This is a genomic window from Citricoccus sp. NR2 (genome assembly GCF_027594385.1).
GTDB lineage: Bacteria > Actinomycetota > Actinomycetes > Actinomycetales > Micrococcaceae > CmP2.
Genome location: NZ_CP115154.1, coordinates 1,878,157 through 2,108,842, shown reverse-complemented (window position 1 = coordinate 2,108,842; position 230,686 = coordinate 1,878,157). Strand labels below are relative to the sequence as shown.

Sequence of the window (230,686 nt, the reverse complement as noted above, 5' to 3'; positions counted from 1 at the left end):
AGTTCGACGTCGCCCCAAATCGGGATACCGAGATCGGCGGCTTCGCGCAGCACCGGCTGATCGGGACGCCAGCCGGGCGAGGTCACCACCAGGTCCAGTGGTGCTTCGACGGCACTGGCCAGACCGGCGACGGCTTCGGGGCCGAGACGCACGGTGCAGCCCAGGATCCGCAGGGTGTCTGCTTTCGCTTGGTTTTCCGGACCTTCGTTGCCGTCGACGACGGTGACGGCGGCGCCGAGTTCGGCCAGGGTGTCGGCCACCGAGAATCCGGTGACGCCCAGGCCGGTGACCAGCACCTGCAGTCCGGACCAGTCGGCATCCCAGCTGGTCAAGTGGTCGAGGTTGGTTCCGGTGGCGGCGGGAACTGCGGTCACTGGTGCAGCACCCACTCACCGTAGAACAGGGCGATGCCGGCCATCACGCAGACCAGGCCGATGAGCCAGAAGCGCACCACCACGGTGACCTCCGCCCAACCTTTGAGCTCGAAATGGTGCTGCAGTGGAGCCATGAGGAACACGCGCTTGCCACCGGAGAGCTTGAAGTAGCCGACCTGGATGATCACGGAGGCGGCGATGGCGACCATGAGGCCGGCCAGCACCACGAGCAGGATCTCGGTGCGGGTGAAAATGGCGAAACCGGCCAGAGCGCCGCCGAGTGCCAGGGAGCCGGTGTCGCCCATGAAGATCTTGGCCGGGGAGGTGTTCCACCACAGGAACCCGATCAGCGAACCGGTGAGGATGGCGGCGAGCAGGGCCAAGTCCATGGGGTCGCGCACCACGTAGCACCCGGCGTCGGCTCCGGCGGTGCCGCACATCTGATTCAACTGGAACAGGGAGATCAGACCGAAGGCGGCCGTCACCATGGCGGTGGCACCGGTGGCGAGACCGTCGAGGCCGTCGGTGAGGTTCACGGCGTTCGTCGTCGCTGTGGTGATCAGGTTGGACCAGATGACGAACAGAATCATGCCCAACACCGGCCCGGCGAAGGCCAGGTCGATGGGGGTGTCGCGGACGAAGGAGATCGCGGTGGAGGCCGGGGTGAGCCCGTTACTGTCGGGGAAGTTCAGGGCGAGCACGGCGAAGGTGATACCGACGACCGCCTGCAGCACGATTTTCGCCCAGGCAGTCAGACCCAGAGAGCGCTGCTTGGAGATCTTGGTGAAGTCGTCCAGGAAGCCGACCAGCCCCATACCGGCGGTCAGCATCAGCAACAACAGGCCGGTGGCGGTGGGGCCGGGGTTGGCCAGTCCCATCGCGGACATGATCAGGTGTGTCAGGAAGTAGACGACGACCATGGTGAGTACGATGACGGCGCCGCCCATGGTGGGGGTGCCACGCTTCGTCTTGTGCGTGGTGGGGCCGTCGTCCCGAATGAACTGGCCGTAGCCCTTCTTCACAAGCAGGCGGATGAACAGCGGCGTGCCCACCATGGTGAGCACGAGCGCCATGACGGCGCCGATCAGCAGTCCGATCATGAGGTCTCCTCCTGCGGTGCGGTGAGGTGGTCGGCCAGCTTCCAGACCCCGGTTGAGTGCGAGCCCTTCAGGAAAACGATATCGCCGGGTGCGAGCCGGTCATCCAGCAGTGCTTTCGCCTCATCGAGGCTGCGCACATGCTCGGCTTCGTCCCCCCAGGAGCCTTCCATAACGGCACCCGTGTACAGCGCGCGGGCACCATCACCGACGACGACGAGCTGGTCAATATTGAGGCGGACGACAGTTTCGCCGAGCAGGATGTGTTCGCGGGAGTGAGCGTCGCCGAGTTCCAACATCTCCCCCAGCACCGCCCAGGTGCGGCGTCCGGTGTTGCGACCGAGCATGGCCAGGGTTTTCAGGCCGGCCCGCATGGACTCTGGGTTGGCGTTGTAGGCGTCGTCAATGACGGTGATGCCGTCAGCGCGATCGGTGCGGGCCATTCGGTGAGCGGAGGTAGCACCGGCGGTCGAGAGCGTTTCGGCGATGGCCTCCAGCGGCATGCCGACGGCGTGGGCGGCCGCGGCAGCGGCGGCGACGTTGGCGGCGTGATGAATGCCGACCAGCTGGGAGCGAACCGGGGCACCGGAAACATCCTCGTTCTGGTGCAGGCGGAGCTCGCAGACGGGGTGTTCCATCTCATCGGTGTGCAGCTCGTGGGTCTCGATGAGGAAGCTGCCCGCGGCCAGGTTCGGGTCGAGGTGGTTCAGCGTGGAGGTGGTGAACCAACTGACCGGTGCGGAAGACCGAGACTGCATGGCGGCGACGGCGGAGTCGTCGCGGTTGAGCACAGCCACCCCGTTGGAGGGCAGCGCTTCGACGAGTTCGCCCTTGGTGCGCGCGATGTTGTCGACCCCGCCAAAGCTACCGGCGTGGGCGGTGCCGACCATGAGCACGACGCCGATGTCGGGTCGGACCATCTCCGCGAGTGCGGCGATGTTTCCGACGTGATCGGCCCCCATTTCGACGATGAGGTAACGGGTGTCCAAGGCGGCACCGAAAACGGTGAGGGGCACCCCGACTTCTCCGTTGTAGGAGCCACGCGGTGCGATGGTGGGACCCTGGGTGGACAGCAGCGCAGCCAGCAGGTCTTTGGTAGTGGTCTTGCCGGCGGAACCGGTGATGCCGATGACGGTGGTGGGTGAATGTGCCCGGATACGGCGTACGACGTCCGCAGCGAGCAGGCCCATGGCGGTGACGACGTCGTCAACCAGAATGTGGGGCGCGTCGGTGGGGCGCTGGGTCAGCACCAGGGTGGCTCCGGCGGTGCGGGCGGCGTTGATGAAATCGTGTCCGTCGGCGTGCTCACCCGGTTTCGCCAGGAACAAGGTGCCGGCGGTGACTTCACGCGAATCCGTGGTCGCCGAGGTCACCACGATGCCGGGGTCCGCTTCGAGACGGCCACCGGTGGCGTCGGCGATCTGGGCTGCGTTGAGTTCAATCATGACTTGTTGAGAATACCGTCATCGGGGCCGGTGTTGGTGGAGGCCGGAGGCGTCGTGATCCATCCGTGATGTGACAAGGCACGACGCAGCTCGACACGATCATCCAGCGGGACCGGATCCCCGGCGACGTCTTGGATGGTCTCGTGACCTCGTCCGGCGACGAGAATCACATCGTCGGCGTCGGCCATGGCTACTGCAGCCTCGATCGCCTCAGCGCGCGGGGCGATTTCGAGCACCTCGATGTGACGCTCTCCGATGGCAGTCAGTTCCTGCTGTACCTCGATCGCACCGGCCCTGACTTGCTGGCGGATCGGGGCGGGGTCCTCGTGGTGGGGGTCATCGTCGGTCACGATGATCACATCGGCGCCCCGGGCTGCCACCGCGCCCATGATGGGCCGCTTGCTGACGTCGCGTTCCCCGGTGGCCCCGAAAACGAGGATGGTGCGCCCGTCTCCGCGCACCGATTTCAGCGCCTGGGCCAGGCCATCGGCGTTGTGAGCGAAGTCGACGATGCCCGCGGGTCGTTTCGAGACGACTTCCATACGTCCGGGCACAGCGTTGTCGAAGGGCCCTGGCTCGACGGCGAGGGCGTCCAGGAGCGGACCCCATTCCTGGCGGGGGCTTCCGTGCAGCACCATCAGGGCTGCCAGCGCGGCGTTAGCCACATTGAACTCTCCGGGCAGTCCGACGCTGCTGCGCACCTCGGTGCCATCGTGGTGGCGCAGGGTGAAGCGGTGGCCGAGCCCGTGCGGGGTGAGCTCGGTGAGCGTCCAGTCGGCCTCACCCTCGCAGGCCCGTGCCGCCACCGGCCCCAGGTCCAGGGTGATCGTTTCGGTGCCCTGTTCGGCAGCGTGGCGGGCCATCTTCTCGCCCCAATGCTCGGGTTCGTCGGTCGCGTTCAGAGTGATGACGGCGGTGTCGCAGCGTTGCGGGTCGAACAGCGCGGCTTTGGTCTCGAAGTATTCCTGCATGGATCCGTGCAGGTCCAGGTGGTCCTGGGTCAGATTGGTGAATCCGGCCACGTGGTAGCGCAGTCCGGCAATCCGCCGATAACTAATGGAGTGTGAGGAGACCTCCATGGCTACCGCGCTGATGCCATCCTGTTGCATGGACATCAGGAGTGCGTGAAGTTCGGGGGCTTCCGGGGTGGTGAACTCGGAGGGGACCACTCGTTCTTTCGCGCGGATCTCGATGGTGCCGATCAGCCCGGTGTGCTGGGTTTTATCCAGCAGGGCGCGCATGAAGTAAGTGGTGGTGGTCTTTCCGTTGGTGCCCGTCACCCCGTAGAGCTGGGCTGCGTCGTCGCTGCGGTAGATTCTCGACGACGCCGCACCGAGGGCTCCTCGCACATCGGTCACCACAATCGCGGGCAACCCCACGCCGTCGGCGGCGAGTCGGGCGGCACCCCGGGCATCGGTGAGGACCGCCCGGGCACCCGATGCTGCCGCCACGCGAGCATAGTCGGCACCGTGATGCTGGGCGCCGCTCAACCCGACGTAGAGGTCCCCGTCGATGACCTTGCGCGAATCCATGGCGATGCCGGTGACGTGCGCGTCCTCGGGACCGATGCGCTGTGCCGGGTAGCCCTCGGCGTCGAGATGTTCGGCCAGCTCGGTCACGCTGACCGGGGCGAGCTGTGCGGGGCGGAACCCGCTCCGCACGTTCACCAGGCCCTCTTCTGTGGGTCTTCGGTGAAGGCGTCGTAGCTTTCGGACTCGGCGTCGTTCGGGGGCACATTGTACTTGTTCAGCACGTACGACATCACCTGGGAGGCAGTGTCGGTGACTTTCCAGTCCCGCCAGTTGCCTTGGGGACGGTAGACAGAGACGGTGACGATGTATTCCGGGTCATCGAGCGGGGCGACCATGGTGAACGAGGTGGTGTGCCCGTCGTAACCGCCCACCCCAGCAGCCTGCCCGGTACCGGTTTTACCGCCCACCCGGTATCCAGCGATCTGTGCTGGCTGGGCGGTTCCGTGGTCGACGACGCCTTCCATCAGCTTCAGCATCTCCGCCGCGGTCTCCTCGGAGATCACCCGGGTGCCCTCTTCCGGCTCGACTTCGTGTTCGGTACCGTCTTCGTCTAGGAGCGCTTTGATGAGCCGCGGCGAGTTCATGACACCGCCGTTGGCGATGGCCTGAGTCATCTGGGCGGTGTGCAACACGGTCTGGGAGTAGCCCTGACCGAAGGTGGTGGTGAACTGCTGGCGGCCGTCCCAGTCTTCCCAGTCGGCGAGGGTGCCGGAGGCCGCGTAAGGCAGTCCGATGCCAATGGCGGAGCCAATTCCGAAGCGCTCGAGGTACTCGTGGCGGGTCTCTTTGTCCTGGGTGAGCGCCACCTGCACGGTTCCGGTGTTGTACGACCGGGCAAAGATACCGGCGGTGGTCATGTCGTAGGTGGAGTGCTTCATCGAGTCGTTGATGATCTGCCCGCTGAATTCTTCCGAGTTGGGCACGGTCCACCCCTGTTCCGGCGTCACCGATCCTTCTTCCAACGCCATGGCGAAGGTGGGGATTTTGCCGGTCGAACCGGGTTCGAAAGCCTGGGTAACGGATAGCGGCCGCCAGAATTTGGAGTCGGTCTCGTTCGGCTGGGCAGGATCCACCGTGGTGGAATCGGCCATCGCGACAATGTCGCCGGTCTTCGCTTCGAGCACCGTCATCGCGGCCCATTCGGCGTTGTATTCGTCCGCTTTGGCGGCGATGGCTTCCTGGGCGAACCACTGGACGTCCTGGTCGATGGTGAGCTGCAGGTCCTGCCCGTTGACGGCGGGGGTCTCTGAGAAGGAGGCGTTGGGAATGCGCACTCCGTCGGCGGAGATCTCGAAGAGCCGCTCCCCTGCGGTTCCGGTGAGGTGCTCGTTCTGACTCAGTTCGAGACCTTCCAGAGGCTCGCCCTCGGATCCGAGGAATCCCAGAATGGAACCGGCGATGGCACCGTTGGGGTACGTGCGTTCACTGACCTGCTGGCTGATCAGTCCAGGGATTTTGATTGCCATGGCGTCGTTTTTTACCGCGGGAGTGACGTTACGGGTGACCACACGATAGGGACGGTCGCCCACCATCAGGGCGCGCAGTTCGGAGACCTCGATATTGAGGACCTCGGAGAGTTCGGCCAGTGCGTCGTCCAATTCGACGTCGTCGAAGCCACCCTTTTCGTTGTTCCAGACGGTGTAGTCCTTGACCAGCCGCTGGTCCACCACCAGATCGTAGCGTTGCACCGATTCGGCGAGAACCCGACCTTCCGTGTCGAGAATCGATCCGCGCTCAGGTGCAAGCTCCACGGGGCGTAGGCGCTGATTCATGGCCTTCTCGGCGTTGCCGGCGGCGTCGACACCCTGGATGAACACGAGTCGACCCGCCAAGATCACCAGCAGCGTCAACGCCATCGCGATCCCGACGCGCAGCCTCCGCTGGGAGACTGGTGTTGAGGTCTGTGCCGCCATCGCTTGTCCTCTTTCCCGCTACTGTGTCAGCGGTCGCCGTCGGGTGGTACCGGCTCGGACGAGTCGCTACCCGCCGAGCTGAGACATCTGCGGTGCCTGCAGCGTGCCTCCATTCAAGTCTGCCTGGCCGGAGGTCTCAGATCCGGCATTTGCGGCTGTGTCCTCGGCCGCATCCGCAGTTTCGTTCGATCCGCCAGAGGCTTGGGTGACAGGCGCTTCGACCGACGCCTCGCTGTCTGCGGCCGTTGCCTCGTCGACTGCCGGGGCCTGTGCTGGCGTGCCCTGGCCCGAGGCCACGGTCGGCGCGCCGACAAACCCGGTGGGCTTGTTCTCCTCGGTAGCCGTGGAGGCAACACCCGTCACCGTTCCGGTTTCCAGGTCGATCGACGCGGTGGCACCAGGCAGCACCATACCCAGCTCGACCGCCTTGGCGGCCACATTCTGCGGAGCCGACACGTAGGCAACTTCTTGGGCGAGCGCCTCGTTGGTCTGCGTGATTTCCTGCTGGCTGGACCGTAGGTCGACGAGCTCGTACTGCCGGTTGGAGATGGTGATGTTGACCGTCAGCACGGTGATCAGCGCCGCCAGCAGTGCCGCCACGCACGTGGAGATCATCCATTTGGGGGTGCTGCGCAGCTGGTCCGGTACCGCACGCAATGGGGCGCGCGGAGCGGAGCGCGGCGTGGGCGTGCCCACGGGCGCCGGCTGCAACTGACGAGCGGTGGCTTCGGTGGAGTAAGCAGGCATACGCGAGGGGATGCGGCGAGGGGAAGTGCTCATCCTGTGCTCCTTGCAGGGCGGGTGGGTCGAGTTTTTTCAATGGCGCGTACTTTGGCTGAGGCCGCGCGGGGGTTTTCGTTGATTTCGTCGTCGGTGGGCTTTTCCGTACCCCGGGTGATGACCTTCACCGTAGGCTGGTGCTCGTCCAGCTCGACGGGGAATCCGGGTGGAGCAGTGGAGACCGATTGCTCGGTAATGGCACGCTTAGTGATCTTGTCTTCCAGCGAGTGGTAGCTCATCACCACCATCCGTCCGCCGATCGTGAGGCTTTCCAGCGCCCGGGGCAGTGCATCGGTGAGCACGTCGAGTTCTTCGTTGACCTCGATGCGCAGGGCCTGGAAGGTCCGCTTTGCCGGATGGCCACCGGTGCGACCCGCGCCGGCCGGTACGGCCTGACGGATGACCTCCACGAGTTCCCCGGTGCTGCGCAGCGGCTGAGCCTCGCGTGCGTTCACAATGGCGTGGGCGATCCTGTGAGCGAATTTCTCTTCGCCGTAAGTCCGAATGATGCGCCGCAGTGCGTCGACATCGTAGGTGTTCACCACCGTGCTGGCGTCGAGGTCCGCGGTGGTATCCATCCGCATATCCAGCGGGGCGTCGTATGAGTAGGCGAAGCCGCGCTCCCGTTCATCCAGCTGAAACGACGAGACACCCAGATCGAATAGGATCCCGTCGGCACCCGTGAGTCCGTGGTGGGCCAGCGCTTCGGGAATCTGATCGTAGGTACCGTGCCAGGTCAACAGGCGACCCACCACATCGTTGGCCTCGGCGATCCGCCGCTGCGCCATCTCCAGTGCCTGCGGATCGCGGTCGATGCCGATAACGTCCGCGTCGAAACGCTGCAGCATCGCCAGACTGTGTCCGCCCATACCCAAGGTGCAGTCCACGATGACCGGACGGCGGTCAGCTTCGGTCGCCGCACCGATACCGGGCGCCAGGAGATCCAGGACGCGTTGAAGCATGACGGGTACGTGCCGCTGTGCTGCGGACGCGGACTGATCCATCCTGTTCTCCAATCTCATGCCCGTTAACCTCAGCGGATTCTTGATTCAGATCCCCATCCGCTCCGGCCCCTGGCCCAGGGGAAGGCGGGCCAGGAACCGGTGGCGGCTGGAGGTCTCAGACAAGAATCCGCGCTGTGAAGTTGTGATTAGAAGATGCCCGGAAGGACCTCTTCATCTGTTTCGGAGAACGTGTTCTCCTGCGCTTCCAGGTAGGAGTTCCAGGATTCAAGATCCCAAATCTCTGCCCTGGTGCCAGCCCCGATGACCGCCACGTCCCGGTCCAACCCGGCGTATTCACGCAGGGAGCCAGGAAGCGTCACTCGCCCCTGCTTATCGGGCATCTCATCCGAGGCGCCCGACAGGAAGACGCGAATGTAATCACGTGCCTGGCGTGAGGACAGCGGTGCTGACCTCATCTGCTCATGAACTCTTTCGAATTCACGAGCCGAGAAAACGTAGATGCAGCGCTCCTGGCCTCGAGTCAAGACCAGCCCGTTCGACAGTTCCTCGCGGAACTTCGCCGGCAGGATCAACCGGGATTTCTCATCGAGACGTGGAGTGTAGGTGCCCAAGAACATGGCCCACCGCCTCCGTCTGTATGAGGTTCCCGCAGATCCTCTGCTTCACCACCGTCCTCTACTGTCCTCCACTTTACCCCACTACTCTCCCCCGTCAAGCGAATCAGGGGGTCAACACGCGCTTTTCTCCTGTGTGCTCGATGAACATCGGGTGACGAGCTCTAAAGAATGAATGAGCCCAGATCATTGCAATCATGCGGATGTGCCGAGAAATTATTGCTTCCCCGGAACGCCAAGGGGGGCCTCAGGGAGGGAAGTGGAGGGATTTTCGCGCAGCGAAGGACTGCGGAGATACCGAGCAGTCAGAAGCAGGGAAAGTTCATCAACATCGGTGCGGATATTCCGCATGATTCCGCGGAATTCTCGTCACGAAAGCGCTGGAAAGAATCCGCGGTGGTGGAAAGTGGGGGGACTCGGTGGAGCACGGTGGGGAGACACCTCAATCCGATCGACTGAGGAAGCATTTGGGCATAAAAAAGCGCCGATCAGCTCGATTCTTGCCCGGACGCAAGGGGCAAGACGGCAATATCGGCGCCTTTAAGTGGTGCGTGGGATCAAGTGGTCATCCCCCGGCAACAGCGGTTAGGGCTGCTGGCGACGGCGGTCTTCCCACTTCTGCTCCAGGTTCGACATGAAAGCGCTGTTCCCGGAGCCGCCCGTTGCGGGGCCAGACTTGCGGGCAGTCGAGGACTTGAGACCCTTCGGGCGTACGGTGGCGAAGAAAACGCCGCCGACCATCATCAAGAAACCAATGATGCCGAGCCACAACTGGGAAATCGTGACGCCCCAGAGCAGCACACCAATGCCGACGACGGCGATCAGCACACCGATCACAATGTTGCGCGTGGAAAACTGCGATACCGGGCCGGCGGCCTGCATCTGGGATGCCAATTGCGGGTCTTCCATGCTCAGCTGTTCTTCAAGCTGCTCAAGGACTCGTCGCTCTTTCTCGGACAATGCCATGGCGCCCACCTCCACTTAACTCGACCACCTCAGAATGTGGTCTTAATAGACTACGTTGGCTGTCTGGGAGAATGCCAGATGCGCAGTGCGTTACGCGGCCAAATCACCAAGGAATCACCCGGTATCGCTTCACTCCGGATTTTTGGACCGTCGCTGTCGTCTCGGCAACAGAGTTGCTGGTTGCACCATGGATCCGGGAAAACGCTGGCGCAGGTCATCGAGCACCGCATCGGTTCGTTCCCAGTCACCGGCCGGCGCTTCAACCGTTTCCACTCCCGTTTCGAACAGAGCGTCTTGAACGTCAACCAGCCCATCGCCGCGAGACACGAGCCGTTCCCCGCGGATACCCAGGAGTCGAACCGGGTGCGAGCGTTCTGCCATCAGTGCTTCCAGCAGCTCAGCCGCTGCCGTTTTCATCACAGCACCGGTGGCGGTGGGACGCGGCAGGCCCATCGTTCGAGTGCGAACGGCGCGACGATCATCTCGCACCTTCACGCTCAGGGCGCCGGCCAGCATGTCATCGGCGCGGAGTCGACGTGCGCATTCGAAAACCAGCGCAATCAGCTCACGGTGCAACTGATCTTCGTCCGTCACATCCGTTTCGAAAGTCTTCTCGACGCCGTGAGATTTCGCGGTCCGTTCGGTTTCGACGCCGCGCGGGTCTATGCCGCGAGCCAGTTGCACCAGCCCTGGACCGACCGACCCGATCCAACGTTGCATCCGCTCGGGTGACTGCTGCGCAAGATCGCCAATGGTGTGGATGTTTCCCGCTTCCAGCCGGTCCGCCAGCTTGGGCCCGACTCCCCAGACAGCCCGAACCGGCAGAGGTGCAAGATACAGTTGCGTCTCTTGGGGTGCCACGACGCCGAGGCCATCAGGCTTCGATCGCGTAGAGATGATCTTGGCCACGGATTTCGTCGCCGCTACCCCCACCGTGCAAGGCAGCCCCGTTCGCTGACGGACTTGGTCTTTGATTCGACGGGCAATCTCCGCAGGCGAGCCCAACCTCCGCCGCGATCCTGAGACATCAAGGAAGGCTTCGTCGATGCTGAGTTGCTCCACAAAGGGTGTCACCTCACGAAAGACCGACATCACTTCCCGCGATGCTTCGCGATATTTCTCATGATGGGGTTCCAGTACCTTCACATTCGGGCACAGGGCTTGCGCATGCGCCAGGGGCATAGCCGAACGCACCCCATACCGGCGAGCCTCATAGGAGGCAGAGAGCACCACGGAACGGGCGCCGAGCGGGGCCACCAACGACGGAACGCCGCGCAGGTCGGGGCGCTCTCGCAGTTCGACCGATAAGAAGAAGGCATCCATATCGACATGTAGGATCACGGCGTCCCATGCCGGGTCACGATCAACGCTCTCCTCATTGGCGGGAGGTCGCTGCCGGTCACCATACTCCATACGATCCAGACTATCCCCGACCTACCGGTAGGGTGGAACCATCGCGCAGAGCACACCACTGTGAGGAGCAGCGTTGAATCAGCCCGTCCCGGCACCCAGCGAGCAGATCTACATCTCCACTATCGAAAAGCGCATGCAGGATCTGCTGTCTGAATATGCGGAACGTTGCCGCCAGATTTCTCCCGCCTCAGTCGCACTGATCGAATCGATCGCCGATCTCGTGACCTCAGGCAAGCGCCTGCGCGCCTTGTTGGCATGGTGGGGCTGGCAGGGCGCCGGAGGCGATGCCGACGATCCACGCATCATCGAAGCCGGCGTTTCACTCGAGCTGTTTCAGGCAGCGGCTTTGATTCACGACGACGTCGTCGACCGCTCCGACACCCGCCGTGGTCGGCCCAGCGTTCATCGCCGGTTCGAAGCACTACACCGAGAAAGCGACTGGACCCAAGACTCGGCGCACTTCGGGGTGGCATCAGCGGTCCTCACCGGCGATCTTGCCCTGGCACTGAGCGAGGAAGTTTTCGCCTCCGCAGCGGATGCCACAGCCTTTGCTTCCTCCGCACGAGCGGCATTCAACACGATGCGCTTCGAAGTCATGGTGGGCCAGTATCTGGACATCAAGAGCGAGGTGGATGTCCACGGCATCGATCCCGCCGAGGCGCGCTCTCTGGCCCGCACCGTGGTCGAGTACAAATCGGCCAATTATTCAGTGGTGTGGCCCCTGGCCATTGGCGCGGTGCTAGCGGGCGCCGATGAATCGACCTTGGACGGGCTGTCCCGTTTCTCCCGCCCATTGGGTATCGCATTCCAGCTACAGGACGACCTCTTGGGCGTTTTCGGGGATCCTCACCTCACCGGCAAGCCCGCTGGCGATGATCTGCGCGAAGGCAAGCGCACCGAACTGATTGCCCACGCCCTCGACCAACTCAACGGCGACGATGCATCACGACTGACCGGCTCCCTCGGCAACCCCGACCTGACGGACGCCGATGTCGTCGAGATTCAGGATCTACTGGAATCCAGCGGCGCCCGGGCCGCACTCAGCGGCGAAGTGCGGGATTTGGGCGAACAAGCTCTGACCGCTCTGGATGCCCTGGACACCACCGATGCGGTGCGCCAGGGACTGCGCCATCTGACCGAGCGGATCTTGCAGCGCAGTACCTGACCGCCAGCCAGCGCGGCTACCAGGCCATGGCCTGAGCGCGACGACGAATTTCCGTCTTGCGCCCATCCTTCAGCGCGTCAATCGGCCGCCCGGGTAACGATGGATCCTCGGTGAACAGCCAGCGGAGGGTGGCCTCGTCGTCGAAACCAGCATCCTCCAGCACCATCACGGTGCCCTGAAGCGATTCAACGAGCCCGGTCTCGGTCAACAATTCAGCAGGCACCGAGCGGATCTGTCGATCGGTGACCTTCACGGCTATCAGCCGACGGTCCTTAACCATGTTGTGCACTTTGGTGACCACCACATCGAGCCGCTCGGCGATATCGGGGAAAGTCAGCCATTCTGAGATCAGCGTCTCCAGCGGAATCTCGGTGGAAGCATCGGTCGCGGAGTTAGTCATTCCATCATTCACAGCACCACGGTAATACAGTCGCGTCCTGCTTCCCTACTTGGCTTCAACCCGAATTTCGGCTAGTGGGTGTAATTAGCCAGGTCGCAGCAGTGATCCGACGGCATAGCGTGGTCAAAACGCGACCGAATCCACACTCAGACACGCCGCGCCACGCCGTTTTAATCAAATCGAGACCACAGGGGTTTATTTGTGACCCATCTGTCGTGTAAGTTTACAGAGGTAACAAATTCATCACACACACCACGACGCTACTCTTGTCACAACCAGCACAAGAGAACTTCCCCTGGCTCGGGTGCCTAGTCGAACGAGGAACTTTCATGTCTGTTCGCGCCCCCGGCGTCTCTCGATTGCTCAGCACTGCCGTGGCTACCTCCACCGTGCCGTTGATCGCTCTCGGATCCACCGCAGCAGCAGCTCCCGCCTCGGCTGGCGCTGTCACGACCGTGCTTCAGCCGCGCGTCGCGACTCCGAGCGCTGTTCAGGCTGCCCAAGCGCAGCTGTCTGCTCACCTGGTCCCCTCCGATCGCTTGGCGTCGGCCCTGCCCCTGTCGCTGGCTCCGACCACGAGCGTCGCCACCGCACGCACGAATTCCTCAGCCAAGACGTACACCGTGAAGTCCGGGGACACGCTCTCCCACATCGCGGCCAAGCATGACCTGTCGCTGTCGCGCCTGCTCGGTCTCAATGACCTGAAGTCGACGACGACAATCTTCCCGGGCGACCAGCTGAAGCTCTCCGGGTCTCCTTCCAGTTCGTCTTCGGCTTCAAGCTCGTCGAACTCCTCGTCGTCCAGCTCGTCCTCGGCCAAGACCTACACCGTGAAGTCGGGCGACACGCTTTCCCACATCGCGGCACGCAACAAGGTCAGCCTGTCGACCCTGCTCAAGGCCAATGGCCTAAAGTCGACCAACGTGATCTACCCCGGTCAGAAACTGAAGCTCTCGGGTAGCTCGTCCGCACCCTCCGCGAAGACGACCAGCTCGTCCAGCTCCTCATCGTCGAACTCGTCCAGCTCCTCATCAGCCAAGACATACACTGTGAAGCGTGGCGACACGCTCTCGGCCATCGCTGTCCGCAATAACGTCAGCCTGTCGACCCTGCTCAAAGCCAACGGCCTGAAGTCGTCCAGCGTGATCTACCCGGGCCAGAAACTGAAGCTCTCGGGTAGCTCGTCCGCACCCTCCGCGAAGTCGACCAGCTCGTCCAGCTCCTCATCGTCGAACTCGTCCAGCTCCTCATCAGCCAAGACATACACTGTGAAGCGTGGCGACACGCTCTCGGCCATCGCTGTCCGCAATAACGTCAGCCTGTCGACCCTGCTCAAAGCCAACGGCCTGAAGTCGTCCAGCGTGATCTACCCGGGCCAGAAACTGAAGCTCTCGGGTAGCTCGTCCGCACCCTCCGCGAAGTCGACCAGCTCGTCCAGCTCCTCATCGTCGAACTCGTCCAGCTCCTCATCAGCCAAGACATACACTGTGAAGCGTGGCGACACGCTCTCGGCCATCGCTGTCCGCAATAACGTCAGCCTGTCGACCCTGCTCAAAGCCAACGGCCTGAAGTCGTCCAGCGTGATCTACCCGGGCCAGAAACTGAAGCTCTCGGGTAGCTCGTCCGCACCCTCCGCGAAGTCGACCAGCTCGTCCAGCTCCTCATCGTCGAACTCGTCCAGCTCCTCATCAGCCAAGACATACACTGTGAAGCGTGGCGACACGCTCTCGGCCATCGCTGTCCGCAATAACGTCAGCCTGTCGACCCTGCTCAAAGCCAACGGCCTGAAGTCGTCCAGCGTGATCTACCCGGGCCAGAAACTGAAGCTGTCGGGGAGCTCGTCTTCCACTTCGACCAGCACCGCGTCCAGCTCGTCGTCGAGCTCCTCCAGCTCCTCGTCGTCCAGCTCGTCGAGCTCTTCCTCCACCAAGACGTACACCGTGAAGTCCGGCGACACCCTCTCGGGGATCGCATCGCGGCACGGGATCAGCCTTGCCTCGCTGTTGAACGCCAACGGCTTCTCCAGTTCCACGCTGATCTACCCTGGCCAGTCGGTGAAGCTCTCGGGCTCTGCATCCAATTCGTCGAGCTCCTCCAGCAGCAGCTCCTCGTCGTCGAGTTCCTCGGTGTCGACCGCTTCTTCGGGGTCGTCCTCGAGCGAGCAGCTGGTGCCGAACACCTTCTTGCACTACACCTACCCGGACCATGTGGTCTCCGACGCCAACCGGAACAAGCGGCAGCTGCTCAACTCGCCGTTGCCCTCCCGTTCCGAGGCGCAGGCCCTGGTGCGTAGCACCGCCGTGTCGATGGGTGTGGATCCGAGCCTGGCGCTGGCGCATGCCTTCACCGAGTCGCACTTCGATGCTGCAGCGGTCTCCCCGGCCAACGCCATCGGCATCATGCAGGTCATCCCCTCCTCCGGAGAGTGGGCCTCACAGATGGTGGGCCGCGAGCTCAACCTGCTCGACCCGCAGGACAATGTGGTGGCCGGCGTGGCCATCATCCGGCACCTGCAGCGCACCTCCAGCTCCCTGGACATCGGCATCGCCTCTTACTACCAGGGCGCGGCCGGTGTGAAGCGCAACGGCATGTACCCGGACACCAAGGATTATGTGAACAAGGTCAAAGGCTACATGGGCCGGTTCTGACCCGGACCTCCCCCAGGAGTTCTCGGTTGGCCTCTATGCTGGACGGGTGAGCACAACGTCCCAGGATCAGCTGATCGGTACCATCGTCGATGATCGGTACCGGGTGGCCGAGCGCCTGGCTCGTGGGGGCATGTCCACCGTCTATCGTGCGGTCGATCTACGTCTGGAGCGCGACGTCGCCATGAAGGTCCTCTACCCGCATTTGGCGGAGGACCCGGCCCTGGTGGACAAGTTTGAGCGCGAAGCGAAGACAGCTGCCGTCCTCAACCATCCGCACGTGGTCAACGTGTACGACCAGGGTATTTCCTCGGGCCCCGAGGGCCGTTTGGCCTACCTCATCATGGAGTATGTGCCAGGAGTGACCCTGCGTTCCGTGCTGGGCAAACACCGTGCACTTACACCGCACCTCACCCTTGTGTATCTGCTGGCACTCGTGGACGGGCTTGCCGCCGCACATCGGGCCGAGCTGGTGCACCGGGATATAAAACCGGAGAACGTGTTGGTCTCCCGGGAAGGTGACATCAAGGTCGCCGATTTCGGATTGGCTCGGGCCGCCACCAACCACACTGGCACCGGCGCTGCCCTGATGGGCACGGTCGCTTACGTCTCTCCGGAGCTGGCTTCGGGTGGGCGCGCGGATAAGCGTAGCGACGTCTATGCCGTGGGCATCATGATGTTTGAAATGCTCACCGGGCGGCAGCCGTTCACCGGACAATCGGCCGTGCAGATCGCTTTCAAACACGTCAATTCGCGTGTCCCCGCGCCGTCCACGCTGGCCCCGGGGCTGGCGGAGTCACTCGATGATGTGGTGTTGTGGTGCACCCACCCCGACCCAAACCAGCGTCCGCGCGACGCTCAAGAGCTCCTAGACCAGCTGATCGTGATCCGGGAGCGACTCACCGATGCGCAACTGGACTACACCATCCCGCTGGTTCCAACCGACATACCGCTCGATGCGTCCACCAATGATGCAACCACGGCGCTACCGGCGGCAGCCGAACGATACGAGGATCCGATCGACGCCCCGGCACCGCGAGCCTCGATCTACGAGGAGGAACCGGCGACGACAGTAGCGCCCACGACCGTTTCACCCACAACCACTGAGCCGAGCACGGATCACGAGCCGGCCACCGCGGTGTACGGTCAGGCGTCGCCAGCGGCGATCGCGCCCGTTGCACCGACCCCGGAGGCGGCCGCGCCGCGGCCCCTCAAGGGCGCCGCGGCCCGGCGTGCGGCCCGTACCCCGACCGAACGACTCAGCACGGTCCGCCCGGGTCGCGTCGCGCTGATCGTCCTGTTGGTCGTGATACTGGCCGCACTCGCCCAGTTACTGGGCTACTGGATCGGCACCACCAGGTTCTGACTCAGCGGCGGTTCGGATGGCTGAGCGCCTCGGTGACCACGAACGCCATTTCAAGAGACTGCTGGTGGTTCAGCCGCGGGTCGCACAGTGACTCGTAGCGGTCCGCGAAGGCGGACTCATCGATCGGGTCCGCGCCGCCCAGACATTCCGCCACATCGTCGCCGGTCATCTCGACATGCATGCCGCCGGGATGAGTACCAGCGGCCCGATGCACCTCGAAGAACCCGGAGACTTCGTCCATCACGTCGTCGAAGCGGCGAGTCTTGAACCCATTAGCAGCGGTGACCGTGTTGCCGTGCATCGGGTCGGTCACCCACAGCACGCGGGCACCGGAGGCCTTCACAGCCTCGACCAGGGGCGGAAGATTCTCGCGGATCTTACCCGCGCCCATGCGAGTGATGAAAGTTAATCGGCCGGGCTCGCGCTCCGGATCCAACTTGTCGATCAGCGCCAGGGCGTCGTCGGGCTTCGTCGTCGGGCCGAGTTTCACGCCGATGGGGTTGCGTACCTTGGAGAGGAAGTCCACGTGTGCGCCATCTAGGTCACGGGTCCGCTCCCCGATCCACAGGAAGTGACCCGAAGTGGTGTAAGGCAGGCCGGTCCGGGAGTCCAGGCGAGTCAGCGCCCGCTCGTAGTCCAGCAACAGCGCCTCGTGCGCGGCGAAGAACTCAGTGGTGCGCAGTGCGGTGAAGTCCACCCCGGCGGCACCCATGAAGCGGACCGCGCGGTCGATCTCGCCGGCGATCTCTTCGTAACGGGCGTAGGCCGGGTTGGCCATGAACCCCTTGTTCCAGGAGTGGACGCTGCGCAGGTCGGCAAAGCCACCGGTGGTGAAGGCACGCACCAAGTTCAGCGTGGAAGCGGAGGTGTGGTAAGCCTTGACCATCCGTGACGGGTCGTGGCGGCGGGCCTCAGGAGTGAAATCGAATCCGTTGACGATCTCGCCACGGAAGCTCGGCAGCGTCACACCGTCACGAGTCTCGGTGTCGGATGAACGCGGCTTGGCGAACTGCCCCGCCATACGCCCCATCTTAATGACCGGCATCGACGCACCGTAGGTCAGCACCACGGCCATCTGCAGCAGGGTCTTTACCCGGGAGGAAATCCGGTTCGCGGTAGCACCAGCGAAGGTCTCCGCACAGTCGCCACCCTGCAGCAGGAAAGCGCGGCCTTCTGCAGCCTCGGCCAGCCGGGCGCGCAACACATCTACTTCACCGGCAAACACGAGCGGCGGAACCGAGGAGAGCTCATCGACGGCGGAGGCCAATGCCTCGGCGTCATCCCACTGCGGAGCCTGCTTGATGGGCAGCTCGCGCCAGTCATCCAGCCCTGGATATTCTGCGGCACCCTGCGAGTGCGAGGTACCGAAGGCAGGAACATGGGAGGTGAGGTCGAATGTCATGATGCCAACAGTAGAACCTTCCTCTGCAGATGGCACATCGCGTGACATCTGCAACCGGTTACATGACAGCCAAGGAACGGCGATGCGATAGACCGCCCGTTCTAGTTCGGTTTCGAAGCCTTCTTCGGTGCGTAGGTGTTGACGTATTCCTGACCGGAGAGGCGCCGGATGGCGTCCATCACCTCGTCGGTGATCTCGCGCAACTGATGGTGATGTCCCGAGGCGGCTTCCGGATCGTGCCCGAAATGCAGAGGCTCGCCGAAGATGACGCCGACACGCCGGATTTTCGGCAGCGTGCGGCCAATCGGCTGGACGCGGTCAGTGCCGATCATCGCCACCGGTATCACCGGCACACCCGCAGCAAGAGCCAGCTTGGCGACGCCGATGCGCCCTCGATATAACCGACCATCAGGGCTGCGCGTCCCCTCGGGGTAGATGCCCAGCAGTGCCCCTTCGCGGAGAACCTGCAGCCCGGCATGAAGCGAGTCCAGTGAGGCCTGGCCACCGGAGCGATCCATCGGAAGCTGGTTGGTGTGCTCGAAAAATTTACGCGTCAGCCAGCCGCGCGGACCATTGCCGTTGAAGTACTCAGTCTTGGCCAAAAAGTGGACCTGCCGGCTGAGCTGCGTGGGCAAGAAGATCGAGTCTGAGAAGGACAGGTGATTCGAGGCCAGAATCGCACCGCCTTCAGCGGGAACGTTGCTCTTACCCTTGACCCAGGGCCGGAAGACCCCGTTGGTCACCGGTGCCACGAGAAAATTCTTGGCAGCCCAATAGAACCGGCTGTCGTTCTTTTCCACTGAGTCAGCTCCTCGTCTTCAGCGTTGGCATCTGTAGGATTCGGGGACCATGTCGGGTGCCCCGGCCAATTCTAGCGGCAGGCTACCCTGCCGGTGAGCAACCTCTCCGGCTAGGCTGGAGTGCATGGCAAATGCCTCTATCCACTACATGCCCCCAGCGGCGGACGGTATTCTTGCGCCGTCGCGCACGAACCGCAAAATCGGTGTGGTGATGATTCACGGATTCACCTCCGTCCCAGAGTCCATCAGGCCCTGGGCAACAGGACTCGCGGAGGCAGGTGCGGCCGTCTCCCTGCCGCTTCTCTCCGGTCACGGAACACGCTGGCAGGACATGAACCGCGTGCCCGCCGGGCAATGGCGCGACGACGTCCGCCAGGCGGTGGACTCACTGCACTACCAGGGCGAGCCCGTCGACGAAATCGTCGTGGCAGGGCTCTCCATGGGAGCCACTTTGGCCCTCGACGCTGCCGCACACCGGAAGGTCTCCCACGTACTGTTGGTGAACCCAGCACTACGCCTCAAGACCCTCGACGCCTGGGGCGGCGCCCTCGCCCCCTTGCTACATCGGGTCATTCCTTCGGTGAAGCCGGTGGCCGACGACATTGCCCGGCCAGGCGTTACGGAGGGCGCCTACCCTCGTACCCCCGTGGCCGCCGTCGCCGAACTCGCCGCGCTGATCCGCACCTTGGTTCCACAGCTGTCATCCGTCGCCGCACCGATCACGGTGTTCCGCGCGGACCAAGACCACGTCATCCCCGAATCCTCAATGCAGGTGTTGCGCGCCGGGGCAACCAACACGGCCCAGTACACCGAACACCGACTCTCCGACAGCTTTCATGTGGCGACCTTGGATTACGATGCCGAATACATCATTGAAGAATCCGTCCGGGCGCTCGCCGCACCGCTCCACACCACGCAGTCCTCCATTGAGAGGGGACGTCGATGAACGATGACCCACGGCACGACGACGCCGTCGAGCCCGAGGACGAGGCCTGGCGCCGCATGGTCATCGAACTCGGAGGCACCGAAGAGCAAGCGCGCACCAGCGCACCGAAGGATCAGCACGATCAACCGGTTGGCCCCCGCGACTACACCCCGGCCGACGAACCGGATAACTTCACTCCCGCCGATCCACCGGCGCTGACCTCCGGCAACCCGCGCATGGTGCTCACCTGGGTTGCAGCTATCGGCTCTCCGATCGGCTTGGTATTGCTCATGTTGTCTGCACCGCAAGCCCCGTTCTGGGTACGTGCTGGACTAGTGGTGACCTTCTTACTCGGATTGGCGGGATTATTCTTCGCCGTCCCCACCTCGCGCACTCGCGCCGAACAGCCTCCAGACGACAGCGACTACGGAGGAGGCGCCCGCATCTAGAAAACTGCGCCACCGACGGTACGTCGCCTCGCCAACAGAGTTACTAGTCCGTAGAATTGTGATTTACTACACACTTGAGCCCGATTCACCACATACGACGAGGAGCATCCGATGAGAGAGTTCTCCACGGACAAGGTCATCCAGGTCCCACAGGATCTCAACACCACCGACCTCTTGGAACGACAGGTCGAACGAGACCCCGCGAACACGCTCTTCGCTGTTCAAGAAACCCCTGGGCAGTGGCGCGACATCAGCGCCGCCGAGTTCCATCGCGACGTCAAGACGTTAGCCCGAGGCCTGGCCGGCGCCGGCATTGAGCCCGGAGACAAAGTGGCCATCATGGCGCCGACCAGCTACGAGTGGACGCTGCTCGATTTCGCCATCTGGTACGCCGGCGCCATCACCATTCCGGTCTACGAAACTTCTTCGCCTTCTCAGGTCGCCTGGATCGTCGAGGATGCTGGCGTGAAGGCCGCCTTCTGCGCCACCACCTCGCACCAGCGCGTGGTCGAGACCGCCATCCGCCAGGAGAAGTTGCCAACACTATTGGCCACCTGGTTGATCGAGAACGACGGGCTCAACGAAGTGCGCGCCGCTGCGGACCATGGTCCGTCCGAGGAAGAGATGGAATCCCGGCGTGCCACCGCGAACCTCGACGATCTCGCCACGATCATCTACACCTCGGGCACGACCGGCAAACCCAAGGGCTGCGAGCTGACCCACGGCAACTTCACCGAGCTCACCTTGCAGACTCTGGCCACCGAACTCGGTGACGTCGTCAACCCCAACGCCTCCACCGTGATGTTCATCCCGCTGGCCCACGTCTTCGCCCGCTTCATCTCCGTGCTCGCGGTGGGCGCCGGCTCGCGCGTGGGCCACACCTCGGACATCAAGGAGCTCGTGGATGATCTGCAGTCGTTCCAGCCCACCTTCCTGCTGGCTGTGCCGCGTGTCTTCGAGAAGGTGTACAACGGCGCCAAGCTCAAAGCAGAAGCCGGGGGCAAGGGCAATATCTTCGAGAAGGGCGCCCACACCGCCATCGAGTTCTCCAAGGCACGCGAAAGTGGAAAGGTGCCGCTCGGACTCAAGATCAAGCACGCCGTCTTTGACAAACTGCTCTACGGAAAACTGCGTGACGCCATGGGCGGCCAGGTCACCCACGCCGTCTCCGGCGGCGGCCCCCTCGGTGCGCGACTCGGTCATTTCTTCGCCGGTATCGGCGTGAACATCATGGAAGGCTACGGCCTGACTGAGACCACGGCCCCGGTCACCGTGAATCGTCCTGGTTTGACCAAGATCGGCACGGTTGGGCTGCCGCTTCCCGGCAATGCCGTCAAAATCAACGAGGACGGCGAAATCCTGGCCAAGGGAGTCTGCCTGATGAACGGCTATCACCATCGCGAAGACCTCACGAAGGACGCCATCGACGCCGACGGCTGGTTCGCCACCGGTGACATCGGCGAGCTCGACGCCGACGGCTACCTGACGATCAAGGGACGCAAGAAGGAAATTATCGTCACCGCCTCCGGCAAGAACGTCGCACCGGCTCAGCTGGAGGATCAGGTCCGGGCCGACGCCGTAGTGTCCCAGTGCTTGGTGGTGGGCGAAAATCGGCCGTTCATCGCTGCGTTGGTCACCCTCGACGCTGACACGCTGCCGGGCTGGTTGGCCCAGAACGGCATCGACCAGAACACGCCGGTGGCTGAACTCGCCGAACACCCGAAGGTACTGGAACACGTCCAGTCCACCATCGATAAGGCCAATGAGTCGGTGTCACGCGCCGAGTCGATCCGTGCTTTCCGCATCACCCGCGAAGACTTCACCGTTGAGTCCGGGCAGATGACGCCGTCGCTGAAGATCAAGCGCGACGTTGTGGTCCGTGATTTCGAGGTCCTCATCGAGGAGATCTACTCGCAGAAGGACCCGAACAAGGCCTAATCCTTCATCACGACGCGCAGACGCTGCTGGGGCTCAGAGGTGACCGGAAACGGGAACTTCGAGCCCTAGCAGTGCGTTTTCCACCACTTCGGCCAGGGCAGGGTGAATCCAATACTGACCGCGGGCCATCGTGTGGGCATCCAGCCCAAACGACATGGCCTGTATGAGCGGCTGAATGAGGTTGGAGGCGTCCTCGCCCAGCAGGTGTGCGCCGACGATGAGTCCCGTGTCGCGCTCCGCAATGAGCTTGACCAGCCCATGGTCGTCTTCCATGGCCCAGCCATACGCCACCGCGCCGTAGTCCTGAACCTTCACGCTGATCCGGTCCGCCCCGTAGAGTGCCAGCGCTTCGGCCTCGGTGAGGCCTGCCGTAGCGATCTGTGGCCGCGAGAACACCGCCGAGGGAACCGGGGTCAACTCCATGGAGCGAAGGTCATCGGGGTGCTCCAGGTTATGAGCGACGACGCGCTGTTCGTGGTTAGCAACGTGCTTGAGCTGCCAGCTATTCACCACGTCACCGATACCCCACAGCCCCGGCACCGGCTGTCCAGCTGACAGGAGGCGTCCAAACGAGTCTGTGGCCAGGGTGCCATCCTCGCGCACATCGAGCCCGCCCTCGGACGCGGCCGCCACGTTCAAGCGGTCGGTGTTGGGAGTGCGTCCCTGAGCGATCAGCACCAAGTTAGCGTCTTCGCTAAAGTCAGACGTCGCCGACGCCTGATCACCGTACGCCGCGGTGAAGTTCACCCGCACCCGCTGCCCGGTGCCGGAGCCACCATCAGTGAGCGGTTCGATCGAGGACAGTACGGCACCGGTGCGCAGATCCCATTGGCGTGCGGCCAGTTCGGTGAAACGTTCTGAGATGGTGTCGTCGTGGCTACGCAGTAGCCGGGGCGATCGGTTGACCTGGACCACCTCGGAGCCCAGGCCCGAGAAGATGGAAGCAAATTCCGCGGCGATGAACCCACCACCGACGACAATGATTTTCTCCGGCAACTCATCAACGCGCATCACGGTGTCGGAGGTGTGCACCTGCGGCAGATCGATGCCGGGCACCACGGGCAGCACCGGACGGGAGCCGGCCGCCACCACGATGTTGTCGGCTTCGATCACCGCTCCGCCGGCGGTGGTCAGTTGCTTCGGTCCGGTGAATCGCACCTCTTCGTCGACCAAAGTGGTGTTGTCCAGCTCTTCGTCACGATAGCGACGGCCGCCGTCGGAGATGGCGTCGATCCGGGTGAAGATTCGATCACGTATCTCGCGCCACCGCGCCCCATGGGCCTCTAGATCAACGCCGAGCCGTGAGGCCTTTGCGGCCGAGGCAGCCAGTTGGGAGGGGTACGCGAACATTTTCGTGGGAATGCAGCCACGGTTGAGGCAGGTCCCGCCGAAAACGCCGGAATCGATGATCGCCACACGGCGGTCATCCCAGAAGGGCGTGATCATAGAGTTACCTGAGCCTGAACCAATGATCGCCAAATCGAAATGCGGAGTCATAGGTTCAGGGTAGCCCCTGATCACGCCCTTCTTCGGCGCAGGTCACACACCGTTCACTCGGGGCGGATCACGACCAGTAGATCGCCGCCATCGACCGGAGTTGCCTCACTGAGGACCACCCGCTCCACCGTTCCGCTCACGGAGGTCGTGATGCCGGCTTCCATTTTCATCGCTTCGATGGTGGCCACCGACTGCCCGGCGGTGACGGTGTCGCCTTCAGCCACGTTCACGGTCACGGTCCCGGAAAACGGAGCTGCCACATGACCGGAATTACCGGCCTCGGCCTTCTCTGCCGCACGCACCGTGGATTCCACCGAGTGATCGCGCACCTGCAGCTGTCGCGCCTGACCATTGAGGGTCAGCGCCACCTGGCGCATGCCCTTCTCATCGGCGTCGGTGATCGTCTGCAACTGCACGAGCAGTCGAACGCCCTTGCCCAGGGAGATGACATGCTCATGCCCACGACGCATCCCATAGAGGAAGTCCCGGGTGTGTAGCACCGAGGTGTCACCGAAGTTCTCCACGTGCTGCTGGTATTCGCGGGTGGGTCCGGGAAACAGCAGGCGATTGAGTGCTTCTCTACGCGGCTGGCCTGGTTCGGCCAGCAGCTTCTCGTCCTCTGCGCTGATGGTCTCATCCACCGGTTTGGAGACGGTCCGCCCTTCCAGAGCACGGGTGCGGAACGGCTCCGGCCAACCACCGGGCGGGTCACCCAGCTGGCCGGAGAGGAATCCTATCACCGAGTCCGGAATATCGTAGTCGCGCGGATTCTCGGCAAAATCGGCGGGATCGGCGTTGGCACCTACGAGTGCCAGCGCCAGATCCCCGACCACCTTAGACGACGGGGTGACCTTGACGATATTGCCCAGAATGTCGTTGGCGGCGGCGTACATCGACTCGATGTCTTCGAACCGCTCCCCCAGACCCAGGGCGATGGCCTGCTGGCGCAGGTTGGACAGCTGACCACCCGGGATCTCGTGCAGGTAGACGCGGCCCGTCGGTGCTGGCAGACCCGATTCGAAGGGTGAGTAAATCCCACGCACCGACTCCCAGTAGGGTTCCAGCGCTGTGACTGCTTCCAGGTCCAGACCGGTATCACGATCAGTGAGTTCGGTGGCGGCAACCAGGGCCGACATCGAGACCTGAGAAGTGGTCCCCGACATCGCGGCGACCGCGGTATCCACCGCATCGACCCCAGCGTCTGCTGCAGCAAGCAACGTTGCCAACTGACCGCCGGCGGTGTCATGGGTGTGAAGGTGCACCGGAACGTCAAAACGCTCACGTAGCGCGGTAACCAACCGGTGCGCCGCAGCAGGACGGAGCAGCCCCGCCATGTCCTTGATGGCCAGGATGTGTGCCCCGGCTTCCACAAGACGATCGGCCAACTGGAGGTAGTAGTCCAGCGTGTAAAGCTTCTCGTTCGGGTCGAGCAGATTACCCGTGTAACAGAGCGCGGCTTCGGCTACAGCGTTGGTCTTCTCCCGCACGGCTTTGATAGCCGGAATGACCTGGTCAACATCGTTCAGAGCATCGAAGATGCGGAAAATATCGACACCGGTGGCCGCGGCTTCCTCGACAAACGCTTCCGTTACCTGCTGCGGGTAGGGGGTGTAGCCCACGGTGTTGCGGCCGCGCAGCAGCATCTGAATTGGCAGGTTGGGCATTTCGGCACGCAGACGCTCCAGACGGTCCCACGGGTCCTCAGCCAAGAAGCGCAGGGCCACATCGTAGGTGGCCCCACCCCACGCCTCGACCGAGAACAGTCCGGGCAGGGTGTGCGCCAGCGCAGGTGCCGCAGCCAGCAGATCACGAGTACGCACGCGGGTCGCCAGCAGCGACTGGTGCGCATCACGGAAAGTGGTGTCGGTGACGGCCAGCGCCTTCTGCTCGCGCAACGCCCGAGCAAAACCCTCGGGCCCCTTCTCCAAGAGCACCTGGCGCCAGCCGTTTGGCGGCACCTGGCTGGAGGGACCGTCGAAGGGGCTTCGATCCGGTTCATCGGTCTTGTCCCCGGGGAACCGTGGCAGTTTGTCTCGGGGGTCGATGCCTTCGACGCGCGGCCCGTTGGGCTGGTTCACGGTGACATCGGCCAGGTACTGCAGTGCTTTCGATCCACGGTTCTGCGAACGGTTGACCTGGGTCAAGTGCGGGTGCTTGTCAATGAAGTCGGTGGCAACGTCGCCCTCGATGAACTGCGGCTCATCCAGCACGTTCATCAAGAACGGGATGTTGGTCGCCACACCGCGAATACGGAACTCGGCCAGGGCACGGCGGGTGCGGCGCAGCGCCGTCGCGTAGTCGCGGCCACGGCAGGTGAGCTTCACCAGCATCGAGTCGAAGTGTGGGCTAATTTCGGCTCCGGTGTAGATGGTGCCGCCGTCCAGACGGACACCGGAACCACCGGCAGACCGGTAGGCAGAAATCGCGCCAGTGTCGGGACGGAAATCGTTGGCCGGGTCTTCGGTGGTGATGCGGCACTGCATGGCCGCACCGCGAATGCGCAGCTCGTCCTGGCGGATGCCGATCTCCTCCAGCGACTCCCCCGCGGCGATGCGTAACTGAGCGGTCACCAGGTCAACGTCGGTGATTTCCTCGGTCACGGTGTGCTCCACCTGAATGCGCGGGTTCATCTCGATGAACACGTGCTCGCCGGCCCGATCACCGGCCGTATCGACCAAAAACTCCACGGTTCCGGCGTTTTCGTAGCCCACCGCTTCAGCCAGCTTCACAGCGTCGGCATACAGAGCCTGGCGAATGTTCTCGTCCAGGTTCGGGGCCGGAGCAATTTCGATGACCTTCTGGTGACGACGCTGCATCGAGCAGTCGCGCTCGAAGAGGTGGACGACGTTGCCGTGCTTGTCGGCGAGGATCTGGACCTCGATGTGCCGCGGACGCAACACGGCTTGCTCCAAGAACACCGTGGCGTCGCCGAAAGCGGTCTTAGCCTCGCGCATCGCGGCGTTGAGAGAATCTTTGAGCTGGTTTTCGGTATCAACGCGACGCATGCCGCGGCCGCCACCACCGGCCACGGCCTTGACGAAAATCGGGAAACCGATCTCGTCTGCTGCTGCCAACAGCTCTTCCACGTTGTCCGACGGTGCCGAGGATTTCAGGGTTGGCACCCCAGCCTCGCGGGCGGTCCGGATGGCTTCGACCTTATTTCCGGTCAAGTCAAGAATCTCGGGCGAGGGGCCCACGAACGTCAGCCCGGCGTCACGGGCGGCACGTGCCAGATCGGGGTTCTCAGAGAGGAATCCATAGCCCGGGTAAATGGCGTCACATCCGGAGTCGAGAGCGATCTGGACGATCTCATCGACATTCAGGTAAGCACGGACCGGGTGGCCTTCCTCACCAATACGGTAGGCCTCATCAGCCTTCTGCCGGTGAATCGAGTTGCGATCCTCATAGGGAAATACAGCGACGGTCTGAGCACCAAGTTCAAAACAGGCGCGAAACGCACGCACGGCGATTTCACCGCGGTTAGCGACCAGTACTTTGGAGAAGACCGGCTTGGTTTCCTCGACGTCGGAGGTCCTGACATGGTTGTTTTCGGACACAACGCCTCCTTCATGGGGTCGGAATCAGATAGCGACGGTGGAGCCCGGATCCGGCACCCCACATGGTGTGTGATTCTACACACCAATAACCACGATAACGGTGAATCGCGTCACACAACAGAATTCTGATATATCAATCTGCGGGCAGCTGTGCTTCCGCACGTGCCCTGGGTCAACGCGTTAGACTTGGGAGTTGACCGTTCAACCGGACTCGCGTGAGGACAGTTCTATCGTGCAGATCATTTCCATCTCCAGCTTGAAGGGTGGCGTCGGCAAGACGTCCGTGACGCTGGGCCTGGCCTCGGCGGCCAGAGCAGCTCGCATCCCCACTCTGGTGGTCGATATGGATCCTCACGCGGATGCGTCCACTGGGCTCGGAGTCCAACAGGACGCCGTCACTGTGGACTTGGGCACCATGCTGGCCAAGCCTCGCCGCTATCAGCTGGCTGACCACGTTCTACCGGCCGGGTGGAGCGAGAATGAATCCCCGCATGCCCCAGACACGGCAACCGCATCCACGCATCAGCCGATCCTGGATGTGGTGCGCGGTTCCTCACGCACGTCCATCTTTGAACGTCCCACCACTCGAACCCGGGAGCTGCGTCGGCTCTCTCAGCTGCTGTCGTCGGTGACCCGCTATGGTCTGGTCCTCATTGACTGCCCTCCCGCGCTGAACGGTGTCACCCGCATGGCCTGGGCCGCCTCCACCGATGTGCTGCTGGTCGCCGAGCCGTCGCTGTTCTCGGTGGCGGGCACAGAGCGCAGCATGCGTGCCCTGGATTTGTTCCGTCGCGAATATGCCCCCGCCGTGCAGTCGACCGGCGTAGTGGTCAATCGCGTGCGGATGGCGTCCAAGGAGCACAAGTTCCGCCTGGCCGAGATGTCCCGGATGTTCGGGGATCGACTGCTTCCGGTGAGCATCCCGGAAACTTCTAATTGGCAGCAGATCCAGGGCGCGGCATGGTCAGTACATGCTTGGCCGGGTGAGACGGCCTCACGTACCTCAAAGCTGTTCGATGAAATGCTCACCTCTGTCATGCGCCCGTCGAAGAATCGTCGTGAGAGGCGCCCCAGCGCCTAAACGCTGACTGTCGTTTTCATACGCGCTTAGCGCACCAGAGCCGCGGTTACCACCAAGGCAACCCCGGCTCTGCTGTGTATTAGAAAACTTGAGGAGATCGAGTGGTCGGCTCGGCGCTGGTTCAGGAGGCCGACTGACGACGGGCGTTGCGTCGTGCGGAGAGCTCATCGCCGGGGAACGAGTTGGAATCTTCTGATTCCAAGTGCTCGGCGGGCAGCTCCGAGAGCGAGCCTTCGACTTCGCGCCAGACACGCCCAACGGCAATGCCGTACACACCCTGCCCACCCTGGACCAGGTCGATGACCTCATCGGCCGAGGTGCACTCGTACACGGAGGCGCCATCGGACATCAGGGTGATCTGAGCCAGGTCATGGGTGCCACGCTCGCGCAGATGCTCCACCGCGGTGCGGATCTGCTGCAGCGAGACGCCGGTGTCAAGTAGACGCTTGACGACTTTCAGGACCAGGATGTCGCGGAAAGAGTAGAGCCGCTGCGTGCCGGAACCTTTGGCTCCGCGCATGGAGGGCGTCACCAGACCGGTACGTGCCCAATAATCCAGCTGGCGGTAGGTGATGCCCGCGGCTTTCGACGCCGTCGGGCCACGGTACCCGGTCTCTTCATCGAGCCACGGCGCGTCGTCATTGAACAGCACGCCCTGGGCGCTGGAGTCACCAGCACCCTGTGACGGCGAAGATTCGAATGTCGGAGTCACGAGGATTCCTCCTGGGTCAGTGGTTCCACGCGGGGGAAGTTTGAGAACTGCGGAACCGTCTGTGCACCACGCTAAGCCCACAACGTGCCGTGGTCAAAGATCTTCGGGGTGATGACACCCGTGTCGTGTCCTATTCGTGACCTTCGGCGAAGTCGTCCGGCGTGACGCTATTCAAAAACTCGCGAAAGGCGTCCATCGATTCTTCCCGTGCGGTCATCTCGGAGTCCACCTCGTCCATCTCCTCATCCTCGTCGATGTCGGCGGCTACTTCGTCATCAAAAGTGGCCGCGAGTTCTGCTGGAACACCGGCCTCGTCGATGACGGCCTGATCGCAATAGACGCTGACATGGCCGAAGAGGGCGCAGGCGATGGCGTCCGAAGCCCGCGCGTCGACACGTACCCCGCTACTCAACACGAGTTCTCCAAAGAAGACGCCATCTTCCACCGCGCTGATGCGCACAGACTCCAGGGTGTCTCCGGTGGCGTTGACCGCGTCGACCAGGAGTTGGTGGGTCATCGGGCGCGGGCTGGGCACCTGGTGCTGGGCCATGGCAATGGCGCTGGCTTCTGGTGCGCCGATCCAGATGCGGACCAGCACATCACGTTCGGTGTCGTGTAGGAGCACCATGGGCTGGTTGCCCGGTAGCTCGACACGGATGTCGAGGATGGTCATCTCCACATCGCTGTTCATGCTCACCGGTCCTTATGTTTGGGCGTACTGAGCTTCAATCCTACGCCTGCGGCCGGCTCAGCTCAGCTGTTGTCGGCCTCCGCGATGGCTTCAGAGACCAGGGCACCGTGCAGGGCGAGGCAGGCTTGGCTGATTTCTCGGGCGGTTTCTGCAACGCGGGCCCGAGCAGCAGCATCTCGGCGGGTGGCCATGGCCGCGGTGGCTTGCTCCACGAGTCCCATCTCACGGTCGGCGGAGACCCGGAACATCCGCAGGTGCCGGGCTTCGATGCCGTGCGAGGCAAGAATCACAGCAGAACGGACAGCCTTCAGGCTGTATTCCGAGTACCGCCCGGTTTCGTCCGGTTCGATCAGCCGGAACTGCTCAAGCGAGTCCATCAGTTGCGCGGAGGCGCCGGTGAGGCCTTGGATTTCGGCGCGGGTGAGCGGGCGGGTGTGACCGGCGATCTCTTGGGCCAGCTGATCCGAGACCGAGCGTGGCGTCAGAGTCAGCCCGCCAGGGAGGGACTCGGGATGCTCACCGGCATCGACGGCGTCGAGGTAGTCCTTGATCACTTTCAACGGCAGATACTGGTCGCGTTGCAGGGCCAGGATGAACCGCAGGCGATCCGTATCCGCTTCAGTGTATTTCCGGTAGCCAGCGGCGGTGCGCTGGGGTGTGATCAGACCCTTCTCTTCCAGAAACCGGATCTTCGAGGCGCTGGCCTGCGGAAAGTCTGCCTTGAGCGCGGCGAGCACTTCGCCGATGTTCATCACGGCACGGCGGGTGCGCGACGATTCGGCTGGAGTCAGTGGTCGGCGGGAGATGGATGGGGTCACAGAAGGGTCCTCGGCTACGTCAATCGGTCAGCGGTTCAGCGGCTCCTCGGTCCGGGAGCGCATTGTGCTTAGGACGCGGTGCGCTGAGTGCCGGAGTAGTAGGTCAGGCGGAACTTTCCGATCTGCACTTCCATGCCCGGTCGCAGGGTGATGGAGTCAACCCGGTCGTGGTTGACGTAGGTGCCGTTGAGCGAGCCGGCGTCGACTACGGTGAAGGCTTCGCCGCTACGCTCGAAACGTGCGTGCTTGCGGGAAACGGTGACGTCATCGAGGAAAATATCGGAGTTCGGGTGCCGTCCCACCGAAGTCACATCCTGGTCCAGCAAGAAGCGTGCGCCCTGGTTAGGACCGGCGTGGGCCACCAGCAGGGCCGAACCGACGGGCAGAGCGTTGATGGTTTCACGATCGCCGTCGGCCAGCGACGGATCAGCGACAGGTTCCAGGTCCGGCAGACCGATGCTCGTGGTCTGGGAAGCCACCTCGTCACCGTTGCGAACTTGCCCCTGTTCTGGGGTGAAACCGTTCTGTGACATAGCGCTCTGCGCTCCCTTCCCGCGCGCTAACCGTGTTGGTCACCGCGATTGACTCCTGAAGGCTCTATCCTAACGGTTTGGTCAAGATCGTGCACGGTTTCCGTCGAAGTCGAACATGAACACTGAGTGACGATCTCACCACCCATTACAGCGTGGCCAATTTTCGAGAATGCGGGTCGGATCTTCCGTGCGATCCACCACGGAGTACTCCTGGTACTGCGATGCTGTCGCGCACGCGTGGTTGGGCAAGACGCGCAGTCGGGTGCCGACAGGCAGTTCCGGCAGTTCTCCCCCGCTGCCGTGCCGTAGCTCGAGGATGCCGTGTTCCTGGCTGGCGCCGGTCATGAGCAGATCAGGGATGATCTCGCCGTCGAGGGTCGCCACGACCCCGTATCCCTGGTCGATTTTTTGGGCGGCGGTGCCGCGGTCGCGAGACATAGCCATCCACCCACCGTCGGTCAAAATCCACCCTTTTCCCGACTGATGCCCGATGACGGTGACGACGACGGACAAGGCGATGTCATCGAGATCGCACACCCCGATGCCGGCCATCACCAGATCGAAGAAAACGAAGTTGCCGGCGCGCAACTCGGTCATGCCGCCTTTTTCCGAGGGTGAGTGCGCAGTGGGGGTGGAGCCGGAGCTGAGTACAGGGCAGGGCATGCCGGCCTCGCGCAGGCGTTGCGCGGCGGTAATGAGGGCCGCGCGTTCGGCATCGGCGTCGCGGGCTTGGGCTTCGGCGCCGGTAGAAAAGTAGGACTCACCGGCGTGATCCAGTACACCGCGTAGTTCGGCACCGCCGTCGTGCAATATCCGCGCGATCTCGATCAGCTCGGGGCTTTCGGCACGGACTCCGGATCGGTGTCCATCGCAATCAATCTCGACGAGGGCGGGAATGCGATGCCCGGAGACCCGGGAAGCTGCTGCAACGGCCTCGGCCTGGTCGGTGTTATCCACGAGCACACTGAGGTCGACGCCGCGCGCGTGGAGAGCGACGACGCGGTCCAACTTGGCGGGGGCGAGTCCAACGGCGTAGAGGATGTCGGTGTAGCCGTCGTCGGCGAAATACTCGGCTTCGGCCAGCGTGGACACAGCAATCGGTTGTGGCCCCTCTCGGTGGACCCGGCTGGTGACCTCCACCGATTTCGAGGTTTTCACGTGCAGGCGGAGCGGGAGGTTCAGGTCAGCCAGTCGGCGCTCGAGTCGGTCAATGTTGGCGTCGATCACGGAGCGATCGAGCACAGCGAAGGGAGTCAACGGTTCCTGCAGCGTGGAGGACGGCGTGGTAGCGCTCATGCCGTCATCGTAGCCCCCAGGTACCGCGACTCCCTTCACGTGAGTGTCGCTCGCGAGCGAGAACGTCTTACTCGACCAGCTTGCCGTCCTGAGACACCTCTTGGATCAGTGCCGCAATATCAGCCGGAACCTCCGGAATGGGCTCGTGGGTCACGGTGCCGTCAGCGGACCACACCATGTTCACCTGCAGCGCCGGGTCCGTCTCCGGGTAGTCAGCGCGGTTGTGGCAACCCCGGGTTTCGCGGCGCTCCAGGGCGCACTGCAGGGTGGCCTTGGCTGCCAGCAGGGAAGACTTCAGGTCGAAGACGTGGGAGAGCTCCTCGTATCCGGACAGGTCGGGGTGCACGCCTACCTGCGAGTACTTGGCTTCCACTTCGGCCAGCTTGGCCAGACCGGTCTTCAGACCCTCTTCGTCGCGGACGACGCCGCAGTGATCCGTCATGATATTGCGAATATCTCGCTGCAGGGCACGCACGTTGTATTCGCCGTCGGCGTTGAGCAGGTCCATGACTTCGGTCCGGGCGCGGTCAATGGCAGCCAGCGAACGCTTCTGGACCTCCAGCCCGGCCGAGTAGACGGCAGCGGCCTGACCGGTGATCCGGCCGAAGACGAGCAGCTCGATCAGCGAGTTACCGCCGAGACGATTGGCCCCGTGCAGACCGGAGGACGCCTCACCGATGGCGTACAGCCCGGGCACTCCGGTGCCGTGGTCCTCGGCGTCGACCCAGACGCCGCCCATCGAGTAGTGCGCAGTGGGGGCGATCTCGATCGGCTCCTTGGTGACGTCCTTCATCTGCAGTTCCATCATGGTCTGGTAGACCCGCGGGAGTCGTTCCATGATGGTTTCACGCGGCAGGTGGGAGATGTCCAGCCAGACGCCACCGTTTTCGGTGCCGCGGCCTTCCTTGATCTCGGTGTAACCGGCCAGGGCCACGCGGTCACGGGTGGAGAGCTCCATGCGCTCGGGATCATACCGCTCCATGTAGCGCTCGCCGAGGGCGTTGCGCAGGATGCCGCCCTCGCCGCGGGCAGCCTCGGAGATGAGAGTGCCGGCGTCGGCTTCGGGCTCCAGAATGCCGGAGGGGTGGAACTGGACCAGCTCGGCGTCGCGCAGTCGAGCACCCGCCTCGACCGCCAGGCGGAAGGAGTCGCCGGTGTTCTCGTTACGGCGGGAGGAGGTGCGGCGCCAGATGCGGTTGTGACCACCGGCGGCCAGGATGACGGCGTCGGCGTAGATCAGCTGACGCTCGCCGGTGACCTGGTCGAATCCGTAGGCGCCGAAGACGACGCCGTCCTCGTTGGTCAGAATCTGGGAGATGTAGACGGTGTCCAGAATCTCGATGTCGAGCTGATCAGCACGGCGCACCAGAGTGCGCTGGATTTCCAGACCGGTGTAGTCGCCAGCGAAGGCGGTGCGGCGCCACTTGTGGGCACCGAAGAAACGCTGCAAGATCCGCCCGTCGACTTCACGGGCGAAGTTCATGCCGTAGCGCTCCAGATCCTTAATCCCCTGCTCGGCGCCCTCGGTGACGATCTTGACGATCTCGGGATTCGCCAGGAAGTAGCTCTCCTTGATCGTGTCGGCCGCGTGCTGCTCCCAGGTGTCCTCCGGGTCGATTGTGGCCAGAGCGGCGTTGATGCCGCCGGCGGCCAGGGAGGTGTGCGCGTCGGACTTCTGCCGCTTGCCGACGGCGATCACGTCGACGCCGGCCTCGGCGAGCTCGATGGCGGCGCGCAGGCCGGACCCGCCCGTCCCGATGACCAGGACGGAGGTCGATGTGCGTTGTTCTGGGGTGGATCTGAGTTCTGACATTCTTCAGTACCTTCGTGTTGATGGGGTCGTGGGTTTTACGACGTTCTCAATGAAAATGCGGGTGATGCAGATGCAGTTCGCCATTGACCGCGGACAGGTCCCGGCAGCGCTCGGAGACACCGAGATTGCCGTGACAGCCGACCCACATCAGATAGGGCAGGTCGTGCCCGGTGAGGTGATCCGCCATCCATTCCACGGCCCAGGCGTTGAGCGCCTGGAGCGCACGATCGCCGGGAGCAGCCGGCGCATCCTGCGGCGAGTTCAACAACCAGTGCACGGTCATTCCCTGCGGTGCGGCGATCGGCACGATGCACTGATCTGAGGGAACTTCGATGAAGACCTGGCCGTAAGACGTGTCTGGCAGCGTGGCCAGGATGCGGGCAATCAGCTCCACATCGCGGTGGTCACCAACAAAGAGGAAGTGTGAGGCACCGGACATGCGCAGCGGGCTCCTTATAATTCGCGGCAGACGTTCGTTTCACGCTATTCCAGCTCACATAAAAAGGCAAGGCTCGCCTAATATGAAGCGTCCCATCGTGATTAATGCCTCCTGCGGTAGGCGACAAGCTGGGCGATGCGGATCGCGCCACCCCACCGCCTATGTTTGGGAGCCCACATGTCACACCGAGCACCATCGTCGATGACGTCACCGACCAGGGGACGCCGTTGGGTGCGGGTACTGCTTCCGGCCGTGCTCGTGCTGCTATGGCTGGTCGGCGCCGCGATCGGCGGCCCCTATTTCGGGCGGGTCGGTGAGGTGTCGTCCAACGACCAGACCAACTACCTTCCAGACTCGGCCGAAGCCACCGAAGTGCAAGCCGTCCTGTCCGACTTCACCGATTCGGACGCCCTACCCGCGGTGGTGGTGTTCACCGCCGAGTACTAGCTGACCGAGACTCAACTGGATGCGCTGGCGAAGAACCTCGACGCGGTCGCGGAACTCGAGGGGGTGCTGGCGGAGACCGCGCCGGCGGGAGTGTCGAGTTTCGTGACGGGACCGGCCGGTTTCAGCGCGGATCTGGGTGCAGGTTCTCCGGTATCGATGGGCTGCTACTCGGGGTGGCGTTGGCGGCAGTGTTCGTGATTCTCGTCGTCGTATATCGATCGTTCCTGCTCCCGATTGCGGTGCTGGCGACCTCGGTTTTTGCCCTCACCGTGGCGCTGCTGGTGGTCTGGTTGCTCGCTGCAGCTGATGTGCTGCTGCTGAGCGGACAGACCCAGGGCATTCTGTTCATTCTCGTGATCGGTGCGGCCACCGACTATTCGTTGCTGCATGTGGCGCGATACGGGGAGGAGCTGCGACGTCACTCCTCCGCCTGGGTGGCCAGTTGGAAGGCGCTGCGGCGTTCAGTGGAGCCCATTCTTGCTTCGGAGGCCACGGTGATCGCGGGGCTGTTGTGTTTGTTGCTCTCCGATCTGAAATCTAATAGCACCCTCGGGCCCGTGGCCGCGATCAGTATTGTCTTCGCGATGCTCTCCGCGCTGACCCTGTTGCCCTCGATCCTGGTGGGCTTCGGGCGTGCGGCCTTACGGTGACAGACGAGGGATTCGCGCCGGTGGGACCGCCCGGATCTCCGACACCCGAACCCACTGTGGTCAATGGGCAGGTGCTCTTGCAGTCCACCCTGACGGATGCGGCGGATTCCAAGGCCGCGCAACAGACCGTGCCTCAGCTGCGCGAAATCTTCGCCGCAGCGCAGGACGAGTTGCAGGCACCAGTGCTGTTGGTGGCCACCACGGTATTGTCGTTCGGCACCGCGCTCGGGGTGGCGGCGCTGATGTTCAACCACGTCTTCCACTTCCCCGGAGCCGATCCGGCGGTGTGATCACCGCTGCCAGGCTAGTGCTGGCGGCAACATTCGCCGCGCTGGGGCGTCAGGATCAGCCGGACACGGAAACGGTGGGCACGACGGGGCGATGAGCCGCGACGGCGAAATCGGGGTGGTTGAGCGGGGCTTCGCCGTCGACCGCTAGTTGCGCCAGCAGTTCTCCGGTTGCAGGGGCGAGTTTGAATCCGTGGCCGGAGAAACCAGCGCCGATGATCACACGCCCGGAGGCAGAACGATCCAGGATCGGGGTCTTGTCCGCGGTGAAGCCATCATGGTGCAGGCTGTAGCGGGTGGGCTCCGGGATGAGTCCCGGGAACATTTCGGCCACCCGCTCGCCGAAAGCGGAGACGGCGTCGTCGTCCACGCGGAGATTCTGGTGTTCGGGCAGCCCCTCAAGGTCGCCCCAGCGGTCGCCGCCGCTGACCTTCACGCTGTACCCATCGAGCATGGGAACCCCGAAGACGTGGAAGCCGTCGCGGTCGCGGATGAAGCCGGGAAGCCGGTCCGCAGTGAACTGGCTGGCGTCTCGCGGCAGGAACCAGGTGAGCAACAACGGCCTGGCCACCACGAGATCGGCCACGCGTTCGTCCAGCTGCGGAGCCCAGGAGCCAGCGGTCACCACCACGGCGTCGAAGCGTTCACCGTGGGTCTGTGTGCGCACGGTGACTCCGCGTGAGTCTTCCGAAATCTCGCGAATGTGCTGATGCGCCCGGCACTGCGCTCCGTGGTGTTGGGCTTGTTCGAGGGCACTGAGTACGCCCAGTTCGGAGCGTAGGGCGCCGCCGAGCGGATCCAGCAGCCCTTGTTCGCCGTCGACGATGTCCATCTGAGGGTAGCGCCGGCGCAGTTGCTCGGTGGTGAGCAGCCCGTGCTCCAGCCCGCTGGCCTCCACGGACCGGATGAGGCGCTGGAAGCTCTCGTCGTCGTGCGGGGCCACGGTGAGTGCGCCGACCGGGTGCATCAGTTCCCTGCCTGCGAGCGCCCCCAGTTCGCTCCACAGTGCGTGCGCCCGCCGCAGCAGCGGAACGTATTTGGGACCCTCATGGTAGGCGGAGCGGAACAGCCGGGATTCCCCCGTGTAGCTGCCGTAGCCGTGGTTCAGCCCGAACTGTTCGAAGCCCACGACTTCCACTCCGGGGCGCTGGCTGAGGTGCCACAGCACCATCGATCCGGTGGTGCCGAGTCCGATGACGGCGATTCTCATGGTGTGTCCGTTCCTTCCGTTCCCCAGTGGCTTAGGCCAGTGCCGGGGTGTCCCACAGCGACAGGCGGGTGCCGACATCGTGCCGCACAGCGTTACGGTACACCTCGGTGGCCCAGGCAACGTCTTCCACGGGCATGCCCCCGACCGAATAGAGGACGATCTCGTCTTCGTTGCGGTGGCGCGGGGCTTTGCCGGTGGCGACGTCGGCGATCTGTTCGAGCTTCCACTCAGGCAGTCGGCCTTCCTTCATCAGCTCGTAGAAGCGGGTTCCCGGGATGCCGAGAGCTTGGTAGGCCCCGCGGCCCATTTCCTCGTACCAGGCATCGTAGAGTCCGCGGGCGTCGAGCACGGTGCGGGCTTCCTCGATCACGAAGTCGTCGTCGAACCGGGCCGCGGCGGGTAGGAGCAAAACCGCCCCCGGTTTGATCCACCGACGGCGGATGTAGGGGAACGCGCTGGAGCCGGCGGCATCGGTGGTGGTGGCAGTGATGACGACGTCGGCGTCGCGCACCGCGGCTTCAATACTGTCGACCGCCTCCACCCGGGTGATCTGCGGGTAGCGCTGCTGAATGTGCTCGGTGAAGCGCTGGATACCGGCCGCGCTGCGCCCTTTGACCTTGATCCGCTCGATGCTGGGGCGCTGGGACAGGGCGGCCTCGACGATGGTGCGGCCCATCACCCCAGGGCCGATCAGGCCGATGGTGTCGGCGTCGTCGCGGGCAAAGTGCTTCACGCCCACCCCGGGGACGGCCCCGGTGCGATAGGCGGAGAGCAGGTTGGCACTCATCACCGCCAGCGGCGCCCCGGTGTCGGTGTCGTTGAGGGTGAACAGGTGGATGGAGCGCGGCAGGCTCCTGGTCTTGTTTTCGACGTTGGATCCGTACCATTTCACCCCGGTGGTGCCGAAGCGCCCACCCAGGAAAGCTGGCATCGCCATGAACCTGCGGTCGGGACCGTCGGCGGGCATACCGGGGAACGCGGGAGCCTCGGGAAAGGTGATCATGGCGCCGTGCGAGTCGTGACTAGCTCCGGCCATCGCGTAGTCTCCCTGTCGCAGCAGGATCAGCGTCTCCTCCATCACCTCAACGCAGCGGGCAATGTTGGTGACGCCGGCGGCGATCATGTCGGGTTCGCTGAGGTAACGGAAGTCGAGTGCAGTGTTCATGGGTGCTTATCCTTTGTCTCGTGCGGGGCTCGCGTGCGGCGTGGAAGTGGCGGTCGCGGTGGAGCGCGGGTGTCAGACGGCGGCGTCGCCGGTTTCGCCGGTGCGGACGCGCACCACGTGCTCGACGGCGGTGACCCACACCTTGCCGTCGCCGATCTGCCCTGTGCGGGCGTGGTCGACTATCAGCTGCACAGCTGTGTCTACCTGCTCGTTGGCGACAACGAGTTCCAATCGCATTTTGGAGCGGAAGGGGACGCTGACGGCCATGCCGCGGTAGTACTCGGTGCGCGAAGCCTGCGCACCGTGGCCCTTGACCTCTGTCACGGTGACGCCTGGAAAACCCGCTTCGGTCAACGCTTGGCTGACGTGGTCGAGACGTCCGGGCTGGATGACGGCGGTGATGAGTTTCATCTGATGCTCCTGGTGGTTCCTGCGGAATGGGTGCGGGATCGGTCAGATTCTGGACTGCTCATACGCTGACTCGGCGTGGATCGACTGGTCCAGGCCCAGCGCTTCGGCCTCGTCGTCGACCCGGATGGGCGCGATCTTCTTCATGACGGTGGCGATCAGCCAGGTCATGCCGAAGGCGTAGACCAGGGTCACGGTGATCGCGACCAGCTCCCGCCAGATCAGGCTCACGTCGCCGCCGAAGACCACCCCTGCAATACCTGCCGGTGCGGAAGCGGCCCCGAAGAAGACCACGAACAGTGCACCGACGATGCCGGCGATCCCGTGAACTGCGAACACATCGAGCGAGTCGTCAATCTGGTGACGGCGTTTCCAGGTAATAGCCCAGGCGGTGGCCGCAGACGACAGGAGTCCGACGAACATAGCCCCCAGCGGGGTGACGGCATCAGCCGACGGCGTGATGCCGACCAGACCCGCGATCATGCCGGTGGCCATACCCAGCATTGTCGCCTGTCCGTCACGCAGACGCTCCACGATCAGGAACCCGAGCATCCCTGAGGCCGCCGCGATGATGGAGGTGAGAATGACGTACTCAGCCAGGAAGTTCGCCCCTCCGGCGGTGCCGCCGTTGAACCCCATCCACCCTGCCACGATCAGCCCGGTGCCGATCAGCACCAGCGGGAGGTTGTGCGGTCGGTCCGCAGTAGACTTCCGCGCCCCCAGCACCAGCGCCAGTGCCAGTCCGGCCGCGCCAGCGTTCATGTGCACCGCGGTGCCGCCGGCAAAGTCGTGAAGATCCAGCACATTGCGCATCCAGCCGCCGACATACCCGGTTTCAGGATCCGATACCGCAAAGACCCAGTGCCCCAGCGGGGCATAGACCAGCAGTACCCACAGGGCACAGAACACGAGCCAGGCACCGAACTTCATGCGCGCGGCACCGCCTGAGGCCACCAGTGCCACGCTGATGGCGGCGAACAGGATGTAGAAGGCGCCCCACAGGGTGCCACCGGCGCCGTCGTCTTGCGTGAATTGCTGATAGGTGGCGTATTCAAAAGGATTGCCGATGATGCCCCAGCCGCCCACGGAGTCACCCGTGACCAGACCATGGCCTATCACGATGTACACCACGGTGGTGACGCCGAGCGCCCCCATGATCATCATGAACATGTTGAGCACATTCCGGCTGTTCAGCATGCCTCCATAAAGCAATGCCAGCCCGGGGAACATGAGCGTGACCAGGGCGAATGCCGCCAAAATCCACGCGGTGTCTGCGGCTTCCATAGGACCGCCTCTCCTCGATCAGTGTTCGACATCTGCACGGATGCGATGTCGATGGATTCACCGTAGGGAGTGCGTGTTTCGGCACCGTTTCGGAAACATCGTTGCTGATGTTTCCAATCACGGGACGTGTTGCTATTGGATGACGCAGTCTGCGAATCGAGCACCTTGCCTCGCGCAGAACGAAGTCACGTTCCTTATCGATCGTGCCATCCTCGATCTTGACGGCACGGCGCGTGATCAGACGTGGAAGCCGTTGAACGCCGCGAGGACTAGCCGCTCACTCTGCGTCAGATAGTCCTTGAGCGCCTCAGCCGCTTCACCCATGCGTCCGGCGTCGAGCAGGCCCATGATCTCCACATTGCGTTGCACAAACGCCGAATGTAGATATTCCGGTGCGTTCAAATTGATGAAGGCGAGACGAAGCTCCGCCGTGAGAGAGCGGAACGATCGAATCAACCGTGGACTGTCCGAGAGTGACACCAGCGCCATGTGCCATTCCATGTTCGCCGTTCCCACCGACGTCCAATCTTCGCGCTCGGCCGCTTCCACCGCATCATCGACAATGCTGCGTGCCTTGATCAGGGCTGGGTGCTTCGGTGTTGCCGAGGCGACTACGGGTAGCTCGATCAATCTGCGTACGCGGTAGACATCGAGAATTCCGGCCACAGAGGGTTCACTGACGAACACCCCGCGATTCGGCTTCCGGACGAGCAGCCCCTCATGCATCAGCACTCGGAACGATTCGCGCAGAGTGTTGCGAGAGACGTCCAGTTGCTCTGCAAGTGCACTCTCCGAAAGCTGCTCACCCGGTACAAACACGCCCGTCACGAGGCGATCGCGCAGGGATTCAGCCGTTCGCTCGACCAGATCCAAGGGGGACTTCTTCTCAGCATTCACTCTTGCAGGATACGTGCTCGCCAGGCTCCAACCATCTCCCCACGGCCCGTACGTGTCGAAGACTGCACCAAAGGCGGTGAACAATGCTCCTCGCATTGTTGAACAACCTGTGGTGTAATGGTGATCGCCACCACACGACCAGTCGTTCCTCAACATCTGGCACGACGTCATCCGGGAGACTCCATGAGCGATCATTCACCTGGCAACGACGAGACCCGTACCGCTGACCACAGCCCGGCTTCTTCCGGGAAGGTCGCGGTGGAAGCCCAGCGCTTCGCACGCAGTCGCAAAGCATCACTGATCGGGGCGATCTTCATGATGGCCACCAGCGCCATCGGCCCCGGTTTCATCACCCAGACAGCCACCTTCACGGCCACGATGGGCGCGGCCTTCGCGTTCGGCATCTTGGCGTCGATCCTCATCGACTTCGCCATTCAGCTCAACGTCTGGCGCATGATCACCGTCTCAGGCAAGCGCGCCAGCGATCTAGCGAATGCGGCAATCCCCTACTCCGGATATCTCCTCGCCGTGCTGGTGATCATCGGCGGTTTCGTATTCAATATCGGCAATATCGCTGGTGCCGGGCTGGGCATCAACGCGATGCTCGGCCTGGATCCGCGCATCGGCGGACTCATCTCAGCGCTGATCGCCATCGGCATCTTCATCTCGAAGAAGGCGGGGATCGCTATCGACCGAGCGATGATCGTGCTCGGACTGGTCATGATCGCTTTGACCATCTACGTCGCCATCGTTTCGCAGCCGCCGGTCGGTGATGCCCTGCGCCAGACCGTGCTGCCCGACTTCATTGACTTCGCCGCCATCACCACCATCGTCGGTGGCACCGTGGGCGGCTACATCACCTATGCCGGAGCGCACCGTTTGCTGGACTCGGGCACCGCCGGTCCGGAGAACATCAAGGAAGTGTCCCGTGCCGCGGTCAATGGCATCCTGGTCACGGGCATCATGCGCTACATTCTCTTCCTTGCCGTGCTAGGCGTGGTGGCCAGCGGCGTCGTCATCGATACCTCCAGCGCCCAGGCCAACCCCGCGGCACAAGCCTTCCAGTTCGCAGCCGGCGAGTGGGGCCTGCGCGCCTTTGGTTTGGTCTTCTGGGCGGCCGGCATCTCCAGCGTGATCGGCGCTGCTTATACGTCCGTCTCGTTCTTTACCGTGTTCTTCAAGAACATGACGGACCGCGCCCGCAGCTACACCACGGTCGGCTTTGTTGCCGTGTCCCTGGTGATCTACCTGATCGTGGGCACCACACCAGCCGCTCTGTTGGTCTTCGCCGGTGGTTTCAACGGATTGGTCTTGCCCGTCGGATTGACGATCTTCATGTACATCGGCTGGTTCCGCCGGGATCTGCTGGGCGGACACAGGCACCCGGTCTGGCTGCTGGTGGTGGGCACCATCGTGACGGCGCTGACCTGGTACATGGGTGCGCGGTCCGTGGTCCCGATCTTCCAGTTCCTCGGTTACTGACACGCCCGAGGACGACATTTCAACACACACGAGCACGGCACTTCGGCCCCGGTTATCCTGACACGGCGGTCGAGACGACGAAGGAGCACCCTGTGGCAACCATCGATTTGAACAGCGACGTCGGCGAGGCGTTCGGCCCTTGGCCCATGGGCGACGACGAGGGCATGTTGCGGCTGGTATCCAGCGCGAACATCGCCTGTGGCTTCCATGCCGGTGATCCTCGGGCGATGCGAGCCACCGTCCGGCTCGCCGCTGAGCGAGGCGTAGCCGTGGGCGCGCATGTGGGTTATCGCGACCTCGCGGGTTTCGGCCGCCGCGCCATGGATGTGGCCAGCGAAGACCTCATTCCCGAGATCATCTACCAAATCGGCGCTCTGCAGGCGATGGCGCGGGCGGCCGGCACCACGGTGCGCTACGTGAAACCGCACGGCGCCCTCTACAACACCATCGTCCACGACACCCGCCAGGCTCGCGATGTCGCCACCGCGATGGCCGAGGTCGACACGAATCTCGTCCTGCTGGGCCTGCCCGGCAGCCAGGGACTGATTGAGGCCAACAAGGCCGGTCTTGCCACGGCCGCTGAAGCGTTCGCCGACCGCGCGTACACTCCCGAGGGCACCCTGGTCTCGCGGCGCCAGGCCGGTGCGGTCCTCGAGGATCCGGTCAAGGTAGCTCGGCGCATGGTTCAACTGGTCGAGGACGGCACAGTTGAGAGCATCGACGGCACCGACGTGAAAATCAGCGCGGATTCGATCTGCGTCCACGGAGACAGCCCCGGCGCGGTGACCATGGCGGATCGCGTGTACCAAGAGCTGCGCGGTGCCGGCGTCGAGATCGCTGCTTTCGCCCGAGCCTGAGGAAGCCTCCATGACCGCCTCAACGAAGCGCTATCTCACGGCCGGTGCCCAAGCTGTTCTGGTGGAAGTCGATGATCTGTCCGCCGTGCTGGCTTTGACCGATGCCTTGCGCCGGGCCCAGATCTCCGGTGTCACCGAGTTAGTACCAGCCGCCCGAACCGTGCTGGTAACCTTCGACCGCACCACCGACCGGGATACGGTCGTTTCCGCCATCGATGCCGTGAACTCCGGCGAAGTCACCGTCAGTGAACCGCGCGTCATCGAGATCCCCGTGCGTTACGACGGCGAAGACCTCGCCGAAGTCGCCGCACATCTTGGGATGACCGAAGACGACGTCATTCGCCGGCACACCGAGAGCGAATACACCATGGCCTTCGCCGGTTTCGCACCCGGATTCTGCTACCTCACCGGCGGCGATCCCCTGCTAGATGTGCCACGTCGCAGTAGCCCCCGTACGCGGATTCCCGCCGGATCGGTGGGACTGGCTGGCACCTTCAGCGGCGTCTATCCCCGATCCAGCCCGGGTGGCTGGCAGCTGATCGGTACCACCGATGTCGTGATGTGGGACGAACAACGCGATCCTGTTGCCCTGGTGAATCCCGGTGACCGAGTGCGCTTCGTCCGTGCCAATGACGACGACGCTGCTGTCACCGCAACCGGTGCGGAGCCCACAGCCACCGAGGACGCTCCCGTTCCGGCCACTGGGCTGCGCATCATCCGCCCTGCGGCGCAGACTTTGCTCCAGGATCTCGGCCGCGGGGGTCACGCCCCGCTCGGGGTACCCGCGGCCGGTGCAGCGGACGCATCAGCCCTGCGCTGCGCAAACCGACTCGTCGGCAACCCGGCCAACGCCACGGGACTGGAGCTGCTGCTTGGTGGACTGGAAGTGGAATGTCTCGGCTCCGTCGACGTAGCCGTGGCCGGAGCACGCACCGACGCCACCGTGACCCGCGCCAGCGGAGCCATTTGGTCTATCACCGACCAGCGGCCCATCGCGCTCTCAGCAGGCGACCGGCTCCGCCTCGGCGCCCCCATCGATGGGCTGCGCAGCTACCTCGCCGTGCGCGGTGAGATCGAGGTGGACCCGGTACTGGGCAGCCGCTCCACCGACACGCTCTCGGAGGTCGGGCCCGCGCCCCTGCAGGCCGGCGATGTGCTCACCGTCCGACCACCAGCCAGCCCGGCCCCTGCCGTCGGTGAACCCCGGCCGTGGCCCGAGGACCGCTTCACCACCGGTGAGGTTACGGTACCCATCCTGCTCGGACCGCGCCAAGACTGGTTCGATGAGGATTCCTTGGACCGGCTCACCTCCCAGCCTTGGACCGTTACGGATCGGTCGAACCGCGTCGGGCTGCGACTCCACGGCGACCAACCGCTGGAACGTGCCCGCAGCGGCGAACTACCCAGCGAGGGGGCCGTCACCGGCTCGCTCCAGATCCCGCCCGAGGGCCAGCCTGTCCTGTTCCTGAACGACCACCCGGTGACCGGAGGCTACCCGATCATCGCCGTCGTCGCCCCGTCCGCGCTGCCACTGGTGGCCCAAGCGCCACCCGGCACCCGCCTGAACTTCGTCCTCGACTCCACCAACACACCCCAGGAGACGTCATGAAACGCGTTCTGATCGCCAACCGAGGCGAGATCGCCGTCCGCATCATCCGCGCCTGCCGAGATTCCGGCCGCACAGCGATCGCTGTCTACGCCGACGATGACGCCGACGCGCTGCACGTGCGCCTGGCCGACGAGGCCTACGCGCTACAGGGAGCCCGCCCCCGTGAGAGCTACCTCGACGTCACCAAGATCCTGGCCGCGGCCAAAGAGAGCAACGCCGACGCCGTGCATCCTGGCTACGGGTTCCTCTCCGAAAGCGCAGACTTCGCCCGCGCCGTCATCGACGCGGGGCTGACCTGGATCGGTCCCGCACCCGAGGTGATCGAGAAGCTCGGCGACAAGGTCGCGGCCCGCAAGATCGCCCAGTCCGTCGATGCCCCGCTGGTGCAGGGCACCCCGGACCCGGTCTCCGATGCCAACGAGGCCGTGGACTTCGCCCGTGAGCACGGGTTGCCCATCGCGATTAAGGCCGCCCATGGCGGCGGCGGTCGCGGCATCCGCATCGCGTGGGACCTCGACGAGGTCGCTGAGCTCTACGACTCTGCGGTGCGCGAAGCCACCGAAGCTTTCGGACGAGGCGAGTGCTTCGTCGAGCAGTACCTGCAGAATCCGCGCCACGTGGAGGTGCAGATCCTCGGCGACGCTCACGGCAATGTCGTCGCCGTCGGCACCCGCGACTGCTCGCTGCAACGCCGCAACCAAAAGCTCGTCGAGGAGGCGCCCGCCCCCTTCCTCACCGACAAGCAGCGCGCGGAGCTACACAGCTCGGCCGAGCGTATCTGCGCCGAAGCCGGCTATCAGGGCGCGGCCACCGTCGAGTTCCTGCTGAGCACCGACGGCACGCTATCGTTCCTCGAGGTCAACACCCGTCTCCAGGTCGAGCACCCGGTCACAGAGGAAACTACCGGACTGGACCTGGTGCTGGAGCAGTTCCGCATCGCCGAAGGCGAGCCGCTCACCCATGAGGTGCGAACCGCCGGCGAGCGTGCGCACGGCCACGCCTTTGAATTCCGCATCAACGCCGAAGACCCGGGGCGGGGCTACTTGCCCACACCCGGCGAGATCAGCGTCTTCGATGCCCCGTCCGGAGGCGGCATCCGTGTGGATTCCGGCTATACCGTCGGTCAGGTGCTACCCGGACATTTCGATTCGATGCTGGCCAAGCTCATTGTGTGGGGCCCGGATCGGCAACGAGCATTAGCCCGCGCCCGGCGCGCCCTGGACGAGTTCCAGATCGACGGGGTCTCCACCGTGCTGCCGTTCCACCGCGAGGTGCTCCAGCAGCCTGATTTCACTGGCGAAGACGCCTTCGCGGTGCACACCCGGTGGATTGAGAACGACCTCGACGTCGACTTCGAACCGGCCCAGGCACCCGAGCCCGCAGCAGCAACCTCGCTGACCCGTACCTGGTTGGAGATCGACGGTCGCCGCGTCCAGGTGGGCATCCCCGGCATGCTGCTATCCGGACTCGCTTCAGCAGGAGGGTCATCGTCTTCAGTCGAGAAGGACTCTGGCGGCACGGTGGACGAGGGGTCAGTCACCGCACCCATCACCGGCACCCTGGTGAGCTGGAAGGTCGACGACGGCGCCACCGTGTCCCGCGGCGAGGTCGTGGCCGTGATGGAGGCGATGAAGATGGAGACCAACGTCGTCGCCGAGTCCGACGGCGCACTGAGCCTCACTGCCTCCGCAGGCGATCACTATGCAGCAGGTACCGCGCTCGGCCGGATCTCGTAGGTCGATTTTTCACGGACATAGAGACAGTCGAGGGACCCACCAATCAATGGTGGGTCCCTCGTTCGCGGTGAATGACGACTAGTTCACTCCGCGCATCCCCCGGTGCACGGGCCGCGCCAGCAGCAGCATGAGCACGCCGATGCCGATCGTCACCGCGCCGAGCACACCGAAGTAGGTGCCCTCATTCTCGGCGGAGTAGAACCGCGCCAGCGAGCCCGCCAAGGAAGTGCCCAGGGCCACCGAGAGGTTGTAGAGGGCCACCATCAGCACCGGGTACTGTGCCGGTGCCAGCTTGGTGGACAGGGAGAGTCCCACCGGCGACACCATGAGCTCACCCATGGTGGCCACCAGCAGGATCACGGCGATCCACAGCACCGGTACTGAGACGGTCGTAACCATCGGTAGGAAAAGCAGGAACGCGGAACCCATCAGGATGATGCCCCAACCGAACTTATTCGGGGTGGTGGGATTCCGCGTGCCGAGCCGAGTCCACAACAGGGCGAACAGTGGCGCGAACACGATAATGAACACCGGGTTGATCGACTGCACCCATTCGATCGGCATCTCCCACGAGAAGTCTCCCCAGGAGAAGTCGCGGTCGAGTCGGGTATCGGAGTAGATGGTGATCACGGTGAACTGCTGCTGGAACAGGGCGAAGAACGCCGAGGATCCGATGAACAGCGGGATGAAGGCCAGCACCCGGGAACGCTCGTCGGCGCCGATCTTTTTGGTGGTGAGCAGGAACGCAAAGATTCCGACGGCGGCTACCGCGGAGATCAGCACCGCCACGGTCGAAAGGTTCCCGGCGTTCACCACTCCGGTCACCAGCAGGACGCCCACCAGGAGGAGAGCCACCACGGTGCCGACGATCCAGCGCGGGTAGGAAGAACGAGGCAGTGGGTTCGGGACGGTGTGCACGTCGGCAGGCAGCTCACGACGGCGCCAGATGTATTGGCCCAGTCCCAGTGCCATGCCCAGCGCGGCAAGACCGAAGGCGAGGTGGAAGCCCCATTCCTGTCGGGCGAAACCGGTGATGAAGGGACCGAAGAGAGCGCCGATGTTCACGCCCATGTAGAACAGGGAGAAACCGGCGTCACGGCGCGGATCCTCGCGCGAGTACAGGTGCCCCACCAGGTTGGAGACGTTCGCTTTCAACCCTCCGGAGCCGATGCCCACCAGCAGTAGGCCCACGATGAGGCCGGGGATCCCCGGAATCAGGGCTAGCCCGATGTGTCCGGCCATGATCATGACCGCACTCCACAGCATGGCCCGCTCGGAGCCGATGAGCCGGTCCGCAACCCAACCGCCAATGATGCAGAAGACGTAGACCATACCGCCGTACGCGCCGACCACGCCCGTCGCGATGGCCGGGTCGATGCCCAGTCCCCCGCGCTCGGCTTCGAAGTACATGTACAGCAGCAGGATCCCCTGCATGCCGTAGAAGGAGAAGCGCTCCCAGAGTTCAACGCTGAACAGGGTGGAGAGCGGTCCCGGCTGTCCGAAGAACGTGCGCGCAGTGGGCAGTTCTTTGACCTCAACCGGAGAGGTCGATAGATCGGTGTCCTGAGTTTTCACCCGCGTGACTATACTCCGCGAAAAGCGTCTCGCGACCCACAGCACACGGCACTATGAGAAATCCCACAGGCCCTGTTGAGGTGGGATTATGCCGGTGCGCACCCGCCGTCTTCGAAGTACAGGTGAGCGTGTGCGGAGCATCCCGGGTTGAAAGCAGCGTCGCAGTGCGGGCAACGTGAGGTGGACTGATACTCGGCGACCGTCATGGTGCTTTGGCAGACGCCGCACAGCACGGCCGATTCGTGGAACCGCGAGCGCGGCCACGGCTGTTCGGGGTGTCCCGCGCCTTCAGCATGGCACAGATGGCAGGGCCAGTAATCACCGCAGCAACCGAAACGCAGCGCCACCACATCGAGTGCGGTGCGATAGTGCACGCATCGGGTCTGTGCATCGACGACAGCACCACGCACCACGATCTCCGGCTCGGTCATGTTCCCATTATGGCCGGTGGCTACGTCTTGCGCTGAAGGATATGACCTTTGCTCAGTCGTGCGGCCAGGAGCAGAATCAAAAGCAGCACAGCGCCTCGGGCCAAGCCCTGCCAGTGGAATGAGAGCCCAATCAGGTTCATCCCGTTAGCCAGGATTCCGAAGATCAACACGCCAATCGCTGTCCCTGCCAGCGTTGGTCGACCTGTTCGGCTCAACGTCGCACCGATGAAGACGGCGCCGATCGCGTCGAGGAGATATGCCTGACCGCCGTTGACGACGAACCCCTGGCTGCGTGCGGCAAGCAGGATGCCCGCCACTGAAGCGATTGCCCCAGCAACCAACCACGCCCCCGCAAGTGCCGCTGAGGATCGACGTCCTGCTATTCTCACCGTTCTTGGCTGTTCACCCGCGATGGTGACGATTCGGCCCCACCGGCTACGTTCCAAGAGAATCCACACCGCGACCAATACCAGCAACGCTGTCAGTATTGGAATCCCGATACCAAGCACACTTCCTCTTGCGAGGAACTGAAAGTCCTCGGGGGTCCGTGAAGCGGAAAGATAAATCGGAGATCCGCCTCCGGTAGCGACTAACTGCACGCCAGCTCCGATGAACCAAATGCTCAAGGTGGCCATGAATGGTCGAACTTTGAGACCAACGACGAGAACAGCGTTGATGGCACCAACCACGATTCCAGTCATCACCCCGAAGAGGATGGAAAACCAGGCGACGAACCCGTCATACAGCAGGAATGCTGTGGTCAGTGCTGCGAGATCGATGGCAACTCCGATAGACAAGTCGATTCCGCCTGAGCGGACGATCACCGTCATTGCAATCGCTGCGAGCAACAGCAAAGCGTATTGATTGACTACTCCAAGGAGGTTGCTCGCTGTGAGAAAGTTCGGAGACATCACACCGAAAGTGACAACGAGAACCAGGAGTAGTGTCGGGGCCAATAGCCGCGGAAGTGACGCTGCCAGCCCTTGGAACGATGTAGCGGCCGCAGGTTTGCTTCCGACCGTCCTATCTGACTTCTCTGGTGGTGTCGCATTGACCCCGTGCGAGATTTCCTCGGGACGAGTCTTCACGTTCTGGCTCATCGTGCCACCTTTCGTTCTCGCACGGCGGCCACGGCCAGCACGACCAAGATCAAGATTCCCTTGGTGACGCCCACCCATTGGCTCGGGACACCCAACGCAATAAAGCCACTATCCAGGACCGCGACAAAGATGGTGGCGAACAGCGTGCCGCTGAGAGTCACCACCAGTCGACGGGAGAAGGCAATCGACATGAAGGTTGCCAACAGAATACTGATCAGAGCCTGTTCACCGATGGCTGGTAGCGCGGCCGTTAACCGTGACGTCATGAGAACGCCAGCTATTCCTGCCAAAACGGCGGAAAGCACATATGAGACGAGAACATATCGATGTGTATTCAGCCCTGCGATTCGCGCCGCGGTCGGATTCTGCCCGACTGCATAGGCTTGGGCGCCCCATCGACCACGGCTAACGATCAGGAGGATAGCGAATACTGCCACTAAGACGATGACGCTTCCAGAAATCCCACCGATGCCGTCTCGAAGCCAGAAGATGACGGAGTGCGTTACATCTATCTTGACGTTCCCCGTCAACGCGATCGTTGCGCTCAGGGTGGCTGTCATAGTTGCCAACGTGACCAAAAGAGGTCTGACTCCAGCCACGACACTGTACCCGTTGATCAGTCCAATGATCGCAGCAGCTACTAAACCGAGGAATAGTGCGGGAACAATTCCGAATCCATCGCGCAGCAGGAAAGCGGTCAGTGCGCCGACGAACCCGAGGACAGCTCCGCTCGAAAGATCGATACCGCCACGCGCGACATCGTCCCCGCCAACAATGACGACGATCGTTACTCCGAAGGCAGCAACGGCATACACGGAAGCCTGCGTCAGGATGTTGAGGAGATTCCCTGTGCTGAGAAAAGTTGGAGCCAGGCTGGCGAAGAGAACTATCTCGGCTAGGACTATTCCGTACCCAATGAGACCCACCCACGCCGGGGCGCCTCGTCGTGGCGGTCGGGCTTCGGGGTAGCTCGGGTCCGGGGACAAGTCCAGGGATTGTCCCTCTACCTGCAATTGGCTCGAAGTGACCGTCATGAGGGTACTCCTGCTGTCGTTTCGCTGACGAAGAGTTCGGCTGTAGTCGAGGCTCCCGTGGACCACGCCAGGAGATTCTCGACGGTAAGTTCGTTTTGTGCCAGCTCCACAACGGGACGTCCGCGGAACAAAATGATGGCGCGGTCGGCTATACCGACGATTTCTTCGAGGTCGATACTGATCAGAAGCACCCCAACTCCGCTATCAACCAGTGAGTTGATCTCGTTATAGATGTGCGCCCGAGATCCGATATCGACTCCAGCGGTCGGTTGGTCAAGGATGAAGACCTGTGCTTGGGTTTCGAGCCACTTCCCCACGGACACCTTCTGCTGATTTCCGCCAGACAGGGCCGCGACCGGAGTCGTGCCGTCGGTTGGACGAATCTTCAGCCGATCTATGATCTTCTGTCCCAGAGCCTTCTCTGCGCGTCGCTTCAGGAGTCCGGCTGGCGACAGTCGCCCCAGCGAAGCGAGCGAAAGATTCTCATTGATCGAATGGCTACCGATCACGCCGTCTCGTCGGCGGTCAGCTGGAACGTGGGCACCGCCTCGAGCAACAAACTCTCGTGGATTCCTGATACGCCGCCCTCGAATCCTCACGTCCCTGCTTCGAACGCGTTGCAATCCCGTGATCGCATCGGCGAGTTCTTCTACCCCGGAACCAACGAGACCCGTCACCGCGACAATTTCGCCCGGACGAACCGCCAGCTCCAGTTCAGTTATTCGACCGGGGACGTGGAGACCCGAGATGTCTAGCAAGGGAGTTTCCAGTGGATCGGCCTTCGACGTGCGCTGGTGTCCGAATTCCGCCACCGACTCTCCCACCATCAGAGACACGATTTCGTTCACCTGATCCGACGTTCGGCTGGCCAGGGAAACGCTCCCAACATGCTCACCATTGCGGAGCACTTCGGCACGGTCGGCGATTTCGCGCACTTCGTCAAGATAATGGGAGATGTAGATGATCGGAATTCCCTGATCTTGAAGTGCTCGAACCGTCGAGAAGAGCTGGCGCACCTGTGCTGCCGCCAAGGGGGCCGTCGGTTCGTCTAGCACCAAGAGCCGCGGAGTCTCGCGAATAGCGATAGCGATCTGCAGGAGCTGTTGTTCCGCGACCGTAAGGTCGTCGATCAGAGTGTCGCCGTTTATTCGCAAACCGACGAGTTCGCTGATGCGGTTCTCGGCTTCCACGCGTCGACGAGCGCCAGCGAAAGCGGGCGAATCCGCAGCACCCAGGAAGAACTGCTCGGCGACCGTTAGCCGACCAGCCAAATGACGATCTTGATGGATCACCCGAATGCCAAGTGCGTCAGCATCCGCTGGGGACGTTATCTCGACCGCGTTCCCGTCGACGGCAATAGTCCCCGCCGTTGCGTCGTGGAATCCAGTCAAGATCTTGATGAGCGTCGATTTTCCTGCCCCGTTCTCTCCGAGGAGTGCAACGATCTCCCCCGGATACACGACGAGGTCCACGCCTTTGAGTACCTCTGCGGCGCCGAAACGTTTCCGAATCCCGCTCATGCTGACTCGCGGCGGGTGTGAGTTTCGTTCCGTTTCGATGGTCATATACCTAAGTCCTCACGAACCTCGATCACGTTGTCCTTCGTCACGAACACCGGGTCCAGGTAGGAGCTCAGCGGAACCAGGTCTTCTTGTCCGTTCAGATATCGAGCGACGTTGTTCACCGAAGCTTCGCCGAAGAGCGTGGGTTGCTGAGCGACGGTGAATTGGAAGTTCGATTCGGGATCCTCTATCAGATCCAGCGCACCGGGTTCAGCGTCCACGCCATACACCGGAATTTCGAGGTTCTTCGCGTCGATAGCTTGTGCCGCACCGATCCCTGGTAAGTCCCAGCACGTCCAAACAGCGTCGACACCGTCTTCTCCCAGGCGGGTCAGCGCATCGTTCGTCTTCTGCCGCGCATCTTCGATCGTTCCTTCGTAGGTATCCTGAAGCTCCGGCTCGATCACTTCGATCTCGGGATAGTTCTTGAGGACCTGTCGGAACTGGTCATACCGGATTTGGCATGGCACGACATCGTAGAAGCCGTTGAAGACCAAGACATTGCCTTCACCACGAATGTCTTCCGCCAGGTTCCGCGCCAAGGTGGATCCGATGTTCCAGTTGTCCGAGCCGATGTTGTTAGCCGAGTAGGGGCTCGCATGGTCAATGGTGAAGATCGGAATGCCGGCGTCGTCGGCCTTCTTCAGTGCCGGACCGAGCGTCACGGTGTCGCCGAGGACAATCACGATGGCGTCGACTCCTTGACTGATCAGGTTCTCGACATTGGAGACGTGCTTATCGTCTTGGGCATCGGCCTGAGTTGCGACGACTTCGCCGCCGAGTTCCTTGACCTGGTTCTGGACGCTTTCGTACACATTGCGGCCGAAGTCCCGCACCACATCCTTAGCTGCCAGTCCGACGGTGAATCCCTCGAGCGAAGGAACCTCAGAACTGTCTTCTTCCAAGGTCCCGACGGCTCCGACAGCAGTTGAATTCGCGTCGGCTTCCTCGACGTCACTGGTACGGATACCGCCGCATCCCGCCAGGGCGCTACCGAGCACCATCAAGGAGGTCAGTGCCGTGAGCGTGCGCAGAATTTTCGTCATCATGTTCCTTCAGGTGCGCGTCGCTTGGCAGCGCGGAGGCGACGTCGTTGATCTCGTGGTAGTTCGACGTCATCCGAGCTTCTTTAGACGTCATCCGAGTTCAAACCGTACGAGCGACGCGCCATCCCTCAAAGAACTTCGTCACTGTTAGTCATGCAACTCCGTTCATAGGCCAAATTGACTTCAAACGGACCACAAACAGTCGGGTCGATTACGGCATGGGCCAGCGAAGGGGACGCGCTTGGGAGAGAATCACATCATGACGCGAACGCACAATGCATGGTGACAGCGGCTTCGCTTCCGGTCCCGGATTCTACGAGTTCCGGTTGGAAGCCGAAGAAGGTCATCTCGACATCGGCGAACAACGGCATGTCACCCACGTCGTAGATGCCGACGGTCTCACCCGTCTGCACCACCAACGGCGCGTCAGCAACAGGAGCAGCGAATGCTTCGACAGTGTCGTCCAGGATTCCATCGAGCCATTCGGAACGAGGACAGACCCCGCCCCAAGCCTCAACTGGTTCCATCTGGATAGGGAAATGACTTTCGCCGATGAGATCGACCCGAATGTCTCGTACCTGAACCCCGGTGCCACCGCTGGCGCAGTCTCGACCGCCATCTGTGGTTGGGAGCCACAGGGTCTCGTCGACACGGAACCCGCCATCAATCGCGGACACCGAGTGGACGGTGTCACCGCAGTTGGTGCTTCGGGCGATGGGATACATCAACTGTTCCGCGAGGACCCCACTCTCGTCATCTGTACCTAGCCAGACATACCAAAGTTCTTGCAGTCCGTTCCCGTCCACCTGCGTCACTGGTACGACGAGGTCTGGAATACCGTCGGAGTTAGCGTCACCCTCGATCCCGACGCCGATCTCATAAGTCCGATGGTACTCGTCAGTGGCTGCTCCGGACTCGAAGCTCACCACCTCCGGTTCCATCTCTCCGTGCGCGGAGAAGGACCACTCTTCATCGGCAATCCACGCCTCAATTTCTGCCGCGGTTGCCGGCTCCGGCGTCGATGCTATCGACTCGCTCGGCGAGGGGCTCTGGATCGTTGAGGCGACTGAATCAGGCGACTCGGAGGCCGTTGGTTCAGGTGATGTTGACCCGGTCACGCACCCACTCAGCAGCAAGGCAGCCCCCATCAACGCAACGGTGGGGGTTGCTGACCGACCACGCATCATCGCCCACTCTCGACGGAAGGTTTCTCAGTTCCCGAGCCAAGGGTCGACGACGCACCGCGGTCGCCGAGCGCGGCGCCGAAGGCGCTCGGGAAATCCGCTGGGAGTAACTCCAAGCGCCCTGATTCACCGATACTCAAGTGGGTCGCGATCATCGCGTTGCGTCCAATAGTGGTGCCAGCGAAGGTGACTGCCTCGCGTTCTCCATAAGGACGCGCCACCAGTGCCTTCAGCCGGTCCGTCGCATAGGAGACGTCCTCTGGCGCAAAGCGCGCCGATAACGTCGGAACCCACGCTGCTATCACTCCCCCGGCGTGCGTCGATTGGCCCCCATAGGAGTTGGATACGGCCATAATCATTTCCGCGACCCAGTCTCGGACACCTGGCCCGGACATCGAGACCACCCTGAAGGTGTCATTGCCATTGATCTCGAACACGGCGAACAATGCGTCACCCATCAGGTTCGCCCTGGTGCTTTGGCTGAGCGATAGGTTGGCTATGGTCGTTCCCGACATGCTTCCTGAGGTAACGCTGGAGTTGACCCCCGTCGAGCGAAAACGGTCATAATCCAGTGCCCGTCCGTGGTTGCTAGAGATGCCGAATGATGTCGCGAACATGCGCATACTGGTCTCGAGGACGCCAGTGATGGCGCCGACGGTCTGCTGGTCGAAGTGCCGCTCAATCTCAATGATCTTCGCGTTCCGGATGACGGTGTCACCCGGTGTGGAATAAAACTGCGAGCGCGGTGTCTGAGCGAAGGCCACCAACTTATGGTGCAGTTCATTGGCTTCAGCGATGTCACGACGGTTGAAGGACCGAGCACGGATTTCCGCTGTCAGTCCTATCAAGAAGAAAACCGCACCGACGATGAAGAAGATCCCGCCGAAGAATTGGCCGGAGATAAACGCCGAGGCGAATCCAATCGGCGCTGTTCCACTCTGAGCGGCAACATCAGAGCCCACCGAAGAGATCATCGCGGCGAACCCCAACGAGCAGGCAAGCCAAATGAGGAGGATGACGACTCCCCAGATCAGGAAGCCTCGTTTTCGTTGCGATTGAGCGGCGGCGGACATTCCAGAAACGACACTGGCCACGACGGATACTCCTCCCGTCTGCCCGAGGGGCTACTCACGAGCCACCATCAGCATGGATGAATACCCTTCACAGGATATCACCAGGTTTTGTGAAGTTGTCTAGGATTTTCGGACAACTCGTTCCCGGCGGGCATGTCGTTCACCTCTCCCGCAGGGAGTATCCGAGCTGGTGAAGCCAATCCGGGAGGGGGCGGATCCGCATTCGATCTAGCTCCTGTGTTCGGTCGTCGAGTTCCTCCCACACCACGAGGTCCGGATGCTCATTTCGTCCCGAGGTCCTCGCGAACCGACACCAGCGTAGATGCTCCAGCCGGGCGCCGACCTCGAGTTCTTCCTCGGTCAGGTGGAGCCGTCTGCTGGGAAGATCGCCCTCCACGATCTCGAATCCGAGTGCTGCGAGAATGATCGGTGCGAAGTGCGCCGAATCCAGGTTGGCTTCACGCTCTCGTGCATCGAGGTCGTCCCACATCAGCGCCCGCTCGGGCTGAGATTCCACATAAGCACGGTGGGCTTTCCGCGCCAAAACCTCCAGGTGTTCCGGGTGCATGCCTGTCATTCTGGGCCTCCTGCAGATTATGATGTCAGAAATTGGGCATGGCCGGAGGATCCGTCATGAGGCAATTGTTCTGGAATCTCAGTGACCGTCTCAGTGGTGCGCTCATGCTCGTTCTCTTGGCGGGCGTCTATCTGCTCGGCCTCGTCGGATTAGCCTGGTATGCCGACCTCCACGATCTTGATTTCACGTGGGGGACCCTGCTCTATACCGCTGCCTCGTTGTTTCTTCTCGAGAACGGAACCCTCGAGGGCGAGATTCCTTGGCCACTGGAAATCGCCCGCTGGTCAGCACCACCGCTCCTCGCTCTTGCCGCCCTAGGGACAATTCTGACTCTGGTACGCGAACGCTCATGGTCGCTGGGCGCGTTGCGCGCGCGTCGCCACATCGTCATCGTCGGCCTCACGAGCAGAGGGTGGAGCGCCACTCGAGCGGCGCACAGCGAGGGACGACGAGTTGTGGTCATCGATGACGACGCCGCCAACGAGCATGTGCGCACAGCGCGTCGACACGGAATTCCCGTCATCATCGGAAACGGGTCTGAGCCTTCTAAGCTCAAAGCAGCGCGAACCATCCGAGCTTCCAAGGTGATCGTCTTCGCCGAAGATCCGGCCTCGTTGTCGTCCGTGGTGGAGAGCATCGCACGCCTCTCTGACCGGTCCGCGGATGTGTTGCCTCCAGATTTCTGTTGCTTCCTCGAGGTGCAGGATGCCACGACGGCCCGCCACATGAATGCCTTGATGCACGATCAGGGCGTTCCGTTTCAGTGGGAATTCTTCTGCTTGGCTGAGCGTGCGGGTCCCGTCATCATCGACCGGTGGGCAAACCTCCTGCGCGAACAGGAACGTCCGGACCCTGTCGTGGTCCTGGGCTCCAGCGAAGTATCCAGGTCAGTTGTATCCACAGTGCTGCGTCACAACCGCGGCACCGTGAGCAAACACAGGGTCGAAGTGCATTGGATCCTCGACGCTGAGCCGTCATTGCCGCTAACCCAACTAGAAGATCTCACCGAGGACGGCGACGAGACGAACCTGCGCCTCCATGTCGTGAGCGGCAACACCAGCGAGCACACTGCCACGGCGCTCAGGTCGCTCGCCAGAGCTCCGGGATTGATTGTGGTTGCAGAACCGGTGATCCCTACGGCGTTGCACTATCTCACCGTGGCGACCATCGTGGCTCAGGAGCGCCACACTCTTCTGGTCGCCGTCGCCGAGCAGCCGTCCGTCCTCCGCTTGCTCGAGAGCCATCAACGGGTTGCTGTCTTCGACGTCGCACGGGAATTGGCTCATGATGAACGGATCGCCCACGGCAGGCTCGAAACCCTGGCTCGTGCCTTGCATGATGGCTACCTTCGGCAGCTCAACCGGACGCTGGAGCCCCATGAACGTGAGAAGAAACCGGCCTATCGCTCCTGGGGCGAACTTCCGGCCGACCTGCGGGACCAGAACTATGACGCAGCGCGTGCCGCCCGTCAGATGCTGCGTCGACACGGCTTCGACATTGTGCACTCCACGCCGCTGTTGCCGAACGTTTCCCGCTTCGACGAGTCAGTCGTCGAAGCACTCGCATGTGAAGAACATCTCCGCTGGTTCCGCGCTCGACATCCTGGAGCGCCCGAACCAGCGTGGAATGACGTTGAGACCCAGCACGCAGAGCAATCCCGCGACCAAATTCGCCGGCTGCCGTCCATGATGAACGCGGCCGATCTTCAAATCACTCGACTCACTCAATCGGAGACGGTGGATCATGCCTGAACGCGGCTATGAAGCCTTCATCTCGTACTCGCACACCGCTGATGGTGCCTTAGCACCAGCGATTCAGACCGGAATGCAGCAACTCGGTCGTTCGTGGCGCGAACGACGCGCCATGGACGTATTCCGCGACGAAACCGGTCTCGCTGTCGACCCGAATCTGTGGGGCGCGATCACCCGCGCACTCGACGATTCCCAATGGTTCATCCTGCTGGCCTCGCCGTTGGCCGCACAATCGCAGTGGGTCGGCAAGGAGATTCAGCACTGTGTTGCCACCAAGGGCTCGCAACGAATCCTCATCGTGCTGACCGAAGGGACCCTTGACTGGGACGCCGAGCGCCGGGCGTTCGCCGAGGATTCCACTGCCCTGCACCCTGCGCTCGTCGGGTTGCTCCATGACGAACCGCTGATCATCGATCTGACTTGGGCTAGGACCGAGACTCAACTGACGATCGACAACCCGAGATTTCGTGCCGCGATCACCCAGATCGTGTCACACATTCGCGGTCAGTCTGTTGACGCCGTGGCGAAATCCGCCGCCCAGCAACAGCGACGCACCAAGAGAATCGTCGCTGCGGCCCTCGCCACACTCACGATGGCCGCGATCACTGCCTCGACCTCAGCGATCATTGCTGGCGCGAACTGGCTGACCGCAGCCGAGGATCAACGCTCTGCCGAAGATGAAGCTCGGCACGCGCTGGCTCGCGAATTCGCCGCACTCGTCCAGGGTGCCGAAGACCCCCGAGCCGCTCTGGCGTTGGCTTCGGAGGCATACACGCTCTCCCCCTCAACGGAGATGTTGGGGCCGTTACTGACGGCCGTCACCGGGCCAGGTGCTGAACTGACTCAGTTGCCGCAGCTGTTGCCGGATGGGTTCGAGATCGACGACATCCGGTCTTCCTCGGGGCCGTTGGAACACAGCCGCGGGCGCATCGCCTTGGACACCTCGCGGGGTGCCACCGTGATCGATGTCGACTCTGGTGACGAGTGGCGATTGCCGGGAACGTTCCACTACCTCACCCCGGACGGTAGCCGAGCCATCGGAACCGACGGCACCGTCGTCGAGCTTCTGGACAACGGAGAGGTCAACAACCAGGCCGTTCTTCCCGCTCTCAGCACCCCTCCGAGCTTCGATCAGAACAGCGAACTGATCGCATATCGCCACGATGGCCCAGGCTCGTCCTTTCTGGTGGTGGCCGATGTCAGCGGCGAGGTGATCCGCGAGACTCCCACCGCAAGCGGGGCGAGCTGCATCGGATGTTTCGAGGATGCGTCAGTGTTCGCGCTGGCACCGGATGGTCGCCACGTTGCCGCGAGGCTGGCACGACCATCCATGCGCGACTCGACGACGGCTCGCCTGTCCACCTATGCCGTGGAAGAAGATTCCCTGCGGGAACTGGCGACTGAGACATTGAGTGGAACCGGAGGAGTTCGATTCAGTGACGATTCCACATCGCTCTGGGTGCGCGATGGCGGTCAGATGCTGGTACTCGACCCGCAAAACCTGGACGAAGTCAGCAACTCCATGCACATCGCCCGTGCCGGTCCGTTAAGATTCGCCGACGACACGAGAGCGATCGCTCCCGCCGATGCATGCCAGGCTCCCGGAGTCGTGCTCTCCCCCACCATGGCGACCGTGACGACGTTCCCAGAGACCTTCTCATACTCCGAAGCCGGATGCATGGAGGATTCGCCACCCGGAGTGGAACCTCGGTGGCTTCTCGGCGGAACGTGGTTGCAGACCGCCGCCGGCGTCTGGCCCGCCTCCCCAGAGCTGCTGCTCGACCTCATCTGCGCAGGTCATGGCGGCCCACTCGCTCCAGACGAATTCGCTGAACTCACCGGGATCGACCACACGCCGCGAGCGTGCACGTCAGCGACGGAGGAATCATGAGTGTCACGGTTTTCCTGAGCAGCTCACCGGGAAACGACGAGCTCCTTGCCGACGAACTCGCCCGGGCCATCCCCCGGGTGCGGCGACGAGGCGGCATACAGGTCATTCGCGACGGAGACCCGGCCGAAGCCGATTGGTTGCTCTTCCTTGCCTCCCCGGAGTCATCGCGCGACCCGGACGTCACTGCCCAGCTCACCCGGTGGCTCGAGGTCAAGGGCGTCGATCGATTCCAAGTCGTCGTCACCGCAGGGTCCTGGCACTGGGACGCCGAGGCGAACGAGATTGCCCGCGAGTCCTCGGCAGCGCCGCAGATGCTGCGGCGGGCCTTCCCTGCGGAGCCTCGGCACCTGGAGTTCCGTGGTGATCGCGGTGCTCGCCCGACGTCTCGCGACCCACTGTTTCTCGACCAGGTCGCCGAGATCACCGCCCCGATGTTGGGCACCACCAAGGACGCCCTGACCGGCGAAGATGTCAGGCGGCAGCGTCGCACCAGGACCCTGACGAAAGCGGCAGCCGGTGCCCTCAGCGTCCTGTTGCTCATCGGTGTGGCCGGCGCCGTCGTGTCCGTCAATCGTGCCGAGGCTTCTCGGGAGTCGCGTGCCATTGCCCTGCAGCAGCGCGATGACTCAGAAAGCCGGCGCCTGGCAGCCCTCTCGGGGCAAGTGGTCAACGACGACGGGGCACTGGCCCGGCTCCTGGCGGTCGAGGCATGGCGTATCTCTGAGACCGCCGAGGCACGTCGGGCGCTTGCCGAAGCCACACAGGTCACCGGACACTGGGGAATGACGAACACCCCGTCGGACACAGTGTCCCGACTCATTGGCCATGCCTTCCACCCGATGTCTCTCGATTTCTCGGAGACTCACGTGGCCACCGTCGATGCGGGCTCTATGCTGCGCATTTGGACCCTTCACGACGCACAACTCGTGGCGGAGGTCGGGGGCACCTTTGGCATGGAGAATGTGGCGTGGGCACACGATGGCAGCGTCGTTGCTGCTGCCGGTGGCAGAGTTCATCTATTCACCGCCGAGGGGCAACCTCTCGGTTTCGCCGGTCCGCGTTCGCCTGCTGCGCTCGTGGGAGCGTGGGGCGCAAACGGATTCGTCGCCGCTGGCGGATCCATCGCGGTGATTCAGGATCGGGAGGTCCTTGTGGAGCGTCCCCTGACGGACATCGGGTTGACGACACCTCCGGTGTTCGTGGAGGGCTCGGCAGACGGAGAGCGCGTCCTCGTTGCTTCAGAATCTGGGCAGATCGCCCTCTTGGACGCGGACCTCGACGTAGTTCATCAATGGGAATTCACCGTGGCCGTCGATCAGTTCGGTGCAGGAGACAGTGCGAGCGTTTTGGCCTGGGACGGGAGGGAACGCGTGGTGCTTCCCCCGGACAACGACCGTATCCGAGGTCCGATACTGGATCCTGCGAGCGGACCGGACCCACAGGACAATGCCATAGCCGGGATCTACGACGCACGCACCGGCGAGGGCATCGAACCGCTGATCTCAGACGGCTACTTCCCAGTACCCGCGACCTCAGCTGCGATCCTTGCCGACGGCTCTGCCATCGCCCTCAGCCCCGGCGGTCTCGAGGCTCCGCCCGCCTTTGGCCAGACATCGTCTGACATGGATCTCTCGGTGATTCCGCTCCCTGAGCGGGCCAACCTGATCGGAGTCTCACCCGACAACCGCTGGCTCGCCGTGGCGGGGTCCTCCGCGGAAGCGTTTCTGGTACCGCTAGTGGAGCCGGCTCAGCGCGACGACATCACCGGGGATCCGACGGTTCAGGCCTGTGCCGCTGCCGGCCGGTTCCTTTCGGAGGCGGAGTGGGCGATGTACTTACCAGACCGCGACTACCAGCCCGGCTGTCGCAACTCCGACGAGCCCTCCTAATTTCCCACTCCCGGCTTCGGGCGCGAGCTCTCCCGGAATCGCCGATAGGCTGGGGAGATGACTCTTCCTCCGTACAGCCGTGTAGTGCGAGCCCGTCCGTGAACCCGCTGATGCGCGCCGTGCTGGGTTGGTTCGCCGCGCCCCGGCTCAATATGCGTGAGGACTATGAGAAGGTCCGCCGTGCACAGCGGGGCCTGGCCGCCATCGCGGTGCCCCCGACCCGGGCCCGTGACTGGGAGACCGTCGAAGACGAGAACATCTTCCCGGTACCGGTGCGGATCTTCCGCCCGAAGGAGACCCGGCGCAACGACGTCGTCGTGTTCTTCCACGGCGGCGGTTGGGTGACCGGTGACATCGACAGTTACACCCCGGCCTGCACCACGATGGCCGACCTGATGGGATGCGTGGTGGCGTCGGTGGATTACCGTCTGGCGCCCGAGCACCCCTTCCCCGCCGGACTCGAGGACTGCTACCGCGTGGCGCGCAAGATTCTAGATCAACCCGAACTGCTGGATGCGCAGCGCCCGGAGAACGTCATTCTGATGGGTGACTCGGCCGGCGGGAACCTTGCCGCGGTGGTCGCGATGCGTTTGCGGGATCGTGACGAGACCGTGCCGTCCCGGCAGATCCTGCTGTACCCGGTAACTCAGTGGGATCACGATCCGCAGACCTCGCCCTTCGACTCGGTGCGCGAGCATGGCGAGGACCTGCGCCTGACCAACACGGAGGTGCAGGACTATCTGGAGCTCTATGTTCCTGACTCCACGCAACGTCAAGATCCTGAAGTGTCGCCGCTGGCTGCCGAGAACTTCTCGGATCTGCCGCGCACCCTGATGATCACCGCCGGTTTGGACCTGCTGCGTGACGAGGGCGAAGCGTTCGCCAGCAAGCTGGCGGAGGCCGGTAACGACATCGTCGTACACCGGGTGGAACGAGCACTGCACGGCTTCATCACCCTGCCCCGATTCTCGCGTTCGCTGCGTGAGGCATATGAGCAGATCGATGCTTTCCTGGAGGACCCGACTCGGGCACCATGAGACCATCGTCCCTGCCCCGAGGAGAGGATCCGCGACTGCGATGACCCGTCACGCCTGGGTTCGGCTCGACAACGCCTCTAATATCTTCCTCGCTGCGCGTTCGGACGCGGATCCTAAGGTGTTCCGCATTTTCGCCGAGTTGGACCATGAGGTGGACCGGGATCTGCTCCAGGATGCCCTGGATGAGGTATACGACCAGTATCCGCTGTACCACGCGGTGCTGCGTCGCGGGGTGTTCTGGCACTACCTGCAGGACAGTGATCTGCGGCCGCAGGTAACCGGTGAAGACCTCCACACCTGCGCTCCGCTGTATCAGCCGCATCGCCGGACATTGCTCTTCCGGGTGATCCACCATCGCCGTCGAATCAATCTGGAGATCTTCCACGCGCTCTCGGACGGCACCGGCGCACTGTGGTTCCTGACCGACCTGATCAACGCGTATCTGCGCCGCCGCGATACCCCCGACACGCCGGAGACTCCTGCACGGGCCGCCGTCCACGAACTGGCACCGGACAGCTTCGCCGAGTACTTCCGACACCCCGCCGAGGGCAGCCCGGGTGAGCTGCTGCTGGAGTCGGATGCACAGACAGTCGCCTCAGGCCAGGAAAAGCGGACGAAGAAGCGACGTCGTGACTCCCGCTCGGTGTTCCGGGTCCAGGGCACCAGGACACCCGATCACCGCACGCGGTTGATCGAGCTCACCCTCTCGGGGTCGGAGCTGGCGCGTCAGGCCAAGGCCGAAGGGGTCTCCCTGACGATGCTGCTGATCGCCCTGTTCTTCGAGTCCGTGCGATTGGGCTCCGGAGGCCTCGGCCGGTCCCGGACGCTGAGCGTTTCGGTTCCGGTGAACCTGCGCCAGTTCTTCCCCTCAACCTCGGCCCGGAACTTCTTCGCCACCGTACGTCTCGAGCACAACTACGGCGAGGGAGCCGATGATCTGGCGGCGATCGCGCGCGGCCTGGAGGAGCAATTCGCTCTGAAAGCCTCAGCGTCGGCGTTGGATACCCGGTTGCGCCGTTTCGTCCGGTTCGAGCGGATGCCGTTGCTGCGTGTGGTGCCCCGACCTCTCAAGGACGGCCTGCTGCGCCTGATCAACTGGGCGAACAATCGCGGTCTCACCGTGGCGATTTCCAACCTGGGCAGGGTGGTTCTTCCGGCCGAAGCGGAGTCCCGCGTGGGGCGGATGGGCTTCCATGTCTCGGCGGTGCGTCCGCAATTCTGTGCGATGTCACACGGCAGCCAGATGACGGTGAGCTTCACCTCGCCCTTCATGGAGACCGACCACGTGCGCGAATTCGCGCAGATGCTCACCCAGCGCGGTCTCGACGTTTCGGTCGCCGCCGCGCGGGCCTCCGAGGAGGAGCTCGGCGACGGCAATCGCGACGGGCTGCGCGAGGTGGGCGCATGAGTATCGAGTCGGCGGGGCGGACCTGCCCGCGATGCGACGTACGCGTCGAGGGTGATTGGGCTACGTGTCCGCTGTGCCAGACAGCCCTCGCCGGACAGGCGTCGCCCAGCCCATTCCCCTCGGTCCCCCTGGTCTTCTCGCGACGTCGCGTCTTCCGGGTGCTGTTCCTGGTGTCGCTGGTGCTGATCCTCGCCTCGTTGCTGGTGCAATTGTTCTTCGAGAGGGATAGCGCCGACCTGGGAGCGTGGCGGTTCACCTGGCTCGGGGTGGCCACCATGTGGCTGGTGGTGATCATGGCGATCCAGAAGCGGCACAACGTGGCGAAGGGGACGGTGTACCTGGTGGCCGTCGCCAGCCTGCTGTGCGTCTACTGGGACTATCTGACCGGGTGGAACGGCTGGGCGCTCACCTATGTGGTGCCGATCTTGTGTGCCTCCGCCATGATGGCGGTGCTGATCACCGTGCGGGTCATGCGCATGGCCGTCGGCGACCATATTCTCTACAGCGGGCTCACCGCGGTGATGGGGCTCGTCCCCATCCTGTTCCTCACCCTCAACTGGGTGTATCAGCCACTGCCGGCCGCCATCTGCGGGGTGTTGAGTCTGATCACGCTCATCCTGTTGCAGCTCGCACGTGGCGGACAGGTCCGCCACGAGCTATCCAAGAGACTGCACATGTGATGTGCTCAGGTCGTGGCGTCACCCAGCAGATCGAGCCGCGCCTGCGCCACCACCACGGCTAGTTGGGCGCCCGAGTCGGCGCCCACTTTGCTCATCGCACGGCCCACCGTACTCTTCACGGTGCTCGCAGAGATGAAGAGCCGCTCGGAAATCTCGCCGTAGGTGTGACCGGCGCCCACCATCTGCGCCACCTGGATTTCACGATCGGACAGTGCTGTCACCTTCTGTCGCGCCGCTTCGCACAGCGGGTCGGTGCTCGGAGCGATGTAGGTGGAGATCAGCCGCGAGGTCAGTTGCGGGGAGATCATCGGGTCTCCGGCGTGGGTCATGCGGATCGCCGTGGCTAAGCTATCCGTGGCGTCCGTCTTGAGCAGAAAACCGGTGGCCCCGGCGTTCAGAGCGCCTCGCATGTACACATCGGTATCGAAACTGGTCACTGCCAGCACGCCAGGCGGATGGAGCATATTGCGGATGCGGCGGGTGGCTTCCACCCCGTCCATCTCGCCTTTGAGCAGCAGATCCATCAGCACCACGTCGGGACGGTGGTCACGCACCGACTGCGCCGCGTCCAACCCGGTGGATACCGCAGCGACGACCTCGATGTCGGATTCTTTAGCCAGGATGCGTTGCAAGGAGTCGAGGACCAGCACCTCGTCGTCGACCATCACCACCCGAATCCGCACACCAGGGAGTATATCGAAGCTACGGTAGGGCTGGGCTGTCCTCGGTCACGGCGGGAAGCTGGACGTCCAGGACGAACTCGTCGCCGTCGTCGCGCACATCGACGGTGCCGCCGACCAGTGCGGCGCGCTCGCGGATGCCGATGAGCCCGGTTCCGGACCCCAGGGAGAAATCGGAGTCGTCAGCGCGGCGGTTGCTCACGATCAGACTGATGCCCCTCTCCGGTGAACCGGTGAGGCGCAGGTGAGCGGATCGGTCGCTGCTATGACGCAGCGCGTTGGTGAGCGCTTCCTGGGTGATCCGCAGCACCGCCCGTTGCAACGGTTCCGGGGCGGAGGCGAAGTTCTCCAGTGCGACGAAGGAACGGACGTCGAGTCCGGCCGAGGCTGCGTCGTCGAGAAGGTCTCCGAGATCGTGAATTCCCTGAGGTGCCGGGACCGGGGTGGCCGACGGTGCGCCGCCTTCGCGCAGGGAGGTGAGCAGCACCCGCAGGTCGGTGAGTGCTTGATCGGCGTAGCTGCGCGTGGTCTGCAATTCCTGGTGCAGCTTGCTTTCCCCCTCACGTTGCGCGGTTTCTTGTAAGCTCCCGGCTTGGAGTGAGAGGACCGAGAGTCTGCTGGCCAAGGTGTCGTGGACTTCTCGGGCCAAGTCTTCGCGTTCCCGCTGTCGGGTCAGCTCATCCGAGAGATGCTCGCTGGCGCGCAGCGCGGTATCCGCTTCAGCCTCGGCCCGGCGGGTCGACCGTCGCTGCCGGGCCCAGAAACCGATGGCGAGAATGAGACTCAGGCACACCAGCACACTGAAAGCGACGAGGATTCGACCGGTCTGGCGATAGTCTTCCTCCGGCCACTGCCCCAAGCGCACAATGTGCATGACGCCGTTGGCCACGATCAGGACCATTCCGGCCACCACCACACCCCAGTGCCAGCGACGGGTGCAGCGAGCGATCCATCCGGTCAGGCCCACGGCCAACAGGAACGGGTCGAGGTGCAGCAGCAGAATGCTCACCGTTCCCACGATGATCAGCACGCTCGGAGCGGCCCGATACCAGGGCAGCGCCAGCACCAACAGCATGGCCAGCGCACCTCGCACCGCACCCTGTTCGGTCAGCTCTGCGGTCACCGGGTCCATGAGCGACGGCGAGGTCATGGTGGCCACCACCAGTGACATCAGCGCGGCGGTCATCAGTAGTAGAACGACAACGACGCTCAGCAGCACGCGCAACAGCGCAAGGGGGCGCGAGGAAGGGGGCATGCAGTCAGTGTACTGAGCGGGTGACCCCGGCCTGGAGAACGGATCGGTCACGTGACGATGCCCGATCGGGCATGGCAGCGAGCCTGATCCGCCGTATTGCCAGACCCGGCAGAACGGAATGCTGGAACGCAGCGTCGTCGTCTCTGCGCGCCGACCTCACCACACTCACTCCATACCACTGAAAGGCAGGCACCGATGCCCTCCCCCGAAAACACCACCGACTATCCCCAGAAAAACTCCGTCGGCCTGATCGCGCTGGTCACCGCCGTCGTCGGCGCCATCTTCGCGTGCATTCCCGGTGCGTTGGTCGTCGGATGGGTGCTGCTGCCCATCGCCTTCGTTCTCGCCATCGTCGCCCTGTGCTTGAAGGGCCGCAAGAAGACGACCGGTGTCATTGGCCTGATCGTATCGGTGGTGGGAACGATCATCGGTGTCATCGTATTCTTCGCCGTGGTCGCCACCGCCATCGATGAGAGCTTCTCCAGCGACGTCACCGCCACGGTTCCGCAAAATCAGGAGTCCGCACCGGCTGACGGCGAGCGATCCGAGACCGTCGCCGAGAACACCGAGGAGGGCACGCGCGCGAATCCGTACCCGTTGGGCACTGCGGTCTCCGACGGTGACTGGACCATCACCATCAACAGTGTCGAGCTGGATGCCACCGAAGCCGTCCTAGCCGAGAACCCATTCAACGACGAGCCCGCCGCAGATCACCTCTACATTTTGGCCAACGTCACTGCCGAGTACACCGGTTCCGACACCGACGGCGCCATGCCCTGGATCGGCCTGAAGTATGTCTCCCCTGGCGGAAACACCTTCGACGCCACCGATGCATTGGCGGTCGCGCCGGACGGTTTCGACTCCACGACGACACTGTTTGAAGGCGCATCAGAAACGGGAAACATCGCGCTTCAGGTACCGACTGACTCCGTAGGCGACGGAGTGCTGACCTTCACCCCCGGTATGTTCGGCAGCCCCGTCTACGTTGCGGTGCAGTAACCGTAGTACCACCAGGTGGCACCCGCGGGATCACTCCGGGGAGTGGAACTCCTCCTCGGCCAGGGTGGTCAGGAAACGCAGCACGACGTCTCGTTCCTCAGGCGTAAGCTCCGAGACGGCCTGAATGCGGCTGACGTGAGTGGTCCCGACGGTGCGCCGTGCTGCTGCGGCCGTGTCCTCGGTGATCTCGATGGCCGTGGACCGCCGGTCCCCCGGGTGCTGGCGGCGGCTCAGGTGCCCTTGATCCTCGAGCCGATCCATCATCTTGGTCACCGAGGCCGTGGAGATGCCCAGGTGTCGGGCGAGCATGCTCGGAGTGGCCAGATCGCCGTGGCGTTGCACCGCCATAAGGAACCGCAGCGCCCGCATATCCGTCTCGCCAAGTTTCATGTAGCGGCGGGCCGCCTCGCTGGACCGCCGTTCAGCGGCACGCCAAGCGCGCATCGCCTCGAGCACAGCGACGATCTGATCCATCTCGCCCTCGTCGAAACGCCCATAATCGAAGAGTTCCTGGCGCGGATCCATCACCCGCGGGTCAACGGGTGAGTACCGTTCGCCGCGTGCGGCGGGGCGGGCACTTTGCTCCATGACACTTCCTGTGATTATATTTAGCCAAGCTAACTATCTCGTCAGCCGAATGAATCGATGCTGGATGGCGATGCACAGTAAGGATACACAGCGGCGCCGTGATCAGCGTCCGCTTGAGAGGAACCTCATGTCTGAAACCACCGCCGCGACCACCGTGCCCTATGCCTCGCCGGCCTCCCGCGCCGGAAACCCGTACGTGTCGGAGCCCCAGGACTACGATGCCATTCTGCTGGCAGGCTTCGGCGGACCCGAAGGCCAGGATGACGTGATCCCGTTCCTGCGCAATGTCACCCGCGGCCGCGGGATTCCAGACGAGCGGCTCGAAGAGGTGGCCACCCACTACCGGCACTTCGGCGGGGTGAGCCCGATCAATGATCAGAATCGTCAGTTGCGTGCCGCCCTGGAAGCGGAGATGCGACGTCGTGGAATGCAACACCCGGTGTACTGGGGCAACCGCAATTGGGACCCCTACCTCGAGGACGTGGTCCGCGAGGCCGCCGCGGCGGGACACCATCGGATCCTCGCTGTGGCCACCAGCGCCTATAGCTCCTATTCCAGCTGCCGCCAGTATCGCGAAGACTTCGCTCGCGCTTTGGAGTCCACCGGCCTTCAGGAAACGGTAACCATCGACAAGGTGCGACAGTTCTTCGACACCCCCGGGTTCGTGGAACCATTCGCCGAGGGACTACGTACCGCTCTGGCCGAAGTAACAGCCGAGGGCCACGACCCCGAGCAGATCCGAGTACTCTTCGCCACCCATTCGATTCCCAGCGCTGATGCACTGCGCTCCGGCCCGGAAGAATTGAACCTCGGCGAGGGAGGCGCCTACGCCGCGCAACATCGTGCCGTCGCCGAGAGAATCTTCTCCGATCTGCGTGCGGACGGGGCGGACGGAGCGGAGGCGACGTGGGAGCTGGTGTACCAGTCCCGCTCCGGTTCACCGTCCACCCCGTGGTTGGAGCCCGATGTTTGCGATCGCATCGCTGAATTGCCCGCCGAGAACGTGACCGCGGTGCTGATCGTGCCGTTGGGCTTTCTCAGCGACCATATGGAGGTGCTGTGGGACCTGGATGAGGAAGCACTCGAGGCCGCTGATGACGCCGGACTGCGCGCGATCCGTACCCCGACCCCGGGTTCACATCCGAGATTCGTCGCCGGGTTGGTCGACCTCATCGAAGAGCGCATCGCCGCCCGTCCGCCAGCGCAGCGACCGAGCCTCACCGAGCTGGGGCCTTGGTACGACGTCTGCCGCCCGGGGTGCTGTGAGAACGCCCGGCTCGGCTTCAAACCCGCCGCCGCCGGCTGCGCCCCCTGAGTCATGCGACTCTGGTCGTTGCACCCCGAGGTACTCGACCGACAGGGGCTGATTGCCGGCTGGCGAGAGGCGCTGCTCGCCCAGGCCGTCCTGCTGGGGCGGACGCGCGGGTACACGCGGCACCCGCAACTGGAGCGCTTCCGCTCTCACCCTGACCCCGTGGCCGCAATCGGGGCATACCTGAACGAGCTGTATGTCGAGGCCACGCGCCGCGGCTACCGCTTCGACGTCGGACGGATCGCACTCCCGCCCGGCCCCGACGGCGACGACTCATGGCGCGTGGAGGTCACCACGGGGCAGTTGGGGTTCGAGTGGGATCACCTGCAGCGAAAACTCAGCCAGCGCTCACCCGATCAGGTGCGCCCCACACCGGCGTCGATCCCCGCGCACCCGATGTTCGTGGTGGTGGACGGTCCGATCGCGACCTGGGAACGGCCCTAGCTGGGGCGTAGCCGCAGTCCCCGCAATCGGTAGCCCTCGATGAGCTGATCCCAGCTCAGGCGCGGCTGCTCCGCGATCGTCCACGACCCCGCGGCCAGCCGGTGCACGAAGGCGTCCGTCTCCCGCAGCGCCAGATGCTGCCCCGGGCAGCGATGCACCCCGTCGCCGAAGCTCAATCCCGTGGCCGGCACCCCCGGAGTGAGGCTCCGCTCCGGGTCCAACTGCAGCGAGCGTCCGCCCACCACGTCCGCATCCGTGTTGATCTGGCGCACGTTCAGGTCGACCAGGTCTCCGTCACGCAGGGTCGCTGCCGGACACCCAGCATTGTCCTCGAGCGCGAGGTCACTGGTCATCCGCCGGTACAGGTGTCCCACGGGCGGTTCGAGACGGATGATCTCGGCCAGGATGCGCTCGCGTTCTTCCCGCCCTGCTTGAGCGTAACGTCGGCGCAGCCGGGCATCATCGAGCACATGCCAGGCAGCCATGGTCATGAATTCGCGGGTGGTCACCATGCCGGCGGTGCCGTAGGTGAGGCACTCGGCCAGGAGATCGGCGCGCTGGTAGCCCTGCTGGAGCAGGTGGCTGATGACGTCCTCACGCGGAGCTCGACGGCGAGCGCGCACCGCCGGGGCCACGTCGCGGCGATAGAACCCGGCCAGCGGTCCCAGGCCGTTGACCGCGGCCTGCATCCAATCGCGGCGGGTGCGGCCCAGGTCCGCCCGCGTCCGGTCCAGTGGCGGCTGCCGGAAAAACCGTTCCAGCCGACTCGCCAGTGCGGTCACCGGCGCATGCGTCAGCCCGACGATCGAGGCGGTGATAGCCACGGCGACGTGCAGGGCGTGCCGATCCACCAGCATGTCTCCCTGATCGGTCGCGATAGTCAGGGAGCGCTCCACCTCCTGCTCGATCAGTGCACTGTAGCGGGTGTCGACGACGGCGGGCGCGAAGAAGCGGGCCACTCGACGCCGTTGCTCATCGTGGTGGGGGCCGTCGCCGATCAGAATGGGACGCTTGCTGAACAGCCACTCAGGGATGTGCTCGGCGGTGAAGCCCGCCTGCCGGGTGGAGGAACGAGCCCGCAGCACCGTCCGGGCCGCGGCGAAACTCCCCACCCGCCGGTACCCCTCGGGATCGTGATGAGCGACCGGGCAGCCGGTGTCTTCGGGGCGTGCGGCGCGCCGCTGGTCCGACACACTCATCGCGGGCCCCGTCGGCTCGGTCGAAGGCGTCGGCGCAGCAGGCCGCGCAACGGCGGGGACCACAGGTCATGACCGGTGACTCCCCAAGCGGACAGCAGCTCATTGGCGGCTTGGAATCCGGTGGTGGCGGCCCGTTCCATCAAGGCCACCGGATACTCACACCGAATCCAGTCTCCTGCCAGCACCAGCCCGGGCACACCGGTGGAGACTCCGGGCTGCTCGTTCCAGGGCGTGGTGTCGGCCAGCCCGCAGTCGTCGTCGATGAGCAGCTCCTCCGCCACGATGCCAGCGTCCCGGGTCTCCGGGTACACGTGGTGGAGCTCAGCGACCAGCCGATCTCGCACCCGCCGCCCCGGCCCGGCCTCGGGCGTCCCCGGGTCCGCGTCGCCGGTCACGGGCGTCTCAGCAGGCAGGGCGTAGCCGTGCAGTTCGACCACGGAGCCGCCATGAGCCCTGGCCCAGACGCGGGCGGTGTGTTCGTAGCGTTCCAGCACGCTCACGTTGTCGAGCAGCTCGTAGCCGCTGGTGCCCATAAATGCCGGGCGTTCCGGCGCCACTTGGGTGTCCAGCCAGAGCCTGAGTACCGCGAAGGGTGGGGCGTTGCGCCGGGGAAGCACCTGCTCCTGTAGCCGTCGCAGACCCTCGTCCACGGCGGCCTCTCCGTCCTCGGCCAGTGCCGGCACCCCGGCAACGAGCCGACGTGCCTGGCGTGGATCGGCGGCGAGCACCACCGCGTCGACGTCGAGCACCCCACCGTCGTACTCCACCCGCCACGCTGCCTCCGACCCAGGCGGGAGTCGGGTCAACCGCTGGACCGTCGTCTGGCACCGCACCTCAGCCCCGAGATGGTCCAGGTACTCCCCCAGCGGTGACCAGAGCGCCTCGCTGTAGGCCTCGCGCGGAACATCGAACAACAGCCCCTCCGCTGAGCCGGTGAAGTAGGTGTGGAACATGGTCACCAATTCACGGGCGGAAAACTCGCGCGGGTCGGCGAAGAAGGAACGGGCGAACACCTCCAGGGCTAAATGTCGAGCGCCGTCGGGGAATCGGAGCCGGTCCAGGAAGTCGGCCGCGGATTCCCCGGTGTCCTCCTGCAGGATCTGCGGGAACTCCACGCGGATCAGCTCCAGCGCGGTCGCAATGTCCACTTGCGTCAGCGCGACGAGCGGAAAGGTGGGGCTGCGCCACACGAACCCGACCAGATTGAACGGTGGGGTGCGCGAAATCGCGGCAAAGGAATCGGTGACGCCGCAGGCGGTGCGCAGCGGGTAGTCCGCCACCGGAACCAGCTGGTGTAGAGCCGGATCCACGCGGCGCAGCAGCGCTCTCAGGTTGTAGTACTGGCGGAAGAAGGCGTGGAAGCCTCGGCTCATGTTCCGACCGTCTTCCAGGGGCCAAGAGCGCACTCGCCCGCCAAGCTGCGCCTGGGCTTCCAGAAGGTGCACCGACACCCCGCGTTCGGCGAGCGCGACCGCAGCGGTCAGCCCGGCGATGCCCCCGCCGATCACCGCCACCGAACGCACGCCCTCCGGCCGTGCCAGCCCACGCGTCGCCCGCACCCGCTCGGCGTGCGGGTCCCTCGGGTCCAGTGGGATGTCGCTGGCCCCAACGCCGTTGCGTGATCCACCACCTCGGATCGTCATTGTTCTCCTCGGGATGCTCCGGCCACCGCGGTATAGGTGTGCAGAATCTTGCGGTGCCAGCCCCGCGCCGTGAACACGCGTCCGCCCTCGAATCCGGCGTCACGCAGTCGCTGCAACACGGTTCGGGTCGAGTCGTTGTTCATCACGGACCGCCAAAGATAGGTGAACAGCGACGGCTCGGCCCGCATCACCACGCTGAGAGGAATGATGACGCCGAAGCAGACCAGGGTCCAGGTGAGCTGGGCCCCTCGGGATTCGACCACCGAGTAATCGTGCAGCACGAGGGGCGTGCCCGGGGCCATCCGCCGCCGGATCGTCGCCAGCACCGCGGTGCGGTCCTGCTCATCCACGTTACGCAGCAGATAGGCGGCGAAGACGCCATCCGGGGCCGCTCCGAGTTCCTCGTGCAGGCTGTGCTCGAGGTTCTCGGCGCGTTCCAGGACGAAGCGGGTGCCTGGCCGCCACGTCTTGGCCTGCGCCAGCCCCAGCATGCCCTCCGATGCATCGACCCCGAGCAGCCGCGCCTGTGGGATCTGCTCCTGCAGCGCCGCGGTGCTCAACCCGGTCCCGCACCCCAGGTCCCAGATGAGCGGACCGTCGTCACTACCGGACTGCACCTGGGCGCTCAGTGCGCGGGCCGCCCGGCGCAGTTCCCGCCGGTACCCCGGGTTCAGCCCGGTCATCACGTCGTAACGCCGGGCCGAGGAGGTAAAGGAGTCACTGAGCTTCATGGGGTGCTTCCGCCTCGTTCGTCTGCTGTTTCTTGTTCTGGTTCATCTGGGTCTGACGATTCTTCAACGCCTGCCACACCATCAGGGTGGTGGTGATCATCGCGAAGCCGAATCCGAAATCCTCCACCGGGATGTCCCAGGGGAACCGGAGTCCGAGCATCTGGTCGGGGTGATAGAGCACGATCGGGTTCGAGAGCTTGGTGAGCCAGCCATCCACCGGCACCTGGAATCCGAGGCAGATCAGCAGCGCCAGCCAGTATGCCGGGCGGCGGAAGATCCCGCTGCGCACCACCAGCAGCTCCACGAGCACCACCACGATGATCCCGATGACGGTCAGCAGTGTGTATTCAGGAAGCATGTTCACCTCCGGCGACGTCCGAGGTGCGACGGCGACGCCACCAGCCCAACACGGTGGACACGCCCTCGTAGCTGAGCAGTGCACACAGCGGGATCACCACGAAGAACACCAGCTCCTCCAACGGGAGCGGACCCAGGTGGATCCCCGTGATGAACTCGGGGTTATAGGTCCAATGACCTCGGACGATCCCTACGAGATCCCAGATCCCGAACACGACGACCACGGCGAGCACGGAGGGCACCATGATCCGCCATCGCCGATACACCCGGGCCTTCAGCACAAACTCCAGCGGCAGGGTGATCAGCACACATCCGGCCATCAGGATCAGATACTCAGCGTGGTTCATGGTCGGTCCTCCTCTGCATGATCGCCGGCCCTCGTCGGCACGGGCACCGGCAGTGGTCCTACGGTGGTGTCCGCGCGGAACCGCTTGAGCACATTCTCCGCCGAGATCAGGCACATCGGTAGTCCTACCCCGGGAGTGGTGGTGGCTCCGGCGAAGTACAGTCCGTCGACCTCGCGGGACCTGTTGGATCCGCGCAGGAACGCCGACTGGCCCAACGTGTGCGCCAAGCCCAGCGCACCGCCCCGCCACGAGTTGAACTGCGCTTCGAAGTCGCCGGGCCCCACAGTGTGCCGTGCCACGATGCGCTCTTCCAGGTCCGGAATGCCGGCTCGCTCGGCGATCATCGCCACCGTGCGGTCCACGATCTCTTCGGTCTCAGCATCCGGGTCTCCGTGCAGGCTTCCGCGGATTCCCTTCGCCATCGCCGGTACGGGGATCAACAAAAACAGGTTCTCGTGCCCGGGCGGGGCCACCGACTCGTCTGTGGCCGAAGGACGGCAGAGGTAGACCGACGACGAGGCGGAGTCGCGAGGGGACTCGGCACCGTTACCGCGCTCAGGAAAGATGCGCTGGAAGTCCGCGCTCCACTCGCGGCTGAAGAACAGCGAGTGATGGGCCAGCTCCGGCAACGGTCCCCGCACTCCCAGATAGGCCAGCACGCAGCCGATGCCGGGATCCCGACGCTGCCAACGACGGCGCACCGAACGCGGCGGATCTGGGAGCAGCACCGTCTCGGTGAAGTGCCGGTCGACGGCGGAGACCACCCGCTCGGCGGACAGGTGGTGTTCCGTGCCCGCGGCATCGCGGTAGGTGACTCCCGTGGCGTGACGGCGCGGCTCCTCGCAGGTGATCTGCTGCGCCGCAGCACCGGTGATAATCTCGGCCCCGGCGTCGAGCGCCAGCCGGTGCAGCGAGTCGATGAAGGTGCCAAAACCGCCCATCGGGTATGCCACCCCCTGGTTCAGGATCGTGTGGTTGAGGATCCCGTAAAAGGCGGGCGTACGCGAAGGTGAGGAGGAGAGAAACACTGCGGGGAAATCGAGGAGCTGCCGGAGCCGGACGTCGCGGTAGCGGCGGACCGATTGACGTTCCAAGGATCGGGTGAGCCGGGTCAACAGTCGCGGCACGCGACGCAAGACCGACGGATCCAACAACCGGGACGGTGCCTCGAAATTGGTGTAGAGGAAGTGCTCGAGTGCCAGCTGGTAGTCATCACTCCAGGCGGCGAGATCCTCAACGAGTCGGTGTCCGGCCCCAGGTTCGAGATCCTCAAAGAGGGACGCCACCTCCGTGGCACCGGTCGTGATGTCGAGTCGCCGAAAGCCTTCCGTGAACAGTGCGAAGGACGGATCCTCCAGCGTTCGCAGGTCCAGCTCCCGCTCGACGCTGGTGCCCATCAGGGCATAGAAATGCCCGAAAGCCTCCGGCATCAACCACCAGGAGGGGCCCTGATCCCAGCGGAACCCGTCGTCCTCCAGGCGCCCGGCCCGCCCGCCGACCTGGAGTTGTTGCTCGATGACGGTCACCTGATGACCGTCCCGCGCCAACAGCCCGGCGGTAGCCAACCCAGCCACTCCGGCGCCGATGATCACCACGCGCTGCCGTTCGGTGCCCGGTCTCACGCTCGTCTCCCTCGGCGCACACGCTGCAGCGCGGTGTCCACCGCGAGCGTCACCTTGCGGGCGTTGTTGACTCGGATGCGTCGCGCGCCGATCTGTTGGGCGGGGGTCTCGTCGATCTGGTCGGTCAGCTCGTGGAACAGCCGATGAGCCACCCCGACCGCGAGCCGCGCCCGCAAGTCAAGTAGCCCGATGCCCGCTTCAGCAGCGTCCAGGTCCTGGCGGATGTCCGCGACCAAACGATGCTTTTCGACGTCGCTGAACGTCACGGGATCGATTCCAGGGAAATAGCACCGACCCAGTTCGTCCCGGTCGGCACCGAGGTCGCGCAAGAAGTTGATCTTCTGGAAGGCCGCCCCCAGGCGCTGTGCGCCACGGGCCAGGGTCTGAGATTCGGTGGTCGCTGTTCCGGGCATGCTGCGGAACACAGCCAGGCACATCAGCCCCACCACCTCAGCCGATCCGTAGATGTAGTCCGCCAAGGACTCCTCCGTGTGCTCGGTCCGATGCAGGTCGGTGCGCATCGCGGTAAAGAACGGCCGGGTCAACGCGGTGGTGATGTCATGAGAGCGTGCCGTAGCGGCAAAGGCATGAACCACCAGGTTCGTGCTGTAGCCGGTGTCCAGAGCGGCCTCGGTCTCGGATTCCAAGCGATCGAGGGCTTCCTCGGCCTCCCGTGGTTGCAGTCCGGCTTGCACCGCCACCCCGTCGACGATCTCATCGGCCAAACGCACCAGAGCGTAGAGATTGGCAATGTCACGACGTGCCCGTGCACCGAGGAACTTCGTGGCTAGTCCGAAGGAGGTCGAGTAGGCGCCGATGACCGTCCCCGCGCTGCGCGTGGCGGCGGCGGTGTAGCGCTGGAGAGGATCCATCGTGCCCATCATGCCCCTCGCCGCTGGAGGTCATCTATGACGACGTCGAACTCAGCACGAGCCCGTTCCGTCAACGGGAGCGTTTCCAGTCCGGCCCGGGCTCGGTCGCAGCACAGCTGGGCCACCATGCGGGCGCGCTGCTCGATGCCGTACGTGGTCAGCGCGGTGCGCATCACGTCTATCGGGTCCTCGCCATCCCGCCACGCCCGGACCACTGGTTCCGCTTCCGGAATGTCCTGGAGCAGGGCGATGAGTACCGTGAATTTTCGCTCCCGCAGGTCGGAATCGACAGGCTTTCCGGAGGCATCGGGGTCGCCAAAGGTACCGAGCACGTCATCAATAATCTGATATCCGATGCCCAGATGGGCACCGGCTTCCGCCAACTGAGCAGCAGTGTCTGAAGGAGCGCCAGCCAGCATCGCCCCGATGCGCAGTGGGGCTTCGAACGAGTAGGCAGCAGTCTTCAACCGATGCATCTGCAGCACTCGATCCAGGTTTGGTTCCCCCATGCCGGTGGCGAAGAGCACATCGTCTAGCTCACCAGCAGCTGAGCTCAGGATCGCTGAGTGGAAGGCCTCAACAATCTCCAGTGCCGCGGGTTCATGACGTACGGACTCATGCACCAGGCGGATCGCCTCCGCAAGCAAGACATCTCCCGCGAGCACACCGGCTGAATGGCCAACGTGTTCGGCGTCGCGCCGATTCTGTCTCATGTCCAGTGCGTCGTCACGGTATTCTGCAGACAGGGTGGGGCCACCTCGACGTATGAAATCGCGATCGATGACGTCATCGTGGACGACGAAGGCGGTGTGCAGCAACTCGACAGCACAGCCCAGCTTGACCACTGGTGCGTCACTCCGGCCGTCGAAGGTGCGAAACCCCAAGTGCACCAAGGCCGGCCGGGACCGCTTACCACCCTCGATCATGCGCCCGATCCTCTGCCACATCTGGACCATCCGGTCCGACCCTGAGGTGGAGACTCTGTGCTCAATCACGTGCGCCAGTTCGGTGGAGACCGCGTCTAGGAAGTCGGCCTTGGAGACGGACATCTCGACGCTGTTGACGTCGCGGTGACTCACCATCTCTGGCGCCGCAGTATTGCGCTTCGGTAACACCGAACGGTCGATGATTCCCTCGGATCCGATGGCTCTGCGCTCCGTCCCACCGTGGCGTTTCCACCGTCACAATGCATAGAAGTTAGCTTATCTAATTGCAAGCCTATCTAACTATAGGTGTGATCGCATTCAGAAACCCGACACGAAATCGTGCCACCGCTGAGGACAGAATCGGGATCAGCCAAAACCACGACGACGATCCAGGCGATGACACGCCACAAAAAGCAAGCGTTCTGGCATACAACCCACATAACACTGAGATGCGTCGAGATAGCAAGAGCCCCGGGACCGCACGGACGACACCGGTGCTATCAATTTCTGTCGATGAGGCGTAATCGCCCTCAGGCGAAATCGCAAAAAATGTCCGTCAGGCAGTGTCTTGCATCAACACATAGGCGACGCTGTTTACCGGTCAGAACCCGGCGACCCCCACACCAGCTGAGGTGGATCAACAGCCGTGATGGATCTCTGCCGTATCCGGACCTGCCAGCATTACCGTTGATTGCTTTGCTGCGGCACTTCCGTGCTGTCCCGCTCCAGAAGGCAGCGCTATGGATCATTCAGGCTGTGTACTCGGGCAAGAGTATTCGCATCACCGATATCGGATGTGGAAACGAAACCGACCGAAAACCCACGGCGTAGAAAAGACAATTGCCCGGGAACCGAACCCACGGATTCCGGGCAATCTGTCATTTCTGAACCGCCACATCTGTAAACGATGTGCCGACTCAGAACAAAGTCGGGCATGCGGGATTTGAACCCACGACCTCTTGACCCCCAGTCAAGCGCGCTACCAAGCTGCGCCAATGCCCGTGATTCAGATGCCTTCAGCATCTTTCACCTGAGATAGCTTACATCACGGTGAACGAGAACAGCGAAACGAGAAGACGTGTTGTTCACCATTACAGTGGAGACATGTCTTCTTCCACGCAACTGTCACCCGCGATCGAGGCTGCCCGGTCTTTGATTCGCACTATTCCTGACTATCCGAAGCAGGGTGTGCAGTTCCGCGACATCACACCCCTCATGGCGGATGCTCAGGCTCTGCGCGACTGCGTGGAAGCCCTCGTCGAACCGTTCTCGGGCCGGTTCGACCTCGTCGCGGGGGTAGAAGCACGCGGATTCCTGCTCGCCGGTAGCGCAGCCATGGTGGCTGGAGTCGGGCTGGCGCCGTTGCGCAAAGCGGGCAAACTCCCCCGACCTGCAGCCTCCGTCAACTACGACCTGGAATATGGGACGGCAACGATCGAGGCCTCCGAAGACATCATCCCGGGGATGCGGGTGCTGCTCTTGGACGATGTGCTGGCGACGGGCGGAACACTCGCAGCCGGACGCGCACTGATCGAGAAGATGGGCGCGGAAGTTGCTGGCACGGCCGTGCTCATGGAGCTGGAAGGACTCGGCGGTCGCACGTTGGTGCCCGAGGTTCACGCGCTCTTCAGCATGTAGCTCAGTGAGATGGGCGCAAGGGCATCCCAGCGATATACGCGGCTTGTCCGACGTGCTGGACAGCATCGTCGATCACACTGATCACGCGGACGCCCAGGGTCACCGGAGGGTCATAGTGATGATCGACCACCCGGTCGAGCTCTGACGCGTCCAACGTCGGAATCCACTTCCCCAGATGCTGGTACACCGCTTCCAGGTACTCGCGCAGCAGACTCTTTCCCTCCTGCGTTGCTGGCACGGTGATCGCTTCAGCAGCGGCTGGGTTTTGGCCGTACCCCATGTCGAAGGCGCCGAGGTCCTGACCGTCGAAGTCGAAGCGCTGCGCAAACCCCTGAGCCGTCCAGACCTCTGAGGTGTCAGATAATGGGGCGATCTGCGCATCCGTCTCACGGGCCGAGTGCCACAGTAGCCAGGCGATCGAATTCGGATGTCCACCTGGACGATCATTGATCCGCGCCGGCTCCAGCTCGTCCCAGAAGTAGTCCAGGGCCTGCAGAGGCCGGGCAGCGAGGTCACTCAGAACAGTGATTGCATCCATGGTTCTAGAGTGACCCCGTTGCCCGGCCTCATGCCAGAGTTGAGTTTCAGCGGCGCTTGCGCTTTTCGCGCACGCGCATCCCGATCTCGATCGGAGTGCCCTCGAAACCGAAGGTCTCGCGCAGTCGGCGCTGAATGAAACGGCGGTATCCCGGCTCCAGGAACCCGGTAGTGAACAGCACGAACTTCGGCGGCTGCGTAGACACCTGGGTGGCGAAGAGGATACGCGGCTGCTTCCCCCCGCGCACCGGGTGCGGATGGGCTGCGACCAGCTCACCCAGGAACGAGTTGAGCTTGCCGGTGGGAATGCGCGTGTCCCAGGACTCCAGTGCGGTCTCCAGTGCCGGAACGAGCCGGTCCTTGTGCCAGCCGGTCTTTGCTGACAGGTTGACTCGCGGCGCCCAGGTCACGTGTTGCAGGTCGAGGTCGATCTCACGCTCCAGGTAGAAACGGCGGTCGTCCTCCATCAAGTCCCATTTGTTGAAGGCCAGGACCATGGCACGTCCCGAGTCCAGCACCATCTGGATGATGCGCACGTCCTGCTCGGAGAGCACCTCGGAGGCTTCCAGCAGCACCACGGCCACCTCGGCCTTATCGAGAGCGGACTGGGTACGCAGCGAGGCGTAGTAGTCCGAACCGGAGGCCATGTGCTGACGGCGTCGAATACCGGCGGTATCCACGAAGCGCCACGGCTTGCCACCGAGCTCGATGTACTCGTCCACCGGGTCACGCGTGGTGCCAGCGGTCTCGTCGACCACCACACGGTTCTCCCCGGCCAGCTTGTTCAACAGTGAGGACTTGCCCACGTTCGGGCGCCCCACCAGTGCGATACGACGTGGCCCTTCGAGGTTCAGCAGGTGCCCGTATTCGGATTCCTCGGGTAACACCTCGATCACGCGGTCAAGGAAGTCACCGGTACCACGGCCGTGAATAGCCGAGACCGGGTACGGGTAGTCGAAACCCAGGCCCCAGAGCTGCGCAGCTTCGGCTTCCAGGGCCATGTCGTCCACCTTGTTGGCGACCAGGATGACGGGCTTGCCGGATCGGCGAAGCATCTTCACGACCGCTTCATCGGTGGCGGTGATGCCCACGGTGGCGTCCACGACGAAAGCCACGGCGTCAGCAACTTCGACGGCGCGTTCTGCTTGCTCCGCCACGCGAGCGTGAATGCCCTTGGCGTCGTGTTCCCAGCCGCCGGTATCGACGAGGGTGAACTCGGTGCCGTTCCATTCGGCCTGGTAGCTCACACGGTCGCGGGTCACGCCGGGGACGTCTTCCACGACGGCTTCGCGGCGGCCGATGATGCGGTTGACCAGGGTGGACTTGCCCACATTGGGGCGACCTACGATGGCCAGCACCGGCGGAATGATCTCGGGGTCGGCGTCGACGTCAATGCCGTCCCATTCGGCGAGCAAGGCGGCGTCGTCGGCTTCAAGCTCGTAGTCCTCGAGACCGGCGCGGAAGGCATCGGCGCGAGCCTGCTGTTCCTCTTCGGTCATCGCGGCCAGGCGCTCGGCGACCTGGTCGTCACCGGACGGCTGGTATTCCTCGCCAGCGCTTTCGGCGGACCCTTGATGATCGGGGTGTTCAGTCATGGTGTATCTCCGTACGTGTCGGCGCAACGTCGCTGCGCGGTGGTGCGGTTTGTGCCTCGATCGCCTCGAGCACGGCCTGCACTGTTTCTTCGAAAGTCAAGGCGGAGGAGTCCACGAGGGCCACACCCTCCGCGGGGGTCATGAAATCCACCACGGTGGAGTCCTTGGCGTCACGTCCGGCAACCTGTGCCGCGAGCTCCGTCGGCGTCACTGCGGAACCGGCTTCGTTGAGTTGGGCACCGCGCCGGGCCAGGCGCACTTGCTCCGATGCGGTGAGTAGGATGCGGGCGTGGGCGTCGGGGGCCACCACGGTGGTGATGTCGCGGCCTTCGGCCACGATGCGCTCGGACTGATCGATCAGCTGGCGCTGCCGACCCACCAGGAGGGCCCGGGCGTCCCGGTTCGTGGCCACCGCTGACACCAGGCTCGAGATGTCCGGACTACGGATCTCCTCGGTGATGTCAGAATCGGCGACGACGACGCGCTCGTGATCCGGATCGGTGGAGATCACCAGCGGCATCTGTTCTACTGCTCTGGTGACGGCTTCAGGATCGACCTCATCGGAGCTGAGGTCGAGGCCCGTGTACTGCGCCCACCAGGCGGCTGCGCGGTACATGGCACCGGTGTCGAGGTAGGAGGCGGACAGGGCGCGCGCCACCTGCTTCGATACCGACGACTTTCCGGACCCTGAAGGCCCGTCCAGGGCGATGACCAGATGGTTCCGGTCTGTGGTTTCGGGGGTGTTCATGCTCAAACCACCTTCCATCCGCGATTCGTCAGTTCCTCGACTAGTTTTTCCTTGCGGCCGGGCACGACCGACATTTCCAGCATGCCGACCTCGTAGCCGGCGGAGTGATCCAGGCGCAGGTCCTCCACGTTGATGCCAGCCTCGGCCACATCCGTGAGCACCGCCACGATCTGTCCCGGGGTGTCGTCCACCAGCACGGTCACGACTGAGAAAGCCTGCGGAGGGGCGCCGTGCTTGCCAGGAATCCGGGCCTGGCCGCGGTTCCCCTCGGAGATCAGCTGGGCGACGTCGAGCCGCGAGCCATCCGCCGTCGGGTTCTCTAAGGTGGTGATCAGCCGGTCCAGGTCCTCGCGCATGCCGTGCAGGATCGGGGCGATCTGTGGGGCGTTGGCGGTGAGGATCTGCACCCACAGTTGCGGGTCCGAGGCCGCGATCCGAGTGGTGTCCCGCAGCCCGTTTCCGGCAAGGGACAGCGCCTGCGTGGACGTGTCCTGGAGCCGTGAGGCCAACAGCGAGGCCGCGATCTGAGGCAGGTGCGAGATCAAGGCCACCGAATCGTCGTGCTCGGCTGCGGTCATAGTGAACACGGTGGCTCCCAGTAGCCGCGCCAGGTCCTCGGCGGCGGCCACGGAATCCGGCCGGGTCGAATCCTCAGCGCAGATCACCCACGGGGCCGCGGTGAACAGCGCACCACGAGCAGCGACCGGGCCGGAGCGTTCGCGTCCGGCCATCGGGTGAGTGCCCACGTAGCGGCTGGCTTGAGATGCGGTGATGCGCTGATCAATCACGGCACGATGCACCTGTTCGGCGATCGCACCCTTCACGGAGGCAATGTCCAACACGACGGCGCTCGGATACATTTCCAGCGCGCGGATGATCTCCTCGCCTGCCACGTCAGGAGGGGCAGCCACCACCACGGTGCCGGGCTGGCGGCCCGTGGCCGCAGCAGACTCAGAGTCCAGGATGGTTCCGGCGCCGATGTCCTGCGCCACGGCCAGAGCCGAGGGTGACGGGTCGGAAAGCAACACCTCGAGCCCTGCGGCGCGCAGGCCCAGTCCGATGGAGGTACCGAGCAGTCCGGTGCCGCGCACCAGCACCGGCGTCGGAATCGTATGGCGGGCTTGAGTGGTCTGGGTGACCTTCTCCAGCGCCGCGGTATCTTCGGCTGGAGTCGGGGTCATAGCTTGACCGCCGACATCAGGTGTCCGATCTCCTGATCATTGAGCGGGCGCACGGTGCCCTGTTTCTGGTTGCCAAGAGTGATCGGGCCCATGGCCACGCGCACCAGGCGCTGCACAGGGTAGCCAACCTCCTTGAACATGCGGCGCACCACGCGGTTTTTCCCGGAGTGCAGCACCACCTCGACGAGCACGTGCCCGGGGGTGGAGTCCACCACACGGAACGAATCGACCCGGGCTAGGCCGTCCTCAAGTTCCACGCCCTCGCGCAGCTGCTTCCCGATGCCTTTGTCGAGTGGACCGCGCACTTGCACCAGGTAGGTCTTGGCGATGTTGTAACGCGGGTGAGCCAGCCGGTTGGCCAATTCGCCGTCGTTGGTCAAAACGAGTAGCCCTTCGGTCTCGTTGTCGAGGCGGCCCACGTGGAACAGGCGCTCCCGGGTGTCCCTGACGTAGTCTGCGATGCAGGGCCGGCCCTCCGGGTCCTCCATGGTGGAGATAACACCACGGGGCTTATTGAAGGCGTAGTAGACCTGTTGGGTCGACGCGCGGACGCGGATGCCGTCAACGTGGATCACCGCGGTGGCGGGATCGACGCGCACACCGAGTTCGGTGACGATGACGCCGTCGACTTCAACGCGACCTTCGGTGATCAGGTCCTCGCATACTCGACGCGAGGCCACACCGGCCCCAGCCAGCACCTTCTGCAGGCGCTCGCCTTCGGGCCGGTGCACCTGGGAGAAGTTCTGTTCGGCCTGATCCCCGGTGGGACGGTTCTTCTTGACATTGCGGGCCGCGCCCAGATTGCGATCGTAGTCGGCTTGGCCGAAGGGGCCGCCCTTGTGACCGGTGGCGGGAGTACGGCGGGAGGAGGCACGGCGGGGAGAATTCCCTGGACCGGAGCCTCTCGGCTTGCGGTTGCTCATGAAAAATCCTGGTTCTAATTCAGAGATACGTGCTCGGAGTCGAGCGTGAGTGCCTTCATTGTCTCATTAGCCGGTGGTGGAAGTGAACTCGGCATCGCGTTCGGTGCTCGATAGCACGCTTAACCTGTCCGTGCTGGGTGGTTCACTCTCCCATACAACCAACAGTCGGTTGCGGAGTCCGACGAATTATCCACGCACACGAGGAGAACATCATGACCCTGACCACCATGCCGGAAGTAGATCTGCCCAGCTATTGGATCTCATCCGCACTGAAGATTCTGAGCCCTGCTCTCGACCAGCACCTCGCCAGGGTCATGGCCGAGGAAATCGGCCCCGATCTCGAATGGACCATGGTGCTGTCCGAACTGGACCGACAGAAGGGCGTCCCGCCCCGCGCCTATGAACACACCGACCCGGCCTTGCAGCTCAGAATGATCACGGAACGGTTGGGCGCCCTGGGGCACCCCTTCGACCGTGGCAATCATCGCCGACTTTTCAGCACCTACGGCCAGGTGCTGCGGCTGTCCCGGAACCTGGTGGCGCATCCCGGTGACGAGATCGAGCCGTTCCATGCTCTCACAGCCGTCAACGCTGCAGCCGAGCTTGCGTCATACATCAGAGCCGAACAGACACTGACATCACTCGAGCAGCTGCGCGCCAAGATCCTGATATTCATGTATCGCGATACCAAAGAGAACCCCCTCTCGGATCCACACCCCCGTGAGGATCACTCCGACGTCATCGCCGATGACACCCGCGTCGACGAGGTCGCTGATCCCACCGATGCTTCTGAAGAAACGTCACCCACCACAGTGAAAACGGCGCCACCGGCGCAGTCCAGTGAAGAGAAAAAGTCCTCACAACTCAGTGCCCGGACGTCACTGACGCAACGGATCATCGCATGGGAGCCGATGGAACCGGAATTGATCGGTGAACGCGATCAGATCGAGAACATGCGCACCGGCCGCGCTCGCGCGGTCGTACGCCAGGCCCTCGAGTTGCTGGTGGATGATTATGGCCCGATCCACCAAGACGATCTCGTCCGTGGGGTCACTCGCATGTTCGGCGTGAAGCGGACATCCAAGAAACTGACGAAGAGCATTTCTCACCAACTACAGAACGCGCCCATCACCATCGATGACGACGGGTTCTGCTGGAAAAACGACGCCGAGCCCCGTCGGTGGCGTCTCTTCCGCGAGTCGTCGCAAGAACAGCGTCCGATCAAGGCCATCTCGCCCTGCGAACTGATGAATCTGGTCGACGTCGTTCTGGCCGAACAGGCTTCAGGGCTAGCCCCGGACGAGCTGATCACGGCCCTGGGAAACCGTTTCGGCATACAGCGCGTGTTCACGGCGAATGCCGACTGGCTGAAACGCGCTATTCGCTGTGCTCAGGAAGCCGAGCTGATTCACCTCTCCGACGGTCGCTACCACTCGGTGCAGGCGATGGATCCCTCACGACTCGGGAAAATCGTCCAAGTCGCCCAGGCCGGGCAGCAAGGGCGAGAGCTTCGGTAGCTCGTCCAGCGAGTCGATGCCCAAAAGCTCCAGCAGGTACCCGGTGGTCGTGTACAGGGTGGCACTCGTTACCGGTTCCTGACCGGCTTCGGCGATGAGGCCTCGGGTCACCAGGGTGCGTATCACGGAATCGGAGTTCACTCCGCGGATCCCGGCCACCCGCGAGCGCGTGGCCGGCTGCAGATACGCGATGACGGCGAGGGTCTCCAGGGCGGCTTGGCTGAGTTTCGCGGTGCCGCCGTCGGCCATAAACCTTTCGACGACGCCGGAGTGCTCGGGACGGGAGTAGATCCGCCAGCCGCCGGCGATCTCGCGCAATTGGAAGCCACGCCGCGGTCCGCTGCCCAGACCGTCGTAGTCGGCAGCCAGCGCACGCAAAGCGGCGCGCACTTCGGGGCTGGGAGCGGAGACTGCTTGGGCGAGTTGGTCTACGGTGGCGGGCTCGTCGATGACCATCAGCACCGATTCCAGGTCCGCGTATAGCCGTTCGACGCCCGGGTCGTGGCCGTGACTGTCGGTGTCGAGTGCGGTCATGAGATCGCGGCCCACTCCACGGTGATTTCACCCAGCGGCGTCGGCTGGTCAAGCTGGATGAGCCGGTCGCGGAACATTTCCAGCAGCCCCAGGAATCGAGCCACGACCACCAGAGACGATGCGGCGTCGGCGATGAGCTCGCCGAAGCTCAGCACCCCGGCGGTCGAGAGGCGCTGGGCCATGATGGTGGTTTGTTCTTGCACGGACACCGCTGGCGCGTGGAGATGATCCACCCCCACGGTTTCAGCTGGCTCCACGGGGCGGTTCAGCACCTCGTGTGCGAGCTGACCGAATTGCTCGGCGCTCAGGGTCCAGACCAGTTCGGGCAGCACCGACAGCAGTTGCGGATCGATGCTGGCTTGCCGCGGCGTGCGTGCGGATTCGATCTCCATACGGGTGCGCATCAGTCCGGCAGCTTCTTTGAACGCTTTGTACTGCAGCAGCCGTGCGAAGAGAAGGTCCTTGGCTTCGAGCAGCGCGAGTTCTTCTTCTGGGTCGGAAAAGCCCGAGGGAAGGAGCCGAGCCGTTTTGAGATCCAGCAGGGTGGCGGCCACCACCACGAAGGAGCTGGATTGGTCCAGTGCCGCCTCGGTGGTTTCCAGGGTGCGAACATAGGAGAGGAACTCGTCGGTGACCTCGGCCAAGGCGATCTCGGTGACGTCCATCCGGCGCCGAGCGATCAGCGAAAGCAGCAGATCAAAAGGACCGTTGAAATTCGGCAAGGTCACGAGGAAACCGGATGCAGCATCATCGACCGTTTCGGCGTCGATAAGCATGGTCGCGTCCTCGGTCATTCCCGTGCCTCCTGTCTGCTGTTCGCTGGGGTTTCTCCTCAGTATCGTACCGGTCAGCGAGCGCGACGCAGGATTGGCGCGAGCGCGTCGAGCACCGTGGCATCCTCAATGGTGGAGGGCACTTTCATCTCATCCCCCTGAGCCAATTGCCGCATAGTCTTGCGCAGGATCTTCCCCGAGCGGGTCTTGGGTAGCGCTTCGACGACGGCGACCTCTTTGAAGTCGGCGACCGCTCCGACGGACTCGCGGACCGTCGCCCGCAGCTGCGCCAGGAGCTCCTCTTCTGCGGTAGAGCCACTTCCCGGGACCTCAACGCCAGATTTCAGCACCACGTAGCCGAAAGGGCGCTGGCCCTTGAGCTGGTCGTCCAGACCGATGACCGCGCATTCGGCGACCGCCGGGTGGGAGGCCAGCGCCTGTTCGAGTGCCCCGGTGGAGAGCCGGTGGCCCGAGACGTTGATGACGTCATCGGTGCGGCCCATCACGAATAGGTAGCCGTCGTCGTCGATGTATCCCGAATCTCCGGTGGCGTAGTACCCGTCGAAGGCTGTGAGGTAGGAGTCGATGAAGCGCTGGTCATTGCCCCAGAGGGTGGGCAGGTTGCCGGGCGCCATCGGTAATTTCAAGCAGATATTGCCTTCTTCACCGGGGCCCACCGGATTGCCGAGGGCGTCAAGCACCTCGACCGCGTATCCGGGTGAGGGCACGGTGCAGGATCCTTCTTTGATGGGCAGCGGCTCGAGGCCCACCGGATTGGCGCCGATGGGCCAGCCGGTTTCGGTCTGCCACCAGTTGTCCACCACCGGCACCCCAAGCAGATCCGCAGCCCAGCGCTGGGTCTCAGGGTCCAGCCGTTCCCCGGCCACGAACAGGGTCTTGAGGCTGGAAAGGTCCCGGCCTGCCCGTAGCAAGCCGTCTGGATCCGTCTTGCGAACGGCCCGCAGCGCGGTCGGGGCGGTGAAGAACGAGCGCACCCCATACTCTTCGATCAGCCTCCAAAAGGCGCCCGCATCCGGGGTGCCCACCGGTTTGCCTTCGTAGAGAATCGAGGTGGCCCCGGCCAGCAGGGGCGCGTAGACAATATAGGAGTGTCCGACCACCCAGCCGACATCCGAGGCGGTGAACATGACCTGCCCAGGCCCGACATCGTAGATGTTCTCCATGGACCAGCGCAGCGCAACGGCGTGCCCGCCGTGATCGCGCACCACCCCTTTGGGTGCGCCAGTGGTACCGGAGGTATAGAGAATGTACAGGGGGTCGGTGGCGCGCACTGGAACCGGAGCCACCGCATCCGCCTGAGCGATGGCGTCGTCCCAGTCGAGCCAATGAGTGGGCCCTGACTGCGCCGAGACGTCAGCCACGGCGGTCTCGAAGCCGTCGCGGTGTTTGACCACCACCGCCTCCACCCGGTGTGTTGCCAAGCGAAGCGCTTCGTCCACCGCCGGCAGATACTCAATACGTCGTGTTGGTTCCACGCCTCCGGTGGCGGTGACCACCGCAGTCGGCTGCGCGTCGTCGATGCGAGCTGCCAGTTCCTTGGGCGCGAAACCGCCAAACACCATGGAATGCACCGCGCCCAGGCGAGCACACGCAAGCATCGTGATGGCCGCGGCAGGAATCATCGGCAGGTACACCACTACACGATCGCCTGCATTCACTCCGGCGGCGCGGAGCATCCCGGCGCAGCGTGCAACGTCCTCGGTGAGCTCGGCATAGGTGTAGGCGGTGCGTTGCTGGCCTTCAGGGGCCAGTGGCGCGTCATGAATCAGGGCGGGCCGATCACCAAAGCCGGCCGCAACATGACGGTCTAAACAGTTATAGGACGTGTTGAGCACTCCGTCAGGGAACCAACGATAGAGCGGGGCGTTACTGTCATCGACGGCTCGAGTGGGCGCCGGGTCCCAGTCGATCTGCATTGCAGCCTCGAGCCAGAAGGACTCGGGGTCCTCGACGGAACGACGGAAGACGTCTCGATAACGACCAACGGACTGCATGTGATGGATCTCACTCGTCATGCGCCCACTTTACCGAGTAGCCGCATGCCTGCCGAGACCTCACAGCTTACGGAGCGCCGCCGCGGGAAATCAGTTCACGAGCCAGCTGCTGGTAAGCCTTCGTTCCTGGATGCGTCGAGGCGAAGGTGGACATCGGCTCGGCCGCCACCGTGGCATCGGCGAATTTGATCGTGCGCTTGATGACGGTCTCGAAGACCTTGTCACCGAAGGCCTCTACCAGGCGACCCACGACTTCTTTGGAGTGCAGCGTGCGCGCATCAAACATGGTCGCGAGCACACCGTCAATCACGAGGTCCGGATTGAGTCGGTCCTGGACCTTCTCGATGGTCTCCACCAGCAGCGCCACCGCGCGCAGAGCGAAGAACTCGGCGGTCAACGGGATGATGACACCGTGAGATGCCGTCAGCGCGTTGATCGTCAGCAGCCCCAACGAGGGCTGGCAGTCGATCAAGATCACGTCGTAGTCATCACGGACCTGACGCAGCGCTCGCTCCAGAACCTGTTCGCGGGCCACCTCGTTGACCAACTGCACCTCGGCAGCCGAAAGGTCGATATTTGCGGGCAGCAGATCGATGTTCGTGAAGTTAGTGGAGAGGATGGCGTCACGCGCCGTGACCTCGCGCTCCATCATCACGTTGTAAACGGTCACGTCCATCTCGTGCGGACTGGTCCCCAGTCCGGCAGACAGAGCGCCCTGCGGGTCAAAGTCGACCATCAAAACCTTGCGCCCGTATTCGGCCAAGGCAGCACCAAGATTAATGGTCGAGGTCGTCTTTCCGACCCCACCCTTCTGATTGACCATGGAGATCACGCGGGCAGGGCCATGGGAGGACAGCACCGGCGGGGCCGGAAAATCGTGCTTGGGTCGACCCGTGGGCCCGATGACCGGATCTCCCGTGATCATCATGACTGGCAACGGTTCCTGCGAATCAGTCACGCGCGACCTACTCCTGACATGTCGGTGGCAAAGACTCTGAGTCAACACTAACGCCGCGTTCGAGTTTGCGGGGATTTTGAGTCACGTTCACGGCGAGCCTTGAGGTTAAAGTCCAGCATGAAACTCTCCCCGCCCTTCAACCTGAAGGTGAGACCCCTAAGAGATTGAATGTATACACAAGTTAGGTTTTTCATCCAGAACTCCCCCGCGGGAATCGCCGCACCGTGATTTACTGTATACACTGACAGTATGCGAGCTAGTGATCGTGCTTACACTCAACTGCGGGACGAGATCATGTCTGCGTCTCTAGAACCGGGCACCGTACTCACCGAAGTGGAGCAGTCCGAACGTCTCGGCGTCTCGCGTACTCCTGTTCGCGAAGCCCTCAACCGGCTCCAGGCCGACGGGCTGGTGGCCAGCCACCGAGGCCGTGGCCTGACCGTCACCACCATCAGCATGCACGTGGCCGATGAGCTCTTCGACATTCGGCTCGCTATCGAGCCACTGGCCGTACGCCGCGCGGCCGACGCCATGTTGGATACGGCATCCGACGCCACCGAAGCGCGGGCTCGCTTCCAGGATTTGGCATTACGTTTTCGCACCGCGGAGCAGCAATGGCACGACGCCGACCAGCCGGCGGTCGAGGATTATTACGACCTGACCCGCCAGCTCGATCGTGCCGTCGATGAGGCCTGCGCGAACCCCTATCTGGTGCAGATTCTCACCGGACTGCGGCTCCATCTAGCCCGCCTGCGCCGCTTATCCCAGCATGACCCGGCTCGACTGGCGGCCTCCGCCGGCGAACACGCCCGGGTAGCTCAAGCCATCGCCGCCGGCGCCCCAGACCTGGCCGAAGCCGCATCCCGGATCCACCTCCAGTTGGCCCTGCAGCACCTGCGACTGCGGATCAAGGACGATATCGACAGCCCGCAAGACCCTGAGTAACCCCACAAGACCCTGAGTAACCATGCAAGAGAGGATCAGCAATGATCAATCATTCCGTGCGAGTACACCGTTCTGAAGAAAATCTGCAGCGCGCCGACCAACTGGCCTGGAAGATGGCCGAGGTCGCCGTCGATCCGGTCGCCGTCGAGCCCGAGGTCGAAGAGATGATCATTAACCGGATCATCGACAACGCATCCGTGGCCATTGCCTCACTGAACCGCGGCCCCATCATTGCGGCCCGGGCGCAGGCCACCACACACCCCGCGACCGCCGGCGGAACCGGCGCCCAGATCTTCGGTATCGACGGCGCGTTCTCCCCCGAGTGGGCCGCTTGGGCTAACGGTGTGGCCGTGCGCGAGCTCGACTATCACGACACGTTCCTGGCTGCCGAGTACTCGCATCCCGGCGATAACATTCCGCCGATTCTCGCCGTCGCTCAGCATGCCGGATCCACGGGTACTGATTTGATCCGCGGCATCGCTACTGGCTACGAGCTCCAGGTCGACCTGGTGCGCGCGATCTGCCTGCACCAGCACAAGATCGACCACGTTGCCCACCTGGGACCTTCCGCTGCCGCCGGCATCGGTACCCTGCTGGGTCTCGACGCTGAAACCATCTTCCAGGCCATCGGTCAGGGCCTGCACACCACCACCGCCACACGACAGTCCCGCAAGGGCGAAATCTCCACCTGGAAAGCACACGCACCGGCTTTCGCCGGCAAAATGGCCGTCGAAGCGGTGGACCGCGCCTTACGCGGGCAGACCTCCCCTGTGCCGATCTATGAAGGTGAAGACGGCGTGATCGCTTGGCTGCTCGGCGGTCCGGAGGCCCGCTACGAGGTGCCGCTGCCGGGTCCGGGCGAAGCCAAGCGCTCCATTTTGGACACCTACACTAAGGAGCACTCCGCCGAATACCAGGCCCAGGCCTGGATTGATCTGGCGCGTAAGCTGCACACCGAACACCCCGAGGCCACAGATCCGGATCAGGTGGAGTCGATCGTTATCAAGACCTCTCATCACACTCACTATGTGATTGGCACCGGCGCCAACGACCCGCAGAAGTACTCGCCCACGGCCTCGCGCGAGACCCTGGACCATTCGATCCCCTATATCTTCACGGTGGCTCTGCAGGACGGCGCCTGGCACCATGTGGACTCTTACTCCCCCGAGCGCGCCGGGCGTCCCGACACCGTGGAGCTGTGGCACAAGGTGGTCACCGAGGAGGACCCGGAGTGGACGCGGCGCTACCACTCGCTGGACCTGAACGAGAAGGCCTTCGGCGGAGCCGTGGAGATCACTCTGAAAGACGGCACCGTGCTGCGCGATGAGATCGCGGTGGCCGATGCCCACCCGCTGGGTGCCCGCCCGTTCGGCCGCGAGCAGTACATCCAGAAGTTCCGCACCCTGGCCGAGGGGTTGGTCGCCGAAGAAGAGATCGCCCGCTTCCTCGAGGTCGTCCAGCGCACTACCTCCCTCGGTGCCGGAGAGCTGGATCAACTCAACATCACCGCTGCTCCCGGCGTCATCGACCTGGCAGCAGCACCGAAGGGACTGTTCTGAGATGCTCTACGCCCACACCACCGCCGAGCAGAAACGGATCCGGTTACGCCAGATCCTGCAGCCCGGTGCGGCAGCCCCGTTTCCGGGGGCATTCACCCCGCTCACTGCCAAGCTCATTCAGGACAAAGACTTCCCCGGGGTGTACATTTCCGGGGCCGTGCTCGCGAATGAGCTAGGCCTGCCCGATATTGGGTTGACCACGCTGACCGAGGTCGCCGCCCGCGGTGCCCAGATCGCCCGGGTCACCGATCTACCCGCTATCATCGACGCCGATACGGGATTCGGTGAACCGATGAACGTGGCCCGGACCATCCAGGAATTCGAGAACGCCGGGCTGGCCGGCTGCCATATTGAGGACCAGATCAACCCGAAGCGATGCGGTCATCTAGACGGCAAGATCATGGTCGACGAGCACACCGCCACCCAGCGGATCCGTGCTGCGGCTGATGCCCGTCGTGATGAGAATTTCCTGATCATGGCCCGCACCGACCTGCGCGCGACCGATGGTCTCGACGCGGCCATCGACCGCATGCGTGCCCTGGTCGATGCCGGTGCCGACGCCGTGTTCCCCGAGGCGCTGAAAGACCTCGGCGAGTTCGAGCGGGTCTGCCAGGCCATGGCCGAACTCAACGTCCCTGTGCTTGCCAATATGACCGAGTTCGGCCAGTCAGACCTGTTCACCCGCGAGCAACTGGCGGATGCTGGAGTGGCGATGATCATCTACCCGGTGACACTGCTGCGCTCGGCCATGGGTGCCGCAGAGCGGGTGCTCGACGCCATCACCGCGCAAGGAACCCAACAGTCCCAGGTGGGGCAGATGCAGACCCGCGCACGCCTCTATGAACTCGTGGACTACGCCGACTACAACCGCTTCGACACCTCCGTCTTCAACTTCCAGGTTCCCTCACGCGGAACCGTGGAGACGGACACTGCAGAAAAGGAGCAGTCATGACCGATGCAACGGAGATCCGCAAAGGCCTCGCCGGAGTCGTGGTGGACACCACCGCGATCTCCAAGGTCAATCCCGACACCAACTCGCTGCTCTACCGCGGCTATCCAGTCCAGCAGTTGGCCGCCACGCAGCCGTTTGAGGCGGTCGCCTACCTGCTCTGGAACGGTGAGCTGCCCGACGCTGATCAGCTTGAGCGGCTCCGCGCCACCGAGCGCGCCCACCGTGGCCTCGACGATCAGGTCAAGGCCGCCCTGGACCGGCTTCCGGTGGATACCCATCCCATGGATGCGGTGCGCACAGCCGTCTCCATCCTGGGCGCTCAGCACCCCCGCGCCGAAGATTCCTCGGTGGAAGCCGAACAGGCCAAGGCCGAAGAGCTCTTTGCCGCCCTTCCGGCGGTGGTTGCCTATGAACAACGACGACGCCGCGCCGGCGGACCCACCGATCCGATCGCCCCGCGCGATGACCTAGATTATTCGCAGAATTTTCTGTGGATGACCTTCGGTCAGGAAGCCCCGGAGCCGGTGGTCGACGCGTTCCGCGTGTCCATGGTTCTCTACGCGGAGCACTCGTTCAACGCCTCGACCTTCACCGCCCGGGTCATCACCTCGACCCTGTCGGACCTGCACTCGGCGGTCGTGGGAGCCATCGGCGCACTGAAAGGACCCCTGCACGGTGGTGCCAACGAGGCAGTCATGCACACCTTCGACGAGATCGGGATCCGCCCGGAAGAGTCCGAAACCGAAGCCCGCGAGCGCGCCACCGCGTGGATGGAGCAGGCGCTGGCCGACAAGAAAAAGATCATGGGCTTCGGCCACAGGGTGTACAAGAACGGCGACTCCAGGGTGCCCACTATGAAGCAGGCCCTAGACGCCATGATCGAACACTACGGCCGCCAGGAGCTGCTCGGGCTGTACAACGGTCTGGAACAGGCGATGGCCGAGGCCAAGGACATCCAGCCGAACCTGGACTATCCGGCCGGCCCCACCTATCACCTGATGGGCTTCGACACCGAGCTGTTCACGCCGCTATTCATTGCCGCGCGCGTGACCGGCTGGACCGCTCACGTCATGGAGCAGCGTGCAAGCAACTCCCTGATCCGCCCGCTCTCGGCCTACAACGGCCCGGACGAGCGCACCGTGAGCTAAACCGGCCCACCCACGGCATCACACACGACGGCGCCCTCCCTCTCACCGTGAGAGGGCGGGCGTCGCGTCGTCACGGTCACCCCGGCAGCGGCATGTCCTCATCAGCCGGTTCGTCGTACTCGATCGACCGGAGATTATCGGTGGTCGTCTGGTACCTCTCGTCCTCGAGGAATGCCGCGACGATGTCTTCCCGTCCCGTTTCTCCCGTGATGTACTCCATCAGCTCCTGAGTGAAACTGACAAAGATGAAGGTGGTTTGGCCTTCATAGTTTCCCGACGGCGGCCCGAGATAGGCCCATCCTTCGGGGCTGTCAGGGGTCGCTATCGCCGACAGCGATTTCTTCCTGGGTGGAGTAGATACCGGTGCCCAGGAGATAGTCGCCCGTCCACCCCATCTCTTCGACGTCGATGCCTTCGTCGTCCTCACTCAGCCATTGGACGTTGCTGCGCAGATACACGTGCTCCACGCCCTCAGCGTGTGGCAGATCGAACTCGTCGGCGTCGACCGTCTCCCCGTGCTGGCGTCGCCATCCGTCGCCGTCAGTGGCGCCCGCGTGAAGTGTCGCATTGACGGTGAGATCGCCCAGCGGGCTGGAAATCTGGCTCTTCAGAGTTGAGTGTGGGCGCGCCGATGAGGCAGGGGTGCTGGGGATAGACGTCGAGGTCCCCGATGATGAGCGGACTTCTACCCCCGCGCATCCCAAGGACCTCGACTATGCCCAATCCTACGTGCCCCTGCGCTGCTGCTCTGGACCGCTGCAGCAGGTGTGATGTCTTGCTTGGTCTGCCCGACCTCCATCTGACCAACGCCAAGGTCACGGACACCGCCGTGGTCCTCGACATCGAGGCCTGCGACTCGCTCACCGGGTGCCCTGGATGCGGCGTGATCGCCACCGGCCACGGACGTGTGAGCGTGTCGTTGATCGATGCTCCCTTCGCAGGACGCCCAACCCGTCTGCGGTGGCGCAAGCACCGCTGGATCTGCCCTGAGCCCGCCTGCGAAGTCGTCTCCTTCCTCGAGCAGAATCCGCAGGTCGCGGCCCCACGCGGCAGACTCACGACCCGCGCAGTGTCCTGGGCGATTCGTCAGCTGCGATACGAGAACGCCTCGATCCAGGGGCTTGCCCGCCAGCTGGGCACGACGTGGAACACCCTGTGGTCCCAGGTCCGACCCCGCCTGGCTGATGCCGCCGCGGACCCTGCTCGTTTCGACGGCGTCGAAGTCCTGGGTGTCGACGAGCCATGTGTGGCATCACGCGAGTCCTCGCCGTCGGGGGCCGAAAGAACTGACCGGCATGGTTGACCTCTCCCGCAGCCGACACCCCACTGCCCGCTTGCTGGATCTCGTTCCGGGACGTTCGGGCACCGTGTACAAGACGTTCGGGCACCGTGTACAAAGACTGGCTCACAGCACGAGGACCCATCTTCCGTGCCGGGGTGCGAGTCGCGACGCTGGACCCGTTCCAGGGGTACAAGAACGCGATCGATGATCAGCTGGAAGACGCCACCTGCGTGCTCGACGCGTTCCATATCGTCAAGCTTGCCACCAGCGCTGTTGATGATGTCCGTCGGCGGATCCAGCAGCAGACACTGGGACACCGGGGACGCAAGGGCGACCCTCTCTACGGCATCCGCACCATCCTGCGGGCCGGACGCGAACGCCTCACCGATCGGCAACGGACACGACTCCACGCAGCGTTCGTTGCGCATGAGGATCATGTCGCTGTTGAAGTCGCCTACCAGTGCGGACAGGACGTGAGGGACATGTTCCACCAGGACACTCTCGTCCAGGGCCGCCAGCTCGCCGCCCACCTGATCGAGGTGCTGCCGACGTGCCCGATCCCGGAGATCGCTCGGTTGGGCAGGACCTTGCGGAAGTGGAAGACGACGATCCTGGCGTACTTCGATACCGACGGTGCCAGCAACGGTGGCACCGAGGCGGTCAACGGGCTCATCGAGCTGGGTCGTCGGATCGCTCGCGGGTTCCGGAACTTCGATCACTACCGGCTCCGCATGCTGCTGATCGCCGGCGGCCTGGATGCCTCAACCCACACTCAACTCTGAAGAGCCGGAAATCTCGACTCGTTCATACGCCACACCGTTGTGCCCGTTCGAGGAGGCATTGTATTCAACGGTTTCGGCACTCTAGCCCTCAGGGACCTCAAAGCTGAAGGTCCCGCCTTGGGACGTGAACGTCTCGGTGGCGGGTGGCTCCTCCGAGGGATCCTACGGCTCCGATTCCGTCGCGGAGGGTTCGTTGTTGGTTGGTTCGGCGGTTCCCGTCACCGTTTCACTCGGATCCGCGTCGGCACCAGCGTCGGACGAGCAGGCGGTGAGCGTCAGCCCGAGAGCGGCACCGAGCGCGAGGACGCTCAACGGCTGTCGCCAGGTGGTTTCGTCCCTCGACCCATGATGGTTCACCTTTCGTTCTGGCGGTTTATTCGTCGATGGGCAGCTCGTCTTCGTCGGGCTGATCGTAGCTCATGGAGGCGAGGATCTCCCGTGTGGTCTGATACCATTCGTTCTCCAAGAACGCCTCCACGGCGTCGTCCCGACCGGTCTCGCCGGTGAGCCCCTCGATGAGCTCCTGATCGAATGAGACGCCGATGAAGCTCGTTTCCCCGGCCCAGGTTCCGGGCAGCGGCGTCCAGTAGGCCCAGCCGGCCAATCGGACGTCGTTGTCCGTCTCGCCGGGTTCGAGGTCCTCGTCCTGGCTGACCACGCTGATGTTCATTCGGTAGTCGCCGTCGTCCCAGCCCACGCCTTCGAGGTCGATGTCCTCGTCCTGTTCACCGAGCCATTCAACGGCAGTGCGCAGGTAATTGTGCTCCCGGTCGTCGTGCAGGGGAAGGTCAGTGAGTTCCTCGACGTCGGCCAGCTCCCAGTGCTGGGAGCGCCAGCCGTCGCCCGAGGTCGGTCCGTTGTGCACCGCACCGGAGATCACGATGTCGCCCTGGGGGCTGGAGATGCGGAAGACCTCGTACGGCGCGCCGTTGTAGTCGACGTTGTCGGTGACGTACTCGGTGGTTTCCGCCGTCCAGTCCTCGGGCACCTCGAAGCTGAAGGTGCCGCCTTGGGTGGTGAAGGTCTCGGTGGCCGACGCCTCATCGGTCGGCTCCTCCTCGGTCGGCTCGTTCTCCGTGGGTTCACCGGTGTCCACCGGAGCGGATGCGGTGGCGGTTTCGGTGACGGTGTCCGTCGGGGTGGGGTCCTCCTCCGGTTCGGAAGCACAGCCGCTGACCACCAGGCCGATGGCGGCAGCCAGCGAGAGCGCAGGCGACCACGGACGCTTGTTCTGTCGGTGAGTATTCACCACGGCGAACCTCCTAGGACGTGATGTTCCTCACCGTACCCACCGGCTAACCGCGAGCGCGAGGGTGGCTCGACGCATAGATTTCGCGCAACGTCTCGGCCGTGACCAGGGTATACACCTGCGTCGTGGTGACCGAGGCGTGGCCCAGCAGCTCCTGAACGACACGCACATCGGCCCCGCCCTGCAGCAGATGAGTGGCGAAAGAATGCCGCAGCGTATGAGGCGACACCTCGACGTCGAGGCCCGCCCGCTCGGCCGCGTTCTGCAGGATGGTCCAGGCCGATTGGCGAGAGAGCCGACCACCACGTTGGTTGACGAACAAGGCGGCCGTGGCGGTGCGTGTGGTGGACTTGCGACGAGAGGAACCGCCCGCTTTGGCGACGATGCCGGGGCGGCCGCGCACCAACCAGGCGTCGAGTGCGGCGGCAGCGTAGGAGCCGAGTGGGACGATGCGCTCTTTGGACCCCTTGCCGAAGAGCCGCACCAGAGCGGGGCCTCGTTGATCGCCGTCCGCGCCCTGGGGGTTCTCCCCGATCGCTGTGCTGATGTCGTCGACGTCGAGACCCACCGCTTCGGAGATGCGGGCCCCGGTGGAGTACAGAAATTCCAGCAGGGCGCGGTCGCGCAGCCCGGCCGGAGTGTCCGTGGACACCGCCTCCAGCAGGGCCGTGACCTGGTCGATGCTCAGCGCCTTGGGCAGCCGCTGGCCCGGCTGCGGTGGGGCCACGTCGGCGGCGACGTCAGCGGTGACCAGGTCTTCGAGCAGCCAGAACCGATGTAGTCCGCGCACCGCCACCAGCGTTCGAGCGGCCGAGCGGGCGCTGAGCGCGCTACCGCCGTCCGTACCGGAGGATACCGTCTGCAGGAAGCCGGTGACGTGGTGAGTGGTGATGGACTCCGGCTCAAGCACCCGCTGGGTGTCCAGGTAGCGCAGGTACCGGGCGGTATCCCGTCGGTAGGCGGCCAGGGTGTTCGCACTGAGACCGCGCTCCACGGCGAGATGGTCCAGATATGCGTCGGTGACCTGCTGCAACGACATCACGGCTGGTCCGGGTCAGGGTTCCTTGTGCGCAGCCGAGCGGCCATGACCCCGATGAGGGTGTTGGCGTTGTGCAAGCGACCGTTCAGCGCGGCGGTGACGGCCTCGTCGAGCGGCACCCAGTGCCGAATCATGTGCGCTTCCTCGGCTTCGCGAGCATGACGCTGCTCGGCCGGGATCTCCTGTAGGCCGCGGGCTAGGAAAATCCTAATCGCTTCCGAGGAGGAACCCGGGGTGGGGTAATGGTCCATCAGCACGGACCAGTCGTTTGCGGACAGGTCCGCCTCTTCAGCGAGCTCGCGACGAGCGGCATCCACCAGTGACTCCCCCGGCACGTCGAGCAGTCCGGCCGGGATCTCCCAGAGCTCGGAGCGCACCGGGTGCCGGTATTGCCGGACCAAGCACACCTGATCCTTGTCGTCGAGGGCCACCACGGCGACCGCCCCGGGGTGTTCCACGAATTCGCGGGTCAGCTGCTCGTCCTCCAGGGTGAACGTCTCACGCTGCACCGACCAGATCGCGCCGCCGAATGCAGTGTGGCGGTCCTGGACGGGTACGGAGCGCGCCACGTCACGCACGGGTGCAGTGTCGCTGTCGTCCAAGGTGTTCGTCATCGAGATCACTGCGTGGCGCGGGCCCGCTGGTAGTCCAGTCCGGCTCGGATCAGTCCGGCGAACAGCGGGTGTGCGGTGGTCGGACGGGATTTGAATTCTGGGTGTGCCTGAGTCGAGACGTAGTAGGGGTGCGTCTCGGTGGGCAGCTCCACGAACTCCACCAGGTTGCCGTCCGGCGAGGTACCGGAGATGCGCAGCCCGGCCTCCTCCAGGCGCTGACGGTAGGTGTTATTGACTTCGTAGCGATGGCGATGGCGTTCAGTGACCTCGGTGGCCCCGTAGGCCTGCGCCACCACGGAAGCGTCTGCGAGGGTGGCCGGGTAGGAGCCCAGGCGCATGGTGCCGCCCAGGTTACCCGCACCCTCAACGAACTGTTCCTGCTCGGCCATGGTGGCGATCACCGGGTCGGAGGATTCGGGATCGAACTCGGTGGAGGAGGCGCCTTCGATGCCCAGCACGTTGCGGGCGTATTCAATCACCATCGACTGCAGTCCCAGGCACAGTCCCAGTGTGGGAATGCCGTGGGTGCGTGCGTGGCGCAGGGCGCCGATCTTGCCGTCCAGGCCGCGCACACCGAATCCGCCGGGTACGCAGATCGCGTCCACGCCGGTCAGTGCTTGTACGGCACCTTCTTCGGTGGCGCAATCATCGGCCGGCACCCAGCGAAGGGTCACGCGCGCATCGTGGGCGAAACCACCAGCGCGCAGCGCCTCGGTCACCGACAGGTACGCGTCGGGCAGGTCAATGTACTTGCCCACCAGTGCAACTTCCAAGGAGTGCTCCGGGTGGTGCACGGCGTCGAGCACGGTATCCCAACGGGTCCAGTCCACGTCCTTGAACTTCAGGTCCAGGGACTGCACCACGTAGGCGTCTAGAGACTGTTCGTGGATGATGCGCGGGATGTCGTAAATGGAGGGGGCATCGGCACAGTTGATGACGGCATCCAGGTCGACGTCGCACATCCGACCGATCTTGTCACGCACGTCGCCGGGCACCGGACGATCCGAGCGGATCACGATGGCGTCCGGCTGGATACCGATCGAGCGCAACGCGGCCACCGAGTGCTGGGTGGGCTTGGTTTTCAGCTCGTGGGATGGGCCGATGTAGGGCACCAGCGAGACGTGGATGAAGAACACGTTGTTGCGGCCCAGGTCCTGGCGTACCTGGCGGGCGGCCTCGAGGAATGGCTGGGATTCGATATCGCCGACGGTGCCGCCGATCTCGGTGATGATGACATCCGGTGCGCTCTCGCCCTCGGCGGGCAGGCGCATCCGGCGCTTGATCTCGTCGGTGATATGCGGGATGACCTGGACGGTGTCGCCGAGGTAATCCCCACGGCGTTCCTTGTCGATCACCGTGGAGTAAATCTGACCGGTGGTGACGTTGTTGAGCCCATCGAGGTTCTCGTCGAGGAACCGTTCGTAGTGGCCGATGTCGAGGTCGGTTTCTGCCCCGTCTTCGGTCACGAAGACTTCCCCGTGTTGGAACGGGTTCATGGTGCCGGGGTCGACGTTAAGATAGGGGTCGAGCTTCTGCATGGTCACGCTGAGGCCGCGTGCGCGAAGCAGGTTACCGAGAGAGGACGCAGTCAGCCCCTTACCCAGGGACGAAGCGACACCCCCCGTGACGAAAATCTGACGGGTAGCAATGGACTGATCCGGGGTGCGCGAGTGTCTTTGAACCACGGACTTTCACTCTACACCCGATTAGGCCCTTGTGAGTAGCTCGCGGGCGTGTTCGCGGGCAGAATCCGAGTCGGCGTGTCCGGCGAGCATGCGCGCCAGCTCGCTGACGCGGTCCTCGCCTTCCAGCACGGTGACGTCGGAGGTGGTGAATCCGGCGTCCACATCGGCGTCCTTGACCACCCTGAGGTGCCGGTCCGCGAAGGCCGCGACCTGAGGTAGATGGGTGACGACGATGACCTGAACGTGCTGCGCCAGCCGGGCTAGGCGTTCTCCGATCTGCACGGCTGCCTCACCGCCGACGCCGGCGTCGACCTCATCGAAAACGAAGGTCGGCACCGGGTCCGTGGCAGCCAGCACCACCTCCAGCGCCAGCATGACGCGGGAAAGCTCACCACCGGAGGCGCCCTTGCCCAGGGGCCGCGGGTCTGATCCGGGGTGGGGCTGCAGCAGCAAAGCGACCTCGTCGGCCCCGTGTGGCCCCGGCTCGGCGGCCGGCTCCACCTGCACGTGGAAGCTCGCTGAGGGCATAGACAGCGCCCGCAACTCCGTGGTGACCTGTTCGGACAGCTGTTCACCGGCGGCGCGGCGCAGCTCGCTCACTTTCGCCGCTTGCTCGGTAACCTCGCCGGCCAGCCGCTCCACATCCTCGGCCAGTTCATCCAGTCGGTCGGTATCGCTGTGAAGCTCATCCAGGCGCGGGCGGTGTGTTTCCGCATAGGCGATGACATCGGAAATTTCCGGGCCGTAGAGCCGCATGAGCCGAGTCAGTTCCGCTAACCGGGCTTGGGCGGCGTCCAGCTCGGCGGGGCCTTCCTCATCCAGTCCGGTGGCGTAGCTGGCCAGCTCCGCGGAAATGTCTGCTAACACAATACCGGCCTCGCCCAACCGCTGGGCGGCCTGGGTGAGCATCTCATCGTCGGGGCCTTGCAGTAGGGCCTGACGGGCCGCCTCCACCAGGGCCTCGGCCGAGGGGGCGTCTAGGTCATCGTCGGAGCCAGACAGCCCGGTGCGGGCGGTCAGTGCGGAGCCGCGCAGTTCCTCGACGTTCTCGAGGCGCTGGATCCGCTGCCGCACCTCTTCGTCTTCCCCGCTCGTCAGTTCCGCTTGATCGATTTCCTCCAGCGCCCGTTGCAGGGCGTCGGCTTCACGAGCCCGGTCCTGCTGGTTCTCGGAGATCTCGGCCAGCAGTGTCTGCGCTTCGCGCCACTGCCGATACAGGTCGGTGTATTTCTGAAGGGCACCGGCCAGCTCGGACCCGCCGAAGGAGTCAAGGGCGTGCCGCTGAGCCGCTGTGGAACGTAACCGCAACTGGTCGGTTTGTCCGTGCACCGCCACTGCTTGCGCACCGAGCTCACCGAGCAACGCCACCGGGACCCCACGGCCACCAGCGGTGGCCCGCGAACGGGTGGATCCCGCACTGTCGGTCATGCTGCGGGTAATCACCACGGAAGCTTGTCCCTGATCGCCGGTACCCTCGTCACGGTCGACGACGCCGCCAGCCTCTTCGGTGGCGTTCAACGCCGGGTGGTCAGCCCGTAGCGCCAGACCTGCTTCTACACTGGCCCGGTCCGCGCCCCGACGGATGGCCCCGGCATCGGCGCGGGCACCCAAGAGAAGGTTCAGGGCGGTCACCACCATGGTCTTACCGGCACCGGTTTCACCGGTCACCACCGTGAAACCGGGGTCGAATTCGACGTGCGCCTGACCAATCACGCCAAGAGAGGAGATCGACAGGTACTCAAGCATTCTCTTCGTCCTTTCGCGCTTCCGCCCGGAGCAGCTGTTCCCGAGTCACCAGGGGCACCTGTTCGTCGGCCTTGCTGAGCACGGGCAGGGCGGCGGTCGGCGGTGGCACCACACCCGGGCGTGGGGCCAGGTGATGCGGTTCGACCACATGCACGCCCCGAGAATCCGCCATATGCTCTTCCCAGGCTTCGGCCTCCGCTCGCGCCAGATCACGAGCGGCCATCTCGGCCCGGTCGGCGTCGGAGACGTTGCCGCGCCACCCCTGCGTGGGCAGATCGAACTTGCGCACCAACCGCTCCGAGAACGGGGTGGCAGTCAGCCGTGCCAACCGCACCGGCTTGGTGGACCGGGTGACTTCCACCCGCGCACCCAAAGGCAATTCCACGGTGCGACGCCCATCGCACCACAGCACCCCAGACTCATTGGTGCGCTGTAACACGTCAACGCTGATCACCGATTCCGGTGACACCACCAGCGGTCGCGAGAACAGCGCGTGCGCAGACAAGGGCACCATCAGTAACGCCTGTACTTCGGGCCACACCACGGGGCCGCCGGCTGAGAACGCGTAAGCGGTGGACCCGGTGGGGGTGGCCAGCACGACCCCATCACAGCCATAGGTGGAGATCGGTCCGCCGTCAATGGCGATCACGACCTCCAGCATGCGCTCCCGGTTAGTCTTCTCGATCGAGGCCTCGTTCAGCGCCCAGGTGTGTGCCACCAGATCCGAACCCGAGAACACCTTCACGTCCACGGTGAGGCGTTCCTCCACCCGGTAGTTCTCGTCGACGACGGCCTGAACGGTCCGGGCAAGATCGGTCCGCTCGGACTCGGCCAAAAAGCCTACGTGTCCTAGGTTCACGGCCAGTAGTGGCAGGGACGATTCGCGCACTAGCTCGGCGGCACGCAGCACCGACCCGTCACCACCGAGCACCACGCCCAGAGAGATCTCGGCCAGCGTAGTATCGCGTCCCAGCACCTCGACGTCGACCATCTCGTGCTGGACCGCGCCCGAAGCCACAGCCTCGCGCGCAGCGTTGGCGTCACGTTCGAGCATCACCGGAGTCAGGCCGGCTTCCACCAGCATCGAGGACGTTTGTAACGCGGCTCGCATCGCATCTTCGCGACCCGTGTGGGCCAGTACCAGTATGCGACGGCGCATCATCGTTCCTCTCGTCATCGGTCCGCGAACTCGGGCTAGATCCTGCTGTCCCAGGGTATCCCGATCGGCGGGGCCTGCCGAATGCTATTCCCCCGCGTCCGCCCAGTCGATGTTCTGGGCGTGCAACCACGCCTCTGTGGAGGAGCCCTCACCAGCGCTATTCTGACGCAGGTGCAGGAAGAATTCGACGTTGCCGTCCTGGCCGGGAACAGTGGAGCGCGCCGCGGCAACGGGCAGCAAACCGACGTTCCGGGCGGCCTGAATCACGCCGCGCACTGCCCCCTGACGAGCAGCCGGATCCGTGACGACGCCGGTGCGCGGCAGGGCCCTACGTCCCACCTCGAACTGTGGTTTGATCATCAGCACCAGGTCCGCATCGCCGCGACACATCCCGGCTAAGGGCTCCACGACCAGCTGTAGCGAGATGAAGGACAAATCCGAGACCACCAGGTCTACAGGCCCGCCCACGCTATCCGGGGTGATGTCCCGGATGTTGAGTCCTTCGTAGACGTCGACGCGCTCATCATTCCGAAGCGAATCGACCAGCTGGTCGTGCCCGACGTCGACGGCGAGCACCCGCTGCGCGCCGCGGCGCAGCAGAACGTCGGTAAATCCGCCGGTGGAAGCGCCGGCATCCAGGCAGCGAAGCCCGGCCGGGTCGATCTCGGAGAAAACGTCGAGTGCGCCGGCGAGTTTGCGGCCGGCCCGCGAGACGTAGCGTGGCTGGTTATCGGTCAACTCGATGCGGGCGTCATCGGCAACTTTAAGGGAGGGCTTCGACGCCGTCGTTCCGTGTATCGTCACGACGCCGGAGGTGATCAGGTCTGTTGCCTCGCTCCGGGAGCGCGCCAGACCCCGCTCGACCAGAACGCGGTCCAGGCGCTGCGTCACGAGGACGATCCCGTTCCGGGCAGGGTGTCCTGTTCATTCATCATCGCGGTGAGCTCGTCCAAGACCGACCGATAGGTTTCGAGTTCGTCAGCGGGACGCATGTCCTCAGAACCGGCGAGACGTTGCACGATTTTTTCTGCACGCTGTTGGTATTCATTCATGGGTTCTTGCCTCATCCAGCAGGTCGGTAAGGCTCGGAACGATATGGGTCGGGGTCCTCAGCTCATCGACTTCAGATGCGTCAGTTCTCTGGTGGATGCCGGTCAACACCAAGGCCGTGTCGAAACCCGCGCGATTGCCGCCCTCAATATCGGTATCAAGTCGGTCCCCCACGACAAGTGGACGCGTCATCCCCCACCGGCGCGCAGCCAGCTCGAACATGACCGGTTCAGGTTTTCCTGCGCTGAGATCGGGACGCCGCCCACAAGCGGTTGCTACTGCGTTGACCAAGGATCCATTGCCCGGCGCACGGCCTTCGGCACGAGGAATCGTGAGGTCCAGGTTCGTGGCGATCCACACCGCTCCGTTCTGGATGGCATAGCTGGCTTGCGCCAGAGTGTGCCACCCCAGGGACGGGTCAAAGCCCTGGATCACCGCTGCTGGCATCGTGCACGCGTCAGCTGTCACTGCGTAGCCGGCTTCGGACACCAAGGTGGCGAGGTGCTCGGATCCCGCGACGAGCACTGCCGGTCCTCCCCCGGCTGACTCCCCCTGGGGTGGCACCTCTTGACGTAGTAATTCGACGCCGGCGCTGGCGGAGCCGAACACCTGGTCATTGTCAGACACCATCACACCCAGCGCGCGCAGATGTCCCGCCACCTGTGCCGGCGACCGGGAAGCATTGTTCGTAACGAATGCGACCGGCACGCCAGCGCTGATCAGTACGTTCAGGACGTCGACGGCACCGGGAATGGCGCCGTTACCTGCGTATACGACTCCGTCGAGGTCGCAGAGCAGTCCGTCGTAGCCGCCGAAGAACGTGCTGGTGGCGCTCATCAATTCTCCTGGGACTCCTGTGTCTCCGGTTTTGCGTCCCGATCCGCTCCACGACCGCGTGCCGGAGGAATGATGTCACGTGCTCTGGGATGATCGCGGTTTGGTTCACCGTCAAAGTCAACGATCTCCGGCTCGGCAAAGAATCCTTGACCAAGCGCTTCCTCGGCCGCCAACGCGAGGCGGCGCCACCGACCGCTTTCATCTCCCCGACCGCTGGCCTCCAGTGCATCGGCGTAACTGGAGAACAATGACGGGCTATACGAGAAAGCCTTCTTGGGGTTAAGTTCAGGGATCTCCAGGGCAGAAACCGCAGCAGCATAGTTGCCCAAGTCGTCATGAATTCCGGACACCACGAGTGCCAGATCGACGCGCCCGGCTGCAGACAACTGAGTGAGATCGGCTTCGCTTGCAGATTCCAGCGCCTTTTCGGGACGTCCCAGTGCACGCTCACAGTCGACGATCGCAGCCAAGTGCTGCTGGTCGCCTGTAATTCGGCGATAGGTGCGGAATTCCCGCAGCGCCTCGGCATAGTCTCCGGCCGCATAAGCAGTCAGTGCAACCGCTTCGCGGACACATCCGATACGGCCACCACGACGCGAGGCAGCCAAGGCGTGTTCAAAAGCCAACTGCGGATCGACCTGGAGAAGCCGTCCAGCCATCACGAGATGTTTAGCCACCCAAGGCTGGTTTTTCTCGTCGAGGGAACCAATCTCCCTCAGTACGGGACGGTCGAGCTCCTTGCCCGTAACATCTTCGTCGATGTCCGGGGAGCGACCACGATCTGAACGATTCGCGCTGCGCAGGTCACGAGGGTTAAGTACCTTCTCCCGAGGAGCGTCGTCGCGCCGCCAGGCCTGCTTTCCATCGCCGTGGCTTCGAGAGGAATCGCCGGAACGGTTCTTATTGAAAGGACGCTTACCGCCACGCTGATCTTGGCCACGTTTGAATGATGACCGCTGACCTTGGCCTGCACGTGCGGAACCCTGTCGACCACCCTGCGAGCGGCCGGAACCTGATCGGTTCTCCATTAAAGGAACATCCTCTCCTTGGACTCGGGTGTGTAAACAGTTACACCCATGAACTTCAATCTAGAATACCCGAGCACCGCAGTTGCGCTCGGGCCTCTGGAGAGCACAGATAGTGCTTAACTGCTTAAATGGGTGGGGCCCAGTACAACACCGTACTGGGCCCACACCACTCAAAAAAATGTCCGGCGGCGACCTACTCTCCCACACGCTCCCGCATGCAGTACCATCGGCGCAATGAGTCTTAGCTTCCGGGTTCGGAATGGGACCGGGCGTTTCCCCCACGCTATGACCGCCGTAACTCTACCAACCACACCCCAAACAAGGAGGCGGGTAAAACCAAGGCATGCTACAAACACACACTACACTCTATCCAATTACCAACACACAAACCCAACGGGCTGGTGTTCACATAACCATACAGTGGACGCAAACAACGCTTGTTACCTACAAGTGAAAAATTGTGATTAAGTCTTCGGTCTATTAGTACTGGTCAGCTCCACACGTCTTTAGTCCGCGCTTCCACACCCAGCCTATCAACCCAGTCATCTACTGGGAACCTCACACAATAAATTGTAAGGAGAACTCATCTCGAAGCCGGCTTCCCGCTTAGATGCTTTCAGCGGTTATCCATCCCGAACGTAGCCAATCAGCCATGCACCTGGCGGTACAACTGACATACCAGAGGTTCGTCCGTCCCGGTCCTCTCGTACTAAGGACAGACCTTCTCAATTCTCCAACGCGCGCAGAGGATAGGGACCGAACTGTCTCACGACGTTCTGAACCCAGCTCGCGTACCGCTTTAATGGGCGAACAGCCCAACCCTTGGGACCTACTCCAGCCCCAGGATGCGACGAGCCGACATCGAGGTGCCAAACCATGCCGTCGATATGGACTCTTGGGCAAGATCAGCCTGTTATCCCCGAGGTACCTTTTATCCGTTGAGCGACGGCCGTTCCACAACGAGCCGCCGGATCACTAGTCCCGACTTTCGTCCCTGCTCGAGCTGTCACTCTCACAGTCAAGCTCCCTTGTGCACTTACACTCAACACCTGATTGCCAACCAGGCTGAGGGAACCTTTGGGCGCCTCCGTTACCATTTAGGAGGCAACCGCCCCAGTTAAACTACCCATCAGGCACTGTCCCTGACCCGGATCACGGGCCGAAGTTAGATGTTCACTATGACCAGAGTGGTATTTCAACGATGACTCCACCCCCACTAGCGTGAGGGCTTCACAGTCTCCCACCTATCCTACACAAGCCATACCGAACACCAATACCAAACTATAGTAAAGGTCTCGGGGTCTTTCCGTCCTTCTGCGCGTAACGAGCATCTTTACTCGTAATGCAATTTCGCCGAGTTCACGGTTGAGACAGCGGGGAAGTCGTTACTCCATTCGTGCAGGTCGGAACTTACCCGACAAGGAATTTCGCTACCTTAGGATGGTTATAGTTACCACCGCCGTTTACTGGGGCTTAAATTCTCCGCTTCGCCACACAAGTGCAGCTAACAGGTCCTCTTAACCTTCCAGCACCGGGCAGGAGTCAGTCCATATACATCGTCTTACGACTTCGCATGGACCTGTGTTTTTGATAAACAGTCGCTTCCCCCTGGTCTCTGCGGCCCTGACCCGCTCCACCCAGCAAGTAGGTGTCACAGTTGGGGCCCCCCTTCTCCCGAAGTTACGGGGGCATTTTGCCGAGTTCCTTAACCATGATTCTCTCGATCGCCTTAGTATTCTCTACCTGACTACCTGTGTCGGTTTAGGGTACGGGCAGTGTCAACCTCACGCCGATGCTTTTCTAGGCAGCATAGGATCACCAGATCTCCCACATCGTGGGAGCCCATCAAGTCTCAGGCACACGCCCAGCGGATTTACCAACCAGACACCCTACACTCTTAGACCGGGACGATTCCATTGCCCGGCCTGGCTACCTTCCTGCGTCACACCTGTTAATACGTTTGCCTCCCCAGTTCAGGTCCCACGCTCCCCTGCCACGTCACCCCGAAGGGTGATCTAGGCAGGTTCGGGTGGTTAGTATCACCAGATCAGCATGGACGGTTTACCACCGGTACGGGAATATCAACCCGTTGTCCATCGACTACGCCTGTCGGCCTCGCCTTAGGTCCCGACTTACCCAGGGCAGATTAGCTTGACCCTGGAACCCTTAGTCATCCGGCGGACGGGTTTCTCACCCGTCTTTCGCTACTCATGCCTGCATTCTCACTCGTGCACATTCCACCACCAGTTCACACTGCGGCTTCACCACGTACACGACGCTCCCCTACCCAACAAACCAAACGGTTCATTGTCACGGTTTCGGCGGTGTGCTTGAGCCCCGCTACATTGTCGGCGCGGAATCACTTGACCAGTGAGCTATTACGCACTCTTTCAAGGGTGGCTGCTTCTAAGCCAACCTCCTGGTTGTCTCAGCAACTCCACATCCTTTCCCACTTAGCACACGCTTAGGGGCCTTAACCGATGATCTGGGCTGTTTCCCTCTCGACTATGAAGCTTATCCCCCACAGTCTCACTGCCGCGCTCTCACTTACCTGGCATTCGGAGTTTGGTTGACGTCAGTAACCTTGTAGGGCCCATCAGCCATCCAGTAGCTCTACCTCCAGGAAGAAACACGCGACGCTGCACCTAAATGCATTTCGGGGAGAACCAGCTATCACGGAGTTTGATTAGCCTTTCACCCCTACCCACAGCTCATCCCCTCAGTTTTCAACCTAAGTGGGTTCGGTCCTCCACGTGCTCTTACACACGCTTCAACCTGGCCATGGGTAGATCACTCCGCTTCGGGTCCAGAACACGCGACTCAAACGCCCTATTCAGACTCGCTTTCGCTACGGCTACCCCACACGGGTTAACCTTGCCACGTATCACTGACTCGCAGGCTCATTCTTCAAAAGGCACGCCATCACCCAGACACAAGATCCAGGCCCTGACGGATTGTAAGCACATGGTTTCAGGTACTATTTCACTCCCCTCCCGGGGTACTTTTCACCATTCCCTCACGGTACTGATTCACTATCGGTCAGTAGGAAGTATTTAGGCTTACCAGGTGGTCCTGGCAGATTCACACGGGATTTCTCGGGCCCCGTGATACTCGGGAAACACACCAGCAGCGCAACGCAGACCAACTACGGGACTTCCACCCTCTACGGTCAGGCAACCAAACCTGTTCGTCTCAACGCGCACCAACTGCAACAGGCCGGCAGACCCATCACGCATGCTCCCACAACCCCTGAAACGCAACCCCTGCCGGGTATCACACGCTCCAGGTTTAGCCTCATCCGCTTTCGCTCGCCACTACTCACGGAATCACTGTTGTTTTCTCTTCCTGCAGGTACTGAGATGTTTCACTTCCCTGCGTTCCCTCCAACTGGTCTATGTGTTCAACCAGCGGTCACACGAACACGCTAACGCGTCGTGCGGGGTTTCCCCATTCGGACATCCTGGTATCAACGCTCGGTTATCAACTCCACCAGGCTTATCGCAGATTCCCACGTCCTTCATCGGCTCCTACTGCCAAGGCATCCACCATGTGCTCTTAACAACTTAGCCACAAAACACTAAGCCATCATCATAAATAATGAGCTAAAAACAACCACACACCACACACAACCAAACCACCCCAAAAAGAGGCCGGCCAGCCATGATGATGATGCGGTCATCACACAGATAACAAACAAATACTCTCGACAGACACACACCACTCAAAGCAGCATGTGTCACAAAAATAAGATGCTCGCGTCCACTATATAGTTACCTAAACAACAACCCACACACACCAACCAACCCACCAAAACCAGTAGGCCAGCCCATGCGACAGGCAAAACTAGAACAACCATCGTTCCAGCAAAACCATTTTTGCCAGTCCTGTTATCCCAGGACCCAATAGTGCACCAAAGAAACCCACCTAACACCACGACCAACAACCCACAGCCTCCACACCCGACACTCAAAAGAGCATCAGTAGTACTACCAGGATCGCCAGCCATGCACTTAGCACGGCACAAAGAATGTTGATGTTCCACCCATGAGCAGTCACTGCCACCACACACTCGGCGATGAAACAGGACAACACCCCAACACCACCAGGCCACCACCAAGGCGACCCAGCAAAAACGTGTTGAAGAAAGCTCCTTAGAAAGGAGGTGATCCAGCCGCACCTTCCGGTACGGCTACCTTGTTACGACTTAGTCCCAATCGCCAGTCCCACCTTCGACGGCTCCCCCCACAAGGGTTAGGCCACCGGCTTCGGGTGTTACCAACTTTCGTGACTTGACGGGCGGTGTGTACAAGGCCCGGGAACGTATTCACCGCAGCGTTGCTGATCTGCGATTACTAGCGACTCCGACTTCATGGGGTCGAGTTGCAGACCCCAATCCGAACTGAGACCGGCTTTTTGGGATTAGCTCAACCTCACAGTATCGCAACCCATTGTACCGGCCATTGTAGCATGCGTGAAGCCCAAGACATAAGGGGCATGATGATTTGACGTCGTCCCCACCTTCCTCCGAGTTGACCCCGGCAGTCTCCCATGAGTCCCCGGCATAACCCGCTGGCAACATGGAACGAGGGTTGCGCTCGTTGCGGGACTTAACCCAACATCTCACGACACGAGCTGACGACAACCATGCACCACCTGTGAACCAGCCCAAAAGGGAAACCATATCTCTATGGCGATCTGGCACATGTCAAGCCTTGGTAAGGTTCTTCGCGTTGCATCGAATTAATCCGCATGCTCCGCCGCTTGTGCGGGCCCCCGTCAATTCCTTTGAGTTTTAGCCTTGCGGCCGTACTCCCCAGGCGGGGCACTTAATGCGTTAGCTACGGCGCGGAAAACGTGGAATGTCCCCCACACCTAGTGCCCAACGTTTACGGCATGGACTACCAGGGTATCTAATCCTGTTCGCTCCCCATGCTTTCGCTCCTCAGCGTCAGTAACAGCCCAGAGACCTGCCTTCGCCATCGGTGTTCCTCCTGATATCTGCGCATTTCACCGCTACACCAGGAATTCCAGTCTCCCCTACTGCACTCTAGTCTGCCCGTACCCACTGCAGACCCGGAGTTAAGCCCCGGGCTTTCACAGCAGACGCGACAAACCGCCTACGAGCTCTTTACGCCCAATAATTCCGGATAACGCTCGCGCCCTACGTATTACCGCGGCTGCTGGCACGTAGTTAGCCGGCGCTTCTTCTGCAGGTACCGTCACCCCGAAAGGCTTCTTCCCTACTGAAAGAGGTTTACAACCCGAAGGCCGTCATCCCTCACGCGGCGTCGCTGCATCAGGCTTGCGCCCATTGTGCAATATTCCCCACTGCTGCCTCCCGTAGGAGTCTGGGCCGTGTCTCAGTCCCAGTGTGGCCGGTCACCCTCTCAGGCCGGCTACCCGTCGTCGCCTTGGTGAGCCATTACCTCACCAACAAGCTGATAGGCCGCGAGTCCATCCAAGACCGATAAATCTTTCCACCTTCCACCATGCGGTGAAAGGTCATATCCAGTATTAGACCCAGTTTCCCGGGCTTATCCCAGAGTCAAGGGAAGGTTACTCACGTGATACTCACCCGTTCGCCACTAATCCAACCCCTGCAAGCAGGAGTCTTCATCGTTCGACTTGCATGTGTTAAGCACGCCGCCAGCGTTCATCCTGAGCCAGGATCAAACTCTCCGTAAAAAAAAATACAAAAAGAAAAAGGAAACGCACCAGCCGGAAAAACCAGCACGCCCCAAAATCCCAGCAAAAACTCCCCTGAGAGCGACGAGGCACCCCAGGAGAAGTAATTACCAATAAATAAAATTGGCATCAACAAACTTGGCACACTATTGAGTTCTCAAACAACAGGAGCTTTGCAACTTTCACGACCCGTTATTTCGGCGCGTTTCCGTTACCAGCGATTTTCAACTCTATTTCCTCTTTGTTCACCTTGTCAAATCGGCTTTTCGCCGTAGTTCTCGGTGAAGTGGAGGTGAGCGACGGGTTTCAACTCTAGCAGATAATCTGCCGTAGTTGTCAACCTGTTTCTCGGAGTTGGTCACGGGCACTTTTCCGGGCTGTTCGCCCCGTGCTGCCTTGCGACATAGATGACTATACACACGATTCTGAGGAGGAACAAAATCGGCGGATTTCTGCGGTTCTGATTTCTCAGATCCGCGGAAATCCGCCGATTTTCTGCTGACAGTGCGCCCGATGACCACACAATGTGATTCAGGCCTCAGATTCGAGGCTCACCATAGCCATATTCTTCTTGCCACGGCGCACCAGAAGATGCCGGCCATGAAGAGCCTGGTTGGAACCGAAACTTTGAGCTTCGTCGGTGATCTTGACGTTGTTCACGTAGGCGCCGCCATCTTTGACGGTCCGCCGTGCCTCGGAGTTGGATCCGACCAGTTCCGACTTCACCAACAGATCAATGATCGAGTGATCGTCGGTAGCAGGAAGAACGACGTGATTCAGTTCGGTGCCCACCGCGGTCAAAGTATCTTCGTCAATTCCTTCGAGCTCTCCCCCACCGAATATCGCGGCCGAAGCATCGATGACTTTCTGGGTTTGCTCCTCCCCGTGCACCAGGGACGTGACTTCCCACGCTAGTCGGCGCTGCGCTTCACGGCGGAAGGGTTCGGTCTCCACTTTCTGCTGGTACTCCGCGATTTCATCGCGAGTCAGGAAAGTGAACACTTTGAGGCGGTCTGCCACATCGGCATCGGCGGTGTTGAGCCAGAACTGGTAGAACGTGTACGGCGAGCACATCTCGGGGTTCAGCCAGATGGCGTTGCCCTCAGACTTACCGAACTTGGTACCGTCCGCGTTGGTGATCAGCGGGGTACCAATGGCGTGCACATGCTGACCTTCGACCTTGCGCACCAACTCGGTACCGGAGGTGAGGTTGCCCCACTGGTCCGAGCCACCGGTCTGCAGCACGCAGTCGTAATCGCGGTGCAGGTTCAGGTAATCCAGTCCCTGCAGGATTTGGTAGGAGAATTCGGTGTAGGAGATTCCCTCTTCCGAGTTCAGACGCTTCGCTACGATCTCTTTTTTGATCATGGTGCCCACTCGGAAGTGCTTACCAATGTCGCGCAGGAAATCCAATGCGGACAGGCCACCGGTCCAGTCCAGGTTGTTGACCATCCGCGCGGCATTGTCCCCATCGAAGGAGAGGTAATTGCTGACCTGGTTGCCGAGAGATTCGACCCACTCGGACACGACTTCCTTGGTGTTCAGGACGCGCTCGGAGGTCTGACGAGGATCACCGATGAGTCCGGTGGATCCGCCCACCAGGCCCAGGGGCTTGTGGCCGGCCAACTGTAGGCGTCGCAACAGCAGCAACTGCACGAGGTGACCCAGGTGCAGGGACGCTGCGGTGGGATCGAAACCACAGTAATAGGTGATCGGATCGCCGGCCAGAGCTTCTTCCAGCGCGGCCTCATCAGTGGAGACGTGGACCAGGCCGCGCCACTTCAGTTCCTGCCAAATATTGGGGAACGAGGGATCATTAGCCTGCCGGGACAGGACGGGCGATGCAGTACTCACGTTGTGGAATCTATCAGGACTCGTTGCGGACGCGGGTTCGCTGGTCGGTGTGTTGCGTCTCAGTCTTCTTCGATGACCACCGCGCGCAGCCCGCGCGGTAGCTCTGCCGGCGGACAGCTGGCCAACACTCGGAGGGTCTGGGTGGCGCGGGTCATGGCGACGTAGAGGTCACCGATGACCCCGTCGGCGTCGTCGATCATCTCGTGGGGTTCCACCAGAATCACGGCGTCGTATTCCAACCCCTTGGCCTGATGTGCGGTGACCAGGGCGACGTCACGATCGGCGCGTGCCATACCGCCGGTCCAGAGTCGCTCGGGCATGACGGCGGCGAGCTTCTCATGGATGGCTGCGTAGCTAGCGGTGGAGGCGATGACACCAATGAGTCCCCCTGGCGACAGGGCGCCATCGGTCTGAATGCCCTCGACGACGGCGTCGGCCAAATCCGGTGCGGCAATGGTGCGCACCACGGGATCGTGCTCACCGGCACGGAGAGCTTCCGGGGTGGCGATGGTCATCCCGGCGCCGCGAGCGACGTCGGTGGCCAGAGAAGTGATCTTCTCCGGGGTGCGATAGTTCACGGTCAGCTCGTTGAGGGTGTATCGCTCGCCCACGAACGGGGCAAGGATCTGCCCCCAGGAGGAGTTGTTGGCGGCCGATGAGGCCTGGGCCATGTCACCGACGATGGTGAAGGACCGCATCGGGCAGCGGCGCATCAGCAGTCGCCACTGCATGGGTGAGAGTTCCTGGGCTTCGTCCACCACGACGTGGCCGAAGGTCCAGGTGCGATCGCTGCGGGCCCGTTCGGCCGCGGAACGGCGCTCAGGAGTGACCGCCTGCGCGTCGGCCACGGTCTCGGCATCCAGGCTGCCACCGACCCCAATGTCTTCCAGCACCTGCTGGACGTTGTCCAGGGCGGCGCGGGCGTTGTCGACGTCGCGCTCGCGCTGGCGCTTCTCGGCACCGGCCTGGGCGGCGCGGGCGACATCGTACTCGCCGAGTAATTCGGCGGCCTCATCGAGCAGGGGCACATCGGATTCGGTCATGGGTGCGTCCGGGTCACGCAGCAGCAGCTGACGCTCGTCGTCGCTAAGCTGTGGGGCTAGCCGGGCGAGCAGCTCGGGCTTGGAGAACAGGTCCGAGACCAGTTTTTCCGGCGTCATGGGCATCCAGCACAGGTTGAGCAGGATCCGGACCTCACGGGACTGGCGAACCTCTTCCAACAGGTAGGAGCGGTCGGCTTGGTTTTTGCCGCCGGAGCCGTCCTGGAGGATCTCTTCCATCTGCTCGGCGAGCTTCTTCACCATGATCTTCACGAAGGTGGCGCGGGCCTGGTTATGCGGTTTTCCGGTGGCGCGAGCTTTGTCGCGGGCGCGGCGGATCTGGCCGGGACGCACCGTGAGCGTGGTTCCCTCGACCGTGACACGGCGCTTGGCGGGGATGAGACGCTGACGATCGGCCACGGCGTCCGCAATCACCTCCGCCATATCGAGCCGCCCTTTGATCGCGGCGGCCCGCCGGGAGGTTTCGGGGACAGCGTCGATGCCCGGCATTAACCGAGCCAGAGAGCTCATCACTACGCCGGTCTCGCCCAAGGAGGGCAGCACCTGATCGATGTAGTTCATGAACGCTTGGGAGGGGCCCACCAGTAGCACGCCGGCCGAGGCGAGGCGCTCCCGGTGGGTGTAGAGCAGGTAGGCCGCCCGGTGCAGGGCAACAGCAGTTTTGCCGGTACCGGGGCCGCCCTGAACCACGTGGACTCCAGGCAGGTCGGCGCGGATGATGGCGTCCTGTTCGGACTGGATGGTCGCGACGATGTCGCCCATCTGGCCGGTGCGTCGGGCGGTGACGGCGGAGAGCAGTGCGGCCGAGACGGTGGAGTATGAGTCGGCGTTGTCGGCGTCGGTCTCGGAGAGGACATCGTCTTCGATCCCTACCACGCTGCGCCCGCTCATCAACAGGTGACGACGACGGCGCACCGACTGCCGCTGGAACGCGGTGGCCTGGTAGAACGATGCTGCTTCCGGCGCACGCCAGTCGACCAGCAGCCGCTGTTGCTCTTCATCGGTGAGTCCGATGCGTCCGACGTAGCGGGTCTGTTCGTCGTCGAGGTCAAGCCGGCCGAAGGCGAGTCGATCGTCGACAGCGGAGAGCTGGGCGAGACGGTCCTCGTACAGGGTGGCGAAGGCGTCACGTTCGGATTGGTTCTGCAGGGAACCCTGCAACCCGGAGCGGCGGACCTGGGAGAGTTGCATTCGCTTCTCATCGCGCAACTGGTCCAGGCGCACATAGAGCGTGGCCACATAGTCCTGCTCCGCGGCCAGCTCGGCCTGATAACGATCGCGAACTGCCGAATCGGCCCCAGTCATACTCGAATCATCCCGTCCCGAAGTGTCACAACGAGCACCTATCCTACCGGTTGCCCGGTGAATGGAGGGTGTCGCCAGAGTGAACCGGGCGGTGAGGCTGGCCTGATGAGACTCAGCGGTCCAGCACTCCCGAGGGGTTGGAGGCGGCGAAATCGCGCACCGGAGCCAGCTGGCGCTGCAGTTCTTCCAACTGCGCAGCGACGGCGTCGGGCCCGGTGCCACCCTGGGAGCTGCGCGAGCGCAGGGATCCTTCGGTGGTCAGCACGGTGCGCACGTCGGGGGTGAGGTGTTCGGAGACGCCGGCGTACTCGTCGTCGGTGAGGTCCCAGAGTTCCACGCCGCGGGATTCGGCTAGCTTCACGGCTTCGCCCGAGAGTTCGTGGGCCATACGGAAGGGCACGCCCTGCCGGACCAGCCATTCGGCGATGTCGGTGGCCAACGCGAAGCCTTGCGGTGCCAGTTCGGTCATTTTCTCGGTGTTGAAGCGCAGCGTGGCGATCATCCCAGAGACGGCCGGTAGCAACAACTCCAGGGTGTCAGCGGCGTCGAAAACCGGTTCCTTGTCTTCCTGCAGGTCGCGGTTGTAGGCCAAGGGCAGCCCCTTGAGGGTGGCGAGCAGCCCGGTGAGGTCACCGATGAGGCGTCCAGATTTGCCGCGGGCCAGCTCGGCGACGTCGGGATTCTTTTTCTGCGGCATGATCGAGGAGCCGGTGGAGAAGGCGTCATCGAGGGTGACGAAGGAGGCTTCCTTGGTGGCCCAGAAGATGACTTCCTCGCTGATGCGCGACAGGTTGACGCCGATCATGGCGGAAATCCAGGCGAATTCGGCAAAGACATCGCGGGCGGCGGTGCCGTCGATCGAGTTCCAGGCTGCGGAATCGAAGCCCAGATCGGCGGCGACGGCGTTCGGGTCCAGTCCCAGCGAGGAGCCGGCCAGGGCGCCGGAGCCATAAGGTGACACCGCGGCACGGGCGTCGAAGTCGATGAAGCGCTGCACATCACGCAGCATGGCCCAGGCGTGGGCGAGTAGATGGTGGCTCAACAGTACCGGTTGGGCGTGCTGCAGGTGGGTGCGGCCCGGCATCGGCGCATAGGGGTGCGCTTCCGCCTGCGCGATGAGCGCGTCAATGGTGTCGAGCACACCGACCGAGATCAGTCGAGCGTGGTCGCGCAGGAACATCCGGCCCAGCGTGGCGATCTGGTCATTCCGGGAGCGGCCGGCGCGCAACTTGCCGCCGAGGTCCACCCCTGCGCGTTCTATGAGGCCGCGCTCCAGGGAGCCGTGGACATCCTCGTCGGATTCAGCAGCGACGTAGTCACCGGAGACGACATCGGCTTCGAGGCGGTCCAGGGCCTCGATCATCCCGGTCAGCTCGTCATCGGTGAGTAGGCCTGAGCGATGCAGCACGCGAGCGTGGGCGCGGGAGCCGGCGATGTCGTAACGGGCCAGGCGCCAGTCAAAATCGGTGGACTTGCTCAGCGCGGCCAGGGCATCGGCGGGCCCACCGGCGAAACGGCCTCCCCACAGGGATCCCTCGTTGGTGCCATGGCGGTCCGGCTGCGTGGATGCGGTCATCGTCTCAGTATCCTTCGAGCTGTGGGGTGGTGATGAGTCGGGGTGGGTGACGGTCAGGCGTCGTTGCTGAGGCGGGCGACGTCGTCGAGTGAGGCCTGACCTTCGACGCGTTGGTCACGTTCGGTAGCGGTCTTGGCGGACAGGCCGAAGATGTCGATAAACCCGCGCGCCGAGGACTGGTCGAACGAGTCGCCGGTGTCATAGGTGGCCAGGTTGAAATCGTACAGACCGGTCTCGGAGCGCCGGCCCTGCACGGTGGCGCGGCCGGCATGGAGTTCCATGCGGATCTCGCCGTTGACGTAGCGCTGGGTCTCGTCGATGAAGACGTCAAGACTCTGTTTCAGCGGGGAGAACCACTGGCCGTCATAGACCAGCTCGGTCCAGCGTTGGTCGACCGTCTTCTTGAACCGGGCCTGCTCGCGTTCCAGGGTGACACGCTCAAGTTCCTGGTGGGCAGCCATCAGCGCCATCGCGCCGGGAGCTTCGTATATTTCGCGGGACTTGATGCCCACCAGCCGGTCCTCGACGATGTCGATGCGACCGATGCCTTGGGCGCCGGCGCGGCGGTTCATCTCCTCGATGATCTGCAGCGCGGAGAGCTCTCGACCGTCGAGCGCCACCGGTACGCCCTGGGCGAAAGTCACGGTCACCACATCCGGTGCCGGCGGGAAGGCCGGGTCATCGGTGTAGGAGTAGACGTCCTTGGTCGGGCCATTCCAGATGTCCTCGAGGAATCCGGTTTCGACCGCCCGGCCCCATACATTCTGGTCGATGGAGAACGGGTTCTTCTTCGTCGTCTCGATCGGCAGGTTGTTGCGCTCGGCGTAATCAATCGCCTTGTCACGGGTGAGGGCGAGGTCGCGGACCGGGGCAATGCACTTCAGGTCCGGGCCCAGGGTCTGGATGCCGACCTCGAAGCGCACCTGATCGTTGCCCTTGCCGGTGCAGCCGTGGGCCACGGTGGAGGCGCCGAATTGCCGGGCAGCGGCCACCAGGTGACGGACGATCACCGGGCGGGAAATCGCGGAGACGAGCGGGTACGCATCCATGTAGTACGCATTGGCCTTCAGGGTGGGCCAGCAGTACTGCTCGGCGAATTCGTCGCGGGCATCGGCAACGTATGCTTCCACCGCACCGCAGTCCAAGGCGCGTTGACGCACGGTCTCCAGGGACTCTCCGCCCTGTCCGACGTCAACCGCCACGGCAATGACCTCGGCACCGGTGGCTTCAGCGATCCAGCCGATGGCCACCGAGGTGTCAAGACCGCCGGAATAGGCCAGTACGATGCGTTCTTTCATGCGTCCTCCTGCGACTTCATGTTGACTATGCAAGAGTCTACATAATTATGCAGGATCGTGCATCCCGCCGGTGCGCCGATTAGTCTGGATCGCATGACCACTCAGCCCGAGCCCGGCTCCGAGCCGCAGCCCCAGCTCACCGACGACCAGATCGAATTCCTGAATTCGCTGTTCGATTTCGCCCGGCAGGGCAACACCGAGGCCCTGCTGTCGGTGATCGATCAGGGTGTTCCGGTGGATCTGACCGACCACAAGGGTGACACCCTGTTGATCCTGGCCACCTACAACCAGCACGCCGATCTCGTGGCCGCACTGCTGGCGCGCGGCGCCGATGTGCAGCGGTTGAACCAGCGCGGGCAGTCGGCCTTGACCTGCGCCGTTTTCACTCAGCACGCGGACAATGTGCGCGCGCTGCTGGCCGCCGGCGCCGACCCCGATGCGGGGGCACAGTCCGCTCGTGCCACCGCCGCCCAATTCCAGCTCGAAGCCATGTCGGCCCTGCTCGAGCGCTGATTACTCGCCACGATCCGATCGGAGATCCCCATGTTCACCACCACTCGCTCCCCCGCCGCTGCTCGATTCGTGCCAGGTACTGTGCGTCGTCGTGCACGCAGCCTGTCCGTTATGGGGCTAGCTGCTGCTGGCGCGCTGGCCCTGACCGCCTGCGGTGGCGCGCCCAGCTTTGAGGAGGCCTGGCCCGAGGCGTACCAGAAACTGCAGGAAGCCGAGTCAGTCGCCATGTCGTTCGAGGGCACCGACCCCAGTGACGACACGACCTACACCTCGGAATATTCCGGGCAACTCGACGACTCCAACTTCGTGGGCACCATCACCCAGGGCGAGAGCGAGCTGGAAATCCGCTCCGTGGACGGGCGCACCGTATTGCGGGGCAATGAGGACTACTTCACCGGGCAGAACGCCGAAGCCCTCAATGAGATGGTCGGCGACGGCTGGGTGGAGCTCGAAGGTCCCGGAGAATTCTCCATCAGCGGTTTCTATGAGTCCCTGACCGGCACCTTCACCGGCGCCGAGGCCACGGAAACCGAGGACCTGGAGGTGCAGAAGGTCGATGAGGACGGCACCGTGCTCTACCAGTACTCCGGCACCGCCGAGAACGGCGAACCCTTCTCGGTCTACCTCAATGAGGACCGCGAGTTGGTGCGCCTGGAGTCGCATTCCGAAAGCCTTGAGGGCACCGTCGAATTCAGCGACTGGAACGCCGTCGAGCCCGTTCAGCTACCGGCCGACGACGAGGTTGTTTCGCTACCCGGCAGCTGAGCCTTATTCGGTGTAGCGCAGGAACCGGGCGGCGAGCGCGTGCCCGCCGTCCGGGTCGCGGGAGACGACCATGATGGAGTCATCACCGGCGATGGTGCCTAGGATTTCGTCCACCCGGGATTGATCCACCACCGAGGCCAGATACTGCGCGGCCCCGGGCGGGGTACGGAGCACCGCAATATTGGCGGAGGCGTCTGCGGAGACCAACAGTTCCCGGCACAGCGCGGCTAACCGGGATTCGTGAGCCTCCGAGGTGCGGATTGGGGCACGTTCCTGACCGGCCGGCCCCTCCTCAGGCACCGTGTAGATCACCTGCCCCTGCCCGTCACGCACCCGGTAGGCGCCCAGGTCGACGAGGTCACGGGACAGGGTGCCCTGGGTGACGCTCATCCCTTGGGCCTCGAGCAGTTCCATCAGCTCGGCTTGGGAATGCACGGGCCGCTCGGCCAGCACCTGCTTGATGGCGGCTTGCCGAGCGGTTTTGGTGGCGGGCACGCTCATGCCGAGGTCCCGGTGGACTGCCCGCGTGCGGCTTGGGCTTCCGGCAACTGAAGATCTGCGGGAATCTCGGCCAGTCCGGAGGCATAAAGAAGCCACGCCATCAGGGCTTTCTGCGCGTGCAGCCGGTTCTCGGCCTCATCGAACACCACCGACTGCGGCCCGTCGATCACCTCGGCGGTCACCTCGTAGTCACGGTAGGCAGGCAGGCAGTGCAGGAAGATCGCGTGATCGTCGGCCTGCGCCATGGCCGCGGCGTCGACGGTGTAGTCGCGGAAGAGCTGCAGGCGCTGTTCTTTTTCGTCTTCCTGCCCCATGGACACCCAGGTATCAGTGACCACGACGTCGGCCCCGGCCAACGCCTCGGCGGCGTCGGTGGTGATGAGCACCGATCCCCCGGTCTGTTCGGCGCGCTCACGGGCGGCCTTCACGATGTCCTCGGCGGGCAGATATCCTTCGGGGCCGGCGATGCGTACGTGTAGTCCCGCCGTAACCCCGGACAGCAGGTACGAGTTGGCCATGTTGTTGGCGGCGTCGCCGAGGTAAGTCATCGTCAGTCCTTCGATGGACCCGGACGCATCGGCTTTGTGTTCCCGGATAGTCTGCAGGTCCGCCAGCAACTGGCAAGGGTGGTAGTCATCGGTGAGCGCGTTGATGACGGGCACCGAACTGTGCTCGGCCAATTCCTCCAACGGGGCCTGGGCGAAGGTGCGCCAGATGACCACCGAGCTCATCCGGGCGAAGACCCGGGCTGAGTCGGAAATGGTCTCTTTGTGTCCCAGTTGGGACTCACCCGGGTTGATGATCAGCGGGGAGCCACCCAGCGCGGCGATACCCGCCGAGAAGGACACCCGGGTGCGGGTGGAGGTCTTATCGAAGAGCACGATCCCAGTCTGCGGGCCTTCCAACGGGCGGAAACGGTAGGGCTCGGCTTTCATCAGGGCGGCCAGGTCGAGGACCTCCCTCTGCTCGGCCGGGCTCAGGTCGGTGTCGATGAGAAAGTGGCGGATCATGAGGAAGCCTTCGTCTCGGTGGCGGTCAGGGCGTGGTCGATCAGCGCGGGCAGCTGCTGCAGGAAGGTGCGCAGGGTATCGGCGTCGATGATCAGCGGCGGGGCCAGGCGCAGGGTGTGCGGCCCAGTGGCGTTGATGATCCACCCGGCTTCCAGGGCGGTGGCGACCACGGCGGGGGCGATCTCGACGTCGAGGTCGATCCCGATGAGCCCGCCAAAAGCCCGCACCGCCTGGACGTGGCCGATACCGGATGCGGCGTCGCACACGGTAGTCGCGAGTTCAGAAACGTGCTCCAGCAGACCGTCGCGCTCGATGGTCTCAATGACGGCGAGCCCGGCGGCGGTGGCCATCGGGTTGCCGCCGAACGTGGTGCCATGCTGGCCGGCGGTCAGCAGCTGCGAGGTGGCCTCGGTGAAGCACACCAGGGCGCCGATGGGGATGCCCCCGCCAAGTCCTTTGGCCAGGGTCATCGCGTCGGGGATGACGCGGGCGCCGCCGGTGACCTTGGGGTTTTGGTGGGCGAACCAGGTACCGGTGCGGCCCATGCCGGACTGCACTTCGTCGAAAATCAGCAGGGCGCCGTGGCGGGTGCAGGCCTCGCGTACGGCTTCCAAGTAGCCCGCCGGGGACGCGTTCACCCCGGATTCGCCCTGGACCGGTTCCAGGATCACCGCTGCGACCGTCTCGTCAATGGCCGACACCATGGCGTCCTGATCACCGAAAGGCAGGTGCTCCACCCCGCCGGGCAGCGGGGCGAAGGGAGCGCGGTACTGTTCCTTCCAGGTGAGGGCGAGGGCTCCCATGGTGCGGCCGTGGAAGGCGTGCTCGACCGCGAGAATGCGGTGGCGGGTGGCGTGACCGTGGCGGCGTGCCAGTTTGAACGCGGCTTCGTTGGCTTCGGTGCCCGAGTTCGCGAAGAACACGGTGCCACCGGTGGCCTGCGCCCCGGAGAGTTCCAAGAGGCGTTCGGCCAGCTGGATCTGCGGCACCGAGGTGAAGAAGTTGGAGATGTGTCCCAGAGTGGACAGCTGCTCGGTGACAGCGGCCACCAGGCGCGGGTGGGCGTGGCCGAGCGCATTGACGGCAATACCGGCCATCAAATCGGTGTAGGCGTGGCCGTCGGCGTCCCACACGGTCACCCCCTCTCCGCGGACCAGGGTGCGTTGCGGGGTACCGAAGACGCCGGTCAGGGCGGTGCGGTAGCGCTGCATCAGCTCTTCGCCGTCGGTTCCCACAGTATCGGGGTCGGTGGACGGTGCGCTCATGGGGTCACGCTCGCTTTCTGATCGGTGCCGGCCTGGTCATCAGGCAGAATCTGGGTGCCCACCCCGGCGGTGGTGAAGACTTCCAAGAGCATGGTGTGCGGCTCGCGCCCGTCAACAATGTGAGCCTGAGCGACCCCGCCGTCGACGGCTTTAAGACACGCGTCGACCTTGGGGATCATGCCGGATTCCAGGCTCGGGAGGAGCAGGCGCAACTCATCGGCGGTGATACTGGAGACCAGGGAGTCCCGGTTCGGCCAGTCGGAGTAGAGCCCCTCGACGTCGGTGAGGATGACCATTTTCGACGCACCCAGCGCGCTGGCCAGGGCGGCGGCGGCGGTGTCGGCGTTGATGTTGAGCACTTCGCCGGTGGGTTCGCCGTCGTCGCCGATTTCGGGAGCCACGGAGGAGACCACCGGAATACGGCCGTGGTCCACCAGGTCACGGATGGCGGTCGGGTGCACGCTGGTGACCTCCCCGACCAAACCGAGATCGACCTCTTCGCCGTCCACCACGGTGGTGCGGCGCTTGGCTCGAAACAGCCCAGCGTCTTCGCCGGAGAGCCCGACCGCGTAAGGGCCGTGGGAGTTGATCAGCCCGACCAGCTCACGACCCACCTGACCGGTGAGCACCATGCGCACCACATCCATCGCCTCGGACGTGGTCACGCGCAGCCCGCCACGGAATTCGGAGGCAATGCCGAGCTTGTCCAGCATGGTGTTGATCTGGGGTCCGCCCCCGTGCAGCACCACGGGGTGGATGCCGCAGTGGTGCAGGAACACGATGTCCTCAGCGAAGGCGCGGCGCAGGTCCTCGGAGACCATGGCGTTGCCGCCGTACTTGATGACCATAGTGGTGCCGGCAAACTGCTGAATCCACGGCAGTGCCTCAACGAGCACAGCAGCTTTGGCCGCGGCCTCGCTGGGGTGGTTGTAATGGGGGATGCTCATGGGGATGCTTTCTTCGAGTCAGCTGGAGTAGGCGGAATTTTCGTGCACGTACTCGTGGGTGAGGTCGTTGGTCCAGATGGTGGCGGTCTGCTCTCCGGCGTGCAGGTCGATGAGCACCTGGACCTCGCGCGGTTCCAGGTCCACGAGGTCGCGGGAGTCGCCGATACCACCGGCACGGCACACCTGGACCCCGTTGATGGAGACGTCCAGCTGGTCTGCTTCAAATTCGACGTCGGTGGTGCCGACGGCGGCCAGTACGCGCCCCCAATTCGGGTCGCGGCCGAAAATAGCGGTCTTGAACAGGTTCGACCGGGCTACCGCGCGGGCTGCTTCCTCAGCGTCGGTTTCGCTGGCGGCATTGACCACGGTGATGGCGATGTCGTGGCTGGCGCCCTCGGCGTCGGCAATGATCTGCCGGGCCAGGGAGGAGCACAACTCGGTGAGCTCGGCACGGAACTGCGCCGGGTCGGGGGTGACTCCCGAGGCGCCGGAGGCCAACAGGATCACGGTGTCGTTGGTGGACATGCAACCATCGGAATCGGCGCGATTGAACGACACCCGTACCGCGTCCTGCAGGTGCTCGGTGAGAGTGGCGGGATCGACCACGGCGTCGGTGGTGACCACGGCGAGCATGGTGGCCATGCCGGGGGCGATCATGCCGGCCCCCTTGGTCATCCCACCGACCTGGTAGCCCGCACCGGAGACCACAGCGGTCTTGGGCACCGAGTCGGTGGTCATGATGGCCACGGCCGCCGCGTCGCCGCCGTCCTCGCTCAGCTCACCAGCGGCCTTGTCGACCCCGGCCAACAGCTCGGGCATGGGCAGGCGCTCACCGATCAGCCCGGTGGAGCAGACTTGAACATCGAGGGCGGAGAGGCCGAGGGTGCCGGCGACTTTCTCGGCGGTGGCGTGGGCGTCCTGGAACCCCGGGGCGCCGGTGCAGGCGTTGGCCCCGCCGGAGTTCAGCACCACGGCATCGGCCCGCCCGTCGGTGATCGCCTGGCGCGACCAGATCACCGGCGCGGCGACGACGCGGTTGGAGGTGAACACCGCGGCGGCGTGGTGATCGGGGCCGTCATTGACGACGAGTGCTAAGTCTGGGTTGCCGTTGGATTTGATACCGGCGGCGATCCCGGAGGCGCGGAATCCTTGGGCTGCGGTGACGCTCATGGGGTGACTCCCTGGTGGGCCAGGCCGGCGTTCTCCGCCAGGCCGAGGGCAATGTTCATGGACTGGACGGCACCACCGGCGGTGCCCTTGGTGAGATTGTCAATCGCAGCGGAGACGATGAGGCGCCCAGCGTGAGCATCCACCGCGAGCTGCAGCACCGCGTGGTTGGACCCCAGCACGGACTTCGTAGCCGGCCACTGTCCCTCCGGCAGCAGGTGCACGAACTCCTCGTCGGCGTAGGCGTCGCTGTAGGCCTGACGCACCTGGGCCTCGGTGACACCGGGACGCAGCTTGGCGGTGGCGGTGGTGAGAATGCCGCGGGCCATCGGCGCCAGCGTGGGGGTGAAGGAGACCTGGACCGACTCTCCGGCGGCCCAGCTCAGCCCCTGCTCAATCTCGGGGGTGTGCCGGTGGCCGCCGCCGACACCGTAGGGGCTCATCCCACCCATGACCTCGGAGCCAAGCAGATGTGGCTTCGTCGATTTGCCCGCCCCGGAGGTGCCGGAGGCTGCCACGATCACCACGTCTTCGGGCTGCAACAGCCCGGCGGAGTAGCCGGGGCTCAGTGCCAGCAACGACGACGTCGGGTAGCAGCCGGGTACGGCGATGCGCCGGGCCCCGCGCAGGTGCTCGCGCCGGCCGGGCAGCTCGGGCAGGCCGTAGGGCCAGTGCCCGGCGTGCTCGGAACCGTAGAACTGCTGCCAGGCGTCGGCGGATTCGAGACGGTGATCGGCTCCGGCGTCAATCACCAGGGTGTCGGCCGGAAGCTGGGCTGCAATCTCCGCGCTGGCCCCGTGCGGCAAGGCCAGGAAGACGACGTCATGCCCGGCCAATACCTCGGCCGTGGTGTCTTCGAGCACGCGGTCGGCAAGGGAGTGCAGATGCGGCTGCAGGCTCCCCAGCCGCTGTCCTGCATTGGAATGGGCGGTGATCGATCCGATGGTCACCTCGGGATGCGTGCTGAGCAGGCGCAGCACCTCTCCCCCGGCGTAGCCACTGGCTCCTGAAACGGCGACGGTAAGACTCATAGGTCAAGGATACAGAAATTATGCAGTCCGGCCAATATCTCACAAATAATTATGCACGGTGTCGTGGGCTCGGTGGACGGGATACGGTGGAACCATGACCGAGAGCGATTCACAGATCCCCGCCCAGCACCGTGCCATCGTCGTCGAGCAGACCGGCGCCCCTGAAGCCCTGACCTGGACCACCGTGGACACCCCCACCCCCGGGGCCGGCGAGGTGCTGATCCGCACCGCCGCTGCTGGGCTCAATTTCATCGAGACGTACCAGCGTTCCGGCGTATACCCGATGACGACACCGTTCACCCCGGGCACCGAGGCTTCCGGCGAGGTCGTCGCGGTGGGCGAGAACGTCACCACGGTATCGGTGGGTGACCGGGTGGCCACCGCGGCTGGACGCGCCACCTACGCCGAACACTTCGTGGCGCCGGCCGAGCAGCTGCTTCGTGTTCCCGAGACTATGGATCTGGCCGAGGCTGCGGCGTTGCCGCTGCAGGGGATGACCTCCCATTACCTGTGCCGTTCCACCTACCCGGTGTCGGCCTCGGACACGGTGCTGCTGCACGCCGGGGCCGGCGGCGTGGGCCTGGTACTCACCCAGCTGTGCGTCAGCCTTGGCGCCACCGTGTACACCACGGCATCGACGGAAGAGAAGAAGGAGCTGTCTCTCCAGGCGGGCGCCACCGAGGTATTCGACTACGACGATATCGCCACCCGCGTCCGCGAGCGCACGGGCGGCAAGGGCGTGGACGTGGTCTTCGACGGTGTTGGCAAAGACACGTTCGAAGCATCGCTGTCCGCGCTGCGCCCCCGCGGGATGATGGTGCTCTTCGGTGGCTCCTCGGGACAGGTGCCGCCCTTTGACCTGCAGCGGCTCAATGCCTTGGGCTCTCTCTTTATCACTCGGCCCTCCCTGGTGGCCTACACCGCCACGGGTGAAGAAACCGCGTGGCGGGGCGAGGAACTGTTTGCCGCGCTCCAGGAGGGCACCCTACACCTGCGCATCGGGGATCGTATCCCGCTGGCCGAGGCGGCGCGGGCCCACACCGCCTTGGAGGGACGCCAGACGACCGGCAAGGTGATTCTCACCGTCTGAGTGCGCGACCGGGCTAGATGAACAGCCCGATCAGAGTCGAGCACAGCAGAGCCCCGATCACGATCAGCGCCAACACGGTAACCACTCGCCGACCCCGAGCCCGATCTCGGCGTTCTTCGGCGGTGAACTCGGTGGGGTTCAGTTCCCATGGTTGCCGGTCCATGCTCATCGCGGGGCACTCACCCTTCGTCGTCGTGCTGGTGCTCGCTACTTCATGCTACCGGGGAGGACACCTGGGGTTCACCTTGCTGGCGTGGGATCGCTAGGCGCGATCCCAATGGATCCCCGAAGGAAGGCCTCCGTCACCGTGAGCACGGATCTGCCGTAGCTGCCCGCCGCTCAGCGGGCTCCTGCGGTACGCACCTTGATCGATATTCGGAGCGAAACCGCCCGAGAACACCCGGAGGCCCCGGCCCTGGACGACGGCGAATCCGTTCTGTCCTATGCGGAGCTACTCGACGAGGTCAAGGCGCTGGGCCGCGACCTGTACGCCGCCGGCATCGGTGCCGGAGACCGGGTGGGCGTGCGCGGCTGGTGTTTTCGGAGGCGAAGGTCGCTGCGATTCTGACGTCCGGGGAGATCCAGGTCAGCGATTCCCGTCCCCGTCCCTTCCCGGAGCCGCGATTGCCCGGGCCCGACGACGACGCCTGGATGATCTTCACCTCCGGCTCGACCGGCACCCCGAGGGGTGTGGCCGTGACCCACCGCAACGCCGCAGCTTTTGTGGATGCCGAGGCGCGGATTTTCCTGCAGCCGGCCCCCTTGGGTCCGGGCGACCTGGTGCTCGCCGGGCTATCGGTGGCTTTTGACGCCTCCCGTGAGGAAATGTGGCTGGCCTGGCGATCGGGCGCCTGCCTGCTGCCCGCCCCGCGCTCCCTGATTCGCTCCGGCATGGACCTTGGCCCCTGGCTGGTGTCCCGCTCGATCAATGTGGTCTCCACCGTGCCGACCCTGGCCGCACTGTGGCCGCCGGAAGCCCTGGAGAACGTGCGCCCATTGATTTTCGGCGGTGAGGCCTGCCCGCCCGATCTGGCGGCACGTTTGGCCGAGGACGAGCGCCTGCGTCGTCGCCCCGCCAGATGGTGGTCACCGGGTCAGCGCTGGGCGGCACCGAACCGCTCGACGGCTGCCGCAGTAGCCGCGGCACGGGCCTCCGAGGCCTCGTCAGCGGTCAGGGTGCGGTCCGCGGCCCGGAAACGCAAACTGAAGGCGAGCGATTTCTTGCCTTCGTCCACGCCGGGTCCTTGGTATACGTCGAACAGGGCGATCTCTTCGAGCAATTCGCCAGCCGCTGTGGCCAGAGTCTGCTGCACCTGGGCGGCCGCGATGTCGGCATCCACCACCAGCGCCACGTCCTGCGAGGTCGCGGGGAAGGTGGACAGCGGCTCGGCCTCGACCACGTCCGGGGCGGTCGCGGCCAGAGCGTCCAGATCCAGTTCGACGGCGACGGTGCGGGCCGGCAGGTCGGAGTTTTCCAGCAGCTTCGGCAACAGCTCCCCGGCGTAGCCGATCACGGTGCCGTCGGCCAACTGCAGGGCGGCGGTGCGACCCGGGTGGAACGCTTGATGGGCGCCCTGCGTCACGGTGAGGGTGGCACCGAGCAGATCGGCAACGTCCAGGGCCGTGGATACGGCGTCCTGCCAGTCCCAAGGGCGCGGATCGTGGCCCGGCGCCGGGGTGGAGTCATGTCCGATAAACACGGCGGCCACGCGTTGAGGCTGGTTCGGGATGCCGGCGTTGAGCTCGGCCAGCACCTCGGGTGCAGGCAGTGCGCCCAGCGGTGGGATCTCGGAAGAACCCAGTCGCTCACCGGGCAGGAACACCTGACCCAGCTCGTACAGGGCCAAGTCGCGGAAGCCACGGCCGTGGTTGCGGCGTGCGGTTTCTAGCAGTCCGGGCAGCAGCGAGGTGCGCAGGTAACCAAACTCGGCGGAGATCGGGTTGGCCAGTTGCACGGCCGGCACGTCTGCCTCGGCGTCAGGGGTACCAAACTGCCGGTTCTGGGCCTCAGAGACGAACGGGTAGGCCAACGTCTCCACCAAGCCAGCATCGGCCAGCCCCTGGGCCACCCGGCGGCGCTGGGCCTGGGTGCGGGTGAGCCCGCGGCCCGGCGGCGGCACCGGAACGGTAGCCGGAATGATGTCGTAACCGACGAGTCGGGCGATCTCCTCGATGAGGTCTTCCGGGATGGCCAGGTCGTGCCGCCAGGTCGGCGGGGTCACGTTGAGCGCGTCTTCGCCCGACGAGGTCTGGGTGCGCTCGACGGTGGCCCCAAGCTGTTCCAGCACGGAAACGATCTGCTCGGCCGGGTAGTCCACGCCTATCAGCCTGGACGGCGCCTGCAACGGCAATGTGATGGCCACCGGTTCCGGGCGCTGTCCGACGTCGGTGATGCCGGGGGCTGCGGTACCGCCGGCCAGTTCCACCAGCAACTGCACGGCCCGCTCGGCGGCCTCATCGGCCACCTCCCAGTCCACGCCGCGCTCATTGCGCTTGGACGCTTCCGAAGGCAGCTTGTGGCGACGCCGGGTCCGGCCGATGGAGACCGGGTCGAAGTGGGCAGATTCGATGACGATCGTGGTGGTCTCATCCCCCACCTCGGTGTCCGCGCCGCCCATGACACCGGCCAGGCCGATGGGACCGCGGTCGTCGGTGATCAGCAGATCCTCGGTGTTCAGGCTGCGCTGCTTTTCGTCCAGGGTCACCAAGGTTTCGCCCTGCAGGGCCCGGCGCACCACGATCTCGCCGGAGAGCTTGTCGCCGTCGTAGAAGTGCAGTGGCTGACCGAGTTCCCACATCACGTAGTTGGAGATGTCCACGGGCAAGGAGATGGAGCGCATCCCGGCCAGGCGCAAACGCTGTGCCATCCAGGCCGGGGTGGGACGGGTGGTGTCGATGCCGGTGACGGTACGGGTGACGAACCGGTCGCAGCCGGGCACCCCGTAGATGGGGGCAGCGTCATCAAGGCGCACCGGATAGCCCTCGCCGTCGGATGCCGGGGGCTGAACCTGCCCGGCAGGGTCGGTGAAGGTCCCGCCGGTGGCGTGGCTGTATTCACGAGCCACCCCGCGGATGGAGAACGCGTAGGAGCGGTCTGCCGTCACGTTGATCTCGGCGGCCTCGTCGTCCAGGTGCAGCAGGGAGTGCACATCGGTGCCGACCTCGGGGTCCAGGCCCCATTCGGAGAGGACGATGATGCCGTCGTGGTCATCCCCTAAACCCAGCTCGCGGGCCGAGGCGATCATCCCGGCAGAAACATGACCGTAGGTCTTGCGCGGGGAGATCCGGAAGTCTCCGGGCAGCACGGCCCCGGGCAGGGTGACGATCACTTTGTCGCCCACGGTGAAGTTGTGCGCGCCGCACACCACGCCCTGCACGCCGGAGGGGTCGATGCCGTCGCCAGTGAGGGTCTGCTCGGTGCCTTCGGGCACCACACGCACCTGGCACCAGTTGATGGTCTTGCCGTTCTTCTGAGGCTCGGGCGTCATCTCGAGCACTTCGCCGACGACGATGGGCCCGGTCAACTCGTCGGAAGGGCGGTGCACGTCCTCTTCTTCAAAACCAACGCGCACCAGATCGGCCATGACCGACTCAGCGGTGGCATCAGTGGCGACGGGGACGAATTCGCCCAGCCAAGACAGCGGGATACGCATGAATCAAATCTCCATTCCGAAGTGCTGGGAGAAGCGGATATCGCCTTCGATCATGTCGCGCATATCGGACACGTCGTTGCGGAACATCAGGGTGCGTTCGATGCCCATACCGAACGCGAAACCGGAAAACTCCTCCGGGTCCAGTCCGGCGGCACGCAGCACGTTGGGGTGCACCATGCCGCAGCCGCCCCATTCGATCCACTGGGGACCGCCTTTGGCGCCGGGGTGCCAGATGTCCATCTCGGCGGAGGGCTCGGTGAACGGGAAGAAATTCGGGCGGAGACGGATCTCGGCTTCGGGGCCGAACATCTGCCGGGCGAAGTACTCTAGGGTGCCGCGCAGATCCGCCATCGTCAGCCCACGGTCAATAGCAAGCCCCTCGAACTGGTGGAACACCGGAGTGTGGGTGGCGTCCAGCTCATCGGTGCGGAAGGTGCGTCCCGGGCACAGCACGTACACCGGTGCGCCGCGTTCGATCATGGAGCGGACCTGCACCGGGGAGGTGTGAGTGCGCAACAGCAGGTGCGCCTCGGCGGGCTCCACGAAGAACGTGTCCTGCATTTCGCGGGCCGGATGATCGGGCAGGAAGTTCAGCGCGTCGAAGTTGAACCACTCGCTCTCCAGCTCGGGCCCCTCGGCAATCTCCCACCCCATGCCGATGAAAATGTCCGAGACTCGCTCCTGCAGCACCGACAGCGGGTGACGAGCCCCCACGCGACGACGACGCACAGCCGTGGTGACGTCTACAGTCTCTTCGACCAACATGCGCGCGGCGTATTCTTCTTCCAACACCTGGGTGCGGGCCGCCAGCGCCTGGTTGATCCGGCCGCGGGCCTGGCCCATGGTCTTACCAGCGGTTGCCTTGTCTTCCTTGGCCAGGGAACCGATGGCGCGGTTGGCCAAGGTCAGCGGAGCCTTATCACCGGTGTGCGCCAGGCGAGCCGTCTTCAGCTCGTCCAGGGTGGTGGCTGCATCGAATGCGTCCAGGGCCGCCTGCACGCTGGCCTGGACGGCCTCGGCATCGGTCGGCGAAGGGATCTCGACGCGATCGGGACTCTGTGGGTCCGTCACGGAGGACTGGTCGGACATTTCGAAGCACACGCCTTTGATACTCGTACGGCTGGTTCAGGGGAACGAAGCACAGTCTATCGACTCCGCCCCGAGCCACACGACACGTGTTCCGACGTGTCCGGTAGGGTTCACCTCATGTCGACGGTGCGGACCTGGTGGAATCTCCTCAACGGCTCCACCGTGCTCGGCCTGCTGATCGCCGTAGCCAGCAGAACCACCTTGCGTCCAGGCCCGCGAGGCACCCTGCTGGCTCAGGGATACACCTGGGGCTTCCCGAACGGCGGAGCGATCACCATCGGCAACGTGATCCTGGTTCGCCCCGGCGTACGCTGCACCGAGGCGCTGCTACGCCACGAGGACCGTCACGTCAGCCAGTACGCGTTCTGCTTAGGGCTCCCCTTCCTCATCCTCTACGCGGTCAGTGTTGCGGTGTCTCTGGCAGTGTGCGGGGATACCGCGAGCGCGAACCCCTTCGAACGTGCCGCGGGCCTGGCCGACGGCGGATATCGAGCCCATCCTCCCAGGTGGCGGCGGACACACCGTAGAATCAGCACATGATCCGAGTTCTGCTGGTCGAAGACGATACGCGCCTGGCCAGCGCCCTGGCCGATGTGCTGGAGAGTCACGGTTTCGCCGTCACCTCCGTGAGCACCGGCGCCGCCGCGCTGTCCGCAGACACCGCCGACCTCGTGCTGCTGGATCTGGGGCTGCCCGATATGGACGGACTCGAAGTGCTCTCGGGTCTGCGCGCTCGCTACGACATGCGCGATGCCGGGATCATCGTGCTCACCGCCCGCGGCCAGACGGTGGATCGTATCCAGGGGTTGCGGGCCGGAGCAGATGATTACCTGCCTAAACCCGTGAGCATCGCCGAGCTCACCGCACGCATCGAAGCCGTGGCACGTCGCATGACCCGGTCCCGACCCACCACGTTGCGTGCGGGCGTACTCGAGCTGGACCTGGGCGCTAGCGAGGCCCGGGTCTCGGGCACCGCACTGAGCCTCACCGTCAAGGAGTTCGAGCTGCTGGCGGCACTGATGGAAGACCACGGGCGCACCGTGCACCGCGACCGGTTGCTGCTCCGCGTCTGGCGCACCGTCTATCCCAGCACCGCGCGTTCGCTCGAAGTCCACATCAGCGCCCTGCGCTCGAAACTCGCGGCCCTCGCCGACGACGACATGGTGCTCATCGAGACGGTGCGCGGCGTTGGATACCGGCTGATGGCCACCCCATGCACCGCCGGCTAACCGCCATCTACTTCACCCTGCTCGTGGTCGCCACCCTCGGGCTGGCTGTACCGCTGAGTGTCGCCGTCGTCGATCGCGCCACCCACACCCTGGTGATGGACCGCACAGCCGATGCCGCCCGGTTCGCCTCGCTCTCCGAGAACGCCATTCTCACCGGCCGGGTGGAGTCCACCGAGGCCGAGCTGAGCATCTACGAACAGCTTTATGGGATCCGCGCAGTCGTGCTCGACGCCGACGCCCGGCTCGTGGCTGCCTCCTCTCCTGACGTGAGACTGCAGACGCTCCAGGAAGCCGCCGGAATCGCCCCTGAGACTGCGGGATTACCCGGAGAAATTGTGATGACGGCACTGGCCGGGTTGCGCCAGGAATCCGAGCCGCGGATCTGGCCGTGGTCCGTCCGCCAGCTGCTCATCGCCGAGCCGATCAACACCGGTGATGAGACCGTCGGCGTGGTGGTCACCGCCTCGCCCACCGGTGACCTCCGCCGTTCCATCCTGTTGCAGTGGCTCATGATTGCCACGGGCGTGGCGCTGGCCCTGGTGCTAGGAGTGTGGGCGGCACGCCCGCTCAGCCAGTGGGTGATGCGCCCAGTGGCACGGCTGGCCGATGCCGCCCAGGACATCAGCCGCGGCCGGTTGGATGCGCGCGTCTCCGAGCTGGACGGCCCCGGCGAGCTCAAGCACCTCGCCCACGCTTTCAACCAGATGAGCGCCACCATCACCGAGATCCTGGACCGTCAGCGTCACTTCGTCGCTTACGCCAGTCATCAAATCCGCAACCCGCTGGCCGGTGTGCGACTGCGCGTCGAAGCCCTCGGCGCCGCGCTTCCTCCGGAACGACTGCCCGCTCACCGCGCCGCGCTGGAAGAACTCGACCGCCTAACCCGCACCTGTGAAGGCCTGCTGAATCTCGCCCGCGCCGCCGACGTCGACCCTGAGAAAGTGCTGGTCCCCCTGCACGCCGTCGCCCTGCAGCGGCAGCGGGCCTGGGAACCGGTCGCCGCCCGCCGTGAGGCCCGCGTAGAGGTCGAGGTACCGGAGGACCTGGCCGTGCACCTCGTCGAGCACACCCTGGATCAGACGCTGGATGTGCTCATCGACAACGCGCTGAAATTCGGAGGCGACGGTGTCACCGTGACCTTGCAGGCGCGTCGGCTCGCGGAGGGCACCGTGGAATTGATCGTCGACGACGACGGGCCGGGCATCCCCACCGAACTACTCGAGCAAGCCTTGGTGCCCTTCTGGCGCAACGGCACCGCCCGAAATGCCGCTGGTCTCGACGTCGCTGGTGGGGCCGGACTCGGACTGTCCATCGTCGTCACCCTCCTGGAGCTCGACGAGGGCACCCTCACTTTGGAGACGCGATCCCCACACGGGCTCCGCGCGGTGGTCCGGCTACCCGCCGCCACGGCCGCCCTGGATCACTGATTCAGTTCTCCAAGGCAGAACGATGCGCTACTTTGGCCCGTTCGTAGTAGTTCACCGCGCCCTCGTGCAGTGGCACCGGTAGCGTCCCGATCGCCGTACGTTCACTGAGCTGCCGGATCCCGGGATGCACCTGCACCAAATCCGCGCGGGAATCGAACAGCGTCTCAGTCAGCTGCTCCACCGTTTTGGTGCCCAAATCCTCACGCACCACCAGCAGACTGGAGATTCCCACCGATCGCACCCCGGGCACCCCGGGGTAGGTGTCCACCGGGATCGGCACCTCCTCGAAGTGCGCCCCGTGTCGTTCCGTCAGCGGGGCCGCCCATTCGGAAAGATCAATCAATCGAACCGACGTCCTTTCGGCCAGCTCCGTCACCGCTTGGGTCGGTACCCCGGCCGACCAGAAGAACGCGTCCACCCGCCCGTGTTCCAAGGCATGCACGGACTCTGTCAGGCTCATCGACACCGGCTGCACCGCGTCCGTCCCGGCCTCGGCGTCCAGCCCGGCGATCTCCAGAAACCGGTGGGCCAAAAATTCGGTGCCCGAGCCCGCCGCGCCCACCGAGAGCGTCCCTCCGGCGAGATCGGTGAGTTGCTCCACCGGACCGTCTTCGAGCACCACCAGGTGGGTGTGGTTGTCATAGAGTCTGGCCACCGTGCGAATCCCCAGCGGCTCCTCGAAGGGCCCCTCCCCGCTGACGGCCAGGGCGGTAATATCGGCGAGCGCGAAGCCCACATCTGCCTCACCGCTCGCCAGCATCTCCAGGTTCACCACCGACGCCGCCGTCTGCCGCGCCGTCACCTGTGCATCAGTGCCCTCGGTCGCATGCTGTAGCGCCTCCCCCAGCGAGTGATACACCCCGCCGGGCAATCCCGAGACCAACGTGAGCTGTTCGGGTGCGGCGCCACCACGTTCGTGCACGGTCCACCAGACACCACCACCGGCCAGCGCCACCACCGCGGCCAGGGCAACCACCATCCCGGCACGCACGCGTCGCCGCGGAGGGGCTGGCTGTTCCGTCATCGTCGTTCTACCTCAAGCCTTCCTCAAGTCTTCCTCAAGCTTTCTCTCAGGACATGACTTCAGTGTGACACAGCTCATAGCGTGAAAGGTGCGACGTGACGTAGGTCACGGTCTGCCGCTTCGACAGGATCACTCACCACCGAATCACAGGAGGCCTCATGTCTGCCACACGACGCACCACCGCCACCCTTGCCCTGGCGGCCACGGTCGGATTGATTGTCGCCGGCTGCAGCCAGCCCGCCGAATCAGGAGGAGGCGGCGACGGCGAGGAGCAGGACCGCGTTAGCACCATGTCCATCGTCACTGGCGGCACAGCCGGGGTGTACTATCCCATCGGCGGCGCGCTCTCCGGCATCATCGACGACCATGTGGAGGGCACCTCCGCCTCCGTGGAAGCCACCGGCGCCTCTGTGGAGAACATCCGGCTCATCGCCTCCGGCTCCGCCGACATCGCCATCACCCAGGGCGATGCCGCTGACCAGGCGTACAACGGCACCGGTGACTTCGACGGCGAAGAGCCCATCGAGACCAAAGCCATCGCAGTGCTGTATCCGAACGTTTATCACACCGTCACTCTGGCCAGCATTCAGAATCGGCTCGGACTCGAGTGCTTCTCCGATATTGAGGGCCACCGGTATTCGGTGGGCGATGTGGGGTCCGGCAACGAAGCCACCACCAACCAGGTCTTCGAATCCCTCGGCATGGACGTCACCTCCGACATCACCCGCAGCCAGTTGGGTTATGCCGAAACCACCAACGCCTTGACCAGCGGCGGCCTGGATGCCGGCTCTTGGGTGGTTGGCGAGGGGCACGGCGGCATCAACGAACTAGCCGCCACCGATGATGTTGCCCTGGTTCCGATGTGTGAAGACGAGATCACCGCCATCACCGAAGGCGACGGCGGTTACACGGCACACACGATCCCCGGTGGCACCTACTCCGGGGTCGACGAGGACGTCGAAACCATCGCCGTATGGAACGTCCTGGTCGTGCCCGCCGACTTCAACGAAGAACAGGCCTACGAACTCACCGAGGCCATCTTCGACAATGTCGACGCCATCACCGATGTCTACGCCCCGGCCGCGGATTACCTGACCTTCGACAACGTGGAAAACGCTCCCGTGCCTTTCCACCCCGGTGCCGTCCGCTACTTCCAGGACAACGACGTCGAGGTCCCCGAGGACCTGCAGGGTTAAGGGCGCAACCACCGTGAGCACCCCGCGTTCACAGCCGCCGGCTCGTCGATCGCCTCGCGTGATCGGCGGGCTGGTGGCGGCCCTACTGGTCACGGCAATCGGCTTCGGTCTCCTGGTCCCCCTCTGGCCGGCGGTCACCGTGGATCACGATGAGGATCGGCTGGCCGCGTGGCGCACCGAGGCCTTCACCCTCAGCTACATCCATTCCATCGACGGGTTACCGATCGAAGAGGACCTGCGCGTGACTGAGGGTGAGCTGGTGGTCGAACGTACCCGACTGAAGCAATTCGGTGCCGGCATGGGCCATATTGACGGCGAAGGTCAGGGCCGCGCCGACGGCGACTGGTGGGTGGTCGATGACCTGGAGCGCGACATCGGTAGCCAGATGCACCTGCGCGCCGGAGCCACCCGCATCGATCACCGCATTACATCAGCCGAACACGAACTACGACTCTCAGTGTGCCTGCCCGGCGAACGCATCACCATTAGCGCTGCCCGGGTCTCCACACTCACCCTGTTCACTACGCCCGATGACCCCGCATGCGCCGGGTACACGTACCAGAATGAGGAAGATTCATGAGCCAATCAGCGGTGGAAGAAGCCGCCGAGCGCCACGGCGCTCAGCTGCTCCCCGAAGAACTTCGACGGATGAACACCGGGGTCGATCAGGATGACGACTCCGAGGAAACCGATTCCGACACGCCCTTGTGGCATCGCCTCGCCGAACAGCGAGTGGGCACCGGCGGATTCCAGAAGCTGCTGGGCTGGATCATTCTGGCCCTGGCATTGGGCCTTGGCGGATTCCAGATCTACATCGGTGTGACATACAGCTTGGATGCCCGCCAGCAGCGGCTCATCCACCTGCTCTTTGTCCTGACCCTGATTTTCCTCACCGTGCCCGCGTTCAAGAACAAGTTCGGGCGCTCCGTCCCAATGCTCCTGGTCGATCTCGGGCTGATCGCCGCGGCCGTGGTGGTCTCCGTGTACCCGATCGTCAACGCCGCGGAACTCGCTCGCCGCGCCGGCGCCTACGAGACCACGGACTGGGTACTCGGACTCGTGATGACCGTGCTGCTGTTGGAAGCCACCCGACGCACCGTGGGCTGGTTTATGTCCGCGCTGGTGCTGTTCTTCATGTTCTATGCCTGGGCCGGCCCCTGGTTCCCTGGAGATTTCGCCCACCGTGGCGCGACCATCGAGCGCCTTTCCAGCTACGTGTATCTCGGCAACGACGGCATTCTCGGCTTGACCTTGGGCGTGGTGGTGACCTTCGTGTTCATTTTCGTGCTCTTTGGTGCGGTGCTGCAAAAAACCGGAGGTGGTAACTTCTTCATCGGTTTGGCCTTCTGCCTCACCGGCCGCTCCCCCGGCGGTCCCGCCAAGGGTGCGGTGGTTGGCTCGGCCATGATGGGTTCCATCTCCGGCACCGCCTTGGGAAACGTAGCCACCACCGGCCCCTTCACCATTCCGATGATGAAGAAAGTCGGTTACAAGAAGGCAGAGGCCGCGGGTGTGGAAGCAGCTGCCTCCACCGGCGGACAGATTCTGCCGCCCATCATGGGTGCCGGCGCCTTCCTCATCGCCGAGCGCACCGGCATCCCCTACGCGGATATTGTGCTGGTCTCGATTATCCCTGCGCTGATGTACTTCGGCACCGTTTACCTCTTCGTCGACATCAAGGCGCGCAAGCGTGGCATGGCGGGTATGACCAAAGAACAGCTCCCGGTGCTCAAAGAAGTCATGAAGGGCGGATGGCACTTCCTAGCTCCACTCGTACTGCTCATCGTGTTGCTGCTGCAGTACGTACCTCCGGGCCGCGCGGGGCTTTACGCGACCGGCGCCCTCTTCATCGTGGCCATGCTGCGCGGCATCAGCCGGCTGAGTCTGAAAGACATGGGGGAGGTGTTCGTCATCGCTGCACGTAATACCCTGCCCGTCTCCGCGGCCTGCGCCATCGCCGGCATCATCGTTGGTGTGGTTGGCCTCACCGGCCTGGGCCTCGTGATCTCGGATGTGCTGGTGAGCGCCTTCGCCGGTAGCCTGCTGCTCACCCTGATCATGGTAGCCCTGGCGTCACTGTTGCTCGGCGTCGGTCTGCCGGTGACTGCGTCCTATGTCGTGCTGATCATCCTCGCCGGACCTGCCCTGCAGGAACTCGGCTTGGCCGTGATCGTCACGCACCTGATCGTCTACTGGTACAGCCAGGATTCCAATGTCACCCCACCGGTGGCACTGGCAGCGTTCGTGGCCGCCGGCATCGCGAACTCCTCGCCCATGAAATCAGCATTCCATGCGTGGATTTTCGCCAAGGGGCTCTACTTCATCCCGCTCATGTTCGCCTATTCGGCACTACTGATGACCGGGCCACCCTCCGAAGTGGTCATCGCGACCATCACCGGCTGTATCTCGCTGGTCGCCGTGGCGATGGCAATCGAAGGCTATCTGGTACGAAAGGTGCCCGGATGGCAGCGGATCGTCCTGGCCATCTCCGGGTTCATGGTGATGACCGCCCCCGAGTGGACCGGATGGACAGAGTCCCTGTTCGGCGCTCATGTCGGATCCCCCGTCTTCGTATGGGCAGGCACCGCGGTGACCTGTATGTTCGTCGCGTTGCAGCTGATTCAGCACAAGCGCTTCGGTCCGCAGATTATTGAGCCGGTTGCCCCGAAGAATAATGCATCCGCATCGGCAGAGGCGGCTCCGCAGCCCGCGTAGTGATTCAGCAGTGACCGACCCGGTCAGTGCAATGTTCCGAGGCCGGCCCCCTGAGTGGTGTCGGCCTCGTGCGCGTCTGGGTCGCGAAGGTGCTTCAGAGTTTCCTCCACCACATGACACACGCCAGCCACACTCTCCGCCAGGGGGATTCCCGGATAGACCGTGGAGACATCGGTGTCCCAGGGAACATGGACAAATCCAGCAGATTTCGGACTGCGCTCACCCCACGCGCCAATCTCGACTGCATGCATCAACGAGTAAAAAACGTGATTGCAGACGAAAGTCCCTGCGCTCAAAGAGAGCTCCACCGGCAGTTCCCCCGCCGCTGACACGATGCGACGAGCGGGCAGCGTGGCGAAGATTCCGTCGGGGCCACCAACGACAACCGGTGTCCCGTTGGGTTGATATCCGGCATTGTCTGAGATCCGCGCCTGCTGGAGATTGATCCCGACCTGCTCCACGCCGACTTGCGATCGTCCGGCCGCCAGCCCCAGACAAATCACAACTTCAGGTTCGTGGTGAGCGATGAGGTCGAACAATACCTCGTGCGAGGTGGCAAACTCACAGGGCAGAACAGCCGAGACCACCTGAACGCCTGACCCCAGCAAGGCACGGGCGGCCGCATCAGCAACGGTGGCTGACGGATTGTGCTCGTCATCCCCGAAGGGCTCGAATCCCGTCAGCAATACAGTCGGAGTTTCGTGCGTGGAGCTCATGATCATCCATCGTAAATGCCTCGCCGTCAGAAGGGACACCCCTTCTATAGAACATCGAACACTTGCTTGCTTAATCCCAGAACAAGTGTTTCAATAGAAGCATGCGATGGGAAGCGCAGATGCTGCAGGCCGATGACGAGCAACCGGCGGACTCCCCCGGCATTCCAGTCGGACGCACCGCCACTTTGCCCCTCGTTGGCCTGCAGCGTTCCATCACCTCTCCCCAATTCGCTGACACCGTGTTCCATGAAGTTCTGGCCAAGTCGGCGCTCAATCAGGTTCCCGCAGCGTCATCGATGCCGTTCCGCTGGACGGTGAACCCCTATCGGGGATGCACGCACGCCTGCGTCTACTGCTACGCACGCAACACCCACACCTACCTGGATCTCGACGCAGGAGCAGACTTCGACCAGCAGATCGTGGTCAAAGTAAACATCGCCGACGTCTTGAAGGCCGAAGTGAATCGCCCCAGCTGGACCCGAGAAATGGTGGCACTGGGCACCAACACCGATCCCTACCAGCGTGCCGAGGGCAGATATCAGCTTATGCCGGGAATCATCCGCACTCTGGCTGATTCCGGAACGCCGATCTCGCTACTCACCAAGGGCACACTGCTAAAACGCGATCTGCCGATTCTCAAAGAAGCGTCCAGCCTGGTACCTATCCAGGTTGGGGTGTCCTTAGCGCTTCTCGAACCGGCGTTGGCCGCTCGGGTCGAACCTGGAACACCGAGCCCCACCGCCCGACTCAAGCTAATCGAGAAACTTACTGAGGCCGGTGCCGAAGTGTCCGTCATGGCCATGCCGATCTTGCCCTGGCTGACGGATGGCGAGGACGATCTCGAGTCCCTCTTTTCTGCGGTAAGGGACGCTGGCGCACACCAGATCCAAGCTGGTGCGCTGCACCTTCGCCCTGGCGCACGGCAGTGGTACCTCGAATGGATTGAACGCGAACATCCACAATTGCTAGCCGGCTACCGAAACTTTTACGCCCACGGGTCCTACGCACCACAGAGTTATCGACGTGCGCTGAGTCGTCGAGCCGTTTCTGTGGCTTCTCGGATGGGACTTCACTACGGGTCTGCACATCGCGCTCTCCCAGAGCGACCGCGTTCCGCCGCACCGGACTTCGGCGCCAAGACGTCCACGCTGCGAGAACCTGCGCCACTCCAGCCCAGCCTTTTCGACTGAGCCTCTACTCGCCGAAACGCGCCAAAAGGGCGTCGACGATAGGGAAATCGGCGGGAATCCATTCCAGTCGGTACAGCGCCTCAGTCGTCACATCAGTCCACTCCAGCAGGTCGTGGTCCTCCAAGGGCGCTGCTTCACCGGCGACGATCCAGGCTTCAAAGACTCGCATGCGAGCTCCGTTAGCCAAGAGCCACCCGTCTGGGTGATCGGACCGAATCTCGTCCCCCAGCTCGATCTCGACACCCAGTTCTTCCTTGACCTCTCGGATCAAGGCCGACTCTGCATTCTCCCCGGGCTCCACTTTTCCACCAGGAAATTCCCACAGGCCAGCCAGAGCCTCTGGAGCACTGCGCCGAGCAGCGAGTAGTTGCTTCCGCGATTCCCGAGTATCGAGTATCGCAGCACCAACGACCCCGCGTTTCTTCTTCGACTGAGATGGCGGCGTACTCGTAGGCACCGCTGAGGAGGAGGCACGACTCATGGTCTCGATGATAGTTCCAACAACGCCTCCCCACATCCGCCGTTGTGATCAATCCGACGTCCGCGAGGAGCCGTTCCGAGGTCTTCTGCGTTGAGAGCGTGTTCCGAGGTCCCTAAACTTAGCTAGTGACGTTTTCCTTTGCTCCGCGCTCGGCTAGCGGACGTACTTATCCTTTGATTCCGGCGGTCCTCGCTCTTGCTTTGGGCGCCTTTGCTATCGGCGTCACCGAATTCACCATCATGGGGTTACTTCCCCAGGCGGTCGAGGATCTTGGCGTGGATCTACCCTCAGGTGGCATCCTCATTTCTGCCTACGCGATCGGCGTCGTGGTCGGCGCCCCGATTCTGGCAGCCGCGCTGGCTACACTCGACCGCCGAATGTCGGCTGGTCTGCTGATGGTTCTCTTCGCGCTCGGCCACTTCGGCTCCATTTTTGCGCCGGATTACACATCGATGCTTGCCGCACGATTCATTTCGGGGCTGCCTCATGGCGCCTATTTTTCAGCAGCCGCATTGGCCGCCTCACATCTCGCAGGCCCGGCACGTCGAGGACAAGCCATCTCGTGGGTCTTGGCGGGACTCTCTGTGGCCATGCTCGTTGGTGCCCCGGCCGCCACGTGGCTGGGCCAAATCACCCATTGGCGCTCCATGTTCATCCTGGTGACCGTGCTGGCCTCGCTGACCGTGCTCTTGGTCTTCCTGCTCGTGCCGCGCGTTCCTGCCCCGGAGAACGCCTCCATCCGTCGTGAACTCTCCGGGTTGAAGTCTGCGGGTCTGTGGAAGGCGATCATCGTCGCGGTGATCGGCTTCGCCGGTGTTTTCGCCCTCTACACCTACATCGCAGAAATTACTGTTCAGGTGGGCGGCATGCCCGCTTCGCTGATTCCACTGGTCCTTGCGATCTACGGCGTCGGAGGCGTGGCAGGCACCCTCCTGGGCGGAAAGATGGCGAATACCAGGCCAGTCTTCACCGTAATCGTGATGATCGCAGCACTCACAGCATCGCTGGCACTTTTCGGTTTGACTTCCCCTTGGTGGATCCTGTCGTGCGTTTTCGTCCTAACGGCCGGAGCGACTGCCTCAGCACTCTCCCCCGCCATGCAGGTCATCCTCGTGGATTCGGCGCCGCAGTCGCCCCAGCTGGCCGGAGCATTCAACCACTCGGCTTTCAACATGGCCAATGCGATGGGAGCTTGGATCGGTGCTGGCGTGCTTCAAGCTGGGTTCGGCGTTCAGGTGACTCCGCTCGCCGGCGCGGCCGTGGCTGCTGTCGGACTCGTACTGGCAGTGCCGCTGCTCGGCGGTCGCAGAATCCAGCGGCGCTCAACCCGTGGCGTCAACGCCACTGACTAGTAACCTTCAGAGTAGAACGTTCAACACCTGAACGTCGCTCACAGACAGAAGGAGACACCATGAACATCATTGCTTGGATTCTCTTGGGACTCATCGCAGGTGCAATCGCACGCATGATCCTGCCCGGTAAACAAGGTGGGGGTTGGATCGGTGCGCTACTCACCGGTCTTATCGGCGCTTTGCTCGGCGGCTGGATTGCCAGCCTGATGGGCCTCAGCGCGAATGAAGGCTTCTTCGATCTGACCACATGGATCTTTGCGATCTTGGGTGGTGTCATTGTTGGATTCGTCTGGCAGGCCATCACTCGTTCGCGCTCGAAGGCGTAATCACGACGCAGACACACTGAACTGAGAAAAGATCGGGCCGGGGCATCATGCCCCGGCCCGATCTGCGTCTGCCGATGTGGACGAATCCCCGCACACTGCGGCTGAAAAACTTAGTGGCTTGCGCTGTCCACTGAACCTGCCGCCATGGCCGAGGCATAGAGACAGACGGTAGCGGCGGTGGCGACGTTCAGCGATTCCGCATGGCCGTACAACGGTACTGCGACGCGAGCATCCGCCAGATCGCGTTCCTCAAGTGATAACCCCTGCGCCTCATTGCCGAAAAGCCAGGTGGTAGTTCGGGCAAGCGCCGATCCGAGGTTCACAAGATTCGCTTCGCCGTAACCGTCAGCGGCGAGAACCTGGTGGCCAAGTCCGCGCAGGGAGTCCAGAGCGCTGGACAGGTCAACCGCGGTGAATACCGGAAGGTGGAACAGCGAGCCCGCAGTTGAGCGTACGGCTTTGGGATTGAACGGATCTACCGAGCCGCTGGTGAGGAGGACGGCATCGGCACCAGCGGCATCGGCCGCACGAATGATCGTGCCCATGTTTCCTGGGTCTTGGACCCGGCACAGGACCGCCAGCAGTTTCGGTGAGGTAACGTGTTGCTGCAACCATTCCACGCTGCGTCGCGCTCCGGGTAGCGTGCACACTGCGATGACGTCCTGGTGCGTTACCGCGTCGGAGAGCGCTTCGAGCACCTCATCCGTCACCACACGAACCTGAATGGACGCTCGCGCCTGGTCGATGAGCTCGGCGATATCTGGGTACAGTGCGGCGATGCCTTCAGTGACGAACACTTCTTCCACCACGCCTTGACCCCAGTGCCCCGAGAGGGTCGCCTCAAATTCGCCGAGGTGCGCGCGCAGTGCCTCGCGTACCGACTGTGGGCCTTCGGCCAGAAAACGATTCTGTTTCTGACGCGCTGAACGCCCCGCCAGACGGGCAACGGTCTTCACTCGGTCAGCCCGAGGGTTGCTCATCTGTGCGGGGCGTTCAATCATGGGTGCGTCGTGATCTCGTTCTAGAAAGAACGGATCAGCGGGATGCTGCCGGGGCGTTGACGTCAGCCGGCAGAGCCTGCTGAGCGGTCTTCACCAGGGTGGCGAAGGTCGCTGCGTCAGAGACGGCGATCTCGGCCAGCATGCGGCGGTCCAGCTCGATCCCGGCCAGCTTCAGGCCCTGGATGAAGCGGTTGTAGGTCATGCCGTTAGCGCGAGCGGCAGCGTTGATACGCGTGATCCACAGACGACGGAAGTCGCCCTTGCGCTTGTGACGGTGCTGGTAGTTGTAGACGAACGAGTGGAGCAACTGCTCCTTCGCCTTGCGGTACAGGCGCGAGCGCTGCCCGCGGTAGCCAGACGCGCGGTCAAGTACCGTACGACGCTTCTTGTGGGCGTTGACCGCCCGCTTCACACGTGCCACGTGCGTTCTCCTTCGATTGGGTCCTTCACTCGGCAATTCGCGCCGGTGATGGAAAGCTGTAGTTGTTGGTCAGGCAGGCAGAATCAGATGCCAAGCATCCGCTTGATGACTTTGACCTTGCCCTTGGAAACGAGCTTGTCCGAAGCAAGGCGACGCGTCAGCCGGGAGGACTTGTGCTCCAGGTAGTGACGACGGTTGGCCTGCTGACGCATCAGCTTTCCGGAGCCGGTCACGCGGAAGCGCTTTGCGGCACCCTTGTGGGTCTTCATCTTCGGCATGGCTGCCGTTCTCCTTCTATTGGTCGCTGGCTTCCGCGACGGAACCAGCTCAACGATCCGCTGGGGATCAGTCTTCCCGAACCGGGTATTCGGTCCGGGTGAGTCTGTGACTACTTCTTCGGAGCCTGAGGCTTCGGGGGCTGAGGTGTTGCCGAGGACATCTTCTTCAGTTCCTCAGGCATGGCATCCGCCACCGAGTTCTTCACCGGCTTGGCGCTCTCCGCTACCGCTTCCTCGCGCTTGGCCTTCGCTTCGCGAGCGGCCTGATCGCGACGAGATCCGCCTCCGGAGCGCTCCTTGTTTCCAGTGGAGTCGCGGCGCGAGTCTGCACGGGCTTCAGCCTTGGTGCGCACCGGCCCCACCACCATGACCATGTTGCGACCATCCTGACGCGGTGACGACTCGACGACTCCGAATTCGGCCACGTCGTCCGCGAATTTCTCGAGCAGTCGAATGCCCAATTCAGGACGTTGCTGCTCACGACCACGGAACTGGATCATGGCTTTGACTTTGTCACCGGCCTGCAGGAACTTCTTCGCCCGCGCCGTCTTGGTCTCATAGTCATGGGTATCGATTTTCAGGCGGAAGCGCACTTCCTTCAGAACCGTGTTGGTCTGGTTCTTCCGTGCCTCACGGGCCTTGACCGCCGCCTCGTACTTCCACTTACCGAAGTCCATCAGTTTGCAGACAGGAGGCTTTGCGGTCGGTGCGACTTCCACCAAGTCGAGATCTGCTTCAACGGCCAGACGCAACGCATCCTCGATACGCACGATTCCGACCTGTTCGCCCTGTGGGCCAACTAGGCGGACCTCGGGCACACGAATGCGTTCATTGATTCTTGGCTCGCTAATGGTGAGTCTCCTTGATAGATATGAGTTGAGCCAACTCCCGGAACATCAGACGCGGAGACGAAAAAACCTCCGTGCAGATGCAGCGGAGGCCTGTCGACGCCGGTACGGCATCGACCTTCGATCGACAACACGCCCCAAGGAACGATGTCTCAACCGGAGTACCCGGCAACTCGAGCTTCGTTCGAAAGTCTTGCTGACGCGGGTGGGAGCTGTGGCCTCCACTTTTCAAACACACATCATACACTGCTTCGCACTCTGATACGAAGCAGATAAACATGCGCGGTCTGTGTCAAGCTTACCCTATGACTGATTCCGACCAGAATCCCGTTGGCCACGACGCCGGCGCCCAGACCGAAGCACCTCTCGACGACCAGGTTCGCGAGATCCACGAGGTTCCCGCCGTGGAACTCATCAACACCACCGCCGTGCACCTCATGACTGCAGCTGCAGTCAAGTGCGGCCTCGCCGATCTGCCCGACGCCGAGGAACAGCAGGACCTGGATGAAGCGCGCAAGCTCATCACAGCCCTGGCCGGCTTGGTCACCGCTGCCGCCCCCGAAATTGGGTCGCAGCACGCCGGTCCGCTACGCGACGGCTTGCGAACCCTGCAGCTGGCTTTCCGTGAGGCTTCGCCGTTCCCGGACGCCCCAGGCAAGGGGCCCGGCGAGAAGTACACCGGTGCGGTGAACTAACGAATTTTCCACCGATACTCTGGGTCAGCGGTCTATGTACCGCTGGCCCAGATGTGTATTAACGCTCGGGGTGAAGAGCAACAGCAACACCACGGCCGCGGGCACCAGCAGAAGCAGTCCACCGCGAATATCACCGGCACTGAGTGAACCCATCGAGAGGATCGCTGCGAAGAGTTGGACCACAATCACCGCGGCTCGAGTCCAAGTCTTTCCCGCCTTGACACCCCAGGCCGTAGCACCCAGCCACACCGCGCCGAGCAACATCAGAAAGACGAGAAACAACTGTGCCGGAACCCCCAAGGCACCGTCCCCGAGCATGACGATCACCATCATGGCGGATACGACCAGCGCAGCAGCCTGCAACCCCACGATGACGGCGATCCCCCATGCCGCAGACGGCGTCACCGACCTGACTTCTTCACTCACTGAATTCACTCACTTCCGAGGCAGATGGTCCAGCAGACAGCCTATCGCCCATGACCTCACACCCATTACTACTCATGAGTTAGGTAAGGCTCAGCAACGTGACAAAGACCTCCCGTATACCGCCGCATTTCTTCCCAAGAACCCTTGTATGGCGTTTCGGTGCGTGTCATGATAATTGGGACCTTTCGCAGGATGAAATTCATCCCCCAGATTTAAATTGATCTCATGTCTAGATCATCACGAGTTCATCGGCTGTTTACTCACGAATTCTCTCAGAGGAGATTTTCAAAACAGCACCTTTCCCTCACCGAGGGTCGGCCATTCGTGTTGATTCAGGACTGATCAGAAGGAGAGTGCACCGCATGGATTGGCGTAGCCGCGCAGCCTGCCTCAACAAAGACCCCGAGCTGTTCTTCCCGGTCGGCAACACCGGCCCAGCACTGCTACAGATCGAAGAAGCCAAGGCCATCTGCCGTACGTGCGAGGTCATGGATACCTGTCTGCAGTGGGCCATGGAAAGCGGCCAGGACGCTGGCGTCTGGGGTGGCACCAGTGAAGACGAGCGTCGCGCGATGAAGCGCCGCGCCGCACGCGCACGTCGCGCTTCCTGATACTCGGATCACCTACGCGTCTTGGGGGCGCAGACCTTTTGCGGTCTGCGCCCCCATTGCTTTAACGATCGTGGAGCGGCACCGTGATCCTGACCTCAGTACCGGGCAGCTGGTCCCCGGCTTCCGAACGAGGGTGCCATTCGATGCGCCCACCCAAATCTGATTCCACCAAGGTCGTCACAATCTGCAGGCCTAGACCACCGGCACCGCTCGGCTTCACCGGCACCATATCGGCTTGATCCGTGGGGCCCTCGTCGCGCATGATAATGCTCAGCCATTCGCCGTCGTCGTCGGTCCGGCGGCTGGCTTCGAGCTCAACCACTCCGCCTCCAGCTTTGGTGCCGTGCTCCACAGCATTGGTCGCCAATTCGTTGATCACCAGCGCCAAGGGTGTGGCCATGCTACCGGGCAGGGTCCCGAAAGATCCGTGCATACGCGCACGCACATTCGGTGCGGCCGAGGCCACTTCAACGGCCAGGGTGAACTGCCGCGACAGCAACCCATCCATGTCGAGGTCGTCCTCGGTAGTGAAGGACATGGTCTCGTGGACCAGAGCGATGGTGTCCACCCGCTGCATGGCCTGTTCCAGCCCACGACGAGCCTCGGGAGAACTCATCCGCCGGGATTGCATGCGCAGCAGCGAACCCACCGTCTGGAGATTGTTTTTCACCCGGTGGTGGACCTCCCGGATGGTCGCATCCTTGCCCATCAGTTTGAGGTCACGACGACGAATTTCCGTCACCTCGCGCAACAGCACCAGCGCACCGAAACGCTCCCCGTCGCGGCGCAGCGGAACCGAACGCAATGACAGGCTGACCGTGCGCAGGTCGATGGAGGCCCGCCCCGCGCTGCGGCCGAAGAGTACCGCCGGCAGGTTTTCATCCACGGGGCGACGCTGATCCATGTAGTCTAGTGCCAACCGGGACAGCTGCCGGCCTTCCAATTGCTCGCTGATCCCCAGCTTCCGGAGCGCCGAAATCGCGTTCGGCGAGGCGAAGGTGACCAGTCCGTGGGCATCCATCCGGATCATCCCATCCCCCACACGCGGGTTGTCCCACACCACGGTGGGCGAATGCGCGTCAGGTTCCGGCCAGGTACCTTGAGCGATCATCCGCAGCACATCATCTGCGCTAAGCCGGTAGATGGCTTCCAGTCGCGAGGGCACCCGCTGGGTGGTGAGGTTCTGATGTACCGTCACCACCGCAATGGGGTGCCCGCCACGCAAGACCGGCCAGACGGCAACCCCCAGCGAACTGCCCGGATTGGGCACGTCGTTGGGATTCACCGTCTGACCCGTCATCCAGGCTTGCTGCACCAGTGGTTTGAGACCGACGCGCGGCGAAGACCCGACCACGTCACGGTGCAGAGTGGTCTGCGCGGTGAAGGGTCGGGCCTGTGCCACAGCGATGAACCCCGTCGTATCATTTGACCCCGGTTGGCTGGCCGGTGCCCAGAGGACCAGGTCAGAGAACGCCAAATCGGCGATCATCTGCCAGTCATGGGTGAGCCGGCGCAGGTGCTCCTCGGTGTCTTCGCTCATCGCGACGGGAAAGACCATGCACGGATCTTACCGCTCATTGCACCAAGCTACGCAGTCGACGCAACATCACGGTCAATGCAGCAAGGTCGGTCTTACCGGTCTTCTCATCAGGGGTGAGCTGGTCATGTACCCCGTCCAGGAAGGTGCGCAGTCGCTCGATCCTGGTTTCGTTCTGGGTGTGCCAGCGACCCAGCAGATCCTCCGCGCTGAGGCCTTCCTCGCTATGACTGAGCACCGACTCGGTCACCTGGATCATCCAGATGTAGAAGTCGTCACGCATTGCCCCGCGTGCCAGTGCCTGCCACCGGGTGCGGCGCGGCAGGAAGGTGATGAAGTCGAGCAGCTCATCTGCGCTGAATTCGTCGTAAAGCCGGAAGTAGACTTCCGCCACCCGCACCGGGTCCAGGTCCTGACGACGGGCCAGCGTCACGATATCCAGTAGCGCGTAGGTTTCGAAGGCCATCGCGCGCACCGCGGCGATCCCCTCCGGGAAGCCCGCACGCAGGTTGTTCTCCTTCCACCGCGTGTAACGCTCGTCGACCTCGCCGACGAACATTCCTGGCAGGAGGGCGGCCAGGCGCTGCACCGGCACGGCAAGATCCCCGATCTGGTCTTCGAGGGTCTCGTCAATCCCGCGATGCAGGATCATCCACCGCACGGCACGGTCCAGCAGTCGGCGCAGTTCCTGGTAGGCCAAGCTGCGCGTGGCCGGGTCGATGCCCACCGGGAGGTCTTGGAGCTGAGACATGTAACGGTCCAGCCAGTAGATCTCCTTGGAGGCGATGTACGCCTTGACGATCGCGGTGGTCTCCGCGCCGGTTTCTTCCTGGGCGCGGAACACGAAGGTGGTGCCGCCGACGTTGACGACGTCGTTGGCGACCATCGTGGCGATAATCTGACGCCGCAGCGGGTGCGCCTGAATCGCATCCACCCGCGAGCGCACATGGCGCGGGAAGTACTGGATCAGCACCTTGGCGAACCACGGGTCGTCAATCAGGTCGGATTCCAGTAGCTGTTCGGTCAGGTTGATCTTGGTATAGGCCTGCAGCACCGACAGCTCGGGAGTGGTGAGCCCCTCCCCCTGCTGGACCCTCTGGTTGAGCTCCTCGGTGGTCGGGATCGATTCGATGCCGCGATCCAGCCCGGCGTTGGCTTCCAACCAGGAGGCGTGCCGGATGAAGCTGGGCATCCAATCCGACACCCGCGCCGAGTCGTTACGCAACAACACGTTCTGCGCCTTGTTGGTGGCCAGCACCAGCTGTGCAACGTTATCAGTCATGGAGCGCAGGGTTTCGGCACGCTCGTCGGGATCGAGACTGCCATCCTGGATCATCGCGTTGAGCAGGATCTTGATGTTCACCTCATGGTCTGAGGTGTCCACGCCGGCGGAGTTGTCGATGGCGTCAGTGTTGATGAGTACCCCGCTGCGCGCGGCTTCAATGCGGCCCAGCTGGGTGGCTCCCAAGTTGCCGCCTTCAACGACCACAGTGGCGCGCAGATCGGCACCGTTCACTCGGATCGCGTCATTGGCACGATCGCCCACGACGTCGTTGGACTCACCGGTGGCCTTGATGTAGGTGCCGATGCCGCCGTTGTACAGCAGGTCGACGTCGGCGCTGAGCACCGCTTTGAGCAGCTGGGTCGGCGTCATGGTGGTGACGCTCTCGTCGAGGTCCAGCAGCTCCCGGATCTCCGGGGTGATGCCGACCGACTTGGCCGATCGGTCGAACACGCCGCCGCCGGTGCTGATCAGTGCGGGGTCGTAGTCGGACCACGACGAACGGGGCAGCGAGTACAGCCGCTCGCGTTCCTGGAAGGAGACCTCCGGGTCGGGGTTCGGGTCGATGAAGATGTGCAGATGGTTGAACGCTGCCACCAGGCGGGTGTGACGGGACCGGAGCATGCCGTTGCCGAACACGTCCCCCGACATGTCGCCGATGCCCACCGCGGTGAAGTCCTCGGTCTGCACATCATGACCGAAGGAGGCGAAATGGCTGCGTACGGACTCCCAGGCGCCGCGGGCGGTAATACCCATGCCCTTGTGGTCGTAGCCTTCGGAACCGCCCGAGGCGAAGCCGTCGCCGAGCCAGTGCCCGTATTCCTCAGAGATGGCGTTGGCGGTGTCCGAAAAGGAGGCGGTGCCTTTATCAGCGGCCACCACCAGGTAGGCGTCCGGTGCGTCGTGACGGATGATGCCTTCGCGGGTGATCGTCCGGGTCCCCTCGGCATCGACGACCTGGTTGTCAGTGACGTCGAGCAAACCGCGGATGAAGGTGCGGTAGGCGTCCTTGCCCGCTTCCATCCACGCCCCGCGATTCACCGAGGGGTCGGGCAACCGGTGCGCGTAGAACCCGCCCTTGGCGCCGGTCGGCACGATGACGGCGTTCTTGACCTGCTGGGTCTGGACGAGGCCGAGCACCTCGGTGCGGAAGTCCTCTCGACGATCGGACCAGCGCAGTCCGCCGCGAGCGACCGCGCCGAAGCGCAGATGAGTGCCGGAAACGTCGGGCGATTCCACCCAGATCTCGTGGGCTGGGCGGGGCGCCGGGGCGAACGGGATGCGCGAGGGAACGATCTTCAGCGACAACCACTCGTGGTGCTGGTAGAAGTTCGTCCGGTCGGTGGCTGCCATGGCGGTGAGGTAGCCGCGCAGCACACGGTCGGCGTCCAGCGTCGGCACGGCGTCGAGTGCGACCAGGATGTCCTCGTTGACGGCGTCGAGCACCTGGTGGCGCAGCTCGGAGGCTTCACCCCCGTGTTCGAAGTCATCGACCAAGGCTTCCGGCCGGCTGACGATCTCCGTATACTCCGGGTCGAACCGCACCTGGAAGTACCGCACCAGGCCAGCGGTCACGTTAGGGTTGCGCAACAGTGTGTCCGCCATGAAATCCGGCGAGTGGGGCACGCCCAGCTGCCGCAGGTAGTGTCCGTAGCCGCGCAGCATCGACACGGTACGCACGTCGAGTCCCTGGCGCAGCACCAGGCGGTTGAATGCGTCCGAGGCGGCGCGCCCCGTCATCGCCTCTGCCACCGATTCCGAGACCAGATTCGAAACGGGCCCGAGCTCGATATCGTCTGGTGTCAGCACACCAAGGTCGTAGAGGTGGAAGGTCCGGTCATCGGCCGGGGTGATCACGAAGGGACGCTCATCGGTGACGGTGAGTCCCAGGTTCTGGATCACGGGCAGAATCTCGGTCAGCGTGCGGGGCGTATCCGAATAGATTTTCAGGCGCAGGCGCTCGTCGTCCTCATCCGCATCCCGTACGGCTTTTTCTCCGGGCGGGGCGATGTAGACCGCCGGGGTGCCGTCGCCGGGCAGGGCGGTGAAACGGGAGATGTCCTCGAGCGCATCCTCGACCTCGTAGCGGACTCGGTAGGCTGGCGGGAAGGCCTCGTCCCAGAGCTGGGCGGCGGCCACACCGGTGTCTTCACCGAAGACCACCAGGGCCTGTTCGTCCACGCCTTCTTTCCACGAACGAACGGTGCTGACCAGCTTCCGCTCCAGCAGATCCGGCTGCAGCGAACCGGACCGGTCCCAGTCGGAGGGCAACTGCACGCGGAAGAACAACCGTGCCAGCGACGATTCGGTGAGTCGCACCTGATATTCCACCGAGACACCGCCCAGCTCGTCGAGCAGCAGCGCTTCGATGCGGTGGCGCACCCCGGTGTTGTATCGGTCTCGCGGCAGGAACACCAGCGCCGTCAGAAAACGACCGTAGATGTCCCGGCGCAGAAACAACCGGGTCCGGCGGCGCTCTTCGAGCTGTAGGATTTCCCGGGCCACGTCCCAGAGCTGTTCGGCGGTCATTTGGAACAGCTCGTCGCGGGGGTAGGTTTCGAGCAGGTTGGTCAGCTCGGAACCAGAGTGCGAGGTGCGCGAGAATCCGGCCAGATCGAAAACCTCGTCGACCTTCTCGCGCAGCACGGGCACGTCCCGAATGGAGACGGTGTAGGTGGAGGCGCTCCACAGCCCGATGAACCGACGCTCCCCCACCACACGACCGCGCTCGTCGTAGGTCTTGACCGCCACGTAGTCCATGTAGGCGTGGCGCTGGACGCGCGAGCGGGAGTTAGTTTTGGTGATGATCAGCGGGGTCGGCTTCTCAATCTGGTTGCGACCTGACACGCTCAGCGGCGACGGCGACGCAGGCGGTCGGCCGCGCAGCACCCCGAGACCGGTGCCTTCCACGGGGTGCAGCACCTGGTGGTTATCTCCGGTGCGCAATACGTACTCGCGGTAGCCGATGAAAGTGAAGTTGCCGTTGCGCATCCACTCCAGCAGGTCGGCCGAGCGGTTGACCTGCAGCGCCTGCGACGGCGCATCGTGGCGCAGCGTCTGAGCCGCACTCAGCGCTGCCGCCCGCATCTCTTCCCAGTCGCGCACGGAAGCTTGCACATCGGCCAGAGCCTGGGTGACGCCTTCTTCCAGTTCCGCGGCGGCCGCTTCGGACATTGGACCGGTGGTGTGGATGCTAATCCAGGATTCCACGCCCACTCGCACGTTGTCACCGCTCAAATAAGCACCGAGACCGGTCAGCGCGGCCGTATCGCCGGAGGCCACGGGACCCTGGGCCGGAATATCGAAGATGCCGACCAGTTCACCGGTGTCTTTCCGATGATGCGTCAGGAAGGTGGGGTGGGCGACCATGTGGATGGCGTACCCCTGCCGAGTCACCTCAGCGGCAACGGAATCCACCAGGAAGGGCATATCGGCTTGCACCACACGCAGCACTGCGGAGGTGGTGGCCCGATCCACACGCACCACCGGCTCCTCGCTGACGCGCCGTTGCGCCAGCTTGAGGTGATGTTCGACCGCGTCGAGCTGTCCTCGTTGACCGAGCTCTTCTTGATCGTTGTGTGAGACGTGGCGAAAATACGCCTTCGTGAGTTTTTCAATGGTGGGTCCGGACGTGGTCGACTCGGAGGCATGCTCGAGCGACCAGAGCGAGACGGTAGCAGTCATCTGAGTGCAATCTCTTTCATGGTGGTTTTGCGGAGCCCCATTGCTCCACGTCACTACCCTACCGATAGCTCGCCGTGTGTTGTAGTTCTCACCCTTGTTTGGTTCGGCTAAATCTGTTCACGATTCTGCCCACCGGGTTCATCGTCGCACGGGTGCTTCCACGACGACGCCGACGGCTGTCCCGTTGTTCGGATGACAACACCGACGCTGACGTGGACGCTGGCTCCGGCTGAGGCCCTTCCGCACCGGCCCGCACCCTCTCGGCGACACCGGCGATCGCGATGCGGATGGATGATTTCGGGGAGGCTTCCGCCAGCACTTGGCCGCCGAACAGGGCGTTGGATACCACTTTGGCGTCGTGGGGCAAGAACGCCTGCACCTCGTACTGGGATCCGTAGCGGCTCCACACCGAACGGATCTGCGCCCGCGGACCCACACCGGAGATGCTGGCGCTGACCTTGTTGATCACCGGATCGATGCGCACTGACTTCTCAGCGCTAACCAGGCGCTCCACGTCATCGAGGCCCTTGATCAGTCGGGGCAGACCCACGGGGTCCCCCGTCCCGATCGCCAGCACATGATCAGCTGCCGCCAGGGCGGTCAGCGTGGCCCCGTTGCGCTGCGGGGCGGGCACATCGAAGCTGAGCTCTTCGTCTTCTTCCAAGCCGAATCCGCAGTCCACCACCACGTGGCTCCACTGGTCGGTCGCACGGGACAACACCTGAGCCAGCGACGCCGCGCGCAACTCAGCCCAACGATCCGGACGAGTCAGCCCCGTCAGCACGTCGATCCTGGTCCCGGCCACTCGAATCGGAGAGGCCAACGATTTCAGCCTGGCCCCGCTGATGTCGGCGCGTTCTGCGGCACGGCAGGCCTGAGCGATACCAGCGGAATCATCAAGCAAACCCAGCATCGCAGCAACCGATGCGCCGTAGGTGTCGGCATCGATGAGGACGACGTCTTCATCGGCCAGCCCCAATTCCACCGCCAGGTTGATAGCAACGGTGGTGCGACCCGGCGAGCCGATCGGGCCCCATACGGCGGTCACGGTGCCAGGTGTCTGTCTCGGTTGCCCGGCGTTGCCATGAGTCGACGGGGTCCCTGCAGACTCACCGGCGTCGTCCTCGACGGTCCATGGCGCAGCATAGCCACCGGAATGTTCCGCGCCAGCCGGTTCTACTGTCTTGGATCGCCAACCCTGGTCACTTTCGCGGTGCTGCCGCACCACGTCAGAGAGCCACGCCACCAACTTCGACGGATCCAGGTCCGGGCTGGTGGCGGCAATGCCTAACGATTCGAGGCGTTCCCGCTCCGACGACACATCTGAAAGGACCGCCAACGCCGGTGAGCGACCGCCCGGGACCTGCACCGCTTCCAGAACGTTGCGACCCACACCGTCGGTGTCACCAGCAACCAGCATAAGATCGACGATCCCCGACCGCCCCAAACTCATGAGTTCGGGCAGATCATCACAGCGGTGAGTGACCAAAACATTTCCACGAACTGATTCAATACTCGTCACATGGTCGAATCGTGGGTTGAACGTGGTGGCAACAGTTAGCGGTTTCATCCGTCTCCCCGTGTCAGGACGAGCCCAGTGAGGGAACGATGGTCATCCGCGCCCCATTCGCCTGTGCACCTAAAATTTCCGGCACTTCTTCAGGACCCAGCATCAAAGCGACGTTGCCCGTGACACCGGCTCCGAACGCCGTTGTCGATTCTGAGGTGCCCACGACTTCGGCAGAGACGGCCACCTGCTCGGGCTCGAAGAATCCGCGGCCGGTGTCATCTGGGAAAGCGACCCATAGGTCGACTCGGTCGCCGTTGCTGAGATGCTCCGGCACCACATCCGAGACTTGAACCGTGATCTGCTGACGTTCTTCGGGGTCTCGAACAGCAAGCCCACCGGCAGGCAGTAGTTCGCCCTGCCGTACGGTCGCCACAGCCGCCACATTGTCGGGCACCGGCTGATCGGCCGGCAGGTAGCCTTGCGACGAATCCCCCAGATTCGCTGACACCACGGTCAGATGCTCGGCTTTGAGCGCGGTACCGGGGGTGATGTCCTGGGCGGCCGCCCAATACTCAACCCGAGAATCGGCCTGACGGACCAAAAGAACCACCGCTGCGACGGATACCATCACCAGCAGAACACCCACCAACAGTCGTGGATCTTTCCAGCCAGGTCGTCTCAGACGTGGAGCATCAGCGCGATCGGTCATCTCGACTCTCTCCTGGTCATTGGTCGTACCTTCAAACTGACATACTGTCGGAATGTCAGCGCGACGTACAGGCCTTCGTCTTCATGTTCAGTCACATTCTCAACTCCGCAAGCACGCTTTCACCACTGTACGGCAGAGAGCATCAAATTGGGTCAAACTGATCATTCTGTGGATAACCGGCCTCATTTATCTCGTCGGTGAACAGCCTGGCGGAAACTCGCCCTTGGACTTCACTCTTGTGAGAAACTGAGATGGATCATGATTCATCGACAGAGAAACGGACGGTCATCATGCCTCGCTTCTTGACGCTGACCGATGTTGCGGAAGAACTGCAGATTTCGGTGGCGCAGGTGCGCGCCCTCGTTCGCTCAGGCGAACTGGCGGCCATCCAGATCGGCGGTCGAGGGCAGTGGCGCGTCGAGACTGCCAAGCTGGAAGACTACATCCAGGGCCTCTATGCCTCGCAGGAAGTCAAGATTAAGGAGCGCCAGCGCGCCGATTCCTGACGACCACATCAGTCCATAGCCATCCGGTGCGCACGCACCGTCTGGACGGCCGCCATCGGGATGGCCCGACGCAGTCTACTGCCACGCCTTCCGCCTACACTCAGTGATGCGGTGACTTCGATATAGTCCGCACCCACCAGGTCAATCCGCCCCTCCGCCAGCATGCACCCCGATACCGAGGTGACGGCGACGAGCTCGCGACGACGCGACAGCGAACGACAGGCCGCTGCAAAACTGGCCCCGACGCGTGGCTTTTCTTCGGGTGGAGCCGCCCTGCTCAGATCGGCATCGACCATTTCAATTGCGCGCGTGGTCACAATGAGACTTCCCGCACCGTCGTATCCACCCAGCCACTCTGGGGCGGCAGACTGCAGCATCATGGGCATCATTCCACCACCAGTCAGGCCCACGCGCACCTGAGTACCCACAGCGGCCTGAAGGCGCTGCCCTAAAGCAATCTGCGCCCTGTCGCCGCGTGTGAGCTCGGCCGCCGTGGCTTCAATTTCCTGCCACCGTTGCGCCGCCAGCTCACCTTCCAGATCAGCGAACAATGCTTCCCATCTCATCGCACCAGACTAGCGCCTACCCGAACTAGTCTGCGCCTCCGTCAACATCGCAAAAATCATCAAACTACATCAAACTGCACAAACAAGAGTTCCTTAGCACCTATTGACACCTAGTCGACATGATTGATAGAACATTGTCATTGCCGGACCATCGGAGACGAGGACACCATGACGACAGCAATCACCAAACCGACGGGTCGATCTCTCGAGGCTGCCAATGTTGCGCTCCTCGTGCTCACGGTCATCAGCGGACCTCTGCTGGTGTGGCTCGGCCTGCAAGGAAAATCCACACAGAGTGCCCTCGGCCAGGTAGAGCTGTTGGTCGCGGCCGGTTGCGTGGTCATCGGCATTCTGATCTGCCTCATCACACTGACCATGAGCCTCGGAGCCGTCCTCATGCTCGTTGGGCACCGCATCCAGTCACGCCGGTGGATGCGGTGGGGTTGGGCGATCAGCCCGTGGTTCCTGCGGCGATTGGCCGTCGGCGTTCTCGGGGTGCACCTCGTATCGGGCGGCGCCGCGTTCGCAGCCGAATCCTCGTGGGAGGCACCGTCGCCGGCGTGGAGTCAGCACACGACGTCGGCTCTGACACACGCCCACCCGACCGACGTGGCTCGGGCATCGGCATCGGACGGGGGATGGATGCCGGTGGCACCGGACGTGGTGGTCACTTCCCCCGACCACCGCACCACGCACCTCGAGCACATCGTTGTCACCGGTGACAGCCTGTGGGGTATCGCGGCTGCAGAGCTTGGACCTTCGGCGACAGCCTATGAAATCGACCAACGTTGGCGGCAATGGTGGCAGGAGAACCGTCACAGCATCGGCGACAACCCCCACGTCCTGATTCCCGGAACAGTGTTGACCACTCCGGCTTGGACTCACTAATCACCTTGATCACGACCGCAGGAGCTTCCCATGTCTGCACCCAGCATTGACACCACGCACCCTCGTCCTCTTGACACCTTGAGCATGAGGGTGGTTCGAGCCAAGACGTTATTGGACATCGCGGCGCCGGTAAAACCGGAGTTCTTTGCTCCACACCCGTCACGGTGCCGGACCGCGCCGAGCACCGTCCCGGATTCTGATGGTTCCGCGTCGCTGAGCCCGGCGCAGATTCGGCGTCGGCTGAACCTTGTGCAATCAGCCGAGACCGAACGTGCGATTCATAAAGTGGTGCGTATCGTCGGCCTGGCTTGCATCGAGGCCGAGTTGGGGTTGCGCTCTGTCCACCAGTTATCGCGCTGGATGAACCTACCCACCTACGAGAAGATGAACCGCCGTAGCCAATTGGCACAGCGAATCCGTCCCGAGCATCAGGACCGGACCTCCACCCGGACCTTGTCGTCGCGACTGAATCGCATCGATGACAACATTTATGAAGCCAGCACCAGCGTGAAGGTCGGCGATCGGGTACGCGCCGCAGCGCTTCGCCTGGAACGTCACCGTACCGGCTGGAAAGTCACCGCCATCGAGTTGGGTTAGCGAGCCCGCTTCGCCTTCTTGGCTGCCGCCTTCTCTGAACGCTCGGCTGCCTTGCGCGCAGACTTCGACTGAGTGGTTCCGTTGGCTGCAGACCCATCACTGCTGCGTACCTGGGTTTCGACTCCCCCGGAGTCCGAGGGGGCGCTGTAGCTCAACCGTGAAGGCTGCTGCGGGGTGTCCATGCCCTTGATGTTTAGGGTCGGTGTCATCGTCTGGCGGCGCGCGTCGGTGACTCCGGGAAGGGATGTCGCCGCAGGAGTCGTGTTGACCTCCACGTTGAAGAGATATCCGACCGATTCTTCGCGGATGGCCTCCATCATCGAGCGGAACATAATGTGGCCTTCGCGCTGGTACTCGACCAGCGGATCACGCTGGGCCATCGCACGTAGACCGATGCCCTCCTTGAGATAGTCCATCTCGTAAAGGTGTTCCTGCCACTTACGGCCGATGACTTGGAGCACGACCCGACGTTCCAGCTCACGCATATTGTCTTCGCCGATGGTGCGTTCGCGGTCTTCATAGAGCAACTGCGCGTCCGAGAGGAACTCTCGCTTGAGCTCTTCGGCCTTGGGCTGCGAGGGGAATTGTTCTTCCAGTTCTTCCAGCGTCAGCGACACCGGGTAGAGCTGCTTGATATCGCCCAGTAGCTTCTCTAGGTCGATACCGCTCTCATTAGACGCTTCCTCATCAACAATGGCGCCAATGGAGTCTTCGAGGAAATTCTGCACCTTGGCCTGCAGGTCTTGGCCTTCCAGGATCTGGCGGCGGTCCGCATAGATCGCCTCCCGCTGGCGGTTCATCACATCGTCGTATTTCAGCACGTTCTTGCGCTGTTCGGCGTTGCGGGATTCCACCTGGCTCTGCGCGTTCTGGATGGCGGAGGTGACCAGCTTCGATTCCAATGCCATATCGTCAGGCATGCGCGAGGAGTTCATGATGCGCGCAGCCGCAGCAGGGTTGAAAAGCCGCATCAGGTCATCGGCCAGGGACAGGTAGAACCGGGATTCACCGGGGTCGCCCTGTCGACCGGAACGACCGCGCAGCTGGTTATCGATACGTCGCGACTCGTGACGCTCGGTACCCAAAACGTAGAGACCGCCAGCTTCGACAACCTCGTCGTGATCTTTCTTGACCGCGTTCTTTGCGGCCTCGAGGACCTCGGGCCACAGTGCTTCGTACTGTTCGGCGTTCTCTTCCGGATCCAGACCACGGGACTGCATTTCGGCCACGGCCGCGAATTCGGCGTTGCCGCCGAGCATAATGTCGGTACCACGACCGGCCATGTTGGTGGCCACGGTCACCGCACCCTTGCGCCCGGCTTGGGCGACAATAGCGGCTTCGCGTGCGTGATTCTTCGCGTTGAGCACCTCGTGACGAATGCCCTTCTTGGCCAGCAGACGAGAGAGGTACTCCGACTTTTCCACCGAGGTGGTGCCGACCAGTACCGGCTGCCCCTTTTCGTGGCGCTCCTCGATGTCGGCGGCGACGGCGTCGAATTTCGCCACTTCATTCTTGTAGATCAGGTCCGTCTGGTCGATGCGCTGCACCGGACGGTGCGTCGGAATCGGCACCACGCCCAGCTTGTAGGTGGACATGAACTCGGCAGCTTCCGTTTCGGCGGTACCGGTCATGCCGGAGAGCTTGTCGTAGAGACGGAAGTAATTCTGCAGGGTGACCGTGGCCAGGGTCTGATTCTCGGCCTTGATCTTCACACCCTCTTTGGCCTCAATGGCCTGGTGCATACCTTCCGAGTAGCGACGACCCGCGAGCACACGACCCGTATGCTCATCGACGATCTGGACCTCACCGTTGAGGACCACATAGTCCTTGTCTTTCTTGAACAGTTCCTGGGCCTTGATCGCATTGTTCATGTACTGGATGAGCGGCGTGTTCGCCGATTCGTAGAGATTGTCAATGCCCAGCCAGTCTTCAATCTTGTCGATGCCCGGCTCGAGGATGCCCACGGTCTTCTTCTTCTCGTCGACCTCGTAGTCGGTTTCCCGCTTCAGGCGCGGAGCCAACTTGGCGAACTCGGAGTACCAGCGGTTCACATCGCCCTGGGCCGGTCCGGAGATGATCAGCGGGGTACGGGCTTCGTCGATCAGAATGGAATCGACCTCATCGACCACGGCGAAGTGGTGGCCCCGCTGTACTAGCTCGTCGAGTGACCAGGCCATGTTGTCACGCAGATAGTCGAAGCCGAATTCATTGTTCGTGCCGTAGGTGATGTCGGCGGCGTACTGCTCGCGACGCACATCGGGGCGCTGTTTAGAGAGGATGACGCCGGTTTCCATGCCCAGGAAACGGAACACGCGCCCCATGAGATCGGACTGGTACTCAGCGAGGAAGTCGTTGACGGTGACCACGTGCACGCCCTTACCGGTCAGGGCATTGAGGTATGCCGGAGCCGTGGCGACCAGGGTCTTACCCTCACCGGTCTTCATCTCGGCGATATTGCCCAGGTGCAGTGCGGCCCCGCCCATGAGCTGCACGTCATAGTGGCGTTGCCCCAGGGTGCGACCGGCTGCTTCACGCACGGCGGCGAAGGCTTCCGGTAGCAGCAGGTCCAAGTGTTCGCCGTCGGCCACGCGCGCCCGGAATTTGTCCGTCTCTTCGCGCAGTTCGGCGTCGGAGAGTCCGCGGAATTCGTCCTCGAGCACATTAACCTGGTCGACGTAGCCTTTCAGCTTCTTGAGAATCTTCTTCTCGCCGGTGCGCAGGATGCGATCGATCAGTGCCACGTGTATAAACTCCCGGGTTGCGGACGCGGTGGGCCGGTCACGGCCCGTGCAGGTTCCATCGGTCGCATGGGACGACCGTCGACTACCCATACTACGACGATTCGCCTGGGAATTTGCTCCGTATCAAGCCACGTCCGCCCCAACAGAAGCGACGAGCCCCGGGCTCCGACGGTGATGTCGGTGCCCGGGGCCCCGGGAGGGCGGGGATCAGCCGCCGTTGGTGTTGCTGTGGTAGACCCGCTCGGTGCTGGACTCTTCATCGCCCAGAGCGATCACGCCGTAGGACCAGCCCCGACGTCGGTAGGCCACGGAGGGCCGTTCGGTCTCGGAATCGACGAATAGGTAGAAGTCGTGACCAACCAGTTCCATGTTGTCGACCGCTTCGTCCACGGTCATCCGCTCAGTGGGGAATACCTTCTGACGAATGCTCACCGGAACATCGCCTTCACGCCGCGCGCGCTCTGCTTCTTCTGCCTCGGCTTCCTCAGCCTTGCGTGCCTCGAGCACCTGGTTGACCAGGGAATCGCCCTGGGTCGGCGGTGTTAAAGACGCGGTAGCTTCGGAAACTGAAGCCCGGCGTCGTCCGCCCTTCCGGCGATCCCGTAGCCGGCGGAGCCGTTCCTGCAGACGGTGGAAGGTCTGGTCGAAGGCGACCAGTTTGTCGTTATCAGAGGACTCCGCGCGGATGATGTCGCTCTTCTCATGCAGCGTCAGCTCGACGGTCATCGACCCATCGGCACCTCGATGTGCCTGCTTGGTGAGTTTGATCTCCAGTCGCTGAGCTCCATTGGTCAACGGTTGGATCCGGTCGAACCTTTCTTCTGCGTACTCACGGAAACTCTCCGGAATCGAGACATTACGAGCAACATAGTTGATGTCCAGGGTCATCCTGACCTCCTAATGAGACGCGAACGGCGACGAAAGAACCACTCCTTTCGTCGCCGACGGGCTGAACTGTTTCCAGTTCGTAGATATTACTCTAGCCTGTCGATCACGTCTGGTTAAGATCTGATTCAACTCGAATTTCCGCGACCTCCGGTTCCCGTGTCACGGCTGCTACCACGAGACCGGCTAGCACCTGGTGGCCGGCCTCGGTGAGGGACCGCCAGGCTGCAGCCAGGGTGGAGCCCGTGGTGAGGACATCGTCCATCACAATGACCCGCAGGGGTGGACTCGGGCGGACCCGGAACTTCTTCGATGCGCGTTGTCGCCGCCCGGTGGCGCTGGATCCGGCGTGGGCCGTGCCACCCATGATCTGGACCCGGTGTTGCAGGAGCCGCGGCTCCACCGGCCAGGGCAAGGGCGTGCGCAGCAGCTCGGTGACCGGATCGTAGCCACGACGTCGGAAACCGCTTCCCGATCCGGGGATGGGTACCAGCACGACGCCCTTGTTCTCCGGGGTAGAAGGGACAGCATCAGCGGATTCTTTCAGCTGGCTGTTTAGGTGGTGGGCGGCGCGGGTGAGCCCGGGGCGGAAGAGCCGCGCTGCCGGTAATCGCCCGTGATCTTTGAACGCCAGCAGCGCCCGGGCCACCTCCGCGGAGTAGCGTCCGGCGGCCACCACGGGCAACGGCTCCTCCCTGAGCAGAGGCAGTGATTCTGCGTCGTGTTCGGCGGCGAAAGGGTGCAGAAGTGCCCTGGCCAGAAGTTCGCGGCAGGATGCACACGCATGGTCGCGATACCCGGGCTCGGCATCGCACACCACGCACCAGGACGGGATGAGCAGACCGGCGACTTCACGAGCGGCGGCACGTGCGTGCAGGGTGACGGGATGATGCAGGGTGCGGTCAAGGACAGAGGCCAGCATCCGATCAGCATGCGTTGCGCCGGCAGGGTGAGTCAGGCTGTGACGGGGATCTGGTGGAGATCGGCGGTCTGTCCGTCGAGGGGCAGGCCCTGTGGAGGAGCCGGTCAGCCCGGGAAGGACAGGTCGCGGGCGACTCCGGATTGTGGGCGCCACCAGGAGCCGACACCGAGCACGACTTCTTCTTCGGTTTCGGCGTAGATCACGTTGGATCCGGCGCCGGCGGAGAATCCGGTCATGCCCAGCAGCGGGTTGAGGCTGGCTTGGGTGCCGTTGAGTCCAATGAGCTCGGGCACCACGCGTTGGGTGGCGGAGGTAGCTGCCACCAGCAGTTCCTCGGTGGAGTACCAGACGACGTCGTTGAGCGGCACGGTGGTTTCCAACGAGATGGGGTTACCGATGCTCACCGGATTGCCGGACTCGTCCCGGATGACCCCGGCTACGAAGAGCTCGTTGCTGTCGCCATCGCCGACCACCACCGCCACACGTGCGCCGTCGGGTGAGATGCGAAGGGCTTCCACCCGGCGCTGGTCGAGCCAGGCGGCGTCGATGGTGCGGGTTTCGATCTCCTCACCGAAACGGGCCACGGTGACGGTGGATTCGTCGTCCTGGTTTCGATCGGCGGTCCAGGCCCAACCGGTGTGGTCCAGGGAAGGCGCGGTGAGGTTTTCGCCGTCGTGAACCCGATCGAGCTGGCCTTGGGTGGTGGCCCAGTACATTCCGTCACGCTCGCCATTGAGGAACACCAGCTGGGAGTGATCCAGGCTCATGGTCGGGTCGACCGGCTCGAGGAAGGCGGCGTCGGGGGCGCCGGCGATGGGCAGCACAGCCGCACCTTCGTAGTAGACCAACTGGTTGTTCTCGCTGATGGCGACTTGCAGGCTGCCCACCGAGGCGGAGGTGCTCACGGTTTCGAACTCTTCGGCTTCTTCGCCCAGGTCCACCGGGTTCTGGCCCATGGTCATCTCCACATCGGAGACACGGGCGAGTTCGGTCAGGGTCAGTTCCAGCTGTTGTTGCATGCGCTGCCGGGCCAGCGGCTCGGTGCCGCCCAGGGTGGAGGCGTTGAGGTCGACCTCGGCCACCCCAGAGCTCACGGGCACCGAGGCACGGGACAGTGCCGCACCGTCCGGGAAGGCGGTAGCGACCGCGCCGTCGAGGTACGCGGCGGGGCCGTCCATCAGAGATTGGACGATCTCGGCGGTCTGTCCGGAGCGGTTAAGGAACCAGCGAACATCGGGCACAGCGTAGCTGTAGGAGGGGTCGTAGAAGAACAACCGGTGGGAGGCATAGAGCGCGTTGAACTGGGAGGAATCGAGAATGATGCCATCCGGGGCTTCGGCCACGCGCCACTCGCCCGCCTCATTTTCGACGAGACGCAGGGTGATGGCCTCAGTGGAGTTCTCGGAGGTTTGGGAGAGCACCCCGGCGTCGTCGACCACACCCTGGATTTCGAATTGGACGGTGTATTCGCCTTCGGCGTCGGAGGCGACGACGGCGGGCTGGGAAGAATAGATCACGGTGCGCAATTCGGGATCCCAGGATTCGGCGGCTTCCGGGGTCATGTATTCCCGCGCGGTGGCGAAGTCGTCTTGGATGCCGGAGCCTGCGTTGATAAACCCGGTGACAATAGCTTCGGGGGTGGCGCCCTGGGTGGGGGCAGGCGGGTTGAAGATGTAGGAGGCGGTGGATTCGGAGCCGCCCTGCTCATCGGAGCGGGTGACAGGACCGGCCTGGGGCAGGCTGGTGCAGCCGGCCAGGAGCAGGGCCAGGACGCTCACGAGTGCGATCAGACGACAGCGGCGTAGCATCAGCGCTCACCTCCGTTCTCGTTCCGCGGCGGTTTCGGCGGGTGCAGCGACTGCTCATAGGCCCGCTTGGGCAGGTCGGCGTGGCTGTGTGATGCGGTGTTGTCGTGCGCCTCGGCGTTGTCGTCCTGGGGGAACTCGATCTCGTGGGCTGGCCGGCGGTCGGCCAGATCGTAGTCCGGTGGCAGGCACAGCGGCGGGGTGGCGGTGGTGGCCTCGCCGCGGTTGCGTGGCAGCACCAAGCGGAACGCGGCGCCCTCCCCCAGTTCGCCCCAGACGTCGAGCTGGCCGTGGTGCAGCCGGGTATCTTCGGCCGCAATGGACAAACCCAGTCCGGAGCCGCCGGTGGTGCGGGTGCGTGCCGGGTCGGCGCGCCAGAACCGGTCGAAAACGTGGGCGACCTGTTCTTCGTTCATGCCGATGCCGTGGTCGCGCACCACCACGGCCACCTGGACGTCGTCGGAGGCGACGATGACATCGACCGGGCGGGATTCGCCGTGTTCGATCGCATTATTCACCAGATTGCGCAGAATACGCTCGATGCGGCGGTGGTCGACGTCGGCGGTGAAGTTCTCGCCCACGGGCACCACCCACACCTCGGTGTCGGCGTTGTCGGCCAGAGGTTGCGCGGTGAGCACGACATCAGCAGCCAGGTGCAGAATGTCGGTGGATTCGGCGGCGACTTCCGCGGCACCGGCGTCGAACCGGCTGATTTCCAGCAGGTCTGCGAGCAGAGCCTGGAACCGTTCCACCTGGTGGTAGAGCAGCTCGGCAGAACGCCGGTTTACCGGGTCGAAATCGTAGCGGGAGTCGTGCAGCACCTCGGCCGCCATGGACACCGTGGTCAGCGGGGTGCGCAGTTCGTGGGAGACGTCGGAGACGAAGCGTTGCTGAATCATCGACAGGTCGGCCAGCTGGGTGATCTGGTCCTGAATGTTGTCGGCCATGCGGTTGAACGAGGTGCCCAACCGGGCCACCTCGTCGCGTCGTCGCACCGCCATACGCACGGAAAGGTCTCCGGAAGACAGCGACTCTGCGGTGGCGGCGGCTTGCTGCACCGGGCGCACCACCTGACGGGTGGTGAACAGTGCGATCATGATGTTGAGAACCAGCAGAATCACCAGGGCGAGCACGAGCACATTGGTCAGGTAGTCCAGGGTGGATTGGACCTCGGTGAGGTCGTAGACCAGGTAGAGCGCGTAAAAGTTACCCGGGGGCAGCACCAGCTGGGTGCCAAACACCAGGCCCGGCCCGGTCTGCTCGCCCACGCCCACGGGCACGGACACCGACTGCCAGTAGATGCCCTGATCCTCGGCGACGGCGTCGGACATTTCCTGGGTAATCAGATCCTCGGAGACCCCGGCGGAGGAGATCGATCCAACATAGAGGTTCTGGCCCTCGTCCAAGGGCACCAGAATAAAACCTCGCGCCATGGTGCCGCTGCCGCCGGCCAGGGAGCCCAGGGTGTCGGTGACCAGGTTGGAGGTATTCTCCTGGTCATTCGTGTTCGCGTTCTCGAAGATGGTGCGCGCCTGATTCAGCCCGTGGTTGGCCTCGGCCTGCACCTGGGCGAACCGCGACTGAAATAGTCCGGTAGAGACCTGATGGGAGAGGAACAGCCCCAGGATCAGCGCGGAGGCGAAGGTGAAGAACACCGTCGTCGACACCGTGCGGAATTGCAGCGAGGATACCCAGCGATCGCGAATCCAGCGCACGCCGTGGCCCGGCAGGTACAGCCAGCCGCGCGCGCCGCGGCGCTGTTGCGGTGCCAGCACCGGGGTGGAGCCATGCAACGCGACGGGCGCACTGGGGGTGGAACGTGTCTGGCTCAGGGCTGACCGGCCTTGTACCCGACCCCGCGTACCGTGAGCACCACCTCAGGATTGTCAGGATCCTTCTCCACTTTGGAGCGCAAGCGCTGGACGTGCACGTTGACTAGGCGGGCGTCGCCCTGGTGGCGGTAACCCCAGATCTCTTCCAGCAGCATGTCGCGGGTCAGCACCTGACCCGGACGGCGGGCCAGCGCGACCAGCAGGTCAAACTCCAACGGGGTGAGGTTGATACGTTCCCCGGCGCGGGTGACTTCGTGGCCGGAGACATCAATGGTGACATCTCCAATACGCAGCGCCTCAGAGGAGCGTACATCGCCCTCACGCAGTCGGGCGCGCACGCGGGCCACCAATTCGGCGGGCTTGAACGGCTTGGGCACGTAGTCGTCGGCGCCGGCTTCCAACCCGCGCACCACGTCGGCCGTTTCGGATTTGGCGGTGAGCATCACGATGGGGGTGTCCGATTCCTGGCGGATCGCACGGCAGATTTCGATGCCGTCGCGGCCGGGCAGCATCAAATCGAGCAGCACCAGATCCGGGCGGATCGAGCGGAACAGATCGACTGCGGCGTTGCCGTCGGCACAGAAATAGGGTTCGAAACCGTCGTTACGCAGCACGATGCCGATCATCTCGGACAGCGCCTCGTCGTCGTCGACCACCAAGATTCTGGCTTTCATCCTCGGTCCAACCCCCGTTCTCCACACATGTCGCCCCGGAGCATGGGGCGATCTGTGAAGAAGCATATCGGTTGCTGGCCGTGTTACGTGGATAACTCGGCCGAAATCTGGAGAGTCCTGACAACACCGGTATAGAGTCGAGTCCGAGAGATCACGACGTCGACCACTCGAGAGGCTCCGCGTTCATGAGCACACCACAGCCCCCCGAGGGCTCGGAACCCTCCAACCCCTACGTCGGCTCGCCGAACCCGTACGGTTCCCCGAATCCTTATGGCGTCACCCCGTCCCAGCCAAGCCAGCCCGGCGGCTATCAGGTGCCCCCGTACCAGCCGGTCGGAGCCTACCCCGGCCCCTACTCGGGTCAGCAGTCTGGCCACCATCCGGGTCAGCAGCCCGTATTTGTGCAGGCCTCCCGTCCCGGCACCATCCCCTTGCGCCCGCTGACGCTGTCGGATCTGCTCGAGGGTATCTTCGCCACGCTGCGACGCAACCCGGGGGCGGTACTCGGCATTTCCGCCGTCGCCGCCGTCGCCCAGGCCGCCGTCTACATGGTGGGTATCTACGCCCTGTTCTCCACGCTCGGTGAGAATATGATGACCCCGGGCATGGACGATCCCTCGGATGAGCAAATCTTTGATCTGCTGGCCACCATGGCAACCTGGGGAGGCACGAGCTTCGGCGGAATGATGGTGCTCTCCGTCTTCTTCACCCTGCTGGCCCAGGCTGTGCTCGGCATTGTGGCGGTGCGCTCCGCGGTGGGCGTGAAGACCACCTTCGGCCAGACGTTGCGGCTGATGCGTGGTTCCTGGGGCAAGTTGCTGCTGTTTATGTTGTTGTTGGCCGTCATCACCACCGTGATCATGGCCATTTTCGTGGGCCTGATCGTCTGGGCGGTGTTCTCCTGGCAGGATGCGAGCTTCGGCGTCGCCATCGTGACCATCCTGCTTTTCGGTTTCACCACCTTCATGATTGGCATCTGGCTGACCATCAAGTTCTGCTTGACCACCACGCTCATCGGGGTCGAGCAGATCGGCCCGCTGCGGGCCATGGGCCGGTCGTGGCGGCTCACCGGCGGTGCCTGGTGGCGGACCTTCGGCATCGTGTTGCTGGTGACCCTGATCCTCGGCATTGTCACCTCGGTGATCACCACACCACTGTCGATGATCTCTGTGATGTTCTTTGACGAGAACGCCTCCGCAGAAGAGATGGTCCAGCAAACCGCGCTGCTCACCGCGATCCAGACCGGCGTGTCGATCTTCGTCTCGATGTTCGCCCAGTGCCTGATCTCGATTCTGTACGGCCTGTTTTACGTCGACTACCGGATGCGGCGCGAGGGCTTCGACCGTGAACTGCTGGATATTGCCACCTCGGTGGGCGCGGAAACGGACGACCGCTTCTCCACCCGCCTCAACGCCCAGACCCTCGACAGCGCCGCTGATGACCTTGTTCCTGGCCGCCCGCGCAGCTGAGATCCCCTGGACGCCTGACCGGGACGAGGCGCGCCGCACCATTCTGCAGGAGCTCTCGCAGCAGGAGTATGCCGAGCAGCGCCCCAACCCCCTGGCCGAGTGGCTTGAGGCCGCCTGGCACGCCCTGGTCGGGTGGCTGACCGGGGTGGAAGGTGGCGCCGGACTGCCGGGTTGGCTGATCGTGGCGGCGGTGATCGTGCTGACGGTCGTGCTGTTGCTGTGGTTGCGTCCCCGATTCGGAGTACCTCGATCCGGCGATGACGACCGTGCGGGCGTGGTGGATGCCGCGCTGACCGCCGAGCAGTACCGAGAAGCCGGCGACACCGCGATCCGCGAGTCCCGAGCCTCGGATGCCGTACTCGCCTACTTCCGCGCCATCCTCCGGCAGGGACAGCACCGAGTACTGCTCCCCGAACGAGCCTCACTCACGGCGACCGGTGCCAGTGCCACCCTCGGCGAGGTGTTCCCCGAGCATCGTGCGCGACTGGACGAGTCCGCCAGCTGGTTCAACGACGTCGCCTATGGCCACCGTGGGGCTTCCATGGATCAGGCCCAGCGCCTGGCTGAGCTCGAGCGTGAACTGCGTGCGGCTTCACCGTCCCGACCCAGCTCGAGGCACACCCCTCGGCAGGTGGTGCCCCGATGACCACCTCCGCTGTCCCCTCGGTGGCCGATCTCTGGCGGACGCACCGCCGCACCGTGATGCTCGTGGCCGCACTGGTGGGGCTTTTCGCGATCACGGTGGCGGTGCTGTTCACCCGCCAGCCCGAGGATAACGCCGTACTCGGGGCGGACAATCCGGGGCCCACCGGCGGCCAGGCTGTGGCCCGAGTGGTTGCTGGCCACGGTGTCGACGTGCGCCCCGCATCCAGCCTGGATGAGGTGCGAGCGATACTCGAAGAAGACCCCGAGGCCCGCGTGCTGCTCTACGACGAGGGCATCCTCGAGTCCAGCCCGCAGCGCCTCGACGAGGTGGCCGAGACGGTGCCTGCGGAACAGCGGGTGCTGGTGGCTCCCACCGCCTCGATGGCCGAGGTACTGACCGAGGGCGTCGCCGTGGGCGAGTCACTCGACGACGTCGAGGCTAGCGCAGCCTGTGAGCTTCCCTTGGCCCGCGAGGCGGAGACCGTGACCGGCACCGGCGTGGAGCTGACCTGGGACGCTGAAAACTCCGATGCCACAGACGCGCACACCTGTTTCGAGACCGAGAAAGGGCACGCGCTGATCCAGGACCCTGCCGGGACCACCGTGATCGGGCTCTACGATATGTTTACCAACCGGGGAGTGTCCGAAGACGGCAACGCTGTGGTCGCGCTGTGGAGCGCGGCAGCCACCGACACCCTGATCTGGTACCTGCCCGGCATGGCCGATCTCTCTGTGGCGGGCGGCACCCCGAGCCCGGTGATGCCGGACTGGGTGCGCCCCGGAATGCTCTGGCTGCTGGTCATCGCTGTGGTCGGGATGGTCTGGGCGGGACGCCGGCACGGCCCCGTCGTCGTGGAACCGTTCCCCGCCCAGGTCTCGCCCCTGGAATCCAGTGTGGGCCGGGCCCGCCTCTACGAGCGAGGCAACCAGCAGACCGCCGCCTTGGACACCCTGCAGCGCGGCGCCCTGCTCCGCATGGCCCGCCTGCTGCGCACCCCGGACGATACGGATTCCGTGATCACCGAGACCGCCCGGGTACTGGGTCGGGATCGCACCGACGTCGAATCCGTCCTCGATCCGCGCCGCCGCCCCGAGAAACTCAGCCGGTCCGAGTTAGTGACCCGCTCCCGCCGTCTGCTCGCCCTGGAACGCGAGCTTGCCGCGTCCCTGACCCACCCCACGAAGGAGAATCGATGACCTCTGAGAACACCCTCCGAGACAAACTGCAGGCGGTGCGCACCGAGGTGGCGCGCGCCGTGGTGGGCCAGGACGCCGCGGTGACTTCCCTCCTGATCGGCCTGCTCTGCCGCGGCCACGTACTGCTCGAGGGCGTGCCCGGGGTGGCCAAGACCCTCCTGGTACGCTCCCTCTCCGCCGCCATTTCGTTGGAAACCCGCCGCGTGCAGTTCACCCCCGATCTGATGCCTGGTGACATCACCGGCTCGTTGGTCTACGACGCCCGCACCGGGGAGTTCGAGTTCCGCCGCGGCCCCGTGTTCACCCACCTAATGCTGGCCGACGAGATCAACCGCACGCCCCCGAAAACCCAGGCCGCGCTGCTGGAGGCCATGGAAGAGCGTCAGGTCTCCGCCGACGGGTCATCGCTCCCCTTGCCCGACCCGTTTATGGTGGCCGCCACCCAGAACCCGGTGGAATACGAGGGCACTTACCCGCTGCCCGAGGCGCAGCTGGACCGGTTCCTGCTCAAGGTCACCCTGAATCTGCCCGAGCGCGACCAGGAAATCGAGATCCTCACCCGTCACGCGGCCGGATTCTCCCCCTCCGACCTAGCGGCGGCCGGGGTCACCGCGGTGGCCAGCGCCGAAGACATTCAGCTCGCTCGCGCCCAAGCCGCGACGGTGCAGGCCAGCCCCGAGGTTCTCGGCTATATTGCCGACATCGCCCGGGCCACCCGCACCTCGCCGTCGTTCCAGCTCGGGGTCTCCCCGCGCGGCTCGACTGCCCTGCTCAATGCATCCAAGGCGTGGGCCTGGCTGTCCGGGCGGGACTACATCTCCCCCGATGACGTCCAAGCGCTGGTGCTGCCCTGCCTGCGCCACCGCGTTTCGCTGCGGCCCGAGGCCGAGATGGACGGCGTCACGGCCGACCAGGTGCTGACCTCGCTACTGTCCACCGTCCCGGTCCCCCGGTGATCTTGTGGTTCTTTCCCTGCGCTGTCTCGCCCTGAGCCTGCTCGGGATCATCCCGGTGCTGATCTGGCCCACCACCGCGACCGTGTGGTGGTGCGTCTTGACCCTGGTGGGGATCATCAGTCTCGATCTGCTGACGGCGGCCTCGCCCCGAGCGGTGAGCTTCACTCGCGAGATCGACTCCTCGGTGCGCTTGGACGAATCGGCACATTCAGCGCTGATCGTTCACCAGTTGGGACGACGACGCCTGCGCGGCTCCGTGCGCGACGGCTGGCAACCCACTGCCGGGGCGCACCCGGTACAGCAGAACCTCGACCTGCCGCCGGGCGAATCGCGCCGGCTCACCATGACCCTGACCCCCTCCCGTCGCGGAACGCTGAACACCCGCGTGGTGACGGTGCGCTCCTGGGGGCTGCTCGGTGTGGCCGGGCGCCAGGTCACCCACCCGGCACCGGGGCGGATCACAGTGCTACCGCCGTTCCGGTCCCGCAAGCACCTGCCTTCGCGGCTGGCCCGACTGCGCGAAATGGACGGGCGCTCCGCCATCCAGACCCGCGGTGCCGGCAATGAGTTTGATTCCCTGCGCGATTATGTGCGCGGCGACGACGTCCGCTCCATCGACTGGCGGGCTACCGCCCGGCGTCAGGACCTGGTGGTACGCACCTGGCGCCCGGAGCGCGACCGCCGGGTGGTGATCGTGGTCGATTCCTCCCGTACGGCTGCGGCCCGGGTGCAGAACGAAACCCGCTTCGACACCGGGATCGAAACCGCACTGTTGCTCGCAGCGCTGGCTCAGTCCGGCGGCGACCGGGTGGAGGTACTGGCCTTTGACCGCCAGGTACGCGCCCGGGCCTCGTCCACCACCAAGGGGTCGCTGCTGAACCATATGGTGACCGCCCTGGCTGATGTGGAGCCCCGGTTGTTGGCGGCAGATTGGACACAGGTGCCGGTCGAGGTGTCGCGGGTGGCCCGACAGCGCGCCCTGGTGGTGCTGGTGACCTCGCTCGACGCCGGCGCCCTGCAGGAGGGGTTGTTCCCGATCCTGCCGCAGCTCGCCCGCCATCACCAGGTGTTGGTCGCCTCGGTGGCCGACCCGGAGCTGGCCGAACTCAGCAACCAGATCGATGATCCCGGTTCGGCGTTCATGGCCGCGGCCGCTCAGCGATCCCAGCTCGACGAAGCCGGACTGGTGCAGATGCTGCGGCATGCCGGAGCCGACGTCGTACAGGCAGCCCCTACCCACCTGCCGACGGCGGTGGCCGACACCTATCTGCGGCTCAAAAGCGCTGGACGGCTCTAAATCTTACAACGGCTGGCTGGCCCGCTCGGCCACCTGCCGCACCCGGTCCAGCGCACGCGGCACCGCGGCTGTGCCAATGGCACCCTGACTGAGGTCCGGAGCGCTCACCCGCACCGCTTCCAGCAGTGCCGGGTCCAGTCCGAGTCGGTCCCAGCGCTGTTGCAGTGCCTGGGCTAGCCGTGCCGGGTCGACCCCGGGCCGCTGAGCCAGCTCGGACGGCACCATCAGGTCCGCCCCGTACCCGGATTCCACCAGCTCGGCGATGGTGTCCCATAGCGCCGGGTGCGTCCCGTCCTGCTCAATGCCAGCCCACGGAAGCCCCAGGCTCAGCCGCGGCGGCGTCTGATCCGCGAGTGTCTCCGGTGTCGGCAACGCCTCGATCAGAGTCCTGGTCAACATCTGGCTTGCCTGCCCGTCTTCACCAGCCCCTGCAGCATCCAAGGTTAGCCCGTCCTCGGCCAGTCTTGGACGGCAGAGTGCCGTGACTGCAGCACGCCAGTGTGTGCGCACTTCGGAGCGGTCCAGCGAGCGGACAGTGCGGTATCCGGAGGCGGTAGGAATCCTGCCAGTAAGTGCCCCGAGCGCCTCGGGTTCGGCCACCACCAGGTGCATCTTCGCCCCGGTGAGCCGGTGAATACGATCGAGCTGTGCAGCCACCCCGTCGGTCCAGGAGGCCATGATGTCGGCCCGGGCCCCGTGGTCACGCAGTGCTCGTTCCCCGCCGGGCAGCCACAACCGGGCCATCAGACTCACCGGTCCGAGCACCCGCAGTCCCAGCCGCGGCACGGAAATCCCCTGCTCCCCGGCAACATCAACGAAAGCATCTAGGCCCTGGCCGAACCACGAGGCGGCGCGGCGAGCGGGCACCGACTCGGCCGACACCAGTCGCCATCCATAGGGCTGACGGTCCACGGGTAGCTCGGTGAGCATCACAGCGCTCCGCCCGGTGGTATCAGAGCGTCCCTCTGCGTGAAGCTCGGGCAGCACGGGCAGGTGCGGGTCACGCAGTTCGCTAAGCATCCAGACGGCCGCGGCACGCGGGTCAGCGCCCGGGAGGCCGCCGTGGGCGGTGGCGGTGATCAGGTGGGTGCTCACTGGTGGTCGGCGGCGATCTTCTGGTGATGCCGGATCACTTCGGAGATGATGAAGTTGAGGAACTGTTCGGCGAAGTCCGGATCAAGTTCGGCGTCGGCGGCGAGGCGCTTGAGGCGTTGGATCTGCGCGGCTTCCCGGTTTGGATCCGAGGGCGGCAGTTCATGTTCGGCCTTAAGCCGTCCCACGCGCTGAGTGTATTTGAAGCGTTCTGCGAGCAGATAAACCAGGGTGGCGTCGATGTTGTCGATGCTGCCGCGGATGGCGTACAGCTCATCGAGTATAGCCGTATCCGTGGCCTCCGACAGTGACGTGGCCAGCGGATCGTAGGTCTCGGCATCACGGGGTTCGCTCATGAAACCCAGCATACCGATCCCCTAGGCGTGCGCGTCGGCGGTGCTCAACAATCGCTGCGCATTCACGGCGCGATCAATGGTCGACTGGCCCAGCACCCGGGTGCCCTGATACACGACGGCGGTCTGCCCCGGGGCCACCCCAGAGAGCGGCTCCTCCAGTTCCAGGTGCCAGGCCGGAATGGTCTCCCCGTGCTCGTCCTCGGTGGTGCCTACTCGGGCTCGCCCGGGCACCGGGTCGCCGTGAGCCCGCACCTGCACGTGGCAGTCGAACCATTCACCGGTGGCTTCCTCAGCCAGCGGCAGGCCGGCCCAGGAGGGGCGAATCCCGGTAATCCGGTCCACGTTCAGCAGAGCCTTCGGCCCGACCACCACGGTGTTGTCCTTGGGCCGAACCTCCAGCACGAAACGCGGCTTGCCGTCGGCGGCGGGCCGGCCGATGCCGAGTCCCTTGCGCTGGCCCACCGTGAAGGCGTGCGCGCCGGGATGGGTGCCCAGGGTGTTGCCCTCGGTGTCGAGAATCTCGCCTTCGCGCATCTCGATGCGCTCTTCGAGCCAGCCGCGGGTGTCCCCGTCGGGGATGAAGCAGATGTCATGCGAGTCCGGCTTGTTCGCCACCGTCAGCCCGCGCTCGGCCGCCTCAGCGCGTACTTCGTCCTTCGAGGGAGTGTCCGCCAGCGGGAACATGGAGTGCTCGAGCTGCTCGGCCGTCAACACGCCCAGCACATAAGACTGGTCCTTGGCCCAGTCGGCGGCGCGGTGCAGTTCCAGGTCCCCGGCATCGTTGCGCACCACCTTGGCGTAGTGGCCAGTGCACACGGCGTCAAAACCCAGCGCCAATGCTTTCTCCAGCAGCGCGGCAAACTTGATGCGCTCGTTGCAGCGCATACACGGATTCGGGGTGCGCCCGGCAGCATACTCGGCAATGAAATCGTCGACGACGTCGTCCTTGAACCGCTCGGAGAAGTCCCAGGTGTAGTACGGGATGCCGAGCTTTTCGCAGGCGCGCCAGGCGTCCCGCGAGTCCTCGATGGTGCAGCAGCCGCGTGATCCGGTGCGCAGCGTGCCCGGCATGCGCGACAGCGCCAGGTGCACGCCGACCACCTCGTGTCCGGCGTCGACGGCGCGTGCGGCGGCGACGGCTGAATCGACTCCTCCGCTCATGGCGGCCAGGACCTTCATGGTGTTTCCCTCCGTTGCCGTGAATTTCTGTTCAGCGGCTGCGATGACTGTTGGCGGTGCGGATGCGTGAGTCTTCCCCGGCCATACCGGCGCGGCGCGCCTGTTCGTAGACGGCGGGAAGAACGTCCAGCACATGGTCAACGTCCGCAGCGCTCGATGTATGCCCGAGGCTGAAACGTTGCGTGGATCGCGCCGTACTTTCGTCTGCTCCGGCGGCGATCAGCACATGCGAGGGCCGGGAGACTCCGGCCGTACACGCGGACCCGGTGGACGATTCTACCCCGGCCATGTCGAGTCCGAACAGCAGGGAATCCCCTTCGCAACCGGGGAAGCTCACGTGCACGTTACCCGGCAACCGACGCGTGCCCGGCGCCAATCGCTCCCCAGTCTCCGGATCGACATCCAGTTCACCCTGCACCTGGGCGTCCGGGATCGCGGTGCGGATTCCCTCGATCAGCCGGTCGCGTAGCCCCGCCAAACGCGCTCGCTCGGCCGGTAACTGTGAGCTGGCTTCCTCGGCGGCCGCCGCAAAAGCCGCGATCAACGGTCCAGGGATGGTGCCTGAGCGAATATCGCGCTCCTGCCCACCGCCGTGCAGCAGCGGGGTCACGGCGGCGTCGCGCCGGGTCACCAGGGCGCCGATGCCCACTGGGGCCCCGATTTTGTGCCCCGACACGGCCAGAGTCGTCGCGCCGACGGCGGCAAAGTCCAGGTCCAGAATCCCGAAGGCCTGCACCGCATCCACATGGAAGGGCACCTCCGCATCCCGACACCACTGCGCCAGCTGCGCTACCGGTTGCACCGTGCCGATCTCGTTGTTGGCCCACATCATCGTGGCTAGCGCAATCGTCTCTGGTGCGTCCGCGAGCGCGGCACGCCAAGCATCCTCGTCTACGCGCCCCGTGGCGGACACCGGAATGAATTCCAGTTCCGCGCCCTCGTGGGCTTCCAACCAGGTGACGGTATCTAACACGGCGTGATGCTCGATGCCGGTAAGCAGGATCCGCCGCCGGGCCGCCCCGTGCTGAGGATCCGCGCGTCGGGCCCACCACAGCCCCTTCAGCGCCAGATTGTCCGCTTCGGTTCCGCCAGCCGTGAAAATGATCTCCGAGGGGTGGGCCCCCAGTGTGGAGGCCAGCCGGTCCCGTGCATCTTCTACCGCCAGCTTGGCCCCGCGCCCCGAAGAATGCAACGCCGAAGCATTACCCCGGCGCACGGAGTGCTCGGCAAAGGCCTCCAGAGCCGTCGGGCGGGTCTCGGTGGTGGCTGCGTGATCAAGGTAGCTGCGGGGTCTCACCTTTCCAGTGTAGGCCGCTCCAGTGTAGGCCGCGGGCCCGTCGCACCGGCTCGCACCGCTAGACTGTTCCGCGTGGCAGATGCAGGCGAACACGACGGACGCACCCCGTATCAGGTGCTCGGCGTGCCCTCCGACGCCACTGAATCCGAATTGCGCTCCGCCTGGCGCCGCGCGGTACGCCGAACCCACCCCGACTACGGCGGCGACGTCGACGAATTTCATCAGGTCACCGTCGCCTGGGACGCCATCGGCTCCCCCGAGGCCCGCGCCGACTATGACCGTCGCGCCCGCCGCAACGGCTCCTCCGACACCGTCAACATCGCTGCCTCGTCCGCAGCCCGCAGCACCCCAGCTTCTTCATCCGCCCGATCCACCCCGCGTCGCCCCGCCACCGTCCGTTACGCTCCCCCGCTCAGCGTCGGCCCCCTCACCATCGGTGAGATCATCGTCGACGCCGAGATCGCCCACCGCCAGGTCCACGGCACCGCCCCAACCTCCGGGCTCTTCCAAGGCCGCCGCGCCGCCCGCCTGCAACGCGCCACCGTAGAACTGCTCCGCACTCAGGTCGCCCCGGCCCTGCCCGCCACCCGGATACTGCAGGGGCTGCGCATCCGCCACGGTGCGTTCTCCACGGTCCGCATCGACACCCTGGCGCTGTGCGGCGACCGCATCGCCGTGATCGCCGACGTCGAGGCCCCCGCCGACGCCTACCGCTGGACCGGTCCCGAGCTGCGCTCCGCCCGCCGCCGCATCGCCCTGCCTGACCTCGGCGAGCGCATCAGCGCGGTACAACGCCTTCTGCCCGACGTGCACGTCGGCGGTTTCGTCGTGGTCAGTTCCCGGGACGGCAACCCGCATGCGCCCTTGGTCGAACCAGACCTCAGCGCCTTCCAGAACACCGTGCTCACCGAGGCGCCCGGCAACCCGGTCACCTCCGCCCGCGCCGTGAAACTGTTCTTCGGCACCGGCTCCGCCTCCGACACCGTCGACCGCCAACGCCTGGGCCTCCTCCTCGGCACCCTTGACTGACCACACACCGGAAGGATGACTCCGTGACGCCCCCCGATACCAACGACTCACATACCTCCGCTACCTCCACCAATCCACACACCTGGGCGCAGCGCACCCCCGCTCCCCACACCCCCGGGCTGCGCATCCTCTTCCATACCCCGGAGATCCCCGGCAATACCGGCAACGCCATCCGCCTGGCCGCCATCACCGGCGCGGAATTGCACCTGGTCGAACCGCTCGGCTTCAACTTTGACGACTCCCACCTGCGCCGGGCCGGCCTGGACTATCACGACCTCGCCGTGGTCACGGTTCACCCGGATCTTCAGACTGCCTGGGCGGCACTCTCGCCCTCGCGGGTTTTCGCCTTCACCTCCCAGGGCTCCGTGCTCTACACCGAGGTCGCCTACCAGCCCGGCGACGTGTTGATGTTCGGCCGAGAATCCACGGGACTCGACGACGACGTGCTCGACGACCCCCACGTCACGGCCCAGGTCCGCCTGCCGATGCAGCCGGGACGCCGTTCACTGAATCTGGCCAATGCCGCCTCCATTGCCGTGTTCGAGGCCTGGCGCCAACACGGCTTCACCGGCGACGGCGGGGCCTGACACGCCGACCCCCCAGCGTGGCGGGCTGCTGTCAGCACCCAAGGTTCTAAGCTGGAAGGACCATGGTTAATGACACCCCGGGCGTCGCCCGACTCCTGCAGCTCACCGGCGAATCGGAACAAGCAGCCTTCGCCGCGCTCTACGATGCCACGGCCCCACGCGTGTACGGCCTGGCCCGCACCGTCTTCGCCTCGGAAGACCACGCCGCCAGCGCCACCTCGGCCGCCTACCAGCAGGTCTGGGAGCAGGCACCGCACTTCCAATACTCCTTCGGCCCCGAGCACTCGGATGAAGCAGCGCGGAATCGCACCGTCGCCGCCTGGGTGGAGACCCTCAGCCATGAGACCTTCGTCGAGCTTGCCGCTTCCGGGAACTACGGCGAACGTTCCGCACCCGGGGCCGTGCTCGACGCCACCGCCGACCTGCCCGAACTCGCCTCCCTCACCGACGCCCAGCGTCACGCCCTCGGCTTAACCTGGGCCGGGGCCCGGTCCTACCGCGAGGTCTCCGAACAGCTCAACGTCGGGGTGCCCACCCTGAAGTCCCGGTTGCGCGACGCCGTGCAGCGACTGAACTCCACCTACCGCATCAAGCTCTCCGGGCAGAACGTCGAGCACAGCGATGACCCACTCCTGGCTCGCCCCGTCACCCCCGACGTCGCGGCCCGTACCGGCCAGGCGCCCAGTTTCAGCGAGAGCATCGAGGCCGACCTCCAGAACGGGCTGCTCACCGAGCTGGCCCCGCTGAAAGCCCTGGACGCGATCACCTCCGCCGAGTCCATCGCCCTGGACTCTCACGCCACCGGACAAGGCACCGGTGCCATCGAATCCTGGCGGGAACGAGTCAACCTCACCGAGCGCACCATCACCTGGGCGTTCCGGGGGCTCGCCGCCGAACCGCCGTCCTGGCTGCTGGACGAGATCTTGGCCCAGCTGCCGGAGCAGAACGTCGGCATGGGGTTCATGGAAGACTTCGAAGAGGAAGACGTCGCCGATCAGCCCCGTTCGCCCTGGGCCCGCTGGCTGTTCCTCGGCCTCGGAGCCATCCTGGTCATCGCCCTCGTCCTGGCCGTGGTTCGCATGGCTGTGGGGTCTAACCCAGTGGCCACGGTGGACGGCGCCGACGATCTTTTCGCCACCGACGTCATCGAAATGACCGGCGGCGGCACCGTGCAGGGCAACGTGTCCGAGTCCGAGGACCTCGGCTACCTGTCCTTCGAGGAGGTCCCGGCTCTGCCCGAAGATCAGCGCTACCAGGTCTGGCTCTACCAAGAGGCCGGCGGTTCGCCTCGCTCTCTGGGCCTGTACACGGCCGAAGAGCTCCTCGACGACGACGCCACCATCCGCAATGTCAGCGATTACGCCCAGGCGTGGGTGAGCATCGAGCCGGCCAGCGGGTCCGAAGCCCCAACCTCCGAAACCCAGGCGCAGATTCCGCTGCGCCCGCAGGTCAGCCAGGGTCCCCAGTACGGCGGCACCGGCTAAGACCCAGAGCCGTCATCGCCGACGGTTACCCATCGACGTGGTGGGGCCGGGGTTGCTCGTGTCCCGTCGTGGTACGCCAACGACCTCGATCTTCTCGAGGCCGCCCCTATCCTCATGAGGCTCAATCATGCCCGAGAATCATGCCCCGGACGGCGGCATACCAAGCCAGTAGCAAGCAACGCGGAATCTTGCGCAAGAACTTTTTCAATACATCCTTGACGCCCCATCAGAATTCACGAGTCTGCAGTTCACCGCTCGCTACGCGGGAGACTTTGCACAATCGTCCCTCCTCGGATTCTGCTCAGATGGAAGTGAGGGGTGGAAGGGGATTCGTCCGCCAGAAAGAAATCTGGACGTTGCCACCGACCGGCTGCGTCAAGCAATGTACCGTCCGGGCACCGGTACCTGGTTTGGGATCATCATGACTATTTCCCGCGAGGGCAAAGTGTCCATGGACTTCAACTACGACAACGAACCTGACTTCGGCCGAGAAGTCCATGCAGGCAGCTTTGTCGCCGACCAGAAACAATTCCCTCGAGACGCCGAGCACACCCCCGAATGGCTCGCGCGCAAACTACATGAAGGTCGACTTAATCCGCCAGCAGACAAGTCGTAGCGAGGCCTAGAACCCAGAGATAGTATCCGCGGCGTTGACCTCCACCAGGTGGAACGCTTCACCAAAACGGCCATCGTCCGGGTGCAGCGCTTCCATGGCTTTCAGCACGAACCTCCGCATCGCCGTCGGGTCCGGGTGCTGTGAGGCGTGTTCATTCAGAGCGCTGATCTTCCGCTGAGCCGTTCCCGTCACGTCCACGGTCACGTTCGTCCGCGAAGCCGGTCCACCCATGAGCATCAGCCAGCGCAGCTTGAACGCTTCCAGCCCGGCCTCGACCAGCTCAGGGTAGGCGAAGGGGTTCTCTACCGCCGGGTAGGAGGCCCGCACGACCGCCTCGCCGCAAGCCAGGTGGTCTGGGTGCGAACGCTGGAGACGGGACCAATCACGTTCCGGGTGCGAGGTCAGCACCAGCTCGGGGCGCACCTCGCGCATCAACCGGACGATCTCGCGCATCACCTCATGGGTGACCTGGACGTCCCCGTCTTTGAAATCGAAGAACTCCACGCGCTCCACACCCACCTGGTGGGCTGCTTGGCGCTGTTCTTCCTGGCGGATCGACACCATCGATTCGCGCTGCGTCGGATCGAAGCCGCCGGCGTCTCCCCCGGTGAGCACCGCATACACCACGTTCACTCCGGCCGAGGTCAGCCCAGCTAGCGTCGCGGCGGCGCCAAAATCAAGATCATCAGGGTGGGCGGCAATCGCCAGCACCGTTTTCAACTTCAGCTCACTGACCAGCTGCACGGGGGTCAGGATCGGCGCCGAGGTCAACTGCTCGACATCATGACGGCCCGAGGAAGGCATGGGAACGGCAGCGTCGGTAGCGGGGGTGGTGATGTTAACGGGGATGCGCACCCCTTCACTCTAAGGGGTGCGCATTCCAGGGTCGGCGCGTATCGCGCCGGGCTGAACGAGACGATTACGACTGGTCGGCTCCGTCGCCGAGTGTCACCTCGATCTCTTCTTCTTCATCGTCACGGATCACTGTCAGAATCGCGGTGCCGCCGGCCGGGTACTCACGGATGGTGGCGGTGAGGGCCGATGCGTCACCCACGGCACGGCCGTCCACGCCGGTAATCAAATCGCCCTCTTGGATGCCCGCCTCTTCCGCGGGGGATCCCTCGACCACGTTTTGCACGCGTGCGCCTGCCGAGAAGCTCGAAGCACCCGACATCTGACCAGACACCGACTCCGCTTCTTCGCCGCCCTGGGGTTGGGCCGGTTCAGGGGTGACCTGCACACCAAGCATGGCGTGGGTGGCTTCGCCGTTGGCAATGATCTCATCGGCAATGCGTTGAGCGTAGTCCACGGGGATCGCGAAGCCCACTCCGATGTTTCCGGAGGAATCACTGGTGCCGCTGGACCCGGCCGAGGCGATCGCCACGTTGATGCCGATCAGTCGTCCCTGGTTATCGAGCAGGGCGCCGCCCGAGTTGCCTGGGTTGATGGCCGCATCCGACTGAATAACGTTGATGTAGATCGATCCCTGAGAGCTCTGTTGCTGCAAGCCAGGCACCCGGAACTCAAATTCGCTGCCGCCGCCCTGGCCGCCTTCGCCTTCGGATTCTTGAGAATCCGGTACCGCCGACGATGCCACGGAGATCGTCCGGTCAAGTTGCGAAACAATGCCGTCCGTCACCGTGCCGGACAATCCCAGGGGTGCACCGATCGCGATCGTCTGATCTCCCACGTTCAAATCCGAAGATGACCCCATTTCGATAGGCTGAAGATCATCTGCGTTGATTTGCACGACGGCAAGATCAGACAGCGGATCGGTACCAACAATCTCAGCGGAGTACACGTTGCCGTCCGAGGTCTGCACGCTGATCGATGGATCGGCGACCGCCCCGCCCAAGGTCACCACGTGGGTGTTGGTGAGAATGTGTCCTTCTTCATCCAAGATGACCCCGGAGCCCGAGCCGGCGCTCTGACCGGAAGAAACGGAAAGAGTCACAACCGAGGGCGACGCCTTCGCTGCTGCCTGGGTCACCACGGTGGCATCCTCGGAGCGGTTGACCTCAATACCGGTGCCGGTGCTGCTGGATCCCTGCTGTTCTACCTGATTGCTGTTCTGAGCGGTGATGGCCGCCGAGATTCCCGCGGCAGATCCTCCGCCAATGAGTCCGGCCACCAGGGTGCAAGCGATCAGGGTTCCCATGCCGAATCGACGCTGACGAGGAGCCTGCTCTTTCTGCTCCGCCGCGTTCGCATCCTGAGCCTTCTGAGTGGGGATCGTCTGGGTCGCGCTCAGTGGCGGCTGGGTCGGCCGCTCGGGGACCGGTCCCGGAAGCGGCTGGGTCTGATCGGATGAATCATCCTCGGGTCTCTGGTACGACATCATCGTGTCCTTTCACGTGGTCACACATCGTCTTCACGCTGAATCGTGCATCATCGACCTGTGCGCAGTGCTTGAGATTTCTGGACGTTCCCTCGAAGTTACCTCGATGCTTTACGTCGAGCGCTTTGCGACCGTGCGTCTTGTCGCCGACAAGTCATAGACTCAAGCCATGCATGCTATCTCCTCGTTGCTCTCCGTTCCCACACGATGGCTCAGCTGTGCGGCACTTTCCGCTGGAATACTCGGCTTAGGAGTCAGCTCGGCTGCGGCGACGCCACCGATAGATCTGGAGCCCGGCCAATTCGTTGCAGATTCCGCCTCAGCCCTGAGCGAAGAGGAGCGCTCCGAGATCGATGCGGGGCTTTCTGAGTTGCTCAGTGAGCACGCCCAACGCCTCACCTTGATCTTCGTGGACGAGTTCACCGATACGTCTGGAACCGCCATGGATCCCGGTGCATGGGTGGATGCGGTCGGCGAACAGAACGTGATGGGAGCCCAAGACACGATCTTCGCGGTCGCGACCGAAGCACGCGAATACAACTTCACCTCGGGCAACTCCACCATCGAATCGGTGCAGGATGACATCGAGCAGGATTATCTGATTCCGGCGTTGAACGATTTCCAATCGTCAGGGTGGGGCTCCGTGGGCCTGAGCGCCATCGAAGCCGTGGCAGATGCCGCAGATGGTTCGGTGTCCGGCTCGGCGGTCTCTGGCGGTTCGGTGGTGCCGTGGTTGGGCGCCGCCGCGGTGGTGGCTGGCGTCGGCGGTGCCGCGTGGTTCATCACCCAGCGTCGCACCAAGAACCGATTCGGTCATTCCTCACCGCATGGTGCCGCTGGCGCCGCGCCCGGCGGGAACCACCGCTCCGTCTCCCCAACTGAGCCCGAGGATCCCCTGGACCGGCTGAGCATCGAAGAACTTCGCGCTGAAGCGGATTCCATGCTCATAGCTGCCGACGACGCGATCCGCGGCTCCGAGCAGGAAATGGGCTTCGCCATGGCCGCCTATGGGGAAGACTCCGTGACCACATTCAAAGAGGACATTGCTGAAGCCAAAAAGCACATGATGGCGTCCTTCCGGCTACAAAATCAGCTCGATGACGAAATTCCGGACACCGAGGAAGAACAGCGCCGCTGGCTCAAAGAAATCATTTCCCGGTGCAACGATGTCGACGAATCGCTCTCGGCCCACCAGGACGAGTTCGATGAACTGCGTTCCCTGGAGACCAAAGCTCCAGCAGCCGTAGCAGAACTGCGCGAGGACGCAGAGAAACTCACACAACCCGTGGCCGAGGCGGAAAGCACCTTGGCGAAGCTTAAGGAGTCCTACACGCCCGAGGCTCTGGCCGAAGTCACCTCAAACGTTGAGGACGCCAAAGAACGACTCGAATTCGTGACCACCGTGCTCAACAAAGCCGAGGAGGCACTGGCCGAAGGCGACACCTCCACCGCGGCACTGGCCGTGCGTGCTGTTGAGGACGCCGAGGAACAGGTGCGCACCCTGACCGCCGCGATCGCCAAAACCGGCCCCCGGCTGGATCAGATGATGAGTAATGTCCACCAGGGCGTTCAGCAATGTGAGCAGGACCTTGCCGAGGCACAGGCGCTGCTGAAGCAGGGCGCACACAGCGAACTGGCCGGCCCCGTTGCGCGCATGCAGCAGGTACTGCAGGATGTGGAAGCCGCAATGCAACAGCCGCTCAAGGACCCTGCGTCCTTGTTGCGTGAGCTTGAAGAAGCTCATCGTAGCCTCGATGCTCCACTGGACCGGGTTCGTGATCGTCGCGATCAAACTCGGCGTGCCGAACAAGCACTCCAGCAGGCGCTCCATCAGGCACAAGCCAAGATCGAAGGCACCCAAGAGTTCATCTCGGCTCGCCGAGGTGGCATTGGCTCCGCCGCTAGATCCAAACTTGCCGAAGCAGATCGCACTCTTCACGAAGCCACCCAGCACGCCAGCGCTGACCCGATTCAGGCACTGAACTTGGCCAACCGGGCCAGCCAGTTGGCAGACCGCGCCAGCCAGCTCGCGCAGAACGACGTCAGCGGCTGGAATAACAACAACCAGGTCGGTGGCGGCAGCAATGGTATCGGAGGCGCCATTCTGGGAGGCATCCTGATTGATTCGATGCTCCGAGGCTCACGTTCCGGGTACCGCGGTTCGTCCTGGGGCGGTCGCAGCTCCGGCGGATTCGGCGGATTCGGCGGCGGTGGACGTGGACGTTCCGGTGGTTTCGGCGGTGGCGGACGCTCCGGAGGCTTTGGTGGCGGCGGACGTGGACGCTCCGGCCGCTTCTAATCGGGCTCAAACTCTCGCACCACGACTCAGTCTAAGACAGAATAAGAACGGATCGTCTCGCTCTCACGCGGGACGTTGCACCGTAATCGCAACGGAAGGTAGACACGATGTCTAAGCAGTCCATTTTCGCCCGAGTGTCCACGCTGGCACGAGCCAACATCAACGCCATGCTGGATAAGGCCGAGGATCCGCAGAAGATGCTCGACCAGATGGTCCGGGACTACACGAACAGCATCTCGGAGGCCGAAACAGCCGTGGCACAAACCATCGGCAACCTCCGCATGGTGCAGGACGACTATCAGGAAGACATCGAAACCGCTCAGAGCTGGGGTCAGAAGGCACTGGCTGCCTCGCAGCGTGCCGATTCGTTCCGTTCCGAAGGCGACACCGCGTCGGCTGACAAGTTCGACAATCTGGCCAAGGTGGCTCTGGAGCGCCAGATGCAGGCCGAAAGCTCGGCCAAATCTGCTCAGCCGACTATCCAGTCCCAGCAGGAGATCGTCGACAAGCTGAAGACCGGTCTCGAGCAGATGAAGAAGAAGCGCTCGGAGCTGGTCTCCAAGCGCGATGAACTGGTGGCACGCGCTAAGTCTGCTCAGGCCCAGGCCACCGTGCACGACGCCATCAAGTCGATCGACATCCTGGATCCGTCATCTGAGGTAAACCGCTTCGAGGAGAAGGTGCGCCGCGAAGAGGCACGCGTCCGCGGTATGAATGAGCTGTCCGCCTCGTCGCTGGACTCGCAGTTTGAAGCACTCGAGGATCTGGGCGAGAAGACCGAGGTTGAGGCCCGTCTCGCCGCACTGAAGGCCGGCGGCGCTTCCTCGCGTCCAGCCATCGAGGATGCTTCCGAGGAAGAGCTCTTCGAGTCTCTAGAAACCGAGAAGGATCAGGCTAAGTCCTGATCTCACTCGCCACTATTACTGAATAGAACCTATGCACAGCGAAGGCCTCGGCGCAGTTCAACTGAACTGCGCCGAGGCCTTCGCCCATTCAGTATGCTGAGTGAGACGTGTCACTCAACCACCGAAGCAGGTACACCATGACGAACTGGCGCATCCGCGATCTTCAGGCCACCGATCTCGACGGGTTCCTTCAGCTCTGGGAGGGATACGCCGCCTCCGGCGTGGAGCCGGTCTATTCGCTGAACGAGGTACTCGCCTCCACCCGCGCCGACACCGCCGTGGTGGCCACCGCCGGCGACGACGTGGTCGGAGCAGCCGTCGCCCGTGCCGCCCACGATCAGGCCTGGGTGGTGTTCATTGCGGTGGCACCGTCATGGAGACGCCGCGGCATCAGTGGCGCTTTGTTGGGGGCTCTCGAACGTCGTCTGGCGTCTCAGGGAATCTCACAGATGACGATCCTCGTCCCGGACGGAGAGGAACACGTAGGTTCGCTGCGGCAGGCCGGTTTCGTCGACAAACGACACCTGCGCTATTTCGAGCGAGCTATTCCGATTCGTCAGGAACAGGTGCTCGTGCTGCGGGAGCTGGGCGGTCGCGTGCTCGATCGCAACCGCTGGGACAGTATCGGCGGGATGCAAAAGGAGAAGCAGACACTCGAGCGTCGGCTGGTGCTGCCCTTGTCTGATCCGGAGCTCGCCGAGGAGTTCGGGGTAGTGCCGCCGCGGGCCATCGTACTGTTCGGCCCTCCCGGCACCGGCAAGACGACCTTTGCGAAAGGCATCGCCTCACGCCTCGAATGGCCGTTTGTCGAGGTGTTCCCCTCGCGGCTGGCAGCATCGCCGAAGGGTCTTGCAGGAGAGTTACGCGAAACTTTCGAGAAGATCGACGAGCTTGACCACGCAGTGGTATTCATCGACGAGGTGGAGGAGATCGCGGTACGCCGCGGCGGCGAACCACCATCACCGATGCAGGGCGTGACGAACGAACTGCTGAAGATCATCCCCAATTTCCGTGAGAAGCCGGGGCGGCTGCTCATCTGCGCCACCAACTTCATCCGTGCCCTGGACCCTGCTTTCCTGCGGCACGGTCGCTTCGACTACGTGATCCCGATCGGCCTGCCAGATGAGGAGGCGCGGGACGCCATCTGGCGTGGCTTCGTGCCCGAACGGTCCAAAGAACTAGTCGACTACACCGCGCTCGTCGCGGCAACCGAGGGTTTCTCCCCCGCCGACATCGAGTTCGCTTCACGCAGTGCCGCACAGACCGCTTTTGAACGCGCAGTGGCTGAGGGCGGCGAGGCACTGGCCGGCGGGCCAACCCAAGCGGATTTCGAAGCGGCGATCCATCAGACGCGCACCACGGTCTCAGCCGAGGTTGCTGCGGAATTCTCCGAGGACATCACGACCCTGGCCCGTCTCTAGGACACGTTTCCCCAAAAGTCCCGTAGCATGCTGAAGGCCCCTGAGCAGTGTTTCCACTGCTCAGGGGCCTTCTCTCGTTGCGGGGGCAAGATTTGAACTTGCGACCTCCGGGTTATGAGCCCGGCGAGCTACCGAACTGCTCCACCCCGCGGCGACTCATATGACTATACGCGTCTACCGGGTGGAACTCAAATCGGCGTGTTTACCCGCCGTTGTGAGTTCGGTCGCCTTCTGATCGCCTATTCGTCTCCGCCCTCCTCGGCAGCACCATCGGCTGCCTCGTCACCGGCGTCGTCGGCGCCTTCAGCGTCAGGGTCGCCGCCCTGCAGAGCCGTATCGGCGTCCAGTGCACGCTGCAACGCGTCGTCGAGAGCAGCCTGCGCTTCTCCGTAGGCCGACCAATCGTTGTTGGCCAGTGCCTCTTCGCTGCGCTGGATCGCCTCGTTGGCATCCGTGAGTGCCTCGGAGAGCTGTTCCTGTTCATTGAGCTGCTCCGGCGGCTGGGCGTCGCCGCCCACGTCTTCGCCAGTGGTAGCTCCGTCGTCGATATCGGCACCGGAGTCACCGCCGAAGACTTGGTCGAGCGCATCCGGCAGGGTGTCGGCGAAGCCGACTTGATCGCCGAAGGCCACCAGTACCTTACGCAGGGTCGGGTAGGAGGTCGTGCCGGTCGACTGCACGTAGACGGGCTGAACGTAGAGAATGCCGTCCGCCACCGGCAGTGTGATCATGTTGCCGTTGATCACATCCGATGCGCCCTGACGCAACAGGTTCAGCTCCCGCGACACGGTGTCATTCGAGTCGAAGTTCGCCTGTGCCTGGCCGGGGCCCGGCGTCGTCGTCTGGCGCGGCAGCTCGAGCAGCTGCAGGTTGCCGTAGCCCTCGGCTTTCTCGCCGTCGACCCCGGTACCTGCGTCGCCGTTGGCAGCCAGGAAGCCGTAGAGCACGTTGCGCTGCTGCGCGCTCTCCGTGATCTGCGGGATGAAGGTCGAGGTGAGCTGGAAGTTCGGCTCATCCTTGCCCGGCATCTGCAGAGTCATGTAGTACGGCGGCTGCTTCACGTTCGAGTCCGACTGGGTCGGGTCCGTGGGAACAGACCAGGCATCGTTGTTCTCGTAGAAGTCGTCCGGGTTCGTGACGTGGTAGCGGCCGAGCAGCTCGCGCTGGACCTTGAACATGTCCTCCGGGTACCGCACGTGCTCCATCAACTCGGCCGACATCTCCGAGTAAGGGTGCAGAGAGGTGTCGTAGACCTGCTGCCAAGCCTGCAGCAGCGGATCCTCGTCATCCCAAGCGTAGAGCTCCACGGAACCGTCGTAGGCATCCACGGTGGCCTTGACCGAGTTGCGGATGTAGTTGACCTGACCGGTCAGGTTCATGGCCGCGTTCGTGTTCAAGGCATCCATGGTCGCGGAATCCAGCTGTGACTGGGTGGAGTACGGGAATGCATCCGAGGTGGTGTATCCATCGACGATCCACTTCACTCGGCCATCGACGATCGCCGGATAGGAGTTGGAATCGACCTCGAGGTAAGGCGCCACCTTCTGGACGCGCTCCACCGGGTTGCGATCGTAGAGGATCTGTGACTCGCTGTTCACGTCCTGGGAGAGCACCAGCTCGGTGGAGCCGAACTTGATGGCGAAGGCGAGCTGGTTGAACAGGTTGCCCACGGAAGGACCCCCCTCGCCGGTGAAGGTGTAGGTGGTGTCCTGCTCGGAGTCCGCATCCTGCGGACGGTCGCGCTCCTTGTCCGGCTGGCCCTCTTCCTTGCCGACCACTGAGTACTGTGGCGAGTTCATGCCGAAGTAGATCCGCGGCTCGTATTCCTCTTCTGAGGTCAGCGGACCCGAGGAAGGAATACCCGAGAGCAGGAAGGACGGGCGGCCGCCGGCGGCAACCTCCGAGGCATCCGCAGCGACCACACCGTAACCGTGGGTGTAGGTGATGTGCTGGTTCACCCACGAGGAGTTCGGATCGACGTTGACCTCACGCACCGAGATCACGGTGTCCTGGGTCTCGTCCTCGATCTCATAGCGATCGACGTGCAGCGTCTCCGGGAAGGAGTAGTACGGACGGAACTGCTGCAGCTGACCGAAGGTCCGCGACAGCAGGTTCGGGTCCATCAGGCGAATGTTGGCGGTGGACGAGCCCACACCGCGCATGGCACCTGCTTCGGCTTCCGTTTCACCGGCGTAGTTGGTGTATTCCATGTCCGAAAGACCATAGGCCTCGCGCGTGAACTCGATATTGCGCTCGATGTAGTCGCGCTCCAGGGTGCGCTCGGTCGGAGTCACCTGGTACTGCTGAATCAGGTACGGGTAGGCCACGCCCGCCACCAGGGAGGCAATGATCAGCGATGCCACACCGATGATGGCGAAGCGCCAGCGACCGGTAATCAAGGTGACCACGAGCAGGCCGACCACGAGGATGGTCGCCACGGCGAGAATGGTCGAAGTCGGAATCACGGCGTTGACGTCCGTGTACATCGCACCGGCCCAGTTCCCGGTTTGGTCTTGTAGCGTCCGGTACCGATCCAGCCAGAAGTTCGCGCCCTGCAACAGGATGAACACGCCGGCGAAGATGATCAGGTGGGTGCGAGCAGCCTTCTCCACCGAGATGCCACCTCGCTCCTCAATACGGATGCCGCCGTAGAGGTAGTGCACCAGCAGCCCGGCGATACCGGAGACCAGCGTGACCGAAATCAGGTAGGCCACCACGGTGCCCAGGAACGGCAGGGTGGCCATGAAGAACGACAGGTCCATGCCGAACTCGGGGTCTTCCAACCCGTAGGGCACCTGGTTGAAGAACAGCAACACGTCCTGCCAACCGTTCATGGCAGCCGAACCGGCAAAGAAGCCCAACAGCACCGGAATACCGATGAACACCAGTCGGCGAACCGGCTCCAGCTGACGCTGGTACTGCTGCAGGGTGTCCCGGGTCTGACCGCCCAGGTTCTTCGGACGGGCACGCCAAGCCAACCACATCGACAGCCAGGTGACCGCGGCCATCAGCACGCCGCCGATGACGAACAGGGTTCCTCGGGTGAAGTGCTCAGTCCAGAACACCTCGGAGTATCCGAGCTGGTTGAACCACAGCACCTCGGTGTACACCATGGAGAACAGCACAAACAGGGCCACCAGTGCAGCGAGCACGATGATCGTCAAGATCAGCGCCGAGGGGCGACGCCGCTGGCCTCCCTGGCTCTGGCCGGTTCCGCCACTGTTGTTGCCGCCGTTGCCCCCGGACGGGCGCTGGGGGCCGTTGCCCTGCCCACCCCCGGGACTGTTGTTCTCCGGTCCGGCACCGAAGATGCCGCCGAATCCTTGTCCAAAACTCACGTGTTGTTCCTCATCCGCAGGGCTGGGAGCCCGACTGTTCTTGCTGTCACTGTGTCACCGTCATTTCGTGGTGCGGCTGATCCTCTTTGTTCAGCCGCAGGTGGTCTGTAATTCGGGTTCGGGTGGTTCGCCTCGGCCGGCAGCCTCAACGATGGAGCGGGCGCTATCGAGGTCTTCGACCGAGTACACCGTGATGCCTTCGGGCACCTGCGAGGTGAGCTCCTCACAGTTCTCAGCGGGTGCCAGGAAAATTTCTGCGCCTTCGGCCTGCGCCCCGTGCACTTTCTGCACGATGCCGCCGATGGGGCCCACGGTGCCGTCCGGGTCAATGGTGCCGGTACCGGCGACGTGGACCCCGCCGGTCATGGAACCAGGGGTCAGCAGATCGATCGTGCCAAGGGCAAACATCATGCCCGCGCTGGGACCACCGATGTCTTCCAACACGATGTCGACCTCGAACGGGAACTCGAAGGACGAGTCCAGGTAAATGCCAAGCAACCAGGTGTCATCCGGTCCTTCAAAGACCGGCACTTCGATGTCTTGTCGCTGACCATCGCGTTCGATACTCAGGGTTACTGGTTCGCCCTCGGATGCATTGAGAACGTTTTTTAGCCCTTCGAGGCCGGTGATTTCTTCGCCGTTGGCGGCGAGAAGTTGGTCCTCTGGTTCCAGCACGCCTTCGGCTTGGGTCTCGGCCGCGAATCCTGTGACGAAAAGTTCCTGACGATAGTCGATATCCAGGTTCTCCAGTGCTGCAGCGACGGCCCACTCTTGTGAAGTCGACATGGCCACGGAGTTCTGCTCTTGAACCTGATCCGACGTGGTTCCGGAGGGGTACACCAGCTCCGAGGGGATCACTGCACGAGAATCGTCGACCCAGGAGGCCAATACCGACATGGCGGAGGTGGCTCCAGTGGGCGGGCCTTGCACGCGCACCGTCGTCAGATCCAGGTTCCCTTCGGCCGGGTAAGTTTCCGCGCCGTCGATGGTGATGACCTCATCTTCGCCGACCGCGCCGATGGTGTTGAAGGTTGGACCCGGGGATTCCACAATGTAGGGGGTCGGCAGGATGACGGCGGCCAGGGTGATCAGCATGGCGATGAATCCGGCAATGGTGCCGATGCGGGCGGTGTTTTTCGGCGCACGAGACGTCGGAGCACTCGGGTGCTGTGGCTGTGAAGCCGATGCAGAGTCGCTCACCGCTACTCACGCCTTCCCTGGCAGGATTCGCCGATACCGTCCTGCTAGATCAGCAGGTAGCCGTTCAAGTCTACGAGATACGCGGATGTGGTTTCCACTGACGGCGAAACGTGGAGTGTGTGCCATGAGCGAACCGATTCACGAAACCTGTGACGGGGTGCAGCCGAATCGCTAGGCTGAAGAACATGACAACACCGCCCGATGGACCCGGCACTGGCAGCACTCCCCAAGGAGGCGAGCCGGAAGACCCGCTCGCCGAGATGATGCGCCGCATGTTCGGCGGCAACGCGCCTGACCCGGAGGAGGTGCGCCGTGCCATGGAGCAGTTGGGCGGCGGCGTCGGCGGGAACATGCCGTTTGACCCGTCGATGATGAACCCGGAAATGATGCAGCAGATGATGCAGCAGTTCCAGTCGATGATGAGCCAGTCCCCTAACGATGGTCCCGTGAACTGGACCCTGGCCCGCCAGGCGGCTCGACAGGCCGCCGCCGGTCAGGACCCCACCGTGGGCACGTTCGCCACCCGCGAGGTGGATGACGCATTGCGTTTGGCCGAGCTCTGGCTGGATCAGGCGTGTGAGTTGGAGCAGACCGGCTTCCCGTCGGTAGCGTGGTCGCGTGCCGAGTGGGTAGAACACACCATGGAGCGGTGGCGGTCCATGACCGAGCCGGTGGCGATCTCTCTGTCAGAGGCGATGAGCCGGGCGATGAAGGATCAGCTTCCGGGCCAGCTACCCGAAGAAGTCTCCGGGATGGTCGGGAATCTGCAGCCGATGTTGGAGAACATGGGCGGGACCATGTTCGGCCTCCAGCTCGGCGCCGCGATCGGCGAGTTGTCCCAGGAGGTGCTTTCCGGCACTGACACCGGCTTCCCGGTGGCCGGGCACCGGTTGGCGCTGTTGCCAGTTAACGTTGAAGAATTTGGCGACGGGCTGCAGGTGCCCGCCGAACAGATCCGCATCTATCTGGCGCTACGCGAGGCCGCCCGCATGCGGTTGTTCGCGCATTCGCCGTGGTTGGAGCGCGACCTATTCGCCGCAGTGCAGCAGTATGCCACCGGGCTGAGCATTGATATGTCCAGCATCGAAGAAGCGGTGCAGTCGGTGGATCCCACCGACCCGGAATCGATGCAGCAGGTGTTCTCGGGCAACATGTTCGTCCCGGAGCCCACCGGCACCCAGAAGGCAGCCCTGGATCAGCTGGAAACCACGCTCGCCCTGGTCGAAGGCTGGGTGGACGTGGTGGTGACTCGGGCGGCGGCCCCGCTGGAGTCGGCCACGGCACTGCGCGAGACCATCAACCGCCGTCGTGCCACCGGTGGACCCGCCGAGCATGCTTTCGGTTCCCTCGTTGGTTTGGACCTGCGCCCGCGCCGGCTGCGCGAAGCCGCGGAATTGTGGCAGGTTATCGAAGAGGCCAAGGGCCGGGAGTACCGTGACGGGGTCTGGCAGAGCCCGGACCTGCTACCCACGGCAGAAGACCTGAACGACCCGCAGGGTTATGTGACCCGCCGTGAGGCCCGCCAGGCCGAGAGCGACAAGCTCGATGACGAGCTGAAGAAGCTGCTCGACGGCGGTTATGACGACCAGAGCTGATCCTGCCCCTGATCCTGATCTTCCTCAGCGTCGTCGTTCAGTGAGGCAATGCCACCGTATTCGGCCGCGCCGTCCAGTGTCAGTTCGGTCGCGAAGGTGACGCCCTCCAGGAACGCCATCGCCTCGGCCAGCTGTGGGTATTGGCTAGCGAAGGCTTGAAACTCGGGGCCGTGGTTCGGGTACTTCAGGTGGGCTAGCTCGTGGATAAGGACCCCGTCCTGCACCCACTGGGGCATCCGCTTCAGTTTGGCGGAAATCCTGATGCGCCCCGTGGCCGAGCTGCACGACCCCCACCTGTTCACCTGGCGGGTGGACCAGACCACCTCGGTGGGTTCCACGCTGCCGCCCAACCAGGTGGCCGACAGCTGCCGGGCCCGCAGATGGAGCTCCGGGTCAGAATCATGACGGGCCTCCACACGTCGCTGCATTTTGGTGACCATCCGCTCCACGGATGCGGTGACTTGAGCCCTACTCAGCCGCATTGGCACGGAGATCTCGATCATCCCTTCACGCCACCGGGCTGAAATGTTTCGGGTGCGCCGGGAAGATCGAATGACCCGGACCGGTTGGGACCCCACGGTCACCACTTCCGACGTTCTGATGGTTTTTCCTGCCATGGTTCCATTCTGCCGTTCCGCCGGCGGTCTGCCTGCCACTGCATTCTCAACCTGTGGATTCCAGGCCGTCGCCACCGCGTCTGTGGATAACCGACGTCGTGATGAGAGCTGCTCTGCCAGGGTTAAATGACTCACAGTCACCCTCGAACGGCAAGGAACCACGATGCGGATCAACCCCGGGCTGAGCCTGATCATCACCGACGCCGATCCGCGTGCCGGGCGCCCGCTGAGTGTGCGCATCGGCACCGGCGGGCGCCATGCACAGATCCTCGACCCCGGACCCGAGGTGCTGCGCTTTATCCGGATGCTGCGGGAGGGGGTGGTGGACGGTGCCGAAATTCGGGCAGGCCAGCGATGCGGGCTCAATGCCACCCTGGTGCACCAGTTGCTCGCCGAACTCGTAGACGTGTTGGTATCCACACCGACGTCGATACCGCAGATCGAGGAGACTCCCCTACCGCCCAGCTATGACGCTGACTTCCATGTGGGGTACGCGAGTCTGCAGGCCACCGAGTATCTGGCCCATCAGGGCGATGGGGACAGCATCCTGTTAGCACCACGGGCCCCCTCCGCGGTGCTAGAGCAACGGCGCACCGCCTCCATCCAGGTGGTCGGGCTGGGGCGCACCGGGGCCGCACTGACCCATATTCTGGCCCACGCCGGGGTGGGCCAGTTGCTGCTGTGGGATTCCGAGCAGGTGAGTTACGGAGACACCGGGCCCACGCACCAGGCGGCCGATGTGGGCCGGTTGCGCTCGGTGGCGGTGGCCCGGCGGTTGCAGCCGGAGTTCCCGCATCAGACGATTTTTCCCAGTGCGCATCCGATTCGTCCGGCGCTGGCCGGCACCCTGACGGTGGTGATCGCTCACGGTGGGATCACACCCACGATTCTGGCGGAGGCACGGGCGGCGGAACATCCATTGCTGCCGGTGGTGGTGCGCGATGACGACGTGCTGGTGGGCCCGTGGAGCTTACCGGGAGCCTCGCCGTGCCCGCTGTGTTTCGCCCCGTTGCGCGAGGCCGGTACCACCGCCCAGTCCGGTGAGTCGTTCGCGGTGTCGGCTGCGGCCGCCGGACTGGGAGCCCAGGCGGTACTGAACCGTATCGACGGATCGGGCTGGGGTGCACCCGGGGTGGCGCCGGGGGTGGTGGTGCGCTTAGATGCCGCCACGGCCGCGGTGCAGACCTTGGAGGTGGCCCCCGCTCCGCACTGCGCCTGTGCTCAGGTCATCAGCGCGAGTACGTCGTCGCCGTAACGCTCCACTTTGGTTTTCCCTACACCGGGGATGCGCAGTAGGTCGGTGGGCGAGCTCGGGTTCGACTCGGCGATGGCGATGAGAGTGGCGTCGGTGAACACCACGAAGGCGGGCACCTTGTCGCGCGAGGCAATGGAGCTGCGCCAGTCCTTCAGGGCGGTCAATGTCTGCTCCTCGTACTGGGGCGGACAGTTCTCGCACCGGCCGATCTTCCGCTCCGCACCGGTGTCCAGCACGGTGCCGCAACCGCGACAGGTCATGGTCGCTTTGCGTGCCCGCTGGCGGCTACGCGTCGGGCGCTCCGCGGATCCGGCGACCGTGCGGGCTTGCGGGGTCAGCGACTGGAGGAACCGGGAGGGTCGGCGCCCGCCGCGGCGCTGCGAGGAACGTGCCTGCGGCCATGACAGGTAGAGCCGGTGCCGGGCACGGGTGATGCCCACATAGAGCAGTCGGCGCTCCTCGTCGATCTCAGCCTGTTCGGTGGCGAAGCTGATGGGCATCAGCCCCTCGGTGAGTCCGGCAAGAAAGACGGCGTCCCATTCCAGACCCTTGGCCGAGTGCAACGAAGCCAGTGTGACACCCTGCATGGTGGGGGCGTGTTGGTTGGCGGCGCGCTCGTCCAATTCGGCGACCAGTTCGGTGACGGTGAAGTCCTCGCCCCGGGTGCGGCTGAGCTGGGCGGCCAGCTCGACCAGGGCGTTGAGCGATTCCCATCGTTCGCGGGCCGCCCCGGTGGTCTGCGGCGCGTTCTCGGAAAACCCCAGAGAACCCAGCACGTCTTTGACCCGGCCCACCACCGCATCGCCGGAGACATCATCGGCCGAACGGGCCGCGGCGCGCAGCTGGAGGATGCCGTCGCGCACCTCGCGACGGGAGAAGAACCGCTCCGCTCCACGCAGTTGGTAGCTCAGCCCGTGAGCGGTGAGGGCTTGTTCAAATGCAGCGGACTGGGAGTTGGTGCGGAAGAGCACCGCGATCTCGGCCGGTTCCACCGTGGGTTTTCCGTCCTGTCCAGGGGCGATGAGCTGGGTGATGCGCTCCGCCACCCATTCGGCCTCGGCTTCCTCGTCAGCGCATTCGGCGAACTCGGGTTCCGGCCCGGCCTCGCGCTGCGAGATCAGCTCCAGCGGTTCCGGCCAGCGCGGTAAGGCCTCAGTCACGCGTGCCTTCCCGGAAATCTGCCGTTCCAGCTGGCGTTGCTGCTGGACCGTACGCTCGGAGAGCAACTTGTTCGCCAGATCCACAATCTGGGGTGAGGAACGGTAGTCCCGCACCAATTTGATCATCTCGGCCTGTGGGTAGCGGGAGCGAAAATCGAGCAAAAACTCGGAGGTGGCCCCGGTGAAGGAGTAGATGGTCTGCGAGGCGTCCCCCACCACGCACAGGTCATCGCGTCCGCCGAGCCATGCCTCTAGCAGGCGCTGCTGCAGCGGGGAGACGTCCTGATATTCGTCGACGACGAAAGTGCGGTATTGGTCGCGGATGGTGGCGGCGATGCGCGGCTCTGAGTCCAGGATGCCCAGCAGGATCAGCAGCACGTCTTCGAAGTCGATCAGCCCGCGGTCGGTTTTCACGTCCTCGTAGGAGACGAAAAGCCGGGTCACTGAGGTGACGTCCCAGCCGGTGGGCATTTCTCGATCGGCAGCAGCTGCTTGATACGTATCGGGGGTGAGCATAGAGACCTTCGCCCATTCGATCTCCCCGGCCAAGTCGCGCACGGTGGCCCGATCGGTGGAGAGCCGCAGTCGCCGGGCCGCCTCGATGATGAGCTGGATTTTGTTCTCCACCAACTGGGGCACCGGTCCGCCGATGGCGTCGCCCCAGAAGTACTGCAGCTGGCGCAGCGCGGCAGCGTGAAAGGTGCGCGCCTGCACCCCGTGCACGCCCAAGTCGCGGAGTCGGGAACGCATTTCGGCCGCGGCGCGGGCGGTGAAAGTGACAGCCAGGGTGCGGTGCGGATCATAAACACCGGTCTTCACCCCGTAGGCAATGCGGTGGGTGATGGCCCGGGTTTTACCGGTGCCGGCGCCGGCCAGAATGCAGACAGGGCCCTTCAGTGCGGTCGCCGCTTGGCGCTGTTCGGCGTCGAGTCCCGCCAGAATGTCCTCAGTCACGGTGATGCTTCAGTGTCCTCTCGTGGTGGTGCGCTCAGTTCTGCAGGGTGCGCGGCTCGGGAAGAGAACCACCGTACCAGTGCTCCAACAGCGCCCGGGCGATCGAGCTGGCCCCGGGGATCATGACGTCGCCGCGCTCGACCTGCTCGCGCAGCTCATCGCGGGTAAACCATCGGACGGTGAGTACCTCTTCGCCGTCGGAGACGGCCTCTTCGGGGGCGTCGGTGCGGGCAGTGAAGCCCAGCATCAGCGACTGTGGGAACGGCCAGGGCTGGGATCCGAGGTAGCGCGGGGAATGCACGCGCAGGTGCGATTCCTCGTAGATTTCGCGCTTCACCGCTGCTTCCAGGGATTCGCCCGGTTCGACGAAACCAGCCAGGGTAGAGAACCGGGTGGGACCCCACTGAGCGTTGTTGCCAAGCAGGATCCGGTCGTCAGGATCGGTGATGGCGACAATGATTGCCGGGTCGGTGCGCGGGAAGTGCTCCGAGTTGTCTTGCGGGCAGACGCGGACCCATCCGGAGGTGGTGATCCGGGTGGCTGCTCCACAGCGGGGGCAGAAACCGTTGCGGGCGTGCCAGTTGGCCACCGCGACAGCTTCGACGAAGATGCCGGCGTCGCGTGAGGACAGGGCGGCGGCGACGTCGCGCACGCCCACCCAGGCGATTTTTTCGGCGTCGATGGGTGTGCCAGCCACCTCGGGGCGGTCCAGGATGGGGGCCGGGCCTGAAGAATCGGCGATGAGCAGCACCAGCTCCGCTGCACTGTTTCCACCGGTACTGCCGTTGCGGTGTTCCAGGGAGCGTCCCAAGTACACGCTGGTTTCGTGACGATCGGCCGGCGCCAGGTCATCGTCGGGCACTGGGCACAGCACCAACTGTCCGTTGTACACCGGTGCCAGTCCCCCGTGCAGCCAGAGCACCCGGGTCTCGGGGCGGGACCAGATGCTGGGCAGCCAGGACTCTTGGGCGCGCACCTCACAGCCACGGTCGACGTCCTCACGGGCCAGGGGCAATCGTCCCAGGGGCGGAAAGCTCTCGGTGCGGTGCGTCGTCATGATTCCACCGTACTCCCTGCGCCTCCAGCGCACCTCAAGCGAGCATGCGGGCTGTGTACATTTTCGGACTCGCCGAGCCCGACCGGCTCGGCACCGTGTGGATGTCGCTACGGTTAAGCCTGTGAATCGATCGCCCATGGAACTCGCCGCATTGGCCAGCGCAGCCGTGCCCGGGCTGTCTCCCGTTTCGGTGGCAGCCGCACCGGATAGCGCCCGGGACTTCGACTCTGCGGTCGTCACGGATCGTGAGGATCAGCGCTGGCGCATCCGCTCGCCGAAGCATGAGAAAGCCGCGTTCCGGCTCGAGACCGAGCTGCAGGTGCTCTCCGGTTTCACCCCGGCGATCCGTGCGAAACTGCCGTTCCGCGCCCCCTCGGTGGCAGGTGCGGTGCAGCTGGATGGGTTGCGCACCTTCGTGTATCACAACATGCCCGGGTCGGAGATCGGTCTCGACGGGCTGGTAGCCGCTTCTGAGCCACTACCCCAGGACATCGGCCGCGTCACGGCCGCGATTCATCAACTCTCCGATGCGGTCGTGGAAGCAGCGAATCTTCCCGTCTACACCGCCGATGAGTTCCGCTCGCGCCGGTTGAATGAGCTCGACCAGGCGGCCCTCACGGGTGCGATCCCCAGTGTGCTGTTGCGCCGCTGGGAGGCCGCACTGGAGGAGACGTCGCTGTGGAATTTCCAGCCGCGGGTGGTGCACGGTGACCTGCATGAGGACAATCTGTTGGTGGAACGCGGTCGCGTGGTGGGCGTGACCGGCTGGACGGACCTGCATTGGGGAGACCCCGCCACCGATTTCGCATGGTTGGCCTCGGTGGAGGAACCGGCTTTCGTGGAGAAGATCATCGAGTCGTACCGCTCGCACATGAAGGGCGGAACAGACGAGAATCTGATGCGCCGGGCCTCGCTGGCCGCGGAGTTCGCGTTGGCTCAGTGGATGGTGCAGGGTATCTCCACCCACGATGAGCAAATCCAGGGTGAAGCAGCAACCCTGCTCGAGGAGCTGGCCGAGGATGTGCGCGACCACGGTGGTCAGGATATTGGAGTCGCTTCCCGCCCGGCTACAACTCCCGTACCCGAACCAGAACCCACTCCGGACCCGGAGTCCGAAGCCCCCGACACGGAGAAGGAGCCGGACGACGCTCCCAAGGTTGCCCTCGTCGAGGACGCTCCAGAAGAATCAGAAGTATCTGAAGAGCCTGAAGAACCTGCAGACGAAGACGTCACCGAGGAAGACGACGATGGCGCCGTCATCACGGACTCCGGTGCCCGACCCGCGGATGAACCAGAGCAGCCCGCCGAGCCCGACGATGCGGTGAGTCTGGAGACCGCACCTATCCCGCTGGAGCAGCTGCGCGCGATGCACCAGCGTCGGGACGACGAGGAGCACGACTCCCGGGAATCCTGAGACTCTGTAACGGGACCTAGGCGTTCGGCGACACAGCGGTTCCGGCACCTCGGCGTCTGATCATCGGGATCGTGATCTCTGCGCCAGCGTGCTCCGCGCCAACCGCGGGCACCTGTTTGCCACACGGCAGCGTGCTCACCGAGGTGTCTGGTGTTTGCGCGACACCGAGGGCTGCCTGGTGTGCTACGCGGTGAGCCTTGAGCCGATCGCGCAGTTGCCGAGCATTGTCGGTGCCGACGATCTCGAATCCGCCGTCGACGATCATGTCGAGATCTTCTTCAGCGGCCTGCCCTTCCGAGGTGAGGTAGTCACCGAGAAACAGCGAGTTGGCGACATGCAACGACATCGGTTGCAGGGAGCGCAGGTGCATTTCGCGGCCACCAGCGATGCGGAGTTCCCGGTCCGGGCACAGAAATCGCACCGCGCACAGGATCCGAAGGCAGTGCTGCGGAGTCAGCGTGTAGGTGCCCTCCAGTGGGGTGCCGTCGAAGGGGATCAGGAAGTTGACCGGAATCGAGTCCGAGTCCACCTGCCGCAGGGATTCGATCGCCTCAATGATCTGTTCATTGGTTTCGCCCATGCCGACGATGAGACCCGAGCAGGGTGACAGACCTGCTGCGCGTGCCTGGTCGACGGTGTCGACGCGGTCGGCGAACGTGTGTGTCGAGCAGATATCGGAGTAATGGGATTCAGCGGTGTTGAGGTTGTGGTTGTACGCATCCACCCCCGCTTCTTTCAGGCGATGCGCCTGGCCTTCTTTCAAGAAGCCGAGGCACGCGCAGACCTCCACCGACGGAGTGGCCGCCTTGATCTCCTCAACCATCCCCGACACCCGCTCGACGTCACGATTCGAGGGCCCGCGTCCGGAGGCAACGAGGCAGACGCGGGAGGCACCTCCCGCCAGACCGAATTCTGCCTGGCGCTTGGCCTCATCGCGCGGTAGCCACGGGTACTTGAGGATCTCTGCTTCCGACCCCAGCCGCTGCGAGCAATAGCTGCAGTCCTCCGGACACAGCCCTGATTTGAGATTCACCAGATAGTTGATCTTGACCAGGTTGCCAAAGTGGGCACGGCGCAACCTGGCCGCGGCCGCGACCACGGCGGTCAGGTCTTCATCCGGAGACGACAGGATCTCCAGGGCATCAGAAGCGGTTGCGGGGTTCCCGGCAAGCACCTGTCCTGCGAGGGAGTAATAACGGTCCATTCCGTCATTATTGAACACTGTTCAGGAAATGAAAAGGCCCTACGCCAGCGCCTCAGCGAGGATCCGTTCCAGTTCGGCCTCATCCGCCAGGTGGTGCGGGGTTCGTTCCACGCCGTGGGCGATGTAGACGAAGCGTCCGGTGATGTTCTCCAGCGGAATGTGGTGTAGCCGCGACCAGGCTAGTCGGTACACGGCGAGCTGGAGCCCCTTGAGCTGCAGGTCGTCTTCGGTGCGCGGTACTTGTCCGGTTTTCCAATCCACCAGTTCCCATTGCGCGTCCGGGTCAAACTCCTGGGAGGGGTCTCCCCCGGTGCGAAAGATCGCGTCCACGCGGCCGCGCAGGGTGATCCCGCCGACTGTGGTTTCCACGGCGGCCTCTACCAGCGCCGGTGGGGTGTCGGCCCAGCGGGTGGCTTTGAATTTTTCGCGCAGGTCGGTGACCCCGAGTGCTGCGTCAACGTCGTCGTCGACCGCCAGGTGGGGATCTTCAAAGTCCAGCATGCCGGTGACGCCGGGGCGGATGGTGGCGTAGTGCTCCTCGATCCATGAGTGGAACACGGTGCCGGCGCGGGCTGCGGGTTTGGGCTGGCGCGGCATGGGGCGGCGCAGCTGGCGGGCCACCGCGGTGGGATCGTCGGCGAGTTCCACGAAGGTGGAGGTGCTCACGTGCGAGGGCAGCACGATGGAGGTGTCTGCAGGTCGACCGCGCTGGGCGTGACGGCGGTCCAGCACCCAGCTGACCCGCTGGGCCAGGTCGGGTGTGCTGATCATGCTCAGGTCGGCCTCGGCATCCCGTACTCGTTGGGCGGCGGCTTCCAGTCCGGCACGGCGGGGCCGCAGGCGCGAGGGCATGTCCGTGGCGCCGTCGGTGGAGAGGTTCGCGGAGTCCTGCAGGTTCAGCACGGTGGGTCCGTCGAGCGGATCGTAGGGCCACACGGCAGCGAGGGTGCGTTCGGCGGTGGGGTTCGATTCGCCGATCTCTTCTTCGGTGGCCCAGGTGCCCACGGTGACGGCGGGGTGGTCCTGCATTTCGGTCAAGAATACCGAGGGCTCCGCCTGGGTTTTGGCGGTGCCCTTCCAAGCGGCACCAGAGATCCAGAGCAGGTCCTTGGCTCGGGTGTAGGCCACGTACGCCAGTCGGCGTTCCTCGGTAGCGACGTGGGCGTCGACCGCCATGGTGAAGTCGGGTCCGTGTTCTTCAACCTGTTTCTCAGAGCGTCCGAGGGCAGCTTCGGCCCAGTCGTTGAGGGTGTCCCAGCCGTCCCGGCGCCACTGCGGGAGGCTGGCGGCGTCGCCGCGCAGATCCCAGGGCAGGGAGCCTTGGGTTTCTTTGGTCCAGAGGTCTTTCTTTTCGGACGGGAAGGTCTTCCGGGCGAGCCCGGGGACCACCACGACGTCCCATTCCAATCCTTTGGAGGCGTGGGCAGTGAGCAGCTGGACCGCGTCCGCGGTGGGTTCGGCGGGGACGGCGTTGAGTCCGTCCTCTTCTTCTTCGGCGACGTCGAGCCACGTAAGGAAGGCGAGCAGTTCGTCACCGGCGGTGGGGTCGGCGCTGGCTGCGAAGCTTTCGGCGGCTTCGATGAAGGCGTCGAGGTTGCGGCGAGCAGTGGGCATGGTGCTGCCGGGGTGCGAGAGAACCTCTTGGCCGAGCCCGGTGGAGCGCTCGACGTAGCGGATCAGCTCCGGCAGCGGCAGGTGCAGCTGGGTAGAGAGCCGGGTGATCTCGGTGCCCAGTTGGGTGAGGCGGCGGTGGCCTTCTACGCTGAAATGCCGCCCAGACGGTGACGTCCAGTTCGCTGGCGGCAGGCTGAGAAGGGCTTCGATGAGGGAGGAGGAGTCGACATCCTCGGGGGCTTGTTCGCGCTGGGCGCCGGGGCGGCTTCGGGCGAGCCCGCGGGCGTGCTCCTGAAGCACCCAGATGTCAGCCGGGCCGATACGCCAGCGCGCGTTGGTGATGACGCGCATGAGGGAGTCCGAGCGGGTGGGGTCGGCGAGCACGTTGAGCAGGGCGTTCAGTTCGATCACTTCGGGGGTGCGCAGCAGGCCGGAGAGCCCGATGATTTCGTAGGGCACGCCGGCGGCGTCGAGTGCTTCGGCAATCGGGGTGAACTGAGACCGGGCACGGCACAGCACCGCCCCGGTGCGTCCGGAGTCGGCGGGGAGTTGCTCGGCGAACATTTCGGCGATGCGGGCGGCTTCCGTGGCGGTGTCGGTGAACCAGTGGGCCACGATCTCGCCCGCGGGCGCCCCAAGGCGTGGTTTCAGCTCGGCGATCTGCTGGGTGGTGCCAGCGGAGCGCAGGGGGGCGGCGATGGCGTTGGCGCCGTCGAGGATGTGCTCGGCGTTGCGCCAGGCGGTGGTGAGTTGGGCGGTGGCGGCCGGGTGGCGGGCGCCGTCGTCGTCGAGGGTGGGGAACCGTTCGGGGAAGCTGAACAGCTGGCCGGCGGAGGCACCACGGAAACCGTAGATCGACTGGTTAGGGTCGCCCACCGCGGTGACCGGGTGGCCGATTCCTGCGCCGGAGGAGGAGCCGAAAAGCCCGGAGAAGAGTTCCATTTGGGCGTGGGAGGTGTCTTGGAATTCGTCGAGGAGCACCACCTTGTAGCGTTGGCGCTCCACGATGCCGACCTCGGGAATCTCGGAGGCGATGCGGGCGGCATGGGCCACGAGGTCGCCGTAGTCCATCACGGATTCGGCGCGTTTGAGGTCGCTGTAGGCGGTGACCATGTCGGCCAGCACGGTGCGCATCTGGATCATCTCGACGATGCCCCGGGTTTTGGCGTTGCCGCGGCCTCGTTTCAGTGGCAGCGCGTCGGCTTCGGCTTGCAGTCCGGCCAAGTATTCCTTCACCCGTTCGGGGGCGACGAGGTGTTCGGCGCAGTCACCGGCGAGTTGGCGCAGCCGTTTGACCAGGGTGGCGGCGCGGGCGCTGGTAAAGCTGAGGTCGCCGTGGAATTCACGGACCACGCGGGAGGCGAGCTGGAAGGACTGGGCCTCCCCGATCAGCCGGGCATCGGGTTCGACCCCGATGCGTAGCCCGTGGTCGGCGACCAGGGCGTTGGCGTAGGAGTGGTAGGTGGACACGCTGGCTCGGCCGATATCGGCGGGGTCCAAGGGGACGTCAAGTTGTTCGTCGGCGGCGAGGCGGGCGATGGCGGCATTGATGCGCTGAGCCAGTTCGCCAGCAGCTTTGCGGGTGAAGGTGACGCCGAGGATCTCTTCGGGACGGACGAATCCGTTAGCCACCAGCCACACCACCCGGTCTGTCATGGTGTGGGTTTTGCCGGAGCCGGCCCCGGCCACGACGAGTAGTGGTTCCGGGCCGGATTCGATGATGCGCTGCTGCTCGTCGGTGGGATAGTGCCGCTCGTCGGCGGGGCGTTGGGCTTGGAGGGCGTCCACCAGGTCGCGGGCGGAGTAGCGGACCGTGCCCCAGGTGCTCATCGGTTCCATACGGTGATCTGCTTCCCTTCATCGCACAGCGGGCAAAGGGCGCCGAGGCGGCACTCTTTGCCGGGACGGTGGACGGCCAGGTAGGTGGGCCCGGCGACCAATCCAGCGGCCTGGACGAGTTGGTTTTCGGCCCAGGTGTCGTCGTCGGTAACGGCGGCCTGTTCCTGGATTTTCAGGTTTTTGGTGGTGCTGCCCAGCTGCACGAGAGCTGCTCCGGCGGGCCGGCGGCGGTGCGGGAGGTCCATGTCGACGTCGTCGTCGAGCCCGGTGAGGGCTTGCGAGCGCAGCATGGTCTGGTAGACGCCGAGCTGCGGCAGCTGTTCCAGTTCCTTCGCGGTGGGGGGATTGGTGCCGGTCTTGAGGTCCACCACGTAAGAGCGCCCGTCGGCGGTGGCTTCGAGGCGGTCGATGGAGCCGCGGAGGACGAGGTGGACGTCGCCGATCCTCTCATCAACGGTGACTCGTTGCTCGGTGGCGACGAGGGTGCGCCCTTGCTGGCGCATGTCGCGCACGTAGTCGGCAAAGAAGCCGAGCATGCTCTCGCAGCGGACTCGCAGCTGGTCGGCCTCCCACCCGGGGTCGAGCCCGAGGGAAGCGAAGCGGGCGTCGAGGGCGTTGATCAGTTCGTCCAGGGTTCCTGCGGGGTGGTCTTCGGCGATGGAGTGGATCAGGGTGCCCAGGGACATGGCCAGGGTGGAGCCGCCACGCCCGCCGACCTGTTGGATGAACCACTGCAGTGGTGAGTTCAGTGCCGTTTCGACGGTGGAGGGTGAGAGGTGGATGGCGTCGTCATCCTCGACGGCGCCGGGCCCTTGGACGGGTTGTTCGGTGCTCAGCGGTGCCAGCCCCCACCAGGAGTCGGGGTCGGCGCCGGACACGGATTGTTGGGCCAGCACAGCCGCTGCGGTGGCGGCGTCATTGAGCTCCGAGTCACCACCGGTTTCGAGGGTGCGGCGCAGGCTGGCAACCAAGGCGGCTTCGGTGAGCGGGTCGGCCACCTTGGTGAGTTCCCGAGCGGCGGTGGGGTCGTTCCAGGGGCTGACCACGTCGAGGAAGGGGCTGGGCTGGGCGTCTTCGGAGTTCACCGCGATGCCGATGAGCCGGTGCCGGGCCCGGCTGAGGGCTGCGCAGAAGGTGCGCATCTCGTCGGCGCGGACCTCGGCCAGCTGGTCGGTGTAGGTGGTCTGCCCAGAGCGCCCGGTGACCATATCGACCAGGTGCTGGGTGTGGAGCAGTTGGCCGCGCAGCCGGGTATTGGGCCAGACGCCGTCTTGGACACCAGCGAGGATGACCACGTCCCATTCTTGCCCCGCGGCCGAGGAGGGAGTGAGCACGGTGACGGATTCGGCGTGGACGGCACGGGTGCTCAGCGAGTCCATGGGGAGTTGCTGTTGTTCGAGGTACTCCACAAACCCGTGGGCGCTGCGGCCGGGAAACTGGTCCACGTAGCGTTCGGCGGCTTCGAAGAGCGCGACGACGGCGTCGAGGTCACGGTCGGCACGGCGGGAGGCGACGGCGTCGGCGCCCAGGGCGTCGGCTTCCCAGCGGGCGGCGACTTCGGTGCGCACGGCGTCCCAGGCGGCCCAGAGCACGGTTTCGGCGGTGGATTCCGGCTGACCGGCAGCGCGTGCGGCGGCGGTCAGCATGCGGGCGATGCGGTGGGCACCGCGGGCGTAGTCGGGTACTGACCACGCGGGATTGAGCGCGAGCAGGTCGTGGAAGCTTTCGGGGTCGGTGAGCAGCTGGGACAGCAGGGCCGAGGAGTTGCGGTGGTCTTCGCGATCGCGGGCGACGGCGAGCAGCCGCTGCCGCAGCCGGCGCAGGTGCAGGGCGGAGGAGCCTCCGTAGCGGCCCGAGATCAGCCAGCCGGCATGGGGTTGGATCTCCTCGGCCCGCTCGGCGTTGGGTTCGGTGAGTTCGACGAGGCGCAGCAGCGGGGTGACGGCAGGTTCGCGGTTGAGCACGGTGTCGGCCATGGTGCGCCGCACGGGCACGCCTTCGGATTCCAGGAAGCGGCCGATCTCGGCGACGGCGGAGCCGGTGCGGGCGAGCACCGCGATCCGGGACAGCGGCACCTGCTCCCGGTGGTGCACATCCAGCACCTGTTGCAGGATCAGCAGGCGCTGTTGCAGTTCGGTGGCCACCCAGTGCACATCGGTCTCGGAGCATCGTTCAGCAGTGTGGATCGGCACGGCGAGGCCACGGTAGTCGGGCAGCCCCGGCACCGCCGGCAGCCGACGCGCCGCCCGCGCCCACGCTTCGTGTACGTCCGGGCGCATCCGGTAACCGGTGCGCAGTCGATGAATTCTCTCATCGCGCTGTTCTGCTGATAGTTCCCCGCTGATCAGCGCCTGCGGGTACTCCCCCACCAACTGGGGGCGGGCACCACGGAAGCCTTCCACCGTGACGTCGGGATCGGCGGTGAGCACGGCGTCACGGTCGGTGGCCACCCGAAGGATCAGCTGATGGACCGCCGGGGTGACGTTCTGCAGGTCGTCGACGACGATGACTCCCAGGCGCGCCCGTTCCTGCTCGGCGAATTCAGGATGCTCGTCCCAGAGCCGGCACGCGGAGGTGATCAGTCCGGCCGGGTCAAAAGCGTCGGCGCGGCCCAGGTCCAGCACGTCACGGTAGTCCTGCAGCAGTCGGGCCGCGGCCACCCATTCTTCGCGGTGCTGTTCTACCCCGAGGTCGCGCAGCCGCCCCGGGTCCACCCCGTATTCGCTGGTGCGGTCGATCAGCTCGCGCACCTCCCGGCGGAACCCGTCGAGACCCACGGCAGCACGCAGCGAATCCGGCCACTCGGGGCTGAAGTCCGGTTCGGCCCGGTACCCCTCGATCAGCTCGGCGATCACCCGGTCTTGCTCGGCACCCGAGAGCAACCGCGGCGACTGATTCAGGTGCGGCAGAAACCCGTCGGCCCGCATCCGGCGCAGCAGATCAAACGCATACGAAGCATAGCTACGCACCGGGGAACCGCCCCGCGTGCCCAGCCCTTCGTGGGTGAGCCGTGCGGTGAGCCGATCCCGCAACCGGTCCGCACCCTGGCGGGACCCGGTGAGCATCAGCACCTCGTCCCCGCGGCGAATCCGTTCCACGGCGTACTCTAGTGCCACCGTGGTGCGCCCGGTGCCCGGGGCCCCCAGCACCAGGGTGGGGCCATGGCCGGGCGCCAGCTCAACCACACCGCGCTGCTCGGCGTCCAGCTCCGGGCGCGGCGCGCTCGACTCCGTCGTCGTGAGACTCAAGGGAACGTCCGTCATGCCCCCATTCAACCATCGACCACGGACGAGATAAGCACCCACTGTGGAGAACATTCCCGTGGTCGGGCTTCAGACGGTACCGTGGAGTCCGTGACCGAAACTTCCTGGCATCGCCTCACCCGGGTCGGCTTCGACTTGGAGACCACCGGGCGCGACCCCCATCAGGCCCGCATCGTGACCGCCTCCCTGGTGCTCGTCGACGACGCCGGCACCGCCCGCGCCGATTCCGAATGGCTGCTCAACCCCGGGGTGGAGATCCCCGAGGAAGCCGCTGCCGTGCACGGGGTGACCACCGAGCGGGCCCGCGCCGAGGGCATGGACGCACGCACCGGGGTCGAACAGATCGCGGACACCCTGCGCGACATCATGGAGCAGGGCATGCCGGTGGTGGCCTACAACGGGGTGTACGACTTCACCGTGCTGGCCGCCGAGCTGGCGCGCCACGGGCTGGACCCCATGGAGGTGACCGGGGTGATCGACCCGTTCGTCATCGACAAAAAGGTTGACACCTATCGGAAGGGCCAGCGCACCTTGACCCATGTGTGCGAGCACTACGGGGTCATCCTCGAGGACGCCCACACCTCCGCGGCGGACTGCCTGGCGGCGGTCGGTGTGGCCGATGCGCTGGCACAGAAATATCCGAAACTGCAGATGCCGCTGGCGCAGTTGCATGCCTTGCAGGTGGAGTGGAAAGCCGAGCAGTCGGCCAGCTTCCAGGAGTACCTGCGGCGCACCAAGGACCCCCAGGCCGTCATCAACGGCGCGTGGCCCGTGGAGCCGGTCTCCTAAGCTGTCGCAGCAGCCGCAGCCCGGGCGGCGTGCGGCAGCGCGGCGGCGATGCGCTCCATGGCGGCGTCGTCGTGTGCCGAGGACACGAACCAGGCCTCGAACACGCTCGGCGGCAGGTACACCCCGTGGTCCAGCATGGTCTGGAAGAACGGCCCGTACCGGAACGCCTCCTGGGACTGGGCCTGCGCGTAGTCGTGCACCCCGGTGGCGGAGGTGCCGAAGGCGAAGGAGAACAGGGTGCCCGCGGTCTGAATCGAATGGTCGACGCCGGCTCCGGTCAGTGCCTCACTCAGTAGCTGCTGCAGCTGTTCCGAGCGCTGAGACAGTGTCGCGTACACCTCGGGGTTGCTCGTCGCCTCACCGAGGGTGGCCAGCCCGGCGGCCATGGCCACCGGGTTCCCGGAGAGGGTGCCCGCCTGGTACACCGGTCCCAACGGAGCCAACAGGTCCATCACTTCGGCAGACCCGGCCACCGCAGCCACGGGCATGCCGCCGCCGACCACCTTGCCGAAGGTCCACAGATCCGGCGTCCAGCCCTCGGGTTCGCCGGAGAGACCCCAGCCGCCGGTGGCGGTGGCGCGGAAACCGGTGAGCACCTCGTCCCAGATCAGCAGGGCGCCGTGCTTGGCGGTCAGGGTGCGAAGGAACTGGTTGAACCCGTCGTTCGGCACCACCACGCCCATATTGGCGGGCACCGCTTCGGTAATCACGGCGGCGATGCGGTCTCCGTGCACCCCAAAGACGTCGCGCAGGGCGGCCTCGTCGTTGTAGGGCACCACCAGGGTCTCGGCGGCCTGAGCCTCGGTCACGCCAGCGGAACCGGGCAGGGCCTGGGTGGCAAGGCCCGAACCAGCGGAGGCCAGCAGCCCGTCGGAGTGGCCGTGGTAGCAGCCGGCGAACTTCACGATGAGGTTCCGTCCGGTCGCGCCCCGGGCCAGGCGCAGGGCGGTCATGGTGGCCTCGGTGCCGGTGGAGACGAAGCGGACGCGCTCCACCGGGACGATGGACCTGATCAGCTCGGCCAGCCGGGTCTCATCCGGGGTGGACGCGCCGAATGAGAGCCCCCGGTCCACGGCTGCATGCACCGCATCGAGTACGGCGGGGTGCTGGTGGCCCAGCAGCATCGGACCCCAGGAGCACACCAGGTCCACGTACTCGCGGCCCTCGACGTCGCGCAGGTAGGGACCCGAGGCGGACACCAGGGAGCGCGGGGTCCCGCCGACGGACCCGAACGCCCGCACCGGGGAGTTCACTCCCCCGGGCATCACCCGGCGGGCGGCATCGAACGCAGCGAGATTGGTGGTGGACTCGGTCACAGGGAACCTTCCTTCAGGGCACGGCCCAGTTCGACGGCGTAATAGGTCAGCACGGTGTCGGCGCCGGCGCGGCGGATGGACAGCACGGATTCGGCCATCGCGGCGTCCCGGTTGATCCAGCCGTTCGCGGCAGCGGCCTCGATCATCGCGTACTCCCCCGAGATCTGGTAGGCCGAGACCGGCACATCCGAAACTTCGGCCACGTCGCGCAGAATATCCAGGTAGCTCATCGCCGGCTTGACCATCACCATGTCGGCGCCCTCCTCCAGGTCGAGCATGGTTTCCAGCATGGCCTCGCGGCGGTTCGCCGGGTCCATCTGGTAGGTTTTGCGGTCGCCGGTGAGCTGCGAATCCACCGCCTCGCGGAACGGTCCGTAGAACGCCGACGAGTATTTAGCGGAGTAGGCGATGATGCCCACGTCCTGGTGGCCGGCGTGGTCGAGGGCCTGACGGATGACGGCGACCTGGCCGTCCATCATCCCGGAAGGGCCCACCAGGTGCGCGCCCGCCTCGGCCTGGGCCACGCCCATCTGCCCGTAGATCTCCAGGGTCGCGTCGTTGTCGACGTTGCCGGCGTCGTCGAGCACACCGCAGTGCCCGTGATCGGTGAACTCATCCAGGCACAGGTCCGACATGACCACCAGGTCGTCGCCCACTTCTTCCTTAATGGCGCGGATGCCGTCGTTGAGCACGCCCTCGGGGTTCAGCGATTCGGATCCAGTGGCGTCGTGGTGTTCGGGTACGCCAAAGAGCATGATGCCGCCTAGCCCCAGCTCCACTGCTTCCGCGGAGGCGCGTTTGAGCGACTCGCGGGTGTGCTGGACAACGCCCGGCATGGAGGAAATGGCGATCGGTTCGCTCGCGCCCTCCTTGAGGAACACCGGCAGAATCAGTTCGGAGGGATGTAGCCGGGTTTGGGCGGCCAGGCGGCGCATCGCGGGATTCTGACGGAGACGGCGGGGCCGGTGCTGCGGAAAAGGCATGGTCACGAGTCTAGTCCGAGCGCATCCAGGCGGGCCAACAGTCGGTCGATGCGACGGGCGAATCCAGCGTCGGTGCGCTCGGCCCGCGGGGCCAACCGCAGTTCTTCGAGCTCCCGGGCGCAGACCAGCAGCATTCGGTCGAACAACTGATGCTGGGCCTCTACCCCGGGGCGGCCGGTCTCCAGCGCCAGGGTAAAGTCGCGCTCGTCCTCCCCCAGAAACAGGGCGTCTATGCGCCGCTGTGCTGCTCTCAAACGGGGCGCCTGGGCACTCCACCGGCCCAGACCGGCCGAGAGTTGACCGATCCAGCGCAGCACCAGCAGCACCATCGCTCCCAGGACGATCACGGCCAGGCTCACTGCCCAGAACGCCAGCTCCGGGTTCGTGCGGTCCGTGAACACGGCGTTCGAGTTCAACTGGCGGGACAGGCTCTCCAGTTCGGTGGTCACCGCGGAAACGTGCTCAAAATCCCACACCGGCGGGTCAGTGAGCCGGTAGTTCAACTCGCCCAGCCCGGTCTGCTCCCCCACGGCCAGGGTGCCGGTGAGTGCGGGCAGGGTGGTGAAGGTGTCATCGTCGAGCGTGAACACCGGCAGGATCACGTGCGGTGCCGTGACGTCCCCGGTCACCGAATCCACGATGTTGCTGCTCTCGCCGACTTCACCCTTGATCCGCCACATCGCCTGGATGGCCGGGGCGTAGCCCACATGCAGTCGGTCCTGACGCTGGACGGTGTAGTCCAGGTACTCGGAGGCGGGGCGCACGGCGAGGGTGAGGTGCACCGGCTCGGTGAACTGGTCGTGAAGGTACTGGCGGATCCGGTCTTCTTCGAGCATCTCGTGACCACCGGTGTCGCCGTCGATCACCACCTCGGCCAGCTGTTCGTTGCCGGCCTGCTCCCACGCCGGGCGCTGCTGCTCCAGGCCGTACTGCGCGCTGGCACCAGCGGAAAAACCTACCACCAGCACGACAATGACGGCGAGCGCCCGCCGGGTAAAACGGCGCCGGGAGGCGCGCTGCTTCTCCTGTGCGAGCTGGCGCTGCGTGGGGGCGGCCACCGCACGCATCGGGGCGTCGGTGATCGGGCGCTGCGGCAGTTCCTCGCGCGAGGCGTCCAGGGCGGGGTGATCGCCGAAGCGGGCGCGGGCCACCACATTGGCGGTCTCCAGCACCTGCAGTGGCGCCTCTTCCGGCAAGCCCAGGGCCTCGCGCATCCGGGTACGGGCCTCCAGGGTGTCTTGGTGCCCGGCCAGCCGGTCGTTCACGGCGCGTTCGGTGTGGAAGCGGACGTCGCGCAGGTGCATCACCACGCGGCCGTCGCGGCGTCGCATCAGCTCAGTCAGCGCGGCGACCGAGCGCATCAGATCCGCTTCGGCGTCCAGCCATTGGTCCGATACGGTCTGCACGTCGTCCTGTTCGGTGAGGTGCAGCAGCGTCTGGTCGGCGTCATGGATGACCTGTCGGCGCCTGGTCAGGCTGAGCGCTTCGTGTTGGCTGAGCGTATCCTCCACCCCGATGAGTCGGGTGGTGAGCTCGACGACCGCCTCGTGGAGGGGGTGCACCAGCCGGTGTGCGGCTGAGCTGCGTCCGCCGTGTTGAATCTCCAACGACTGCTCGAGCACCGTGGCGTCGGTGTGCAGCGCGGCGGTGCGCTGGGCGAAGTCGGTCAGCTGACGCCGTCGTGCATCCTGCGAGTTCGAGGGAATGCGCCGCGACGCCTGCACCGCAGCGACCACCTCGGGTTCCTGGCGCTGTAGCCGACGCACGTTCTGCCCGATCTGGGTCCAGAGTGCGCGGGCGGTGTCGGTGGGTTCAGCGGTCTCCAGCGAGGTCTCGAGCGCGTCCATATCGAGCACCACGCGGGCCAGTTGGTAGCGCGCGGCGGCCAGAGTGCGCTCATCGGCTTCGCGATGACGACGACGACGCGCCCAGGCCCAGAACAGGAAGAAGCTGGCGCCGGCGGAAATACCGGCGGTGGCGTACCAGAGCAGCCCGCTAGGCTCCGGGTGGATCAGCCGGCTGGCATTCTGTACTGCGGCGACCACCGCGCCGGGGCCGTGACCGGATCCCACCGAGTTCTCGAATCCATTGATGGTGCCGGATCGCACCGCATACGGATCATCCAGGGCCTCGGCCAACTCGAGCGAGAGCGCCACCGTCTCCGACGGCGGGAACCCGGTAGCTTCCCCCAGGGTCGGCTCGCCCAAGAAAATTTCGATGTCGAGCCCATCAGAAGCAGTCGTCGTGAGATCCGTCGGCGCCGGTTCGGCCGAAATACCAACGACGAGCGGCTGGTATCCGCCCAGCTTGGCACGGTCTGCGGCAGCGTCGACCGTGTCCTGGCTGATGTTCAAATCCCCCAAGAGCCCACCAGCGAGGGTGCCAGCGTCCAGGTCGGCATCAACCCGAATCTCGATCGGTTCCTGGGGGCTGCGGCTATCCAACCAGAGCCCGGTGACCCCGGAGACGACGGCGAGCAGCGCGGCCAGAATACCAAGTACAGCGGTCGCGCCCCCGCGCGAGAAAAAGCGCATCAACGACGACGTCGGTCAGTCTCCGAGGTCGAGCTCGCCCATGCGGTCCCAGCCGGAGCCCTCGATGGTGCGGGAGATGATCTCCGGGGTCTTCACCAGGGTCGGGCGCATGGCATCGAGGCCGGCCTGGAAATGGTCCGAGGTGACGTGCGCTTCGGCGGCGTCGTCCTGGAATGCTTCGTGCAGCAGGAAAACGTGCGGGTCCTCCACCGACTGGAACCAGTCGAACCAGAGGTTGCCCTCTTCCGCGCGGGTGGCTTCGGTGAAATCGGCGACCCGATCCAGGAAGGTGTCGGCGTAGTCGGGCTTGACGGTGTATTTCACAGTAATCAGGATCATGGTCTCAGTCTTTCACTCTCCACACGCGGGCGCCAACAGGACCCGCAGACGACGTTATTTCAGCGACCTGACTAGAACACGTATATCGCCAAGTATCGCCAGCTCGACTATTTGATGATCGTACATATTCCATGTGTATTCGGCTCGCGGCGGGTGGCGTGGTCATGGTTGAGTCCGTGGTGGAATTTTCCCGGCATCGCCCCTTGTTCGTCGCGGCGCCGTCCTCTGATCTCATAGCGATGTACCCGGGACCAGATCATGGCCGACCTACTCGTGGAGCGCGCCACGGGGGCAAGAATCCACCCACGCGGCACCCGCCCAGGTGCACCTGGTGATGTCCGATGCTGCCTTGCTCGGCGACGACGACACCCCCGCCTGGCTCACCGGGCACGGCCCCATTCCCGCGGCCGCGGCACGACAGTGGCTGGGTGACGAGCGGGGGGAAGTATTCATCATGCGCTGACTCAGGACGCTGATTTAAGTACTGCCAGGATTCCGGCAACATCCGGAGTAGGGGCAGTGCCCAGCAGCGGCATGTCCAATTCTCGGCATTGCCGTGCGGTGGGCTCGCCGATGGCAATCAGATGCGGGAGGGCGCCCGGATGACGCCGGTGGAATTCGCGCGCCGCGGAGGCACTGGTCAGCAGCACGACCGCGCCCGGTTCGTTCCAGGAATCGATGTCCAGTATCTCGCCCGCCCGGGGAAGCAGGCGCCGCGCCGGATCCGCTGGATATTCGACGGTTTGATATGCCGACACCATATCGACGCGCCAACCCCGCGCACCGAGGGCCTCAGCCAACGCGGGGTCTGCCAGATCGGATTGGGGCAGCAGCAGCCGTCCGGAGCCGAAACCTGCCGAGCCACCGTGGGTGCGCTGCGGAAAACCCTCCCGCAGTCCCCGGGCCGACGCTTCGCGCGGCATCCAGGGGGTGGAATGGCAGCCGAGAGCCGCCACGGTGCGCGCGGTGCCGGGACCGGTCACGGCCAGCGCGGTGGTGGAGGGCAATAGCCCGTCCCATCCGGCATGGACCAGGGCCCGGGCGGCGTTGGGGCTGGTGATCAGCAGCCACTGATAGATCCCGGACCCGAGCCGGTCCACCGACTCGTACAGCGCAGACCGGTCCTCAGGCAGCGCGAAATCGGTGACTGGGAGGAACTCGACGCCGACGCCGGCCGCGCGCAGCCCGGATTCCAGTTCGCTTGCTTGTGCGGGCTGACGAGTGACGACGAGGCGGGCCACCTGGCTCACCAGGACAACAGGTCGGCGCCGTCGGCCAGCAGCGCTTCGGCCACCTCGACGCCCAGGGCGCGCGCGGCTTCCAAGGCTGCTTCTTCGGCCGGGTCCACGGCGAGCGTGATCTGTTCGTTGCGGCGCAGCACCCGTGAGCCATCGTGAGCGGCCACCACGGCGTCCAGCACCAGGGTTCCAGAGCCGAAGCGGCCCAGCGCGCCCAACGGTGCTGCGCATCCGGCCTCGAGCCGGCTGAGCAACGCACGTTCGGCGGTGACCTGAACACGGGTGGCTGCGTCGTCGTACTCTGCCAACGCGCGGGTGAGCTCTGGGTGCGGGCTCGCAGCACCGGCCAGTTCCGGACGCGACTCAATCGCCAGCGCGCCCTGACCCGGTGCGGGGAGGACGACGGCAGGATCCAGGCGCTCGGTGATCGCCCAGTCCATGTCGATCCGGTCCAGCCCGGCACAGGCCAACACCACCGCATCGAGGTCACCGCGCGGGGAACCAGCCGCCGCGGGGGCGTGATCGTCATGGCTTTCCAGCCCGGGCACCCGCGCCAGGCGGGTGGGCACGTTACCGCGGATGTCCACCATCTCCAGGTCGGGACGGGCCGCCAGCAGCTGCGCCACCCGGCGCGGGGAACCGGTCCCCACGCGAGCACCGCGCGGCAGCGTCTCCAGGGTGAGCCCGTCACGGGCGCACAGCGCATCGCGCACATCCACTCGCTCCGGGATCGCCACGATCTCCAGGCCTTCGGGCTGCTTGGCTGGAAGGTCCTTGAGGGAATGCACCGCGAGATCGACCTCACCGTCAAGAATCGCGGCCCGCAGCGCCGAGGCGAATACACCAGTGCCGCCCAGCGAGGCCAGCGAGCCGGTGGTGATGTCACCTTCGGTGCGGATGATCTTCAGCTCGTACTCCCGTCCGGAGGTCCTGGCCAGCGCATCCGCCACCGTGGTGGTCTGCGTGGTGGCCAGCGCCGAGCCGCGGGTGCCGACGCGGAATCCGGTCATACCTGCCCCGGTTCACGTTCTGCGGTGAGCTCGTTGACGACGTCGGCATCGGCCGCGCCCACGGTGGGGCGGCGCTCGCCGTCTCGGTTGAGCTTCACCGAATCATCGGCGGGAGCGGTGTCGTACCAGGCATCGAACCGACCCACAGCGGCGCGGCCCTCGCGGCGTCCCAATCGCTCCTCGATCATGTCGACGAGACCGCTCACGAACTGGGGGTGTGTGCCCGGAGTCGGGGTACGGCGGAAACCCACCCCCAACCTCTCTGCGGTCTCCTTCGCCTCGGTGTCGAGGTCCCAGAGCACCTCCATGTGATCGGAGACAAACCCCAGGGGCACGACAACGAAGCCGGCCACGTCGTACTCCTCGACGAGTTGCTCCATGGCGTCGTTGATGTCGGGCTCCAGCCACGGGATGTGCGGGGCGCCGGAACGGGACTGGTACACCAGGTCCCAGGAAAGTCCCTCGGCTTCGGGGACCAGCTTGAGCACTTCGGCGGCGGCGTCGAGGTGCTGCGCGGAGTACACGTCAGCACCGTTGGCCTCACCCGGCTCGGCACCGGCTTCGGCGCGCAACTGCTCGGCCAGATCCCGGGGACCGGCCGCGGCGGCATCGGAGGTAGGAATCGAGTGGGTGGCGAAGAGGATGCGGATCTGCCCGGTGGCCCCGGCGACGTCGAGTTCCTCGCGCAGGGATCGTAGACCCTCGCGCAATCCCTCAGCGAAGGGCTCAATGAATCCGGGGTGGTTGAAGTACTGGCGGATCTTGTCGAGCTCGATCCGTCCCTGCAGCTCGTTGGCTAGGATTCCGCCGGCCATGTCCTCACGGTACTGGCGGTCCGAAGAGTAGCAGGAGTAGGCGGAGGTGGTCAGCACCAGCACCCGCTCGTGACCATCCCGGTGCAGGTCGGCCACCGTGTCGTTGAAGTATGGCGCCCAGTTGCGGTTGCCCCAGTAGACGGGCAACTCCAGCGAGCGCGCGGCCAGTTCCTGTTCGAGAGCTGCCTTGAGCGCGCGGTTCTGCTCATTGATCGGGCTGATGCCGCCGTTGGCGCGGTAGTGGGTGGCCACCTCTTCCAGGCGCTCATCCGGGATCCCACGCCCTGCGGTCACGTTGCGCAGAAACGGGATGACGTCGTCCTGGCCCTCTGGCCCGCCGAAGGAAGCGAGCAGAACGGCGTCGTAGTCCTTCGGATCCATGACAGCGTCGGTCATCAGATCAGCACCTCAACAATCTCTTCGGTGGTGACGAGACGCCCGGTGTAGAAGGGCACTTCCTCGCGCACGTAGTGACGGGTTTCGTTGTTGCGCAGGTGGCGCATCATGTCGACGAGGTGGTTCAGCTCGGGGGCTTCCAGGCCCAGCAACCATTCCCAGTCGTTCAGGGCAAACGCGGAGGTGGTGTTGGCCCACACCATGGGGAATTCCTGACCGAGCTGGCCGTGTTCGCGCAGCATGCGAGCGCGGTCTTTGCCTTCCAGGGTGTACCAGTCGTAGGAGCGCACGAACGGGTAGAAACACAGCCAGGTGCGCGGCTTGCGACCCATGGCGAAGGCGGGAATGTGTTCCTTGTTGAATTCGGCCATCCGGTCCGACCCCATGGCGGAAAGCACCATGTGGGTGCCGGCCAGCAGCTCGGTGCGTCGCAGCTTGCGGATTGCCGCCTGCAGTTTTTCCGGGACGTGCCCGTACATCCACACCATGATGTCGGCGTCGGCGCGCATCCCGGAGACGTCGTAGGTACCGCGCACGGTGACCCCGTCGTCGGCAAGCTCGGCCACCACCTTGTCGAACTGTTCCACCGCACGGGTACGCTCCGTGGCCGACTGGCCCGCCCGATTCACCGTGGACGGCACATCGCGGGCGAATACCGTATAGGTGGTGAACCACTCGGTGCGGTGCTCGGTGTCCGAGGGGGTGACGGATTGCTCTGTCATGTTCAGCTCCTGGGGTCGGTGCACGTTTTCTACGCGCGGTAGAGTTCAGCTGTCAGTCTAACCGGGGATCAGTCACGAATATCCGCGATGACGGCCGCCAATCCGGTCCCGGCGAGCCAGGCTCCGACGATGTCAACGTCGCGTTGGGTTCGTGCCCAGTCTCGCATATCGGACACCCGACGACGATGTTCCGGACTGGCCACCGGCAGTGCGGCCCGCCACCGTTGAATATGGTGATCGACGACGACGCCGGAGCCCGGTTCGGTGCCAGTCAGCCGGTAGACGTCGCGTGTAGCCAGGCGCAGCAGGTCCGCGTCGGTAGAAGCGTAGCCGGGGGCACCGGAGGCGGGGTCGTCGGTGACGCGCCCATAGGACAGGCGCAGTGCGTGTCGACCGGCGGGCAGCGCCTCGCGCACCCACGACCATTTCGCGGAGATGTGGGTCATCGCCTTCGCCCCGATCTGCTCGGGCTCCACGGTGGGCGCCACCAGGATTCCGGTGCCCCGGGGGTGAGCGTCGAGTTCCGGGTGGTCGAGAATCAGGGTCACCAGGGCCACCCCAGCCCCCTGCTCCGGGGCGTCGCCCGGATCGAGCGCGCCGTCCGAGACGGGCGCCAGCAGCCGCCAGGCCGTGGGACCGTCGGTGGCGATCACGATCTGCGCGGCGTCGAACGATTCAGCGTTGGTGTGGACGACCCAGCCGGTGCCGTGACGTTCCAGCGCGGTGACGGCGGTGTTCAGCCGGCCCAAGACCCGTTCGGCCAGGGCCTGAGTGAGGGTGTTCATCCCGCCCACCACCGACGCCACCGCCGCTCCAGGGCGCCGCGAGCGCTGAGCAGCCACCGCACGGGCAAGCGAACCCATCTCCACCGCGGCGTCGAGCAGTCCGGGAGCGACGGCACGCACTTCCAGCTGGTGCGGATCGGCCGAATGCACCCCAGACACCACCGGCGCGACCAGGGTGGCGAGCACATCCTCGCCCAGCCGGTCCGCCACCAACTCGCCCAGGGTCACCGCGGCCCCAGTGCGGGTGGCCTCCGTCCAACGGTCCATCGGGGCATCCAGATCCTGGCGGGCGCGTTCCAGCGCGTCCGGCCCAAGGGCCTCGCCGACTTCGGCAGCGTCGAGATCACCGGGAATGCCGAGCACCCCCAGCTTCGGCGCGGGTACGGCGCGTTCGGGTAGCTGCAGCCAGGAGCCAACGGGGTTCGGGTCCAAGGTGTCTAGCCCCAATTCCCGGGCCAGCTCGGCGACGACGTCGTTGCGCACCGCGAAGGCTTCGGCGCCGACGTCCAGCCGGATTCCGCCCATCTCCGCACCGCGCACCACTCCGCCCCAGGCCGGTCCAGCCTCGAGCACGAGCACGTCCTCACCACGGCCTTGGTGTGTCAGCGCGGTGACCAGCCCGGCCACCCCGCCGCCGATCACGACGGTGTTGAACTGGGTCACGGGACTACGGCGCAACCGAGTGAATCAGCTCGACCACGCGGGTCAGCACGGTGGGGTCGGTGTGCGGGGGCACGCCGTGGCCGAGATTGAGCACATGGCCCGGCGCCACCGAACCCGCCTCAATCACCTCGCGCACATGGGCCTCCAACACGTCCCATCCGGCTTCGAGCAGGGCGGGGTCGATATTGCCCTGTAGCGGCACCGCGCCCCGGCCATCCGCCCCGGGGGTCGCGGTGAGCCTGCGGTGAGCCTCGTCCAGGGGCAGCCGGTAGTCGACGCCGACCGCGCTGGCGCCGGCGTCGCGCATGGCGGGTAGGATCTCCGAGGTTCCGGTGCCAAAGTGAATCAACGGCACTCCGTCCGGCCCGGCCAGGTCGGCGACCTGAGCGAAAGCCGCGGCAGAATGGGGCTGCACATGGGTCAGGTAGTCGCCCAACGAGAGCGAACCGGCCCAAGAGTCGAAAAGCTGACCGGCCGAGGCACCCGCTTCAATTTGAGCGCGCAGGAAGTGCCCCGAGGCACGTGCCGCCCAGCTGGCCAGTGCGTTCCAGGTGTCCGGTTCAGCATGCATCATGGTGCGCGGACCGAGGTGGTCACGCGAGGGCTTGCCTTCCACCATGTAGGCGGCCAGCGTAAACGGAGCACCCGCGAACCCGATCAAGGGGGTGGATCCCAGCTCGGCCACGGTCAGCCGCACTGCCTCGCGGATGGGTTCGAGTGATTCCTCCGTCAGTTCAGGCAGCGCTGCGACGTCTGCAGCGGTGCGCACGGGGGCATCCAGCACCGGACCGACCCCGGGGACGATGTCCACGCCCACCTCGGCCAGGCGTAGCGGGATGACGATATCGGAGAAGAAGATGCCGGCGTCGACGTCGTGACGACGCACCGGTTGCAGGGTGATCTCCGAGGCCAGTTCGGGTTGCAAGCAGGAATCCAGCATGGAAATCCCCTCGCGCAGCTGGCGGTATTCGGGCAAAGAGCGTCCGGCCTGGCGCATGAACCACACCGGACGACGGTCCGGCGTGCCGCCACGCAGGGCGGTGATCAGGGCGGAGCGCGCGGTGGAACGGGTAGCGTCATCGGTTACCAGCGGGTGGTCGGCAGGCAGCTGAGGTGCAGTCATGGCCCCTATTCTCGCATCACCGCGACAGCGGGGCGGATCCGTGTCGAGTTAGGCTTGCCTGCTTAGATTCGGTGCGATAACGGCCGTACGATAGAGCCATTGTGGCTCTGTTTTCTTTGGTTGCCGCGCACACCAGCCTAGACCTCGAGATGGTGGCGCAGTTGAGCACCGGAACCGATGAGGTCATCGCTGCCGTCCCCTCTGCCGAGGCAACACGCGGCGCCGTGGTGCTCTCCACCTGCAACCGCTTGGAGATCTACGCCGAATCCCGCGATGAGCAGAGCATTGACGAGGCCGCCGAGGAGATTCTCGATTCGGTCGCCCGCGGCGCCGGACTGAATGCCGACCAGGTGGCTTCTTCCTTCCAGTTGCGCCCCCAGGATTCTGCCGTGCGTCACCTTTTCACGGTGAGCGCCGGGCTCGATTCCGCTGTCGTCGGCGAGCGCGAAATTGCTGGCCAGGTGCGCCGCGCCCTGACGCAGGCCCGCGAATCGGGAATCACCACCGGCGGGCTGATCAAGCTTTTCGAATCCGCCACCCGCACCGCCAAAGATGTCGGCTCACGCACCGCCCTGGGTTCCACCGGACGCTCCATTGTTTCGGTCGCCCTGGATTTGGCCACCGAGTTGCGCGCTGGCACCGACCAGATTGCCGCCGCCCGGTTCTGGGAGGATGCCAATGTCCTCGTCATCGGCACCGGTGCTTACGCCGGCACGACACTGGCCCAACTACAAGCCCTGGGCGCGAAGAACGTGGCGGTGCACTCTGCCTCCGGGCGCGCCGAGCAGTTCGTCGAGGATCGCGGCGGCTGGGCCCTGGCCCTGGGTGGCGACAAGGTGCACGGCGCCTTCGCCGAGGCTGATGTGCTGATCGGTTGCTCCGGTGGCGCCCGCACGGTTGAAGCAGCCCAGTTGGCTGCACTTCGCGAGGATTCCCTGCACCGGCTCACCGTGCTGGATTTGGCGCTGTCCCATGACTTCGATCCTGCCATCGCCGATCTGGAAGGCGTGGATCTGATCACCCTCGAGTCGATCAAGCTGGCCGCTCCTGAGGAGCAGACCTCCGCCGTCGATCAGGCTCATTCCATGGTCGACGACGCCGTCTCTACCTTTGTCGCCGAGCGCCGGTCGCGCAGCGCCAACGATGCCATTGTCGCCCTGCGCCGCCACACCCACCAGGTGCTCGAAGAAGAAATCGCCCGGGTGCGCGCCCGCCACGGGTGCACCGCCGCGGCCGAGGAAGTGGAACTGGCCATGCGGCGGATGATCCGTCAGTTGCTGCATGAGCCCACCACGCGCGCCCGCCAGCTGGCCGCCGAGGGCCGACTGGATGAATACACCGCTGCTTTGCAGACCCTCTTCGGTCTGGAAACCGCCCCGGAGTCCCCCACCTCTTCGGCGGCGGCGTGCCCGGTGCACGAGTCATCCCAGCGCTCAGCCTGAGTTACTCGCTAGACTGTTCTCACCCCCTGTACCGAGAACGAGGCGAATACCCCACATGCCACCGACCACCAGGCTCCCCCGGGCGCAGCGTCGCCGCCAGCTGATGGACATCTCCCTGCGCGTCTTTGCCGAGAAGGGCTACCATGCCGCCTCGATGGATGACATCGCCGAGGCGGCTGATGTGTCCAAGCCTGTGCTCTACCAGCACTTCACCGGCAAGTACGAGCTGTTTCTGACCCTGCTCGACGAGCAATTGGCCGTGGTCCGTGATGCCATGGTGTCCGCGATGGCCGAGGCAGAGACCAACGAAGAGCGCGTCCGCGGCGCCGTGCGCACCCTCTTCGAATATATGGCACGAGAAGACGGCGCTCACCGCATCGTCTTCAACTCTGGTCTCGGCAACGATACTGAGGTCCGCCAGCGTGTCGACCAGTTCAACGATGCGCTGATCGGGCAGATCTCCGAGCACGTCTTCAACGAAACCTACCTCGACGACGAACAGGCGAAGGTGATCGGCCACGCCATGGCCGGCACCGTCCTCACTGCGGCCCGCTATTGGGCTAGCCGTCGTCGCAGCGGAGAAGAATTCCCCTCGTTGCACATCGACCAGGTCACCGAGCACACCTTCCAGTTGCTGTGGCAGGGCATCTGGACCTTCCAATAAGCAGGTTCGCGCTCGGCCGAACCCTGGCGTCGCTTCTGCCGGGTTCAGGTGGCTAAGCTGGAGGCAGCGACGCGCCCGGCGCGTCACCCCGCAGACCTACCAGAAGGATGGAACCCAGCATGGAGATTCGGATCGGCGTTCAGCACGTGGCCCGCGAGATCGTCCTCGAAACCGAGGCCAGCGCGGAGGAAGTGAATGAAAAGGTGCAGTCGTCGCTCACCCGCGGCGAGGTGCTGGAACTCACCGATAAGAAGGGCAAGACCCTGCTGGTGCCAGCCGCGGGCATCGGCTACGTGGAAGTCGGCAACTCCACCGCTCGCCCCGTCGGTTTCGCCGCCCAGTAATCGAAGAACTCACCGTTGCGCGGACCCCGATGGGGGTCCGCGTCGGTCTTTAAGGGTAGACTGGCCCAGAGCCGGGACTGTTTCCGGCCTGACCTGCAGCACATCTGCACCAGCAGGATGACCGATCGCTTGATGCGATACCCCTTGAAGACTTCCCGCGATCGGCTCCGCACACAGACAGGACCCGTATCGTATGAATTCCCAGCTGCACGCTGAAGACTCCACCGGACCCGCCGAAGAAACCATCGAGGTCGCCGAGACCATCGACGCCGTCGAGCCCGTGGTGGAGAAGACCTTCGCCGACTTCGGCGTCCGCGCCGACATGGCCGACGCCCTGGCCGCCAAAGGCATCACCTCCCCCTTCCCCATTCAGGCGATGACCCTGCCTTTGGCTCTGGCCGGCAACGACATCATTGGCCAGGCCAAGACCGGTACCGGCAAGACCCTGGGCTTCGGTCTGCCGCTGTTGCAGCGCGTGGTCGGCCCCGGCGAGGAGGGTGACCAATCCTTGCCGAAGGCCGGCATCCCGCAGGCGCTCGTGGTAGCCCCGACCCGCGAATTGGCCGTACAGGTCGCCGCGGATCTGACCGGCGCTCTGGGTCAGCGCACCGTGCGCCTGATGACGATCTACGGCGGCCGTGCCTATGAGCCGCAGATCGAAGAGCTGCAGCGCGGCGTCGACGTCGTGGTGGGCACCCCCGGCCGATTGATCGACTTGATGCGCCAGCGCCATCTGAACCTCTCCGCCGCCAAGATCGTGGTGCTGGATGAGGCCGACGAGATGCTGGACCTGGGCTTCTTGCCCGACGTCGAAACGCTGTTGGCCTCGGTGCCCGAGGTCCGCCAGACCATGCTGTTCTCGGCCACCATGCCCGGACCTGTGGTGGCGATGGCCCGCCGGTACATGACCCGGCCCACCCACATTCGCGCGGCCGATCCGGATGATGATTCGATTACCAAGAAGGATATCCGCCAGCTGATCTACCGCGCCCACCACATGGACAAAGACGAGCTGCTGGCTCGCTCCCTGCAGGCCGAGGGCCGCGGCAAGACCATCGTGTTCACCCGCACCAAGCGCACCGCCGCACGGGTGGCCGATGAACTCACCGGTCGCGGATTCGCTGCTGGTGCCCTCCACGGCGATCTGGGGCAAGGCGCCCGTGAGCAGGCACTGCGTGCGTTCCGCAATGGCAAGATCGACGTGCTGGTGGCCACCGACGTCGCCGCCCGCGGTATCGATGTCGACGACGTCACCCACGTGTTCAACTTCCAGTGCCCTGAAGACGAGAAGACTTACCTACACCGGGTGGGGCGTACCGGTCGTGCGGGCAACAAAGGCATCGCCGTTACCCTGGTGGACTGGGAGGACGTGCCGCGGTGGACCCTGATCAACTCCGCGCTCGGTCTGGACCAGTCCGACCCGCAGGAAACCTACTCGTCCTCCCCGCACCTCTTCGCGGACCTGAACATCCCCAAGGGCACCAAGGGCCGACTGCCCAAGGCGCAGCGCACCCGTGAGGGTCTCGACGCCGAGAACCTTGAGGAGCTAGGTGGCCGCGACGAAAAGCGCGACAACTCCGGCCGTGGCAGCCGCGGCGGACGCTCCGGCGGCGGACGGGGTGGTCGTTCCGGCGGCTCCTCCGAGCAGAAACAAGGCGAACAGAAGCAGGGCGAAGGGCGCAACCGGCGTCGCAGCCGCAACCGCACCCGCCGTCGCAACGGTGAGATTGTGCAGCGCGACGAGCAGAGCTGAACGTGGTCGGATTCGACCCCGAAGGTCCGGATCTGATCGTCGAAGCGGAGAACCTCTCCTATCTCGACCAGTTGCCGGAGCAGACCTTTACCGTCGTCTACCTCGATCCGCCGTTCAACACGGGCCGAGTGCAGTCCCGGTCCACATCGACGACGACGCGGGTGGCTCCCGGTGACGGCGACCGCACCGGCTTCGGCGGGCACAGCTACCAGACGGTGAAGGGCGCGCTGTCGTCCTATGATGACGCCTTCACCGACTACTGGGAGTTCCTGGAACCGCGCCTGCGGCAGGCCTGGCGGCTGCTCGCCGACGACGGCACCCTATACCTGCACCTGGATTACCGCGAAGTGCACTACGCCAAGGTCATGCTAGACGTGATCTTTGGCCGGGACCACTTCCTCAACGAGATTATCTGGGCCTACGACTACGGGGGCCGGGCTCGTCGCCGCTGGCCGTCGAAACACGACACGATCCTGGTGTATGTGAAAAATCCGCGCACCTACTGGTTCGATTCGACCGAAGTCGACCGGGAACCGTATATGGCCCCCGGACTCGTCACCCCGGAGAAGCGGGAACGCGGCAAGCTGCCCACCGACGTCTGGTGGCACACCATTGTCTCCCCCACCGGCAAGGAGAAAACCGGCTACCCCACCCAGAAACCGGTGGGGCTGTTGCGCCGAATGGTGGCGGCGTCGTCGCGCCCCGGAGACTGGGTGTTGGACTTTTTCGCCGGCTCGGGCACCCTCGGTGCTGCCGCCGAGCAATTGGGGCGCCGGTACCTGTTGGTGGATCAGAACCCGCAGGCGATCGAGATCATGCGCAGCCGCCTCCCTCAGGCGCTGGTCACCACGCCGCCTCGGTGACGCCGAGCGCAGCAATCTGGTCCACGACGTCGCGGTCCGTGGTGTACTCACCGATCCGATTCGGTTTGCCTGCCCCGTGATAATCCGAGGCACCAGTCATGAGCAGGTCATGACGGCGCGCCAGCTGCCGCAACCACTGCCGGTCCGCATCCGGATTGTCTCGGTGGTCCACCTCCAGTCCCACCAGGCCGGCCTCGATCATCTCCTCGAAGGTGTCCTCCCCCACCACGCGGCCGCGGGACACCGCCCTCGGATGGGCAAACACCGGCACCCCGCCCGCCTCGCGCACCAGCCGCACCGCATCGGCCGGGTCCGGCGCGTAATGCCCAACATAGTAGGGCGACGACGGCAGCAGGATACCGGCGAAGGCGGCGGTACGGTCAGGCACCACCCCGGCTGCGACGAGCGCATCCGCCAGGTGCGGCCTGCCCACCGTGGCCCCAGGCTCGGTCTGGGCCTGCACGAGCTCCCAGGTAATCGGGAAGTCCTCACTGAGTCGCTGCGCCATCTGCTCGGCCCGAGTCAGCCGCGAGCGCACCGAACGCTCCATCTCGTCTTTCAGCCCCGGATGATCGGGGTCGTGGAGGTAGCTGAGCAGGTGCACGCTGACCCCTTGGGCGGATACACAGGAGATTTCCATGCCCCGCACCACGGCCACCCCCTCGCGACGTCCCGCCGCCACGGCTTCGTCCCAGCCGGCGGTGGTGTCATGGTCGGTGAGTGCCAACCCCTCCAGCCCGGCCTCCGCGGCGGCACGCACCACCGCGGACGGCGATTGGGTGCCGTCGGAGCAGTGCGAGTGGGTGTGTAAGTCGAAGGCCATGGCATCAGTGTGCTGTGCCGGGTCAGCGCTCTGCAAGTGTGGTGCACCCATGAAACAATGTGGTCATGACTGAATCCGCCTCGATGACCCCGTCGCACCACGAGTCCTCCCACGAGCAGGACCAGCCCCTGGAGAACCGCGTCGACAACCGATCGCAGCGCCCCACCTCCGAGGCGTTCAAGGAGTTCATGGCCTCGTCCTGGGCCCCCGCCGATACCAGTGAGGCCCCGCTGAACGCCTCCGCCCCGTTCGCCGCCCAGCGTCGCGCTGCTGTTTCCGCACGCTTCTCGGGTGAACGCGTGGTGGTTCCGGCCGGTGAGCCGAAGGTCCGATCGAACGACACCGACTACCGTTTCCGTGCGCATTCAGCGTTCTCCCACCTGACCGGTCTGGGGGCCGACCATGAACCCAGCGCGGTGCTGGTGATGCAGCCGGTGGAACCCGGAACCGGGGACGACGGCTCGGACCACGAGTCCACCCTGTATTTCCACCCACTAGCTGGACGTGACAGTGAGGAGTTCTACACCAACGCCCGCACCGGCGAATTCTGGGTGGGTGCACGCCCCACTCTGGCGGAGATGAGCCAGCGCACCGGGCTGCGCACCGCGGATCTCGCCGACCTGGAGGTGGCGGTGACCAAGGACGCCGGAGCCGTGGAAATCGGGGGGCTGCGCATTCGCCTACTGCGCGGTTCGGACCTCACCATGGAGGCTCTCGTCGATACCTCCCGCATCAACACCGGCGTCGATCTGGAAGCCTCCGATGCCCTGGACGGTGAGCTCACCGAGTTCACCTCCGAGCTGCGCCTAGTCAAGGATGAGTGGGAGATCGAGGAGATGCGCGGTTCGGTCGCGGCCACCCTGCGCGGTTTCGACGACATTGTGAGAATTCTGCCCACCGCCCGGGAGCATGATCGTGGCGAGCGCGTGGTCGAGGGGGCGTTCTTCGCTCGGGCCCGGTTGGAGGGTAACGACCTCGGTTATGACACCATCGCCGCTTCCGGCAACAACGCCACCGTGCTGCACTGGATCCGCAACACCGGCTCCGTGCGTGACGGGGAACTGATTCTGGTGGACGCCGGGGTGGAGGCAGATTCGCTCTACACCGCCGACATCACCCGCACCCTGCCGGTCAACGGCACCTTCTCTCCTGTGCAGCGCCGCATCTACCAGGCGGTGCTCGATGCGGCCGACGCCGCCTTCGCCATCGTGAAGCCGGGCATCCGGTTCCGGGAAATCCACCAGACCGCCGTCACCGTGCTCGCCCAGCGCCTGGACGAGTGGGGTCTGCTGCCGGTCAGCGTGGAGGAGGCGGTCTCGCCGCAGGGCCAGCAGCACCGCCGGTGGATGCCGCACGGCACCAGCCACCACCTGGGTCTGGATGTGCATGACTGCGCCCAGGCGAAGAAGGAACTCTACCTCGACGGCGTGCTGGAGCCGGGCATGGTGTTCACCATCGAACCCGGGCTCTACTTCAAGGCCGAGGACTTGGCCGTGCCCGAGGAATACCGCGGCATCGGCGTGCGTATCGAGGACGACATCCTGGTCACCGCTGACGGTGCTGAGAACCTGTCGGCAGCGCTACCGCGCACTCCGGACGACATCGAAGCCTGGATGGCCCACCACAACGGTTAGCGGGAGCGGTCCGAGTCCTCCGAGGTCTCCGGGTCGACGCGGACCCCGTACTGAGGGCGGCCGTCGGGCAGGTCCGGGATCTGCCCGCGGCGCGACGGCGCCGGGGTTTCGGTGGATTCCTCTTCTGCAGCAGGAGCGGTCGGAGCAGCCGGCTGAGTGGGAGCTGCGGGCTGGGCCGGGGCGCTCGGGGCCGGCGCCGTCGACCCTCCGAGAATGCCGCGGGCCCGGTGGGACACCTCAAAATCGCACACCAGATCGTAGCTGACCGCCACCACCTGCGGAATCGTGTCGAAGCCGGGGGTCTTCTTCCGCATGGCCTGGCCGAGCACGCCGAAAATCACCCAGATCCCGATGCCCAGGGCCACCGAGCTCAGGATCTGCAGCCCGGCGGTCTCCGGGACGATCAAACTCATCAGCAGTCCGATCAACAATCCGAAGAACGCGCCCTGAATGGCAGAACGCAGCACCACGGCCGGGTAGCCGGCGCGGCGGCGCAGCCGGTTCACCACGCGCACATCGCGGCC

General features: G+C 64.2%; 201 protein-coding genes, 2 tRNA genes, 3 rRNA genes and 1 pseudogene (2 of these 207 running past the window's edge). 73 read left to right on the top strand and 134 right to left on the bottom strand.

All coding sequences use genetic code 11. The features are described from left to right. The 10 genes from murD to dinB all read right to left on the bottom strand — a co-directional run. On the bottom strand, window positions 1-374 hold the start of the coding sequence (murD, locus tag O1A05_RS09925; RefSeq protein WP_270105059.1) for a UDP-N-acetylmuramoyl-L-alanine--D-glutamate ligase. It extends 1,141 nt beyond the left edge of the window; 374 of the gene's 1,515 nt are visible here — the first part of the coding sequence; it begins with the start codon at window positions 372-374; its stop codon lies off the left edge, out of view. Continuing rightward, complete coding sequence (gene mraY / locus O1A05_RS09920) at window positions 371-1,474, bottom strand: phospho-N-acetylmuramoyl-pentapeptide-transferase (protein ID WP_270105058.1); 1,104 nt, start codon at window positions 1,472-1,474, stop codon at window positions 371-373. Before mraY ends, murD begins: the two co-directional genes overlap by 4 nt. Beyond that, the gene (locus O1A05_RS09915) at window positions 1,471-2,916 is read right to left on the bottom strand and encodes a UDP-N-acetylmuramoyl-tripeptide--D-alanyl-D-alanine ligase (protein WP_270105057.1); all 1,446 of its coding nucleotides are present in this window, start codon (window positions 2,914-2,916) and stop codon (window positions 1,471-1,473) included. The genes mraY and O1A05_RS09915 overlap by 4 nt, the downstream gene beginning before the upstream one ends. Beyond that, on the bottom strand, window positions 2,913-4,583 hold the full coding sequence (locus O1A05_RS09910) for a Mur ligase family protein (RefSeq protein ID WP_270105056.1): 1,671 nt from the start codon (window positions 4,581-4,583) through the stop codon (window positions 2,913-2,915). The genes O1A05_RS09915 and O1A05_RS09910 overlap by 4 nt, the downstream gene beginning before the upstream one ends. After that, window positions 4,580-6,361 carry a peptidoglycan D,D-transpeptidase FtsI family protein gene (locus tag O1A05_RS09905; protein WP_270105055.1) on the bottom strand — a complete coding sequence of 594 codons (1,782 nt, stop codon included), beginning with the start codon at window positions 6,359-6,361 and terminating at the stop codon, window positions 4,580-4,582. The genes O1A05_RS09910 and O1A05_RS09905 overlap by 4 nt, the downstream gene beginning before the upstream one ends. A 66-nt stretch (window positions 6,362-6,427) precedes the next feature. Then, complete coding sequence (locus O1A05_RS09900; RefSeq protein WP_270105054.1) at window positions 6,428-7,141, bottom strand: hypothetical protein; 714 nt, start codon at window positions 7,139-7,141, stop codon at window positions 6,428-6,430. Next, window positions 7,138-8,145: a 16S rRNA (cytosine(1402)-N(4))-methyltransferase RsmH gene (gene rsmH / locus O1A05_RS09895; protein ID WP_270105053.1), complete on the bottom strand. Its 1,008-nt coding sequence runs from the start codon at window positions 8,143-8,145 to the stop codon at window positions 7,138-7,140. Before rsmH ends, O1A05_RS09900 begins: the two co-directional genes overlap by 4 nt. 146 nt (window positions 8,146-8,291) lie before the next feature. After that, window positions 8,292-8,723 carry a division/cell wall cluster transcriptional repressor MraZ gene (gene mraZ, locus O1A05_RS09890; protein WP_270105052.1) on the bottom strand — a complete coding sequence of 144 codons (432 nt, stop codon included), beginning with the start codon at window positions 8,721-8,723 and terminating at the stop codon, window positions 8,292-8,294. A gap of 582 nt (window positions 8,724-9,305) precedes the next feature. Further along, a complete protein-coding gene (locus tag O1A05_RS09885; RefSeq protein ID WP_270105051.1) occupies window positions 9,306-9,686 on the bottom strand; it encodes a DUF3040 domain-containing protein in 381 nt (126 codons plus the stop codon). 129 nt (window positions 9,687-9,815) lie between these two features. After that, on the bottom strand, window positions 9,816-11,099 hold the full coding sequence (dinB, locus tag O1A05_RS09880; protein WP_270105050.1) for a DNA polymerase IV: 1,284 nt from the start codon (window positions 11,097-11,099) through the stop codon (window positions 9,816-9,818). Window positions 11,100-11,172: 73 nt separating this feature from the next. Here dinB and O1A05_RS09875 point away from each other — a divergent pair, with 73 nt between their 5' ends. Then, complete coding sequence (locus O1A05_RS09875; protein ID WP_270105049.1) at window positions 11,173-12,264, top strand: polyprenyl synthetase family protein; 1,092 nt, start codon at window positions 11,173-11,175, stop codon at window positions 12,262-12,264. A gap of 16 nt (window positions 12,265-12,280) precedes the next feature. Here O1A05_RS09875 and O1A05_RS09870 read toward each other — a convergent pair whose 3' ends face one another. From O1A05_RS09870 to O1A05_RS09855, 4 genes are all read right to left on the bottom strand, one after another. Next, the gene (locus tag O1A05_RS09870) at window positions 12,281-12,664 is read right to left on the bottom strand and encodes an Rv2175c family DNA-binding protein (protein WP_270105048.1); all 384 of its coding nucleotides are present in this window, start codon (window positions 12,662-12,664) and stop codon (window positions 12,281-12,283) included. Between the two features lie 517 nt (window positions 12,665-13,181). Next, a complete protein-coding gene (locus tag O1A05_RS09865; protein WP_270105047.1) occupies window positions 13,182-13,484 on the bottom strand; it encodes a hypothetical protein in 303 nt (100 codons plus the stop codon). Window positions 13,485-14,468: 984 nt separating this feature from the next. Continuing rightward, a complete protein-coding gene (locus tag O1A05_RS09860; protein ID WP_270105046.1) occupies window positions 14,469-14,696 on the bottom strand; it encodes a hypothetical protein in 228 nt (75 codons plus the stop codon). Window positions 14,697-14,702: 6 nt separating this feature from the next. Then, a complete protein-coding gene (locus O1A05_RS09855; RefSeq protein WP_270105045.1) occupies window positions 14,703-14,843 on the bottom strand; it encodes a hypothetical protein in 141 nt (46 codons plus the stop codon). Here O1A05_RS09855 and O1A05_RS09850 point away from each other — a divergent pair. Then, on the top strand, window positions 14,833-15,312 hold the full coding sequence (locus O1A05_RS09850) for a lytic transglycosylase domain-containing protein (protein ID WP_270105044.1): 480 nt from the start codon (window positions 14,833-14,835) through the stop codon (window positions 15,310-15,312). The genes O1A05_RS09855 and O1A05_RS09850 overlap by 11 nt on opposite strands. A gap of 46 nt (window positions 15,313-15,358) precedes the next feature. Then, the gene (locus tag O1A05_RS09845; RefSeq protein ID WP_270105043.1) at window positions 15,359-16,675 is read left to right on the top strand and encodes a protein kinase domain-containing protein; all 1,317 of its coding nucleotides are present in this window, start codon (window positions 15,359-15,361) and stop codon (window positions 16,673-16,675) included. Between the two features lies 1 nt (window position 16,676). On the opposite strand, the gene O1A05_RS09840 is transcribed toward O1A05_RS09845, so the two are convergent. After that, window positions 16,677-18,077, bottom strand: a complete 1,401-nt coding sequence (locus tag O1A05_RS09840; RefSeq protein WP_270105042.1) for a class II 3-deoxy-7-phosphoheptulonate synthase — start codon at window positions 18,075-18,077, stop codon at window positions 16,677-16,679. Window positions 18,078-18,178: 101 nt separating this feature from the next. After that, on the bottom strand, window positions 18,179-18,877 hold the full coding sequence (locus O1A05_RS09835) for a lysophospholipid acyltransferase family protein (RefSeq protein ID WP_442867625.1): 699 nt from the start codon (window positions 18,875-18,877) through the stop codon (window positions 18,179-18,181). Window positions 18,878-19,001: 124 nt separating this feature from the next. On the opposite strand from O1A05_RS09835, the gene O1A05_RS09830 reads away from it, so the two are divergent. From O1A05_RS09830 to O1A05_RS09820, 3 genes are all read left to right on the top strand, one after another. After that, window positions 19,002-19,823: an alpha/beta hydrolase gene (locus O1A05_RS09830; RefSeq protein WP_270105041.1), complete on the top strand. Its 822-nt coding sequence runs from the start codon at window positions 19,002-19,004 to the stop codon at window positions 19,821-19,823. Then, window positions 19,820-20,251, top strand: a complete 432-nt coding sequence (locus O1A05_RS09825) for a hypothetical protein (RefSeq protein WP_270105040.1) — start codon at window positions 19,820-19,822, stop codon at window positions 20,249-20,251. Before O1A05_RS09830 ends, O1A05_RS09825 begins: the two co-directional genes overlap by 4 nt. Window positions 20,252-20,362: 111 nt before the next feature. After that, a complete protein-coding gene (locus tag O1A05_RS09820; RefSeq protein ID WP_270105039.1) occupies window positions 20,363-22,189 on the top strand; it encodes an AMP-dependent synthetase/ligase in 1,827 nt (608 codons plus the stop codon). Between the two features lie 33 nt (window positions 22,190-22,222). On the opposite strand, the gene O1A05_RS09815 is transcribed toward O1A05_RS09820, so the two are convergent. Together O1A05_RS09815 and O1A05_RS09810 are read right to left on the bottom strand one after the other, a co-directional pair. Beyond that, window positions 22,223-23,635 (bottom strand): mycothione reductase, encoded by a 1,413-nt coding sequence (locus O1A05_RS09815; protein WP_270105038.1) that lies wholly within the window; start codon window positions 23,633-23,635, stop codon window positions 22,223-22,225. 104 nt (window positions 23,636-23,739) lie between these two features. After that, window positions 23,740-27,243: a pyruvate carboxylase gene (locus O1A05_RS09810; protein ID WP_270105036.1), complete on the bottom strand. Its 3,504-nt coding sequence runs from the start codon at window positions 27,241-27,243 to the stop codon at window positions 23,740-23,742. A 232-nt stretch (window positions 27,244-27,475) separates the two neighbouring features. On the opposite strand from O1A05_RS09810, the gene O1A05_RS09805 reads away from it, so the two are divergent. After that, on the top strand, window positions 27,476-28,324 hold the full coding sequence (locus tag O1A05_RS09805) for a ParA family protein (protein WP_270105035.1): 849 nt from the start codon (window positions 27,476-27,478) through the stop codon (window positions 28,322-28,324). A 121-nt stretch (window positions 28,325-28,445) separates the two neighbouring features. Here the strand turns inward: O1A05_RS09805 and O1A05_RS09800 are convergent, their stop codons facing one another. The 7 genes from O1A05_RS09800 to O1A05_RS09770 all read right to left on the bottom strand — a co-directional run bounded on the left by O1A05_RS09800 (window position 28,446) and on the right by O1A05_RS09770 (window position 34,581). Next, a complete protein-coding gene (locus O1A05_RS09800) occupies window positions 28,446-29,036 on the bottom strand; it encodes a MerR family transcriptional regulator (protein ID WP_270105034.1) in 591 nt (196 codons plus the stop codon). Window positions 29,037-29,166: 130 nt separating this feature from the next. After that, window positions 29,167-29,727 carry a bifunctional nuclease family protein gene (locus tag O1A05_RS09795; protein WP_270107548.1) on the bottom strand — a complete coding sequence of 187 codons (561 nt, stop codon included), beginning with the start codon at window positions 29,725-29,727 and terminating at the stop codon, window positions 29,167-29,169. 62 nt (window positions 29,728-29,789) lie between these two features. Next, window positions 29,790-30,479, bottom strand: a complete 690-nt coding sequence (ftsR, locus tag O1A05_RS09790; RefSeq protein ID WP_270107547.1) for a transcriptional regulator FtsR — start codon at window positions 30,477-30,479, stop codon at window positions 29,790-29,792. Window positions 30,480-30,613: 134 nt separating this feature from the next. Next, the gene (locus O1A05_RS09785) at window positions 30,614-31,078 is read right to left on the bottom strand and encodes an FHA domain-containing protein (protein WP_270105033.1); all 465 of its coding nucleotides are present in this window, start codon (window positions 31,076-31,078) and stop codon (window positions 30,614-30,616) included. 135 nt (window positions 31,079-31,213) lie between these two features. Further along, a complete protein-coding gene (locus tag O1A05_RS09780; RefSeq protein WP_270105032.1) occupies window positions 31,214-32,374 on the bottom strand; it encodes an alanine racemase in 1,161 nt (386 codons plus the stop codon). Between the two features lie 67 nt (window positions 32,375-32,441). Next, window positions 32,442-34,187 (bottom strand): L-aspartate oxidase, encoded by a 1,746-nt coding sequence (locus tag O1A05_RS09775; RefSeq protein ID WP_270105031.1) that lies wholly within the window; start codon window positions 34,185-34,187, stop codon window positions 32,442-32,444. 46 nt (window positions 34,188-34,233) lie between these two features. Further along, complete coding sequence (locus O1A05_RS09770) at window positions 34,234-34,581, bottom strand: SIP domain-containing protein (protein ID WP_270105030.1); 348 nt, start codon at window positions 34,579-34,581, stop codon at window positions 34,234-34,236. A gap of 246 nt (window positions 34,582-34,827) precedes the next feature. Here O1A05_RS09770 and O1A05_RS15735 point away from each other — a divergent pair, with 246 nt between their 5' ends. From O1A05_RS15735 to O1A05_RS15725, 3 genes are all read left to right on the top strand, one after another. Beyond that, window positions 34,828-35,073, top strand: coding sequence for a hypothetical protein (locus tag O1A05_RS15735; protein WP_442867624.1), 246 nt, complete (start codon window positions 34,828-34,830; stop codon window positions 35,071-35,073). A gap of 188 nt (window positions 35,074-35,261) precedes the next feature. Next, window positions 35,262-35,723 carry an MMPL family transporter gene (locus tag O1A05_RS15730; protein ID WP_442867684.1) on the top strand — a complete coding sequence of 154 codons (462 nt, stop codon included), beginning with the start codon at window positions 35,262-35,264 and terminating at the stop codon, window positions 35,721-35,723. Window positions 35,724-35,743: 20 nt separating this feature from the next. After that, the gene (locus tag O1A05_RS15725; RefSeq protein ID WP_442867623.1) at window positions 35,744-36,013 is read left to right on the top strand and encodes a hypothetical protein; all 270 of its coding nucleotides are present in this window, start codon (window positions 35,744-35,746) and stop codon (window positions 36,011-36,013) included. Between the two features lie 55 nt (window positions 36,014-36,068). Here the strand turns inward: O1A05_RS15725 and solA are convergent, their stop codons facing one another. The 5 genes from solA to O1A05_RS09740 all read right to left on the bottom strand — a co-directional run bounded on the left by solA (window position 36,069) and on the right by O1A05_RS09740 (window position 40,974). After that, the gene (solA, locus tag O1A05_RS09760) at window positions 36,069-37,220 is read right to left on the bottom strand and encodes an N-methyl-L-tryptophan oxidase (RefSeq protein WP_270105029.1); all 1,152 of its coding nucleotides are present in this window, start codon (window positions 37,218-37,220) and stop codon (window positions 36,069-36,071) included. A gap of 31 nt (window positions 37,221-37,251) precedes the next feature. Next, window positions 37,252-38,385 carry a tyramine oxidase subunit B gene (locus O1A05_RS09755; RefSeq protein WP_270105028.1) on the bottom strand — a complete coding sequence of 378 codons (1,134 nt, stop codon included), beginning with the start codon at window positions 38,383-38,385 and terminating at the stop codon, window positions 37,252-37,254. A 72-nt stretch (window positions 38,386-38,457) separates the two neighbouring features. After that, complete coding sequence (locus O1A05_RS09750; protein WP_270105027.1) at window positions 38,458-38,796, bottom strand: P-II family nitrogen regulator; 339 nt, start codon at window positions 38,794-38,796, stop codon at window positions 38,458-38,460. 42 nt (window positions 38,797-38,838) lie between these two features. Beyond that, window positions 38,839-40,077 carry an ammonium transporter gene (locus tag O1A05_RS09745; RefSeq protein WP_270105026.1) on the bottom strand — a complete coding sequence of 413 codons (1,239 nt, stop codon included), beginning with the start codon at window positions 40,075-40,077 and terminating at the stop codon, window positions 38,839-38,841. A gap of 237 nt (window positions 40,078-40,314) precedes the next feature. Beyond that, window positions 40,315-40,974, bottom strand: coding sequence for a GntR family transcriptional regulator (locus O1A05_RS09740; protein ID WP_270105025.1), 660 nt, complete (start codon window positions 40,972-40,974; stop codon window positions 40,315-40,317). Between the two features lie 183 nt (window positions 40,975-41,157). Between O1A05_RS09740 and O1A05_RS09735 the strand changes: the two genes are divergently transcribed. The 4 genes from O1A05_RS09735 to O1A05_RS09720 all read left to right on the top strand — a co-directional run bounded on the left by O1A05_RS09735 (window position 41,158) and on the right by O1A05_RS09720 (window position 46,658). Continuing rightward, window positions 41,158-42,456: an NRAMP family divalent metal transporter gene (locus O1A05_RS09735; protein WP_270105024.1), complete on the top strand. Its 1,299-nt coding sequence runs from the start codon at window positions 41,158-41,160 to the stop codon at window positions 42,454-42,456. 92 nt (window positions 42,457-42,548) lie between these two features. Then, a complete protein-coding gene (locus tag O1A05_RS09730) occupies window positions 42,549-43,313 on the top strand; it encodes a LamB/YcsF family protein (RefSeq protein ID WP_270105023.1) in 765 nt (254 codons plus the stop codon). 10 nt (window positions 43,314-43,323) lie between these two features. Beyond that, window positions 43,324-44,922 (top strand): 5-oxoprolinase subunit PxpB, encoded by a 1,599-nt coding sequence (pxpB, locus tag O1A05_RS09725; protein WP_270105022.1) that lies wholly within the window; start codon window positions 43,324-43,326, stop codon window positions 44,920-44,922. Next, a complete protein-coding gene (locus O1A05_RS09720; RefSeq protein ID WP_270105021.1) occupies window positions 44,919-46,658 on the top strand; it encodes an acetyl/propionyl/methylcrotonyl-CoA carboxylase subunit alpha in 1,740 nt (579 codons plus the stop codon). The genes pxpB and O1A05_RS09720 overlap by 4 nt, the downstream gene beginning before the upstream one ends. Window positions 46,659-46,736: 78 nt before the next feature. Here O1A05_RS09720 and O1A05_RS09715 read toward each other — a convergent pair whose 3' ends face one another. From O1A05_RS09715 to O1A05_RS09685, 7 genes are all read right to left on the bottom strand, one after another. Next, the gene (locus O1A05_RS09715) at window positions 46,737-48,233 is read right to left on the bottom strand and encodes a peptide MFS transporter (RefSeq protein WP_270105020.1); all 1,497 of its coding nucleotides are present in this window, start codon (window positions 48,231-48,233) and stop codon (window positions 46,737-46,739) included. Window positions 48,234-48,319: 86 nt separating this feature from the next. Continuing rightward, window positions 48,320-48,664 (bottom strand): CHY zinc finger protein, encoded by a 345-nt coding sequence (locus O1A05_RS09710; RefSeq protein WP_270105019.1) that lies wholly within the window; start codon window positions 48,662-48,664, stop codon window positions 48,320-48,322. Between the two features lie 20 nt (window positions 48,665-48,684). Further along, on the bottom strand, window positions 48,685-49,764 hold the full coding sequence (locus O1A05_RS09705) for an ABC transporter permease (protein WP_270105018.1): 1,080 nt from the start codon (window positions 49,762-49,764) through the stop codon (window positions 48,685-48,687). Next, window positions 49,761-50,579, bottom strand: a complete 819-nt coding sequence (locus O1A05_RS09700) for an ABC transporter permease (protein WP_270105017.1) — start codon at window positions 50,577-50,579, stop codon at window positions 49,761-49,763. The genes O1A05_RS09705 and O1A05_RS09700 overlap by 4 nt, the downstream gene beginning before the upstream one ends. A gap of 215 nt (window positions 50,580-50,794) precedes the next feature. Next, window positions 50,795-52,318: a sugar ABC transporter ATP-binding protein gene (locus O1A05_RS09695; protein WP_270107546.1), complete on the bottom strand. Its 1,524-nt coding sequence runs from the start codon at window positions 52,316-52,318 to the stop codon at window positions 50,795-50,797. Between the two features lie 41 nt (window positions 52,319-52,359). Next, the gene (locus O1A05_RS09690; RefSeq protein WP_270105016.1) at window positions 52,360-53,409 is read right to left on the bottom strand and encodes a substrate-binding domain-containing protein; all 1,050 of its coding nucleotides are present in this window, start codon (window positions 53,407-53,409) and stop codon (window positions 52,360-52,362) included. A 254-nt stretch (window positions 53,410-53,663) separates the two neighbouring features. Beyond that, complete coding sequence (locus O1A05_RS09685; RefSeq protein WP_270105015.1) at window positions 53,664-53,933, bottom strand: hypothetical protein; 270 nt, start codon at window positions 53,931-53,933, stop codon at window positions 53,664-53,666. A gap of 12 nt (window positions 53,934-53,945) precedes the next feature. Here O1A05_RS09685 and O1A05_RS09680 point away from each other — a divergent pair, with 12 nt between their 5' ends. Beyond that, on the top strand, window positions 53,946-54,173 hold the full coding sequence (locus O1A05_RS09680; protein ID WP_270105014.1) for a hypothetical protein: 228 nt from the start codon (window positions 53,946-53,948) through the stop codon (window positions 54,171-54,173). A 416-nt stretch (window positions 54,174-54,589) separates the two neighbouring features. Here the strand turns inward: O1A05_RS09680 and O1A05_RS09675 are convergent, their stop codons facing one another. Beyond that, entirely contained in the window at window positions 54,590-55,684 is a 1,095-nt protein-coding gene (locus O1A05_RS09675; protein WP_270105013.1) for a hypothetical protein, read from the bottom strand. 139 nt (window positions 55,685-55,823) lie between these two features. Then, entirely contained in the window at window positions 55,824-56,240 is a 417-nt protein-coding gene (locus O1A05_RS09670; RefSeq protein ID WP_270105012.1) for a hypothetical protein, read from the bottom strand. 56 nt (window positions 56,241-56,296) lie between these two features. Between O1A05_RS09670 and O1A05_RS09665 the strand changes: the two genes are divergently transcribed. The 6 genes from O1A05_RS09665 (at window position 56,297) to O1A05_RS09640 (ending at window position 64,896) form a co-directional block, all read left to right on the top strand. Continuing rightward, on the top strand, window positions 56,297-57,991 hold the full coding sequence (locus O1A05_RS09665; protein WP_270105011.1) for an NAD-binding protein: 1,695 nt from the start codon (window positions 56,297-56,299) through the stop codon (window positions 57,989-57,991). Then, window positions 57,984-59,882 carry a toll/interleukin-1 receptor domain-containing protein gene (locus O1A05_RS09660; RefSeq protein ID WP_270105010.1) on the top strand — a complete coding sequence of 633 codons (1,899 nt, stop codon included), beginning with the start codon at window positions 57,984-57,986 and terminating at the stop codon, window positions 59,880-59,882. The genes O1A05_RS09665 and O1A05_RS09660 overlap by 8 nt, the downstream gene beginning before the upstream one ends. Beyond that, complete coding sequence (locus O1A05_RS09655) at window positions 59,879-61,771, top strand: hypothetical protein (RefSeq protein ID WP_270105009.1); 1,893 nt, start codon at window positions 59,879-59,881, stop codon at window positions 61,769-61,771. The genes O1A05_RS09660 and O1A05_RS09655 overlap by 4 nt, the downstream gene beginning before the upstream one ends. Before the next feature lie 98 nt (window positions 61,772-61,869). Further along, on the top strand, window positions 61,870-62,808 hold the full coding sequence (locus O1A05_RS09650; RefSeq protein WP_270105008.1) for an alpha/beta hydrolase: 939 nt from the start codon (window positions 61,870-61,872) through the stop codon (window positions 62,806-62,808). A gap of 40 nt (window positions 62,809-62,848) precedes the next feature. Next, complete coding sequence (locus tag O1A05_RS09645) at window positions 62,849-64,216, top strand: alcohol acetyltransferase (protein WP_270105007.1); 1,368 nt, start codon at window positions 62,849-62,851, stop codon at window positions 64,214-64,216. Next, window positions 64,213-64,896, top strand: coding sequence for a DUF6320 domain-containing protein (locus O1A05_RS09640; protein WP_270105006.1), 684 nt, complete (start codon window positions 64,213-64,215; stop codon window positions 64,894-64,896). Before O1A05_RS09645 ends, O1A05_RS09640 begins: the two co-directional genes overlap by 4 nt. 5 nt (window positions 64,897-64,901) lie before the next feature. Here O1A05_RS09640 and O1A05_RS09635 read toward each other — a convergent pair whose 3' ends face one another. Both O1A05_RS09635 and O1A05_RS09630 read right to left on the bottom strand, forming a co-directional pair. After that, window positions 64,902-65,579, bottom strand: coding sequence for a response regulator transcription factor (locus O1A05_RS09635; RefSeq protein ID WP_270105005.1), 678 nt, complete (start codon window positions 65,577-65,579; stop codon window positions 64,902-64,904). Between the two features lie 19 nt (window positions 65,580-65,598). Then, window positions 65,599-66,831: a sensor histidine kinase gene (locus tag O1A05_RS09630; RefSeq protein ID WP_270105003.1), complete on the bottom strand. Its 1,233-nt coding sequence runs from the start codon at window positions 66,829-66,831 to the stop codon at window positions 65,599-65,601. Between the two features lie 195 nt (window positions 66,832-67,026). Here O1A05_RS09630 and O1A05_RS09625 point away from each other — a divergent pair, with 195 nt between their 5' ends. Continuing rightward, window positions 67,027-67,830, top strand: coding sequence for a hypothetical protein (locus tag O1A05_RS09625; RefSeq protein WP_270105002.1), 804 nt, complete (start codon window positions 67,027-67,029; stop codon window positions 67,828-67,830). 30 nt (window positions 67,831-67,860) lie between these two features. On the opposite strand, the gene O1A05_RS09620 is transcribed toward O1A05_RS09625, so the two are convergent. Further along, window positions 67,861-68,418, bottom strand: coding sequence for a MarR family winged helix-turn-helix transcriptional regulator (locus O1A05_RS09620; protein WP_270105001.1), 558 nt, complete (start codon window positions 68,416-68,418; stop codon window positions 67,861-67,863). 127 nt (window positions 68,419-68,545) lie between these two features. Between O1A05_RS09620 and O1A05_RS09615 the strand changes: the two genes are divergently transcribed. Together O1A05_RS09615 and O1A05_RS09610 are read left to right on the top strand one after the other, a co-directional pair. Then, entirely contained in the window at window positions 68,546-69,733 is a 1,188-nt protein-coding gene (locus O1A05_RS09615) for a ferrochelatase (protein ID WP_270105000.1), read from the top strand. 3 nt (window positions 69,734-69,736) lie between these two features. Then, entirely contained in the window at window positions 69,737-70,174 is a 438-nt protein-coding gene (locus O1A05_RS09610) for a pyrimidine dimer DNA glycosylase/endonuclease V (protein WP_270104999.1), read from the top strand. Here O1A05_RS09610 and O1A05_RS09605 read toward each other — a convergent pair. The 9 genes from O1A05_RS09605 to O1A05_RS09565 all read right to left on the bottom strand — a co-directional run bounded on the left by O1A05_RS09605 (window position 70,171) and on the right by O1A05_RS09565 (window position 78,873). Continuing rightward, window positions 70,171-71,373, bottom strand: a complete 1,203-nt coding sequence (locus tag O1A05_RS09605) for a cytochrome P450 (protein ID WP_270104997.1) — start codon at window positions 71,371-71,373, stop codon at window positions 70,171-70,173. The two genes, O1A05_RS09610 and O1A05_RS09605, sit on opposite strands and share 4 nt — an antisense overlap. Continuing rightward, window positions 71,370-73,016: an FAD-dependent oxidoreductase gene (locus O1A05_RS09600; protein WP_270104996.1), complete on the bottom strand. Its 1,647-nt coding sequence runs from the start codon at window positions 73,014-73,016 to the stop codon at window positions 71,370-71,372. Before O1A05_RS09600 ends, O1A05_RS09605 begins: the two co-directional genes overlap by 4 nt. Further along, window positions 73,013-73,747 carry a class I SAM-dependent methyltransferase gene (locus O1A05_RS09595; protein WP_270104995.1) on the bottom strand — a complete coding sequence of 245 codons (735 nt, stop codon included), beginning with the start codon at window positions 73,745-73,747 and terminating at the stop codon, window positions 73,013-73,015. Before O1A05_RS09595 ends, O1A05_RS09600 begins: the two co-directional genes overlap by 4 nt. Next, window positions 73,734-74,105 carry a lycopene cyclase domain-containing protein gene (locus O1A05_RS09590; protein WP_270104994.1) on the bottom strand — a complete coding sequence of 124 codons (372 nt, stop codon included), beginning with the start codon at window positions 74,103-74,105 and terminating at the stop codon, window positions 73,734-73,736. Before O1A05_RS09590 ends, O1A05_RS09595 begins: the two co-directional genes overlap by 14 nt. Continuing rightward, window positions 74,095-74,451: a lycopene cyclase domain-containing protein gene (locus O1A05_RS09585; protein ID WP_270104993.1), complete on the bottom strand. Its 357-nt coding sequence runs from the start codon at window positions 74,449-74,451 to the stop codon at window positions 74,095-74,097. Before O1A05_RS09585 ends, O1A05_RS09590 begins: the two co-directional genes overlap by 11 nt. Continuing rightward, window positions 74,448-76,073 carry a phytoene desaturase family protein gene (crtI, locus tag O1A05_RS09580; RefSeq protein WP_270104992.1) on the bottom strand — a complete coding sequence of 542 codons (1,626 nt, stop codon included), beginning with the start codon at window positions 76,071-76,073 and terminating at the stop codon, window positions 74,448-74,450. Before crtI ends, O1A05_RS09585 begins: the two co-directional genes overlap by 4 nt. Further along, the gene (locus O1A05_RS09575; protein WP_270104990.1) at window positions 76,070-76,945 is read right to left on the bottom strand and encodes a phytoene/squalene synthase family protein; all 876 of its coding nucleotides are present in this window, start codon (window positions 76,943-76,945) and stop codon (window positions 76,070-76,072) included. The genes crtI and O1A05_RS09575 overlap by 4 nt, the downstream gene beginning before the upstream one ends. An 8-nt stretch (window positions 76,946-76,953) precedes the next feature. Further along, window positions 76,954-78,027, bottom strand: coding sequence for a polyprenyl synthetase family protein (locus O1A05_RS09570; RefSeq protein WP_270104989.1), 1,074 nt, complete (start codon window positions 78,025-78,027; stop codon window positions 76,954-76,956). A 772-nt stretch (window positions 78,028-78,799) separates the two neighbouring features. Then, window positions 78,800-78,873: transfer RNA gene (locus tag O1A05_RS09565), tRNA-Pro, on the bottom strand. Window positions 78,874-78,975: 102 nt separating this feature from the next. Here O1A05_RS09565 and O1A05_RS09560 point away from each other — a divergent pair. Then, entirely contained in the window at window positions 78,976-79,509 is a 534-nt protein-coding gene (locus O1A05_RS09560; protein WP_270104988.1) for an adenine phosphoribosyltransferase, read from the top strand. A 1-nt stretch (window position 79,510) separates the two neighbouring features. Here the strand turns inward: O1A05_RS09560 and O1A05_RS09555 are convergent, their stop codons facing one another. From O1A05_RS09555 to O1A05_RS09535, 5 genes are read right to left on the bottom strand one after another with little or no spacing between them, the layout of a single operon-like run. Beyond that, a complete protein-coding gene (locus O1A05_RS09555) occupies window positions 79,511-80,047 on the bottom strand; it encodes a mycothiol transferase (protein WP_270104987.1) in 537 nt (178 codons plus the stop codon). Window positions 80,048-80,093: 46 nt separating this feature from the next. After that, window positions 80,094-81,641, bottom strand: coding sequence for a ribosome biogenesis GTPase Der (der, locus tag O1A05_RS09550; RefSeq protein WP_270104986.1), 1,548 nt, complete (start codon window positions 81,639-81,641; stop codon window positions 80,094-80,096). Continuing rightward, window positions 81,634-82,389, bottom strand: coding sequence for a (d)CMP kinase (gene cmk / locus O1A05_RS09545; protein ID WP_270104985.1), 756 nt, complete (start codon window positions 82,387-82,389; stop codon window positions 81,634-81,636). The genes der and cmk overlap by 8 nt, the downstream gene beginning before the upstream one ends. Before the next feature lie 2 nt (window positions 82,390-82,391). Then, window positions 82,392-83,570, bottom strand: a complete 1,179-nt coding sequence (locus tag O1A05_RS09540; RefSeq protein ID WP_270104983.1) for a prephenate dehydrogenase — start codon at window positions 83,568-83,570, stop codon at window positions 82,392-82,394. After that, window positions 83,567-84,493: a pseudouridine synthase gene (locus tag O1A05_RS09535; protein WP_270104982.1), complete on the bottom strand. Its 927-nt coding sequence runs from the start codon at window positions 84,491-84,493 to the stop codon at window positions 83,567-83,569. The genes O1A05_RS09540 and O1A05_RS09535 overlap by 4 nt, the downstream gene beginning before the upstream one ends. Window positions 84,494-84,705: 212 nt before the next feature. Between O1A05_RS09535 and O1A05_RS09530 the strand changes: the two genes are divergently transcribed. Further along, window positions 84,706-86,010: a Swt1 family HEPN domain-containing protein gene (locus tag O1A05_RS09530; protein WP_270104981.1), complete on the top strand. Its 1,305-nt coding sequence runs from the start codon at window positions 84,706-84,708 to the stop codon at window positions 86,008-86,010. Here the strand turns inward: O1A05_RS09530 and scpB are convergent. From scpB to O1A05_RS09510, 4 genes are read right to left on the bottom strand one after another with little or no spacing between them, the layout of a single operon-like run. Beyond that, a complete protein-coding gene (gene scpB, locus O1A05_RS09525; protein ID WP_270104979.1) occupies window positions 85,948-86,544 on the bottom strand; it encodes an SMC-Scp complex subunit ScpB in 597 nt (198 codons plus the stop codon). The two genes, O1A05_RS09530 and scpB, sit on opposite strands and share 63 nt — an antisense overlap. Continuing rightward, window positions 86,541-87,338, bottom strand: a complete 798-nt coding sequence (locus O1A05_RS09520) for a segregation and condensation protein A (protein ID WP_270104978.1) — start codon at window positions 87,336-87,338, stop codon at window positions 86,541-86,543. The genes scpB and O1A05_RS09520 overlap by 4 nt, the downstream gene beginning before the upstream one ends. Before the next feature lie 53 nt (window positions 87,339-87,391). Further along, entirely contained in the window at window positions 87,392-89,353 is a 1,962-nt protein-coding gene (locus O1A05_RS09515; RefSeq protein ID WP_270104977.1) for an AMP-binding protein, read from the bottom strand. 46 nt (window positions 89,354-89,399) lie between these two features. Then, window positions 89,400-90,260: a ParA family protein gene (locus O1A05_RS09510; protein WP_270107545.1), complete on the bottom strand. Its 861-nt coding sequence runs from the start codon at window positions 90,258-90,260 to the stop codon at window positions 89,400-89,402. A gap of 324 nt (window positions 90,261-90,584) precedes the next feature. On the opposite strand from O1A05_RS09510, the gene O1A05_RS09505 reads away from it, so the two are divergent. The 4 genes from O1A05_RS09505 to O1A05_RS09490 are packed head-to-tail and all read left to right on the top strand — an operon-like array spanning window position 90,585 to window position 94,894. Further along, window positions 90,585-91,235 (top strand): GntR family transcriptional regulator, encoded by a 651-nt coding sequence (locus tag O1A05_RS09505; RefSeq protein ID WP_270104976.1) that lies wholly within the window; start codon window positions 90,585-90,587, stop codon window positions 91,233-91,235. 41 nt (window positions 91,236-91,276) lie between these two features. Next, window positions 91,277-92,794 carry an MmgE/PrpD family protein gene (locus tag O1A05_RS09500; protein ID WP_270104975.1) on the top strand — a complete coding sequence of 506 codons (1,518 nt, stop codon included), beginning with the start codon at window positions 91,277-91,279 and terminating at the stop codon, window positions 92,792-92,794. A gap of 1 nt (window position 92,795) precedes the next feature. After that, a complete protein-coding gene (gene prpB / locus O1A05_RS09495; RefSeq protein ID WP_270104974.1) occupies window positions 92,796-93,746 on the top strand; it encodes a methylisocitrate lyase in 951 nt (316 codons plus the stop codon). Next, window positions 93,743-94,894 carry a bifunctional 2-methylcitrate synthase/citrate synthase gene (locus tag O1A05_RS09490; RefSeq protein WP_270104973.1) on the top strand — a complete coding sequence of 384 codons (1,152 nt, stop codon included), beginning with the start codon at window positions 93,743-93,745 and terminating at the stop codon, window positions 94,892-94,894. Before prpB ends, O1A05_RS09490 begins: the two co-directional genes overlap by 4 nt. Window positions 94,895-94,970: 76 nt before the next feature. On the opposite strand, the gene O1A05_RS09485 is transcribed toward O1A05_RS09490, so the two are convergent. Both O1A05_RS09485 and O1A05_RS09480 read right to left on the bottom strand, forming a co-directional pair. After that, on the bottom strand, window positions 94,971-95,114 hold the full coding sequence (locus tag O1A05_RS09485) for a hypothetical protein (protein ID WP_270104972.1): 144 nt from the start codon (window positions 95,112-95,114) through the stop codon (window positions 94,971-94,973). A gap of 91 nt (window positions 95,115-95,205) precedes the next feature. Continuing rightward, window positions 95,206-95,598, bottom strand: a complete 393-nt coding sequence (locus O1A05_RS09480) for a hypothetical protein (RefSeq protein WP_270104971.1) — start codon at window positions 95,596-95,598, stop codon at window positions 95,206-95,208. 71 nt (window positions 95,599-95,669) lie between these two features. Here O1A05_RS09480 and O1A05_RS15655 point away from each other — a divergent pair, with 71 nt between their 5' ends. Together O1A05_RS15655 and O1A05_RS15650 are read left to right on the top strand one after the other, a co-directional pair. Then, complete coding sequence (locus O1A05_RS15655) at window positions 95,670-96,197, top strand: transposase family protein (protein ID WP_333481979.1); 528 nt, start codon at window positions 95,670-95,672, stop codon at window positions 96,195-96,197. Window positions 96,198-96,283: 86 nt separating this feature from the next. After that, window positions 96,284-96,958 carry a transposase gene (locus O1A05_RS15650; protein WP_333481978.1) on the top strand — a complete coding sequence of 225 codons (675 nt, stop codon included), beginning with the start codon at window positions 96,284-96,286 and terminating at the stop codon, window positions 96,956-96,958. Between the two features lie 373 nt (window positions 96,959-97,331). Here the strand turns inward: O1A05_RS15650 and O1A05_RS09470 are convergent, their stop codons facing one another. From O1A05_RS09470 to O1A05_RS09390, 17 genes are all read right to left on the bottom strand, one after another. Further along, window positions 97,332-98,210: a hypothetical protein gene (locus O1A05_RS09470; RefSeq protein WP_270104970.1), complete on the bottom strand. Its 879-nt coding sequence runs from the start codon at window positions 98,208-98,210 to the stop codon at window positions 97,332-97,334. 43 nt (window positions 98,211-98,253) lie between these two features. After that, complete coding sequence (gene xerD, locus O1A05_RS09465) at window positions 98,254-99,246, bottom strand: site-specific tyrosine recombinase XerD (protein ID WP_270104969.1); 993 nt, start codon at window positions 99,244-99,246, stop codon at window positions 98,254-98,256. Beyond that, window positions 99,246-99,860 (bottom strand): NUDIX domain-containing protein, encoded by a 615-nt coding sequence (locus O1A05_RS09460; RefSeq protein WP_270104968.1) that lies wholly within the window; start codon window positions 99,858-99,860, stop codon window positions 99,246-99,248. The genes xerD and O1A05_RS09460 overlap by 1 nt, the downstream gene beginning before the upstream one ends. A gap of 5 nt (window positions 99,861-99,865) precedes the next feature. Then, window positions 99,866-101,545, bottom strand: coding sequence for a CTP synthase (locus O1A05_RS09455; RefSeq protein ID WP_270104967.1), 1,680 nt, complete (start codon window positions 101,543-101,545; stop codon window positions 99,866-99,868). A 21-nt stretch (window positions 101,546-101,566) separates the two neighbouring features. Next, a complete protein-coding gene (recN, locus tag O1A05_RS09450) occupies window positions 101,567-103,291 on the bottom strand; it encodes a DNA repair protein RecN (RefSeq protein ID WP_270104966.1) in 1,725 nt (574 codons plus the stop codon). Next, on the bottom strand, window positions 103,284-104,468 hold the full coding sequence (locus O1A05_RS09445) for an NAD kinase (RefSeq protein WP_431521104.1): 1,185 nt from the start codon (window positions 104,466-104,468) through the stop codon (window positions 103,284-103,286). Before O1A05_RS09445 ends, recN begins: the two co-directional genes overlap by 8 nt. A gap of 66 nt (window positions 104,469-104,534) precedes the next feature. Next, window positions 104,535-105,341 (bottom strand): TlyA family RNA methyltransferase, encoded by an 807-nt coding sequence (locus O1A05_RS09440; RefSeq protein ID WP_270104965.1) that lies wholly within the window; start codon window positions 105,339-105,341, stop codon window positions 104,535-104,537. Next, window positions 105,338-105,502, bottom strand: a complete 165-nt coding sequence (locus O1A05_RS09435) for a hypothetical protein (protein ID WP_270104964.1) — start codon at window positions 105,500-105,502, stop codon at window positions 105,338-105,340. Before O1A05_RS09435 ends, O1A05_RS09440 begins: the two co-directional genes overlap by 4 nt. Next, window positions 105,495-106,337 (bottom strand): HAD-IIA family hydrolase, encoded by an 843-nt coding sequence (locus tag O1A05_RS09430; protein WP_270104963.1) that lies wholly within the window; start codon window positions 106,335-106,337, stop codon window positions 105,495-105,497. Before O1A05_RS09430 ends, O1A05_RS09435 begins: the two co-directional genes overlap by 8 nt. Beyond that, window positions 106,337-106,996, bottom strand: a complete 660-nt coding sequence (locus O1A05_RS09425) for a hypothetical protein (RefSeq protein WP_442867683.1) — start codon at window positions 106,994-106,996, stop codon at window positions 106,337-106,339. Before O1A05_RS09425 ends, O1A05_RS09430 begins: the two co-directional genes overlap by 1 nt. 549 nt (window positions 106,997-107,545) lie before the next feature. Further along, window positions 107,546-107,662 (bottom strand): 5S ribosomal RNA (gene rrf / locus O1A05_RS09420). Between the two features lie 163 nt (window positions 107,663-107,825). Further along, window positions 107,826-110,934 (bottom strand): 23S ribosomal RNA (locus O1A05_RS09415). Between the two features lie 586 nt (window positions 110,935-111,520). Beyond that, window positions 111,521-113,050, bottom strand: a 16S ribosomal RNA gene (locus O1A05_RS09410). The 16S, 23S and 5S rRNA genes sit together here, the layout of an rRNA operon. A gap of 531 nt (window positions 113,051-113,581) precedes the next feature. Next, window positions 113,582-114,904, bottom strand: coding sequence for a tyrosine--tRNA ligase (tyrS, locus tag O1A05_RS09405; protein WP_270104960.1), 1,323 nt, complete (start codon window positions 114,902-114,904; stop codon window positions 113,582-113,584). A 59-nt stretch (window positions 114,905-114,963) separates the two neighbouring features. Next, entirely contained in the window at window positions 114,964-117,270 is a 2,307-nt protein-coding gene (locus O1A05_RS09400) for a HelD family protein (protein WP_270104959.1), read from the bottom strand. 112 nt (window positions 117,271-117,382) lie between these two features. Next, window positions 117,383-118,846, bottom strand: coding sequence for an argininosuccinate lyase (argH, locus tag O1A05_RS09395; RefSeq protein ID WP_270104958.1), 1,464 nt, complete (start codon window positions 118,844-118,846; stop codon window positions 117,383-117,385). Between the two features lie 53 nt (window positions 118,847-118,899). Beyond that, window positions 118,900-120,144 carry an argininosuccinate synthase gene (locus tag O1A05_RS09390; RefSeq protein WP_270104957.1) on the bottom strand — a complete coding sequence of 415 codons (1,245 nt, stop codon included), beginning with the start codon at window positions 120,142-120,144 and terminating at the stop codon, window positions 118,900-118,902. Between the two features lie 93 nt (window positions 120,145-120,237). Here O1A05_RS09390 and O1A05_RS09385 point away from each other — a divergent pair, with 93 nt between their 5' ends. Beyond that, window positions 120,238-120,657 carry an ankyrin repeat domain-containing protein gene (locus O1A05_RS09385; protein WP_270104955.1) on the top strand — a complete coding sequence of 140 codons (420 nt, stop codon included), beginning with the start codon at window positions 120,238-120,240 and terminating at the stop codon, window positions 120,655-120,657. 30 nt (window positions 120,658-120,687) lie between these two features. After that, complete coding sequence (locus tag O1A05_RS09380; RefSeq protein ID WP_270104954.1) at window positions 120,688-121,422, top strand: hypothetical protein; 735 nt, start codon at window positions 120,688-120,690, stop codon at window positions 121,420-121,422. 3 nt (window positions 121,423-121,425) lie between these two features. On the opposite strand, the gene O1A05_RS09375 is transcribed toward O1A05_RS09380, so the two are convergent. Genes O1A05_RS09375 through argC form a run of 6 tightly spaced genes read right to left on the bottom strand, consistent with a single transcriptional unit; the run spans window position 121,426 to window position 127,343 of the window. Continuing rightward, window positions 121,426-121,923, bottom strand: a complete 498-nt coding sequence (locus tag O1A05_RS09375; protein WP_270104953.1) for an arginine repressor — start codon at window positions 121,921-121,923, stop codon at window positions 121,426-121,428. After that, the gene (argF, locus tag O1A05_RS09370) at window positions 121,920-122,933 is read right to left on the bottom strand and encodes an ornithine carbamoyltransferase (protein ID WP_270104952.1); all 1,014 of its coding nucleotides are present in this window, start codon (window positions 122,931-122,933) and stop codon (window positions 121,920-121,922) included. The genes O1A05_RS09375 and argF overlap by 4 nt, the downstream gene beginning before the upstream one ends. Beyond that, window positions 122,930-124,198: an acetylornithine transaminase gene (locus O1A05_RS09365; RefSeq protein ID WP_270104951.1), complete on the bottom strand. Its 1,269-nt coding sequence runs from the start codon at window positions 124,196-124,198 to the stop codon at window positions 122,930-122,932. The genes argF and O1A05_RS09365 overlap by 4 nt, the downstream gene beginning before the upstream one ends. Then, window positions 124,195-125,145, bottom strand: a complete 951-nt coding sequence (gene argB / locus O1A05_RS09360; RefSeq protein WP_270104950.1) for an acetylglutamate kinase — start codon at window positions 125,143-125,145, stop codon at window positions 124,195-124,197. The genes O1A05_RS09365 and argB overlap by 4 nt, the downstream gene beginning before the upstream one ends. 18 nt (window positions 125,146-125,163) lie before the next feature. Next, on the bottom strand, window positions 125,164-126,315 hold the full coding sequence (gene argJ / locus O1A05_RS09355; RefSeq protein WP_270104949.1) for a bifunctional glutamate N-acetyltransferase/amino-acid acetyltransferase ArgJ: 1,152 nt from the start codon (window positions 126,313-126,315) through the stop codon (window positions 125,164-125,166). Then, window positions 126,312-127,343: an N-acetyl-gamma-glutamyl-phosphate reductase gene (gene argC, locus O1A05_RS09350; RefSeq protein ID WP_270104948.1), complete on the bottom strand. Its 1,032-nt coding sequence runs from the start codon at window positions 127,341-127,343 to the stop codon at window positions 126,312-126,314. The genes argJ and argC overlap by 4 nt, the downstream gene beginning before the upstream one ends. A gap of 94 nt (window positions 127,344-127,437) precedes the next feature. Between argC and O1A05_RS09345 the strand changes: the two genes are divergently transcribed. After that, entirely contained in the window at window positions 127,438-128,433 is a 996-nt protein-coding gene (locus O1A05_RS09345) for a quinone oxidoreductase family protein (RefSeq protein WP_270104947.1), read from the top strand. Window positions 128,434-128,446: 13 nt separating this feature from the next. Here the strand turns inward: O1A05_RS09345 and O1A05_RS09340 are convergent, their stop codons facing one another. After that, a complete protein-coding gene (locus tag O1A05_RS09340; RefSeq protein WP_270104946.1) occupies window positions 128,447-128,596 on the bottom strand; it encodes a hypothetical protein in 150 nt (49 codons plus the stop codon). 165 nt (window positions 128,597-128,761) lie between these two features. On the opposite strand from O1A05_RS09340, the pseudogene O1A05_RS09335 reads away from it, so the two are divergent. Further along, window positions 128,762-129,612: pseudogene (locus tag O1A05_RS09335) on the top strand (AMP-binding protein); the annotation flags it as partial. Here the strand turns inward: O1A05_RS09335 and pheT are convergent. Continuing rightward, complete coding sequence (gene pheT, locus O1A05_RS09330) at window positions 129,528-132,086, bottom strand: phenylalanine--tRNA ligase subunit beta (protein ID WP_270104945.1); 2,559 nt, start codon at window positions 132,084-132,086, stop codon at window positions 129,528-129,530. The pseudogene O1A05_RS09335 and the gene pheT sit on opposite strands and share 85 nt — an antisense overlap. Before the next feature lie 3 nt (window positions 132,087-132,089). Continuing rightward, entirely contained in the window at window positions 132,090-133,175 is a 1,086-nt protein-coding gene (pheS, locus tag O1A05_RS09325; RefSeq protein ID WP_270104944.1) for a phenylalanine--tRNA ligase subunit alpha, read from the bottom strand. A 117-nt stretch (window positions 133,176-133,292) separates the two neighbouring features. Here pheS and O1A05_RS09320 point away from each other — a divergent pair, with 117 nt between their 5' ends. From O1A05_RS09320 to O1A05_RS09310, 3 genes are read left to right on the top strand one after another with little or no spacing between them, the layout of a single operon-like run. Further along, window positions 133,293-133,715, top strand: a complete 423-nt coding sequence (locus O1A05_RS09320) for a hypothetical protein (protein WP_270104943.1) — start codon at window positions 133,293-133,295, stop codon at window positions 133,713-133,715. Beyond that, complete coding sequence (locus O1A05_RS09315; RefSeq protein WP_270104942.1) at window positions 133,712-134,404, top strand: response regulator transcription factor; 693 nt, start codon at window positions 133,712-133,714, stop codon at window positions 134,402-134,404. The genes O1A05_RS09320 and O1A05_RS09315 overlap by 4 nt, the downstream gene beginning before the upstream one ends. Continuing rightward, window positions 134,389-135,831: a sensor histidine kinase gene (locus tag O1A05_RS09310; protein ID WP_270104941.1), complete on the top strand. Its 1,443-nt coding sequence runs from the start codon at window positions 134,389-134,391 to the stop codon at window positions 135,829-135,831. Before O1A05_RS09315 ends, O1A05_RS09310 begins: the two co-directional genes overlap by 16 nt. Before the next feature lies 1 nt (window position 135,832). Here the strand turns inward: O1A05_RS09310 and O1A05_RS09305 are convergent, their stop codons facing one another. Then, window positions 135,833-136,855, bottom strand: coding sequence for a TAXI family TRAP transporter solute-binding subunit (locus O1A05_RS09305; RefSeq protein ID WP_270104939.1), 1,023 nt, complete (start codon window positions 136,853-136,855; stop codon window positions 135,833-135,835). 158 nt (window positions 136,856-137,013) lie between these two features. On the opposite strand from O1A05_RS09305, the gene O1A05_RS09300 reads away from it, so the two are divergent. From O1A05_RS09300 to O1A05_RS09290, 3 genes are read left to right on the top strand one after another with little or no spacing between them, the layout of a single operon-like run. After that, a complete protein-coding gene (locus O1A05_RS09300; protein ID WP_270104938.1) occupies window positions 137,014-138,051 on the top strand; it encodes a TAXI family TRAP transporter solute-binding subunit in 1,038 nt (345 codons plus the stop codon). Window positions 138,052-138,064: 13 nt separating this feature from the next. Next, window positions 138,065-138,631 (top strand): DUF1850 domain-containing protein, encoded by a 567-nt coding sequence (locus O1A05_RS09295; RefSeq protein ID WP_270104937.1) that lies wholly within the window; start codon window positions 138,065-138,067, stop codon window positions 138,629-138,631. Beyond that, window positions 138,628-140,766 (top strand): TRAP transporter permease, encoded by a 2,139-nt coding sequence (locus O1A05_RS09290; protein ID WP_270104936.1) that lies wholly within the window; start codon window positions 138,628-138,630, stop codon window positions 140,764-140,766. Before O1A05_RS09295 ends, O1A05_RS09290 begins: the two co-directional genes overlap by 4 nt. Before the next feature lie 23 nt (window positions 140,767-140,789). On the opposite strand, the gene O1A05_RS09285 is transcribed toward O1A05_RS09290, so the two are convergent. Continuing rightward, window positions 140,790-141,482, bottom strand: coding sequence for a pyroglutamyl-peptidase I family protein (locus tag O1A05_RS09285; RefSeq protein WP_270104935.1), 693 nt, complete (start codon window positions 141,480-141,482; stop codon window positions 140,790-140,792). Window positions 141,483-141,583: 101 nt separating this feature from the next. On the opposite strand from O1A05_RS09285, the gene O1A05_RS09280 reads away from it, so the two are divergent. Beyond that, window positions 141,584-142,672 carry an Rv2578c family radical SAM protein gene (locus O1A05_RS09280; RefSeq protein WP_270104934.1) on the top strand — a complete coding sequence of 363 codons (1,089 nt, stop codon included), beginning with the start codon at window positions 141,584-141,586 and terminating at the stop codon, window positions 142,670-142,672. Window positions 142,673-142,676: 4 nt separating this feature from the next. Here O1A05_RS09280 and O1A05_RS09275 read toward each other — a convergent pair whose 3' ends face one another. After that, entirely contained in the window at window positions 142,677-143,153 is a 477-nt protein-coding gene (locus tag O1A05_RS09275; RefSeq protein WP_270104933.1) for a (deoxy)nucleoside triphosphate pyrophosphohydrolase, read from the bottom strand. 125 nt (window positions 143,154-143,278) lie between these two features. On the opposite strand from O1A05_RS09275, the gene O1A05_RS09270 reads away from it, so the two are divergent. After that, a complete protein-coding gene (locus O1A05_RS09270) occupies window positions 143,279-144,505 on the top strand; it encodes an MFS transporter (RefSeq protein ID WP_270104932.1) in 1,227 nt (408 codons plus the stop codon). Window positions 144,506-144,564: 59 nt separating this feature from the next. Beyond that, window positions 144,565-144,831, top strand: a complete 267-nt coding sequence (locus tag O1A05_RS09265; RefSeq protein ID WP_270104931.1) for a GlsB/YeaQ/YmgE family stress response membrane protein — start codon at window positions 144,565-144,567, stop codon at window positions 144,829-144,831. 110 nt (window positions 144,832-144,941) lie between these two features. Here the strand turns inward: O1A05_RS09265 and O1A05_RS09260 are convergent, their stop codons facing one another. The 4 genes from O1A05_RS09260 to infC all read right to left on the bottom strand — a co-directional run bounded on the left by O1A05_RS09260 (window position 144,942) and on the right by infC (window position 147,349). After that, on the bottom strand, window positions 144,942-145,832 hold the full coding sequence (locus O1A05_RS09260; RefSeq protein WP_270104930.1) for a TrmH family RNA methyltransferase: 891 nt from the start codon (window positions 145,830-145,832) through the stop codon (window positions 144,942-144,944). Window positions 145,833-145,866: 34 nt separating this feature from the next. Continuing rightward, window positions 145,867-146,253, bottom strand: a complete 387-nt coding sequence (gene rplT, locus O1A05_RS09255) for a 50S ribosomal protein L20 (protein WP_270104929.1) — start codon at window positions 146,251-146,253, stop codon at window positions 145,867-145,869. Between the two features lie 83 nt (window positions 146,254-146,336). Beyond that, complete coding sequence (gene rpmI, locus O1A05_RS09250; protein ID WP_270104928.1) at window positions 146,337-146,531, bottom strand: 50S ribosomal protein L35; 195 nt, start codon at window positions 146,529-146,531, stop codon at window positions 146,337-146,339. Window positions 146,532-146,641: 110 nt separating this feature from the next. After that, on the bottom strand, window positions 146,642-147,349 hold the full coding sequence (infC, locus tag O1A05_RS09245) for a translation initiation factor IF-3 (protein ID WP_442867622.1): 708 nt from the start codon (window positions 147,347-147,349) through the stop codon (window positions 146,642-146,644). A 335-nt stretch (window positions 147,350-147,684) separates the two neighbouring features. On the opposite strand from infC, the gene O1A05_RS09240 reads away from it, so the two are divergent. Next, a complete protein-coding gene (locus O1A05_RS09240; protein ID WP_270104927.1) occupies window positions 147,685-148,074 on the top strand; it encodes a DUF1844 domain-containing protein in 390 nt (129 codons plus the stop codon). A 24-nt stretch (window positions 148,075-148,098) separates the two neighbouring features. Here O1A05_RS09240 and O1A05_RS09235 read toward each other — a convergent pair whose 3' ends face one another. Then, window positions 148,099-148,479: a hypothetical protein gene (locus O1A05_RS09235; RefSeq protein ID WP_270104926.1), complete on the bottom strand. Its 381-nt coding sequence runs from the start codon at window positions 148,477-148,479 to the stop codon at window positions 148,099-148,101. 383 nt (window positions 148,480-148,862) lie between these two features. Between O1A05_RS09235 and O1A05_RS09230 the strand changes: the two genes are divergently transcribed. Continuing rightward, window positions 148,863-149,111, top strand: coding sequence for a WhiB family transcriptional regulator (locus O1A05_RS09230; protein ID WP_270104925.1), 249 nt, complete (start codon window positions 148,863-148,865; stop codon window positions 149,109-149,111). A 61-nt stretch (window positions 149,112-149,172) separates the two neighbouring features. Here O1A05_RS09230 and O1A05_RS09225 read toward each other — a convergent pair whose 3' ends face one another. The 4 genes from O1A05_RS09225 to O1A05_RS09210 form a co-directional block, all read right to left on the bottom strand. Beyond that, a complete protein-coding gene (locus O1A05_RS09225; protein ID WP_270104924.1) occupies window positions 149,173-150,669 on the bottom strand; it encodes a sensor histidine kinase in 1,497 nt (498 codons plus the stop codon). Window positions 150,670-150,685: 16 nt separating this feature from the next. Continuing rightward, window positions 150,686-155,614 (bottom strand): NAD-glutamate dehydrogenase, encoded by a 4,929-nt coding sequence (locus O1A05_RS09220; protein ID WP_270104923.1) that lies wholly within the window; start codon window positions 155,612-155,614, stop codon window positions 150,686-150,688. Window positions 155,615-155,702: 88 nt separating this feature from the next. Next, complete coding sequence (locus O1A05_RS09215; RefSeq protein ID WP_270104922.1) at window positions 155,703-157,034, bottom strand: AAA family ATPase; 1,332 nt, start codon at window positions 157,032-157,034, stop codon at window positions 155,703-155,705. 163 nt (window positions 157,035-157,197) lie between these two features. After that, the gene (locus O1A05_RS09210) at window positions 157,198-157,833 is read right to left on the bottom strand and encodes an SAF domain-containing protein (RefSeq protein ID WP_270104921.1); all 636 of its coding nucleotides are present in this window, start codon (window positions 157,831-157,833) and stop codon (window positions 157,198-157,200) included. Window positions 157,834-158,123: 290 nt separating this feature from the next. Here O1A05_RS09210 and O1A05_RS09205 point away from each other — a divergent pair, with 290 nt between their 5' ends. Then, window positions 158,124-158,339: a helix-turn-helix domain-containing protein gene (locus tag O1A05_RS09205; RefSeq protein ID WP_270104920.1), complete on the top strand. Its 216-nt coding sequence runs from the start codon at window positions 158,124-158,126 to the stop codon at window positions 158,337-158,339. Window positions 158,340-158,347: 8 nt separating this feature from the next. Here the strand turns inward: O1A05_RS09205 and O1A05_RS09200 are convergent, their stop codons facing one another. Then, a complete protein-coding gene (locus tag O1A05_RS09200; protein WP_270104919.1) occupies window positions 158,348-158,905 on the bottom strand; it encodes a hypothetical protein in 558 nt (185 codons plus the stop codon). Between the two features lie 168 nt (window positions 158,906-159,073). Between O1A05_RS09200 and O1A05_RS09195 the strand changes: the two genes are divergently transcribed. Both O1A05_RS09195 and O1A05_RS09190 read left to right on the top strand, forming a co-directional pair. Next, window positions 159,074-159,793, top strand: a complete 720-nt coding sequence (locus tag O1A05_RS09195) for a LysM peptidoglycan-binding domain-containing protein (protein ID WP_270104918.1) — start codon at window positions 159,074-159,076, stop codon at window positions 159,791-159,793. Between the two features lie 30 nt (window positions 159,794-159,823). Further along, window positions 159,824-160,390 (top strand): Rv3235 family protein, encoded by a 567-nt coding sequence (locus tag O1A05_RS09190; RefSeq protein ID WP_270104917.1) that lies wholly within the window; start codon window positions 159,824-159,826, stop codon window positions 160,388-160,390. Here the strand turns inward: O1A05_RS09190 and secA are convergent. The 6 genes from secA to mtrA form a co-directional block, all read right to left on the bottom strand. Further along, window positions 160,387-163,131, bottom strand: a complete 2,745-nt coding sequence (secA, locus tag O1A05_RS09185; protein ID WP_270104916.1) for a preprotein translocase subunit SecA — start codon at window positions 163,129-163,131, stop codon at window positions 160,387-160,389. The two genes, O1A05_RS09190 and secA, sit on opposite strands and share 4 nt — an antisense overlap. A 207-nt stretch (window positions 163,132-163,338) precedes the next feature. Beyond that, window positions 163,339-164,019, bottom strand: coding sequence for a ribosome hibernation-promoting factor, HPF/YfiA family (hpf, locus tag O1A05_RS09180; protein ID WP_270104915.1), 681 nt, complete (start codon window positions 164,017-164,019; stop codon window positions 163,339-163,341). Between the two features lie 103 nt (window positions 164,020-164,122). After that, window positions 164,123-164,938 (bottom strand): ComF family protein, encoded by an 816-nt coding sequence (locus tag O1A05_RS09175; protein WP_270104914.1) that lies wholly within the window; start codon window positions 164,936-164,938, stop codon window positions 164,123-164,125. A 104-nt stretch (window positions 164,939-165,042) separates the two neighbouring features. Then, window positions 165,043-166,716 (bottom strand): LpqB family beta-propeller domain-containing protein, encoded by a 1,674-nt coding sequence (locus tag O1A05_RS09170; protein ID WP_270104913.1) that lies wholly within the window; start codon window positions 166,714-166,716, stop codon window positions 165,043-165,045. A gap of 29 nt (window positions 166,717-166,745) precedes the next feature. Beyond that, the gene (mtrB, locus tag O1A05_RS09165) at window positions 166,746-168,536 is read right to left on the bottom strand and encodes an MtrAB system histidine kinase MtrB (RefSeq protein ID WP_270104912.1); all 1,791 of its coding nucleotides are present in this window, start codon (window positions 168,534-168,536) and stop codon (window positions 166,746-166,748) included. A 35-nt stretch (window positions 168,537-168,571) separates the two neighbouring features. Then, window positions 168,572-169,249 (bottom strand): MtrAB system response regulator MtrA, encoded by a 678-nt coding sequence (gene mtrA, locus O1A05_RS09160; protein ID WP_270104911.1) that lies wholly within the window; start codon window positions 169,247-169,249, stop codon window positions 168,572-168,574. A 185-nt stretch (window positions 169,250-169,434) separates the two neighbouring features. Here mtrA and O1A05_RS09155 point away from each other — a divergent pair, with 185 nt between their 5' ends. Genes O1A05_RS09155 through O1A05_RS09135 form a run of 5 tightly spaced genes read left to right on the top strand, consistent with a single transcriptional unit; the run spans window position 169,435 to window position 174,813 of the window. Continuing rightward, a complete protein-coding gene (locus O1A05_RS09155) occupies window positions 169,435-170,718 on the top strand; it encodes a glycerophosphoryl diester phosphodiesterase membrane domain-containing protein (RefSeq protein ID WP_270104910.1) in 1,284 nt (427 codons plus the stop codon). Further along, window positions 170,687-171,364 carry a DUF4129 domain-containing protein gene (locus O1A05_RS09150; protein ID WP_270104909.1) on the top strand — a complete coding sequence of 226 codons (678 nt, stop codon included), beginning with the start codon at window positions 170,687-170,689 and terminating at the stop codon, window positions 171,362-171,364. The genes O1A05_RS09155 and O1A05_RS09150 overlap by 32 nt, the downstream gene beginning before the upstream one ends. Then, on the top strand, window positions 171,361-172,560 hold the full coding sequence (locus O1A05_RS09145) for a DUF4350 domain-containing protein (protein ID WP_270104908.1): 1,200 nt from the start codon (window positions 171,361-171,363) through the stop codon (window positions 172,558-172,560). Before O1A05_RS09150 ends, O1A05_RS09145 begins: the two co-directional genes overlap by 4 nt. After that, window positions 172,557-173,516 carry an AAA family ATPase gene (locus tag O1A05_RS09140; protein ID WP_270104907.1) on the top strand — a complete coding sequence of 320 codons (960 nt, stop codon included), beginning with the start codon at window positions 172,557-172,559 and terminating at the stop codon, window positions 173,514-173,516. Before O1A05_RS09145 ends, O1A05_RS09140 begins: the two co-directional genes overlap by 4 nt. Before the next feature lie 4 nt (window positions 173,517-173,520). Next, on the top strand, window positions 173,521-174,813 hold the full coding sequence (locus O1A05_RS09135; protein ID WP_270104906.1) for a DUF58 domain-containing protein: 1,293 nt from the start codon (window positions 173,521-173,523) through the stop codon (window positions 174,811-174,813). Between the two features lie 3 nt (window positions 174,814-174,816). Here O1A05_RS09135 and O1A05_RS09130 read toward each other — a convergent pair whose 3' ends face one another. From O1A05_RS09130 to O1A05_RS09115, 4 genes are read right to left on the bottom strand one after another with little or no spacing between them, the layout of a single operon-like run. Further along, window positions 174,817-175,908, bottom strand: a complete 1,092-nt coding sequence (locus O1A05_RS09130; protein WP_270104905.1) for a hypothetical protein — start codon at window positions 175,906-175,908, stop codon at window positions 174,817-174,819. After that, entirely contained in the window at window positions 175,905-176,261 is a 357-nt protein-coding gene (locus O1A05_RS09125; protein WP_270104904.1) for a chorismate mutase, read from the bottom strand. Before O1A05_RS09125 ends, O1A05_RS09130 begins: the two co-directional genes overlap by 4 nt. Window positions 176,262-176,282: 21 nt before the next feature. Continuing rightward, entirely contained in the window at window positions 176,283-177,440 is a 1,158-nt protein-coding gene (gene mnmA, locus O1A05_RS09120) for a tRNA 2-thiouridine(34) synthase MnmA (RefSeq protein ID WP_270104903.1), read from the bottom strand. A 31-nt stretch (window positions 177,441-177,471) separates the two neighbouring features. Further along, the gene (locus O1A05_RS09115; protein ID WP_270104902.1) at window positions 177,472-178,737 is read right to left on the bottom strand and encodes a cysteine desulfurase family protein; all 1,266 of its coding nucleotides are present in this window, start codon (window positions 178,735-178,737) and stop codon (window positions 177,472-177,474) included. A 72-nt stretch (window positions 178,738-178,809) separates the two neighbouring features. Here O1A05_RS09115 and O1A05_RS09110 point away from each other — a divergent pair, with 72 nt between their 5' ends. The 4 genes from O1A05_RS09110 (at window position 178,810) to O1A05_RS09095 (ending at window position 182,453) form a co-directional block, all read left to right on the top strand. Beyond that, entirely contained in the window at window positions 178,810-179,766 is a 957-nt protein-coding gene (locus O1A05_RS09110; RefSeq protein ID WP_270104901.1) for a J domain-containing protein, read from the top strand. Window positions 179,767-179,885: 119 nt separating this feature from the next. After that, entirely contained in the window at window positions 179,886-180,353 is a 468-nt protein-coding gene (locus O1A05_RS09105) for a tRNA (cytidine(34)-2'-O)-methyltransferase (RefSeq protein WP_270107542.1), read from the top strand. Window positions 180,354-180,415: 62 nt separating this feature from the next. Next, a complete protein-coding gene (locus O1A05_RS09100; protein ID WP_270104900.1) occupies window positions 180,416-181,837 on the top strand; it encodes an anti-sigma factor domain-containing protein in 1,422 nt (473 codons plus the stop codon). A 421-nt stretch (window positions 181,838-182,258) separates the two neighbouring features. Continuing rightward, entirely contained in the window at window positions 182,259-182,453 is a 195-nt protein-coding gene (locus O1A05_RS09095; protein WP_270104899.1) for a hypothetical protein, read from the top strand. Between the two features lie 6 nt (window positions 182,454-182,459). On the opposite strand, the gene O1A05_RS09090 is transcribed toward O1A05_RS09095, so the two are convergent. After that, window positions 182,460-183,308 carry a PIG-L deacetylase family protein gene (locus O1A05_RS09090; RefSeq protein WP_270104898.1) on the bottom strand — a complete coding sequence of 283 codons (849 nt, stop codon included), beginning with the start codon at window positions 183,306-183,308 and terminating at the stop codon, window positions 182,460-182,462. 64 nt (window positions 183,309-183,372) lie between these two features. Beyond that, a complete protein-coding gene (locus O1A05_RS09085; protein WP_270104897.1) occupies window positions 183,373-184,794 on the bottom strand; it encodes a S1C family serine protease in 1,422 nt (473 codons plus the stop codon). A 166-nt stretch (window positions 184,795-184,960) separates the two neighbouring features. Between O1A05_RS09085 and O1A05_RS09080 the strand changes: the two genes are divergently transcribed. From O1A05_RS09080 to O1A05_RS09070, 3 genes are all read left to right on the top strand, one after another. After that, window positions 184,961-187,090, top strand: a complete 2,130-nt coding sequence (locus O1A05_RS09080) for a TPM domain-containing protein (RefSeq protein WP_270104896.1) — start codon at window positions 184,961-184,963, stop codon at window positions 187,088-187,090. Between the two features lie 107 nt (window positions 187,091-187,197). Continuing rightward, the gene (locus tag O1A05_RS09075) at window positions 187,198-187,995 is read left to right on the top strand and encodes a PspA/IM30 family protein (RefSeq protein WP_270104895.1); all 798 of its coding nucleotides are present in this window, start codon (window positions 187,198-187,200) and stop codon (window positions 187,993-187,995) included. Window positions 187,996-188,132: 137 nt separating this feature from the next. Beyond that, window positions 188,133-189,416 carry an ATP-binding protein gene (locus tag O1A05_RS09070; RefSeq protein WP_270104894.1) on the top strand — a complete coding sequence of 428 codons (1,284 nt, stop codon included), beginning with the start codon at window positions 188,133-188,135 and terminating at the stop codon, window positions 189,414-189,416. A gap of 77 nt (window positions 189,417-189,493) precedes the next feature. Here the strand turns inward: O1A05_RS09070 and O1A05_RS09065 are convergent. The 3 genes from O1A05_RS09065 to O1A05_RS09055 all read right to left on the bottom strand — a co-directional run bounded on the left by O1A05_RS09065 (window position 189,494) and on the right by O1A05_RS09055 (window position 193,954). Beyond that, window positions 189,494-189,567 (bottom strand) — tRNA-Met (locus tag O1A05_RS09065). An 88-nt stretch (window positions 189,568-189,655) separates the two neighbouring features. After that, window positions 189,656-192,754, bottom strand: coding sequence for a UPF0182 family membrane protein (locus O1A05_RS09060; RefSeq protein WP_442867621.1), 3,099 nt, complete (start codon window positions 192,752-192,754; stop codon window positions 189,656-189,658). A 90-nt stretch (window positions 192,755-192,844) separates the two neighbouring features. Beyond that, a complete protein-coding gene (locus tag O1A05_RS09055; RefSeq protein ID WP_270104893.1) occupies window positions 192,845-193,954 on the bottom strand; it encodes a YlbL family protein in 1,110 nt (369 codons plus the stop codon). 185 nt (window positions 193,955-194,139) lie between these two features. Between O1A05_RS09055 and O1A05_RS09050 the strand changes: the two genes are divergently transcribed. Next, window positions 194,140-195,549: a zinc-dependent metalloprotease gene (locus O1A05_RS09050; RefSeq protein ID WP_270104892.1), complete on the top strand. Its 1,410-nt coding sequence runs from the start codon at window positions 194,140-194,142 to the stop codon at window positions 195,547-195,549. Here O1A05_RS09050 and O1A05_RS09045 read toward each other — a convergent pair. Next, window positions 195,531-196,166, bottom strand: coding sequence for a M48 family metallopeptidase (locus O1A05_RS09045; RefSeq protein ID WP_270104891.1), 636 nt, complete (start codon window positions 196,164-196,166; stop codon window positions 195,531-195,533). The genes O1A05_RS09050 and O1A05_RS09045 overlap by 19 nt on opposite strands. Before the next feature lie 163 nt (window positions 196,167-196,329). Between O1A05_RS09045 and O1A05_RS09040 the strand changes: the two genes are divergently transcribed. Then, on the top strand, window positions 196,330-197,421 hold the full coding sequence (locus O1A05_RS09040; RefSeq protein WP_270104890.1) for a ThiF family adenylyltransferase: 1,092 nt from the start codon (window positions 196,330-196,332) through the stop codon (window positions 197,419-197,421). Here the strand turns inward: O1A05_RS09040 and O1A05_RS09035 are convergent. Then, the gene (locus O1A05_RS09035) at window positions 197,388-199,541 is read right to left on the bottom strand and encodes an ATP-dependent DNA helicase UvrD2 (RefSeq protein WP_270107540.1); all 2,154 of its coding nucleotides are present in this window, start codon (window positions 199,539-199,541) and stop codon (window positions 197,388-197,390) included. The two genes, O1A05_RS09040 and O1A05_RS09035, sit on opposite strands and share 34 nt — an antisense overlap. 28 nt (window positions 199,542-199,569) lie before the next feature. Continuing rightward, on the bottom strand, window positions 199,570-200,592 hold the full coding sequence (gene nudC, locus O1A05_RS09030; protein WP_270104889.1) for an NAD(+) diphosphatase: 1,023 nt from the start codon (window positions 200,590-200,592) through the stop codon (window positions 199,570-199,572). A 121-nt stretch (window positions 200,593-200,713) separates the two neighbouring features. Here nudC and O1A05_RS09025 point away from each other — a divergent pair, with 121 nt between their 5' ends. Continuing rightward, entirely contained in the window at window positions 200,714-202,006 is a 1,293-nt protein-coding gene (locus O1A05_RS09025; protein WP_270104888.1) for a phosphotransferase, read from the top strand. Window positions 202,007-202,022: 16 nt separating this feature from the next. Here the strand turns inward: O1A05_RS09025 and bioB are convergent, their stop codons facing one another. The 3 genes from bioB to O1A05_RS09010 are packed head-to-tail and all read right to left on the bottom strand — an operon-like array spanning window position 202,023 to window position 209,926. Next, window positions 202,023-203,210: a biotin synthase BioB gene (bioB, locus tag O1A05_RS09020; RefSeq protein WP_270104887.1), complete on the bottom strand. Its 1,188-nt coding sequence runs from the start codon at window positions 203,208-203,210 to the stop codon at window positions 202,023-202,025. A gap of 39 nt (window positions 203,211-203,249) precedes the next feature. Then, the gene (locus O1A05_RS09015; protein WP_270104886.1) at window positions 203,250-206,654 is read right to left on the bottom strand and encodes an ATP-dependent DNA helicase; all 3,405 of its coding nucleotides are present in this window, start codon (window positions 206,652-206,654) and stop codon (window positions 203,250-203,252) included. Then, window positions 206,651-209,926, bottom strand: a complete 3,276-nt coding sequence (locus tag O1A05_RS09010) for an ATP-dependent helicase (protein WP_270104885.1) — start codon at window positions 209,924-209,926, stop codon at window positions 206,651-206,653. The genes O1A05_RS09015 and O1A05_RS09010 overlap by 4 nt, the downstream gene beginning before the upstream one ends. 90 nt (window positions 209,927-210,016) lie before the next feature. Between O1A05_RS09010 and O1A05_RS09005 the strand changes: the two genes are divergently transcribed. After that, window positions 210,017-210,715, top strand: a complete 699-nt coding sequence (locus tag O1A05_RS09005) for a 3'-5' exonuclease (protein ID WP_270104884.1) — start codon at window positions 210,017-210,019, stop codon at window positions 210,713-210,715. Here the strand turns inward: O1A05_RS09005 and hemL are convergent. The 4 genes from hemL to O1A05_RS08985 are packed head-to-tail and all read right to left on the bottom strand — an operon-like array spanning window position 210,712 to window position 215,887. Beyond that, window positions 210,712-212,031, bottom strand: a complete 1,320-nt coding sequence (hemL, locus tag O1A05_RS09000; RefSeq protein WP_442867620.1) for a glutamate-1-semialdehyde 2,1-aminomutase — start codon at window positions 212,029-212,031, stop codon at window positions 210,712-210,714. The two genes, O1A05_RS09005 and hemL, sit on opposite strands and share 4 nt — an antisense overlap. Further along, window positions 212,028-213,014, bottom strand: coding sequence for a porphobilinogen synthase (hemB, locus tag O1A05_RS08995; protein ID WP_270104883.1), 987 nt, complete (start codon window positions 213,012-213,014; stop codon window positions 212,028-212,030). Before hemB ends, hemL begins: the two co-directional genes overlap by 4 nt. A 2-nt stretch (window positions 213,015-213,016) precedes the next feature. Then, on the bottom strand, window positions 213,017-215,548 hold the full coding sequence (locus O1A05_RS08990; protein WP_270104882.1) for a hypothetical protein: 2,532 nt from the start codon (window positions 215,546-215,548) through the stop codon (window positions 213,017-213,019). Between the two features lie 15 nt (window positions 215,549-215,563). Continuing rightward, entirely contained in the window at window positions 215,564-215,887 is a 324-nt protein-coding gene (locus O1A05_RS08985; RefSeq protein WP_270104881.1) for a putative quinol monooxygenase, read from the bottom strand. A 334-nt stretch (window positions 215,888-216,221) separates the two neighbouring features. On the opposite strand from O1A05_RS08985, the gene O1A05_RS08980 reads away from it, so the two are divergent. Beyond that, window positions 216,222-216,350, top strand: coding sequence for a hypothetical protein (locus tag O1A05_RS08980; RefSeq protein WP_270104880.1), 129 nt, complete (start codon window positions 216,222-216,224; stop codon window positions 216,348-216,350). Window position 216,351: 1 nt separating this feature from the next. On the opposite strand, the gene O1A05_RS08975 is transcribed toward O1A05_RS08980, so the two are convergent. From O1A05_RS08975 to hemE, 6 genes are all read right to left on the bottom strand, one after another. Further along, window positions 216,352-217,137: a uroporphyrinogen-III synthase gene (locus O1A05_RS08975; protein ID WP_270104879.1), complete on the bottom strand. Its 786-nt coding sequence runs from the start codon at window positions 217,135-217,137 to the stop codon at window positions 216,352-216,354. After that, window positions 217,134-218,135: a hydroxymethylbilane synthase gene (gene hemC, locus O1A05_RS08970; protein ID WP_270104878.1), complete on the bottom strand. Its 1,002-nt coding sequence runs from the start codon at window positions 218,133-218,135 to the stop codon at window positions 217,134-217,136. The genes O1A05_RS08975 and hemC overlap by 4 nt, the downstream gene beginning before the upstream one ends. Continuing rightward, complete coding sequence (locus tag O1A05_RS08965; protein WP_270104877.1) at window positions 218,132-219,346, bottom strand: ferrochelatase; 1,215 nt, start codon at window positions 219,344-219,346, stop codon at window positions 218,132-218,134. Before O1A05_RS08965 ends, hemC begins: the two co-directional genes overlap by 4 nt. After that, the gene (gene hemQ, locus O1A05_RS08960) at window positions 219,346-220,068 is read right to left on the bottom strand and encodes a hydrogen peroxide-dependent heme synthase (protein WP_270104876.1); all 723 of its coding nucleotides are present in this window, start codon (window positions 220,066-220,068) and stop codon (window positions 219,346-219,348) included. Before hemQ ends, O1A05_RS08965 begins: the two co-directional genes overlap by 1 nt. 68 nt (window positions 220,069-220,136) lie before the next feature. Next, window positions 220,137-221,516: a protoporphyrinogen/coproporphyrinogen oxidase gene (locus tag O1A05_RS08955; protein ID WP_270104875.1), complete on the bottom strand. Its 1,380-nt coding sequence runs from the start codon at window positions 221,514-221,516 to the stop codon at window positions 220,137-220,139. A 4-nt stretch (window positions 221,517-221,520) separates the two neighbouring features. After that, entirely contained in the window at window positions 221,521-222,639 is a 1,119-nt protein-coding gene (gene hemE, locus O1A05_RS08950; protein ID WP_270104874.1) for a uroporphyrinogen decarboxylase, read from the bottom strand. Window positions 222,640-222,740: 101 nt separating this feature from the next. On the opposite strand from hemE, the gene O1A05_RS08945 reads away from it, so the two are divergent. The 5 genes from O1A05_RS08945 (at window position 222,741) to O1A05_RS08925 (ending at window position 227,705) form a co-directional block, all read left to right on the top strand. Then, on the top strand, window positions 222,741-224,081 hold the full coding sequence (locus tag O1A05_RS08945) for a glutamyl-tRNA reductase (protein WP_270104873.1): 1,341 nt from the start codon (window positions 222,741-222,743) through the stop codon (window positions 224,079-224,081). 55 nt (window positions 224,082-224,136) lie between these two features. Continuing rightward, window positions 224,137-224,745, top strand: a complete 609-nt coding sequence (locus tag O1A05_RS08940) for a TetR/AcrR family transcriptional regulator (protein WP_270104872.1) — start codon at window positions 224,137-224,139, stop codon at window positions 224,743-224,745. 119 nt (window positions 224,746-224,864) lie between these two features. Further along, entirely contained in the window at window positions 224,865-225,089 is a 225-nt protein-coding gene (locus O1A05_RS08935; RefSeq protein ID WP_270104871.1) for a DUF3107 domain-containing protein, read from the top strand. A 193-nt stretch (window positions 225,090-225,282) separates the two neighbouring features. Further along, on the top strand, window positions 225,283-226,842 hold the full coding sequence (locus tag O1A05_RS08930; RefSeq protein WP_270104870.1) for a DEAD/DEAH box helicase: 1,560 nt from the start codon (window positions 225,283-225,285) through the stop codon (window positions 226,840-226,842). 2 nt (window positions 226,843-226,844) lie between these two features. Then, window positions 226,845-227,705 carry a DNA-methyltransferase gene (locus O1A05_RS08925; RefSeq protein WP_270104869.1) on the top strand — a complete coding sequence of 287 codons (861 nt, stop codon included), beginning with the start codon at window positions 226,845-226,847 and terminating at the stop codon, window positions 227,703-227,705. Here O1A05_RS08925 and O1A05_RS08920 read toward each other — a convergent pair. Beyond that, on the bottom strand, window positions 227,686-228,528 hold the full coding sequence (locus tag O1A05_RS08920) for a PHP domain-containing protein (protein WP_270104868.1): 843 nt from the start codon (window positions 228,526-228,528) through the stop codon (window positions 227,686-227,688). The two genes, O1A05_RS08925 and O1A05_RS08920, sit on opposite strands and share 20 nt — an antisense overlap. 65 nt (window positions 228,529-228,593) lie before the next feature. Here O1A05_RS08920 and O1A05_RS08915 point away from each other — a divergent pair, with 65 nt between their 5' ends. After that, window positions 228,594-230,162 carry an aminopeptidase P family protein gene (locus O1A05_RS08915; RefSeq protein ID WP_270104867.1) on the top strand — a complete coding sequence of 523 codons (1,569 nt, stop codon included), beginning with the start codon at window positions 228,594-228,596 and terminating at the stop codon, window positions 230,160-230,162. On the opposite strand, the gene O1A05_RS08910 is transcribed toward O1A05_RS08915, so the two are convergent. Then, window positions 230,159-230,686, bottom strand: the 3' portion of a protein-coding gene (locus O1A05_RS08910; protein ID WP_270104866.1) for a general stress protein. 153 nt of this gene lie beyond the right edge of the window; the window shows 528 of its 681 coding nt (coding positions 154-681); its start codon lies beyond the right edge, outside the window — the gene reads right to left on this strand; the stop codon is at window positions 230,159-230,161. The genes O1A05_RS08915 and O1A05_RS08910 overlap by 4 nt on opposite strands.

What these genes read in the sequence shown, in the direction of transcription:
- O1A05_RS09290 (WP_270104936.1), top strand. Translation starts at nt 138,628, where the DNA reads ATGAGCCAATCAGCGGTGGAAGAAGCCGCCGAGCGCCACGGCGCTCAG.
- argF (WP_270104952.1), bottom strand. Translation starts at nt 122,933, where the DNA reads ATGATCCGCCACTTTCTCATCGACACCGACCTGAGCCCGGCCGAGCAG.
- cmk (WP_270104985.1), bottom strand. Translation starts at nt 82,389, where the DNA reads ATGAACACCCCCGAAACCACAGACCGGAACCATCTGGTCATCGCCCTG.
- O1A05_RS09490 (WP_270104973.1), top strand. Translation starts at nt 93,743, where the DNA reads ATGACCGATGCAACGGAGATCCGCAAAGGCCTCGCCGGAGTCGTGGTG.
- O1A05_RS09190 (WP_270104917.1), top strand. Translation starts at nt 159,824, where the DNA reads ATGTCTGCACCCAGCATTGACACCACGCACCCTCGTCCTCTTGACACC.
- O1A05_RS09600 (WP_270104996.1), bottom strand. Translation starts at nt 73,016, where the DNA reads ATGACGATCCGAGGTGGTGGATCACGCAACGGCGTTGGGGCCAGCGAC.
- O1A05_RS09380 (WP_270104954.1), top strand. Translation starts at nt 120,688, where the DNA reads ATGTTCACCACCACTCGCTCCCCCGCCGCTGCTCGATTCGTGCCAGGT.
- O1A05_RS09535 (WP_270104982.1), bottom strand. Translation starts at nt 84,493, where the DNA reads ATGAGCAACCGCAAGCCGAGAGGCTCCGGTCCAGGGAATTCTCCCCGC.
- hemB (WP_270104883.1), bottom strand. Translation starts at nt 213,014, where the DNA reads ATGCCTTTTCCGCAGCACCGGCCCCGCCGTCTCCGTCAGAATCCCGCG.
- O1A05_RS09345 (WP_270104947.1), top strand. Translation starts at nt 127,438, where the DNA reads ATGACCGAGAGCGATTCACAGATCCCCGCCCAGCACCGTGCCATCGTC.
- O1A05_RS09830 (WP_270105041.1), top strand. Translation starts at nt 19,002, where the DNA reads ATGGCAAATGCCTCTATCCACTACATGCCCCCAGCGGCGGACGGTATT.
- O1A05_RS09070 (WP_270104894.1), top strand. Translation starts at nt 188,133, where the DNA reads ATGACGAACTGGCGCATCCGCGATCTTCAGGCCACCGATCTCGACGGG.
- prpB (WP_270104974.1), top strand. Translation starts at nt 92,796, where the DNA reads ATGCTCTACGCCCACACCACCGCCGAGCAGAAACGGATCCGGTTACGC.
- O1A05_RS08985 (WP_270104881.1), bottom strand. Translation starts at nt 215,887, where the DNA reads ATGATCCTGATTACTGTGAAATACACCGTCAAGCCCGACTACGCCGAC.
- O1A05_RS09575 (WP_270104990.1), bottom strand. Translation starts at nt 76,945, where the DNA reads ATGGATCCTCTCCAGCGCTACACCGCCGCCGCCACGCGCAGCGCGGGG.
- O1A05_RS09230 (WP_270104925.1), top strand. Translation starts at nt 148,863, where the DNA reads ATGGATTGGCGTAGCCGCGCAGCCTGCCTCAACAAAGACCCCGAGCTG.
- O1A05_RS09390 (WP_270104957.1), bottom strand. Translation starts at nt 120,144, where the DNA reads ATGAAAGAACGCATCGTACTGGCCTATTCCGGCGGTCTTGACACCTCG.
- O1A05_RS09570 (WP_270104989.1), bottom strand. Translation starts at nt 78,027, where the DNA reads ATGGTGAGTCACCGCGACGTCAACAGCGTCGAGATGTCCGTCTCCAAG.
- O1A05_RS09515 (WP_270104977.1), bottom strand. Translation starts at nt 89,353, where the DNA reads ATGACGAGTGAGATCCATCACATGCAGTCCGTTGGTCGTTATCGAGAC.
- O1A05_RS08965 (WP_270104877.1), bottom strand. Translation starts at nt 219,346, where the DNA reads ATGACCGACGCTGTCATGGATCCGAAGGACTACGACGCCGTTCTGCTC.
- O1A05_RS09630 (WP_270105003.1), bottom strand. Translation starts at nt 66,831, where the DNA reads ATGCCCCCTTCCTCGCGCCCCCTTGCGCTGTTGCGCGTGCTGCTGAGC.
- bioB (WP_270104887.1), bottom strand. Translation starts at nt 203,210, where the DNA reads ATGGACCGTTATTACTCCCTCGCAGGACAGGTGCTTGCCGGGAACCCC.
- O1A05_RS08940 (WP_270104872.1), top strand. Translation starts at nt 224,137, where the DNA reads ATGCCACCGACCACCAGGCTCCCCCGGGCGCAGCGTCGCCGCCAGCTG.
- O1A05_RS09795 (WP_270107548.1), bottom strand. Translation starts at nt 29,727, where the DNA reads ATGAACAGCGATGTGGAGATGACCATCCTCGACATCCGTGTCGAGCTA.
- O1A05_RS09205 (WP_270104920.1), top strand. Translation starts at nt 158,124, where the DNA reads ATGCCTCGCTTCTTGACGCTGACCGATGTTGCGGAAGAACTGCAGATT.
- O1A05_RS09710 (WP_270105019.1), bottom strand. Translation starts at nt 48,664, where the DNA reads ATGACCGAGCCGGAGATCGTGGTGCGTGGTGCTGTCGTCGATGCACAG.
- O1A05_RS09775 (WP_270105031.1), bottom strand. Translation starts at nt 34,187, where the DNA reads ATGTCAGAACTCAGATCCACCCCAGAACAACGCACATCGACCTCCGTC.
- O1A05_RS15735 (WP_442867624.1), top strand. Translation starts at nt 34,828, where the DNA reads ATGACGTCACCGACCAGGGGACGCCGTTGGGTGCGGGTACTGCTTCCG.
- O1A05_RS09620 (WP_270105001.1), bottom strand. Translation starts at nt 68,418, where the DNA reads ATGGAGCAAAGTGCCCGCCCCGCCGCACGCGGCGAACGGTACTCACCC.
- O1A05_RS09265 (WP_270104931.1), top strand. Translation starts at nt 144,565, where the DNA reads ATGAACATCATTGCTTGGATTCTCTTGGGACTCATCGCAGGTGCAATC.
- rpmI (WP_270104928.1), bottom strand. Translation starts at nt 146,531, where the DNA reads ATGCCGAAGATGAAGACCCACAAGGGTGCCGCAAAGCGCTTCCGCGTG.
- O1A05_RS08915 (WP_270104867.1), top strand. Translation starts at nt 228,594, where the DNA reads ATGACTGAATCCGCCTCGATGACCCCGTCGCACCACGAGTCCTCCCAC.
- argC (WP_270104948.1), bottom strand. Translation starts at nt 127,343, where the DNA reads ATGAGTCTTACCGTCGCCGTTTCAGGAGCCAGTGGCTACGCCGGGGGA.
- O1A05_RS09685 (WP_270105015.1), bottom strand. Translation starts at nt 53,933, where the DNA reads ATGGAACCAGTTGAGGCTTGGGGCGGGGTCTGTCCTCGTTCCGAATGG.
- O1A05_RS09075 (WP_270104895.1), top strand. Translation starts at nt 187,198, where the DNA reads ATGTCTAAGCAGTCCATTTTCGCCCGAGTGTCCACGCTGGCACGAGCC.
- O1A05_RS09195 (WP_270104918.1), top strand. Translation starts at nt 159,074, where the DNA reads ATGACGACAGCAATCACCAAACCGACGGGTCGATCTCTCGAGGCTGCC.
- O1A05_RS09305 (WP_270104939.1), bottom strand. Translation starts at nt 136,855, where the DNA reads ATGACGGAACAGCCAGCCCCTCCGCGGCGACGCGTGCGTGCCGGGATG.
- O1A05_RS09385 (WP_270104955.1), top strand. Translation starts at nt 120,238, where the DNA reads ATGACCACTCAGCCCGAGCCCGGCTCCGAGCCGCAGCCCCAGCTCACC.
- xerD (WP_270104969.1), bottom strand. Translation starts at nt 99,246, where the DNA reads ATGTCGTTGCAGCAGGTCACCGACGCATATCTGGACCATCTCGCCGTG.
- dinB (WP_270105050.1), bottom strand. Translation starts at nt 11,099, where the DNA reads ATGGAGTATGGTGACCGGCAGCGACCTCCCGCCAATGAGGAGAGCGTT.
- O1A05_RS09275 (WP_270104933.1), bottom strand. Translation starts at nt 143,153, where the DNA reads ATGAGTCGTGCCTCCTCCTCAGCGGTGCCTACGAGTACGCCGCCATCT.
- O1A05_RS09500 (WP_270104975.1), top strand. Translation starts at nt 91,277, where the DNA reads ATGATCAATCATTCCGTGCGAGTACACCGTTCTGAAGAAAATCTGCAG.
- O1A05_RS09785 (WP_270105033.1), bottom strand. Translation starts at nt 31,078, where the DNA reads ATGTCACAGAACGGTTTCACCCCAGAACAGGGGCAAGTTCGCAACGGT.
- O1A05_RS09435 (WP_270104964.1), bottom strand. Translation starts at nt 105,502, where the DNA reads ATGAATGAATACCAACAGCGTGCAGAAAAAATCGTGCAACGTCTCGCC.
- O1A05_RS09505 (WP_270104976.1), top strand. Translation starts at nt 90,585, where the DNA reads ATGTCTGCGTCTCTAGAACCGGGCACCGTACTCACCGAAGTGGAGCAG.
- O1A05_RS09655 (WP_270105009.1), top strand. Translation starts at nt 59,879, where the DNA reads ATGAGTGTCACGGTTTTCCTGAGCAGCTCACCGGGAAACGACGAGCTC.
- O1A05_RS08980 (WP_270104880.1), top strand. Translation starts at nt 216,222, where the DNA reads ATGTCCGATGCTGCCTTGCTCGGCGACGACGACACCCCCGCCTGGCTC.
- O1A05_RS09485 (WP_270104972.1), bottom strand. Translation starts at nt 95,114, where the DNA reads ATGGAGTACATCACGGGAGAAACGGGACGGGAAGACATCGTCGCGGCA.
- O1A05_RS09755 (WP_270105028.1), bottom strand. Translation starts at nt 38,385, where the DNA reads ATGAACACTGCACTCGACTTCCGTTACCTCAGCGAACCCGACATGATC.
- O1A05_RS09595 (WP_270104995.1), bottom strand. Translation starts at nt 73,747, where the DNA reads ATGAAGCTCAGTGACTCCTTTACCTCCTCGGCCCGGCGTTACGACGTG.
- O1A05_RS08930 (WP_270104870.1), top strand. Translation starts at nt 225,283, where the DNA reads ATGAATTCCCAGCTGCACGCTGAAGACTCCACCGGACCCGCCGAAGAA.
- O1A05_RS09825 (WP_270105040.1), top strand. Translation starts at nt 19,820, where the DNA reads ATGAACGATGACCCACGGCACGACGACGCCGTCGAGCCCGAGGACGAG.
- O1A05_RS09040 (WP_270104890.1), top strand. Translation starts at nt 196,330, where the DNA reads ATGCGGATCAACCCCGGGCTGAGCCTGATCATCACCGACGCCGATCCG.
- O1A05_RS09555 (WP_270104987.1), bottom strand. Translation starts at nt 80,047, where the DNA reads ATGGATGCAATCACTGTTCTGAGTGACCTCGCTGCCCGGCCTCTGCAG.
- argH (WP_270104958.1), bottom strand. Translation starts at nt 118,846, where the DNA reads ATGACCGCATCCACGCAGCCGGACCGCCATGGCACCAACGAGGGATCC.
- pheS (WP_270104944.1), bottom strand. Translation starts at nt 133,175, where the DNA reads ATGTCCGACCAGTCCTCCGTGACGGACCCACAGAGTCCCGATCGCGTC.
- O1A05_RS09705 (WP_270105018.1), bottom strand. Translation starts at nt 49,764, where the DNA reads ATGAGCCAGAACGTGAAGACTCGTCCCGAGGAAATCTCGCACGGGGTC.
- O1A05_RS09905 (WP_270105055.1), bottom strand. Translation starts at nt 6,361, where the DNA reads ATGGCGGCACAGACCTCAACACCAGTCTCCCAGCGGAGGCTGCGCGTC.
- O1A05_RS09200 (WP_270104919.1), bottom strand. Translation starts at nt 158,905, where the DNA reads ATGAGATGGGAAGCATTGTTCGCTGATCTGGAAGGTGAGCTGGCGGCG.
- O1A05_RS09300 (WP_270104938.1), top strand. Translation starts at nt 137,014, where the DNA reads ATGTCTGCCACACGACGCACCACCGCCACCCTTGCCCTGGCGGCCACG.
- O1A05_RS09660 (WP_270105010.1), top strand. Translation starts at nt 57,984, where the DNA reads ATGCCTGAACGCGGCTATGAAGCCTTCATCTCGTACTCGCACACCGCT.
- O1A05_RS09460 (WP_270104968.1), bottom strand. Translation starts at nt 99,860, where the DNA reads ATGACGAACACCTTGGACGACAGCGACACTGCACCCGTGCGTGACGTG.
- hemQ (WP_270104876.1), bottom strand. Translation starts at nt 220,068, where the DNA reads ATGACAGAGCAATCCGTCACCCCCTCGGACACCGAGCACCGCACCGAG.
- O1A05_RS09430 (WP_270104963.1), bottom strand. Translation starts at nt 106,337, where the DNA reads ATGAGCGCCACCAGCACGTTCTTCGGCGGCTACGACGGACTGCTCTGC.
- O1A05_RS09520 (WP_270104978.1), bottom strand. Translation starts at nt 87,338, where the DNA reads ATGACCGAGGACGCGACCATGCTTATCGACGCCGAAACGGTCGATGAT.
- O1A05_RS09085 (WP_270104897.1), bottom strand. Translation starts at nt 184,794, where the DNA reads ATGATGTCGTACCAGAGACCCGAGGATGATTCATCCGATCAGACCCAG.
- O1A05_RS09010 (WP_270104885.1), bottom strand. Translation starts at nt 209,926, where the DNA reads ATGACGGACGTTCCCTTGAGTCTCACGACGACGGAGTCGAGCGCGCCG.
- O1A05_RS09690 (WP_270105016.1), bottom strand. Translation starts at nt 53,409, where the DNA reads ATGATGACGAAAATTCTGCGCACGCTCACGGCACTGACCTCCTTGATG.
- O1A05_RS09220 (WP_270104923.1), bottom strand. Translation starts at nt 155,614, where the DNA reads ATGACTGCTACCGTCTCGCTCTGGTCGCTCGAGCATGCCTCCGAGTCG.
- O1A05_RS09915 (WP_270105057.1), bottom strand. Translation starts at nt 2,916, where the DNA reads ATGATTGAACTCAACGCAGCCCAGATCGCCGACGCCACCGGTGGCCGT.
- O1A05_RS09155 (WP_270104910.1), top strand. Translation starts at nt 169,435, where the DNA reads ATGAGCACACCACAGCCCCCCGAGGGCTCGGAACCCTCCAACCCCTAC.
- mraY (WP_270105058.1), bottom strand. Translation starts at nt 1,474, where the DNA reads ATGATCGGACTGCTGATCGGCGCCGTCATGGCGCTCGTGCTCACCATG.
- argB (WP_270104950.1), bottom strand. Translation starts at nt 125,145, where the DNA reads ATGAGCATCCCCCATTACAACCACCCCAGCGAGGCCGCGGCCAAAGCT.
- O1A05_RS09695 (WP_270107546.1), bottom strand. Translation starts at nt 52,318, where the DNA reads ATGAGCGGGATTCGGAAACGTTTCGGCGCCGCAGAGGTACTCAAAGGC.
- recN (WP_270104966.1), bottom strand. Translation starts at nt 103,291, where the DNA reads ATGCTTGAGTACCTGTCGATCTCCTCTCTTGGCGTGATTGGTCAGGCG.
- O1A05_RS09615 (WP_270105000.1), top strand. Translation starts at nt 68,546, where the DNA reads ATGTCTGAAACCACCGCCGCGACCACCGTGCCCTATGCCTCGCCGGCC.
- O1A05_RS09175 (WP_270104914.1), bottom strand. Translation starts at nt 164,938, where the DNA reads ATGCTGGCCTCTGTCCTTGACCGCACCCTGCATCATCCCGTCACCCTG.
- O1A05_RS09400 (WP_270104959.1), bottom strand. Translation starts at nt 117,270, where the DNA reads ATGACTGGGGCCGATTCGGCAGTTCGCGATCGTTATCAGGCCGAGCTG.
- hemC (WP_270104878.1), bottom strand. Translation starts at nt 218,135, where the DNA reads ATGACCGGATTCCGCGTCGGCACCCGCGGCTCGGCGCTGGCCACCACG.
- mnmA (WP_270104903.1), bottom strand. Translation starts at nt 177,440, where the DNA reads ATGAAGGTCCTGGCCGCCATGAGCGGAGGAGTCGATTCAGCCGTCGCC.
- O1A05_RS09100 (WP_270104900.1), top strand. Translation starts at nt 180,416, where the DNA reads ATGGTTAATGACACCCCGGGCGTCGCCCGACTCCTGCAGCTCACCGGC.
- O1A05_RS09590 (WP_270104994.1), bottom strand. Translation starts at nt 74,105, where the DNA reads ATGCTTCCTGAATACACACTGCTGACCGTCATCGGGATCATCGTGGTG.
- O1A05_RS09215 (WP_270104922.1), bottom strand. Translation starts at nt 157,034, where the DNA reads ATGCTGGTTGCTGGTGACACCGACGGTGTGGGTCGCAACGTTCTGGAA.
- O1A05_RS09750 (WP_270105027.1), bottom strand. Translation starts at nt 38,796, where the DNA reads ATGAAACTCATCACCGCCGTCATCCAGCCCGGACGTCTCGACCACGTC.
- O1A05_RS09340 (WP_270104946.1), bottom strand. Translation starts at nt 128,596, where the DNA reads ATGGACCGGCAACCATGGGAACTGAACCCCACCGAGTTCACCGCCGAA.
- O1A05_RS09900 (WP_270105054.1), bottom strand. Translation starts at nt 7,141, where the DNA reads ATGAGCACTTCCCCTCGCCGCATCCCCTCGCGTATGCCTGCTTACTCC.
- O1A05_RS09320 (WP_270104943.1), top strand. Translation starts at nt 133,293, where the DNA reads ATGTCGACGGTGCGGACCTGGTGGAATCTCCTCAACGGCTCCACCGTG.
- O1A05_RS08935 (WP_270104871.1), top strand. Translation starts at nt 224,865, where the DNA reads ATGGAGATTCGGATCGGCGTTCAGCACGTGGCCCGCGAGATCGTCCTC.
- O1A05_RS09015 (WP_270104886.1), bottom strand. Translation starts at nt 206,654, where the DNA reads ATGAGCACCTGGGGCACGGTCCGCTACTCCGCCCGCGACCTGGTGGAC.
- der (WP_270104986.1), bottom strand. Translation starts at nt 81,641, where the DNA reads ATGACTGAACACCCCGATCATCAAGGGTCCGCCGAAAGCGCTGGCGAG.
- O1A05_RS09280 (WP_270104934.1), top strand. Translation starts at nt 141,584, where the DNA reads ATGCGATGGGAAGCGCAGATGCTGCAGGCCGATGACGAGCAACCGGCG.
- O1A05_RS09375 (WP_270104953.1), bottom strand. Translation starts at nt 121,923, where the DNA reads ATGAGCGTGCCCGCCACCAAAACCGCTCGGCAAGCCGCCATCAAGCAG.
- hpf (WP_270104915.1), bottom strand. Translation starts at nt 164,019, where the DNA reads ATGACCCTGGACATCAACTATGTTGCTCGTAATGTCTCGATTCCGGAG.
- O1A05_RS09735 (WP_270105024.1), top strand. Translation starts at nt 41,158, where the DNA reads ATGAGCGATCATTCACCTGGCAACGACGAGACCCGTACCGCTGACCAC.
- O1A05_RS09050 (WP_270104892.1), top strand. Translation starts at nt 194,140, where the DNA reads ATGACAACACCGCCCGATGGACCCGGCACTGGCAGCACTCCCCAAGGA.
- O1A05_RS09640 (WP_270105006.1), top strand. Translation starts at nt 64,213, where the DNA reads ATGAGTATCGAGTCGGCGGGGCGGACCTGCCCGCGATGCGACGTACGC.
- O1A05_RS09365 (WP_270104951.1), bottom strand. Translation starts at nt 124,198, where the DNA reads ATGAGCGCACCGTCCACCGACCCCGATACTGTGGGAACCGACGGCGAA.
- O1A05_RS09150 (WP_270104909.1), top strand. Translation starts at nt 170,687, where the DNA reads ATGACCTTGTTCCTGGCCGCCCGCGCAGCTGAGATCCCCTGGACGCCT.
- O1A05_RS09605 (WP_270104997.1), bottom strand. Translation starts at nt 71,373, where the DNA reads ATGAGTGTGTCGGACCAGCGGCGCGCCGCACGCCCCGAAGACACCGGC.
- O1A05_RS09820 (WP_270105039.1), top strand. Translation starts at nt 20,363, where the DNA reads ATGAGAGAGTTCTCCACGGACAAGGTCATCCAGGTCCCACAGGATCTC.
- O1A05_RS09225 (WP_270104924.1), bottom strand. Translation starts at nt 150,669, where the DNA reads ATGGTCTTTCCCGTCGCGATGAGCGAAGACACCGAGGAGCACCTGCGC.
- O1A05_RS09425 (WP_442867683.1), bottom strand. Translation starts at nt 106,996, where the DNA reads ATGGCTGGACGGCTTCTCCAGGTCGATCCGCAGTTGGCTTTTGAACAC.
- O1A05_RS09285 (WP_270104935.1), bottom strand. Translation starts at nt 141,482, where the DNA reads ATGAGCTCCACGCACGAAACTCCGACTGTATTGCTGACGGGATTCGAG.
- pheT (WP_270104945.1), bottom strand. Translation starts at nt 132,086, where the DNA reads ATGCGTATCCCGCTGTCTTGGCTGGGCGAATTCGTCCCCGTCGCCACT.
- O1A05_RS09560 (WP_270104988.1), top strand. Translation starts at nt 78,976, where the DNA reads ATGTCTTCTTCCACGCAACTGTCACCCGCGATCGAGGCTGCCCGGTCT.
- O1A05_RS09510 (WP_270107545.1), bottom strand. Translation starts at nt 90,260, where the DNA reads ATGATGATCACGGGAGATCCGGTCATCGGGCCCACGGGTCGACCCAAG.
- argJ (WP_270104949.1), bottom strand. Translation starts at nt 126,315, where the DNA reads ATGAGCGTCACCGCAGCCCAAGGATTCCGCGCCTCCGGGATCGCCGCC.
- O1A05_RS09045 (WP_270104891.1), bottom strand. Translation starts at nt 196,166, where the DNA reads ATGGCAGGAAAAACCATCAGAACGTCGGAAGTGGTGACCGTGGGGTCC.
- O1A05_RS09145 (WP_270104908.1), top strand. Translation starts at nt 171,361, where the DNA reads ATGACCACCTCCGCTGTCCCCTCGGTGGCCGATCTCTGGCGGACGCAC.
- nudC (WP_270104889.1), bottom strand. Translation starts at nt 200,592, where the DNA reads ATGACGACGCACCGCACCGAGAGCTTTCCGCCCCTGGGACGATTGCCC.
- O1A05_RS09645 (WP_270105007.1), top strand. Translation starts at nt 62,849, where the DNA reads ATGACCCGTCACGCCTGGGTTCGGCTCGACAACGCCTCTAATATCTTC.
- O1A05_RS09585 (WP_270104993.1), bottom strand. Translation starts at nt 74,451, where the DNA reads ATGAACCACGCTGAGTATCTGATCCTGATGGCCGGATGTGTGCTGATC.
- O1A05_RS09140 (WP_270104907.1), top strand. Translation starts at nt 172,557, where the DNA reads ATGACCTCTGAGAACACCCTCCGAGACAAACTGCAGGCGGTGCGCACC.
- O1A05_RS09745 (WP_270105026.1), bottom strand. Translation starts at nt 40,077, where the DNA reads ATGGAAGCCGCAGACACCGCGTGGATTTTGGCGGCATTCGCCCTGGTC.
- O1A05_RS09720 (WP_270105021.1), top strand. Translation starts at nt 44,919, where the DNA reads ATGAAACGCGTTCTGATCGCCAACCGAGGCGAGATCGCCGTCCGCATC.
- O1A05_RS09665 (WP_270105011.1), top strand. Translation starts at nt 56,297, where the DNA reads ATGAGGCAATTGTTCTGGAATCTCAGTGACCGTCTCAGTGGTGCGCTC.
- O1A05_RS09095 (WP_270104899.1), top strand. Translation starts at nt 182,259, where the DNA reads ATGACTATTTCCCGCGAGGGCAAAGTGTCCATGGACTTCAACTACGAC.
- O1A05_RS09870 (WP_270105048.1), bottom strand. Translation starts at nt 12,664, where the DNA reads ATGACTAACTCCGCGACCGATGCTTCCACCGAGATTCCGCTGGAGACG.
- O1A05_RS09210 (WP_270104921.1), bottom strand. Translation starts at nt 157,833, where the DNA reads ATGACCGATCGCGCTGATGCTCCACGTCTGAGACGACCTGGCTGGAAA.
- O1A05_RS09260 (WP_270104930.1), bottom strand. Translation starts at nt 145,832, where the DNA reads ATGATTGAACGCCCCGCACAGATGAGCAACCCTCGGGCTGACCGAGTG.
- O1A05_RS09680 (WP_270105014.1), top strand. Translation starts at nt 53,946, where the DNA reads ATGACTTTCGCCGATGAGATCGACCCGAATGTCTCGTACCTGAACCCC.
- mraZ (WP_270105052.1), bottom strand. Translation starts at nt 8,723, where the DNA reads ATGTTCTTGGGCACCTACACTCCACGTCTCGATGAGAAATCCCGGTTG.
- O1A05_RS09240 (WP_270104927.1), top strand. Translation starts at nt 147,685, where the DNA reads ATGACTGATTCCGACCAGAATCCCGTTGGCCACGACGCCGGCGCCCAG.
- O1A05_RS09080 (WP_270104896.1), top strand. Translation starts at nt 184,961, where the DNA reads ATGCATGCTATCTCCTCGTTGCTCTCCGTTCCCACACGATGGCTCAGC.
- mtrA (WP_270104911.1), bottom strand. Translation starts at nt 169,249, where the DNA reads ATGAAAGCCAGAATCTTGGTGGTCGACGACGACGAGGCGCTGTCCGAG.
- O1A05_RS09540 (WP_270104983.1), bottom strand. Translation starts at nt 83,570, where the DNA reads ATGACCCCGACTCCAGCCGAAGATACCGCGGCGCTGGAGAAGGTCACC.
- O1A05_RS09310 (WP_270104941.1), top strand. Translation starts at nt 134,389, where the DNA reads ATGCACCGCCGGCTAACCGCCATCTACTTCACCCTGCTCGTGGTCGCC.
- O1A05_RS09610 (WP_270104999.1), top strand. Translation starts at nt 69,737, where the DNA reads ATGCGACTCTGGTCGTTGCACCCCGAGGTACTCGACCGACAGGGGCTG.
- hemE (WP_270104874.1), bottom strand. Translation starts at nt 222,639, where the DNA reads ATGACTGCACCTCAGCTGCCTGCCGACCACCCGCTGGTAACCGATGAC.
- O1A05_RS09315 (WP_270104942.1), top strand. Translation starts at nt 133,712, where the DNA reads ATGATCCGAGTTCTGCTGGTCGAAGACGATACGCGCCTGGCCAGCGCC.
- O1A05_RS09780 (WP_270105032.1), bottom strand. Translation starts at nt 32,374, where the DNA reads ATGAGCGCTACCACGCCGTCCTCCACGCTGCAGGAACCGTTGACTCCC.
- O1A05_RS08990 (WP_270104882.1), bottom strand. Translation starts at nt 215,548, where the DNA reads ATGCGCTTTTTCTCGCGCGGGGGCGCGACCGCTGTACTTGGTATTCTG.
- O1A05_RS09885 (WP_270105051.1), bottom strand. Translation starts at nt 9,686, where the DNA reads ATGGCATTGTCCGAGAAAGAGCGACGAGTCCTTGAGCAGCTTGAAGAA.
- O1A05_RS09445 (WP_431521104.1), bottom strand. Translation starts at nt 104,468, where the DNA reads ATGACGAGAGGAACGATGATGCGCCGTCGCATACTGGTACTGGCCCAC.
- pxpB (WP_270105022.1), top strand. Translation starts at nt 43,324, where the DNA reads ATGACCGCCTCAACGAAGCGCTATCTCACGGCCGGTGCCCAAGCTGTT.
- O1A05_RS09530 (WP_270104981.1), top strand. Translation starts at nt 84,706, where the DNA reads ATGACCCTGACCACCATGCCGGAAGTAGATCTGCCCAGCTATTGGATC.
- O1A05_RS09840 (WP_270105042.1), bottom strand. Translation starts at nt 18,077, where the DNA reads ATGACATTCGACCTCACCTCCCATGTTCCTGCCTTCGGTACCTCGCAC.
- O1A05_RS09625 (WP_270105002.1), top strand. Translation starts at nt 67,027, where the DNA reads ATGCCCTCCCCCGAAAACACCACCGACTATCCCCAGAAAAACTCCGTC.
- scpB (WP_270104979.1), bottom strand. Translation starts at nt 86,544, where the DNA reads ATGACCGCACTCGACACCGACAGTCACGGCCACGACCCGGGCGTCGAA.
- rsmH (WP_270105053.1), bottom strand. Translation starts at nt 8,145, where the DNA reads ATGGATCAGTCCGCGTCCGCAGCACAGCGGCACGTACCCGTCATGCTT.
- ftsR (WP_270107547.1), bottom strand. Translation starts at nt 30,479, where the DNA reads ATGAACATCGGCGAAGTGCTCGCCGCGCTCAAGGCAGACTTTCCGCAG.
- O1A05_RS09815 (WP_270105038.1), bottom strand. Translation starts at nt 23,635, where the DNA reads ATGATCACGCCCTTCTGGGATGACCGCCGTGTGGCGATCATCGATTCC.
- solA (WP_270105029.1), bottom strand. Translation starts at nt 37,220, where the DNA reads ATGAGAATCGCCGTCATCGGACTCGGCACCACCGGATCGATGGTGCTG.
- O1A05_RS08920 (WP_270104868.1), bottom strand. Translation starts at nt 228,528, where the DNA reads ATGGCCTTCGACTTACACACCCACTCGCACTGCTCCGACGGCACCCAA.
- O1A05_RS09125 (WP_270104904.1), bottom strand. Translation starts at nt 176,261, where the DNA reads ATGAGCGAACCCCGTGATGCCGAGACCTACGATCCGCTGGCCACGTCA.
- O1A05_RS09670 (WP_270105012.1), bottom strand. Translation starts at nt 56,240, where the DNA reads ATGACAGGCATGCACCCGGAACACCTGGAGGTTTTGGCGCGGAAAGCC.